Source organism: Bradyrhizobium sp. YCK136 (assembly GCF_044570075.1).
GTDB classification, from domain to species: Bacteria; Pseudomonadota; Alphaproteobacteria; order Rhizobiales; family Xanthobacteraceae; genus Bradyrhizobium; species Bradyrhizobium diazoefficiens.
In genome coordinates this window covers 4,589,845-4,803,694 of record NZ_CP172424.1, presented here as the reverse complement: position 1 = coordinate 4,803,694, position 213,850 = coordinate 4,589,845, and the positions used below count along the sequence as shown (strand labels likewise).

At 62.0% G+C, this 213,850-nt stretch carries 250 protein-coding genes, 5 tRNA genes and 10 pseudogenes (1 of these 265 cut by a window edge); 118 read left to right on the top strand and 147 right to left on the bottom strand.

The window, feature by feature from the left end:
- The 5 genes from ACFLEY_RS23535 to ACFLEY_RS23515 form a co-directional block, all read right to left on the bottom strand.
- Positions 1-1,466, bottom strand: the 5' portion of a protein-coding gene (locus ACFLEY_RS23535; RefSeq protein ID WP_060912210.1) for a sulfite reductase subunit alpha. It extends 154 nt beyond the left edge of the window; 1,466 of the gene's 1,620 nt are visible here — the first part of the coding sequence; the start codon lies at positions 1,464-1,466; its stop codon lies beyond the left edge, outside the window.
- On the bottom strand, positions 1,463-3,244 hold the full coding sequence (locus tag ACFLEY_RS23530; protein ID WP_060912209.1) for a NirA family protein: 1,782 nt from the start codon (positions 3,242-3,244) through the stop codon (positions 1,463-1,465). Before ACFLEY_RS23530 ends, ACFLEY_RS23535 begins: the two co-directional genes overlap by 4 nt.
- Before the next feature lie 334 nt (positions 3,245-3,578).
- Positions 3,579-4,745 carry a CmpA/NrtA family ABC transporter substrate-binding protein gene (locus ACFLEY_RS23525; RefSeq protein WP_060912208.1) on the bottom strand — a complete coding sequence of 389 codons (1,167 nt, stop codon included), beginning with the start codon at positions 4,743-4,745 and terminating at the stop codon, positions 3,579-3,581.
- Entirely contained in the window at positions 4,742-5,332 is a 591-nt protein-coding gene (locus ACFLEY_RS23520) for an ANTAR domain-containing response regulator (RefSeq protein WP_011087344.1), read from the bottom strand. The genes ACFLEY_RS23525 and ACFLEY_RS23520 overlap by 4 nt, the downstream gene beginning before the upstream one ends.
- Positions 5,333-5,568: 236 nt before the next feature.
- The gene (locus ACFLEY_RS23515) at positions 5,569-6,132 is read right to left on the bottom strand and encodes a hypothetical protein (RefSeq protein WP_060912207.1); all 564 of its coding nucleotides are present in this window, start codon (positions 6,130-6,132) and stop codon (positions 5,569-5,571) included.
- 71 nt (positions 6,133-6,203) lie between these two features.
- Between ACFLEY_RS23515 and ACFLEY_RS23510 the strand changes: the two genes are divergently transcribed.
- The 3 genes from ACFLEY_RS23510 to rimO all read left to right on the top strand — a co-directional run bounded on the left by ACFLEY_RS23510 (position 6,204) and on the right by rimO (position 9,851).
- The gene (locus ACFLEY_RS23510) at positions 6,204-7,295 is read left to right on the top strand and encodes an IS630-like element ISRj1 family transposase (RefSeq protein WP_396604948.1); all 1,092 of its coding nucleotides are present in this window, start codon (positions 6,204-6,206) and stop codon (positions 7,293-7,295) included.
- Positions 7,292-8,356 carry an IS630-like element ISRj1 family transposase gene (locus tag ACFLEY_RS23505; protein WP_026192128.1) on the top strand — a complete coding sequence of 355 codons (1,065 nt, stop codon included), beginning with the start codon at positions 7,292-7,294 and terminating at the stop codon, positions 8,354-8,356. Before ACFLEY_RS23510 ends, ACFLEY_RS23505 begins: the two co-directional genes overlap by 4 nt.
- 175 nt (positions 8,357-8,531) lie before the next feature.
- Positions 8,532-9,851, top strand: coding sequence for a 30S ribosomal protein S12 methylthiotransferase RimO (gene rimO / locus ACFLEY_RS23500; RefSeq protein WP_011087346.1), 1,320 nt, complete (start codon positions 8,532-8,534; stop codon positions 9,849-9,851).
- A gap of 19 nt (positions 9,852-9,870) precedes the next feature.
- Here rimO and ACFLEY_RS23495 read toward each other — a convergent pair whose 3' ends face one another.
- The 5 genes and pseudogenes from ACFLEY_RS23495 to ACFLEY_RS23475 form a co-directional block, all read right to left on the bottom strand.
- The gene (locus ACFLEY_RS23495; protein WP_249163363.1) at positions 9,871-10,818 is read right to left on the bottom strand and encodes a hypothetical protein; all 948 of its coding nucleotides are present in this window, start codon (positions 10,816-10,818) and stop codon (positions 9,871-9,873) included.
- Positions 10,819-10,855: 37 nt separating this feature from the next.
- Positions 10,856-10,987, bottom strand: a pseudogene (locus ACFLEY_RS23490) (hypothetical protein); the annotation flags it as partial.
- Positions 10,984-11,403 carry a carboxymuconolactone decarboxylase family protein gene (locus ACFLEY_RS23485; protein WP_038967418.1) on the bottom strand — a complete coding sequence of 140 codons (420 nt, stop codon included), beginning with the start codon at positions 11,401-11,403 and terminating at the stop codon, positions 10,984-10,986. The gene ACFLEY_RS23485 and the pseudogene ACFLEY_RS23490, both read right to left, overlap by 4 nt.
- Positions 11,336-11,767 carry a MerR family transcriptional regulator gene (locus tag ACFLEY_RS23480; protein WP_028173985.1) on the bottom strand — a complete coding sequence of 144 codons (432 nt, stop codon included), beginning with the start codon at positions 11,765-11,767 and terminating at the stop codon, positions 11,336-11,338. Before ACFLEY_RS23480 ends, ACFLEY_RS23485 begins: the two co-directional genes overlap by 68 nt.
- Positions 11,768-11,924: 157 nt before the next feature.
- Positions 11,925-12,872 carry a hypothetical protein gene (locus ACFLEY_RS23475; protein WP_060912206.1) on the bottom strand — a complete coding sequence of 316 codons (948 nt, stop codon included), beginning with the start codon at positions 12,870-12,872 and terminating at the stop codon, positions 11,925-11,927.
- Positions 12,873-12,996: 124 nt separating this feature from the next.
- Here ACFLEY_RS23475 and ACFLEY_RS23470 point away from each other — a divergent pair, with 124 nt between their 5' ends.
- The 4 genes from ACFLEY_RS23470 (at position 12,997) to ACFLEY_RS23455 (ending at position 16,390) form a co-directional block, all read left to right on the top strand.
- On the top strand, positions 12,997-14,145 hold the full coding sequence (locus ACFLEY_RS23470; protein ID WP_249163362.1) for a tetratricopeptide repeat protein: 1,149 nt from the start codon (positions 12,997-12,999) through the stop codon (positions 14,143-14,145).
- Between the two features lie 122 nt (positions 14,146-14,267).
- Positions 14,268-14,732: a hypothetical protein gene (locus ACFLEY_RS23465; protein ID WP_373565427.1), complete on the top strand. Its 465-nt coding sequence runs from the start codon at positions 14,268-14,270 to the stop codon at positions 14,730-14,732.
- Positions 14,729-14,926 carry a hypothetical protein gene (locus ACFLEY_RS23460; protein ID WP_373565428.1) on the top strand — a complete coding sequence of 66 codons (198 nt, stop codon included), beginning with the start codon at positions 14,729-14,731 and terminating at the stop codon, positions 14,924-14,926. Before ACFLEY_RS23465 ends, ACFLEY_RS23460 begins: the two co-directional genes overlap by 4 nt.
- Before the next feature lie 267 nt (positions 14,927-15,193).
- Positions 15,194-16,390, top strand: a complete 1,197-nt coding sequence (locus tag ACFLEY_RS23455) for an acetylornithine transaminase (protein WP_060912204.1) — start codon at positions 15,194-15,196, stop codon at positions 16,388-16,390.
- A 104-nt stretch (positions 16,391-16,494) separates the two neighbouring features.
- Here the strand turns inward: ACFLEY_RS23455 and ACFLEY_RS23450 are convergent, their stop codons facing one another.
- From ACFLEY_RS23450 to pcsA, 3 genes are all read right to left on the bottom strand, one after another.
- Positions 16,495-17,469, bottom strand: coding sequence for a quinone oxidoreductase (locus tag ACFLEY_RS23450; protein ID WP_060912203.1), 975 nt, complete (start codon positions 17,467-17,469; stop codon positions 16,495-16,497).
- Between the two features lie 92 nt (positions 17,470-17,561).
- Positions 17,562-18,287 carry a TerC family protein gene (locus ACFLEY_RS23445; RefSeq protein ID WP_028173979.1) on the bottom strand — a complete coding sequence of 242 codons (726 nt, stop codon included), beginning with the start codon at positions 18,285-18,287 and terminating at the stop codon, positions 17,562-17,564.
- Positions 18,284-19,051 carry a phosphatidylcholine synthase gene (gene pcsA, locus ACFLEY_RS23440; RefSeq protein ID WP_028173978.1) on the bottom strand — a complete coding sequence of 256 codons (768 nt, stop codon included), beginning with the start codon at positions 19,049-19,051 and terminating at the stop codon, positions 18,284-18,286. The genes ACFLEY_RS23445 and pcsA overlap by 4 nt, the downstream gene beginning before the upstream one ends.
- A gap of 87 nt (positions 19,052-19,138) precedes the next feature.
- Between pcsA and ACFLEY_RS23435 the strand changes: the two genes are divergently transcribed.
- Positions 19,139-20,323 carry a UbiH/UbiF family hydroxylase gene (locus ACFLEY_RS23435; protein ID WP_060912202.1) on the top strand — a complete coding sequence of 395 codons (1,185 nt, stop codon included), beginning with the start codon at positions 19,139-19,141 and terminating at the stop codon, positions 20,321-20,323.
- A 6-nt stretch (positions 20,324-20,329) separates the two neighbouring features.
- Here ACFLEY_RS23435 and ACFLEY_RS23430 read toward each other — a convergent pair whose 3' ends face one another.
- A complete protein-coding gene (locus ACFLEY_RS23430; protein ID WP_060912201.1) occupies positions 20,330-21,283 on the bottom strand; it encodes an AEC family transporter in 954 nt (317 codons plus the stop codon).
- Positions 21,284-21,389: 106 nt separating this feature from the next.
- Here ACFLEY_RS23430 and hspQ point away from each other — a divergent pair, with 106 nt between their 5' ends.
- Positions 21,390-21,722, top strand: coding sequence for a heat shock protein HspQ (hspQ, locus tag ACFLEY_RS23425; RefSeq protein ID WP_011087359.1), 333 nt, complete (start codon positions 21,390-21,392; stop codon positions 21,720-21,722).
- Positions 21,723-21,799: 77 nt separating this feature from the next.
- Here hspQ and ACFLEY_RS23420 read toward each other — a convergent pair whose 3' ends face one another.
- Positions 21,800-22,624, bottom strand: a complete 825-nt coding sequence (locus tag ACFLEY_RS23420) for an invasion associated locus B family protein (protein WP_060912200.1) — start codon at positions 22,622-22,624, stop codon at positions 21,800-21,802.
- Between the two features lie 260 nt (positions 22,625-22,884).
- On the opposite strand from ACFLEY_RS23420, the gene ACFLEY_RS23415 reads away from it, so the two are divergent.
- Both ACFLEY_RS23415 and ACFLEY_RS23410 read left to right on the top strand, forming a co-directional pair.
- A complete protein-coding gene (locus tag ACFLEY_RS23415) occupies positions 22,885-24,723 on the top strand; it encodes an extracellular solute-binding protein (RefSeq protein ID WP_060912199.1) in 1,839 nt (612 codons plus the stop codon).
- Between the two features lie 23 nt (positions 24,724-24,746).
- Positions 24,747-26,249, top strand: a complete 1,503-nt coding sequence (locus ACFLEY_RS23410; RefSeq protein ID WP_060912198.1) for a class I adenylate-forming enzyme family protein — start codon at positions 24,747-24,749, stop codon at positions 26,247-26,249.
- 58 nt (positions 26,250-26,307) lie between these two features.
- Here the strand turns inward: ACFLEY_RS23410 and ACFLEY_RS23405 are convergent.
- Positions 26,308-27,371, bottom strand: a pseudogene (locus ACFLEY_RS23405) (IS630-like element ISRj1 family transposase).
- 81 nt (positions 27,372-27,452) lie between these two features.
- Here ACFLEY_RS23405 and ACFLEY_RS23400 point away from each other — a divergent pair.
- Positions 27,453-28,673 (top strand): hypothetical protein, encoded by a 1,221-nt coding sequence (locus ACFLEY_RS23400; protein ID WP_060912197.1) that lies wholly within the window; start codon positions 27,453-27,455, stop codon positions 28,671-28,673.
- A gap of 62 nt (positions 28,674-28,735) precedes the next feature.
- Here ACFLEY_RS23400 and ACFLEY_RS23395 read toward each other — a convergent pair whose 3' ends face one another.
- From ACFLEY_RS23395 to ACFLEY_RS23370, 6 genes are all read right to left on the bottom strand, one after another.
- Complete coding sequence (locus ACFLEY_RS23395) at positions 28,736-28,972, bottom strand: hypothetical protein (protein WP_028173972.1); 237 nt, start codon at positions 28,970-28,972, stop codon at positions 28,736-28,738.
- Between the two features lie 233 nt (positions 28,973-29,205).
- Positions 29,206-30,330, bottom strand: a complete 1,125-nt coding sequence (locus ACFLEY_RS23390) for an acyl-CoA desaturase (RefSeq protein WP_051000369.1) — start codon at positions 30,328-30,330, stop codon at positions 29,206-29,208.
- Between the two features lie 202 nt (positions 30,331-30,532).
- On the bottom strand, positions 30,533-30,742 hold the full coding sequence (locus ACFLEY_RS23385; protein ID WP_028173969.1) for a cold-shock protein: 210 nt from the start codon (positions 30,740-30,742) through the stop codon (positions 30,533-30,535).
- A 235-nt stretch (positions 30,743-30,977) separates the two neighbouring features.
- Positions 30,978-31,742 (bottom strand): SDR family NAD(P)-dependent oxidoreductase, encoded by a 765-nt coding sequence (locus tag ACFLEY_RS23380; protein WP_028173968.1) that lies wholly within the window; start codon positions 31,740-31,742, stop codon positions 30,978-30,980.
- Positions 31,743-31,776: 34 nt separating this feature from the next.
- Complete coding sequence (locus tag ACFLEY_RS23375) at positions 31,777-32,772, bottom strand: aldo/keto reductase (RefSeq protein WP_060912195.1); 996 nt, start codon at positions 32,770-32,772, stop codon at positions 31,777-31,779.
- Positions 32,773-32,812: 40 nt separating this feature from the next.
- Positions 32,813-33,208: a cupin domain-containing protein gene (locus ACFLEY_RS23370; protein ID WP_060912194.1), complete on the bottom strand. Its 396-nt coding sequence runs from the start codon at positions 33,206-33,208 to the stop codon at positions 32,813-32,815.
- A gap of 283 nt (positions 33,209-33,491) precedes the next feature.
- Between ACFLEY_RS23370 and ACFLEY_RS23365 the strand changes: the two genes are divergently transcribed.
- The gene (locus tag ACFLEY_RS23365; RefSeq protein WP_060912193.1) at positions 33,492-34,385 is read left to right on the top strand and encodes a LysR family transcriptional regulator; all 894 of its coding nucleotides are present in this window, start codon (positions 33,492-33,494) and stop codon (positions 34,383-34,385) included.
- 4 nt (positions 34,386-34,389) lie between these two features.
- Here ACFLEY_RS23365 and ACFLEY_RS23360 read toward each other — a convergent pair whose 3' ends face one another.
- From ACFLEY_RS23360 to ACFLEY_RS23350, 3 genes are all read right to left on the bottom strand, one after another.
- The gene (locus tag ACFLEY_RS23360) at positions 34,390-35,214 is read right to left on the bottom strand and encodes a carboxymuconolactone decarboxylase family protein (protein WP_060912192.1); all 825 of its coding nucleotides are present in this window, start codon (positions 35,212-35,214) and stop codon (positions 34,390-34,392) included.
- Positions 35,215-35,463: 249 nt separating this feature from the next.
- Entirely contained in the window at positions 35,464-38,982 is a 3,519-nt protein-coding gene (gene mfd, locus ACFLEY_RS23355) for a transcription-repair coupling factor (protein WP_060912191.1), read from the bottom strand.
- Positions 38,979-39,269, bottom strand: coding sequence for a succinate dehydrogenase assembly factor 2 (locus ACFLEY_RS23350; RefSeq protein ID WP_011087373.1), 291 nt, complete (start codon positions 39,267-39,269; stop codon positions 38,979-38,981). The genes mfd and ACFLEY_RS23350 overlap by 4 nt, the downstream gene beginning before the upstream one ends.
- 218 nt (positions 39,270-39,487) lie before the next feature.
- On the opposite strand from ACFLEY_RS23350, the gene recG reads away from it, so the two are divergent.
- Entirely contained in the window at positions 39,488-41,596 is a 2,109-nt protein-coding gene (gene recG, locus ACFLEY_RS23345; protein ID WP_060912190.1) for an ATP-dependent DNA helicase RecG, read from the top strand.
- On the opposite strand, the gene panE is transcribed toward recG, so the two are convergent.
- From panE to glmS, 4 genes are all read right to left on the bottom strand, one after another.
- A complete protein-coding gene (gene panE / locus ACFLEY_RS23340) occupies positions 41,593-42,522 on the bottom strand; it encodes a 2-dehydropantoate 2-reductase (RefSeq protein WP_060912189.1) in 930 nt (309 codons plus the stop codon). The two genes, recG and panE, sit on opposite strands and share 4 nt — an antisense overlap.
- A gap of 235 nt (positions 42,523-42,757) precedes the next feature.
- A complete protein-coding gene (locus ACFLEY_RS23335) occupies positions 42,758-43,627 on the bottom strand; it encodes an NAD(P)-dependent oxidoreductase (RefSeq protein WP_060913094.1) in 870 nt (289 codons plus the stop codon).
- Between the two features lie 105 nt (positions 43,628-43,732).
- Positions 43,733-44,503 (bottom strand): DUF502 domain-containing protein, encoded by a 771-nt coding sequence (locus tag ACFLEY_RS23330; protein ID WP_011087377.1) that lies wholly within the window; start codon positions 44,501-44,503, stop codon positions 43,733-43,735.
- 79 nt (positions 44,504-44,582) lie between these two features.
- The gene (gene glmS, locus ACFLEY_RS23325; RefSeq protein WP_060912188.1) at positions 44,583-46,409 is read right to left on the bottom strand and encodes a glutamine--fructose-6-phosphate transaminase (isomerizing); all 1,827 of its coding nucleotides are present in this window, start codon (positions 46,407-46,409) and stop codon (positions 44,583-44,585) included.
- Between the two features lie 220 nt (positions 46,410-46,629).
- On the opposite strand from glmS, the gene ACFLEY_RS23320 reads away from it, so the two are divergent.
- On the top strand, positions 46,630-46,848 hold the full coding sequence (locus ACFLEY_RS23320; protein WP_028173960.1) for a hypothetical protein: 219 nt from the start codon (positions 46,630-46,632) through the stop codon (positions 46,846-46,848).
- Positions 46,849-46,851: 3 nt separating this feature from the next.
- Here ACFLEY_RS23320 and glmU read toward each other — a convergent pair whose 3' ends face one another.
- Positions 46,852-48,207: a bifunctional UDP-N-acetylglucosamine diphosphorylase/glucosamine-1-phosphate N-acetyltransferase GlmU gene (glmU, locus tag ACFLEY_RS23315; RefSeq protein ID WP_060912187.1), complete on the bottom strand. Its 1,356-nt coding sequence runs from the start codon at positions 48,205-48,207 to the stop codon at positions 46,852-46,854.
- 173 nt (positions 48,208-48,380) lie between these two features.
- Between glmU and ACFLEY_RS23310 the strand changes: the two genes are divergently transcribed.
- The gene (locus ACFLEY_RS23310) at positions 48,381-49,760 is read left to right on the top strand and encodes a hypothetical protein (protein WP_396604947.1); all 1,380 of its coding nucleotides are present in this window, start codon (positions 48,381-48,383) and stop codon (positions 49,758-49,760) included.
- 77 nt (positions 49,761-49,837) lie between these two features.
- Here the strand turns inward: ACFLEY_RS23310 and ACFLEY_RS23305 are convergent, their stop codons facing one another.
- On the bottom strand, positions 49,838-50,056 hold the full coding sequence (locus ACFLEY_RS23305) for a hypothetical protein (protein WP_038967412.1): 219 nt from the start codon (positions 50,054-50,056) through the stop codon (positions 49,838-49,840).
- A gap of 141 nt (positions 50,057-50,197) precedes the next feature.
- On the opposite strand from ACFLEY_RS23305, the gene ACFLEY_RS23300 reads away from it, so the two are divergent.
- Positions 50,198-50,578 carry a hypothetical protein gene (locus ACFLEY_RS23300; RefSeq protein WP_011087382.1) on the top strand — a complete coding sequence of 127 codons (381 nt, stop codon included), beginning with the start codon at positions 50,198-50,200 and terminating at the stop codon, positions 50,576-50,578.
- Here ACFLEY_RS23300 and ACFLEY_RS23295 read toward each other — a convergent pair.
- Positions 50,538-52,202, bottom strand: a complete 1,665-nt coding sequence (locus tag ACFLEY_RS23295; RefSeq protein WP_011087383.1) for a beta-1,6-glucan synthase — start codon at positions 52,200-52,202, stop codon at positions 50,538-50,540. The genes ACFLEY_RS23300 and ACFLEY_RS23295 overlap by 41 nt on opposite strands.
- A gap of 223 nt (positions 52,203-52,425) precedes the next feature.
- On the opposite strand from ACFLEY_RS23295, the gene ACFLEY_RS23290 reads away from it, so the two are divergent.
- The 3 genes from ACFLEY_RS23290 to ACFLEY_RS23280 all read left to right on the top strand — a co-directional run bounded on the left by ACFLEY_RS23290 (position 52,426) and on the right by ACFLEY_RS23280 (position 56,315).
- Entirely contained in the window at positions 52,426-53,022 is a 597-nt protein-coding gene (locus ACFLEY_RS23290) for a hypothetical protein (protein WP_011087384.1), read from the top strand.
- Positions 53,023-53,240: 218 nt separating this feature from the next.
- Complete coding sequence (locus tag ACFLEY_RS23285) at positions 53,241-55,910, top strand: glycosyltransferase (protein ID WP_396604946.1); 2,670 nt, start codon at positions 53,241-53,243, stop codon at positions 55,908-55,910.
- 329 nt (positions 55,911-56,239) lie between these two features.
- A tRNA-Lys gene (locus ACFLEY_RS23280) sits at positions 56,240-56,315 on the top strand.
- Between the two features lie 14 nt (positions 56,316-56,329).
- On the opposite strand, the gene ACFLEY_RS23275 is transcribed toward ACFLEY_RS23280, so the two are convergent.
- On the bottom strand, positions 56,330-56,593 hold the full coding sequence (locus ACFLEY_RS23275; protein ID WP_129557616.1) for a hypothetical protein: 264 nt from the start codon (positions 56,591-56,593) through the stop codon (positions 56,330-56,332).
- A 118-nt stretch (positions 56,594-56,711) separates the two neighbouring features.
- Between ACFLEY_RS23275 and ACFLEY_RS23270 the strand changes: the two genes are divergently transcribed.
- Complete coding sequence (locus ACFLEY_RS23270; protein WP_063824327.1) at positions 56,712-56,999, top strand: hypothetical protein; 288 nt, start codon at positions 56,712-56,714, stop codon at positions 56,997-56,999.
- A gap of 326 nt (positions 57,000-57,325) precedes the next feature.
- On the opposite strand, the gene ACFLEY_RS23265 is transcribed toward ACFLEY_RS23270, so the two are convergent.
- Positions 57,326-58,336 carry an acyltransferase gene (locus tag ACFLEY_RS23265; RefSeq protein ID WP_060912182.1) on the bottom strand — a complete coding sequence of 337 codons (1,011 nt, stop codon included), beginning with the start codon at positions 58,334-58,336 and terminating at the stop codon, positions 57,326-57,328.
- A 704-nt stretch (positions 58,337-59,040) separates the two neighbouring features.
- Complete coding sequence (locus ACFLEY_RS23260) at positions 59,041-59,250, bottom strand: cold-shock protein (RefSeq protein WP_028153817.1); 210 nt, start codon at positions 59,248-59,250, stop codon at positions 59,041-59,043.
- Positions 59,251-59,405: 155 nt separating this feature from the next.
- On the opposite strand from ACFLEY_RS23260, the gene ACFLEY_RS23255 reads away from it, so the two are divergent.
- Positions 59,406-60,535 (top strand): IS3-like element ISRj2 family transposase gene (locus ACFLEY_RS23255; RefSeq protein ID WP_129557650.1). Its coding sequence is split into 2 segments (ribosomal slippage): positions 59,406-59,658 and positions 59,658-60,535, totalling 1,131 coding nucleotides; the frame shifts between segments, so codons are not numbered across the junction.
- A 180-nt stretch (positions 60,536-60,715) separates the two neighbouring features.
- On the opposite strand, the gene ACFLEY_RS23250 is transcribed toward ACFLEY_RS23255, so the two are convergent.
- A complete protein-coding gene (locus tag ACFLEY_RS23250) occupies positions 60,716-61,276 on the bottom strand; it encodes a hypothetical protein (protein ID WP_396604945.1) in 561 nt (186 codons plus the stop codon).
- A 78-nt stretch (positions 61,277-61,354) separates the two neighbouring features.
- Between ACFLEY_RS23250 and ACFLEY_RS23245 the strand changes: the two genes are divergently transcribed.
- A complete protein-coding gene (locus tag ACFLEY_RS23245; protein WP_026192128.1) occupies positions 61,355-62,419 on the top strand; it encodes an IS630-like element ISRj1 family transposase in 1,065 nt (354 codons plus the stop codon).
- On the opposite strand, the gene ACFLEY_RS23240 is transcribed toward ACFLEY_RS23245, so the two are convergent.
- Both ACFLEY_RS23240 and ACFLEY_RS23235 read right to left on the bottom strand, forming a co-directional pair.
- A complete protein-coding gene (locus tag ACFLEY_RS23240; protein ID WP_396604944.1) occupies positions 62,406-63,032 on the bottom strand; it encodes a mannosyltransferase family protein in 627 nt (208 codons plus the stop codon). The genes ACFLEY_RS23245 and ACFLEY_RS23240 overlap by 14 nt on opposite strands.
- 31 nt (positions 63,033-63,063) lie before the next feature.
- Entirely contained in the window at positions 63,064-63,300 is a 237-nt protein-coding gene (locus ACFLEY_RS23235; RefSeq protein ID WP_171901097.1) for a hypothetical protein, read from the bottom strand.
- Here ACFLEY_RS23235 and ACFLEY_RS23230 point away from each other — a divergent pair.
- Positions 63,199-63,846, top strand: coding sequence for a GNAT family N-acetyltransferase (locus ACFLEY_RS23230; RefSeq protein WP_211433936.1), 648 nt, complete (start codon positions 63,199-63,201; stop codon positions 63,844-63,846). The genes ACFLEY_RS23235 and ACFLEY_RS23230 overlap by 102 nt on opposite strands.
- Positions 63,836-65,457: pseudogene (groL, locus tag ACFLEY_RS23225) on the top strand (chaperonin GroEL). Before ACFLEY_RS23230 ends, groL (ACFLEY_RS23225) begins: the two are co-directional and overlap by 11 nt.
- A gap of 65 nt (positions 65,458-65,522) precedes the next feature.
- Here groL (ACFLEY_RS23225) and ACFLEY_RS23220 read toward each other — a convergent pair.
- A complete protein-coding gene (locus tag ACFLEY_RS23220; RefSeq protein ID WP_249163137.1) occupies positions 65,523-65,966 on the bottom strand; it encodes a host attachment protein in 444 nt (147 codons plus the stop codon).
- A 217-nt stretch (positions 65,967-66,183) separates the two neighbouring features.
- Between ACFLEY_RS23220 and ACFLEY_RS23215 the strand changes: the two genes are divergently transcribed.
- Together ACFLEY_RS23215 and ACFLEY_RS23210 are read left to right on the top strand one after the other, a co-directional pair.
- On the top strand, positions 66,184-67,023 hold the full coding sequence (locus ACFLEY_RS23215; protein ID WP_060912178.1) for a universal stress protein: 840 nt from the start codon (positions 66,184-66,186) through the stop codon (positions 67,021-67,023).
- Between the two features lie 52 nt (positions 67,024-67,075).
- On the top strand, positions 67,076-67,762 hold the full coding sequence (locus tag ACFLEY_RS23210; protein ID WP_038959233.1) for a CBS domain-containing protein: 687 nt from the start codon (positions 67,076-67,078) through the stop codon (positions 67,760-67,762).
- A 254-nt stretch (positions 67,763-68,016) separates the two neighbouring features.
- On the opposite strand, the gene polX is transcribed toward ACFLEY_RS23210, so the two are convergent.
- From polX to ACFLEY_RS23195, 3 genes are all read right to left on the bottom strand, one after another.
- The gene (gene polX, locus ACFLEY_RS23205) at positions 68,017-69,729 is read right to left on the bottom strand and encodes a DNA polymerase/3'-5' exonuclease PolX (RefSeq protein WP_060912177.1); all 1,713 of its coding nucleotides are present in this window, start codon (positions 69,727-69,729) and stop codon (positions 68,017-68,019) included.
- Positions 69,730-69,809: 80 nt separating this feature from the next.
- On the bottom strand, positions 69,810-71,147 hold the full coding sequence (locus ACFLEY_RS23200; protein ID WP_060912176.1) for a nicotinate phosphoribosyltransferase: 1,338 nt from the start codon (positions 71,145-71,147) through the stop codon (positions 69,810-69,812).
- A 15-nt stretch (positions 71,148-71,162) separates the two neighbouring features.
- Positions 71,163-71,828 (bottom strand): phosphoribosyltransferase, encoded by a 666-nt coding sequence (locus ACFLEY_RS23195; protein ID WP_060912175.1) that lies wholly within the window; start codon positions 71,826-71,828, stop codon positions 71,163-71,165.
- 101 nt (positions 71,829-71,929) lie between these two features.
- Between ACFLEY_RS23195 and ACFLEY_RS23190 the strand changes: the two genes are divergently transcribed.
- Positions 71,930-72,997, top strand: coding sequence for a hypothetical protein (locus ACFLEY_RS23190; RefSeq protein ID WP_396604943.1), 1,068 nt, complete (start codon positions 71,930-71,932; stop codon positions 72,995-72,997).
- Positions 72,998-73,013: 16 nt separating this feature from the next.
- On the opposite strand, the gene ACFLEY_RS23185 is transcribed toward ACFLEY_RS23190, so the two are convergent.
- Genes ACFLEY_RS23185 through ACFLEY_RS23175 form a run of 3 tightly spaced genes read right to left on the bottom strand, consistent with a single transcriptional unit; the run spans position 73,014 to position 74,591 of the window.
- Complete coding sequence (locus ACFLEY_RS23185; RefSeq protein WP_171901341.1) at positions 73,014-74,024, bottom strand: ribose-phosphate pyrophosphokinase; 1,011 nt, start codon at positions 74,022-74,024, stop codon at positions 73,014-73,016.
- 36 nt (positions 74,025-74,060) lie between these two features.
- Positions 74,061-74,264, bottom strand: coding sequence for a cold-shock protein (locus ACFLEY_RS23180; RefSeq protein ID WP_306421908.1), 204 nt, complete (start codon positions 74,262-74,264; stop codon positions 74,061-74,063).
- A 27-nt stretch (positions 74,265-74,291) separates the two neighbouring features.
- Complete coding sequence (locus tag ACFLEY_RS23175) at positions 74,292-74,591, bottom strand: HPF/RaiA family ribosome-associated protein (RefSeq protein WP_249163140.1); 300 nt, start codon at positions 74,589-74,591, stop codon at positions 74,292-74,294.
- 347 nt (positions 74,592-74,938) lie between these two features.
- Between ACFLEY_RS23175 and ACFLEY_RS23170 the strand changes: the two genes are divergently transcribed.
- The 6 genes from ACFLEY_RS23170 to ACFLEY_RS23145 all read left to right on the top strand — a co-directional run bounded on the left by ACFLEY_RS23170 (position 74,939) and on the right by ACFLEY_RS23145 (position 78,821).
- Complete coding sequence (locus tag ACFLEY_RS23170; protein WP_060912171.1) at positions 74,939-75,367, top strand: DUF2267 domain-containing protein; 429 nt, start codon at positions 74,939-74,941, stop codon at positions 75,365-75,367.
- Between the two features lie 160 nt (positions 75,368-75,527).
- A complete protein-coding gene (locus tag ACFLEY_RS23165; protein ID WP_306421910.1) occupies positions 75,528-76,052 on the top strand; it encodes a dienelactone hydrolase family protein in 525 nt (174 codons plus the stop codon).
- Entirely contained in the window at positions 76,049-76,498 is a 450-nt protein-coding gene (locus ACFLEY_RS23160) for a YbhB/YbcL family Raf kinase inhibitor-like protein (protein ID WP_082756924.1), read from the top strand. The genes ACFLEY_RS23165 and ACFLEY_RS23160 overlap by 4 nt, the downstream gene beginning before the upstream one ends.
- An 86-nt stretch (positions 76,499-76,584) precedes the next feature.
- Complete coding sequence (locus tag ACFLEY_RS23155; protein WP_396604981.1) at positions 76,585-76,662, top strand: hypothetical protein; 78 nt, start codon at positions 76,585-76,587, stop codon at positions 76,660-76,662.
- Positions 76,663-76,824: 162 nt separating this feature from the next.
- The gene (locus ACFLEY_RS23150) at positions 76,825-78,159 is read left to right on the top strand and encodes an IS5 family transposase (RefSeq protein WP_396604942.1); all 1,335 of its coding nucleotides are present in this window, start codon (positions 76,825-76,827) and stop codon (positions 78,157-78,159) included.
- A gap of 134 nt (positions 78,160-78,293) precedes the next feature.
- On the top strand, positions 78,294-78,821 hold the full coding sequence (locus ACFLEY_RS23145) for a flavin reductase family protein (RefSeq protein ID WP_060912169.1): 528 nt from the start codon (positions 78,294-78,296) through the stop codon (positions 78,819-78,821).
- Positions 78,822-78,869: 48 nt separating this feature from the next.
- Here the strand turns inward: ACFLEY_RS23145 and ACFLEY_RS23140 are convergent, their stop codons facing one another.
- Together ACFLEY_RS23140 and ACFLEY_RS23135 are read right to left on the bottom strand one after the other, a co-directional pair.
- Positions 78,870-79,049: a hypothetical protein gene (locus ACFLEY_RS23140; RefSeq protein WP_129557611.1), complete on the bottom strand. Its 180-nt coding sequence runs from the start codon at positions 79,047-79,049 to the stop codon at positions 78,870-78,872.
- A 335-nt stretch (positions 79,050-79,384) separates the two neighbouring features.
- Positions 79,385-81,625: a heavy metal translocating P-type ATPase gene (locus ACFLEY_RS23135; protein ID WP_396604941.1), complete on the bottom strand. Its 2,241-nt coding sequence runs from the start codon at positions 81,623-81,625 to the stop codon at positions 79,385-79,387.
- A 645-nt stretch (positions 81,626-82,270) separates the two neighbouring features.
- On the opposite strand from ACFLEY_RS23135, the gene ACFLEY_RS23130 reads away from it, so the two are divergent.
- Positions 82,271-82,669 carry a DUF4010 domain-containing protein gene (locus tag ACFLEY_RS23130; protein WP_309142145.1) on the top strand — a complete coding sequence of 133 codons (399 nt, stop codon included), beginning with the start codon at positions 82,271-82,273 and terminating at the stop codon, positions 82,667-82,669.
- A complete protein-coding gene (locus tag ACFLEY_RS23125) occupies positions 82,563-82,889 on the top strand; it encodes a DUF4010 domain-containing protein (RefSeq protein ID WP_396604940.1) in 327 nt (108 codons plus the stop codon). The genes ACFLEY_RS23130 and ACFLEY_RS23125 overlap by 107 nt, the downstream gene beginning before the upstream one ends.
- A 124-nt stretch (positions 82,890-83,013) precedes the next feature.
- On the opposite strand, the gene ACFLEY_RS23120 is transcribed toward ACFLEY_RS23125, so the two are convergent.
- The 5 genes and pseudogenes from ACFLEY_RS23120 to ACFLEY_RS23100 form a co-directional block, all read right to left on the bottom strand.
- Complete coding sequence (locus ACFLEY_RS23120; protein WP_373565434.1) at positions 83,014-83,268, bottom strand: EF-hand domain-containing protein; 255 nt, start codon at positions 83,266-83,268, stop codon at positions 83,014-83,016.
- Positions 83,269-83,831: 563 nt separating this feature from the next.
- A complete protein-coding gene (gene ftsH / locus ACFLEY_RS23115) occupies positions 83,832-85,634 on the bottom strand; it encodes an ATP-dependent zinc metalloprotease FtsH (protein ID WP_249163384.1) in 1,803 nt (600 codons plus the stop codon).
- Positions 85,635-85,923: 289 nt separating this feature from the next.
- On the bottom strand, positions 85,924-86,634 hold the full coding sequence (locus ACFLEY_RS23110; protein ID WP_060912167.1) for an ABC transporter ATP-binding protein: 711 nt from the start codon (positions 86,632-86,634) through the stop codon (positions 85,924-85,926).
- Positions 86,627-87,853, bottom strand: a pseudogene (locus tag ACFLEY_RS23105) (ABC transporter permease). The gene ACFLEY_RS23110 and the pseudogene ACFLEY_RS23105 overlap by 8 nt, the downstream one beginning before the upstream one ends.
- A complete protein-coding gene (locus ACFLEY_RS23100; RefSeq protein WP_171901282.1) occupies positions 87,850-89,124 on the bottom strand; it encodes an efflux RND transporter periplasmic adaptor subunit in 1,275 nt (424 codons plus the stop codon). Before ACFLEY_RS23100 ends, ACFLEY_RS23105 begins: the two are co-directional and overlap by 4 nt.
- A gap of 241 nt (positions 89,125-89,365) precedes the next feature.
- Here ACFLEY_RS23100 and groL (ACFLEY_RS23095) point away from each other — a divergent pair, with 241 nt between their 5' ends.
- The 4 genes from groL (ACFLEY_RS23095) (at position 89,366) to ACFLEY_RS23080 (ending at position 92,875) form a co-directional block, all read left to right on the top strand.
- Complete coding sequence (gene groL / locus ACFLEY_RS23095) at positions 89,366-90,991, top strand: chaperonin GroEL (protein ID WP_396604939.1); 1,626 nt, start codon at positions 89,366-89,368, stop codon at positions 90,989-90,991.
- 85 nt (positions 90,992-91,076) lie between these two features.
- Positions 91,077-91,298 (top strand): ChaB family protein, encoded by a 222-nt coding sequence (locus tag ACFLEY_RS23090; RefSeq protein WP_082756923.1) that lies wholly within the window; start codon positions 91,077-91,079, stop codon positions 91,296-91,298.
- 258 nt (positions 91,299-91,556) lie between these two features.
- Positions 91,557-92,078: an Hsp20/alpha crystallin family protein gene (locus tag ACFLEY_RS23085; protein ID WP_060912164.1), complete on the top strand. Its 522-nt coding sequence runs from the start codon at positions 91,557-91,559 to the stop codon at positions 92,076-92,078.
- 74 nt (positions 92,079-92,152) lie between these two features.
- On the top strand, positions 92,153-92,875 hold the full coding sequence (locus ACFLEY_RS23080) for a CBS domain-containing protein (protein ID WP_060912163.1): 723 nt from the start codon (positions 92,153-92,155) through the stop codon (positions 92,873-92,875).
- A gap of 293 nt (positions 92,876-93,168) precedes the next feature.
- Here the strand turns inward: ACFLEY_RS23080 and ACFLEY_RS23075 are convergent, their stop codons facing one another.
- Positions 93,169-93,909: a S1C family serine protease gene (locus ACFLEY_RS23075; protein WP_060912161.1), complete on the bottom strand. Its 741-nt coding sequence runs from the start codon at positions 93,907-93,909 to the stop codon at positions 93,169-93,171.
- A 216-nt stretch (positions 93,910-94,125) separates the two neighbouring features.
- On the opposite strand from ACFLEY_RS23075, the gene ACFLEY_RS23070 reads away from it, so the two are divergent.
- Positions 94,126-94,341, top strand: coding sequence for a hypothetical protein (locus ACFLEY_RS23070; protein ID WP_129557610.1), 216 nt, complete (start codon positions 94,126-94,128; stop codon positions 94,339-94,341).
- Between the two features lie 9 nt (positions 94,342-94,350).
- Here ACFLEY_RS23070 and ACFLEY_RS23065 read toward each other — a convergent pair.
- Together ACFLEY_RS23065 and ACFLEY_RS23060 are read right to left on the bottom strand one after the other, a co-directional pair.
- A pseudogene (locus tag ACFLEY_RS23065) lies at positions 94,351-95,416 on the bottom strand (IS630-like element ISRj1 family transposase).
- A 427-nt stretch (positions 95,417-95,843) separates the two neighbouring features.
- A complete protein-coding gene (locus ACFLEY_RS23060; RefSeq protein ID WP_249163612.1) occupies positions 95,844-96,401 on the bottom strand; it encodes a CBS domain-containing protein in 558 nt (185 codons plus the stop codon).
- 114 nt (positions 96,402-96,515) lie between these two features.
- Here ACFLEY_RS23060 and istA point away from each other — a divergent pair, with 114 nt between their 5' ends.
- Both istA and istB read left to right on the top strand, forming a co-directional pair.
- Positions 96,516-98,273 (top strand): IS21-like element IS1631 family transposase, encoded by a 1,758-nt coding sequence (istA, locus tag ACFLEY_RS23055; RefSeq protein WP_100214066.1) that lies wholly within the window; start codon positions 96,516-96,518, stop codon positions 98,271-98,273.
- A gap of 4 nt (positions 98,274-98,277) precedes the next feature.
- Positions 98,278-99,045 (top strand): IS21-like element IS1631 family helper ATPase IstB, encoded by a 768-nt coding sequence (istB, locus tag ACFLEY_RS23050; protein WP_038952109.1) that lies wholly within the window; start codon positions 98,278-98,280, stop codon positions 99,043-99,045.
- On the opposite strand, the gene ACFLEY_RS23045 is transcribed toward istB, so the two are convergent.
- On the bottom strand, positions 98,999-99,304 hold the full coding sequence (locus ACFLEY_RS23045) for a CBS domain-containing protein (protein WP_396604980.1): 306 nt from the start codon (positions 99,302-99,304) through the stop codon (positions 98,999-99,001). The genes istB and ACFLEY_RS23045 overlap by 47 nt on opposite strands.
- A gap of 133 nt (positions 99,305-99,437) precedes the next feature.
- Here ACFLEY_RS23045 and ACFLEY_RS23040 point away from each other — a divergent pair, with 133 nt between their 5' ends.
- Positions 99,438-100,145, top strand: a complete 708-nt coding sequence (locus tag ACFLEY_RS23040; RefSeq protein ID WP_060912158.1) for a c-type cytochrome — start codon at positions 99,438-99,440, stop codon at positions 100,143-100,145.
- A 151-nt stretch (positions 100,146-100,296) separates the two neighbouring features.
- Here the strand turns inward: ACFLEY_RS23040 and ACFLEY_RS23035 are convergent, their stop codons facing one another.
- The 3 genes from ACFLEY_RS23035 to ACFLEY_RS23025 all read right to left on the bottom strand — a co-directional run bounded on the left by ACFLEY_RS23035 (position 100,297) and on the right by ACFLEY_RS23025 (position 102,153).
- Positions 100,297-100,746 carry a CBS domain-containing protein gene (locus tag ACFLEY_RS23035; RefSeq protein WP_060912157.1) on the bottom strand — a complete coding sequence of 150 codons (450 nt, stop codon included), beginning with the start codon at positions 100,744-100,746 and terminating at the stop codon, positions 100,297-100,299.
- A gap of 48 nt (positions 100,747-100,794) precedes the next feature.
- Positions 100,795-101,688, bottom strand: coding sequence for a universal stress protein (locus ACFLEY_RS23030; RefSeq protein ID WP_236842253.1), 894 nt, complete (start codon positions 101,686-101,688; stop codon positions 100,795-100,797).
- A 69-nt stretch (positions 101,689-101,757) separates the two neighbouring features.
- Positions 101,758-102,153, bottom strand: a complete 396-nt coding sequence (locus ACFLEY_RS23025; RefSeq protein ID WP_249163531.1) for a host attachment protein — start codon at positions 102,151-102,153, stop codon at positions 101,758-101,760.
- Positions 102,154-102,337: 184 nt separating this feature from the next.
- On the opposite strand from ACFLEY_RS23025, the gene ACFLEY_RS23020 reads away from it, so the two are divergent.
- Positions 102,338-103,024: a CBS domain-containing protein gene (locus ACFLEY_RS23020; RefSeq protein WP_011087416.1), complete on the top strand. Its 687-nt coding sequence runs from the start codon at positions 102,338-102,340 to the stop codon at positions 103,022-103,024.
- Between the two features lie 47 nt (positions 103,025-103,071).
- On the top strand, positions 103,072-103,284 hold the full coding sequence (locus tag ACFLEY_RS23015) for a hypothetical protein (protein ID WP_038967483.1): 213 nt from the start codon (positions 103,072-103,074) through the stop codon (positions 103,282-103,284).
- A gap of 62 nt (positions 103,285-103,346) precedes the next feature.
- Here the strand turns inward: ACFLEY_RS23015 and ACFLEY_RS23010 are convergent, their stop codons facing one another.
- The 5 genes and pseudogenes from ACFLEY_RS23010 to ACFLEY_RS22990 form a co-directional block, all read right to left on the bottom strand.
- On the bottom strand, positions 103,347-103,583 hold the full coding sequence (locus ACFLEY_RS23010) for a hypothetical protein (RefSeq protein WP_038967482.1): 237 nt from the start codon (positions 103,581-103,583) through the stop codon (positions 103,347-103,349).
- A 46-nt stretch (positions 103,584-103,629) separates the two neighbouring features.
- Positions 103,630-104,253: an NUDIX domain-containing protein gene (locus ACFLEY_RS23005; RefSeq protein WP_306422105.1), complete on the bottom strand. Its 624-nt coding sequence runs from the start codon at positions 104,251-104,253 to the stop codon at positions 103,630-103,632.
- 320 nt (positions 104,254-104,573) lie between these two features.
- Complete coding sequence (locus tag ACFLEY_RS23000; protein WP_026192128.1) at positions 104,574-105,638, bottom strand: IS630-like element ISRj1 family transposase; 1,065 nt, start codon at positions 105,636-105,638, stop codon at positions 104,574-104,576.
- Positions 105,639-105,971: 333 nt separating this feature from the next.
- Positions 105,972-106,154: a hypothetical protein gene (locus tag ACFLEY_RS22995; protein WP_038967481.1), complete on the bottom strand. Its 183-nt coding sequence runs from the start codon at positions 106,152-106,154 to the stop codon at positions 105,972-105,974.
- Positions 106,155-106,234: 80 nt separating this feature from the next.
- Positions 106,235-108,274 (bottom strand): annotated as a pseudogene (locus ACFLEY_RS22990) (protein-L-isoaspartate(D-aspartate) O-methyltransferase).
- Between the two features lie 150 nt (positions 108,275-108,424).
- On the opposite strand from ACFLEY_RS22990, the gene ACFLEY_RS22985 reads away from it, so the two are divergent.
- The 4 genes and pseudogenes from ACFLEY_RS22985 (at position 108,425) to ppsA (ending at position 112,814) form a co-directional block, all read left to right on the top strand.
- Positions 108,425-108,982 (top strand): nitroreductase, encoded by a 558-nt coding sequence (locus ACFLEY_RS22985; RefSeq protein WP_038967488.1) that lies wholly within the window; start codon positions 108,425-108,427, stop codon positions 108,980-108,982.
- A gap of 20 nt (positions 108,983-109,002) precedes the next feature.
- Positions 109,003-109,920, top strand: coding sequence for a DnaJ C-terminal domain-containing protein (locus ACFLEY_RS22980; protein WP_060912154.1), 918 nt, complete (start codon positions 109,003-109,005; stop codon positions 109,918-109,920).
- On the top strand, positions 109,917-110,255 hold the full coding sequence (locus ACFLEY_RS22975; RefSeq protein WP_011087423.1) for a chaperone modulator CbpM: 339 nt from the start codon (positions 109,917-109,919) through the stop codon (positions 110,253-110,255). Before ACFLEY_RS22980 ends, ACFLEY_RS22975 begins: the two co-directional genes overlap by 4 nt.
- A gap of 133 nt (positions 110,256-110,388) precedes the next feature.
- A pseudogene (gene ppsA, locus ACFLEY_RS22970) lies at positions 110,389-112,814 on the top strand (phosphoenolpyruvate synthase).
- A 3-nt stretch (positions 112,815-112,817) separates the two neighbouring features.
- Here ppsA and ACFLEY_RS22965 read toward each other — a convergent pair.
- Positions 112,818-114,158, bottom strand: coding sequence for an agarase (locus tag ACFLEY_RS22965; protein WP_396604938.1), 1,341 nt, complete (start codon positions 114,156-114,158; stop codon positions 112,818-112,820).
- 190 nt (positions 114,159-114,348) lie between these two features.
- Here ACFLEY_RS22965 and ACFLEY_RS22960 point away from each other — a divergent pair.
- From ACFLEY_RS22960 to ACFLEY_RS22930, 7 genes and pseudogenes are all read left to right on the top strand, one after another.
- Positions 114,349-115,684, top strand: a pseudogene (locus ACFLEY_RS22960) (GH1 family beta-glucosidase).
- The gene (gene glk, locus ACFLEY_RS22955; protein ID WP_060912151.1) at positions 115,681-116,658 is read left to right on the top strand and encodes a glucokinase; all 978 of its coding nucleotides are present in this window, start codon (positions 115,681-115,683) and stop codon (positions 116,656-116,658) included. Before ACFLEY_RS22960 ends, glk begins: the two are co-directional and overlap by 4 nt.
- Positions 116,651-117,616 carry a 1-phosphofructokinase family hexose kinase gene (locus ACFLEY_RS22950; RefSeq protein ID WP_060912150.1) on the top strand — a complete coding sequence of 322 codons (966 nt, stop codon included), beginning with the start codon at positions 116,651-116,653 and terminating at the stop codon, positions 117,614-117,616. The genes glk and ACFLEY_RS22950 overlap by 8 nt, the downstream gene beginning before the upstream one ends.
- Positions 117,609-118,748 carry an SbmA/BacA-like family transporter gene (locus ACFLEY_RS22945; protein ID WP_011087429.1) on the top strand — a complete coding sequence of 380 codons (1,140 nt, stop codon included), beginning with the start codon at positions 117,609-117,611 and terminating at the stop codon, positions 118,746-118,748. The genes ACFLEY_RS22950 and ACFLEY_RS22945 overlap by 8 nt, the downstream gene beginning before the upstream one ends.
- 972 nt (positions 118,749-119,720) lie before the next feature.
- Positions 119,721-119,800, top strand: a tRNA-OTHER gene (locus tag ACFLEY_RS22940).
- Positions 119,801-120,437: 637 nt separating this feature from the next.
- Positions 120,438-120,689, top strand: a pseudogene (locus ACFLEY_RS22935) (hypothetical protein); the annotation flags it as partial.
- A gap of 728 nt (positions 120,690-121,417) precedes the next feature.
- Positions 121,418-121,630 (top strand): hypothetical protein, encoded by a 213-nt coding sequence (locus ACFLEY_RS22930; RefSeq protein WP_060912148.1) that lies wholly within the window; start codon positions 121,418-121,420, stop codon positions 121,628-121,630.
- Between the two features lie 333 nt (positions 121,631-121,963).
- On the opposite strand, the gene ACFLEY_RS22925 is transcribed toward ACFLEY_RS22930, so the two are convergent.
- Entirely contained in the window at positions 121,964-122,632 is a 669-nt protein-coding gene (locus ACFLEY_RS22925; RefSeq protein WP_038967478.1) for a hypothetical protein, read from the bottom strand.
- 271 nt (positions 122,633-122,903) lie between these two features.
- Here ACFLEY_RS22925 and ACFLEY_RS22920 point away from each other — a divergent pair, with 271 nt between their 5' ends.
- A complete protein-coding gene (locus ACFLEY_RS22920) occupies positions 122,904-123,074 on the top strand; it encodes a hypothetical protein (RefSeq protein WP_165448161.1) in 171 nt (56 codons plus the stop codon).
- Positions 123,075-123,562: 488 nt separating this feature from the next.
- On the opposite strand, the pseudogene tnpC reads toward ACFLEY_RS22920, so the two are convergent.
- A pseudogene (gene tnpC / locus ACFLEY_RS22915) lies at positions 123,563-125,105 on the bottom strand (IS66 family transposase).
- A 588-nt stretch (positions 125,106-125,693) separates the two neighbouring features.
- On the opposite strand from tnpC, the gene ACFLEY_RS22910 reads away from it, so the two are divergent.
- Positions 125,694-127,832 carry a recombinase family protein gene (locus ACFLEY_RS22910; RefSeq protein WP_396604937.1) on the top strand — a complete coding sequence of 713 codons (2,139 nt, stop codon included), beginning with the start codon at positions 125,694-125,696 and terminating at the stop codon, positions 127,830-127,832.
- Here ACFLEY_RS22910 and tnpB read toward each other — a convergent pair.
- Both tnpB and ACFLEY_RS22900 read right to left on the bottom strand, forming a co-directional pair.
- A complete protein-coding gene (gene tnpB, locus ACFLEY_RS22905) occupies positions 127,748-128,032 on the bottom strand; it encodes an IS66 family insertion sequence element accessory protein TnpB (protein ID WP_060909737.1) in 285 nt (94 codons plus the stop codon). The two genes, ACFLEY_RS22910 and tnpB, sit on opposite strands and share 85 nt — an antisense overlap.
- On the bottom strand, positions 128,029-128,427 hold the full coding sequence (locus tag ACFLEY_RS22900) for a transposase (protein ID WP_026192391.1): 399 nt from the start codon (positions 128,425-128,427) through the stop codon (positions 128,029-128,031). The genes tnpB and ACFLEY_RS22900 overlap by 4 nt, the downstream gene beginning before the upstream one ends.
- A 509-nt stretch (positions 128,428-128,936) precedes the next feature.
- On the opposite strand from ACFLEY_RS22900, the gene ACFLEY_RS22895 reads away from it, so the two are divergent.
- From ACFLEY_RS22895 to ACFLEY_RS22865, 7 genes are all read left to right on the top strand, one after another.
- Positions 128,937-129,131: an RNA-binding protein gene (locus ACFLEY_RS22895; protein WP_231166472.1), complete on the top strand. Its 195-nt coding sequence runs from the start codon at positions 128,937-128,939 to the stop codon at positions 129,129-129,131.
- Positions 129,132-129,388: 257 nt separating this feature from the next.
- Positions 129,389-130,624, top strand: a complete 1,236-nt coding sequence (locus ACFLEY_RS22890) for a tyrosine-type recombinase/integrase (protein ID WP_396604936.1) — start codon at positions 129,389-129,391, stop codon at positions 130,622-130,624.
- Between the two features lie 9 nt (positions 130,625-130,633).
- Entirely contained in the window at positions 130,634-130,888 is a 255-nt protein-coding gene (locus ACFLEY_RS22885; protein WP_396604935.1) for a hypothetical protein, read from the top strand.
- Positions 130,888-131,142 (top strand): hypothetical protein, encoded by a 255-nt coding sequence (locus tag ACFLEY_RS22880; protein WP_396604934.1) that lies wholly within the window; start codon positions 130,888-130,890, stop codon positions 131,140-131,142. Before ACFLEY_RS22885 ends, ACFLEY_RS22880 begins: the two co-directional genes overlap by 1 nt.
- A gap of 62 nt (positions 131,143-131,204) precedes the next feature.
- Positions 131,205-131,624: a DUF6884 domain-containing protein gene (locus ACFLEY_RS22875; protein WP_396604933.1), complete on the top strand. Its 420-nt coding sequence runs from the start codon at positions 131,205-131,207 to the stop codon at positions 131,622-131,624.
- Positions 131,625-131,648: 24 nt separating this feature from the next.
- A complete protein-coding gene (locus tag ACFLEY_RS22870; RefSeq protein WP_396604932.1) occupies positions 131,649-132,005 on the top strand; it encodes a hypothetical protein in 357 nt (118 codons plus the stop codon).
- Positions 132,005-132,664 (top strand): SLOG family protein, encoded by a 660-nt coding sequence (locus ACFLEY_RS22865; RefSeq protein ID WP_396604931.1) that lies wholly within the window; start codon positions 132,005-132,007, stop codon positions 132,662-132,664. The genes ACFLEY_RS22870 and ACFLEY_RS22865 overlap by 1 nt, the downstream gene beginning before the upstream one ends.
- On the opposite strand, the gene ACFLEY_RS22860 is transcribed toward ACFLEY_RS22865, so the two are convergent.
- Together ACFLEY_RS22860 and ACFLEY_RS22855 are read right to left on the bottom strand one after the other, a co-directional pair.
- Positions 132,624-133,211, bottom strand: coding sequence for a DUF4118 domain-containing protein (locus ACFLEY_RS22860; RefSeq protein WP_396604930.1), 588 nt, complete (start codon positions 133,209-133,211; stop codon positions 132,624-132,626). The two genes, ACFLEY_RS22865 and ACFLEY_RS22860, sit on opposite strands and share 41 nt — an antisense overlap.
- Positions 133,208-133,717, bottom strand: a complete 510-nt coding sequence (locus ACFLEY_RS22855; RefSeq protein WP_396604929.1) for a hypothetical protein — start codon at positions 133,715-133,717, stop codon at positions 133,208-133,210. The genes ACFLEY_RS22860 and ACFLEY_RS22855 overlap by 4 nt, the downstream gene beginning before the upstream one ends.
- A 183-nt stretch (positions 133,718-133,900) precedes the next feature.
- Between ACFLEY_RS22855 and ACFLEY_RS22850 the strand changes: the two genes are divergently transcribed.
- The 13 genes from ACFLEY_RS22850 (at position 133,901) to ACFLEY_RS22790 (ending at position 139,308) form a co-directional block, all read left to right on the top strand.
- A complete protein-coding gene (locus ACFLEY_RS22850) occupies positions 133,901-134,404 on the top strand; it encodes a deoxycytidylate deaminase (RefSeq protein WP_396604928.1) in 504 nt (167 codons plus the stop codon).
- A complete protein-coding gene (locus ACFLEY_RS22845) occupies positions 134,401-134,709 on the top strand; it encodes a hypothetical protein (RefSeq protein WP_060912100.1) in 309 nt (102 codons plus the stop codon). The genes ACFLEY_RS22850 and ACFLEY_RS22845 overlap by 4 nt, the downstream gene beginning before the upstream one ends.
- Entirely contained in the window at positions 134,706-134,900 is a 195-nt protein-coding gene (locus ACFLEY_RS22840; RefSeq protein ID WP_396604927.1) for a hypothetical protein, read from the top strand. Before ACFLEY_RS22845 ends, ACFLEY_RS22840 begins: the two co-directional genes overlap by 4 nt.
- Positions 134,897-135,070, top strand: coding sequence for a hypothetical protein (locus ACFLEY_RS22835; RefSeq protein WP_396604926.1), 174 nt, complete (start codon positions 134,897-134,899; stop codon positions 135,068-135,070). Before ACFLEY_RS22840 ends, ACFLEY_RS22835 begins: the two co-directional genes overlap by 4 nt.
- A 59-nt stretch (positions 135,071-135,129) precedes the next feature.
- A complete protein-coding gene (locus ACFLEY_RS22830; RefSeq protein WP_396604925.1) occupies positions 135,130-135,723 on the top strand; it encodes an MT-A70 family methyltransferase in 594 nt (197 codons plus the stop codon).
- On the top strand, positions 135,720-136,010 hold the full coding sequence (locus ACFLEY_RS22825) for a hypothetical protein (protein WP_396604924.1): 291 nt from the start codon (positions 135,720-135,722) through the stop codon (positions 136,008-136,010). The genes ACFLEY_RS22830 and ACFLEY_RS22825 overlap by 4 nt, the downstream gene beginning before the upstream one ends.
- Positions 136,011-136,037: 27 nt before the next feature.
- Positions 136,038-136,574, top strand: a complete 537-nt coding sequence (locus ACFLEY_RS22820; protein ID WP_396604923.1) for a TIGR02594 family protein — start codon at positions 136,038-136,040, stop codon at positions 136,572-136,574.
- Positions 136,575-136,872: 298 nt separating this feature from the next.
- Positions 136,873-137,235 (top strand): hypothetical protein, encoded by a 363-nt coding sequence (locus tag ACFLEY_RS22815; protein ID WP_396604979.1) that lies wholly within the window; start codon positions 136,873-136,875, stop codon positions 137,233-137,235.
- Positions 137,232-137,480 carry a hypothetical protein gene (locus ACFLEY_RS22810; protein ID WP_396604922.1) on the top strand — a complete coding sequence of 83 codons (249 nt, stop codon included), beginning with the start codon at positions 137,232-137,234 and terminating at the stop codon, positions 137,478-137,480. Before ACFLEY_RS22815 ends, ACFLEY_RS22810 begins: the two co-directional genes overlap by 4 nt.
- On the top strand, positions 137,477-137,623 hold the full coding sequence (locus ACFLEY_RS22805) for a hypothetical protein (RefSeq protein WP_396604921.1): 147 nt from the start codon (positions 137,477-137,479) through the stop codon (positions 137,621-137,623). Before ACFLEY_RS22810 ends, ACFLEY_RS22805 begins: the two co-directional genes overlap by 4 nt.
- Entirely contained in the window at positions 137,623-137,919 is a 297-nt protein-coding gene (locus ACFLEY_RS22800; RefSeq protein WP_253623497.1) for a hypothetical protein, read from the top strand. Before ACFLEY_RS22805 ends, ACFLEY_RS22800 begins: the two co-directional genes overlap by 1 nt.
- Complete coding sequence (locus ACFLEY_RS22795; protein ID WP_396604920.1) at positions 137,919-138,173, top strand: hypothetical protein; 255 nt, start codon at positions 137,919-137,921, stop codon at positions 138,171-138,173. The genes ACFLEY_RS22800 and ACFLEY_RS22795 overlap by 1 nt, the downstream gene beginning before the upstream one ends.
- A 115-nt stretch (positions 138,174-138,288) precedes the next feature.
- A complete protein-coding gene (locus tag ACFLEY_RS22790) occupies positions 138,289-139,308 on the top strand; it encodes a PIN domain-containing protein (protein WP_396604919.1) in 1,020 nt (339 codons plus the stop codon).
- A 105-nt stretch (positions 139,309-139,413) separates the two neighbouring features.
- On the opposite strand, the gene ACFLEY_RS22785 is transcribed toward ACFLEY_RS22790, so the two are convergent.
- The 5 genes from ACFLEY_RS22785 to ACFLEY_RS22765 all read right to left on the bottom strand — a co-directional run bounded on the left by ACFLEY_RS22785 (position 139,414) and on the right by ACFLEY_RS22765 (position 146,771).
- Positions 139,414-140,337 carry a hypothetical protein gene (locus tag ACFLEY_RS22785; RefSeq protein WP_396604918.1) on the bottom strand — a complete coding sequence of 308 codons (924 nt, stop codon included), beginning with the start codon at positions 140,335-140,337 and terminating at the stop codon, positions 139,414-139,416.
- A 62-nt stretch (positions 140,338-140,399) separates the two neighbouring features.
- On the bottom strand, positions 140,400-140,690 hold the full coding sequence (locus tag ACFLEY_RS22780) for a hypothetical protein (RefSeq protein WP_396604917.1): 291 nt from the start codon (positions 140,688-140,690) through the stop codon (positions 140,400-140,402).
- Between the two features lie 51 nt (positions 140,691-140,741).
- Positions 140,742-141,935: a GIY-YIG nuclease family protein gene (locus ACFLEY_RS22775; protein ID WP_396604916.1), complete on the bottom strand. Its 1,194-nt coding sequence runs from the start codon at positions 141,933-141,935 to the stop codon at positions 140,742-140,744.
- Positions 141,928-143,994: a DEAD/DEAH box helicase gene (locus tag ACFLEY_RS22770; protein ID WP_396604915.1), complete on the bottom strand. Its 2,067-nt coding sequence runs from the start codon at positions 143,992-143,994 to the stop codon at positions 141,928-141,930. The genes ACFLEY_RS22775 and ACFLEY_RS22770 overlap by 8 nt, the downstream gene beginning before the upstream one ends.
- Complete coding sequence (locus ACFLEY_RS22765) at positions 143,991-146,771, bottom strand: class I SAM-dependent DNA methyltransferase (protein ID WP_396604914.1); 2,781 nt, start codon at positions 146,769-146,771, stop codon at positions 143,991-143,993. The genes ACFLEY_RS22770 and ACFLEY_RS22765 overlap by 4 nt, the downstream gene beginning before the upstream one ends.
- Positions 146,772-147,338: 567 nt before the next feature.
- Between ACFLEY_RS22765 and ACFLEY_RS22760 the strand changes: the two genes are divergently transcribed.
- Together ACFLEY_RS22760 and ACFLEY_RS22755 are read left to right on the top strand one after the other, a co-directional pair.
- Positions 147,339-148,001 (top strand): hypothetical protein, encoded by a 663-nt coding sequence (locus ACFLEY_RS22760; protein ID WP_396604913.1) that lies wholly within the window; start codon positions 147,339-147,341, stop codon positions 147,999-148,001.
- Positions 147,985-148,827: a DUF3037 domain-containing protein gene (locus tag ACFLEY_RS22755; protein ID WP_396604912.1), complete on the top strand. Its 843-nt coding sequence runs from the start codon at positions 147,985-147,987 to the stop codon at positions 148,825-148,827. Before ACFLEY_RS22760 ends, ACFLEY_RS22755 begins: the two co-directional genes overlap by 17 nt.
- On the opposite strand, the gene ACFLEY_RS22750 is transcribed toward ACFLEY_RS22755, so the two are convergent.
- The 50 genes from ACFLEY_RS22750 to ACFLEY_RS22505 all read right to left on the bottom strand — a co-directional run bounded on the left by ACFLEY_RS22750 (position 148,824) and on the right by ACFLEY_RS22505 (position 189,166).
- Positions 148,824-149,036, bottom strand: a complete 213-nt coding sequence (locus tag ACFLEY_RS22750; protein WP_396604911.1) for a hypothetical protein — start codon at positions 149,034-149,036, stop codon at positions 148,824-148,826. The genes ACFLEY_RS22755 and ACFLEY_RS22750 overlap by 4 nt on opposite strands.
- Positions 149,037-149,053: 17 nt before the next feature.
- A complete protein-coding gene (locus ACFLEY_RS22745; RefSeq protein WP_396604910.1) occupies positions 149,054-149,722 on the bottom strand; it encodes a hypothetical protein in 669 nt (222 codons plus the stop codon).
- A gap of 39 nt (positions 149,723-149,761) precedes the next feature.
- Positions 149,762-151,726, bottom strand: coding sequence for a hypothetical protein (locus ACFLEY_RS22740; RefSeq protein ID WP_396604909.1), 1,965 nt, complete (start codon positions 151,724-151,726; stop codon positions 149,762-149,764).
- 183 nt (positions 151,727-151,909) lie between these two features.
- Positions 151,910-152,242 carry a hypothetical protein gene (locus ACFLEY_RS22735; RefSeq protein ID WP_253623485.1) on the bottom strand — a complete coding sequence of 111 codons (333 nt, stop codon included), beginning with the start codon at positions 152,240-152,242 and terminating at the stop codon, positions 151,910-151,912.
- Positions 152,239-152,427, bottom strand: coding sequence for a hypothetical protein (locus ACFLEY_RS22730; protein WP_259243027.1), 189 nt, complete (start codon positions 152,425-152,427; stop codon positions 152,239-152,241). The genes ACFLEY_RS22735 and ACFLEY_RS22730 overlap by 4 nt, the downstream gene beginning before the upstream one ends.
- Before the next feature lie 19 nt (positions 152,428-152,446).
- Positions 152,447-152,875, bottom strand: coding sequence for a hypothetical protein (locus tag ACFLEY_RS22725; protein ID WP_396604908.1), 429 nt, complete (start codon positions 152,873-152,875; stop codon positions 152,447-152,449).
- Positions 152,868-154,034, bottom strand: a complete 1,167-nt coding sequence (locus tag ACFLEY_RS22720; protein WP_253623482.1) for an N-acetylmuramidase domain-containing protein — start codon at positions 154,032-154,034, stop codon at positions 152,868-152,870. Before ACFLEY_RS22720 ends, ACFLEY_RS22725 begins: the two co-directional genes overlap by 8 nt.
- 18 nt (positions 154,035-154,052) lie before the next feature.
- A complete protein-coding gene (locus tag ACFLEY_RS22715) occupies positions 154,053-155,189 on the bottom strand; it encodes a phage late control D family protein (protein ID WP_396604907.1) in 1,137 nt (378 codons plus the stop codon).
- Between the two features lie 71 nt (positions 155,190-155,260).
- A complete protein-coding gene (locus tag ACFLEY_RS22710; RefSeq protein WP_253623480.1) occupies positions 155,261-155,488 on the bottom strand; it encodes a tail protein X in 228 nt (75 codons plus the stop codon).
- Positions 155,488-155,997 (bottom strand): phage tail protein, encoded by a 510-nt coding sequence (locus ACFLEY_RS22705; protein ID WP_396604906.1) that lies wholly within the window; start codon positions 155,995-155,997, stop codon positions 155,488-155,490. Before ACFLEY_RS22705 ends, ACFLEY_RS22710 begins: the two co-directional genes overlap by 1 nt.
- 74 nt (positions 155,998-156,071) lie before the next feature.
- A complete protein-coding gene (locus ACFLEY_RS22700; protein WP_396604905.1) occupies positions 156,072-159,503 on the bottom strand; it encodes a phage tail tape measure protein in 3,432 nt (1,143 codons plus the stop codon).
- A 196-nt stretch (positions 159,504-159,699) separates the two neighbouring features.
- The gene (locus ACFLEY_RS22695) at positions 159,700-159,984 is read right to left on the bottom strand and encodes a phage tail assembly protein (RefSeq protein WP_060912076.1); all 285 of its coding nucleotides are present in this window, start codon (positions 159,982-159,984) and stop codon (positions 159,700-159,702) included.
- Positions 159,985-160,065: 81 nt separating this feature from the next.
- Positions 160,066-160,611, bottom strand: coding sequence for a phage major tail tube protein (locus ACFLEY_RS22690; protein ID WP_253623477.1), 546 nt, complete (start codon positions 160,609-160,611; stop codon positions 160,066-160,068).
- A 98-nt stretch (positions 160,612-160,709) separates the two neighbouring features.
- A complete protein-coding gene (locus ACFLEY_RS22685) occupies positions 160,710-162,137 on the bottom strand; it encodes a phage tail sheath subtilisin-like domain-containing protein (RefSeq protein ID WP_396604904.1) in 1,428 nt (475 codons plus the stop codon).
- Positions 162,138-162,204: 67 nt separating this feature from the next.
- A complete protein-coding gene (locus ACFLEY_RS22680; protein WP_060912073.1) occupies positions 162,205-162,627 on the bottom strand; it encodes a hypothetical protein in 423 nt (140 codons plus the stop codon).
- 1 nt (position 162,628) lies between these two features.
- Positions 162,629-163,360, bottom strand: a complete 732-nt coding sequence (locus ACFLEY_RS22675) for a hypothetical protein (protein ID WP_396604903.1) — start codon at positions 163,358-163,360, stop codon at positions 162,629-162,631.
- The gene (locus ACFLEY_RS22670; protein WP_396604902.1) at positions 163,344-164,711 is read right to left on the bottom strand and encodes a radical SAM protein; all 1,368 of its coding nucleotides are present in this window, start codon (positions 164,709-164,711) and stop codon (positions 163,344-163,346) included. The genes ACFLEY_RS22675 and ACFLEY_RS22670 overlap by 17 nt, the downstream gene beginning before the upstream one ends.
- Positions 164,617-165,246: a hypothetical protein gene (locus tag ACFLEY_RS22665; protein ID WP_396604901.1), complete on the bottom strand. Its 630-nt coding sequence runs from the start codon at positions 165,244-165,246 to the stop codon at positions 164,617-164,619. Before ACFLEY_RS22665 ends, ACFLEY_RS22670 begins: the two co-directional genes overlap by 95 nt.
- 10 nt (positions 165,247-165,256) lie before the next feature.
- Positions 165,257-165,802, bottom strand: a complete 546-nt coding sequence (locus ACFLEY_RS22660) for a hypothetical protein (protein WP_396604900.1) — start codon at positions 165,800-165,802, stop codon at positions 165,257-165,259.
- Between the two features lie 2 nt (positions 165,803-165,804).
- A complete protein-coding gene (locus ACFLEY_RS22655) occupies positions 165,805-166,125 on the bottom strand; it encodes a hypothetical protein (protein WP_060912068.1) in 321 nt (106 codons plus the stop codon).
- A gap of 6 nt (positions 166,126-166,131) precedes the next feature.
- Entirely contained in the window at positions 166,132-166,365 is a 234-nt protein-coding gene (locus ACFLEY_RS22650) for a hypothetical protein (RefSeq protein ID WP_396604899.1), read from the bottom strand.
- Position 166,366: 1 nt separating this feature from the next.
- Positions 166,367-168,061: a tail fiber domain-containing protein gene (locus ACFLEY_RS22645; protein ID WP_396604898.1), complete on the bottom strand. Its 1,695-nt coding sequence runs from the start codon at positions 168,059-168,061 to the stop codon at positions 166,367-166,369.
- Positions 168,042-168,257, bottom strand: coding sequence for a hypothetical protein (locus ACFLEY_RS22640; protein WP_060912065.1), 216 nt, complete (start codon positions 168,255-168,257; stop codon positions 168,042-168,044). The genes ACFLEY_RS22645 and ACFLEY_RS22640 overlap by 20 nt, the downstream gene beginning before the upstream one ends.
- A gap of 18 nt (positions 168,258-168,275) precedes the next feature.
- The gene (locus tag ACFLEY_RS22635) at positions 168,276-170,534 is read right to left on the bottom strand and encodes a hypothetical protein (RefSeq protein WP_396604897.1); all 2,259 of its coding nucleotides are present in this window, start codon (positions 170,532-170,534) and stop codon (positions 168,276-168,278) included.
- Positions 170,535-170,554: 20 nt separating this feature from the next.
- Positions 170,555-171,787, bottom strand: coding sequence for a phage tail protein I (locus ACFLEY_RS22630; RefSeq protein WP_396604896.1), 1,233 nt, complete (start codon positions 171,785-171,787; stop codon positions 170,555-170,557).
- Between the two features lie 3 nt (positions 171,788-171,790).
- Positions 171,791-172,660: a baseplate J/gp47 family protein gene (locus tag ACFLEY_RS22625; RefSeq protein WP_396604895.1), complete on the bottom strand. Its 870-nt coding sequence runs from the start codon at positions 172,658-172,660 to the stop codon at positions 171,791-171,793.
- A 10-nt stretch (positions 172,661-172,670) separates the two neighbouring features.
- Positions 172,671-173,027, bottom strand: a complete 357-nt coding sequence (locus ACFLEY_RS22620; RefSeq protein ID WP_396604894.1) for a GPW/gp25 family protein — start codon at positions 173,025-173,027, stop codon at positions 172,671-172,673.
- Entirely contained in the window at positions 173,011-173,286 is a 276-nt protein-coding gene (locus tag ACFLEY_RS22615) for a hypothetical protein (protein WP_396604893.1), read from the bottom strand. The genes ACFLEY_RS22620 and ACFLEY_RS22615 overlap by 17 nt, the downstream gene beginning before the upstream one ends.
- Positions 173,287-173,297: 11 nt before the next feature.
- Positions 173,298-174,515, bottom strand: a complete 1,218-nt coding sequence (locus tag ACFLEY_RS22610; RefSeq protein ID WP_253623459.1) for a hypothetical protein — start codon at positions 174,513-174,515, stop codon at positions 173,298-173,300.
- Positions 174,515-175,096 carry a hypothetical protein gene (locus tag ACFLEY_RS22605; protein ID WP_060912058.1) on the bottom strand — a complete coding sequence of 194 codons (582 nt, stop codon included), beginning with the start codon at positions 175,094-175,096 and terminating at the stop codon, positions 174,515-174,517. The genes ACFLEY_RS22610 and ACFLEY_RS22605 overlap by 1 nt, the downstream gene beginning before the upstream one ends.
- Positions 175,093-175,575, bottom strand: coding sequence for a phage virion morphogenesis protein (locus ACFLEY_RS22600; RefSeq protein ID WP_396604892.1), 483 nt, complete (start codon positions 175,573-175,575; stop codon positions 175,093-175,095). Before ACFLEY_RS22600 ends, ACFLEY_RS22605 begins: the two co-directional genes overlap by 4 nt.
- Positions 175,575-175,991, bottom strand: a complete 417-nt coding sequence (locus tag ACFLEY_RS22595) for a gp436 family protein (protein ID WP_060912056.1) — start codon at positions 175,989-175,991, stop codon at positions 175,575-175,577. The genes ACFLEY_RS22600 and ACFLEY_RS22595 overlap by 1 nt, the downstream gene beginning before the upstream one ends.
- A 9-nt stretch (positions 175,992-176,000) precedes the next feature.
- On the bottom strand, positions 176,001-176,432 hold the full coding sequence (locus ACFLEY_RS22590) for a hypothetical protein (protein ID WP_396604891.1): 432 nt from the start codon (positions 176,430-176,432) through the stop codon (positions 176,001-176,003).
- 82 nt (positions 176,433-176,514) lie between these two features.
- Complete coding sequence (locus tag ACFLEY_RS22585; protein WP_060912054.1) at positions 176,515-177,495, bottom strand: major capsid protein; 981 nt, start codon at positions 177,493-177,495, stop codon at positions 176,515-176,517.
- Positions 177,496-177,611: 116 nt separating this feature from the next.
- Positions 177,612-178,523: a hypothetical protein gene (locus ACFLEY_RS22580; protein ID WP_129557598.1), complete on the bottom strand. Its 912-nt coding sequence runs from the start codon at positions 178,521-178,523 to the stop codon at positions 177,612-177,614.
- Positions 178,524-178,718: 195 nt separating this feature from the next.
- Positions 178,719-178,795 (bottom strand) — tRNA-Asn (locus ACFLEY_RS22575).
- 238 nt (positions 178,796-179,033) lie between these two features.
- Complete coding sequence (locus tag ACFLEY_RS22570) at positions 179,034-179,357, bottom strand: hypothetical protein (RefSeq protein ID WP_060912052.1); 324 nt, start codon at positions 179,355-179,357, stop codon at positions 179,034-179,036.
- 216 nt (positions 179,358-179,573) lie between these two features.
- Entirely contained in the window at positions 179,574-179,882 is a 309-nt protein-coding gene (locus ACFLEY_RS22565; RefSeq protein WP_129557597.1) for a hypothetical protein, read from the bottom strand.
- 38 nt (positions 179,883-179,920) lie between these two features.
- Positions 179,921-181,519: a DUF4055 domain-containing protein gene (locus ACFLEY_RS22560; RefSeq protein WP_082756877.1), complete on the bottom strand. Its 1,599-nt coding sequence runs from the start codon at positions 181,517-181,519 to the stop codon at positions 179,921-179,923.
- 18 nt (positions 181,520-181,537) lie between these two features.
- Positions 181,538-183,001, bottom strand: coding sequence for a phage terminase large subunit (terL, locus tag ACFLEY_RS22555; RefSeq protein WP_060912049.1), 1,464 nt, complete (start codon positions 182,999-183,001; stop codon positions 181,538-181,540).
- A gap of 77 nt (positions 183,002-183,078) precedes the next feature.
- Positions 183,079-183,152: transfer RNA gene (locus ACFLEY_RS22550), tRNA-Cys, on the bottom strand.
- Positions 183,153-183,290: 138 nt separating this feature from the next.
- Entirely contained in the window at positions 183,291-183,833 is a 543-nt protein-coding gene (locus tag ACFLEY_RS22545) for a hypothetical protein (protein ID WP_060912048.1), read from the bottom strand.
- A 24-nt stretch (positions 183,834-183,857) separates the two neighbouring features.
- On the bottom strand, positions 183,858-184,130 hold the full coding sequence (locus ACFLEY_RS22540) for a hypothetical protein (protein ID WP_060912047.1): 273 nt from the start codon (positions 184,128-184,130) through the stop codon (positions 183,858-183,860).
- Positions 184,091-184,423, bottom strand: a complete 333-nt coding sequence (locus ACFLEY_RS22535; protein WP_060912046.1) for a co-chaperone YbbN — start codon at positions 184,421-184,423, stop codon at positions 184,091-184,093. Before ACFLEY_RS22535 ends, ACFLEY_RS22540 begins: the two co-directional genes overlap by 40 nt.
- Positions 184,420-184,830, bottom strand: a complete 411-nt coding sequence (locus ACFLEY_RS22530; RefSeq protein ID WP_060912045.1) for a hypothetical protein — start codon at positions 184,828-184,830, stop codon at positions 184,420-184,422. The genes ACFLEY_RS22535 and ACFLEY_RS22530 overlap by 4 nt, the downstream gene beginning before the upstream one ends.
- Positions 184,831-184,864: 34 nt before the next feature.
- The gene (locus ACFLEY_RS22525) at positions 184,865-185,263 is read right to left on the bottom strand and encodes a hypothetical protein (RefSeq protein ID WP_396604890.1); all 399 of its coding nucleotides are present in this window, start codon (positions 185,261-185,263) and stop codon (positions 184,865-184,867) included.
- Positions 185,264-186,046: a hypothetical protein gene (locus ACFLEY_RS22520; RefSeq protein WP_060912043.1), complete on the bottom strand. Its 783-nt coding sequence runs from the start codon at positions 186,044-186,046 to the stop codon at positions 185,264-185,266.
- 9 nt (positions 186,047-186,055) lie between these two features.
- Positions 186,056-187,939 carry a hypothetical protein gene (locus ACFLEY_RS22515; protein WP_396604889.1) on the bottom strand — a complete coding sequence of 628 codons (1,884 nt, stop codon included), beginning with the start codon at positions 187,937-187,939 and terminating at the stop codon, positions 186,056-186,058.
- Between the two features lie 238 nt (positions 187,940-188,177).
- A tRNA-Leu gene (locus tag ACFLEY_RS22510) sits at positions 188,178-188,253 on the bottom strand.
- A gap of 274 nt (positions 188,254-188,527) precedes the next feature.
- On the bottom strand, positions 188,528-189,166 hold the full coding sequence (locus ACFLEY_RS22505) for a hypothetical protein (RefSeq protein WP_396604888.1): 639 nt from the start codon (positions 189,164-189,166) through the stop codon (positions 188,528-188,530).
- A 174-nt stretch (positions 189,167-189,340) separates the two neighbouring features.
- Here ACFLEY_RS22505 and ACFLEY_RS22500 point away from each other — a divergent pair, with 174 nt between their 5' ends.
- Positions 189,341-189,520 (top strand): hypothetical protein, encoded by a 180-nt coding sequence (locus ACFLEY_RS22500; protein ID WP_396604887.1) that lies wholly within the window; start codon positions 189,341-189,343, stop codon positions 189,518-189,520.
- Positions 189,521-189,859: 339 nt separating this feature from the next.
- Here ACFLEY_RS22500 and ACFLEY_RS22495 read toward each other — a convergent pair whose 3' ends face one another.
- The 13 genes from ACFLEY_RS22495 to ACFLEY_RS22435 all read right to left on the bottom strand — a co-directional run bounded on the left by ACFLEY_RS22495 (position 189,860) and on the right by ACFLEY_RS22435 (position 194,439).
- Entirely contained in the window at positions 189,860-191,122 is a 1,263-nt protein-coding gene (locus ACFLEY_RS22495; RefSeq protein WP_396604886.1) for an SGNH/GDSL hydrolase family protein, read from the bottom strand.
- On the bottom strand, positions 191,119-191,292 hold the full coding sequence (locus ACFLEY_RS22490) for a hypothetical protein (RefSeq protein ID WP_171901278.1): 174 nt from the start codon (positions 191,290-191,292) through the stop codon (positions 191,119-191,121). The genes ACFLEY_RS22495 and ACFLEY_RS22490 overlap by 4 nt, the downstream gene beginning before the upstream one ends.
- Positions 191,293-191,335: 43 nt before the next feature.
- Positions 191,336-191,602 carry a hypothetical protein gene (locus ACFLEY_RS22485; protein WP_396604885.1) on the bottom strand — a complete coding sequence of 89 codons (267 nt, stop codon included), beginning with the start codon at positions 191,600-191,602 and terminating at the stop codon, positions 191,336-191,338.
- A gap of 2 nt (positions 191,603-191,604) precedes the next feature.
- Complete coding sequence (locus tag ACFLEY_RS22480; protein WP_396604884.1) at positions 191,605-191,955, bottom strand: hypothetical protein; 351 nt, start codon at positions 191,953-191,955, stop codon at positions 191,605-191,607.
- Complete coding sequence (locus tag ACFLEY_RS22475; RefSeq protein WP_060912037.1) at positions 191,952-192,458, bottom strand: hypothetical protein; 507 nt, start codon at positions 192,456-192,458, stop codon at positions 191,952-191,954. The genes ACFLEY_RS22480 and ACFLEY_RS22475 overlap by 4 nt, the downstream gene beginning before the upstream one ends.
- 242 nt (positions 192,459-192,700) lie before the next feature.
- Entirely contained in the window at positions 192,701-192,844 is a 144-nt protein-coding gene (locus ACFLEY_RS22470) for a hypothetical protein (RefSeq protein ID WP_171901277.1), read from the bottom strand.
- Positions 192,844-193,092, bottom strand: coding sequence for a hypothetical protein (locus ACFLEY_RS22465; RefSeq protein ID WP_396604883.1), 249 nt, complete (start codon positions 193,090-193,092; stop codon positions 192,844-192,846). The genes ACFLEY_RS22470 and ACFLEY_RS22465 overlap by 1 nt, the downstream gene beginning before the upstream one ends.
- Before the next feature lie 20 nt (positions 193,093-193,112).
- Complete coding sequence (locus ACFLEY_RS22460) at positions 193,113-193,346, bottom strand: hypothetical protein (protein ID WP_396604882.1); 234 nt, start codon at positions 193,344-193,346, stop codon at positions 193,113-193,115.
- The gene (locus tag ACFLEY_RS22455) at positions 193,343-193,525 is read right to left on the bottom strand and encodes a hypothetical protein (RefSeq protein WP_060912034.1); all 183 of its coding nucleotides are present in this window, start codon (positions 193,523-193,525) and stop codon (positions 193,343-193,345) included. Before ACFLEY_RS22455 ends, ACFLEY_RS22460 begins: the two co-directional genes overlap by 4 nt.
- Positions 193,526-193,588: 63 nt before the next feature.
- Entirely contained in the window at positions 193,589-193,723 is a 135-nt protein-coding gene (locus ACFLEY_RS22450) for a hypothetical protein (RefSeq protein WP_396604881.1), read from the bottom strand.
- Entirely contained in the window at positions 193,720-193,965 is a 246-nt protein-coding gene (locus ACFLEY_RS22445; protein WP_396604880.1) for a hypothetical protein, read from the bottom strand. Before ACFLEY_RS22445 ends, ACFLEY_RS22450 begins: the two co-directional genes overlap by 4 nt.
- Positions 193,962-194,234 carry a hypothetical protein gene (locus ACFLEY_RS22440; protein ID WP_396604879.1) on the bottom strand — a complete coding sequence of 91 codons (273 nt, stop codon included), beginning with the start codon at positions 194,232-194,234 and terminating at the stop codon, positions 193,962-193,964. The genes ACFLEY_RS22445 and ACFLEY_RS22440 overlap by 4 nt, the downstream gene beginning before the upstream one ends.
- A gap of 58 nt (positions 194,235-194,292) precedes the next feature.
- On the bottom strand, positions 194,293-194,439 hold the full coding sequence (locus tag ACFLEY_RS22435) for a hypothetical protein (protein WP_171901276.1): 147 nt from the start codon (positions 194,437-194,439) through the stop codon (positions 194,293-194,295).
- Positions 194,440-195,036: 597 nt separating this feature from the next.
- On the opposite strand from ACFLEY_RS22435, the gene ACFLEY_RS22430 reads away from it, so the two are divergent.
- Both ACFLEY_RS22430 and ACFLEY_RS22425 read left to right on the top strand, forming a co-directional pair.
- Complete coding sequence (locus tag ACFLEY_RS22430) at positions 195,037-195,375, top strand: hypothetical protein (RefSeq protein ID WP_396604878.1); 339 nt, start codon at positions 195,037-195,039, stop codon at positions 195,373-195,375.
- Between the two features lie 55 nt (positions 195,376-195,430).
- Complete coding sequence (locus ACFLEY_RS22425; RefSeq protein WP_396604877.1) at positions 195,431-195,772, top strand: hypothetical protein; 342 nt, start codon at positions 195,431-195,433, stop codon at positions 195,770-195,772.
- Here ACFLEY_RS22425 and ACFLEY_RS22420 read toward each other — a convergent pair.
- Positions 195,769-196,104 carry a hypothetical protein gene (locus ACFLEY_RS22420; RefSeq protein WP_396604876.1) on the bottom strand — a complete coding sequence of 112 codons (336 nt, stop codon included), beginning with the start codon at positions 196,102-196,104 and terminating at the stop codon, positions 195,769-195,771. The genes ACFLEY_RS22425 and ACFLEY_RS22420 overlap by 4 nt on opposite strands.
- A gap of 79 nt (positions 196,105-196,183) precedes the next feature.
- Here ACFLEY_RS22420 and ACFLEY_RS22415 point away from each other — a divergent pair, with 79 nt between their 5' ends.
- Complete coding sequence (locus ACFLEY_RS22415) at positions 196,184-196,780, top strand: RNA ligase family protein (protein WP_396604875.1); 597 nt, start codon at positions 196,184-196,186, stop codon at positions 196,778-196,780.
- A gap of 74 nt (positions 196,781-196,854) precedes the next feature.
- On the opposite strand, the gene ACFLEY_RS22410 is transcribed toward ACFLEY_RS22415, so the two are convergent.
- The 6 genes from ACFLEY_RS22410 to ACFLEY_RS22385 form a co-directional block, all read right to left on the bottom strand.
- Complete coding sequence (locus ACFLEY_RS22410) at positions 196,855-197,592, bottom strand: hypothetical protein (protein WP_396604874.1); 738 nt, start codon at positions 197,590-197,592, stop codon at positions 196,855-196,857.
- Positions 197,570-197,977 (bottom strand): hypothetical protein, encoded by a 408-nt coding sequence (locus ACFLEY_RS22405; protein WP_396604873.1) that lies wholly within the window; start codon positions 197,975-197,977, stop codon positions 197,570-197,572. Before ACFLEY_RS22405 ends, ACFLEY_RS22410 begins: the two co-directional genes overlap by 23 nt.
- Positions 197,978-198,439: 462 nt before the next feature.
- Entirely contained in the window at positions 198,440-198,790 is a 351-nt protein-coding gene (locus tag ACFLEY_RS22400) for a hypothetical protein (RefSeq protein WP_396604872.1), read from the bottom strand.
- Positions 198,791-199,245: 455 nt separating this feature from the next.
- On the bottom strand, positions 199,246-199,446 hold the full coding sequence (locus tag ACFLEY_RS22395) for a hypothetical protein (RefSeq protein WP_396604871.1): 201 nt from the start codon (positions 199,444-199,446) through the stop codon (positions 199,246-199,248).
- A gap of 61 nt (positions 199,447-199,507) precedes the next feature.
- The gene (locus ACFLEY_RS22390; protein WP_396604870.1) at positions 199,508-199,762 is read right to left on the bottom strand and encodes a hypothetical protein; all 255 of its coding nucleotides are present in this window, start codon (positions 199,760-199,762) and stop codon (positions 199,508-199,510) included.
- Positions 199,763-199,806: 44 nt separating this feature from the next.
- Complete coding sequence (locus ACFLEY_RS22385) at positions 199,807-200,061, bottom strand: hypothetical protein (protein ID WP_396604869.1); 255 nt, start codon at positions 200,059-200,061, stop codon at positions 199,807-199,809.
- A 163-nt stretch (positions 200,062-200,224) separates the two neighbouring features.
- Here ACFLEY_RS22385 and ACFLEY_RS22380 point away from each other — a divergent pair, with 163 nt between their 5' ends.
- From ACFLEY_RS22380 to ACFLEY_RS22230, 31 genes are all read left to right on the top strand, one after another.
- Positions 200,225-200,416: a hypothetical protein gene (locus ACFLEY_RS22380; RefSeq protein ID WP_396604868.1), complete on the top strand. Its 192-nt coding sequence runs from the start codon at positions 200,225-200,227 to the stop codon at positions 200,414-200,416.
- 843 nt (positions 200,417-201,259) lie between these two features.
- Positions 201,260-202,027: a hypothetical protein gene (locus ACFLEY_RS22375; RefSeq protein ID WP_396604867.1), complete on the top strand. Its 768-nt coding sequence runs from the start codon at positions 201,260-201,262 to the stop codon at positions 202,025-202,027.
- A gap of 204 nt (positions 202,028-202,231) precedes the next feature.
- Complete coding sequence (locus ACFLEY_RS22370) at positions 202,232-202,450, top strand: hypothetical protein (RefSeq protein ID WP_396604866.1); 219 nt, start codon at positions 202,232-202,234, stop codon at positions 202,448-202,450.
- Positions 202,451-202,464: 14 nt separating this feature from the next.
- Positions 202,465-202,926: a hypothetical protein gene (locus ACFLEY_RS22365; RefSeq protein ID WP_396604865.1), complete on the top strand. Its 462-nt coding sequence runs from the start codon at positions 202,465-202,467 to the stop codon at positions 202,924-202,926.
- 93 nt (positions 202,927-203,019) lie between these two features.
- Positions 203,020-203,211 (top strand): hypothetical protein, encoded by a 192-nt coding sequence (locus ACFLEY_RS22360; RefSeq protein WP_253623415.1) that lies wholly within the window; start codon positions 203,020-203,022, stop codon positions 203,209-203,211.
- A gap of 856 nt (positions 203,212-204,067) precedes the next feature.
- Entirely contained in the window at positions 204,068-204,319 is a 252-nt protein-coding gene (locus tag ACFLEY_RS22355; RefSeq protein WP_396604864.1) for a hypothetical protein, read from the top strand.
- Between the two features lies 1 nt (position 204,320).
- Positions 204,321-204,719: a hypothetical protein gene (locus ACFLEY_RS22350; RefSeq protein WP_396604863.1), complete on the top strand. Its 399-nt coding sequence runs from the start codon at positions 204,321-204,323 to the stop codon at positions 204,717-204,719.
- Positions 204,716-204,943 carry a hypothetical protein gene (locus tag ACFLEY_RS22345; RefSeq protein WP_396604862.1) on the top strand — a complete coding sequence of 76 codons (228 nt, stop codon included), beginning with the start codon at positions 204,716-204,718 and terminating at the stop codon, positions 204,941-204,943. The genes ACFLEY_RS22350 and ACFLEY_RS22345 overlap by 4 nt, the downstream gene beginning before the upstream one ends.
- Positions 204,940-205,113: a hypothetical protein gene (locus tag ACFLEY_RS22340; RefSeq protein WP_396604861.1), complete on the top strand. Its 174-nt coding sequence runs from the start codon at positions 204,940-204,942 to the stop codon at positions 205,111-205,113. Before ACFLEY_RS22345 ends, ACFLEY_RS22340 begins: the two co-directional genes overlap by 4 nt.
- Positions 205,114-205,755: 642 nt before the next feature.
- Entirely contained in the window at positions 205,756-205,884 is a 129-nt protein-coding gene (locus ACFLEY_RS22335) for a hypothetical protein (protein WP_396604860.1), read from the top strand.
- Positions 205,884-206,132: a hypothetical protein gene (locus ACFLEY_RS22330; protein ID WP_396604859.1), complete on the top strand. Its 249-nt coding sequence runs from the start codon at positions 205,884-205,886 to the stop codon at positions 206,130-206,132. The genes ACFLEY_RS22335 and ACFLEY_RS22330 overlap by 1 nt, the downstream gene beginning before the upstream one ends.
- A gap of 2 nt (positions 206,133-206,134) precedes the next feature.
- Entirely contained in the window at positions 206,135-206,386 is a 252-nt protein-coding gene (locus tag ACFLEY_RS22325) for a hypothetical protein (RefSeq protein ID WP_060912012.1), read from the top strand.
- A gap of 2 nt (positions 206,387-206,388) precedes the next feature.
- Complete coding sequence (locus ACFLEY_RS22320) at positions 206,389-206,781, top strand: hypothetical protein (RefSeq protein WP_396604858.1); 393 nt, start codon at positions 206,389-206,391, stop codon at positions 206,779-206,781.
- Complete coding sequence (locus ACFLEY_RS22315) at positions 206,768-206,944, top strand: hypothetical protein (protein ID WP_171901274.1); 177 nt, start codon at positions 206,768-206,770, stop codon at positions 206,942-206,944. The genes ACFLEY_RS22320 and ACFLEY_RS22315 overlap by 14 nt, the downstream gene beginning before the upstream one ends.
- A gap of 10 nt (positions 206,945-206,954) precedes the next feature.
- The gene (locus tag ACFLEY_RS22310; protein ID WP_396604857.1) at positions 206,955-207,176 is read left to right on the top strand and encodes a hypothetical protein; all 222 of its coding nucleotides are present in this window, start codon (positions 206,955-206,957) and stop codon (positions 207,174-207,176) included.
- Positions 207,160-207,420, top strand: a complete 261-nt coding sequence (locus tag ACFLEY_RS22305) for a hypothetical protein (protein ID WP_396604856.1) — start codon at positions 207,160-207,162, stop codon at positions 207,418-207,420. Before ACFLEY_RS22310 ends, ACFLEY_RS22305 begins: the two co-directional genes overlap by 17 nt.
- The gene (locus ACFLEY_RS22300; protein WP_060912008.1) at positions 207,417-208,031 is read left to right on the top strand and encodes a hypothetical protein; all 615 of its coding nucleotides are present in this window, start codon (positions 207,417-207,419) and stop codon (positions 208,029-208,031) included. The genes ACFLEY_RS22305 and ACFLEY_RS22300 overlap by 4 nt, the downstream gene beginning before the upstream one ends.
- Positions 208,032-208,033: 2 nt before the next feature.
- Positions 208,034-208,312 (top strand): hypothetical protein, encoded by a 279-nt coding sequence (locus tag ACFLEY_RS22295; RefSeq protein ID WP_396604855.1) that lies wholly within the window; start codon positions 208,034-208,036, stop codon positions 208,310-208,312.
- Complete coding sequence (locus ACFLEY_RS22290) at positions 208,309-208,899, top strand: DUF7007 domain-containing protein (RefSeq protein ID WP_396604854.1); 591 nt, start codon at positions 208,309-208,311, stop codon at positions 208,897-208,899. The genes ACFLEY_RS22295 and ACFLEY_RS22290 overlap by 4 nt, the downstream gene beginning before the upstream one ends.
- Positions 208,899-209,177, top strand: coding sequence for a hypothetical protein (locus ACFLEY_RS22285; RefSeq protein ID WP_396604853.1), 279 nt, complete (start codon positions 208,899-208,901; stop codon positions 209,175-209,177). Before ACFLEY_RS22290 ends, ACFLEY_RS22285 begins: the two co-directional genes overlap by 1 nt.
- Entirely contained in the window at positions 209,164-209,415 is a 252-nt protein-coding gene (locus ACFLEY_RS22280; protein WP_060912004.1) for a hypothetical protein, read from the top strand. The genes ACFLEY_RS22285 and ACFLEY_RS22280 overlap by 14 nt, the downstream gene beginning before the upstream one ends.
- Positions 209,408-209,725 (top strand): hypothetical protein, encoded by a 318-nt coding sequence (locus tag ACFLEY_RS22275; RefSeq protein WP_396604852.1) that lies wholly within the window; start codon positions 209,408-209,410, stop codon positions 209,723-209,725. Before ACFLEY_RS22280 ends, ACFLEY_RS22275 begins: the two co-directional genes overlap by 8 nt.
- 5 nt (positions 209,726-209,730) lie before the next feature.
- The gene (locus ACFLEY_RS22270) at positions 209,731-209,907 is read left to right on the top strand and encodes a hypothetical protein (RefSeq protein WP_171901273.1); all 177 of its coding nucleotides are present in this window, start codon (positions 209,731-209,733) and stop codon (positions 209,905-209,907) included.
- Positions 209,904-210,170: a hypothetical protein gene (locus tag ACFLEY_RS22265; RefSeq protein ID WP_060912002.1), complete on the top strand. Its 267-nt coding sequence runs from the start codon at positions 209,904-209,906 to the stop codon at positions 210,168-210,170. The genes ACFLEY_RS22270 and ACFLEY_RS22265 overlap by 4 nt, the downstream gene beginning before the upstream one ends.
- Positions 210,167-210,340, top strand: coding sequence for a hypothetical protein (locus tag ACFLEY_RS22260; protein ID WP_396604851.1), 174 nt, complete (start codon positions 210,167-210,169; stop codon positions 210,338-210,340). The genes ACFLEY_RS22265 and ACFLEY_RS22260 overlap by 4 nt, the downstream gene beginning before the upstream one ends.
- On the top strand, positions 210,337-210,681 hold the full coding sequence (locus ACFLEY_RS22255) for a DUF6876 family protein (protein WP_060912001.1): 345 nt from the start codon (positions 210,337-210,339) through the stop codon (positions 210,679-210,681). The genes ACFLEY_RS22260 and ACFLEY_RS22255 overlap by 4 nt, the downstream gene beginning before the upstream one ends.
- Before the next feature lie 25 nt (positions 210,682-210,706).
- The gene (locus ACFLEY_RS22250) at positions 210,707-211,114 is read left to right on the top strand and encodes a hypothetical protein (protein ID WP_396604850.1); all 408 of its coding nucleotides are present in this window, start codon (positions 210,707-210,709) and stop codon (positions 211,112-211,114) included.
- 158 nt (positions 211,115-211,272) lie between these two features.
- Positions 211,273-211,536, top strand: coding sequence for a hypothetical protein (locus ACFLEY_RS22245; protein ID WP_396604849.1), 264 nt, complete (start codon positions 211,273-211,275; stop codon positions 211,534-211,536).
- Positions 211,536-211,733, top strand: a complete 198-nt coding sequence (locus ACFLEY_RS22240; protein WP_060911998.1) for a hypothetical protein — start codon at positions 211,536-211,538, stop codon at positions 211,731-211,733. Before ACFLEY_RS22245 ends, ACFLEY_RS22240 begins: the two co-directional genes overlap by 1 nt.
- 1 nt (position 211,734) lies before the next feature.
- On the top strand, positions 211,735-212,283 hold the full coding sequence (locus ACFLEY_RS22235; RefSeq protein WP_396604848.1) for an HD domain-containing protein: 549 nt from the start codon (positions 211,735-211,737) through the stop codon (positions 212,281-212,283).
- Positions 212,280-212,456 (top strand): hypothetical protein, encoded by a 177-nt coding sequence (locus ACFLEY_RS22230; protein WP_396604847.1) that lies wholly within the window; start codon positions 212,280-212,282, stop codon positions 212,454-212,456. The genes ACFLEY_RS22235 and ACFLEY_RS22230 overlap by 4 nt, the downstream gene beginning before the upstream one ends.
- Here ACFLEY_RS22230 and ACFLEY_RS22225 read toward each other — a convergent pair.
- Positions 212,443-212,889 carry a hypothetical protein gene (locus ACFLEY_RS22225; protein ID WP_396604846.1) on the bottom strand — a complete coding sequence of 149 codons (447 nt, stop codon included), beginning with the start codon at positions 212,887-212,889 and terminating at the stop codon, positions 212,443-212,445. The two genes, ACFLEY_RS22230 and ACFLEY_RS22225, sit on opposite strands and share 14 nt — an antisense overlap.
- A 95-nt stretch (positions 212,890-212,984) precedes the next feature.
- Between ACFLEY_RS22225 and ACFLEY_RS22220 the strand changes: the two genes are divergently transcribed.
- Together ACFLEY_RS22220 and ACFLEY_RS22215 are read left to right on the top strand one after the other, a co-directional pair.
- Positions 212,985-213,470, top strand: a complete 486-nt coding sequence (locus ACFLEY_RS22220) for a hypothetical protein (protein ID WP_396604845.1) — start codon at positions 212,985-212,987, stop codon at positions 213,468-213,470.
- Complete coding sequence (locus ACFLEY_RS22215) at positions 213,463-213,837, top strand: hypothetical protein (protein ID WP_396604844.1); 375 nt, start codon at positions 213,463-213,465, stop codon at positions 213,835-213,837. Before ACFLEY_RS22220 ends, ACFLEY_RS22215 begins: the two co-directional genes overlap by 8 nt.
- Positions 213,838-213,850 lie beyond the last annotated feature (13 nt).

The following is a 213,850-nucleotide window of genomic DNA, read 5'->3' as shown; positions in this document are numbered from 1 at the left end:
AGATGCGCGCCCTCGGCGAGCCAGGTCCACAATTCGCGGCCGACCTCGCGCATGCGGTCCTGCACGTAGAACTTCTTCTCGCCGTCGCGCGACCAGGCCAGCGACATGCGCGTGAGCAGGCCCGAGGTCTTCATCGCGTTGAGCTCTTCCTGGTAGAAGAAGTCGCAATCGCTGCGCTGGTGGCCGAAGAACAGCCAGTTCTTGCCCGGCGCGCCGGTCGCCTTGCGGTCGAGCAGGAAGGCGCGGAACGGCGCGATGCCGGTGCCGGGGCCGATCATGATAACCGGCGTCTTCGGGTCCTGCGGCAGGCCGAAACCATGCGCCTTCTGCACATAGACCTTGAGCTTCTCGCCCTCAGCGATGCGCTCGCCGAGGAAGGTCGAGGCGACGCCGATGCGTTTGCGCTTGCCGATCACATAGCGCACGGAATCGACCGTCAGCGAAAGTTTTCCCGGCGTCGCATTGTGCGAGGACGAGATCGAATAGAGCCGCGGCTGGAGCGGCTCCAGCGCCTCGACGAAGGCTTCGGGATGCGGCCGTATGCCGGAAAACTTTTGGAGCGCCGCCATCACGTCCAGCGTGGCGGCGTCGCCATCGGGATCCTCGCCCTGCGCCAGCGCCCGCGCCTTCTCGCGCTGCGCACCCCCGGTGATGAAGGAGATCAGTTCGAACAGCGAGTCCGGCGCCGGCGACAGCGAGACGTCGTCGATCAGCACCTCGCGCAGCGTCTTGCCGTTCACCTTGGTGGTGTGGGAAGCGCCGAGCAGTGCGATGATCTGGTCGACGAGGCCGACATCGTTGCGCGCGAACACACCAAAGCTGTCGCCGACGATGTAGTCGAGCTTGCTCGCGGAGAGATCGAACTCGACGTGATAGGTCTCCTTCTCCGACTTCCCCTTGTTGAGGAGGCGCCGCGACAGGAACGTCGCCTCGGTCGGATTGTCGCGCGAGCGGCCCGGCTCTGCGATCGTCACGGTCACAGCCGGCGCTGCCACCGCATCCGCCTTGTCAGCCCCCTTGTCGCCCGCCTTGGCCGCCGGCGCCTTGTCCAGCTCCTCGTACAGCGACTTCAGCATCCGCGCGGTTTCCTTGCCGCCGGGAACACACAGGTTGAGCCGCGCTTCGCTGCGGGTGGCGATCGCCTCCGAATAGTCGTGGCAATTGTAGCCGCACTGGCCGCAATCCTGCTGCGCCATCGCCGCCATCATCTTGCGGCGGACGGGACGCCCCTCTGCAAGCTTCATCCGGTCGGCGATCGGCATGGTCTGGTCGTGCCACGGCGCTTCGCCATCGTCGCCGTCGCCGGCTTGCATGATGGCTGCGCCCTGCTCCGCCGACAGGGGCGTAGCCACATCAGGCGACAGCAACCCGGCAAAGAATCCGTTCAGCCAGGAGCGCTGCGCATCGGAGAACGGGGCGCTGGCGGGAATGATATCGAGTTTCGGCGGAGGGGTGATCTGGTTCATGCGGACACCTGTGCATCGGCAAGCTTGCGCAGCGTCTCGCCGTCATGGCGGCGCGCAAAGGAGAGGAAGGTTTCGTCGGGCGAGGCGCGATGGGCGATATAGGCCTTGAGCAGCGCTTCGACCGTCTTCGGCGCGTCCTCGGCCTTGAGGTCGTGATAGACCTCCTGCCCGACGTCGGCGTCGGGGCCGAACCCGCCGCCGGTGAAGAGGTGATAGCCCTCGACCGTGTCGTCCTCGTTCACCGGCACCCGCGCTCCGATCAGGCCGATGTCGCTGATGTAGTGCTGCGCGCAGGAATGGTGACAGCCGGTGACGTGGATGTTGACCGGCTTGTCCATCTCGACGCGCGGCTCGCACCAGTCGCCGATCTCGGCGGCGTGGCGTTTGGTGTTGGAGGCGGCGAAGCGGCAGCCGGCATTGCCGGTGCAGGCGATCAGGCCGGCGCGGATATGCGAGGCCTCGACCGCGAGCCCGATCTGCTTGATCGCGGCAATCGCAAGCTCGACGTTCTCGTCGCGCACGCCCGGGATCAGCAGGTTCTGCCAGACCGTCAGGCGGATCTCCCCGTCACCGAGGTCCCGCGCGACCTTGGCAAGGCCCCGCATCTGATCACAGGTGAGCTTGCCGAGCGTCAGCGAAACGCCGATCCAGTTGAGGCCGTCCTGCTTCTGCTTGTGCACGCCGATATGAGCCATGCGGTCAGCCGCAGGCCGCGGCGCAAACGCCTCTTCCGGCACGCGCGTGAATGGCGTCTTCAGCCGTTCCTCGACGAGCTTCAGGAAGCCGTCATGGCCCATGGCGTCGAGCACATACTTCAGCCGCGCCTTGTTGCGATTGGTGCGGTCGCCATGGTCGATGAACACGCGCACGATGGCATCGGCGACAGCGGTCGCCTGCTCCGGCTTGACGATGATGCCGGAATACTTTGCAAAATCCTTGTGGCCGGTGATGCCGCCGAGGCCGAGCCGGAACCAGACCCCGGGCTCGACGCCGAACCCGTCCTTCACCTCGAACGCCGTGAAGGCGATGTCGTTGGTCTCTTCCAGCACCGCGATCCTGCCGGCGCCGTCGAAGGCGACGTTGAACTTGCGCGGCAGGCCGTAGAGCGAGCGGTCGTTGAGGATGTGGTAGTGCCACTCGCGCGCAAACGGCCGCGTGTCGATGATTTCCTGCGGATCGATGCCGGCGGTCGGCGTCCCGGTCACGTTGCGGATGTTGTCGGCGCCGGAGCCGCGCGAGCACAGGCCGAGATCCTGGATGCCCTCGATCAGCTTCACGGCGTGCTTCGGCGGGATCTCGCGAAGCTGGAGGTTGGCGCGCGTCGTGACATGGCTGTACGGCCCGCAGAGATCGTCGGCGAGATCGGCAAGGCCCGACAACTGCCAGTGCTTCATGATGCCATTCGGGATGCGCAGGCGGCACATGTAGGAGTCCTGCGTCGGCGCGACATAGATGATGCCGTAGTAGCGCCAGCGGAAATTGTCTGCCGGGCTCGGCGGCGCATTGTCGAGCGCCTGCTGGCGCAGCCGCGGATAGGCGTCGAAAGGATGCTCGTCGCGCTTGAACTTCTCCTGGTCGGCGAGCTTCTTGCCCGAGGCGATGACCTTGTCCTGCGCCTTGATGTGCACGGCATCCGGACCGGTCGGCTCGGCATTCGCCTTGCCGGAGCCGCCACCAAGACCGCGACCGACCCGGCTGATCTGCAGACCGGTCGTGAAGCCTTCGAGATAGCGCTTCTGCTCGTCGGTAAAGTCGACTGAGACTGTTTCGAGTTTCATGGTCAGTAACGAAGCTCCTGCGGCCACCGGGGTGGTATCGACGGAAAATTGCGCGACCCGCGAGGCACTCGGCTGGCTCAAGAGCCTGCTCTGCACCCAACGGTCCGATCAGCTTCGTTGCTGCGGGACTCGGCTCAGCAGGCGTATGTGACAAGCTGGCCGCAGTGCAACATACAAGTTGCGTGCCAGCTTCATCGAAATGAGAATTGCTGCAATTTCAGATCATTAGGAGTGCCCCCGGGAACTCCCGGGCGGGGAACTCTCACGAAATTCGAGCAGTCAGCCCAAAATTTAGACGAGGAGCCGAGGTGCCTAAAAACGATGCAGGCTCGAATCAGGCCTTCCAGCGACCGACTTCGAAGGCCTCGAGATGTCCCCTGATATTGTCGGGATCGAAGACGGGGCCGGCGAACGCCCCGAACGCCGCGGGAGCCTCACTGGGCGCCGCTCGGCTGCCCAGGGCGGCATCATAAAGATCCGGCCTGAACACCGCCATCGCCGTCTTGACGCCATCCGGCGCCAGCGCCGTCTGTCCCCAGCGCACCATCTGGGCGTAGAGCCAGGCGGCCTGGACCGGATCCGGGCGCCCCGCCCCTTCGCGTCCGACCAGGAGGTAACGGCCGCTTTCGCGGAAGGTGCCGTCGGGCGAGATCTTCAGGCGTCCCGTGAGCGTGCGCTGGATCACCTCGGCATCGACGCCGATCCGCTCCGGCTGCGCCAGGATGCGCGCGGCCTCGATGCGGTTCTCCGGATGCTCGATGAACTCGGCGGCCTTCACGGCCGCGCGCACGAGGCTAGCGACCACGTCCGGATTCTTGTCGGTCCAGGTCTGGCGGACCGCCAGCACCTTCTCCGCCGCGTGGACGAGGATGTCCGAGACGAAATGCAGGATGTGGCCGATGCCGAGATCGACCGCGATCGAATTCCAGGGCGCGCCGACGCAGAACGCATCGACATGGCCGTTCGCGAGGCTGTCCACCATGTAGGGCGGCGGCAACACCACCAGCCGCACATCCTCGTCGGGATCAACGCCGGCCGCCGCCATCCAGAACCGCAATTGGTAATTGTGGGTCGAGAACGGAAAGGTCATGCCGAAGGTCAGCGGATCGGCACCTAGCTTGCGCCGCTTGGCGACCACCCGAGCCAGCGCTTTCGCCGTAACGAGCGGGTCGAAGCGGTCGCCGTCGATCTCCTCCATCAGCGCGGCATGGAGCGTCGGCGACACCGTGATCGCGTTGCCGTTGATGCCGAGATTGAAGGGCGCGGCGATCGGCACCTTGACGTGGCCGAGCCCGAGTGAGGACGCGATCGCCACGGGCGCCAGCAGATGGGCGGCGTCGAACAGGCCGATATTGAGCTTGTCGCGGACGTTGGACCAGGAGACCTCGCGCACCAGTTCGACGTCGAGGCCTTCGGCGGCGGTAAAGCCCTTGTCGACGGCGACGATCAGCGCGGCGGCATCGACCAGCGGAATGAACCCGATGCGAAGCGGTCCGGTCATTTCAGCATCTCCGACGCGGTGATGATCGACTGGGCGATCTCGCCGATTTTCTTCTTCTCGCGCATCGCAGTCGAGCGCAGCAGCACATAGGCCTCGTCCTCGGTGAGGCCCTTCACCTTCATCAAGATGCCCTTGGCGCGCTCGATGATCTTGCGGTCCTCGAGCTGCGACTTGGTGCGCTCGAGTTCCTCCTGAAGCTTGGCGAAGGCGTTGAAGCGGGACACGCAGAGGTCGAGGATCGGCTTGATGCGCTCCTTCTTCAGCCCGTCGACGATGTAGGCGGATACGCCCGCCTCGACCGAGGCCTGGATCGAGGCTGAATCGCTCTGGTCGACGAACATCGCGATCGGCCGGCGCACGGCGCGGCTGACCTGGAACATCGCCTCCAGCACGTCGCGGCTGGGGTTTTCGAGATCGATCAGGATGATGTCGGGATCCACCGCATAAATACGGGCCAGCAGGCTCTGCATCTCGCGGATATGGGCGACCTGCGTGAATCCGGCCTCCCGCAACCCCTCCTCGAGGATCGCGGCCCGGATCGGGCTTTCGTCGACGATCACGATTTTGGGCGACTGCTCGGCGCTCATGGCTCACTCACGTCAGGTGATTCATCCATAGCACGCCGGAACGCCCTGCAAAGGGTTGTAATTGACCGCATTTAGGACTAGCTCCTGCCGATCAATCAGGCAGATCAAGAGATATGCAAGAGACGGCTGCGCCCAAGGTCAGCTTCGTGTCGCTCGGATGCTCCTGAGACAACGAATGTAAACTTTCAAAGCCGCCCACTCCCGCCCGACGGCAGCTGCCATCTGGGCTTACGCTCTCACGGAATCCTCGCACCAGCTATCATCCTGCCGAGAAGTGGCACGGCGGCCAACACCGCCCTCTCGTTCTTGCCGGAGACCGCCAGCCGCACGACATAGGAGTTGCCGTCCTTGTCGACATCAACGTAATGCGCGATCACTTCGACCGGTTGGTCCTTCAGGGACGGATTGTCGTACCGGTTGATGATGACACCGGGGCTGGCCGAGGGAAGCGAGGTGATCTTGGCATTCTTGCCGGACGTCGCCGCCCAATCCTGATCGCTCGTTGCGACCCATTGAACCAGTTCGGTTCGATCCTTGTTGTAGCGGCCTTCGGCATAGATGATTGCTTCGGCGTTACCGAATCCCTTCCCCCTGGGCACGAACATGGAGGCGCCGTACTTGAGGCTTGCGGCCTCGTCCCTCGCCCACCCGTCGGGCGCCTTCACGCGCGGCCTGAATTCCGGGCACAGGCCTTTTTGCCCGTCGCAAACACGTAAGATCTTGTCGACTTCAGCCCGCGCCGGAAACATCGCGCTCCAGGAAATAACAGCGAAAACCATGCTGAAGATGAAGCGGCGCATCGCAGTCTAGCTCCGTGGAAATACGCTAGTACCCACTTTTCTTGGAACGTGAGTCGTGATTCAAGGTCGGGATGATACCCGAAGCAAGAGAAGTCCACCTTTCGAGGAAAGATCGCAAGGTGCTTGAGGCGTGCTGTCGCTCACCGGTGACGTTGCAGCGCGATTTGAAGCGGGCGCGGATAGTTCTGTTGGCGGCGGATGGGCGCAGCACCCGGTCGATCGCCAAGGAAGTTGGGGTCCAGCCGCGGATTGTCAGCCTTTGGCGGCATCGCTATGCCGACCATGGCCTTGAAGGGCTGCAAGACAAGCCGCGGCCTGGCAAGCAGCCGATCTATACGAAGACGACCGACAAGCGGATTCTGAAGCTGCTGGATAAGCCGCCACCGCAAGGGTTTGCGCGCTGGACCGGCCCCCTGCTGGCCGAGGCGCTGGGCGATGTCGATGTCCAATATGTCTGGCGGTTCCTGCGCAGCCACAAGATTGACCTGGTGGCTCGCAAGTCCTGGTGCGAGAGCAACGACCCGAACTTTACGGCCAAAGCCGCCGATGTTGTCGGCCTCTATGTCGCGCCGCCGGCGAAGGCCATTGTGCTGTGCGTGGACGAGAAGCCCTCGATCCAGGCTTTGGAGCGAGCGCAGGGTTATCTGAAGTTGCCCAATGGCCGCGCCTTGACCGGCCAAAGCCACGATTACAAGCGGCATGGCACCACAACATTGTTTGCGGCGCTCGAAGTCGCCACCGGAAAGATCATCGCGACCCATTCAAAACGCCGGCGCCGCGTCGAGTTTCTCGATTTCATGAACAGCGTCACCGCGGCTTTTCCGAACCGCAAGCTTCACGTCATCCTCGACAACCTCAACACCCATAAAAAGAACGAGGACTGGCTCAAGGCCCACCCCAACGTGCAATTTCATTTCACGCCGACAAGTGCGTCATGGCTCAATCAGGTCGAAGTATGGTTTTCCATCTTGCAGGGGCAGTCGCTCAGCGGCACCTCCTTCACGAGCCTCAAGCAGCTTCAGGAACACATCGATGCCTACGTCAACGCATACAACGACAGAGCCGAGCCCTTCGTCTGGACCAAGAAAAAGGTCCGTCAACGCCGTTTCAAAGGCCGCCGTATCACTCAGCTCTGCGTGAGTCGTGATTCAAGGTCGGGATGATACCCGAAGCAAGAGAAGTCCACCTTTCGAGGAAAGATCGCAAGGTGCTTGAGGCGTGCTGTCGCTCACCGGTGACGTTGCAGCGCGATTTGAAGCGGGCGCGGATAGTTCTGTTGGCGGCGGATGGGCGCAGCACCCGGTCGATCGCCAAGGAAGTTGGGGTCCAGCCGCGGATTGTCAGCCTTTGGCGGCATCGCTATGCCGACCATGGCCTTGAAGGGCTGCAAGACAAGCCGCGGCCTGGCAAGCAGCCGATCTATACGAAGACGACCGACAAGCGGATTCTGAAGCTGCTGGATAAGCCGCCACCGCAAGGGTTTGCGCGCTGGACCGGCCCCCTGCTGGCCGAGGCGCTGGGCGATGTCGATGTCCAATATGTCTGGCGGTTCCTGCGCAGCCACAAGATTGACCTGGTGGCTCGCAAGTCCTGGTGCGAGAGCAACGACCCGAACTTTACGGCCAAAGCCGCCGATGTTGTCGGCCTCTATGTCGCGCCGCCGGCGAAGGCCATTGTGCTGTGCGTGGACGAGAAGCCCTCGATCCAGGCTTTGGAGCGAGCGCAGGGTTATCTGAAGTTGCCCAATGGCCGCGCCTTGACCGGCCAAAGCCACGATTACAAGCGGCATGGCACCACAACATTGTTTGCGGCGCTCGAAGTCGCCACCGGAAAGATCATCGCGACCCATTCAAAACGCCGGCGCCGCGTCGAGTTTCTCGATTTCATGAACAGCGTCACCGCGGCTTTTCCGAACCGCAAGCTTCACGTCATCCTCGACAACCTCAACACCCATAAAAAGAACGAGGACTGGCTCAAGGCCCACCCCAACGTGCAATTTCATTTCACGCCGACAAGTGCGTCATGGCTCAATCAGGTCGAAGTATGGTTTTCCATCTTGCAGGGGCAGTCGCTCAGCGGCACCTCCTTCACGAGCCTCAAGCAGCTTCAGGAACACATCGATGCCTACGTCAACGCATACAACGACAGAGCCGAGCCCTTCGTCTGGACCAAGAAAAAGGTCCGTCAACGCCGTTTCAAAGGCCGCCGTATCACTCAGCTCTGATTCCGGGTACTAGAACAGAATAACAACGAAAACGTGCACGTTGGAGCAATCCATCTCGGCTCCTCCACTCGCACGATCGGAACCGGCCCATAGGTTAGTTATTGAATTTCGCCATCGGTTCAATTAGTTGGATCGCTAAATCCGGACAATTCAGATCTAGGCTCCAGGCGATACCATGGACAGAGCGCCCCGCATTTCATTCACGTCACTCGGATGCCCCAAGGCATTGGTGGATTCCGAGCGCATCATCACGCGCCTGCGCGCCGAGGGCTACGAGCTCGCCCGCAAGCATGACGGGGCCGACATCGTCATCGTCAACACCTGCGGCTTCCTCGACAGCGCCAAGCAGGAATCGCTCTCGGCGATCGGCGAGGCCATGGCCGAGAACGGCAAGGTGATCGTGACAGGCTGCATGGGCGCGGAACCCGAGCAGATCGAGCAGGCCTATCCGGGCGTGCTCTCCATCACCGGCCCGCAGCAATATGAGAGCGTGCTGGACGCGGTCCACCGCGCGCTGCCGCCCGCCCACAATCCGCATCTCGACCTGGTGCCGCCGCAGGGCATCAAGCTGACGCCGCGGCACTACGCCTATTTGAAGATCTCCGAGGGCTGCAACAACCGCTGCACCTTCTGCATCATCCCGAAGCTGCGCGGCGATCTGGTCTCGCGCCCGGCCAATGACGTGCTGCGCGAGGCCGAGCGGCTGGTCGGCGCCGGCGTCAAGGAGCTGCTGGTGATCTCGCAGGACACCTCGGCCTATGGCGTCGACCTGAAATACGCCGAGAGCCCGTGGAAGGACCGCCAGGTCCGCGCCAAATTCCTCGACCTCGCGCGCGAGCTCGGCGAGCTCGGGGCCTGGGTCCGGCTGCAATATGTCTACCCCTACCCGCATGTCGACGAGGTCATCGCGCTGATGACGCAAGGCACGGTGCTGCCCTATCTCGACATCCCGTTCCAGCATGCGAGCCCCGAGGTGCTGAAGGCGATGAAGCGCCCGGCGGCGCAGGACAAGACGCTGGCACGGATCAAGCGCTGGCGCGAGGAATGCCCTGATCTTGCCCTGCGCTCGACCTTCATCGTCGGCTTCCCCGGCGAGACCGACGCGGACTTTGCCTATCTGCTCGACTGGCTCGACGAAGCCGAGATCGACCGCCTCGGCTGCTTCAAATACGAGCCGGTTGCCGGTGCGACGTCGAATGCGATCGCCAATCCCGTGCCGGAAGAGGTCAAGCAGGAGCGCTACAACGCGCTGATGGCGCGCCAGCAGAAGATCTCGGCGCGCAGGCTGAAGCGCAAGGTCGGCACGCGCCAGCAGATCATCATCGACGAGGTCGGCCCGACCGTTGCCCGGGGCCGGTCGAAGGCCGATGCGCCCGAGATCGACGGCGCGGTCTACCTGTCGAGCCGCCGCCCCTTGCGCGTCGGCGAGATCGTCACGGCAAAGATCGAGCGCGCCGACCAATACGACCTGCACGGCAGCGTCGCGGGGTTCTGAGAGCACTCCGTCAACGGGCTCAACCCAGCGTCGCCCGGTAAATCCCGTCCTCGCCGAAGTGATAGAGATGCCTGCCGCGGCCCTGCAAACGGCCGCGCGGTCGCGCTGAGCCGTCGGGCATGAACAGGTATGCCCGCCTCACAAGAATCATGCCCTCTCGATCCGATCGTCCGATGTAGGCCACATTGGGTGGATCGTCGTATTGGCCCGAGAACAGAATCTCCGTCTCGGACATTGCGAACGCGTGGCAGCCTCGAAGCTTCGTTTGCTTCCAGGTCAATTCGAAGTCTGCGCCAATCCGATAGAGCGGGAAATCCGAGTAGAAGAAAATGGCGGCCTCTGGGCCCGCCACATTGAGCGCGTAGCAGTCGTCAATCGTGTGGTCTGCATCTGCTGGAAATTCCCAGACCTTCTCTCCCAAAGTCGAGAAGCAAACCAAGCCGGCCTGCCCGACCGAACTGCCAAAAACACCCTCGTCGAAATACCCAATCCAGATCCGTCCGAGGTCATCGATCTGGAGATCGCTGATGGCATCGCCGAGGCCGACGCGGTCTGCTCGTCCGGTCCGGGGATCAAAGATGACTCCGTTCAGGTCGTGGTCGGTCTCGGCCCGCCAGTTGTGTCTGCGGCTCGCCAGCAAGACCCGCCCGTCGGGAAAGAGGTCGACATGAGAATGGCCGAGCTCAAGCGGAGGCAGATCGATCCATAGCTCCGATCCGGCAGCCGACTTGTGCAGACCGTAACGCTTCAACCTTTCCATCTTCGGATGCGGCAATACGCCAGAAGCGCGCAACGCGGCTGCAGTCGATGCGCTGTCTCCCGAGGACTCGAACAGGAAAAGTAGCGACTGATCGCCCGCAACCCCGCTCGCAACGAGCGAAAATCCGAGACGCGTCGGCGCCGTGCCAATCTTTTCGAACTGTATCGATCTAATCAAACGAGCCCCCGATGCTGCCTGAGGCAGCATCACCAAGCGCGCGCCGGGCGCAAGCGCGAAGTCGCGATCAGGCTTCGGCCAGCCATTTCGGCACCCAGCGCTCCGGACGCGGCGCGCGGGCGAGGTCGGCCTGTGCCTCGGCTAATTTTGCCGGCTCGCCCCCGATCGTCGGGCGCACATCGTGTTCGAAGTTCGTCATGTCGCTTCTCCCGACCCCTGCCGTCCATCATGCGCGGAAAACACCTCCTTGGCTGCGAACAGCCCGTTCACCGCCGCCGGGAAGCCCGCATAGACGGCCATCTGCATGATGATCTCCACGATCTCGTCGCGAGACAGCCCGACGTTCAGACCCGCCTCGATATGCACTTTGAGCTGAGGCGCGGCATTTCCGAGCGCCGTCAGCGCGGCGATCGTCGCGATCTCTCGATCGCGCAGGCCGAGATCCGGGCGGCTGTAAATGTCGCCGAAGGGAAACTCGATCACGTATCGTGCGAAATCCGGAGCGATGTCGGCGAGTGAGGCGACGACCTTTTCGCCGGCTCTGCCGTCAATGCGTGACAGGGCCCGCTGGCCGCGATCGAAGCGGCTTTCGGCTTGTGTTTGGGCGTGCGTCATTTTCCTTCGTCCTCTGTTCGCCGCCGGCATAGCCGGCGATCTTGGTATCAAGGACGAGCAGGCATTCCTGGAGTTCGGCAATCTCCGTGCGAACCTGTTCCCGGTGGATTTCCAGCATCTGCCGCCGGGCTGGCCCAGTGGCTTCGCCTTCATCACGAAGCGCCGCATAACGCAACATGTCCCGGATCGGCATTCCCGTGGTCTTGAGCCGACCGAGGAATTCGATCCATGTGAGGATCGATGCGTCAAAGTCACGCTGGCCGGAACGATCCCGGTCTGCGTATGGCAGCAGCCCGATGCGCTCATAATAACGCAACGTGTGAGTCGACAAGCCGGTTCGTTTTGCGAGGTCGCCGATCTTCATGTGTGCCCGTTCTCGTACTGACGCACGTACAGATACCCCTTCGAGCGCACTCTAAGTCAAGGGGGATCAAAGGTGCCGTTCCCGCGAGGTCAAGATGGCACGACAGCAGAAGATTTCGGCGCGCCGGCTGGGCGGCAGCATCGCGGGATTCCGAGCTTCAGGATGCCGCCAGCCATTTCGGCACCCAGCGCTCCGGGCGCGGAGCGCGGACGAGATCGGCCTTCGCCTCGGATAGCAGCGCAGGCTCGCCGTCGATGGTCGGGCGCAGATCGTATTCGAAGTTCGGCATGACGCGGCCGTCGGCGTAGAGCCCGAAACTCATCGCGTACCACAACCCGAGCTCGGGCTGTGCGCGGCGCATCTCTTCGCGCAGGTCGCGCAGCAGGGATTCGATCGAAGAAGCTTCCTTGAACGGCTGCGGTCCACGCGTGAGGACGCGCGCCTGATACTGCGCGCCCGATATCGCGACCTCGAAGTTCGTCTTGTCCCAGGGCTTCTTCCCCTTCGGCAGATGCGCAGCCAACCGCCAGCCCAACTCGGCCATCAGGCGGTGATTGGCCCAATAGTCCTCGCGATCCCGGCTCCATTTTTCCACGAAGCCGCGAAAGTCGGGAAGCTCCGACGATGCGTCGTCCGGCGTCATCGGCTCGCCAGCCGGCCGCCCGGCGAGCCACCGCGCAAGCTCGACCGTCTGACACTCGACCTCGTCATGCGGCAGCAGGTCGCTCCAGGCATTACCGAATTGCTGCGACGTCAGTTTTGCAAGCAGGCCGTCAAGGCTCGGCGCCAGCAGCTCGTAGTCGCCCTCCGACCCCAGACCGACGATCGGCGGATTGTCCCGGTCGAGACCGGCACCGTACCACCCGCCGACGGCCGAGCCGTCCGGAAGTCGCATGAACAACGAAAACCTGTCACGCAGGGGACTGCCGTCGACGATCGGCGCATGATCGGAGAACTGGCCTTGCAGGGAGAAGCGGCCGACGCTGCCCCACGGGCGCCCGTTCAGCCAATCGGCGAATTCGACAAGCAGGGATGGCGCTTCGATGCCCGGCGGAAATGCGCCGCGAATGCTGTCGAGGTCGATCGGGTAAGGCGTATCGGACAAGGCTGAATACTGTCTGGTTGGTCACGCCAGTGTTGGTCTCAACGGACCAGCGTCCGGTTCGAACCAATTCGCATCCTTCGATCACAAACGCGCCAGAGGCTCAATGGTTTCTGCGCGGCTATCGATGAAATACAATCACGAGGTTGGTATCCGGGCCGGGCTGTGCGCGATTGGCACAGCATTGATCCTGCTTGCACTTCCCGCCGCTGCGCAATCGCCATCACCCGCCCAGGCGCGGCAATGGTGTTTCGGCACCGACAAGGTCGGCGACGACCGGCGCCTCGCCGGCTGCTCGGCGGTGCTGCAAGCCAATCCCTCCAATGCGCTGGCGCTTGCCAACCGCGGCGAGATCTTCCGGCGCAAGGGCGACGCCGAGCGTGCGCTCGCCGATCTCAACCGCGCCATCGATCTCGAGCCGAACGACGCCATCGCCTGGTACAATCGCGGCATTGCCTATGACGATCTCGGCGATCGCGACCACGCCATCGCCGACTATACGCGCGCGATCCGGCTCAAGCCAAATGACGCGCTCTACTACAACAACCGCGGCAATTCCTACATCGGCAAGAACGACTACGCCCATGCGCTCGCCGACTACGATCAGGCCATCAAGCTCGATCGGACATTCGCGCTCGCCTATTTCAACCGCGGCACGGCCTATCGCGAGCACGGCGAGGCCGATCGCGCGCTCGCCGATCTCGACATGGCGATCAGGCTCGATCCCAACTATGGCCCGGCCTACGGCAACCGTGCACGCATCTTCCGCGACAAGGGGGAGCGGGCCCGGGCGCTGGCCGATTTCGGCAAGTCGCTTCAACTCATGCCGAACAACGACCGCGACGCCTATGCGCGCGCGAACATGTATTTCGACGACCACGACTACGCGCGGGCGCTGGAGAATTACGACCGCGCGATCAAGGCCAATGCGAGCTATGCCGGCGTGTTCAACGCCCGCTGCATGACGCGCGCGATCCTGGGACAATTGCAGGAGGCGCTGGCCGATTGCGAGCAGTCGCTCCGGATGCGCCCGGGCGATCCCTACACGCTGGACAGCCGCGCCCTCACCTACCTCAAGCTCGGCAATCTCGACGCGGCGATTGCGGACTACGACGCGGCGCTGAGCGCAAAGCCGGAACTCGACAGCGCGCTCTACGGCCGCGGCCTTGCGAAGCGGAAAAAGGGCGATGCTGACGGCGCCGAGCGCGACATCGCCGCGGCCAGGGCGATCAATGCCGGCATCGCCGACGTGTTCGCCCGTTACGGCGTGCAGTAATTTCTCTGCGCAACCATCGTGCCGCGTACGACCGCACGCCGGAATGTGACACTATAGTGCATTCACGCGGAGGTCACGGACTCGTCCTAACTCTGCCGCGCTTTCAACGCGAGCGAGGATTGATGATGAGCCGCCTCTCGGACATGCTGCGCACGCAGCGCTTCGACGATTACCGCTTCTACCACCAGAGCACCGTCAACCAGACGCTGCACCTCCTCAGCGCCGTGATCTTCCTCGCCTGCTACGCGCTGCTGTTCAGCGACCCCGCGCTCGCCGGCATCATCGGCTGGCTTGCGATGCTGACGCGGCAGACCGGGCATTTCTTCTTCGAGCCGAGCGGCTATGACGCCGTCAACGACGTCAGCAACGCGTACAAGGAAGCGGTCAAGGTCGGTTACAACCAGACCCGCAAGATCATCCTGCTGCTGGTCTGGGGCAGCGCGCCGCTCGCGCTGTATGCGTTCCCCACCCTGTTCGGACTGTTCGATCCACCCGCCACGCGTCTCGACTTCATCCGCCATGTCGGCGCGCTCTGGCTCGCGATCGGCATCGATCCTGTTCGCGCGCTTCCTGCCTTGCGCGCATGATCCAGCTCTTCGTCGCGCACGATGTCACAACCGGACTGGTATGGGTGTTCAAGGTGCTGACCGATCCCTTCCACAACATCGCACTGTACTGGACATCCCCGCTCAAGCTGATGCGCGGAGAGCTCATCGACAGCGCGATTGCGGCTGCGGATTGGGGGGCGGAGGACGCCGAAGAAGCTGCGCATCCGACCTGACCGATGCACGCTCGGCGGGCATCTCGCGAAACGCCCGCTTGACAAGTCCTGCCCTTCGGCTGTAGGGACGCGGCCCATGATCAATTCTCGGACCAACCGCCGCGCAGCTTTCCGTCGTCGCACCCGCGACGATGATGGGTTGCGCCATGTCCGACGACGCCGCTGAAGCACTGAATTCAGCCAGTTTTCGAGAAGGCCGCACCCGCAAAGTGCGGCCTTCTTGCTTTTTGCCTCCATTTTCCACCCGCCCCTCCAGAGGAGTTCGACATGACCACCGCCACCCATCCGTATGATGCGCTGATGGACATCACCGCACGGCCCAAGGCCGTGTTCGTCCGCGGCGCCGGCTCCTACCTCTGGGACGACAGCCGCAAGCGCTATCTCGATTTCGTGCAGGGCTGGGCCGTGAACTGCCTCGGTCACTCGCCATCGGCGATCGCCGACGCGCTTGCCGCGCAGGCCAAGCGGCTGCTGACGCCAAGCCCGGCCTTCTACAACGAGCCGAGCCTCAAGCTCGCGCAGGCGCTGGTCGCAAACAGTGCCTTCGACCAGGTGTTCTTCGCCAACTCCGGCGCGGAGGCCAATGAGGGCGCGATCAAGCTCGCGCGCAAATACGGCAGCCTGCACAAGGGCGGCGCATTCGAGATCATCAGCTTCGAAGGCGGCTTCCACGGCCGGACACTGGCGACGATGTCGGCCTCAGGCAAGAAGGCGTTCGAGCCCTTGTTCGAGCCGAAGGTCGCCGGCTTCAAGAAGGCGAAGCTCAACGACATCGCCTCGGTCGAGAAGCTGATCAACGACAACACCGTCGCGGTCATGCTCGAGCCGATCCAGGGCGAGTCCGGCGTATGGCCTGCGACCGATCAGTTCCTGCAGGAGCTGCGCGCGCTGACAAAGGCGCACGGTCTGCTGCTCATTCTTGACGAGATCCAGACCGGCATGGGCCGGACCGGAAAGCTCTTTCACTACGAGCACGCTGGCATCGCGCCCGACATCATGACGCTCGGCAAGGGCATCGGCGGCGGCGTGCCGCTCGCCGCGCTGCTTGCGACCGAACGGGCGGCCTGCTTCGAGCACGGCGACCAGGGCGGCACCTTCAACGGCAACCCGATCATGTGCGCGGCGGGCCTTGCGGTGCTGGACGAGGTCGGCAAGCCGGACTTCCTGAAGTCGGTCACCGAGACCGGCCTGTTGCTCGAAAGCGAGTTGCAGAAGGTCTCGGCCCGGCATGGCCTCGGCGGCGTGCGCGGCCGCGGCCTGCTGCTCGCGCTCGACCTCAAGCTGCCGATCGCGCCCGGCATCGTCGCGCAGGCGTTCGAAGCCGGCGTGCTGCTGAATGCACCGCAGGTCGACACGCTGCGCTTCATGCCGGCGCTGAACGTGACGCGAGCGGAGATCGCCGAGATGATCGATTGCCTCGACGTGATCCTGACCAAGGCCGGCGCGGCGAGGCGCGTGGCGTAGCGGCGCATACACAAGCTCGTCATTCCGGGGCGGCTCGAAGAGCCGAACCCGGAATCTCGAGGTTCCGGGTTCGATGCTTTGCATCGCCCCGGAACGACGGTTAGCTACGGCTTCAAGATCGACGCGCCGGTGGTCTTGCGGCTTTCGAGATCGATATGCGCCTTGGCGGCATCCTTCAGCGCGTAGGCGTGGTTGATCGGCACGTGCAGCTTGCCGTTGATGACGGCGGAAAACAGCGTGTCGGCGCCTTCCAGCAATTCCTTGCGCGTGCCGACGTAATCGTTGAGCTTCGGCCGGGTCGCGAACAGCGAGCCGTGGTTGTTGAGCTCGGCGATCGAGAACGGCGGCACCGGACCCGAGGCATTGCCGAACGAGACGAACATGCCGCGCGGCTTCAGGCAGGACAGCGAGCCCGGGAAGGTCGCCTTGCCGACGCCGTCATAGACGACATCGCAGCCCTCGTTGCGGCTGATTTGTTTGACGCGCGCGACGAAGTCCTCCTCGTTGTAGAGGATGACGTGGTCGCAGCCATTGGCTTCCGCAAGCTCGGCCTTCTCGCGCGAGCCGACCGTGCCGATGACGTGGGCGCCGAGCGCCCTCGCCCATTGGCAGGCGAGCAGGCCAATGCCGCCGGCGGCGGCGTGGATCAGCACGCGATGGTGCGGCTCGACCTTGAAGGTCTTGTGCAGAAGATACCAGACCGTGAGCCCCTTGAGCATCAGCACGGCGCCCTGCTCGTGGGTGATGTGGTCGGGCAGCTTGACCAGCTTCTCCCAGGGGATATTGCGCTCGCCAGTATAGGCGCCGAGATTGTGGTAGTAGGCGACGCGGTCGCCGGGATGGAAATTCGTGACACCCGGCCCGACCGCGATGACCTCGCCCGAGGCCTCGTTGCCGGCGATGAAAGGCAGCTCCGGCACCTTGTAGAGGCCGGTGCGATAATAGACGTCGATGAAGTTCAGCCCCACCGCATGCTGGCGGATGCGCACCTCGCCGGGGCCGGGCGCCGGCACGTCGACGCTCTCGTAGACCAAGGCTTCGGGGCCTCCGACCTTGTGCACACGGACGGCTTTGGTCATTGACTGACCTCCTCTCGGTCGTCGTGGCGGCAAGCCAAAGACATCACGACCACCTTGTCAACTCGACTTGGAATGGAACGGACCAAACGCGACTATTTGCCGGCTTTCCTGCGGTTGCGCTTGGCCAGCACGTTGAAGAACTCCACCGCCGCCGAGAACGCAATTGCGAAATAGATGTAGCCGCGCGGGATGTGGAATTGGAATCCATCCGCAACCAGCGCGACGCCGATCAGCACCAGGAAGGCCAGCGCCAGCATCTTCGTGGTCGGATGCTCCGCGACGAATCGCGACACCGGCCCCGACGAAAGGTACATGATCAGGCAGGCGATCACGACGGCCGCGATCATGATCTCGATGTCCTGCGCCATGCCGATCGCGGTGATGATCGAGTCCAGCGAGAACACGATGTCGATGACGATGATCTGGACGATCACCCAGAAGAAGGCGTTGCGGCCGGAGGCCCTGTCGCCCTCCCCCTCATCGGCTTCGACCTCGGCGTGAATCTCGTGCGTCGCCTTCGCGATCAGGAACAGGCCGCCGCCGATCAGGATGAGGTCGCGCCAGGAGAAATCGTAACCCGCAAACGAGAACACCGGCGCGGTCAGGCCGATCAGCCAGACCAGAACGCTGAGCAGGATGATGCGGAACACCAGCGCCAGCGCGAGCCCGATCTGGCGGGCGCGGTGCGCCTGCTTCTCCGGGATGCGCGAGACGATCACCGACAGGAAGATCACGTTGTCGATGCCGAGCACGATCTCGAGCGACGTCAAGGTGAGCAGCGCGGCCCAGGCTTCGGGGCTGGCGAGGAGATGCATCATGCGAAGGATCTTGCGAAGCGGATCAATGCGTCGCTGAAGCTGATCCAGAGCGCGATGGCGCACAGCGCGAGCGTCACGCCGGGACCGACGCGAAAATCCATGTCCAGCGTGTAAAGGGAGAGCACCGCCCAGATCCCGATCAGCGACATCGTCAGCCAGCGCAGCCGCACGACGCGGACCGGATGCAGCACATGGAACGGCACGAAGGTCAGCACCACGAGGGCCGCGACCAGCAGCGTCGACCACAGCGGCGGCCAGTGCAGCAGGAACAGGTAGAACGCAGCCGCGTTCCACAGCGCCGGGAAGCCGCGGAAATGATTGTCATCGGCCTTCATGCGCAGATCGGCGAAATATAATGCGCTGGTGACGATGATGGCGACGCCGAGCAAGGGAGCCGCGACCGGCAGCAGCAGGCCGCTCGCTACGATCGCGTAGGCCGGCACGAACACATAGGTGACGAAGTCGACCACGAGATCGAGCACGTCGCCCGACCAGTTCGGCTGCACGTTCTTGACGTCAAGCCGGCGCGCGATCGGACCGTCGATCGCGTCGATGATCAGAGCGACGCCCAGCCATTGAAACATCGCCGCCCAGTGCTCGCGCACGGCCTCCAGCATCGCCAGCAGCGCAATGGCCGCGCCGAAGGCGGTGAAGACGTGCACCGAGAAGGCCGCGGCGCGCATCGCCGGTCTCGGCTTCAGGGAATCCTGCTGGGTATCCATGGCTTCTGCTATCAGAACGAGGCCGGTTTGCACATAAGCCATTGCGGCGCCCGGTCGCACAATTCGCCACAAAATCACGGAAAAATAGGTGGGCTTGAATTTGCCGCCGGGCGTGTCAAATGTCGTTCCATGACAGACGCATCGACAATCTTTGACGCAGCCGTGATCGGCGGCGGACCGGCGGGACTTAGCGCGGCCATCGCGCTGGCGCAGGCGGGTGCACGGACCGCGCTGGTGGCGCGCCGCCTGCCCTATGCCGACAACCGCACCACGGCGCTGCTAGGCGCCTCCGTCGAGCTGCTGGAGAGCCTCGACGTCTGGCCGCGCTGCAAGGACAAGGCGGCCGCGCTCGAAATCATGCGCCTCGTCGACGACACCGGCCGGCTGTTCCGGGCGCCGGAGGTCCGCTTCTCCTGTCACGAGATCGGGCTCGACGCCTTCGGCTACAACATCGACAACCGCTCGCTGATGCTGGCGCTGGAAGAGCGCGCGGCCGAGCTGCCCGGGATCGTCCGTTTCGACGACGAGGCCGAAAGCGTCGTCATTGAAGCCGACGATGTCGCGATCCGCACGGCCTCCGCGCAATTCCTCGCAGCCCGCCTCGTGGTCGGCGCCGACGGCCGGCATTCGCTGTGCCGGGAGGCTGCCGGCATCGCGGTGACGCGGCGCGACCTGACGCAGACCGCGCTCACCTTCAACGTCGGCCATGCGCGGCCGCATCGCAATGTCTCGACCGAGTTCCACACGCCCCACGGGCCCTGCGTGTTCGTGCCCCTGCCCGGCAACCGCTCCAGCATCGTCTGGGTCGCGGCTCCCGCGGAAGCGGAACGGCTCCGCGGCTTAAGCGACGACGAGCTGTCCGCCGCGATCGAGAAGCAGTCGCATTCCATTTTGGGACGCATGACGGTCGAGCCCGGCCGCAACTTGTTTCCGCTGGCGATCGAACGTCCGAAATCCTTCGGCCGCGACCGCATCGCGCTGGTCGGCGAAGCCGCCCATGTGGTCCCCCCGATCGGCGCCCAGGGGCTCAACCTTGGCCTGCGCGACGCCGCCGACATTGCCAGGCTTGCGGGCGATGCCATCGCCTCGGCCGAGGATCCCGGCGCGCCCGACGTGCTCAAGCGCTACGACCGCGCCCGGCGGCCCGACATCCTGAGCCGGACCTTTGCGATCGACATCGCCAACCGCTCCCTGCTCAACGATTTCCTGCCGCTGCAGCCGGTCCGCGCCGTCGGCATGCACCTGCTCGGCGCCATCGGCCCGCTCCGGCGCTTTGCCATGCGGGAGGGGCTGACGCCGACCTGGCGGCGGTAAGCTCGCTCACGGAAACGCCAGCCGGCCGGTCTGGATCGCCCACATCACGCTGGTCAGCGTGACCACGGACGCAAACGTCCCGAGCAGCACGGCGACGGAGGCGGATTCGATCCAGGCGTCATTCTGCCGGGCGATCACGAACACGTTGAGCGCCGGCGGCAGCGAGGCCATCAGCACGGCGGTCGCGGCCCAAGGCTGCGCGAACGGGCCGAACGCCAGCATCAGGCCGAACGCTGCGAGCGGATGGATCAGCAGCTTCACCGCGACCACGCCCGGCACCTCCCACGGCACCCGATCGAACGGGCGGAGCGCCACGGTCACGCCGAGCACGAACAGCGCGGTCGGGGCTGCAGCGTTCTGGAGGAATGTGATGGTGCGGTCGAGCGCGACCGGCAGCTCGATATGCAGCGCTGCCACCGCCGCGCCAAAACAGGCCGACATGATCAGCGGGTTGAGCACGATCTGCTTCAGCACCACGCCGAAGGCATGGACGATCGAGGGATGATCGCGGTCGGACAGCTCGATCAGGAGCGGCACGATCGTGAACAGGAAGATGCTGTCGCAGCAAAAGATCAGCGCGGTCGGCGCCGAAGCCTTCGCCCCGAGCACGGCGAGCGCCAGCCCCGGCCCCATATAGCCGATGTTGCCGTAGCCGCCGGAGAGCCCCGCGAGCGTCGCCTCGCGCAGGGTCAGGCGGCCGAGAACCTTGCCGACGACGAGCGCCAGCGTGAACGCCGTAACCGTCGCCAGCGTGGTTGCGACCAGGAACGGCGGGTTGTTCAGCTCCGCAAACGGCGTCTTCGACATGATCGCGAACAGCAGCGCCGGCAGCGACACGTAGAGCAGGAAGAAGTTCATCCAGGCGAGGCCCGATTCCGGCAGGGATTTGATCTTGCCGCAGGCAAATCCGACGAAGATCAAGCCGAAATACGGTAGCGCCAGATTGAGGATATTGACCATTTCTCAAGTTTCTTCTGAAGACTTGGGAGCTATCTGCCCCTTAAGCGGACGTTAATTCGAAGTTAGGCCACTAGCATCGGCCACAATCCTGGTCTATCGACGGGGAATGATAAAAGCGCGGACCGCGAAATTTCAGATCGGACAGGTCGTTCGCCACCGGATCTTCTCGTTCCGGGGCGTGATCTTCGACATCGATCCGGAATTCAACAACACCGAGGAGTGGTGGTTGTCGATCCCTGAGGAGGTGCGGCCCCACAAGGACCAGCCGTTCTACCATCTGCTCGCGGAGAACGCGGAATCCGAATACGTCGCCTACGTGTCCGAGCAGAACCTGTTGCCCGACGAATCCGGCGAGCCGATCCGCCATTCGCAGGTCGCCGAGATCTTCATCAAGGACAAGGGCGGCGGCTACCGCCCGCGCAATCCGTCGCTGAACTGAGTTAAGCCGCCGGCAAGCGGCCAATAAAAAAGGCGCTCGGAGTGAGCGCCTTTTTCATGTCAGGGATCTGGTCCCGATTATTTCTGGCCGGCCGGAGCCGCGCCGGGCGCAGCACCGCTCTGCTCGAGCTTCTTGCGCTGCTCGTCCGCCTTCTTCTGAAGCTCTTCCTGAAGCTTCTTCTGGGTTTCCTCGAACACCTTCGGATCGGTCGGCGGACCGTCATAGGCCTTCTGGAATTCGCCGGCGAGCGGCAGCGGCAGCGTCAGCGGCGCGCCGTTGGCGTTGATCGCCTGGACAACGAGATTCTGGCCCTTCTTCATGTTGGCGATGAGCTCTGGCGTCGCTTCGTAGTCCGACATGCAGCCGTTCTGGAAGCAGATCACGTACGGGCTCTGCAACGGCGCATTGCTGTCCACGATGATGCGGGTGCCGTGCACGAGCTGCATGCCGAGCGGCAGCGTCACGCGCAGGATCTTCTTCGGCTCGCCTTCCGGTTCGATGATGACGGCGGCGATGACCGGCTGGCCCGACTCGATGCGGCCGTCCTTGCCGGTGAAGCAGACCTGCTTGGCGTTGGCGTCCTGGCCCTTGAGGCAGAACTTGGTCCAGGGGGCGTAGATCAGCTGGATCTGCTGGTCTGCCGGCTGGGCTGCGCCCTGCTGCGCCGGCGCGCCCGCGGCGGGAGGAGCCTGCTGGGCGGGCGCCTGAGCGGCCGGTGCCGGAGCCTTCGGCGCAGCCTTGGGAGCGGCTTTCGGAGCCGCCTTGGGCGCGGCGGGCGCACCGGGGGCCGGCGCCGGGGTCTGGGCCTCGGCGGCAAACGGAACGGCCAATGCCGTCGCCGTCAACAAGGCGAGAAGTCGCCCGCGCGGCCGGACGGACGCGGCCAAGTAACGGAAATTCATTGCAGAAAACCCTTTCTGAACGGGAAGTGCCCGAACCGCTCCGAAGCGCCGAACCAAGCCGCCTTGGGCGCGGCTCTCTCCCCGTCAAATGAGGCGGATAAGTGACGGGCTCGGCGCTCTTGCGCGATTGCCCGCCTTCTTAACGTGGCCGACGAAAAGATCAATGCCGACAAGCGTCTTTGGTCACTCTGGCGCCAGCGCCCCACCAAATTCCCTGTGATAGGATTCAGGTCCGCCGGTCCTCGAATCAACGTGTGCCGATGTTCATGTTCCAACGCCTTCTCGAGGGCCCCGGCATCCGCCATTGCATCATCCTCGCCTCGGCCCTCGTTATGGCCCTCGGCGCCGGGCTGCCGGCCAGCGCACGGGCCGAGGAGGCCCATGCCATCGCCATGCACGGCAAGCCGGCGATGCCCGCCGATTTCACCCACATGCCCTACGCCAATCCCGATGCGCCCAAGGGCGGCCGGCTGACCTGGGGCATTCTCGGCACCTTCGACAGCCTCAATCCGTTCATCGTGAAGGGATTGGCGGTGCAGCCGATCCGCGGCTACGTGGTCGAAAGCCTGCTTGCGCGCGGCCAGGATGAGTCGTTCACGCTCTACGGCCTGCTCGCCAGATCGGTCGAGACCGACGACGAGCGGAGCTACGTCACGTTCCGCCTCGATCCCCGCGCCCGGTTCTCCGACGGCAAACCGGTGCTCGCGGAGGACGTGCTGTTCTCCTGGCAGCTCTTGCGCGACCACGGCCGACCGAACCTTCGGCAATACTATGCCAAGGTCGCCAGGGCCGAGGCGCCCGATCCTCTCACCGTCCGCTTCGACCTCACCGGCGCCAACGACCGGGAATTGCCGCTGATCCTCGGCCTGATGCCGATCCTGCCGAAGCACGCGGTCGATGTCGCGACCTTCGAGGAGACGACGCTGACCGGGCCGGTCGGCTCCGGCCCGTATCGCGTCACCGCGGTGCGGCCCGGCGCCAGCGTGACGCTCAAGCGCAATCCCGACTATTGGGGCCGCGACCTCGCCATCAATCGCGGCCTCTACAATTTCGACGAGATCAGGCTCGACTTTTTCCGCGAGGCCAACGGCCAGTTCGAGGCCTTCAAGCGCGGCCTCTACGATTTCCGCGTCGAGAACGAGCCGCTGCGCTGGCACGACGGCTATGATTTTCCGGCCGTCAAAAGCGGCGAGGTGATCCGCGACACCGTCAAGCCCGGCGTGCCGCAGCCCTCGGAATTCCTGGTCTTCAACACCCGCCGTCCGATGTTCGCCGACATCCGCGTGCGAAAGGCGCTGACGCTGCTGTTCGATTTCGAGCTGGTCAACCGCAACTACTTCTTCTCGCTCTACTCGCGCGTCGCCGGCTATTTCGCCGGCTCGGACCTGTCGGCCTATGGCAGGCCTGCGGACGCGCGCGAGCGCGAGCTGCTCAAGCCGTTCGCCGCACAGATTCCGCCCGATGTCATGGACGGCAGCTACCGCCTGCCGGTGACCGACGGCTCCGGCCGCGACCGGGCCACGCTACGCGCCGCGCTGAAACTGTTGTCGGAGGCCGGCTACGATCTCGACGGCACCGTACTGCGCAACCGCACGACCAAGGCGCCCTTCACGTTCGAGATCCTGGTCACGACCCGCGACCAGGAGCGCATCGCGCTCGCCTTCCAGCGCGACCTCAGGCGCGCCGGCATCGAGCCGAGCGTACGGTCGGTAGATCCCGTGCAATTCGACCAGCGCCGGCTCGCTTACGAGTTCGACATGATCCAGAACCGCTGGGACCAGTCCCTGTCGCCCGGCAACGAGCAGTATTTCTATTGGGGCAGCGCCGCCGCCGACAATCCGGGCACCCGCAACTACATGGGCGCCAGGGATCCGGCGGTCGACGCCATGATCGCCGCCCTGCTGGAGGCCCGTGAACATACGGCCTTCGTCTCGGCGGTGCGCGCGCTGGACCGCGCCCTGATCGCGGGCTTCTACACAATCCCCCTGTTTAACGTATCCGAGCAATGGATCGCGCGCTGGAATCGGATAGAACGGCCAAAGGCCACTGCGCTGTCCGGCTACCTGCCGGAGACCTGGTGGTCGAAGGGTGAGCCTTAGGGCCAGTCAAGCGAAGTGACGCCGTGAACCAGCAAGCCGTATCGCCGACGCTCGACACGCTGTTCCAGCGCACGCTGATGCGGCAGCCGCACGCGACCGCCCTGCTCGACCCCCTCAACAAGGCGCGCGTGACCGGGCGCCAGCCGCGGCGGCTGAGCTATGCCGAGGCCGATACCGCCATCGAGGCGCTGTCGGCCTATTTCGTCGAATCGGGCCTGCCGGCCAATTCCGTCATCGCAATCCAGCTGCCGAACACGGTCGAGTTCGTGCTGACGGTGCTCGCCGCCCATCGCGCCGGTCTCGTCGTCGCCGTGCTGCCGCTGCTCTGGCGCCACGCGGAACTGACCGCTGCGCTCAACCGCACCGCCGCGCGCGCCATCGTCACTATGAGCAGGGTCGACGGCGTCAGCTATTCCGACCTCGCGATGCACGCTGCGGCCGAGGCGTTCTCGATCCGCCATGTCTGCGGCTTCGGCACCGACCTGCCCGAAGGCATGGCCTCGCTCGACGAGGTCCTGGCCCGCCCGCCCGGCACCACGCGCGCCGTGATCCAGGACGGCCGCAAGGCGGCGATGATCTCCTTCGACGTCACGGCGGAAGGCTTTCGCCCGGTGCCGCGGCCGCATTTCAGCCTGATCGCCGGGGGCCTTGCGATGTCGCTGGAGGCCGACATCAAGCAGGGCGCAACCGTGATGGCGGCGTTCACGCCGATGTCGTTCGCCGGCCTCGCCTCCTCGCTCGCGGTGTGGCTGCTCTCGGGCGGCGCGCTGGCGCTGCATCATCCGTTCGAGAACGACGTGCTGGAGCAGCAGATCAACGAGCATGAATGCGAGGTGCTGATCGCGCCCGCGCAGCTCGCGCTGCGGCTCGGCGATTCCGACCTGGCGGCGCGGATGCCTACCTTACGCAACGTTATCGGCCTGTGGCGCGCGCCGGAACAGGTGGCGGCAAGCGATGCCTGGATCGCGCCGCATGCGCCGCTGACCGACGTCTATCTGTTCGGCGAGGCCGGATTGTTCGGCGCCCGCCGCGGCGAGGACGGCATGCCTGTTGCGGTGATGCCGGGGCCGCACGGCGCCCCGCGCGAACAGTCCGGCTCCTCCATCGCCGGCGAGATCCTGCTGACGCCGAAGGGCACGCTCGGCCTGCGCGGGGCGATGGTGCCGATCGCGGTCTATGCCCCGCCGCAGCCCGTCGGCGAGACGCTGATCGCGCAGCCGCCGCGCGACTATGTCGACACCGGCTATGCGGCGCGGCTCGACCGTCCGAGCGGTGCGATCTGCATCACCGCGCCGCCCTCGGGCATCATGGCCGTCGGCGGCTACCGCTTCCTCTCCAACGATCTCCAGGAATGGGCGCGCCGGCTCGGCCAGGGCGCCCTGCTCACCGCGCTGCCCGACCGCCTCTCCGGTCACCGGCTGGCGGGCCGGGCCCAGGACAACGCCCGCGCCCGCGAGGCGCTCAACGAGCTTGGGCTTAACCCCCTGATGGTTGAGGCTTTTCGCGACCGCTCCGGGGCGGCCTAGGCGCACTTTCGACCCATTCGTTGACGCTGCATTAAGGCGGCCAAACTAGTACCCGGAATCAGAGCTGAGTGATACGGCGGCCTTTGAAACGGCGTTGACGGACCTTTTTCTTGGTCCAGACGAAGGGCTCGGCTCTGTCGTTGTATGCGTTGACGTAGGCATCGATGTGTTCCTGAAGCTGCTTGAGGCTCGTGAAGGAGGTGCCGCTGAGCGACTGCCCCTGCAAGATGGAAAACCATACTTCGACCTGATTGAGCCATGACGCACTTGTCGGCGTGAAATGAAATTGCACGTTGGGGTGGGCCTTGAGCCAGTCCTCGTTCTTTTTATGGGTGTTGAGGTTGTCGAGGATGACGTGAAGCTTGCGGTTCGGAAAAGCGCGGTGACGCTGTTCATGAAATCGAGAAACTCGACGCGGCGCCGGCGTTTTGAATGGGTCGCGATGATCTTTCCGGTGGCGACTTCGAGCGCCGCAAACAATGTTGTGGTGCCATGCCGCTTGTAATCGTGGCTTTGGCCGGTCAAGGCGCGGCCATTGGGCAACTTCAGATAACCCTGCGCTCGCTCCAAAGCCTGGATCGAGGGCTTCTCGTCCACGCACAGCACAATGGCCTTCGCCGGCGGCGCGACATAGAGGCCGACAACATCGGCGGCTTTGGCCGTAAAGTTCGGGTCGTTGCTCTCGCACCAGGACTTGCGAGCCACCAGGTCAATCTTGTGGCTGCGCAGGAACCGCCAGACATATTGGACATCGACATCGCCCAGCGCCTCGGCCAGCAGGGGGCCGGTCCAGCGCGCAAACCCTTGCGGTGGCGGCTTATCCAGCAGCTTCAGAATCCGCTTGTCGGTCGTCTTCGTATAGATCGGCTGCTTGCCAGGCCGCGGCTTGTCTTGCAGCCCTTCAAGGCCATGGTCGGCATAGCGATGCCGCCAAAGGCTGACAATCCGCGGCTGGACCCCAACTTCCTTGGCGATCGACCGGGTGCTGCGCCCATCCGCCGCCAACAGAACTATCCGCGCCCGCTTCAAATCGCGCTGCAACGTCACCGGTGAGCGACAGCACGCCTCAAGCACCTTGCGATCTTTCCTCGAAAGGTGGACTTCTCTTGCTTCGGGTATCATCCCGACCTTGAATCACGACTCACGTTCCAAGAAAAGTGGGTACTAGATTGCGCAGCATCTGTCGCGTGATCAGAGTTTGCGATGTCCCAGGCGGGCCCGATCCTTTTTGTGTCCAATGCCGAGCGCCCCGCCTTCGTTGCGGCGCTGGACGAGGCCCGTCTCTTCCCCGTGGTCGACACCGACTGGGCCAGCGCGGTGCGCGCGGTCGAGCAGGTGCAGCCGGCCGCGGTTCTCGCCGCAATGAACAGCGGATATGAGCCGCATCTGGCGCTGCTCGCCAAGAAGATCGCCGACCAATCGCTTTACCTGCCCTTCGTGGCCCTGGACGCGGCGGGCACGCTGCCTCACAACGCCCTGCCCTTCTCCTCGCGCGGCAATTCCGACCGCCTGAGCGCGCGGCTGCGCGGCGCGCTGCGCGTGCGCACCCTTCATGCCACCGTGCTGCGCCGGCTGCCGGAGGCGAAGGTCGCGCTGCCGGAGAGCGACCCGTCGCGCGATGCCACCGTGCTCCTGATCGGCCGCGGCGCGGCCTATCCCGCACTCTCCGTCGCGCTCGGTGAGCGCGTCGGTGTCATCGGCGCGCTCTCGATCGAGGCCGCAGCCAAGCATCTCAACACTCGCGATATCGATGGCGTCGTGCTCGCGGAAGGTTTTACCGCGCGCGTCATCGACGCCTTCCTCACGGTGCTCGCCGAAGACACCCGCTTCCGCAGCCTGCCCGTGGTCGTCACGGCGCACCAGCTCGTGCAGACCTACGACCTGCCTAATCTCGAGCTCATTCCGGGCGAGCCGGCGAAGGTCGCCGCCAACGCGCTGCCGCTGATCCGCCAGCACGCGATGGAAGCGCAACTGAGCCGCACGCTGCGCTCGATCGACGCCGGCGGCTGGCTCGATCCGCGCAGCGGCCTGCTTACGACGGAAGCCTTTGCCCGCGACTTCTCCAGGGCGGTCGAGCAGACGCTCGCCCGCGGCGGCGGCCTGTCGGTGGCGCGCTTCGCCTTCGATCCCTCAAATCCCCGCGCACAACTGGATGCTGCGCGCATCCTGAGCCGCCTGATGCGGCAGATGGATTTCGGCGCGGCGCAGAAGGACGGCTCGGTCATCGTCGTGTTCGCCGAGACCGACTTCCGCACCGCCCACATGATCGCCCGCCGTCTCTCCGCGGTGATGCGGCACACCTCCAACGGCAAGCACGAGATGCGCAGCGATCCGGTGGTCAGCGTGGACTCGCTGTCGTCGTCGGATACGGCCAGGTCGTTGCTGGCGCGGCTGTCCGCCGACGCCTCGCGCGCGGCGTCGTAGTCATTCGCCAGCGTTCAATAATCCAATACGCGTCTTGATGTCCGCCGTCGGGCCTCGGCCGCTCACGTCATCATGAGCTTGATCTGGCCGTCCTCAACGGCTCCCATCGCGAGAGCGTCGCGAGCCATCTTTTCGACGGCCGGCCAATTCGCGAGAAGGTATTTTTGCGCCTGCGCCTTGGTTGGGAGCGTTGTCTGCAGAACACAGGTCTGCCGCGCGTTCCCGTTCGCGATCTGAAAGGACACGGCTTGGGGCCCTTCTTTGAGCTCTTGCTCGGTGGGCTTGGGAAACTTGCGCATGCGGCTCCTTCTCGGGGCTCAGCGAACGGGTGCGGTGACCCCGGACGCTTGATCGGCGCGGGCCATCCCGGCCGCGATCTTCCTGGCTTTCGCCAGGCGATTCGACTCGCGGCTGGGCTGCGTGTTGCGGACTGCCTCAGTCAGCATCTCGCGAAGCTCTGCCTTCGTCTTGGGTGGTTGCCGTGGACTCGACTTCTGCCAATTGGTCATACCCCTATATGGGGATGCTCGCGCTAAATGCCACTCTTCGCGTTCGTGTTGGCCGATAGAGCGGGCGTGGCCAGGAGAAAACCGACAGAATCGTGCAGGAGTTCGTAGGCGCGGTCGACGATATCGTCGAGGGATATGGTCTTGGCGAACATGCGTTGCGCCTCAGCCAGCAACTGCTCGCGGGTCGGCATGCTGGACAGGCGCAAGTCGGCACGGTGCTGCAACAGACTGAGCGCGTCCCGGACCGATAATTCAGTCTCGTGGATCGACGTTCTGATCGCCAGCGCGATGTGCTCGGGATCAAAGCGAGCGGCGAGCTGCTCGGCCGCTTGCTTGACCACGCGCGATCCCAAACGATGCTCATTGCGCAGAACCTGCCGGGGCGGCAACTTCAGATCCCAGACGATCCCGAGCCAGGACAAGGCGACCAGGGCATAGTAGGTCAGATCGACCTCATACCAGTAGAAGCCCTGCCGGGCGCTGGCCTGGTAGGCGTGATGGTTGTTGTGCCACCCCTCGCCCATCGTCAGCAGGGCGAGCAGCCAGTTGTTGCGGGAATCGTCGCCGGTCACATACCGCCTGCGTCCGTGAACATGTGCGAGGGAGTTGATGCAGAATGTCGCGTGATACAGAACCACGGTGCTCCACATAAATCCGACCACGAGCCCCGACCACCCGGCAATCAGGAAGCACAGACCCGCGAGCACGACGGCCGGCAACAGCTCCAGCCGGTGCAGCCACATCAACTCGGGATACGACGCCAGATCCGATACCTTCACGAGGTCGGTCGCATCGTGCTGCCGGTAAAAGATCCAGCCGAGATGACTGTACACGAAGCCCTTGTGCCGGGGTGAATGGACATCTTGCGCCGTATCCGAGTGAAGATGATGATGGCGGTGCTTGGCAGCCCACCAAAGCACGCTTTTCTGGGCGCTGCTCTGGGCAAGGAAGGCAAGGATGAACTGGAACGCCCGGCTTGTGGCGTAAGCCCGATGCGAGAAGTACCGGTGATATCCGGCCGTGATGCCGAACATGCGCAGCCAATACAGGGCAACGCAGATTGCAACGGCTTGCCACGAGACGCCCGACCAGATCGCCGCGAGGCATCCCGCGTGGATCAATACAAACGGCAGGACCTGCGGATACATGACGTCGTCGTGTTCCTGATCTGAATCCTGGCCTGAATCGATATTGATAGACACGCTCGCGACCTCAGCTGTTTCGATGGGCGGGCCTACCCGCAACCGATGCAAAAAAACCCGCGGCCGGTAAACCAGTCGCGGGTCGAGAGAACCAGAAGCTCTGCCAGTACATCCGTGGTCAAAGCAACATAGTACCGATTGCGGTAGCCTAGACGGCGCGCAGATTTTCCGCAGCAGACTTGCCGGTCCGGCGGTCCGCGACGATTTCGAAGGAAACCTTCTGGCCCTCGTTGAGGGTGCTCATGCCGGCGCGTTCAACTGCGCTGATATGAACGAAAACATCCTGGCCGCCCTGGTCCGGCTGAATGAAGCCGAAACCCTTTTGGCCGTTAAACCACTTCACAGTTCCCGTATTCATGGGGTCGTCCTTTAACATAGATAAGTCTTTGGAACCGCGCTCAAGAGCACAGTTAGCGAATTCGAGATCTGGAGGGAGGGTCGTCAGTCAGGCACGCTTATCAGCGGCGAGGCCAAGTCGTTCGGCCGAAACTCGATGGCTTGAGTATGGCTATTGTTCGGGCATTCCGCAAGGGGCCATATGTCGCTGTTTTCGGACCTATATGTCCGGTTGGCGGCCTCCGGGCTCGCTGTATTCACCGCATGATGAACCCGCCGTCGACCGAGATGGACTGGCCGGTCACGTAGCTGGCTGCGTCGCTGCACAGCCATAACACCGCGCTCGCAATTTCCTCGGGGCGGCCGACCCGTCCCATCGGCACGCTCTTCTCCAAGGCCTTGAGCGCATCGCCCTGGCCGGCGGCAACCATCTGGTCGGCCATCGGTGTCCAGATCAGCCCGGGGCAGATGGCGTTGATACGGATGCCGCGTGCCGCATATTCGAGCGCCGCGCTCTTGGTGAAACCAAGGACGCCGTGCTTGGCGGCGTGATAGATGCCGCGCTCGGCGCCTCCCACAAGTCCCCCGAGAGACGAGCAATTGACGATCGCACCGCTGCCCTGCTTGCGCATCTGTTGCAGCTCGAATTTCATGCAGCTCCATTCGCCGCGGAGATTGATCCCCATGACGCGGTCGTAGTCCTCGCGGGTCGTGTCGGCGGTCTCTGCGAGGACATTCTGGACGCCCGCATTGTTGTAGGCGGCATCGAGCCTGCCGAAGACGGAAACGGTCTGCGCCACCATGGCCTCGACCTGCGCGTCATTGGAGACGTCGCAGCGGATGGCGATGGCCTTGTGACCCCGGGTGACCAGCTCGCCTGCCGCGGCCCGCACCGCGTCCTCGTTCCAGTCCGCCAGTGCAACGGACGCTCCGGATTCCGCGAAAGCCTTTGCCGTGGCGAGGCCCAACCCGGACGCGGCACCGGTCACCAGCGCAACCTGTCCCTCGAATGAAATGTTCATGGATATCTCTCCTGTCGGGTCGTCGTACGTGCCGTCAGCGCTGCGTACGTGCAGCTTCCGCCTGCGGGTAACGGTCGCCTGTGATGGTGATCTGCGCGACCGCGGCGTCGATGTGCCTGATATCGTCGGGTGTCAGCGCGACCGCGGCCGCAGCGATGTTTTCGTCGAGACGGCCGAGCTTGGTCGTGCCGGGGATCGGGACGATCCACGGCTTCTGCGCCAGCAGCCAGGCCAATGCGATCTGCGCCGGCGTGGCACGTTTCCGGGCACCGATCTGAGCCAGCAGGTCGACGACCGGCCGGTTCGCCTTGCGGGCCTCGGGCGTAAAGCGCGGCAAGCCGGCGCGGTTGTCATTGGCGCCGAAGCTGGTGGTCTCGTCGATCTTGCCGGTGAGGAAGCCCCTGCCCAGTGGACTGAAGGGGACGAAGCCGATCCCCAGCTCCCCGCAAGCCGGCAACACCTCCGTCTCGGGCTGACGCCACCAGAGGGAGTATTCGCTCTGGATCGCCGCGATCGGCTGGACCGCGTGCGCACGGCGGATGGTAGCGGCGCCGGCCTCGCTGAGGCCGAAATGCCTGACCTTGCCCGCGGCGATCAGATCCTTCACCGCGCCGGCGACGTCCTCGATCGGGACATTGGGATCGACGCGGTGCTGATAGAACAGGTCGATGGCCTCAACCCGCAACCGCTTCAACGAGCCTTCGGCCGCCTGCCGGATCCGTTCGGGGCGGCTGTCCAGCCCGCCGGAACGCCGCGCGTCGGCGGGACCGAGATCGTGGCCGAACTTGGTCGCGATGACGACGTCTTTCCGGACCGGCTGCAGCGCCTCGCCCACCAACTCCTCGTTGGTGAACGGGCCGTAGACTTCGGCGGTGTCGAAGAAGGTGACACCGCGCTCCACCGCCGCCCGGACCAGCGCGATCATCTCGTGCCGTTCCGGCGCCGGGCCGCGATGATAGTTCAGGCCCATGCAGCCGAGGCCAATGGCCGAGACCGCTAGGCCGCTGTCGCCAAGCTTGCGCATCTGCATGTTCGGTCTCCTGGTCATGTCGCCAACCGAGGGCGCGACATCACTTGCGATACTGTTCGTCGCTGACCTTCTCCATCCAGTCGACATTCTTGCCGTTGAGCGATTCCGTGATGGCGATATGCGTCATCGCGGTTGTCGCGGTGGCGCCGTGCCAGTGTTTCTCGCCGGGCGGAAACCAGACGACGTCGCCGGGGCGGATTTCCTCGATCGGTCCCCCCTCGCTTTGCACCCAGCCCAGGCCGGACGTGACGATCAGGGTTTGGCCGAGCGGATGGGTGTGCCACATGGTTCGGGCGCCGGGTTCGAAAGTTACTTGACCGCCGCTCAGACGTATCGGGTCACCCAGCTGAAAGAGCGGATCGACACGGACCGTGCCGGAGAACCATGCTTCGGGGCCCTTGCCGGAGGGGCGTGAGCCGTTGGGTTTGATATCCATAGTTGCTTGCCTTCCCGTTGTCGGGCCAGTCTCGTCCGAGGCCCTCGCAAAGCCCGCGTGCGACGATGCCAGCATGGCCAATCCGGCAGCGCCTGACAGCATGCTCCGTCGCGTCAGCGCGCTCGGGGCGTCCGCAGCGCTGCTCTCGCATTGCCGGAAGGGAATGTCCGATCGATCCATATGCCGAACTCGCCTCACCTCGCGGGACTGCGCCATATCTAATGCGTGCGGCTATGCGGACTAGCCACTATGATCGGCATGGACTTATAAGGAGGATCGATAAATGCAGCGCGGAAATCTCGACGACCTCGCGGCCTTCCTGATCGTCGCCCGCGAAGGCAGCTTTACGAGAGCCGCCGCGAAGCTTGGCATTTCGCAGTCCGCGCTCAGCTACACCATCAAGGAGCTCGAGGCGCGGCTGAAACTGCGCCTGTTGACGCGCACCACGCGCAGCGTGTCGCCGACGGCCGCGGGTGAACGTCTGTTGCGCAACGTGGGGCCACGGATCGCGGAGATCGAGACCGAACTCGTCGCCTTGACCGAGCTCCGGGAAAAGCCCTCCGGTACCATTCGCATTACGGCGACCGAATATGCCACCGACGCCGTCCTTCTGCCGAAGCTAGCGAAGCTGTTACGAGAATATCCCGACATCAAGCTCGAGATCGTCAGCGACTCCGGACTAACGGATATCGTCGCGCAACGTTTCGATGCCGGCGTGCGGGATGGCGAGCAAGTCGCGAGGGACATGATTGCTGTGCGAATCGGCCCCGACGCGCGCATGGCCGTCGTCGGCGCTCCGTCCTATTTCCGGAGCCGGTCGGAGCCGAAGAAGCCTTCGCAACTGGTCGAGCACAATTGCATCAATCTGCGCTTGCCGACCCATGGCGGATTGTACTCCTGGGAGTTCGAAAAGGGCTCTCGCGAGTTGAAGGTTCGGGTCGACGGCCAATTGGTCTTCAACACCACCACCCAGATGCTCCAGGCGGCGCTTGCGGGCCTGGGGCTGGCTTATCTGCCGGAGGGCCTGGTGCGGTCCCACATCAACAAGGGGCGCCTCAAGAGGGTGCTGGAGGACTGGTGCCCTCCCTATCCCGGCTACCACCTCTACTACCCGAGCCGGCGCCAGCCCTCAGCCGCCTTTGCACTCCTTGTCGAGGCGCTCCGCCACCGGGACTGAGATGTCACCTCGGCCAAGCGCCAATGGCGGTGAGATACGGCTTATGTGGCCGCTTCGCGAACACATCCTTCGCCGCGGGCATTGCCGAAAACACGTTAGGCCAGCCGACATAGAACGCCAGTTGCGTGATGGCTTCCGAAGCCTCCGTCTGGGTCAGGCCGTTGTCTATCGCCCTGTTGAGGTGCGGCGTGAGCTGCGCCATCTGCCCGTTGGCGATCAACGCGCTGACAGTGACGAGACTGCGGTCCCTGGGCGCGAGGTCCGGACGCAGCCAAAGATCACGAAACAACACGTCGGTGGTGTACTGCACGACGCCCGGAAAGGACGCGCCGAACTGTTCCTGGACGAACGCAGCACGTTGCGCCTCGGCAGCCTCGTCGAGCGGCAACGGCGTCACCGAGACGACCGGAAGCTGCGCGGCGCCGATGTCGCGGGCGGCAAAGACGTCCTTGGCAACGGCGACGGCCGACATCGCATTGGCCCAGCCGGCGTAGAAGGCGAGATGAGTGATGATCTCCGAAATCTCGCGCGGCTTGACACCGTTATCGAGCGCAAGATTGAAATGATACGGCATCTCGATCGTCTGATTGCGCGCGATCAGCGCTGCCAACGTGACGATGCTGCGGTCGCGCGGCGCGAGGCCGGGCCGTTTCCAGACATCTCCGAGGAGACGGTTCTGCGTGTAGGCCTCAAGTACAGGGGAAACCTTCCGAACATCCGCATAGGTGAGCGCGGGCTTTGATCCGGTCATGGCGGCAGTCTCCTCCGTGCGGGCCGATGGCATGGCCGTCAGCGCAAGCAATGCGACGACCGCGGCTTGCAGTTTCATGACGGATCTCCTGTACACTGCAGTTGCTTCCCGGGCGCACGCGCGCCGGCGGGCGTGATCGCCCTTCGCAAGCTTGTTATAGGCGATGGTCCGCCGTGCGATTAGATGACGCAATTCGCATGGACTTATCGACCAGGCTTATGAATTGGTCCGTGCCCCGCGCCAAACTTGAATGATGGCCGGCCAGGAAAGAACTGGGTCCCGGCTCTGCGCTCCGCTTCGCTGCGCTTGTCCGGGACACGATGACCGCTAGGCCGCCTTCTTGGCCTGCGCGAGTTGTGCGAGCTGCCGCATGATCTCGGTGGTGCCGGCGAGCCGATCTTCCGGCGTTTCCCAGTCTTGCAGGAACACCACCTTCATGTCGGGCCGCACCTTCGCAGCCTGGCCGTGGCTGCGGATGAACGTCACCAGGCGATCGGGATAGGCGAACGAATTGTCGCGGAAGGCGATGACGGCGCCCTTCGGGCCGGCGTCGATCTTCTCGACATTGGCCCTGCGGCAGAACGCCTTGATCGCGGCGACCTTGAAGAGATAGCGCACCTCGTCGGGCAACACGCCAAAGCGGTCGCGCATCTCGGCACCAAAATTCTCGATCTCCTCCTCGGTGTCGAGATCGGCCAGGCGCCGGTAGAGCGACAGACGGACCGAGAGATCGCTGACGTAATCCTCCGGGATGAGCACGGGCATGCCGATCGTGATCGACGGCGACCAGCGGTCGGCGGCGGGCTCGGAGACGCCGGCCTTGAGGTTGACGATCGCCTCCTCCAGCATCGATTGATAGAGCTCGAAGCCGACCTCCTTGATGTGACCGGACTGCTCCTCGCCGAGGAGATTGCCGGCGCCGCGGATGTCGAGGTCGTGCGAGGCGAGCTGGAAGCCCGCGCCCAGCGTCTCCAGCGATTGCAGCACGGTGAGCCGGCGCTCCGCCTGCGTCGTGATCTTCTGCTGCGCCGGCAGCGTGAACAGCGCGTACGCCCGGAGCTTCGAGCGGCCGACGCGGCCGCGGAGCTGATAGAGCTGGGCAAGGCCGAACATGTCGGCGCGGTGCACGATCAGCGTGTTGGCGTTGGGAATGTCGAGGCCGGATTCGACGATCGTGGTCGACAGCAGGATGTCGAACTTGCCGTCGTAGAACGCGGTCATGATGTCCTCGATCACCGCGGGCGGCATCTGCCCGTGCGCGACCGCGACCTTCATCTCCGGCACGTTCTTGTCGAGGAAGTCCTTGACCTCGGCGAGGTCGTCGATGCGCGGCACGACGTAGAACGCCTGGCCGCCGCGATAGCGCTCGCGCAAGAGCGCCTCGCGGATCATCAAGGGATCGTGCGGGGCGACGAAGGTGCGCACCGCAAGGCGGTCGACCGGAGGCGAGGCAATGATCGAGAGTTCGCGGACGCCGGTGAGCGCGAGCTGCAGCGTGCGCGGGATCGGCGTTGCCGACAGCGTCAGCACGTGCACCTCGGAGCGAAGCGCCTTCAGCCGTTCCTTGTGAGTGACGCCAAAATGCTGCTCCTCGTCGACGATGACGAGGCCGAGATCGCGGAACTTGATCGCCTTGCCGAGCAACGCGTGGGTGCCGACGACGATGTCGACGGAACCGTCCGCAATGCCCTTCTTGACCTGGTTCAGCTCCTTGGTCGGGATCAGGCGCGAGGCCTGCGCCACGTTCACCGGAAAGCCCTTGAAACGCTCGGTGAAGGTTCTTGCGTGCTGGCGCGCCAGCAGCGTGGTCGGCACCACGACAGCGACCTGCTTGCCTTCGAGCGCCACGGCAAAGGCCGCGCGCAAGGCCACCTCGGTCTTGCCAAAGCCGACGTCGCCGCAGATCAACCGGTCCATGGGACGGCCGAGTTCGAGATCCTTCAGGGTCGATTCGATCGCCCCTAGCTGGTCCTCGGTCTCGTCATAGGGGAAGCGCGCACAGAACTCGTCATAGAGGCCCGGCTGCACCGGCAGCTTGGGCGCCTCGTGCAGATGGCGCGCGGCGGCGATCTTGATCAGCTCGCCCGCGATCTCGCGGATGCGGTTCTTGAGTTTCGCCTTGCGGGTCTGCCAGCCGCTGCCGCCGAGACGATCGAGCTCGACCGTGGTCTGGTCGGAGCCGTAGCGCGACAGCAGCTCGATGTTCTCGACGGGGAGGAACAGTTTCGTTTCGGCGGCATAGTGCAGCTCGAGACAATCATGCGGCGCGCCGGCGACGTCCAGCGTTTGCAGGCCGACGAACCGGCCGATGCCGTGATCGACGTGGACGACGATGTCGCCCGCGGCAAGGCTCGTCACCTCCGAGATGAAATTGTCGAGCTTGCGGCTCGCCCTGCGCGGCCGCACCAGGCGGTCGCCGAGAATGTCCTGCTCGCTGATGAGCGCAATCTCGTCGGTCTCGAAGCCGCTGTCGAGGCCGAGCACGGCGAGCATGGTCTCGTTGCGCGGGGTCGCCTGCACCGTGCGCCAGCTGTTGACGCTGGTGGTGTGAGCCAGCTTGTGGTCGCGCAGCATCGAGGTCATGCGGTCGCGCGAGCCTTCGCTCCACAGCGTGATCACGACCTTCTTGCGCTGCGCCTGCAAGGCCATCACGTGGCTAACCACGGATTCGAACACGTTGACGGTGGTGTCGTTGCGCTCCGGCGCGAAGTCGCGGCCCTTGCGCGCGCCGGCATCGACGATGCTGGTGCCATCCGCCGGCACGGAGAATTGCGTCAGGCGCGCCAGCGGGACGTCGCCGAGGCGCCTGGTCCACTCCTCTTCGGTGAAATACAGCCGGTCCGGCGGCAGCGGCTTGTAGATGGCGCCGCCGCCCGGATGCTCCATGGCCTCGCGGCGGGCCTGGTAATAGTCGAGGATCTGCTTGAAGCGCTCGCGGACGGCGTCCTCGGCCTGCGGCTCGATCGCGATCGCTGCGCCTTGCAGATAGTCGAACAGCGTATCCATCCGGTCCTGGAACAGCGGCAGCCAGTGCTCCATGCCGGGATGGCGGCGGCCTTCGCTGACGGCCTCGTACAGCGCATCGTCGCGCTCGGGCGCGCCGAACTCGGCGACATAGCCCATGCGGAAGCGGCGGATGGTGTCCGTGACGAGCTGGAATTCGGAGACGGGCACCAGATCGAGCGAGCGCATGTCGAGCAGCGTGCGCTGGGTCTCGGCGTCGAAGGAGCGGATCGATTCCAGGCTGTCGCCGAAGAAGTCGAAGCGCACGGGCTGGTCGAGACCGGCCGGAAACAGGTCCAGAATGCCGCCGCGCACGGCGTATTCGCCGGGCTCGCGCACGGTCGACGAGCGGTTGTAGCCGTTGTGCTCGAGCCAGGCGATGATGGTGTCCATCGGCACGACATTGCCGGGGGCGACCGACAGCGCCTGCGCCGCGACGAGCTCGCGCGCGGGCACGCGCTGCACGATTGCGTTGACCGTGGTCAGCACGATCAACGGCTTGTCGCTGCCGGTCAGCGGCGCAAGCCGCGCCAGCGTGGTCAGGCGCTGGGCCAAAATGCCACCATGCGGCGAGACGCGGTCATAGGGCTGGCAGTCCCAGGCCGGGAAGGTCAGCACCGGCAGATCGGGCGCGAAGAATTGCAGCGCGCGTTCGAGCTGCTGCATCCGCGCGCCGTCGCGGCAGACCACCGCAAGGCTGACGGCCGGCTTCTTCGGCCGCGCCGCGATGGCGCGCGCCAGATCCGAGATGACGAGGCCTTCGGCACCTTCCGCGACATTGGCAAGCGTCAGGGCGCGGCCGGGCGTGAGCAGCTCGGCCGGCGACTTCATCCCCTGCTTCATAAATCGCCGTCCGTAATCGGGAACGCCTTGATACGGGCAAATAGCGCGCCGGTGACATCGGCCGGCAGCACCTTGTCGCCGGTGATGGCGGCATAGAGGTCGGGATCGTTGACCTCGAGCAGGTGCTCGAGCTCGTCGAGCTCGGCATCGGACAGATTGCCGATCTCGGCGTCCGCGAAGCGGCCGAGGATCAGGTCCATCTCGCGCGTGCCGCGGTGCCAGCAGCGGAACAGCAGCCGCTTGCGGCGGTCGTCCAGCCCGTTGCTCGATCGTGTCGTTCCCGTCATGTCTCAATTCCAGTCAAACGCCAAAAGCCCGGACGTGCCGGGCGGGCGTGATATAGCTACTTGGGGGGCCGGTGTCAGCTCTTTGTTGTGGCACTGCCGTCTGCCAATTCGTCATGGCCGGGCTTTATCCCGGCCATCCCCGCAGAGCCGTGAAAAAAGACGTGGATGCACGGCATAAAGCCGGGCATGACGGGCCGAAACGATCCTAGATTCCCCCGATGCGCCCCAGCCTGCTCAATCCGCTGTTTGCTCCCGTGACCAGCCTGCCCGGCGTCGGTCCGAAGCAGGACAAGCTGCTGCAGTACCTGCTCAGCCGCAACGAGACGCCGCGGCTGGTCGATCTGTTGCTGCACCTGCCGAGCCAGGTCATCGACCGCCGCGCCCGGCCGAAGATTCGCGACGCCGTGCAGGGAACCATGGTGACGCTGGAGGTGACCGTCGACCGCCACCGCCCGCCCCCGCCGCGCAACGCGCGGGCGCCGTATCTGGTCTACGCCAGCGACGAGACCGGCGACGTCGTGCTGACCTTCTTCCGCGCCAAGCCCGGCTATGTCGAAAAGCTGCTGCCAATGGGGTCGAAGCGCTACGTCTCCGGCACGCTCCAGATGTATGACGGCATCCCCCAGATCGTGCATCCCGACCGCGTGCTGGACGAGGAGGCGATTTCAAAACTCTCAGGCATCGACCCGGTCTATCCGCTGACGGAGGGCCTCGCGCTCGGCTCGCTGCGCCGCGCGATCGCGCAAGCGCTTCAGAAATTGCCTGCCTTGCCCGAATGGATCAGCCCGGAGGTGATGCGCCGCTGCCACTTCCCGCCAATCGCGGAAGCCCTCACCCGCGTGCATCAGCCGGTCGAGCTCACGGACATTTTGCCCGATCGGCCGTTCTGGTCCCGCCTCGCCTTCGACGAACTGCTGGCCGGCCAGCTCGCGCTGGCCCTGATCCGCGCGCAATTGCGCCGCCCGGCCGGCATACGCAATGCCGGCGACGGGCATCTGCGCAACAAGATCATCGACGCGCTGCCCTATGCGCTCACGCCGTCCCAGCGCGACGCCGCCGCGGCGATCGCGAGCGATCTGCAACAGCCGGTGCGCATGCTGCGCCTGCTCCAGGGCGACGTCGGCTCCGGCAAGACCGTGGTCGCGCTGTTGGCGGCCGCAGCGGTGGCTGAAGTCGGCAAGCAGGCCGCGCTGATGGCGCCGACGGAAATTTTGGCGCGCCAGCACATCAAGACCATCGCGCCGCTCGCCGAGCGCGCGGGCTTACGGGTCGCGATCCTCACCGGCCGAGAAAAAGGCAAAGAACGGCGCGAGATCATCGCTCAGCTTGCCGAGGGCGAGATCGACCTGCTCGTCGGCACCCATGCGCTGATCCAGGACGACATGATCTTCCGGGACCTCGCGCTTGCCGTGGTCGACGAGCAGCACCGCTTTGGCGTGCGCGAACGGCTCGCGCTGACCTCGAAGGGCGAAGCCGTTGACGTGCTGGTGCTGAGCGCAACCCCGATCCCGCGCACGCTGGTGCTGACTTATTTCGGCGACATGGACATCAGCGAGCTGCGCGAAAAACCCGCCGGCCGCCAGCCGATCGAGACCCGCACCATCTCGATGAGCCGCCTCAACGAGGTCACGGATAGCATCGGCCGCGCGCTCCAGGCTGGCAAGCTGGTCTACTGGATCTGCCCGCTGGTCGAGGAATCCGAGGCCGAGGGCACCGAGCACCTCACCAATGCGACCAAACGTTTCGAGAATTTGCAGAAGCGTTTCGGCGACCGGGTCGGCCTCGTCCACGGCCAGATGAAGGGAACCGAGAAAGACCGCGTCATGGGCCAGTTCGCCGCCCACGAGATCGGGCTGCTGGTCGCGACCACCGTGGTCGAGGTCGGCGTCGACGTGCCGGCCGCCACCATCATGGTGATCGAGAACGCCGAACGCTTCGGCCTCGCCCAGCTCCACCAGCTGCGCGGCCGCATCGGGCGCGGCTCGGAGGCCTCGACCTGCCTGCTGCTCTACTCGGAGCCACTCGGCGAGATGTCGAAGGCACGGCTGAAGGTGATCCGCGAGACCACCGACGGCTTCCGCATCGCCGAGGAGGATTTGAAGCTGCGCGGCGAAGGCGACGTGCTGGGCGTGCGCCAGAGCGGCCTGCCCGGCTACCGCATCGCGCGCTCGGAGGTGCACGGCCAGCTCATCACCCAGGCCCGCGACGAGGCGCTACGCATCCTCAAGGACGATCCGAAGCTGAAGGGCGAGCGCGGCGAGGCGCTGCGGTGCCTCCTGTATCTCTACGAGCGCGACGAAGCGATCCCGCTGATTGGCGCGGGTTAGCCTGCTGCTCTTCGGCGCCCCACTTCGTAGGCCGCCACATGCGCGCGGGCGAGATCCAGCAGCGGTGTGTCGATGCCCAGCGCACGGGCACGATTCGCCATATCGCCGAGGATGTGCTCCGCCTCGGTGATCGAGCCGCGCTCGATATCGCGCAGCATCGAGGCCTTGAGCGGCGAGTCCAGGGTCGTGAAGAGTTTTCGGTCAAACTCGATGAACGGGGCGCGCGGCTCGAACCCCGAAGCCGTCGCAACGGTGCAGCATTCCGCGAATAACCGAAAGATAGACTGTTCGCCGTTCGGCACGGCCAGGATGTCTCCGATGCTTGCGCGCATCAGGCAGGTGATGCCGGCCAGCGTGCTGAGCTGGACGAATTTCTCCCACATGTCCTGCATGATCGCTTCGCTGGCGCGCACGTCGATGCCGAGGACCTGGAGCAGTGCCTCCAGCGCGAGCGCACGCTCGCTCAACGAACCCTTGATCTCGCCAAACACAATCGTCTGATTGGCCATGAACTGAACGACACGGCCATCCGCATCGAGGCCGGCACTGACATTCGCCAACCCGCCGAGGACACGCGCCGCGCCGAACCGCGCAGTCAGAGCGTCGATATGTTTCAACCCGTTGAGTATCGGCAGAATCATCGTGTTGGCGCCGACTGCCGGGGCAAACTGGGCCATCGCATCGTCGAGCGAATAGGATTTCACCCCGACGAGCACAACGTCGAACGGCTCCTTGAGATCGCTTGCCAGGATGATCTTCGGCTGCACGGCAAAGTCGCCGTGCGGGCTCATGACCTGCAATCCATCCCGCCGCAACTGCTCGGCCCGCGCGGGCCGCACCAGAAAGGTCACGTCGCCGCCGGCCCGGGCCAGGCAAGCTCCGTAATAACCTCCGAGCGCTCCTGCGCCGATCACCAGCACGCTCATTCGAACTCCCGTTGCAGAAGAACTGCTTCCGCAGAGACAATAACAGATGAGCCTCGCAATGACGACGTGGATAGAGCCGTTTCAGAAGACTTGCCCTTTCGCCGCGGCCGACTTCATGCAACCTTCCCGCCATGCGCTGACGTCCCGGTCGTGCGCCTGAAACGCGACCGGGACGTCCAGGAATTTTTGGATTCCGCGCCAATGGACGGCAAGTCAACGACGTGAGACCGGACGACTAGGCCTTCTTCTGCGCGATGCTCGCGGCGAACGCCTTCATCAGCCCGGCATCCACCGCCTCGCCTTTCGCGTCCTCGGCGAGGTGCTCGAACCAGCGCGCAAAGCCCTCGTAGATCTGGCTGGCCGGATGATCGGCGCCGAGGAAGCCGGAAATCTCCCGCATCTCCGCGACCCAGCGATAGGCCTTCGGGATCATGTCCGGCAGCGCGACTTCGAGCCGGGCCAGGACCGCGGGCTGGCTCAGCGCGAGCTCGTCGCGCAGCGCATCCGCGGCGCCCGCTTTCGTTGCCGCGATCACCATGGCCGAGCCGATGCCGGCCAGGCCCTTGACGATGCCGGCGTAGGACATCTTGAGCGCGGAAGCAGCGCCGACCGGGCCTTCGACGATCCTCACGTCGAGGCCGAGGTCCTTCAGAACAGCCACCTCGCCGGCGTGCTCGCCGGACATGTAGAAGGCCGGGCTCTTGCCGCCGGGCTGCGGCGGGAAGCCGATGATGCCGGCATCGACGAACGGCGCCTGCGCCGAGCCGATGATCTCCTCGATCCTGAGCACGGTGTCGACATTGACGGCGTTGCAATCGACAACGACCGGCTTCTTCGCGCGCCGGACGATCAGCGCGGCGAGGCGCTCGGCGAGTGCAACAGCCTCGCCCGGCGGCACGATCGAGAGGATGATGTCGGCCTCGGCGATCGCCTCGTCGTCCGCGCCGATCATGCCGGCATCCGCCGCACGTTTTTGCGTCGCTTCGCTTCGCCCCTTCAACGACGTCAGCACGCGCGCTCCGTTTTCGCTGAGGCGGCGGGCCACGGCGCTGCCCATGGCACCGGGCGCGAGGATCGCAATGGTTTTTGACGTCGTCTTGGACATCGTGCACTCCAGGTCGAACACCGAGCGATGCGCCCGATTCAAGCGGAAGACTAGCAGACGACGCGAGGCCTGGCGTGATCGCGGCCATCCCGCAGGGGAATGGCCCTACTCCACCTTCGCAGGCTGGGGCTGGAGTGCCGACGCATTGGCGATGCGCGCGGCATTCGCCATGCCCGCGAGCGCCGCGGCCTTCTTCGGGTCGGGTGCCGCGCCCGGCTGCACCACGCCGGCCGACATGATCAGGGTCGCGGCATCCTCGGTGCTCATGTCGACCTCGACGATCTTGCTCTTGGGCACGTAGAAGAAGAAGCCCGTGGTCGGGTTCGGCGAGCACGGCAGGAACACCGAGACGTGCTCCTCCTGCCCCGGCAGGCTGCGCGCGACCTCTTCATTCGGCGACTGCGAGATCAGCACGATCGACCACATGCCCGGCGACGGAAACTCGACCAGGCCGACTTTGCGGAAGCTCGAGCCCTTGCCCGAGAACAGCGTCTCGAACACCTGCTTCAGGCCGCGGTAGATGGCGCGCACCGCCGGGATGCGGCCGAGGAAGGTTTCGCCGACATCGACCAGCGTCCGGCCGATCAGGTTGGCCGCGAGGAAGCCGACCAGCGTCAGCGTGAAGAATGCGACAATCAGTCCCCAGCCGGGGACGACATACGGCAGATAGGTTTCCGGACGATAGGCCAGCGGCACGAACGGCCGCACCACGCCGTCGACCCAGGTGACGAACCACCAGACCAGATAGAGAGTGATCGCGATCGGCCCCGTCACCACGAGGCCGGTCAGGAAGTAGTTGCGGATGCGGCCCATCAGGCCGGTATGCGGTTCCGGGATGGGATCAAGCGGCGCAGGCGCGTCGTCGCGGGTGGTCATTCGGGTTCCAGGTCAGTCGCTGCATTCAAGCTAGGGTCTTCTAGCAGGTTTTGGAAGAGTGCAGCCTGATCCCTTCTGCCTATTCCACGGTCACCGATTTCGCGAGATTGCGCGGCTGGTCGACGTCGGTGCCCATGATGACGGCCGTATGATAGGCGAGCAGCTGCACCGGGACGGCATAGACCATCGGCGTGAACGCCGCCGCCATGTCGGGCATGACGATGGTGACGAGCGACTCGACGGTCGCCTCCTCCGCGCCCTTCGCGTCGGTCATCAGGATGATCTTGCCGCCGCGGGCGGCGACCTCCTGCATGTTCGACACCGTCTTCTCGAACACCCGGTCGTAGGGTGCGATGACGACGACCGGCATGGTCTCGTCGATCAGCGCGATCGGGCCGTGCTTCAGCTCGCCGGCGGCGTAGCCCTCGGCGTGGATGTAGGAGATCTCCTTCAGCTTCAGCGCGCCTTCGAGCGCGAGCGGGAAGCTGGTGCCGCGGCCGAGGTAGAGCACGTCGCGCGATTTCGCGATCTCGCGCGCCAGCTTCTCGATCTGGAGCTCGGTGGTGAGCGCATCCGACATCAGGCGCGGGATCTCGACGAGTCCGTGAACGAGCTTGGTCTCGTCCTCGTCGGACAATTCGCCTCTAGCCTTGCCGGCCTCGATCGCAAGGTTTGCGAGCACCATCAGCTGGCAGGTGAAGGCCTTGGTCGAGGCGACGCCGATCTCGGGCCCGGCCAGCGTCGGCAGCACCGTCTCGCTCTCGCGCGCGATCGTGGAGGTCGGCACGTTGACCACAGCCACCGTGTGCACGCCCTCGGCCTTGGCATAGCGCAGCGCCGCCAGCGTGTCGGCGGTCTCGCCCGATTGCGAGATGAAGATGGCGAGATCGCCCTTGCGCAAGGGCGCCTCGCGGTAGCGGAATTCGGAGGCGACATCGACCTCGACCGGCAGGCGCGCGAAGCGCTCGAACCAGTATTTGGCGACGAAGCCGGCATAGCTCGCGGTGCCGCAGGCGGTGATGTTGATGCGCTGGATGTTCTTGAAGTCGAACGGCAGCTTGACCGGCAGCGAGACGCGCTCGGTCGCCATGTCGACGTAGCGCGCCAGCGTGTGGCCGACCACTTCCGGCTGCTCGTGGATCTCCTTGGCCATGAAGTGGCGGTAATTGGCCTTGTCCACCAGCGAGGTCGAGGCGGCGTGCTTGATCTTCTCGCGCTGGACCGCGTGGCCGTCCTTGTCGAAAATCGTGGCGCTCTTGCGGGTCAGCACCACCCAGTCGCCGTCCTCGAGATAGCTGATCGTGTCGGTGAACGGGCCGAGCGCGATGGCGTCGGAGCCAAGATACATCTCGCCGTCGCCATAGCCGATCGCGAGCGGCGGGCCGTTGCGGGCGCCGATCATCAGATCGTTGTCGCCGGCGAAGATGAAGCCGAGCGCAAACGCGCCGCGCAGCCGCGCCAGCGCCAGCTTCACCGCCTCGACCGGCTTGTTGCCGCGCGTGAGCAGGTCGTCGACGAGATGCAGCACGATCTCGGTGTCGGTCTCGGTGTGAAACACCGTGCCGTTCTTCTCGAGCTCCTCGCGCAGCTCGCGGAAATTCTCGATGATGCCGTTGTGGACCACGGCGACGCGCTCGGTCGCATGCGGATGGGCGTTGTTGACGGTCGGTTTGCCGTGGGTGGCCCAGCGGGTGTGACCGATGCCGGTCGTGCCCTTCAGCGGCTCGGCTTCCAGGCGCTTCTCCAGATTCTTCAGCTTGCCCTCGGCGCGGCGGCGCTCGAGATGCCTGCCTTCGAGCGTGGCGACGCCCGCGGAATCGTAGCCGCGATATTCAAGACGTTTGAGCGAATCCACCAATTGCTCTGCAACCGGTTCGCGCCCGAGAATGCCGACAATCCCGCACATGCGGATCAATATCCCCCAAATCGTCGAAAAATCGCCAAAACGACGCGCTCAGTTTTTAGCGAAGTTCCTAAGGAACCAGATACTCAATAATTATTGCTGATTGAGACAGCATTCGCCGGCGCCATTGCCCGGTCTGCGTCGATGTGGCCGGCCTTTAACCCCGTGCGTTAACTTGTTGTCAACAAGTTTGACCAACGATTCCGGTCAGGAGAACAAGGCCATGAAAGGCTCATCCGACCGCAAAGGTCTGTCGTCGTTGTATCTGCGTGCCAGCGAGACCACGGGCACGCACCTCGCCCATTGGCCGCCGCCCCAGCGCGGCAAGGAAAGCAAGCCCGTCTTCACCAAGCACCCGCAGGGCGAGCCGGCCAAGCGCGCCAAGCCGCGCGGCTGGCGCCTGACCCGCGCGATCTTCTCCGAATTCGCCGACGACGAATAGCGCTCACTTCTCCGGCTTCTTGCCGCGCGTCTTCATCTCGCGATAGCGCGCCGCGCCGCCTTCCCTGATGGTCTGCTGGTTGCGCTCGAGCGCCATCGCGTCGTCGGGCACGTCGCGCGTGATCACCGAGCCCGAGCCGATATAGGCGCCGTTGCCGATCTTCACCGGTGCCACCAGCGAGGAGTTGGTGCCGACGAAGGCGCCTTGCCCGATGATGGTCTTGTGCTTCTTGAAGCCGTCGTAGTTGCAGGTGATGGTGCCGGCGCCGATGTTGGAATTGGCGCCGACGGTGGCGTCCCCAATGTAGGAGAGATGGTTGACCTTGACGCCGGCCTCCAGCGTCGCCGCCTTGGTCTCCACGAAATTGCCGATCCGCGCACCGTCGCCGAGCGAGGTGCCGGGCCTGAGCCGCGCATAGGGTCCGATCGAGACGTTCCTGCCGAGCGTGGTCTCGACGATGTGCGAGAAGGAGTGGATCACCGTGCCGTCGGCGATCGAGACGCCCGGGCCGATCACCACGAACGGCTCGATGGTGACGTCCTTGCCGAACACGGTGTCGGCGGACAGATAAACGGTCTCGGGCGCAATCAGCGTCACCCCGGCCTCCATCGCGGCTTTGCGCAAGCGCGCCTGCATCACGCTCTCGGCTTCGGCGAGCTGCGCCTTGGTGTTGATGCCGCGCACCTCGTCCTCGCTGGTCTCGATCACCACGGACTCCCATCCCTGTTCGCGGACGATCTCGACCGCATCCGTCAGATAATATTCGCCCTTGGAATTCGCATTGCCGATTTTATCCAGGATCGCGAGCGCGCGGCGCCCATCGATCGCCATCACGCCGGCGTTGCACAGATCGATCTTGCGCTCGTCCGCGCTGGCATCGGCCTGCTCGCGGATCGCGACCAGGCGGTCGCCCTCGACGATGAAGCGGCCATAGCCGGCGGGGTCCGCGGCGCGGAAGCCGAGCGCGGCGAGCGCGGCGCCGTTGGCCAGCGGCGCGCGCAGACGCGCAAAGGTCTCGGCCGAAATCAGCGGCGTGTCACCGAAGGCGATCAAGAGGTCGTCCACGCCGCGCGCGATCGCCTCGCGCGCTGCCAGCACCGCATGCGCGGTGCCGAGCCGTTCGGCTTGCACGAAAGTGAGCGCATCGGGGCGGATGCGCCTCGCCTCATCGGCAACCGCCTGATGATCCGGGCCGATCACGACGGCGAGCGAGGTGCCGGTTCCCTTGGGAGCGGCGGCGAGCACATGGGCGAGCAGCGTCTGGTGAGCGACGGGATGCAGCACTTTCGGCAGGTGTGAGCGCATGCGCGTGCCTTCGCCGGCGGCGAGCACGATCGTGAGGCTGGAGCGGGCGGTCATCGAGATCCTGTCAGATACGGCCGAATCAACTGGCGCGGCAGGCGGCAGGCCGCCCTCATGCTGCCCGCCTTGCTACCCCCGCAAACGCCCGGAATTCAAGTGCGACACGCTTTTCCTGTTAATGTTCCCTGATTGATTCGGGGAAGCTGAACGGGGCTGGGCACTTAACGTTCATGGCAAAGGATTCCGACCCACTGGCGGATGCCTTCGGCACCAAGGAGACTGGCGGGCTATTCTCCGGACTTCTGGCCGAGGAAAGCGCGTTCGACCGCCGCATGATGTGGCGGCTGGGCTCCTGGGGCGTTGCGGCCGTCGGCGCCGTCGTCATCGCGGTGATGGCCAACCAGGCCCAGCTCGGCTGGCGGCGCGACCAGATGGCGTCCGCCGATCTCGTGCGCCAGGCCGACCGGCTCCAGCTGCTGACCAGGGAAAGCCAGAACGAGGCGCGCCGCCTCGCCGCCGCCGTCGAGACGCTGAACGCTGATCGCGACCGGCTCTATTCGCGCGTCACCGTGCTCGAGCAAGGGCTCGATTCCGTCACCGGCGCCATCACCAGGCAGACCGCGAAGCCGCAGGACACGCCGGTGCCCGACGCGCAGCCTGCGGCGCCCAGCGTCGCGCCGGTCGCCTCGATGCCATCTCCATCCAGCGACAAGCCGCGCGCGGCAGCCGCAAAGGAACAGGCGAAGGAGCCGACCAACGACACCGTGAAGGAGGCTGCAAAGGAGCCGTCGAGCCCGCCGCCGCAGAGCGCGGCCGCAGCCTCCCTCGTGCAGCAGTCGCCGGCGACGACATCGGCGCTGCCGATGCTTCCGCTGGTGCCCTCCAAGTCGATCTTGGCACCGCCTGATCCCGCCGCGTCGAAATTGACTCAGCCCGAGACGACTGAAAAGACAACCGAGAAGACCGCCGAGAAGAAGCCCGAGCCGACACCCGCCCCGACCGAAATCGCAGCCGCATCAGCCAAGCCGCCGGAGGCAACCGAAAGCGAAGCTCCCGCGATCGCGGTTCAGCAAACGCGCTTTGCGATCGATCTCGGCGGCGCCAACTCGATCGACGGCCTGCGCGCGCTCTGGCGCGGCGTGACCAAATCGAATCCGGAAGTTGCCACGCTGCGGCCGATCATCATGATCAAGGAAGGCACCACCGGCCTCGGCATGCAGCTGCGACTGGGCGCCGGCCCGCTGATCAACGCGGCCGCCGCAGCAAAGCTCTGCGCGGGTCTCGCCGAGAACGACCGTCACTGCGAGACCACCGTGTTCGACGGCCAGCGGCTATCGATGCGCGGCGGTTCGGAAAAGGGACCAGAAAAGTCTCAGGACCGGATTCAGGAAAAGAACGCCGAGAAGAATCCGGATGCGGCGCCGCAAGCCGAGACCGCACCTGCGCCCGCCCCCACCGCCAAGCCGGACAAGCGCCGCCGCAGCTATTCCTCAAAGCGCTCGTCGAAGCGCGAGGAGCCCGCGCCTGCACCTGCGGCGCAGCCGGCAGCACCGGCCAAGCCGGAGACGGCCTCGGCGGGATCGACGTTGTCGTCGTTCTTCAGGCGGTAGGGAATGGTCGTGCCGATTGGATCGGTTAGCTACCGACATCAGCATCAATTTTGTGCCGAATTTAATTTCAGCGAGCGCTACTCGTATAGCTTACCCGCCCACATCAAGGCAGCCGCGTGCCGCCACGGATTTGGGTTAGCGGGGCTATGGCTGTCATGTGCCCATGCCGTCATTGCTTCGAGGAAGTCAGCAAGATCGACATTCTCCCAGCCCTTGGCCCCCACCAGCAATTCGTTGCGCATGGCCGCCACAAACTCGACGAAACTCTTCCTGTCTTGAACCTGCTCTACATCCATTTCGGCCCCTCCATCTGCCACAAAGATAGCACGCGAACCAAAGATCCTGACTGTACTGCCAGTCTAACGGCTTGCGAGCGACGGACAGAAAAGTTGGTCGCCCCTGTTGCCCCCTCCCGTCATCCCGACCATATTGCGCGCATGACAAAAAAGCCCTTCCGCCTCACGCCCTACCAGGTGCAGTTCCTGATCGTTGTCGGCTTCGTAGCCGTCGGTTATGCGATCTATCTGCGCTATCTCGGCATCGAGAACTCGAACGTCGGACTTGCCTGCGACGCCGGCTTGCAGACCCTAATGTGCAAGGCTCGTTCGGTCTCGACCGTACTGTTCAAGAATTCGGTGTTCGGCATCGTCGCGCTGGTGGTGGCGACGCTGAACCTGATGCGGCCGTCGATCGTGCTGCTCACCGTCGGCGTTGTCGCCGCCGGCCTCGGCATCGTGCTCTACAATGTCGTGCTGTCGGGCCTCGCGATCGGCCTGCTCATTCTTGGCTTTGCTCGGCCCGCGCCCGCCACAGCGTGAGCGCGAACAAGAGATACATCGCGCAGGTCCACAGCGACTGCCAGTTGTCGCGGCCTTCGTTGAAGAGCACATAGGCGGCCGACAGCGCGAGCACGCCTGCGAACACCGCTTCCGCGATCGGACGCACGCCGATCTGCGGCCGGTTCAGCATCAGGATCGCGAACGGCACCACCGCCATCGTCAGCGCGGCGTAGGGGAAGTCGTGGTAGCGCGGGTCGAACACGAAGGCGAGCGCGGTCTGTGCCGCGATCACCGCCGTCACCGCCAGCGTGAGGCCGAGCACGGCGGTGAGCTTTGACCATTTCCGCCCCTCGCTCGGGCCGAGCAGATCAAGGAAGGTCGGCAGGCTGCGGCCGATCACCAGCGCCTGCGCGCAGAAGATCGGCGATAGGATGCCGGCGGCGAGCAGCGCACCCCAGTGCAGCCAGCCGCCCCAGCCGTAGCTCTCATAGTACACCTTGTCGGCGCCGACCCCGAGCAGGACGCCTGCCGTGGTCGCCGAGATGGCGACGCCGAGCCAGGTCGAGAAGCGCGGCGTCCAGGGCCGCCGGCGCAGCGTGATGATAGCGACCGCGAACACCAGCGCGCAAAGGCCCATACCCGCGCCCATGTACCATTTCCAGTACGGGAAATTGCTGATCGGCTCGCCCGGCGGATATTTCAGGTTCCGGCGCACGGAGTCATAGAGACCCCAATAGCCGCCCGCGGTACCTTCCAGCTTGCGCTTCCACGGCTGGTCGTAGGACTCGATCAGGTTGACGCGGAACTTCTGCGCCTTCGCAAGGCTCAGGATTTCAGAGACCACGCGCGCTTGGTTGGTGCGCGACGGCAGCGCGCCCTCGCGCATGCGCCCTTCGCTCGGCCAGCCGGTTTCGCCGATCAGGATTTCCTTGCCCGGAAACGCCACCGCCATGCGCTCGCGGATCTGTTCGACATGGGCGGCCGCGAATTTCGCGCGCACCGGAACGTCTTCCCAATAGGGCAGGATGTGGATCGTCACGAAGTCGACGGCCTCGTAGACTTCGCGATTCCTCAGCCAGAACTCCCAGACATCGGCATAGGTGACGGGCACGCGAACCTGCACCTTCACCGCGCGGATGAAGGAGACGAGGTCGGCCGTCGTCATCTCGCCGCGCAGCAGCACCTCGTTGCCAACGATGACCGAGGTGATGATGTCGGGGTATTCCTTCGTGAGGCGAACGGCGAGCGCGACCTGCTCAAAATTCTTGGCGCGGTTGCTGGAGAGCCAGATCCCCTGGAGCACCTTGAGCCCGCCGACCTTGGCGGCGATCGCCGGAACCTGGTCGAGCCCGTTCTCCATCGAATAGGTGCGGACGCAGTCGGTGATCTCCTTGAGCTGGCGCAGGTCCTGCTCGATCTGGTCGGCCTCGATATGGGTCCATGCGTTCAGCGGCGACTGCTCGCCGCGGAACGGCGCGTAGGAGACGCACTGAACCTTGTCGGCGGGGTCGATCGGGGCGCGCGCGAGCGTGATTGGCGTGGCCAGCCACCACCACACGGCAGCAATCGCACCCAGTGAAACGAGCAGAAGCGCCAGTGGCGTACGAAGTGAAATCGGTTCCGTCCTCCGCGAAGCGCCGTCGATTACCTGCTCGCGCGCCATCTGCCAAGGGGGTGGTTCGGAGCGGATCCCTCCCTCCCCCAAGGAATTTACCTGCGGCCGTTCGACAGAGGCCTAGGATCGTGACTTTGCTGGACAAAATTCGAAATACAGGTCATGCAACTGGCCGGGAATTTTCCGCCGCATTGGAGACCCATTTGGACGCCATCACCGACGCGTCCGCGGGATCCTGACGCGGGCGGTCAGCGGAGAAGTTGGGGAATTCATGCGGCAACGGGTGCGTCAGTCACGAAATGCGGTCCTGCGGCAGTTCGCCGCCACCTTGGCCGTCTCCTCTCTTCTGGCCCTGGCTGGTCTCGCTGGCGCCTCCGCCCAGAGCGGCACGCCCGCCCCCGATCAGGGCAAAGCCGCCGCCCAGCCCGCCGACGCCGCCGCCAAGGATGCCGCCCAGAACCAGCGCCGCACCGACGAGTTCGCCGAAGCCGCCCAGGTCATCAACGGCCCGGCCGGCAACCCCGAATGCGTCTGGCTCGGCCGGCGTGTGGTGCGGCTGATGTGGCGGGATGACCTCGATACCGCGTTCCGCCATCTCGACCTCTACGACCGCTTCGGCTGCCCCGGCGGTCACATCCAGGCCGCCTTCCGCTGCCTGACCCGCTTCGGCGGCCAGATCGATCCCAAGGTCGCCGAGACCCTGGACAGCCGTGTGCACGCCTGCTGGATCAATCCGGCCTCCCAGCCGCAGCAGGCGGCGGCCGCGGCATCCCAGCCGGCAGCGCCGACATCAGGCAACGCGCAGGCCCCGCAGCCCGCCGCGAGCCCCGCGCCTGCGGCAAGCCCGACACCGGCGCCCCAGAAATAGCAGCGGGTCGCTTCAGCCTCCGTTCATGAACGACCGGCCATAGAAACGATTGGCACTGCGACGCGTTCTTCGAAAAAGGACATGCCCTCATAAGGACATGAGGCCATGACAGTTGTGAAACCGCGCGGCAGAGATATGCTCCATTTGCCGCGGACTCGGTCGGATCTCGGGGTCAGATCCGCTTCCCTGCCACCCCAGCCCCTTTTGGTTTAGCCGCGATGCGCGTTGTCGCCGCCGTTCTGTTGCTTGTGTCCGCGCTTCACGCTGGGCTGTGGGGAGTCTTGCGCGACAAGGAACCCGCGCCCGACTTCAGGGGTCTGCTCCCCAGCGTCTCCTACGCGCCGTTCGAAGGCTCGGCCCATCCCGACATCGACAACATCCCGACCGTCGAGAAAATCCGCGCCGACCTGAAGACGCTGTCGACGATGACGCGCGCGATCCGCCTCTATTCGTCCACCGGCGGCGTGGAGCTGGTGCCGGCGATCGCGGCCGAGTTCGGTCTCAAGGTCACCGTCGGCGCCTGGATCGACAAGGACAAGGATCGCAACGAGCGCGAGATCAAGGCCGCCATCGAGCTTGCCCGCAAGAACAGCAACGTCGTCGGCGTCGTGGTCGGCAACGAGGTGATCTACCGCGGCGAGCAGAAGGTCGAAGACCTCATCGACATGATCAAGAAGGTCAAGGGCTCGGTCCGCGTGCCGGTCACGACCGGCGAGATCTGGAACATCTGGCGCGACAATCCGGACCTTGCCTCCAACGTCGATTTCATCGCCGCGCACGTGCTGCCCTATTGGGAAAACTTCCGCTCGGACCAGGCGGTCGACCAGGCCGTCGACCGCTACAACCTGTTGCGGAACCTGTTCCCCGGCAAGCGCATCGTGATCGCCGAGTTCGGCTGGCCGAGCCAGGGCTACAACTTGCGCAACGCCGACCCCGGTCCGTTCCAGCAGGCGCTGACCTTGCGCAACTTCGTCAGCCGCGCCGAAGCCATCGGCATGGAATACAACATCGTCGAAGCGATCGATCAGCCCTGGAAGTTCTTCGAAGGCGGCGTCGGTCCGTACTGGGGTATCCTCAACGCCAGCCGCGAGCCGAAATTCGCCTGGACCGGCCCGGTGGAGAACCCTGATTACTGGAAGCTGATGACGATCGCGCTGCTGGTCGGCGTCCTCTTGTCGCTTCCGATCCTGCGGCTGCAGCAGCCGACCGCCAGACAGGCGTTCCTGCTGTCGGCGACCGCCAACGGCGTCGGCGCCTGGGCCGCCACCGTGTTCGCGTTCTGGAACGGCCACTATTTCATCTTCGGCTCGGCCTTCGCGCTGACGCTCGGCATGATCCTGCTTGTTCCGCTGGTGCTGATCGCGATGGCGCGCATCGACGAGATCGCGGCCGTCGCCTTCGGCCGGCCGCCGCAGCGGCTGCTCGCCAAGAGCAAGCCGGTCGAGAACGTTCCCGAAAATTACTACCCGAAGGTCTCGATCCACATCCCGGCCTACTTCGAGCCGGTCGAGATGCTCAAGCAGACGCTCGATGCGCTGTCGCGGCTGAACTACCCGAACTACGAATGCGTGGTCATCATCAACAACACGCCGGATCCCGCCTTCTGGCAGCCGATCCAGGACCACTGCCGTGCGCTCGGCGAACGCTTCAAGTTCATCAACGCCGAGAAGGTGCAGGGCTTCAAGGCCGGCGCGCTGCGCATCGCGATGGACCGCACCGCCGTCGATGCCGAGATCATCGGCATCCTCGATGCCGACTATGTCGTCGATCCCGACTGGCTGAAGGACCTCGTGCCGGCTTTCGCCGACCCGCGCGTCGGCCTCGTGCAGGCGCCGCAGGAACATCGCGACGGCGACCTGTCGATCATGCACTACATCATGAACGGCGAATATGCCGGCTTCTTCGACATCGGCATGGTCCAGCGCAACGAGGCCAACGCCATCATCGTGCACGGCACGATGTGCCTGATCCGCCGCGCCGCGATGGACATGGCCGGCGGCTGGTCAAGCGACACGATCTGCGAGGATAGCGATCTCGGCCTTGCGATCCAGGAGCTCGGCTGGGTCACGCATTACACCAACCACCGCTACGGCCAGGGCCTCTTGCCCGACACCTACGAGGCCTTCAAGAAGCAGCGTCACCGCTGGGCCTATGGCGGCCTCCAGATCGTGAAGAAGCACTGGCGGCACTTCCTGCCCGGCCGGAGCCGGCTGACGCCGGACCAGAAGCGCGAATACGGCCTCGGCTGGCTGAACTGGCTGGGAGCCGAAAGCCTCGGCGTGGTCGTGGCGCTGCTCAACCTCGTCTGGGTGCCGATCGTTGCCTTTGCCGACATCGCCATCCCCGACAAGATCCTGACGCTGCCGATCATCGGCGCCTTCGTCGTCTCGCTGGCGCATTTCCTGTCGATGTACCAGGCGCGCGTCGCGATCAAACCCGGCCAGATGCTGGGCGCGATGATCGCGGCGATGAGCGTGCAGTGGACGGTGTCGCGCGCGGTCGCGCAGGGACTGATCACCGAGCACATCGCCTTCGCGCGCACCTCCAAGGGCGGCCTGTCCAGGATGTCGATCGAGTTCCAGGCGTTCTGGGAGGCCGTGATCGGCGCCCTGCTCCTGATCGGCGCCGGCGTGCTGATCGCCTCCAACAGTTTCCGGCAGATCACCGAGATCTACATCTTCGCCGGCGTGCTGGTGCTGCAAAGCCTGCCGTTCCTGGCCGCGGTCGCCATCGCCATCCTCGAGCTCAGCCGCATCAACTCGTTCCAGTTCTGGCGCGACAGCGCGATCCGCACCGCCGAGCTGATTGGCCTGCGCCCGGTCGCCCTGCCGACCCCCGCCGGCACGCCGCAAGCCGTGCCGAACGAGGTCAGGCGCGAGGCGAACTGACGGCCGGATGGCTTCTCGGCGCGGGCGAAACCTCCGCGCCGCCAAGCCACAGGCAGCGTTCGGAGTGGATAGCGGGCCGCCAATCGGGTTGAAAAATCCGGCTTAAGCTGCGGACACCGCGAGCAAATCCCCGCTCCTGCCAAGAGTTGCGGCAGCCACCCGCGCTATTGACCTCAGCAGCCACTCACCCTACACAGCGCGGACCGAAAGCATGATCCGGAAACAGCCGGTTTTTCCCCGCGACGCGAGCTTCAGCGCAGCGGCAAGACATGCTTCTCGAATGTCCGAAGACGATGGCGATCGATCTTGAAAGCCATCCGCGGCCATGGGAGCGCGTAGCTCAGCCGGTAGAGCACGTGACTTTTAATCACGGGGTCCTGGGTTCGAGCCCCAGCGCGCTCACCAACAATATCAATAACTTAAAGCCAGTTGTGGCCCGCTTTGCTTCCCAGAAAATGTGCCGTGGGAAGCACCTGGGAAGCGCCCGGCGACGTGTCCAACAGATGCACTCGCTCGAACGCGTTGCTCGCGAATGGGCGGAAGATGCTGAAATGCTCGAGAGCCGCGAGGGCCTTCTTGATCTGGCTGACTCTCCCCCCCACCATGACGCCAGTGTAGAAAATTGGGCCGAGAAGGCTTTGCAGCAGCCTGGGCCCTACACCGTCGGAACGGAATCGTTTCATGCGTCTTTCGCCGCTACTTTGCTTACTCCTATCCGCGTGTGTGGGTGGATTCTGGACCGACACATCCCAGCCTCTTCCGACCGCCGTGTTCACAGACGGGCCTCCGAGCAAAGAGGTGATGCAGCGGGGCATCCAAAAAGTTGTGACGGAAGCAAAACTGAGGGAGCCCGTCGAGATCTCGGCTCTTCGCAAGTCTGACGTCGGATCGGGCGGTTACTTCGTGTGCCTCAGAGAAATGAACCCGCCCCCGAACGAACGACGCCGCACCTATTCTGTGTTTTTCGACGCCGACTATAAGGGCTCCAGGGAGTCGGTCATTCTCGAGAAGTGTGAGCTCCAAGAGTACGCCTTGATGGAATTGAAAGTTGAGCAGAGCGGACGCAAAGTTGCAGGTGCGCGGCGGTAATGGGACCGCCGGACGGCCGGAGGCCCGCCAGAGTGAACCGGCGGGCTATCGCCAAGGATGGCATCAGGCGGCGCTCGGCTTCCAGAACGGCACGCTCATGATGGCTGTGGTGCGGACATGTAGGCGTGAGCCAGTTTCTGTCGATGCTTCTGCTTGCCACGGCCTTGACCCTGACAATGTGCTCGGGGTAGCGGCTTGGCGTGCGTCATCCGACAAAAACGCAGATCACCGGCAGCACACTGTATCAATACGGCGCGAGACCTTGACCTGTGTAATCGCTGCGACATGGCGCATGTCCCGATGGCAGCGGTCTGCTCGCATAGGTCTCAAAGAGCCGCTGGCGTATTTGCGCCTTGGACTACCCCTTGTTCCCGTGGTTTGCCAAACCGTGTGTGCCTATGAGCTAGGGCAATGAATGGCCGCTCGATCGCGAGGTAGGTCACGAGTGACGCCCCCAAAGTGATGGCCACGAAAGTCGGAATGTGGCTCGGAAGATGCTGCTTCGTCTTCCAGACATAGTCGATAACGATCGGGTGCAGGAGATACGCCGAATAAGAGATCGTCCCGATACCTTGCAGGATCGGCAATGAAGCGCGCGGCGGCCGTTGTAGCCAATAGCAGACCAGCACACCCGCCGCGAAGGCCGCACACGTCCCTTGGAAGTAGCCCGCGAAGTTGCGAGCCGTGATCGGGATCGCCACACAGATCGCAAGAACCGCAAGAGCCGAATTGAACGCGATATTAGTTGCAAGAAACTTCGGCACTTTCTGATCGTCAACCAAAAGAGCGATGATCACCCCAATGAGAAACTGATGATAGTAAGCTAGGGTCAGCGACTCGGTTTGATTGAGCCGAGCCGCAATGCTCATAACCATCAGAACCAGGAAGAACGTTACGGGGTAGCCCGCTTTTCGCGCGATGAAGAGAAGCGCCGGAAACGTGATGTAGAACCAGAACTCGACAGCGAGGCTCCATAGAACGCCGACGCTATATCCAAACCACACCCCAAAGTCTGAGGTGAACGTGAGGAGGGCCGGCATCTGCAAAAGAAGTTTGTCTGCATCGTCGCGATAGAGCCAGAGCCACAGGATCATGATCTGCGCGACATACATTGGGTAGATCCGCGCAACTCGACGGGCCCAAAACCTCACCACGTTCGGAATTGTCAGCATTCCGTCGCGGAGGAGAATGCTACAAATCAGATAGCCGCTAATGACGAAGAAGATGCTGACCCCGACAGCCCCTCCCGGAGCCGTCGATGGGCTCGCATGCCCTACCATTACGAGCAAGACAGCGACGGCCCTCAGCCAGTCTAGATATTCGACGCGCTGTTCCATGCCCCCGCCCCTACCAAGCAAAAAACATACCTCACCAACTGAGACGCGAGCAAGGTCAACCAGTGGCGGCCCCACCCACGGTATTCTCCCTGCGGCGGGAACAAGCTCACCGGGACCCCTGTTTAGTGGTTGTAGTTTGAGAGGACCCGACGCCGTCGCCGAAGCATTGCAGACAGCACTGGGGATGCCACTTAAGGAGCGACGCGAGCGTTGGCAGGCCATGATGGTGGTGCTGCGCCGCAATAGCATTACGGCATGGCGTGAGAATTTCCTCGAGGCACTTGGCCGCTAAATGGGGATGCCGTTTGGAACGTGCATCAGTGCAGCAGGTTGCGATAATCTCTTTCGTCAACCAGGTTGCCCCAGTCCTCCGATGGGTGTTCATCGGCTTCGCTTTATTTTATGAACATGATACCCGGCTGTGAGATCTCGAACATGCGCAATCAATACAAGACGCGCACATAGCAATCACTGGAAGCGGGTAGATGATGCCGTCGTATTCCTGACCTCGGTCAACGTCGGCGGACGCACTTGCGACCGCATTGCTCTGGTCCGCGGACTGTCGCACTCAAGCGCCAGTTGGGCCGCGTTTATAGAGGGGCAGCAAAAACAACCCCGCGGCCGGTGACCGGTCGCGGGGTTGCGAAACCAGAAGCTCTGCCAGTACATCCGTGGTCAAAGCATCAAAGGCATTGATTGCAAGTTTAGGCGGCGCGCAGATTCTCTGCTGCAGACTTGCCGGTCCGGCGGTCAGCAACGATGTCGAAAGAGACCTTCTGTCCCTCATCGAGGCTGCTCATGCCGGCGCGTTCAACCGCGCTGATATGAACGAACACATCTTGGCTTCCTTGGTCTGGTTGAATGAAGCCAAAGCCTTTTTGGCCGTTAAACCACTTCACAGTTCCCGTATTCATGCGTGATCGTCCTTTAGGATATAGTGTTGAAGCCGCGCTCGGCGCAGCATGCGAATTCGAGATCTGGAGAGCTGGCCCCGCAAATTCGGACAGTAGCTTGAGTGGATTTTCTGCCTGACAGCGGCGAGGATTCTTGCTGCGAATCAGGAGCGAAGATGACGAAGAAGAGCCGCCGGACGCATTCTCCGGCATTCAAGGCGAAGGTTGCTTTGGCTGCGGTCAAAGGCGACAAGACACTGGCGGAGCTGGCGCAACTGTTTGATGTTCATCCGAACCAGATCACGATCTGGAAAAACCAGCTCCTGGAAGGCGCCGCCGGCGTGTTTGGGCATGACAAGACATCGGCCGAGACGCCGGTCGATTTGAAGGCGTTACATGCCAAGATCGGCGAGCTGGCGTTGGAAAACGATTTTTTGTCCGGCGCGCTCACCAAGGCGGGCCTGCTGAGCGCAAAGCGATGATCGACCGCGGTCATGATCTTTCTATCGTGCGCCAGGCGAAGGTCCTGAAGCTGGCTCGCAGCACGGTCTACTATGAACCTCGGCCAGTTTCGGCCGAGGACCTTGCCTTGATGCGTCGGCTCGATGAGCTGCATCTCGATTATCCCTTCGCGGGAGCGCGTATGCTGCGATCGTTGCTGCGGCGGGAGGGCGTATACGCCGGTCGCCGCCACATCGCGACGCTGATGAAGCGCATGCGGATCGAGGCGGTCTATCGTCGCCCGAACACGAGCAAGCCGGCTCCGGGTCACAAGATCTACCCGTACCTGTTGCGCGGATTGAAGATCGAGCGGCCCGACCATGCGTGGGCAATGGACATCACCTACATTCCGATGCGGCGTGGCTTCGTCTATCTCGCGGCGGTCGTCGATGTGTTCAGCCGACGGGTCCTGGCCCATCGCGTCTCGATCACAATGGAGGCGGCCTTCTGCGTCGAAGCGGTCCAGGAGGCGTTGGCGAAGCACGGCAGGCCCGAGATTTTCAACACGGATCAGGGCAGCCAGTTCACCAGCCTCGAGTTCACCGATGTGCTGCTGGACGCGAAGATCGCCATCAGCATGGACGGCAAGGGCGCCTGGCGCGACAACGTGTTTGTCGAGCGGCTCTGGCGCACGGTCAAATACGAAGAAGTTTATCTCCGCGCCTACGACAGCGTGTCCGAGGCGCTAGCGTCAATTGCCAAGTATCTGGCCTTCTACAATCAGGGACGCCCTCACTCGAGCCTTGACGGGCGCACGCCCGACGAGGCTTACTTCGGCACGCAAGCTATGGTGATGGCCGCATGACCGTCGCCGACGGTTTTGTCGTCGCTCTGGTCGGGCTACGCCCTCCCGACGCAACGACAAAACCGTAAAGCCCCGCGTTCAGCATAACCCGGCAGGAATCCACTTAAATCCAGCGGGGCGCTGTCCAAACAACCGGGGCCAGCTCTGGGATGCTCGCGCCATCGAGTGTCACCCGCTCTCTCATCCGATCCAGATTCTGCGCGCGAACAGCACGGTATCCATGAAGAGTGCAGCACCGGACAAGCCGACGATGCCGATCATGACCGGTTTCATCCGCAACCCGAATTGCGCCAGGATGATAAAGATGGGAAATGAGAGCAGATTGAAGCGACCCATCGAGACAAATCCTGACGGACCGCCACTGAGGGAGAAGTATGGCAGCAACAGAACTCCCAAGGCGAACAGCGTCAGTGAGGTGGGCAATCGAAAAGAGCCCGCAATGATGGCTGTGATGAACAGAAGCGTGAACCAGCTATCCCACCCCCACGGATTCCAATCATCCAGGATCATTCGAGAGAATGGCTCCAACGCCAACGCCGAAATGAATCGCGCACCCATGGTCGTTCCGAGGTGATAGCCGCTCTGAGCAGTGAACAACAGCAGCGGATCGCCAAAGGCATACCAGAGATAGGCCATGAACAGGCAGAGGCCGGAGATGGCAAGCAATGCATAGACGATAGCGGCGCGAAGCCGCAGCGGCTGCCCGCGGTTCGTCCAAATCTCCCACATCAAGACCGCCAACAGGATAGTGCCCGTTGCTCGGGTTGCCGAGGCTAGTACCCACTTTTCTTGGAACGTGAGTCGTGATTCAAGGTCGGGATGATACCCGAAGCAAGAGAAGTCCACCTTTCGAGGAAAGATCGCAAGGTGCTTGAGGCGTGCTGTCGCTCACCGGTGACGTTGCAGCGCGATTTGAAGCGGGCGCGGATAGTTCTGTTGGCGGCGGATGGGCGCAGCACCCGGTCGATCGCCAAGGAAGTTGGGGTCCAGCCGCGGATTGTCAGCCTTTGGCGGCATCGCTATGCCGACCATGGCCTTGAAGGGCTGCAAGACAAGCCGCGGCCTGGCAAGCAGCCGATCTATACGAAGACGACCGACAAGCGGATTCTGAAGCTGCTGGATAAGCCGCCACCGCAAGGGTTTGCGCGCTGGACCGGCCCCCTGCTGGCCGAGGCGCTGGGCGATGTCGATGTCCAATATGTCTGGCGGTTCCTGCGCAGCCACAAGATTGACCTGGTGGCTCGCAAGTCCTGGTGCGAGAGCAACGACCCGAACTTTACGGCCAAAGCCGCCGATGTTGTCGGCCTCTATGTCGCGCCGCCGGCGAAGGCCATTGTGCTGTGCGTGGACGAGAAGCCCTCGATCCAGGCTTTGGAGCGAGCGCAGGGTTATCTGAAGTTGCCCAATGGCCGCGCCTTGACCGGCCAAAGCCACGATTACAAGCGGCATGGCACCACAACATTGTTTGCGGCGCTCGAAGTCGCCACCGGAAAGATCATCGCGACCCATTCAAAACGCCGGCGCCGCGTCGAGTTTCTCGATTTCATGAACAGCGTCACCGCGGCTTTTCCGAACCGCAAGCTTCACGTCATCCTCGACAACCTCAACACCCATAAAAAGAACGAGGACTGGCTCAAGGCCCACCCCAACGTGCAATTTCATTTCACGCCGACAAGTGCGTCATGGCTCAATCAGGTCGAAGTATGGTTTTCCATCTTGCAGGGGCAGTCGCTCAGCGGCACCTCCTTCACGAGCCTCAAGCAGCTTCAGGAACACATCGATGCCTACGTCAACGCATACAACGACAGAGCCGAGCCCTTCGTCTGGACCAAGAAAAAGGTCCGTCAACGCCGTTTCAAAGGCCGCCGTATCACTCAGCTCTGATTCCGGGTACTAGAGCCGACAACAGGGCCGCCCACACAAAATGCTTGCTCTTCAATGCAAGGAAGAACGAGACGATCAGTAAGAGCGCGAGCGGTTCGGTGTACCCGGCCGAGAATACCACCGAGGTCGGAAAGAAGCTCAACAGCGCAACGGTCGCGTGACCGACCTCGTCGCCAAAATCCTCGCGAACGAACTTGAACAAGACAACGATCGCGCAAAGACCGGCAATGTTGGACATGAGCAGCATGGAGTCGGCAATGTCAATTCCGGACACCGTCGCGATCGCGCGAGAGAGCAGTGGGTAGAGCGGGTAGAAGACCACGGTTTGAGGTACGGTCGGATCGCCATTGTAGCCATATCCTGCTGTCGCGATCCTGAAATACCATTGTGAGTCCCATTGCAGGAGCTGATGATACCAGGATGGCCCCGCCGACCAGACGTCTGGCGCGATCGGCAGATACTTCCCGGAGAAGAGCAACCCCAGCGCGATCACGAGCCGCGAAAGCAGAAAAATCAGGATCGCGCAGCCATAGGAGTAATATAAACCTTTGCGGCCCGAAACGCGGTCGAGATGATCAGCGCAAAGAATCGTTTGTCGATCATAGGTGAGCATTCGAGACCCTGGCCCCGTGGGGCCTTGCCTGTCAGAGGCCGATTGAATTGTCAGCCCTGGGTTTTCGAACGTGTTGACTTGGATCAAGCTCTGAACGGAGCGACCACATCAACGCTGCCGTCAGCCAAGAGCTTCGCGCGATGTCGAAAGCGAGACCTATCCTCTCGTGCCAAGGGAACGTCTGGATCACATTCGCCAGATCCTGAAATTGTACGAGAAAAATAGCTTGCTGTTGAACGCGCCGGCGGTTCACGACGATGTCAGACATCAAGGGCTCGGTACGAGACCCCTGTTATGGGCGCAGTCACGAGCGCAGTTGCTTGGCCTAGCTCGACTAGGCCTGCATGTATTGGCCGACAACATGCTGGCGCGGCACTTCTATCGGACTCACGGTGTCATCGAGCGCGGTGTTGCGGAGGTCCCTTCACATCCGCGACTTCGGCATTCCGGGGGAAGTATTCTTATGAGCCGAGCTGTCTGCGCCGAAGGGGCAGCGAAGCGAAGCTTGATGAAATGTAGAGAGAAATCGGATCCATCCACGTTGGAGTCCCCAGTCAGCACGCACGTCAGTCACTGGCCCGAATGGAAGGTCGTGGCGATGTCCCCGTATTGCAGGCTGATCGGATCGACAGGCTCTTTGAAGGCGCGCCACCTGCTACCGAGAACCGCCAGCGTTTCTGTGACGGCTCGCCGAGACCGTCTCACGGGCGTGATTGCGCCGCCGCTTTTGATCAAAGTCAACGGAGGCGCTCCAATTGGACATATCTTTCGGCGGTATCGAGCTAATACGCGGAGACTGTTTGATGCCCCATAAGCAGGTTCTGTTTCATTCGGCCGCACGCGAGAAGGTCTTGCGCGGCGCCACTTTGCTCGCCGACGCGGTACGGGTGACGTTGGGCCCCAAGTCGAAGTCCGTCCTGATCCAGAAGAGTTAGGGCGCGCCTATCGTCTGCAATGACGGCGTCACCATAGCCAAGGAATTCGATCTCAAGGACGCCGAGGAGAACCTCGGCGCACAGGTATTGAGGCAGGCGGCAGAAAAGACCGGCGATGTGGTCGGCGATGGCACCAGCACGTCGACGATCCTCGCCCATGCCATCCTCGCCGATGGCGTCCGCAACGTCGTCGCCGGCGCGAGCGCCATTGATCTAAAACGCGGTCTGGATCGCGCTGCACGGGTGACGATCGACGCATTGCATGCGATGGCACGCCCGGTCAACACGAAAGCGGAAAAGGCGCAGGTCGCTACCATCTCGGCCCACAACGATCCTACCATCGGCGCACTCGTCGCCGACGCGCTCGAAAAGTCGGCGGCGAAGGCGTCATTTCAGTCGAGGAATCCAAGACTATCGAGACCACGCTCGACGTCGTGGAAGGCATGAAATTCGACCGCGGCTTCTTGTCGCCCTATTTCGTCACTGATGCGGACCGCATGGAGGCGGTCCTCGAAGATCCCTACATTCTGCTCTGCGACCACAAGATCGGCGCATTGCGGGACTTGGTGCCACTCCTGGAACAGGTCGCCAAGAGCGGCCGGCCCCTCGTGATCATCGCGGAAGACATCGAGGGCGAGGCGCTCGCAACACTGATCGTCAATAGGCTCCAGGGCGTGCTCAAGGCCTGCGCTGTCAAGGCGCCAGGCTTTGGCGATCGACGCAAGGCTATGCTGGAGGACATCGCCATCCTGACCGGCGCCCAGGTCATTTCCGAAGAGCTCGGACTGAAAATGGAGAGGGCGACGCTAGAGCAGCTCGGTCGGGCTGCCCGCGTGGTTGCCGACAAAGAGAATACCACGCTTATCGGCAGCGGCGGCGATCGTGCCAGGATCGACGCGCGGATGGTCCAGATCCGGCACGAAATTGAGAAGACCACGAGCGATTATGACCGTGATAAGCTCGAGGAGCGGCTTGGGAAGCTGTCAGGTGGCGTCGCGGTGATTCGCGTCGGCGCGCCGACCGAAGCCGAGATGAAATCCAAAAAAGAAGCCCTTGACGACGCTATCAGCTCGACCAAGGCGGCGGTGGCCGAAGGCATTGTGCCCGGTGGCGGGCTCGCATTGCTGCGCTGCATCGAAGCGGTGAACAAGGAAGAAGCGACTTGCGAAGGTGACGAGAGGACTGGCGTTCAGATCCTCAAGCGAGCACTTGAGGCCCCTGCCCGCCAAATCGCCGAAAATTCGGCCGCCGACGGCGGCGTCGTTGTGGCACGGATGCTCGGCGGCCAAGGCAATTTCGGCTTTGACGCATCCCGGAAAGTCTATGTCGACCTGGTCGAAGCCGGCATTGTCGATCCTGCAAAGGTCGTGCGAACCGCGCTGGAGAATGCCGTATCCGTGGCAAGCGTGCTGCTTTTGACAGAGGCGACCATGACCGAAATCCCGGAGCCGAAACGGGAGCGGCGACAGGAACCGGATATGACAATGTAGTCCATCGGCTCATGGTCGATGTCCAGCGGACCTCTGCAGCTCTGAAGCAACTCACCCCGACGGAGCTACACACTTCCAATCAGATGCTTCTCGATTTCCGCTACCGGATGCTTGGTCAGGTCTTTATGTAATTCCGCAACGATGCAGCTCCTCACATCCTGATGGAAAGCCTTGCGAAGATCCGCCAACGTTCGAGGTGGCGCGATGACGATGATGGCTCTCGTTTTTTGCTGGCGAACCAGTTTCTCGAGAGCTGCCGCCACCATGCGTGCGAACCGGTGTTCTTCCAGATCGTGCCAGTCGACAGCCTCGACTGCGCTTCGCTGGCCAGAATGAGCCGCCTTGCTGATCCGCCCGGGACCTTCGCTACCCTGCAAATGGGTCGGCGGGTTGTCATCCTCGAAGACCCGTTCGGTTTTCAAGTTCGGGAATTCCGCGTCGCCCTCGTTGCGCAAGAACAGCGCCTTTCGGCCGTCGCCGACAAAAACGATCGCGTTGTGCGGGATCATCGTTATACTCATGAGCAGAGGCTCCGTGTCGCCGTTCCACCAGGTATTTACGTCAGAGCCAGTGACGCATGCCAAGGAGACGCGTCAGTTTTTGACCGAGGTCAAGCAGTGGTTTCCCAGGTTCGTACTTCATCTCATTGGTCGCAGATGCAGCGATGGTGGTTGATTCATATCAACACAGCTCTGCCCGGCGATTGGTTGGGAGTTCGGGAACATCATGATCAAAGACATTCTTGTTCATATTCCTACTGAGCGACCACCGCAGCCGGTGATCGATGCATCTACTTCACTCGCGGGGGCGCTGCACGCTCATCTCGACGCGATAGCCGCCGGATACATACAGCCTGGCATAGCGTTCGCAGCAGATGGGGTTGTGACTGGCGTGGCTACCGTCTTCGAGATGGAGCAGGAGCGAGCTACGGAGCGTAGCGCTGCCGCGCTTGCCGTCTTCGAGACGGAGGCGCGTAAGGCGGAGATCCCGTACGGATGTCGCTCCATCCAGGATTTGCCGGCCGAGGCGGCCTCCGCCGTCGGGGCTGCCGCAAGGCTTTATGACCTCACCGTCGTATTGCAGCCGGACACGGCGCAGGACAGCTTTGACAATGCGACGTCAACGCAAATTCTACTTCAGGCTGGCGGCCCCGTCCTCGTGATCCCCCACATTTTCAAGGGCGCCTTCAGGCCCCGGCGCATCGGCATTTGCTGGGACGGAAGTCGCTCCGCGGCCCGCGCAGTCAAGGATGCGAAGCCGCTTCTGTCAGGTGCGGAGGCGGTGGTGGTGATTTCGATCAATGAAGTCCAGGTTGCTCCGGCGGAAGCATCCGCGCAGAACTTGATGAAACACATGGGCCGGTCCGAAATCGCGACGACCCTGATCGAGCTGACGGCTGAACGGTCCGAGGTCCAGCCTTCGATCCTATCCTTGGCAGCGGATGAAGGCCTCGACATGCTGGTCATGGGAGCTTACGGCCATTCCCGGATCCGGGAGGGCCTTTTCGGCGGCGTCACCCGCGAGATGCTGAACACGATGACGGTGCCGGCGCTGATGTCGCACTAGCGATAACTCTCCGGTCAGATCAGAGGACGAGAAGGCTGCTTTGGAGATTGCCATGAAAGCGCGAGATGTAATGGTGTCCCCGGTCATCACGGCCGAAGAGAATGCAACCGTGCAGGACGTGGCGAAGACAATGGTTGCCAGGCGCATCAGCGCAGTCCCCATCGTCGACAAAACAGGAAAGCTCGTCGGCATCGTCACCGAGGCCGACTTGATGCATCGCATCGAAACCGAGACGGAGCGTCGCTACTCGTGGTGGCTGCACATGCTGTCCGGAGATGGAGCGATGGCGGCGGACTATGCCAAGTCTCATGCCAGAAAGATTGTGGACGTCATGACACGGGAGGTCAAGATCGCCGAACCCGAAACGCCCCTGGCTGAGATTGCCGAATTGTTCGAAACGAACGGCATCAAGCGAGTGCCCATTGTCGACCAAGCGGGCGACCTGGTCGGCATCGTCAGCCGCGCGAACATTATTCAGGCCGTCGCGAGTGCCCGGCCAAAGCTCGAGATTGCACTGTCGGATGCCACGATCCGTCGGAAACTGATGGAAGAATTGAAGAAGCAGCCCTGGGCGCACTCCCACAAGATCAACGTCATCGTCACGCGCGGAATCGTGGATTTATGGGGGACCGTCGAGTCCGAGCAGGCGAGAAAGGGGATCAACGCCGTGGCCATAAACGTGCCCGGCGTGGACGTGGTCAACGACCACCTCATTCACGAGCCAGTTTTTGTCTACTGAATTGTCGGCCGGGGTCTGAGTGCGGTCGGCAAATCGTTAGCTGTTAGATCTTTCCTTCGCCGAGATGGTGCGTTTGCGAACCACAACGGCAGTGTCGGCAAAACTCGCGACGCAGTGATGGCCGCGAGCGAAATTGCGCAGACGACCAACAGCGGCGTCATTCAGGCCGAATAGCCGTTCATAGTCGCGATGGCCGATCTGGAGAACCGCCCAGACAGGGTAAATTCTCTGCGCTTCATGTCGGAGCCCTTCTGCTACCGCCTTAGGAGCTTTCGCAATCTGGGTAGCGGCTGCGTGTTGATCACATCGGCTGGCTCTAGCCAGCCGCGACGTGCCTGATCGACGCCAAATCGCATGTTGGAAAAGCCAGCCGTTGCATGCGCGTCTGTCGAGATCGCGAGCTTGACGCCCGCTGACTTCGCCGCATGGGCGTGAATGTCCGTGAGGTCCAGCCGGTCTGGATCCGCATTCAGCTCAAGACAACAGCCGCGATCGGCGGCGGCCACGACGATAGCCTCGATGTCCACCTCATAGGGCTCTCTCTCGCCGATAAGCCTTCCCGTCGGATGGGCAATGATGCACACGTGGCGGTTATCCATCGCACGGACGATGCGCTCCGTCTGGAGCTTGCGGGACAGATCGAACTTGTAGTGCACGGCCGCGACCACGATATCGAGCCGCGACAATATCTTGTCGGGCAGGTCGAGGCGCCCATCAGCGAGGATATCGACCTCCGCCCCTTTGAGCACGGTGAAACCGTTCAGTTTCTCGTTCAACCGGTGGATTTCATCAATCTGGCGGCTCAGCCTGGCTTCATCCAGACCATGTGCCACCGTGACATGCTGGCTGTGGTCGGTGATGGCGATGTAGTCACAACCTTTCGTTTTTGCCGCGGCTGCCATGTCTGCAACCGGGGCCGTCCCATCGCTCCAGCTGGAATGGACATGCAGGTCGCCCCTGATATCTCCAAGCGCAATCAGCCTGGGAAGCTTACCGGCCTTTGCAAGAGCAATCTCGCCGCGATCCTCGCGCATTTCCGGCGGGATCGCGGCCAGATCGAGTTTGCGGTAGATTTCCTCTTCAGTCACCCCGGCGATGCGTCGCTGGCCCTCGAACAGGCCGTATTCGTTGAGCTTCCAGCCGCGGTCATTGGCCAGACCACGCAGCGCGATGTTGTGGGCCTTGGAACCCGTGAAGTACATCAGGGCTGCCCCATAGCTCGCCTTCGGAACGACCCGCAGATCGACTTGAAGGCGGGAGCGGAGGACGACCGTCGTTCTGGTTGGACCGTGTGCCAGCACGTTGGCAACATTCTCGTACTTGCTGAGCTTGTCGCCAACCGCCGCGCCGTTGTGTGCGGCCACGACGATGTCGAGATCGCCCACCGTATCGCGCCTACGGCGATAGCTTCCGGCAACCGCCATCAGATCCCGCTTGGTGTCGCGCAGATAGTTCAGCAACGCCTCCGCTTCGGCCTCAGCTTCGGACAATTTGAAGCGCTTTTCCACCTGTGGCTTGGCCAGCGCCGCCGCAAGCTTCTGCTCGCTCTTGGCCCCGAACCCCTTCAACTCCCGCAATCGTCCCGACCTGATCGCGCGCCGCAAATCCTCAAGCGAGCGGACACCCAGCCTGTCGTAGAGCAGTTTGACCCGTTTTGGCCCCAACCCAGGAAGGGCAGCGATCTCGCCGAGATCACCTGGCAGCTGGCGCTTGAGCCGGTCAAGTACATCGAATTTGTGGGTCGCGACGATTGCCTCGATCTTACCCGCGAGGTCCTTGCCGATGCCAGGTAACTCGGAGAGATCCTCTCCTGCTTTAAGCAGGCTTGTGATGCTCTTTGGCAGGCGCTCGATCAATCGGGCCGCATTACGGTAGGCGCGCGAGCGGAAGGGGTTATCGCCCTTGATCTCCAAGAGCTCAGCAGTCTGGTCGAACATTTCGGCGATTTCGGCATTCTGGACCGGCATGGGCGCCTCCCTGCCCTGGCAAGCTAGGCGCACACCGAGCGATCGCTTTGATGCAGATCAGGAGGAACAAGCAGAGCGACCTACGTCATTCTCAAGTCTACAGCGGCTACCAGTTGTTGAAGCCGGGCCGCCACGTGGACGGGATAGATCGAGCCAGTCTGGAGGCGTTCAAAACCCCTCGGCAATCGCTCCACCTGTGTCCGGGCGTGGGCACGGATATCCTGGAGCGATGGCTGATGCGCGACCGGACGCCCTTCTTGCAAGACAGGGCCGATCAAGGCTTCCCCTTCTTGAGAATCGTCCTCCGTCGAGAGCACGTCCGACGCCATAAGGCCCTCCGCATCGTAGCGACGCCACACCTGCTTGCGGCCCGGCCAAGTCGCCTTTCCGGCCGAACGCTTACGCCGCGCAACGCCCGCGTATTCCTGGAGCTTATAGGCGCAGTCGAGGGCCGGCGCATCGGACGACGTGGCCAGACTGGTCCCGATCCCGATGCCGTCGATAGGCGCCGCCTCGCGAATGAAGGACGATAATGTCTCTTCCTCGATGCCACCGCTGACAAAGATGGTCACGTCTTTGAGACCACCCTCGTCGAGAATCCGCCGCACGCGTCTCGAGAGCGCCACCAGGTCACCGCTGTCGATCCGCACCCCACGGACGGAAATTCCGAGCGTACGCAGCCGGGGAGCCAAGGCCACGACCTTTCTGGCCGCCATTTCCGTGTCGTAGGTATCAATCAACAGCACTAGGTCCTTCGGCCTTGCGCGCGCGAAGGATTCGAACGCTGCCGTTTCGTCGTCGAACGATTGGATGAACGAATGCGCCATCGTGCCGCAGGCCGGAATCCCGAAGCATTTTTCAGCGAGAACAGTCGCAGTGCCGGCAATACCTCCGATATAGCTGGCGCGGGCGGCAAGAAGACCGGCTTCGGCGCCATGAGCTCTACGCAGTCCGAAATCGACCAGCAGCTTGTCCGGCGCAAGCAGCGCCATGCGTGCTGCTTTGGACGCGATCAGCGATTGGAAATGCAAGACATTGATCAACCTGGTTTCGACCAGCTGAGCTTCGGGAAGGGGCGCCGTGACTCGGAGGATCGGCTCATTGGCGAAGAACACGGCGCCCTCTGGCATCGCGTGAACGTCGCCGCTGAAGCGGAAATCGGAGAGATAGTCGATCAGGCGCGCGCTGAACCTGCCGCCGCGGATGAGCCAGCTCAGTTCATCGTCGGAAAAACGCAACTCTTGAAGGAATTCCAGCGCCTGCTCCAGGCCGGCCGCCACCAGGAAATTGCGCTGGGGCGGGAGCTTTCGGACGAAAAACTCGAATACGGCGGTCTCGGTCTGGCCCGTTTCCAGATAGGCCTGCACCATATTCAATTGGTACAGATCGGTAAGGAGCGCGCTTGGTGACCTGTCCATGGGAACCCTCGGGATTCAGGGGGCCGGCGCCGCCATCTTCCTCGCGGGGAACCGCTCCAAGATTGCGATGACCTCGTCATCGTCAACCTGACGAAAATCACGGTAGTAGTAACCGATCGCGCCAAAATCCCGCGGCGTATCCAGACAGACGATCGCATCAACCTCCGTGTGGAGCCGCTGCAACGTCTCGAGCGGCGCGACCGGTACAGCAAGGATCAATTCCTTCGGCTCCCGCTTTCGCAGCGCCCGGATTGCCGCGAGTGTCGTCGCGCCGGTCGCAATGCCATCATCGACGATGATCGCGACCTGCCCTTTGACGTCAGACCGGGCACGATCGCCGAGGTAACGGACGCGCCGCCGCTCGATCTCGGCAAGCTCCTCCCGGCAGACCACGTCGAACGTCTCCTCACTCACGCCCGCCAATTCGACGACGTCCTGGTTGCGGACGATTAGCGACTGCTCCCCGTCCACCACCGCCCCCATCGCCAGCTCCGGCTGCATGGGCACGCCGATCTTGCGCACCAGAACCAGGTCGAGAGGTGCCTCCAACTGTGCAGCGATCTCCGCCGCCACGGGAACGCCGCCGCGCGGCAGCGCCAGGATCACGGGATGGCGACTCCTGTACTTCACCAAGGCTCTGGCCAGCTGGCGGCCGGCGTCTTCTCTGTCCTGAAACAGCATATCGGCAGATCCGCTTGAGTTTTGGCCAGACTATTGCTCCGGTGCCCCGGATCGTTGATCGGTGTCAAACCGTCTCCCTCTTCGTTTGGCAATAGATTGCCATGCTGGACCGTCAGAACGAACTTGCGATCGACGATGCTGAGAACGACAGCATCTCTGCCCTTGCCCGGAAGGTCGCCTTCCTCAGCCAACCCGAGAGCTACACCCCCGCCCCTGATCGCATTCAGGCACGCGAGACCCATATGTCCTGGGTCTTCATGAACGGCGCGCGGGTCTACAAGCTCAAGAAGCCGGTTCGCTTTTCCTATCTCGACTTCTCGACGCTGGCTCGGCGCAAGACCGCGTGCCTGGCGGAAGCCGGCCTCAACCGCCGGCTTGCGCCCGACGTTTATCTAGGCGTCGTCCCGCTGACGGAAAGCGCTTCAGGGTACGCAATCGGCGGCTCCGGTTCGGTGGCCGACTGGCTCGTCGTGATGCGCAGGCTGAACGAGGACGAAACCCTCGACGCCATGCTGCGCAACGGCAATGCTCGCCGGGCCGACGCCGAACGGCTCGCAACAGTTTTGGCTGGCTTCTATTCGCATGCCGCGCGGTTCCTGATCGCACCAGAGGCCTATCTGGCCTCGCTCTATGAAGTCGCCGTCCTCGATTGGCGCGTACTGTTGAATCGCCGTTTCGACCTGCCGTGTGGCAAGATTTCACATATTTCTGCCGTCCAGCGCGGATTTCTCGAACGCAATGCTCGACTGCTCGTTGACCGGGTTTCTCGGAGACTCATCGTCGATGGTCACGGCGACCTGAGGCCGGAGCACATCTGGCTCAGGCCTCCTTTCCCGATCATCGACTGCCTCGAGTTCAATTCCCGCCTGCGGGCCAACGATGCTTTGGACGAGATCGCCTTCCTGCACCTGGAATGCGAGCGGCTCGATGCTCGCTGGTTCGGCGATGCGATCCGACGGCGGTTGGCACGCACGCTGCATGATGACCCCGCAAGCGGCGTATTTCTGTTTTATCGACTTAGTCGCGCGATGCTACGGGCGCGCTTGTCCATCGCGCATTTGCTCGACGCGCGACCGCGCACGCCGGAGAAATGGCCTCGCCTGGCGCGTGCCTATCTTGCCCTCGCCGAAGCCGATGCCAAGCAACTCGAACGGCAGCTCGCCCAATGAATCGAGCAGAACTCCGTCAAGCCTGGTACATCAACAGATCGGCCAGCGACTCATTCTGATGCAGCCGTTTGATGGCTTCGGCCAGCAGCGGAGCTGCCGGGATCATCTCGAGCTTGGCAAGCACTGGCCCAGGAGGAAGCCGGAATGGGGGAACGGTGTCCGTGGCGATGATGCGGTCGATCGATACGTCCGCAAGTGCCGTTTCAGCCCCTGGCAGGAACAGCCCATGAGCAACGCACGCGATGACGTTTCTTGCACCATGAGCGCGCGCCGCTTTTGCCGCACGAACCAAAGTTCCGCCGCTGCTGATGAGATCATCGACGACGACACAGAGCGCGTCGGACACCTCACCGGCGAAGAGGTCGCCGGACACGCGGCCCGAACTCCGATGCTTCTCGACGAACGCCTTGCCGATCGGTCTCTGCAACGCCTTCTCAAGCGCCTCCCGCAGGAGATCGGCACGCTTTCCACCCCCCAAGTCGGGAGAGACGACGCTGATCGGTTGGTCGCCTGCGATCGACTTGATCTTTTCGATCAGCAGCGGCGCTGTAGTGAGTGCGACGGAGGGACAGCGAAACGCGTTCTCAAACGCAGCTTCGTTGTGCACATCCAGTGTGACGATCCTGCTCGTACCGACCGCCTCGAACAGAGACGCCAGGTAGCGGATGGTCACGGGATCGTTCTCCTTCGTTCGGCGATCCTTCCTCGCATAGCAAAGATAAGGCGTGACTGCGGTCACGTTCGCAGCACCTGCGTCTCTTAGGGCTCCTATGAAGAAGAGCAGACGACAAAGCTTGTCGTTCGGGCTCTCGACGGGCCCGCCGTGAAGGCTATGAACGACATAGACGTCGTGACCGGCAACCGTATCGAGCGGACGGATCTTGTGCTCGCCGTCTTCAAAGCTGCGCTCTTCATGAGCTGCAAGCGTGCCGCTCAACGAAGTCGCTATTTGCTCGCCCAGCTCGGTGCTTCCGTTCAGAGCGAACAGGCGGAATCGATCACTCCGCGTCAATGCCGTGCGAGGCATCCAGCTGCTATCCATCATGGCGCGCCATTGAGCCACCTATGTCCGCATGCTGTGTTTGCTCAGGACCTTCACGGTGCTGGCCTGCGGCCCCTTTTCTCCGAGTTCCTCGGCATAGCTGACATGCGCGCCGACAGCGATATTCGCGCAGCCTTCCAGAACACTGTTGCAATTGAAATAGATCTCGTGACCATCAGCGGCCTCGAGGAAGCCGAACTCGCCGCTTGGATCGATTCGCAGCACGGTGCCAACCGGCTCTCCTTCATGGAGTTAGGTCTGTCCGTGCATCACGCGGACCTGGTCTTGCAATTGCCGCCGCGCGCGCTTGAATGCATCATCCAGCGCAAAGGTCAGATCGGCGTACCGTTCATCTTCCTTGGGCGTCCGTCCGACATCGACCTCGCGTCCTTCGGGAAGAGCGAGTCGAATGCTCACCTGGTATTGACCGCCCGTCTTGTGGCGATCACCGGGGCCTCGCACGACGACGCGCCCTGCTGTTGCTCGACCGTAGCGCTTCTCAAGTTCGGAGATGTGCTGATCAATTGCAGCTTGCAGGTCTGGCGACGGCATCAGATTTTCGAATTCGATTCGAGCCAGAGTTTGCATGATCTTGCTCCTCAGATTGGCCAATTAATTTGATCACGCCGCACGCCTACGGCTTTGCGCAAAATCAATCCGACCCGATGCATCCCTCAAGCTGGACTTGATCTCCATCAACAAGCCCCAACGCTCATTCCGTAGTCTTATTTGGCCTGGAATCCCCCAAAACCCACCACGCGACCTCAGCCGCCGGGGCGCCCCCAACGCCCGGCGGCTTTCCCTTTTGTGCATCCCGCACGGAACTTTGCGGTACGTCAAAACGGGCCGGCCCAAGGCTGAAACTAATGGACAATCTGTCTCTGACCGGGAGCGTCGCTATGAGCACGTCCATAGGTGTGACTGCATTGGACCATTCGGTTCAAGAAACCAATGTTTGGCTCAAGGCGATTGACGAGCAGCTGGCCCTGGAGAACCGTCATCAGGCCTACAGTGCATTGCGGGCGGTCCTGCATGCGCTGCGCGATCGCCTGCCGCCGGAGGTCGCCGTCAAGCTCGGAGCACAACTACCGATCATGGTGCGCGGCATCTACTATGAAGGCTGGCATATGGCCGCAACGCCGACCAAGGAAAGACACATCGACGAATTTGCAGCGCATATCGCCAGAGAGCTTCCTCCGCAGTTTCCCATAAATCCGCTCAGGACGGCTCGCGCGGTTTACGAGATCCTCTGGGAAAAACTGGATCCGGGCGAATTCGAAAAGCTCATGGCTCACCTGCCGGCCTCGCTGCGAAATTTGCAGGGTTAGCCAGAGGAGACGATCCGTGCACCCCCATGACGTTCTCATTCCGCCTTTTGGGCTGCCTGGAAGACTGTCTGTTCCAGGTAACCCGCGGGGCCTGATCGCATTTGCGCATGGTAGCGGCTCGAGCCGGTTCAGTCCGCGGAATACCGCAGTTGCAAATGCTTTGAACGAACGCCGTTTTGCGACGCTTCTGTTCGACCTTCTCACGCCTGCAGAGGAGCAGAACCGCTCGAATGTGTTCGATGTCGTGTTACTCGCAGAACGGCTGATGACGGCAGTCAACTGGCTCGAAGGCCAGACCCGGGCCATCGCCAGCCTTCCTGTCGGATTGTTCGGAGCCAGCACCGGGGCAGCCGCCGCGCTTGTTGCTGCAGCGCGGCTCCCCGATCGCATTGCGGCCGTGGTCTCGCGCGGCGGACGTCCGGATTTGGCCGGCGAGGCCCTTCCCCTTGTCCGCGCGCCGACTCTGTTGATTGTAGGGGGCGCCGACTTCGGCGTTATCGAACTCAATGAGGACGCGCTGACCCGGCTTCATGGACCCAAGGCGATCGAGATCATTTCCGGCGCGACGCACTTGTTTCCCGAGCCCGGCGCCATGGAAGCCGTCATAGAGCATGCTGGCCAATGGTTTGAACGATATCTGCAGGCGCCGGGATCGGTCCAGGCCGCCAGCAAGGAGGACACATGAAACTCCTCTCAGATGCCTTCGCCGATGGGGCAGCCATCCCGCGACGCTTCACTTGTGACGGGGACAATCTCTCCCCACCCCTCAAATGGTCAGATCCGCCGCCGGGAACGCGCAGTTACGTCCTGCTCTGCGATGACCCGGATGCTCCAGGCGGTATCTGGCATCACTGGGCGGTCTACGATATCCCGGCGCCCCAAGCCGGATTTCCCGACAGTGCGGCGCAGAAGACGAAGCTAAAGCAGGCTGTCAACGACTTCCGAAAAGTCGGCTATGGCGGCCCGTGTCCGCCACCCGGGCACGGCACCCATCACTACCATTTTCGTCTGCTTGCACTCTCGGTCGATCATGTACGGGTTCAGCCAACTCCGTCATGCCGAGAGGTTGAACGCGAGGCCCGCCGGTTTACGCTTTCCGAGGCTGTTCTCGTCGGCTGGTATCAGAGGTAGTCCAAACATTCGGTCACGACGGCTGATCCGGAGGCCGCCAATCCTTGATCGACCTCGCCAGCAGCCGCTCAACTAGATTGCTCGCCGTGGGCCGGCGCGGACGCGGCCAGTTGGCGTGCTTGTTGCTCGGCAGCGTCTTCCAAACGCTTGTCAGTCGTCCGTGAAGAATGCAGATCGGCCTGAGAGATAGGCAGAAGTTGTCTCGATAAAGTATTCGATTTTGCAGGAAAGCCGGGTGTTGGGCCGCGGTTTCTTGCGTTTTGGGATTTTGCTTTCGAGCGATTCGTGATTCCCTGACGGACGGGTCATCGGCATTGGGGACGGCGATGAGCAAACCGCGGGATGATCGCCAGAAAGACCTGTTGCTTCCGGCGCTCGATCAAATCATCGACATGGGCCACCCGCTGGTGCGGTTGGCGGCGCTGATCGACTGGAAGTTTCTGGATGACCGCTTTGGTTCGGTGTGCCAAACCGGGCCGGGGCAGCCTGGCCTACCGACGCGGCTTGTCGCCGGCCTGTTCATTCTGAAGCACATGCACAATCTCTCGGATGAGGTGCTGTGCGCCCGCTGGATCGAGAACCCTTATTACCAATACTTCTGCGGCGAGTTAAGCTTCTGCCACCGGCTGCCGTTCGATCGATCGTCGATGACGCGCTGGCGCCAGCGGCTCGGCGAGGAGCAGCTCGTCGCGTTGATCCAGGAAAGTCTGTCGGTGGCACACAAGACTGGCGCCATCGGTCCCAAGGACCTGGAGCGAGTGGTGGTCGATACCACGGTGCAGCCCAAGGCCGTTGCCCATCCGACCGACGCGCGGCTGATGCATCGGGCCATCACCAAGCTCGTCGGGCTTGCCAAGCGCAACCGTGTGCCGCTGCGCCAGAGCTATCTGCGCCTGGCCAAGCGCGCCGCCATCATGGTCGGCCGCTATACCCACGCTCACCAGTTCAAGCGCGCCCGGCGCCAACTCAAGTTCCTGCGGACGCGGCTTGGCCGGATCATCCGCGACATCCGCCGCAAGATTGATGGCGATGCGGCGCTGGAAGCGCGCTTCGGCCCGCTGCTCGATCTGGCGCAGCGGGTGCGCAGCCAGGATCAGCATCAGCGCGGCCCCAAGGTCTATGCGTTGCATGCGCCGGAGGTCGAGTGCATCGGCAAGGGCAAAGCCCGCGCGCCTTACGAGTTCGGCTGCAAGGTCAGTATCGCCACCCCCGTGACGTCCCCGAAGGGTGGACAGTTCGTGCTCCATACCAAGGCGCTGCACGGCAATCCCTTTGACGGCCACACGCTCGGCCCCGTGGTCGCCGACATGGAGAAGCTCACCGGCGTGGAGGCTCGTCGTATCCACGTCGACAAAGGGTACCGTGGCCACAACTACCCGCACCGGTTCAGGGTCTGGATCTCGGGTCAGGTTCGCCGCGTCACGGCTTCCATCCGGAGCGAGATGAACCGTCGCGCGGCTGTCGAACCCGTCATCGGTCACGTCAAGGCCGAGCACCGCATGGACCGCAACTATCTCAAAGGCAGCGTCGGTGACCGCATCAACGCCGTCCTCGCCGCGGCCGGCTACAACTTCGGCCTGCTCCTGCGATGGCTCGCAGAACTCTTGCGTGCCATCATCCGCGCCTTCGCCGAAACTGTCCCGGCTCAAAAGATCGCTTAAATCAGCGCTCGTCCGCGTTCTTCACGGAGGACTTGTCAGCCTCGCTCCTTGTGCAGTGGTCGTCGTTCCCTAGCGCTGGATCTACAGCGAAGCCGCACCAGAGTTTCGAGCCCAATCGGAAGGTCGCAATTGAGATGGTCTTTCGACAACGTGCACTTTCAAAAGTTTACCAGCTGATCGAGCCCGGCCCCGTCGTTCTGCTAACGACCGCCAGCCGCGGATGTCCAAATATCATGACGATGTCATGGCATATGATGGTGGAATTTGAACCGCCGCTCATCGCCTGTGTCGTCAGCGAAGCCAATTTTAGCTTCGCTGCTCTCCGCTCAACCGGAGAGGCCGTAATCGCAATTCCCTCACGCAGTCTTGCTGACACGGTCGTCAAAGTCGGCAACTGCTCCGGCCGCGACAACGATAAGTTCAAGCGTTTCGGACTGACCCCGCTCCCGGCAAACCAGGTCTGCGCACCCTTAATCGAGGAGTGCTTCTGCAATCTCGAATGCCGCGTGGCGGATACCCCCATGGTATATCGCCATAATCTGTTCATTCTGGAAGTCGTGCGCGCCCCTGCCCAGAAGAACCCCAAGACGCTTCACCACCGTGGATACGGGTCCTTCACCATCGACGGCGCTACACTAAAGGTGAAGTCAAAAATGAGATAGTCGCGCACGATGACGATTGCCTAACATATCATACTGCAGCAGCGGCGCTCAGCGGTACCAGCAATGGCCGTGCCGACAGACGCGTTGATGAGGATAGATCCAGTGCGGACCCCAGCAGGAACGATACCAGTGATAGCCGGTCTCGCCCAAACGGTAGCAGCCCGCCACCGCGCTCGTGGGCGCAGCTATGATCGCCGCGACGGCGGCGAGCATGACAAATTTTCGCATGTTTATTCGCCTCGAAGGGTCCAGAGGCACACATTTGTGTCCATGAACGATGTCCTGCGCGTTGACGTAAATCAACGCACGGCACGCGGCGTCGGGCCTACTTTCATCGCTTCTTTATACATCACCAGCAGCCGGCGAATTCCGCGGTGAGGGAACTATCCACTCATCGCGCAGCGCCGCCAAGTAAAGGGGCTCTAACAACAGAGGAGACTGATCATGGCGACTGAAACGAAACTGCCCGTTACAAAGAAGCCCGGCGTGCCGACGCTCGTTGAGGACACGTGGCGCCCGTTCGGGGCGCTGATACAAAGGTAAAAGGCGCGCGGGTCGTAAAGCTAAGCCGCCTGGGCCGCTACGGCTTCGTAAATATCCTCCTCCTGGGCTGTGTGCATGCGCACCAGTGTTTCGATCGCCTCGATCACCCGCTGGGCGTCTCGGACAAGGTAGCGGTCGACCTTCTCTGACGGCAGATCCTCCACGATCCGAGCAAGAAGGCGAGCAAGGTGCAGTATCTCCCGATGGGCACGGCTCATCGCAGAGAGGCCGTGGCGGTCGCGCAGCACCTCCGCAAGCTTCGGGTAGACGCTGTCCTCATCCTTGCGCTCGTGCATCACCACGCTACTCTGAACGATGCGCTGAGCTGCCCTGATCAACACTGCGGCGGACTCGGGCGTCGCATCGTCCAACGCATCGACGATCTTACGCAAGCGGTCGAGGTCCTTGAACAGGGTCTGATGATCGTGATGCAAGATTAGCCCCTGCTCTGCGGTGATGTGCGGGCCAGCCCTGCCGAGGGCCGGAGTGAGCGCGCGCAGCGCGTTCAGGATGACGGCGACATCGATCACCTCCTGCACGATCGCCGCCGGCACGGGATCGAGCCAGCCAACGGTGCCGGCTACCATTGCCGCCAGCGACAATCCCATACCGACGAAGATGCTTTGCAGGGCGATACGCCGCGCCCGCTGCGCAATTATGATCGCCTCGCCAACGCGGTCGAGCCGGTCGGCCAGAATCACCACATCCGCCGCCTCGGACGATGCGCTCGCACCGCGCGCTCCGAGCGCGACCCCGATATCGGCAGCGGCCAGTGCCGGGGCGTCGTTGATGCCATCGCCGACCATGATCGTCGGATGCAACCGCTGCTCGGTACGCACCGCCTCGACCTTGTCGGAAGGTACGCGGTCGGCCAGCACGGCATCGAGGTCGAGGGCTGCACCGATGGCCTGTGCCGCTGCGGCGCGATCGCCTGTGACCATCACGATTCGCGCGATGCCAGCATCACGCAGTAGCCGGATCGCTCGCGGCGTATCGGTCCGCAGTTCGTCTGCCAGCAGCAGCGCACCAATCGGACGCCCGTTCACAGCAACAAAGACGATCAGCGCCGAGCGCCACGAAGCGCGGCGCATCGCCCGTAGCTCCCACGGCGACAACTCGGCATGTGAGAGAAGCATCTCGAGCGAGCCCGCGCTGACCTGGCGTCCGTCAATTAGGCCGCTGACGCCAGAACCCATGGCCTCTTTGACATGTTTCGGCGGTTTCAGCTTGAGGCCGCGATCGACGGCCGCGGCAACGACTGCCTTCGCAAGGACGTGATGCGAAGCCTGTTCAAGAGATGCCCCAAGCGTGAGGACCTCGTCCGGGTCCTCCCCCGGTGCGACCTCAACCGAAAGCAACCGCGCCCCTCCCACCGTCAGGGTGCCGGTCTTGTCAAACAGCACTGTGTGCGCGCGAGCCAGCGCCTCCAGTGCTCCACCGCCTTTTGCCAAGATGCCGCGGCGGGCTGATTGCGCCACGCCGGCGATGAAAGCGACGGGCGCGGCCAGAATCAGGGGACAAGGCGTCGCCGCAACCAACACTGCGAGGCTACGGGTCAAATCACCGGAGATCCGCCACGCCACGAAGGCGAGGACGAGCGTGACCGGCAGAAGGATCAGCGCAAAGCGATCGGCCAGCCGTACGAAGGGAGCCTTCGCTGTTTGCGCCGCGGTCACCATCCGCACGATGCCGGCATAGGTGCTCTCGCCAGCCGGCGCGGTCACGGTCAACTCGAAGGTCTCACCGGCATTCAGCGAGCCGGAAAGAACGGCGCTGCCGCGTGTCTTCTCGACTGGAATGGGTTCGCCGGTCACCGCGGACTCGTCGATGTTGGCTGAGGCCGAACTAACGATACCATCGACCGGAACGATCTCGCCGGCCTTGACCAGGAGTTCCTCGCCGACCGAGACTGCCTCGATGGGAACTTCCTCGATCTGCTCGCCAGTCTTGCGATGGGCCTGCCGCGGCGCCCGATCAACCAGGGATCGCAAGTCGCGCTCCGCCCGGGCGATCGCGATATCCTCCAGCACGTTGCCGCCGGAATACATCAGCGCGACCACGGCGCCGGCCAACGGCTGGCCCAGTGCCAGCGCCGCGCTCATCGACAGCAGCGCAATCGCGTCCACTCCCAGGCGGCCGCCCAAAAAATCCCTGACAATCGAGACCGCCAGTCCTCCGATCACGGGCGCCGTGCCGAGCTCCCATGCGAGATCGGCCAGATCAGACCGGTTTGTCGCTCGTGCCAAAATGCCCGCAGTCATTGCGTGCTCTAGCTCAAGCCCTAGCGGTGATTGTGCTGCTGTCATCTGGCGTGCCATGCTTCGCCAAGGAGATGGGGAAGACCGAACGTTCCTCGTCAGCTCCGACCACGCGGTCGCAGGAGCCTGGCGAGAGTCAGCTAAAGCCGACGAACCAAAGGCTAAAGGATACTCACCGTCTGGACCAAATGTGGACCAGCGAGACTGGGATCACTGCAAAGCAGGCCGCGACTGGCGGATGCGAGGCAACAGCGAGAATCTAGCTCAGTGAAGGACCGCAACGCTCAATTGGCATAGCGCAATGAACGAAACATCGTGTGGTCTCAACGCGATCGTTGCGGTGCAACTCGGTCGCTGGGATAGACAATCACCTCTTCCCCGGGAGGCCGGAAGTGATGGCTGCAAGGCGGCCGGACCGGCGTAGGAGCTCGATCTGGCGCAATTCGGCGCGTCCGTTTTTCGCGACATAAACGTTCCAGGCCTCTCCGCGGCGAAACAGCGCCCCGGACGGGACGATCGTCGCATCGTCGCGCGTGCGAAGACCGTGATCTGCACGTCCACCAGGCGGGCGCTGAAAGGCTTGCTCAACTGCATTTGCGTCGCCGGTACAAGGGCGGGCTTGCTGTCTCTAGTTTCGCCTCGGCATTTGTGTCCAGTACAGCCACTATCGGCGCGATGGGAGCGCGGGCTTGCAGGACGCCGGAGCTGCTCGGAGCAGCTACCGCCGGCGCGACGCTGTCAACCGTCGCAACTATCGTTCAGCTCTCCGCCGTGCTCGAAGCAACGAACCTGTCTACGATGCAAAGTTTGCTAGTTCCGCTACTCTGCGCCGGTGGCGCGGCGACGATCTATAGCGCGACCTTCACGATCAAGGGCATGCGGGAAACGGCGGCAGTCGATCTGCAACTCGGACGGGCTTTAACCTGCCCGCGCGGCTTTGTTGCTGGCGTTGACGCGCTCCGGAGTTATCGTGCTCTCAGCCAGTTTGCGGGAGGCGTTTGGAGAAATCGGGCTGGTGGTCAGCGCGTCTGCAGCCGGCCTCGCTGATACGCATTCGCCCGCCGTGGCCGCTACCACGCTCGTCGCCTCAGGCAAGATCAACTCTGACGACGCCATCGCTCCGGTGCTTGCGGCGCTGTCGACAAATACTCTCAGCAAGATCATCGTTGGCTGGGTCAGTGGCGGCCCTTCCTTCGGTCTGCGGCTGATTCCCGACCTTATTCTCGTCATCGCGGCCGCGTGGGCCGGCGCATTCTCGGCCCTGTGATCGTCGAGGGCCAATTTTGACCAGATGGCCACAACTAGGCAGCCGCGTTCGTCAACAGTCGAGAAGCAACGGGCGATCCGCTCGCGCCGTTAGTCCTCGGCGCCTGCTCAGGGCCTTCAGTCCGCTATTGCTGCGGCACCGGGTTCGTTGTCCCACGCATGAACGCCAGCATCTCCTCCGGAGTGAGCTTCCCATCCTTGTTGCTGTCCATTGCCTTGAAGATTCGTTCGTGCGCAACTTGAAACTCCGGCAATGAGACGGTCCCGTCGCCATCAGCATCCATCAGCGCGAAAATCATGCGGAACATGATTGGTGGCCCCATCCCGTCCCCGCCCATCATGCCATGCCCTTTCATGCCGCGCCCCATCATTCCCATCATGTCTCCGCCTCGCATCGTCCTCTGCCGCTCTGCGGATTGTCCTGCGGGAGATTCCGTCTGCGTGGACGACGGAACCTGGTCCGGTCCCGGGTGGTGGGCGTTGTGATCAGTCGGCGATTGAGCGAGCGCTGGATAGCTCAGGGTCGCAAACAGAAACGCTGCAGCAATGGTTCGGCGTGGCATGGGCCTTCTCCGGTGTTGGTGTCGCGTAACAACCGTGTCGTAATTCACCGAAGTCTTATTGAGCCAAGTCAACACGACGAGAGGGAGAAGCATGAGCACCTTCAGCGTATCGTAGGCGAAGAAGCTCACGGAGCCGCCAAAAGGTCGCGCGCGCGGTATCCCTCCGGAACTCTTTTGCCGTGGGCACATCCGAACGGGAAGATGCGGAAAGACACTTGGTTCACCTCAACTATGTTCACACGGCGCTAAATGATTTCTGCCGTCGCCTTCGTAACAGGATCGGCTTGCGCCCTGCTCGAAAATGAGACGGCAGTTCGCCGCTGGCCTGCATAATAGCAAGCTGCGAAGCATCGAACCAGTAATGGTCGGTTTGGATCCGATCACGCGGCAATGGGTTCGTTCTTTCCGGTGCTCTTGGCGAGCAGCGGCGTAAACTGCTCCGCAGTCACCGTTTCATTTGCGATCAACAGTTCAACCCCGGCATCAAGGTCGGCACGACGCCGCTGCAGAACATCGCGGGCACGACGATCGCCCTCCTCGATCAGGTTTCGCACCGCAACATCGATCTCGCGGCCGGTGGCTTCAGCGGCGGTGACGACCGCATCCTGAGCCGCGAGAAATGCCTGAGGCTTCGGCGCGTAGGTGCGCTGCCCTACCGTCTCGTCCATGCCGTATTTAGTCACCATCTCGATGGCGACTTCGGTCGCACGTTGAAGATCGTCGGCGGCGCCGGTCGAAATGGCCCCGTCAAAAATCAGCCGCTCCGACGCCCGTCCACCCATCAACACGGCAATGCGGTTCTTCAGCTCTTCGATCGTAAGCAGAAACCTGTCCTCGGTCGGGCGCTGAATGGTGTAGCCGAGCGCGCCGATCCCACGCGGTATGATCGAAACCTTCTGCACCGGATCGACGCCGGGCAGGCTCGCTGCCACGAGGGCATGCCCCATCTCGTGATAGGCGACCCTGCGCCGCTCGTCTTTGCCGAGCACCCTGCTCTTCTTCTCGACGCCGGCGACGATCCGCTCTATCGCGGTGACGAAATCAGCGAACGAGACCTCGTCTCCGCCCCGGCGGGTAGCGGCAATCGCAGCCTCGTTGACGAGATTGGCGATATCAGCTCCTGTGAAACCGGTCGTGAGGCCTGCCACCTTGTCGAGATCGACCTCCTTGCCCAGCCGGATCTTGCGGACGTGCACCTTGAGAATGGCAGTGCGCCCGGTCTTGTCCGGCCGGTCGACGAGGACCTGCCGGTCGAACCTCCCCGCCCGCAGCAGCGCGGGATCCAGGATTTCGGGGCGATTGGTAGCCGCCAGCAGGATGACGCCGGCGCTCGGGTCGAAGCCGTCAAGCTCCGACAGGAGCTGATTGAGGGTCTGCTCCTTCTCGTCGTGGCTTGATAACGACAGCGGCCCGCGGCTGCGTCCGAGTGCATCGAGCTCGTCGACGAAAATGATGCAGGGAGCGGCCTTGCGGGCCTGCTCGAACAAATCTCGCACGCGCGCAGCGCCAACCCCGACGAACATTTCGACGAATTCGGAGCCCGAAATCGAGAAGAATGGAACACCGGCCTCCCCGGCTACGGCGCGCGCGAGCAAGGTCTTTCCCGTTCCGGGCGGCCCAACCAGCAAAATCCCCTTCGGTACATGGGCGCCCAGGCGTCCGTAGCTCTTGGGGTCCTTCAGAAACGAAACCACCTCCTGGAGTTCGAACTTGGCCTCATCAACGCCAGCGACGTCGGCGAAAGTGACTTTGATGTCTTTCTCGACATAGACTTTGGCACGGGACTTCCCGATCGCCATCAGCCCTCCGAATCCCTGGCGGCCGGTCACGCTGCGCCCGATCCAGAACCAGATGATAAAGAAGACGACAACCGGGAAGATCCAAGACAGCAAGCTTTGAAGCAGGCCGCTTCCCGGAACGCCGGTCACGATCGCGCCTTTGGCCGCAAGCTTTTCGGCCAGGGCCATGTCAACCCGCGCGGTGACAAATGCCGATTTGCCGCTTGGGAGTTGCTCCTTCAACTTTCCTTGAATGGTGTCCTGACCAACGGCGACTTCGGCCACCTTTTCCTGGCTGAGCAACTGCTCGAATTGACTATAGGGAATCGTCTCGACGGTTTCGTAGGTTTTGAAAATGAATTGCAAGACGACGAGCAGCATACCGCCCGCGAAAATGACGGCCATCGTTATCGCCTGATTTCGCGAAACCTGATTGGGCTCCACCTGCGCCTCCTCGTCCACGTCAAGTGATCGAGATGGTAGTTCGGGAGAGTGAGGTGCGCTTGATTCAGGTCAACGCGGCTATCCCAAAGCTGGCCTGATGCTCTTCAAGACAAGCTGTTTTGCTGGGCGATTTGCGCGACTTGAGACGGTTCAAGGACACGGGGCATGGGCGAGCGCCCGGCTATCGGCCCAGGAAAATGAAATGCTTCAGGCGGCGGCAACTGCGTTCGGTACCCCCGCGTTGAGCGCGCTACCAGCCCGGGCTTTCGACGGTTCTGTGGTCGGCAATGCGCCCGTCAACCACCTGGATGATCCGATCGCATTGCCGTGCCAGGTCCAGATTATGGGTGACCAGCAGAAAACTCGTGCCGCTCTCCCGATTGACCCGCCGCATCAGCTCAAAGACGGAATCCGCCGATTTCGTGTCGAGATTTCCGGTCGGCTCGTCGGCCAGCACCAGATCCGGGTTCATGGCAAGAGCCCTGGCAACTGCCACCCGCTGCTGCTGGCCACCAGACATGTTGTTGGCAAGGTTGCCCGCGAACTTCTCCAGACCGACTTGGCGCAAGAGATCGTCGGCCCGATCTTCGATCTCCGCGCTTGCAAAGCCGCGATCCGCCAGCATCGGCATCATGACATTTTCGCGGGCGGTGAAGGCCGAAATCAACAGATGGTACTGAAAGACGAAGCCTATGGTATGACCTCGCAGATGCGTGAGCTCGTCGTCGCCGAGCAGCGCCGTGTCGCGCCCCTTGATCAGAAGACGACCGCGCGTTGGCCGATCCAGCAGGCCGACGATATTGAGCAGCGTGCTCTTGCCTGAGCCGGACGGGCCGATCAAGGCCAGGAACTCGCCACGGTCGAGCTTGAGATCAATGTCGTGCAGGACTTCAACCTCAGTAGGCAGACCAAGGTTGTAGCCCTTGCAAACTCGTTCGAGCTTGAGGATCTCGTCAGCCACGGATCGCCACCACTGGATCAAGCTTTGCGGCGCTCACCGCCGGCGCCATCGCAGCCAGCAGCCCTGTCGCTGTGGCGAGGAGCGCGGTGTAGACGAAGAGGCTCTGTTGCAGAACAAGCGGAAACAGTTCGGTGCCGTCCGCCTGCCGGGCCACGGCGTGCCAATACACCAGCGCGACCGCGCCCAAGGTCGCACCGAACAGCGAGCCGACAAAGCCCAGCAGCCCGCCCTGGAGCAAGAACACGCGCAGGATCTGACCACGCGACGTGCCCATTGCCCGCAGGATCCCTATTTCCTTCGAGCGCTGGATCACAGAAACGATGAGAACAGCGGCGATGCCGAAGGCCACCGACAAACCGACAAAGATACGGGATCAGGGTATTCGTATAGATCTGCGCCTGGACCGCGGTGAAGAACTGGGCATTCGTGGCGATCCAGCTGTCCGCCTCCACGGGCGTCGCAGCCTGGATCCGCCGGGCGATGATTTCCGCCGCATAGATGTCCTTGACCGTCATGTCGATGGTCGTAACGCCGCCGATCATGCCGAGAAGCGACTGTCCCGTCCGCAGCGCGACGAAGCTGGCACGCTGATTGACACCCTTGTTGCCGAAATCGATCAGACCGGAAATCGTCAGCACTCGATTGGCGCCGGCCGTGGCTTGCAAGTTCAGCTTGTCGCCGACGGTAGCTCCGAGATTCTTGGCGAGTTCGGTGCCGATGATGACGTCCTCACTGGTCAAACGCGCCTCGCCGGCCGCGATGTAGTCCGGCACCTTGACGATGTCGAAATACGTTTCCGGTTCGATCCATGTCAGCGTCACCGCCCGGCTGGCGTCGCCACGTATGGCCAGAACAGATCCGGTGATGGTCGGCGAGACCGCGGTGACTTCGGGCATGGCGAGCATCTGGCCGCGGATCTTCGGCCACTGGTCGATCGAGATCACCCGCTGGCTCGGAAGCTGCACTGCAGCATCCTCGATCTCCCCGGCGGCATTGCGCAAGGGACGCGCCACCTGATCCGGCGTGAGGAGCTGGATTGGGGCTGGGAGGTCAGCACGCGCTTGATAAAATTCGCCTCGAGGCCGGCGAGCATCGCAGACATGAAGACGATCACACCGACGCCGATCGAGATGCCGCCGACGATGAAGATGGTTTGCAACCTCCCCTCTCGCAGGAATCGTACGGCGGCAATCCACTCGAATGGGAGCCAGTGGTTCATGGCAGGACGGGGCGCACGCGCTGCCCGGTAAGGACGCCGGAACTCTGCGGGATCGCAATGTCGCCGGGCTGCATCCCCTCGACAATTTCGATCTGGCTGTTGCCGCGCAAGCCGACCTTCACCGGATGCTTTGCGGCCCGGCCGTTCTTTACGGTCATCACCCATGCTTGCCCCGACAGGATCTCACGCACCGAGCGCACAGGAAGGACCTCGGCATTGTCCTTCGCTGCGACCTCAATGTCGACCGAGACCGTCATATCCTGACGTAAATAGTCCGGCGGCTCCTTTACCGTCAGTTTCACCTCCACGGTCGCGCGGGAAATGTCGACGCCGGGATTGATGTAGGTGACGGTCGCAGAAAAGTGCCGATCCGGATAGGCATCGGCAGATGCGAGCGCCGTCTGCCCGAGCGCGAGCCTGCCGAGGTTCCGCTCATCGATCTGGAGCACCAGTTGCAGTTCACCCGAGGGGGCCAGAACCAACAAGGCCTTCCCCGCCTGCACCACGGTGCCGCGTTCCACGCTACGGGTGATGAGAACGCCGTCGCGGGGGGCAACGATCGTGGCATAGCCCAGGCGAGATTCTGCGGTGTCGAGGTTGGCGCGTGCCTGATTGAGCTGTGTCTGCGCCATGACGTGATCGCTGCCGCCGGGGCTCGCGGTATAGACCTGAAATTCCGTCGCGCGCTTTGCGGCACGCGCGACATCGAGCGTCTTCTGCGCGTCGTCGAGGGCGGCTCGCGTCGCATAGCCGTTGCGTTCGAGCTGCGCGGTACGGTCATAAGTCTGCTGGGCGTTCCGAAGCGTCGCCTCGGCCTGGGTCTGCGCTTCCTCCGCCGAAGGAAGCGTGAGCTCCTCGAGCTGCCTGATGCGCGCCTCGGCCTGCGCGACCGCGCCCTGCGCTTGCACCACGCTCGCCTTCGACTCACGCGCCTCAAGGGCAATCAGCGGCTGGCCCTTGGTGACCCTCTCGCCCTCCTGGACCAGCACATCCTCCACGGTCCCGGTAATCTGGCTGCCGATCTCCACCCGGTATGGCGTCTCGACATGCCCGCTCGCCACTACGGTTTCAACCAATCGTCCACGTGCGACCCGATCGACCACGACGGCAGGTCCGAGCAGGACCCGGATGCCCTGCCATGCGCCAAGGCCGAGCAGGACAACAACCGTCAGGAGGAACCATTTATGAGTGATGATGCCCGACCAGGCCGACGCGACGGAAATCGGGTCGATGCGTCTTTGATTTGGTAATGGTAGACTTTGTTCGGCCATGGCTACGCTGCACGGATCGCACCGGTTCATCTGGCGATCCCCTCCTCTCAACTATTGGGTTCAGAAATACCGCCGCGATGCCTTTGGCGGATTGCGCTAGGTCAAGTCCCGATCAGCCACTTCTTCACCGGCCGGCTCAATAACCTCCGCCTCTGGTTGACCAAGATCAAACTGAGCCGGACGCAGTCGTACAAAAGTGGCGCGCAGGGTAACGCCAACTACGACACCTTGAGGCATTGAAATGGCACACAAACAAGTCCTGTTCCATTCAGCAGCCCGCGAGAAGATCTTGCGCGGCGCGTCTCTCCTTGCAGACGCGGTGCGCGTGACGCTCGGCCCGAAGTCGAAATCAGTCCTGATCCAGAAGGGATGGGGAGCGCCGATCGTCTGCAACGACGGGGTCACCATTGCCAAGGAATTCGACTTGAAGGATGCCGAAGAGAACCTTGGCGCTCAGGTGTTGCGTCAGGCCGCGGAGAAAACCGGCGACGTCGTCGGCGACGGCACCAGCACGTCTACCATCCTTGCACATGCCATCCTGTCGGACGGGGTTCGCAATGTTGTGGCTGGCGCGAGCGCGATCGACCTCAAACGTGGCCTCGATCGCGGAACGCAGGCCGCCATCGCCGCATTGCGCGCTATGGCAACGCCCGTAAAATCCAGGGCGGAGAAGGTGCAAGTCGCCACGATTTCGGCCCACAACGATGCGTCGATCGGCGAACTCGTAGCCGATGCGATCGAGAAGGTCGGCGGCGACGGCGTGATATCGGTCGAGGAGTCCAAGACGACCGAAACGCTTCTGGACGTCGTCGAGGGAATGAAATTCGACCGGGGTTTTCTTTCACCCTATTTCATCACCGATGCCGACCGGATGGAATCGGTGTTGCAGGATCCCTACGTCCTGCTCTGCGACCACAAGATCGGCGCATTGCGCGATCTGGTTCCCCTTCTCGAACAGGTCGCCAAGAGCGGTCAGCCGCTTCTGATCATTGCCGAGGACATCGAGGGCGAAGCGCTGGCCACTCTCATCGTCAATCAATCGCGGGGCGTGCTAAAGGCTTGCGCCGTCAAGGCCCCCGGGTTTGGTGACCGGCGCAAGGCCATGCTCGAGGATATCGCGATATTGACCGGCGCTCAGGTGATCTCGGAAGAGATCGGCTTGAAGCTGGAGAACGCCACCCTGCAACAACTCGGTCGTGCCGCGCGCGTGGTCGCCGACAAGGAGAATACAACGTTGATCGGCAGCGGTGGCGATCGCACCCGCATCGATGCACGACTGGGCCAGATCCGGGTCGAAATCGAAAAGACGACTAGCGATTACGATCGCGAGAAGCTCGAAGAGCGCCTCGCCAAGCTGTCGGGAGGCGTCGCGGTGATCCGGGTGGGAGCGCCGACCGAGGCCGAAATGAAGGCGAAGAAGGAAGCTTTGGACGATGCAATCAGTTCGACGAAAGCGGCGGTCGCGGAAGGCATTGTGCCCGGTGGCGGGCTGGCTCTGCTCCGTGCAGTCGCGGCCGTGGCCAAGGAGGAAGCGGCCTGTGAGGGCGACGAGCGGACCGGCGTACAGATCCTGAGACGCGCTCTTGAGGCTCCGGCGCGCCAGATTGCCGAGAATTCCGCGGCCGACGGAGGCGTCGTGGTTGCGCGGATGCTCGAAAGTGAAGGCAGCATTGGCTTCGATTCCTCCCGCAAGGTCTATGTCGATCTCGTCGCGGCTGGCATCGTCGATCCGGTCAAGGTCGTACGGACAGCCCTCGAAAACGCGGTCTCGGTCGCGAGCGTGCTCCTTCTGACCGAAGCGACGATGACGGAAATCCCGGAGCCGAAACGCGAGAGACTGCCCGAACCGGACTTGGCGGTGCAGTAGCGGTCCTTATCACGCAGAGAGTTCCCACATTCGGCCACCGCCGTTCGATTCAATAGAGGACCGCGCTTGGCGGGAGACAGGAACGATGCCTTATCGATCAAACGATGATCTTCCCGCGAGATTGCGACGTCACCTGCCGCCTCACGCCCTGGACATCTACAGGGAGGCGTTCAACCACTCCTTTTCCTCGCATGTCGGAGACATTCGCCAGGAAGAGATAGCACATCGAACGGCTTGGTCCGCCGTCAAGCGCTCATACATGAAACTCGCGGACCGCTGGGTGCCGAAATCGGCACATAGCGATTGAGCGTCGCGGTTGTTCGTAAATTGAAATACGTCTGCCTCCTTGCCGGATTTTCGCGCGGACACGTGCAGGGCAACGATTTCGCGGCACACCTTTCTTGGAACTCTGACAGCGCGTTTCTGGAGAAATGTCGCAGTCTGTCGATTCAACGAAATTCGCCGGCTCAATTTCCGGCTTGAGCAAAATCAAATTTCAAACCGACGACCGTGGCTAATCTCCTTTCGCGACCGAGATGGTCAAACCTCGGAAGGAGATATCATCATGGCAACCGAAACCAAGCTGCCCGTCACAAAATCCCCCACAGCCCCCGCTGTCGCCGGAGAGACTTGGCGACCCTTTCAGGCATTGAGAAACGAAATCGACCAGATCTTTGACGATTTCGGTAACGGCTTCTGGAACCGACCGTTCCGTTCGCTGGCACGGCTCGAGCGCGACTTCTCGAAGTCGATCTCTGCGCCGGCCGTAGACGTCGCCGAGAGTGACAAAGCGTATGAGATTACGGCCGAGCTTCCGGGTCTCGACGAGAAGAACATCGACATCAAGGTCGCCAACGGCGGTCTTACGATCAAGGGCGAGAAGCGCGAGGAGACCGAGGAAAAGAAGAAGGACTACTACGTCTCCGAGCGCCGCTACGGCACCTTCGAGCGCTATTTCACCCTGCCGGAGAGCGTCAACGCCGACAAGATCGAGGCTACCTTCAAGAACGGCGTGCTGAAGGTCGTGCTTCCGAAAACCGAGGAGGCGCAGAAACCGGCCAAGACGATCAACGTGAAGGCGGCTTGAGCCTGCCAAGGCGGGGCTGCATCGAGCGCAGCCTCGCCCCACATTTGCAACACTATCGATATTGAGGGCACGTCATGCACGCACTTCACGTGATGACCAGAGACGTTGTTGCCGTGACGCCTCATACGACGATCGAAGAAGCCGCCAAGATCATGCTCCGGATGCACATTAGCGGCCTACCTGTCATCGACGATGCCGGCAATCTCGTTGGCATTGTCTCGGAAAGCGACTTCCTCCGTCGCAGCGAAATTGGCACCGGTCGCAAGCACGCGGCCTGGCTCAAATTCTTCATGGGACCTCCACGGGCAGCGGCCGAGTTTGTTCACGAAAGCGGCCGAAAGGTGGAAGATGTCATGACGCGGCAGGTTGTCTCTGCCCGGGAAGAGACATCCCTGGTCGACGTGGTCGACTTGATGGAGAAGCACGACATTAAACGCGTCCCGGTGATGCGCGGCGAGGCGACGATCGGGATCGTTACGAGAAGTAATCTGCTGCAGGCGATGGCAAGCCTCGCACACGAGATTCCGGACCCGACCGCCGATGACGAGCACATTCGCGAGCGTATCACGCGAGCGGTCAACGCCGCCGACTGGCGTCCGATCGGCTCCAGGGTCGATGTCCGCAAGGGCGTCGTCCATCTGCACGGCCTGATTACGACCGACGAAGCGCGGCGGGCGACGATCGTCGCCGCCGAAAACACCAGCGGTGTCAAGGAAGTCCATGACCACCTTTGCTTAGTTGATTCATACACCGGCTACTACGTGGAATCGCCGGAAGACTTGAGGGCCGCGGGCTGAACGCCGGCGAATTGGAAGCCGCTATGTTTGGATGGATCGTCCGGGTTCTCTTTACGATAGCAGCGCCGATCACGGCGCTGTTCGTTTCGCGAGACGCGTTGAACTTCGGCCTCATTCAAACCATTGTAACGATGCTCCTCGTCACGGCTCTTGTCGGCTTGATCGCCGCCTACTCCGGGCGTGACCGAGGCGTCCCCCACTAAGCAGATACGCCCCGAGGGCTGGTGAAGCCGCGCGGATTTCCGGGCGCTCGCGGTTTCGCCATTGATGCGCAGATCCGCGCAGGAGGGACCCTACTGGGCAGCCGCAAAAAGCCTCCTGACCGCGTCTGCTGGCGCTGCAAAAGCAAAGCCACTCTTTCGCGCAACGACGACGCCGATTAGCTTACCCTTCAGATTCACCAGCGCGCCGCCCGAACTGCCCTGGCTGACCAGGACGTCTGATTGGATCAGATCGCTGCTCGCAATGCCTGGGCAGGAACGATGCAAAGCTGACACGATGCCAAACGTCACGCTCTGTCCCCAATCTTGCGGATTTCCAATCGTGATCACCGGCTCCCCCACGTCGGGCGTATCCAGGTTCTCCAGAGTCAACGCCTGAAGGTTGCCGGGTTCGACCCGGAGTAGCGCAACGTCATCTCGCTCGGATCTTACCAGCACAACGGCATCAAGCGCTCGTCCGTCCTGGGGACGTGCCTGTACGACGGTCGCGTTTGCAACCAAGTGATTTGCAGTGACAATCAAGCCTGCCAGGGCGTCGACCACGACGCCCGCTCCCTGCCACTCTCGAGGCGAAGGAGGGTCTGGAAAGCTGGCTTCGGGATCAAATACTCGCGGCTCTGATGCCACGCCCCAGCCTCGTATTCCAACCACAGCAGGCGAGACGCGCTTCACAAGAGCGGTAAAGTCCGTCGTCGGAAACATCTCTCCTGGATCTTTATAGTCCTTGGCCCAACAACCGGCGACACCGAAGACCAGCGCCAGACTGCATACGACGACGGCGATCCAATCTCGGCGCAAGATATTGCGTAGCATGGCCACCTCTCAGGCAATCCAAGTGAAGTTACCTGAACAGCAGCCTAATGATCTGAGGCAGGCGCGATTTGAGGATTCGCAAACTCTGCCTCGCCCTTCTCGCGAAACCAGGCCTACGGATACCTACTTAGGTGAAGCTCCCGAATTTAGACCCGTCGCCTGATGCGGTACGAAGGGTTCTCCAGTACAGCGTTCGGCTTGCCAGTGGAGCCCGCAATGAATCACTCGATTTACACCGCGGACAGGGCAACCCACCTGAAGGTGGTGGTCTCTGTGCTACTCGTCGGCATTGCAATCGTGGCGGCAACACTGACCGTGCGGCTAACTCATCCAGCAACAAGTGCGCAGATCACGGCGACGCACACCGTCTACAAGCCCCACCGAAGCCACGCCCTCACCGAAATGGCACAAATTGGGAAGGACCCGATCTAGTACCCGGAATCAGAGCTGAGTGATACGGCGGCCTTTGAAACGGCGTTGACGGACCTTTTTCTTGGTCCAGACGAAGGGCTCGGCTCTGTCGTTGTATGCGTTGACGTAGGCATCGATGTGTTCCTGAAGCTGCTTGAGGCTCGTGAAGGAGGTGCCGCTGAGCGACTGCCCCTGCAAGATGGAAAACCATACTTCGACCTGATTGAGCCATGACGCACTTGTCGGCGTGAAATGAAATTGCACGTTGGGGTGGGCCTTGAGCCAGTCCTCGTTCTTTTTATGGGTGTTGAGGTTGTCGAGGATGACGTGAAGCTTGCGGTTCGGAAAAGCCGCGGTGACGCTGTTCATGAAATCGAGAAACTCGACGCGGCGCCGGCGTTTTGAATGGGTCGCGATGATCTTTCCGGTGGCGACTTCGAGCGCCGCAAACAATGTTGTGGTGCCATGCCGCTTTGTAATCGTGGCTTTGGCCGGTCAAGGCGCGGCCATTGGGCAACTTCAGATAACCCTGCGCTCGCTCCAAAGCCTGGATCGAGGGCTTCTCGTCCACGCACAGCACAATGGCCTTCGCCGGCGGCGCGACATAGAGGCCGACAACATCGGCGGCTTTGGCCGTAAAGTTCGGGTCGTTGCTCTCGCACCAGGACTTGCGAGCCACCAGGTCAATCTTGTGGCTGCGCAGGAACCGCCAGACATATTGGACATCGACATCGCCCAGCGCCTCGGCCAGCAGGGGGCCGGTCCAGCGCGCAAACCCTTGCGGTGGCGGCTTATCCAGCAGCTTCAGAATCCGCTTGTCGGTCGTCTTCGTATAGATCGGCTGCTTGCCAGGCCGCGGCTTGTCTTGCAGCCCTTCAAGGCCATGGTCGGCATAGCGATGCCGCCAAAGGCTGACAATCCGCGGCTGGACCCCAACTTCCTTGGCGATCGACCGGGTGCTGCGCCCATCCGCCGCCAACAGAACTATCCGCGCCCGCTTCAAATCGCGCTGCAACGTCACCGGTGAGCGACAGCACGCCTCAAGCACCTTGCGATCTTTCCTCGAAAGGTGGACTTCTCTTGCTTCGGGTATCATCCCGACCTTGAATCACGACTCACGTTCCAAGAAAAGTGGGTACTAGCTCGATCGGCCGAGGACATCAAATGAGCAACGAACTAGTCAAGGTCTTGATACTATTTGCCCTCTACGCGGCTCTTGAAATCGCGCTCTATTCCTCATCGGTCGGGAGACTGGTCTCCCGCGCTGTCCGCGCGGCGAGACTAACCCTAAGCGAACAGGACGCCCGGACGGCCGAATGAAGCGCGTCTGCGCTCAGCTTGACCCTTGCGCCCCCCGATTTGGCGGCTTTGGAGCACCATCGGTCATCACTGCGTGAGGGCGACTGATACCATAGGGGTAAGATCAGTCTCGACTGCGTGTCGTCATCGAACAGTATGGAGATCTACCAGCGATTATGAAACGAGACCGCGAGCTCGACTGACGCCGCCCGCTCCTCTCGGCGCTACAGCGGTTCGTCATCCAGCGTGGAGGGCTCCATCTGGAGCGAAACGAAATCGCCTCCACCGTAATCGTCCTCCGGGTCCGGACGGGAAGGCTGAACACAGAGGCGGTCATCTACTCGAAGAACGCCAGGAACGTTCTCGCAAGCTACGATGGCAGCGCGGTGTGCGCTCTCGCCCCTGATAACACCACGGAGCGAGACCGCGCCGTCCCGTACCCTGACGTTCAAGCCGATCGGCTGCCACGGTGTCTTGGCCAGCGCGGCGAGAACCGCCCGACGGAGCTGATTGTCGCTCCCGGAATAGCCCGAAGCGCCTGTCAGTGGTCCAGCAACGGCGGACAGGAAGTCGGAACGTGTGATGATTCCGACGATACGATCAGCGCGCATGACCGGAATGTGATTCAGGTGCCGACGCTCCATCACGTCCGCCACCTCATCGAGAGGTGCCTGCTCGTTGGTGGTCACAGGCTGACGGGTCATCACCTGCTCGACCTTGCGACCGTGCTCCTTCACGAACTCGCTGGCGACTCGCTCAGCCCCGAGCAGGAGCGAAAGCAATCGATTGCCCCGTGGGTCGGTCAAAATCCCCCGGGTATGGTCACTTGAAACTCCCCCACCTGATGATCGCCGTCAGCGCCGCTGAACAGCAGTAGCCGGTCAGGCAGGACGTTTATGTTCGACCCCTTTAGCCAGCAAGGGGCCGGGGAGTTGAACGTCTTGAAGCGACATCTGCAAAGCACCGTACTTACATTACTTGATCGCAACACCAGCCAGCGCGAGATTCACCGGCTGACGGGTGTCGATCGCAAGACGATCCGGCGTTATCAGGCGCTGCGGGCCGGTGCGGAGGCAAATTCCCCCGGGGAAGTGACCACCGGCTCGGTGAGCGCGGACGGCCAAATTCCTCCACCCCGACCACCGGCTTTTGGGACATCGGAAGCGACGGTCACCAGCAGCCTGGCCCGTTCGGCTTGCGAAGCGCATCGGACGTGGATCGAAGAACAGGTCCGGCTGAAGCGGAACGCGCAGGCGATTTACCAGGACCTGGTTGATCAATTTGGCTTTCCGTCCAGCTACCAGAGTGTCAAGCGGTTTGTGCGCCGGTTGCGGCACGCTGATCCTGAGCAGTTTGATCGTCTTGAGTTCCTCCCCGGCGAGGAAGCTCAGGTCGACTATGGCGAGGGCGCGCCGACGGTTGATCCGAAGAGCGGGCGGTACCGTCGTCCCCGCCTGTTCGTGATGACGCTACGCTACTCGCGGCGCAGCTTCCGGCGGGTAGTCTGGAAGTCCAGCCAACAAGTCTGGGCGCAGCTCCACGAAGAGGCGTTCCGGTATTTTGGCGGGGTCCCCAGCTATGTCGTGCTCGACAACCTGAAGGAAGGCGTCCTCAAGCCGGATTTGTACGAGCCCCAGCTCAACCCGATTTACAGCGCGATGCTGGCTCATTACGCCGTGGTCGCCGATCCCGCGCGCGTGGCCGATCCAAATCGGAAAGGATGCGTCGAGAATGCGATTCAACATACCCAGGGCACTGCGCTGGCCGGACGGCGCTTCGAGACGCTGGAGGCGCAAAACGAGTTCTTGAGGCACTGGGAGGAGAACTGGGCTTCCAAACGCATCCACGGCAGCACGCGCCGTCAGGTCGAGGCGATGTTCCAGGAAGAGAAGCCGCACCTGCGGCCGCTGCCTGTCGCTCCCTTCCGCATCTTCACCGAAGTCGTCCGGACTGTCTGCGACGACACCACCGTACGCGTCGACAACAGCTATTACGCCGCGCGGCCCGCGCCGATCGGCAGCCAGGTCGTCGTGCGCATCTACACCACCACGATCGAGATCCGTGATCGCCACACCCGTGCGCTGCTGCGTGTTCATTCCCGGATGGCGCACCCCGGTTCTGTCGTCCTGCCGACCAGCGAACGGCCGTTCAACCCGTCGCGGCAAACCGCCGTGCTGCTGGCGAGCGCCGAGCGCATCGGACCGCAGACCAGGGCCTTGTGCCAGCAGGTGTTCGACACCGAAGGGCGCCCCGGACAGCGCGCGATGTGGGGCATTGTCGGGCTGGGCCGGAAGTATCCGGCGCGGCTGGTCGAGCAGGCCTGCGCGCACGCCATCGACAACCGCATCTACCGCTACAAGCACGTGCGTGCGACCGTCGAGCGGTTGTTCGAACAGGCGATCGAGCAGGTTGGAGTGACGCCACAGCCGGCATCGCCGCTCACCCAGGATCATCCGCTGATCCGTACCCCCGCGGAATACGGCGACCTCTTCAGCCGCGCTGTGCGGCGCGACGCCGACGACAATGGTCGGCAGGCCGAGGCTCACGACGATCACGCCACGGCAATCCGCGCTCGTGTCGCCTGCGCAACCCCGGCCAACTCCGGCGCCACGAGCGCTCCCGCTGCACCTTCTCACCTTAAACTGGAGACCTAGCCACATGATGACCATGCCGGAAATTGAGCGTTGCCTACGACAGCTGCGCCTGTCGGGTGTCCGCGACACGCTGCAGACGCGCGTGCTCCAGGCGCAGGGCGCCAACCAGCCCTTCCTCGAGACCTTCTCCCTTATCCTGCAGGATGAACTGGACCGTCGTCAGTCCCGTCTTATCGAGCGGCGATACCAGCAATCCGGGCTCGACGAAAAGCTGACGCTCGCCGAGTTCGACTGGTCCTTCAATCCCAAACTGCCACGTCAGACCTGCTTCCAGCTCCACACCCTGGCGTTCATTGCCGCTGGCGAGAACGCTCTGCTTGTTGGCAAACCTGGCACCGGGAAGTCGCACATCGCCAAGGCGATTGCCTATCAGGCGATCCTGCAAAGCCACAAGGTCCAGTATCTTGAGACCGACGACTTCTTTCACCGCTACGCCCTGAACTCTCCGGCACAACGCGAGGTCCGGCTGCGAACCATCATCGACTGCGATCTCCTCGTGCTGGACGATCTATTCCTCGCACGCGCCATCCCCGACGACGCCGGCACTTTGCTGCAGACCCTGATCCATCAGCGTTACAAACTGCGCCGCAGCGTCATCGTCACCTCCAATCGCGTCGTGCAGGATTGGGGGGCATACCTTGGGGACAACACTATGAGCACGACGATCCTCGATCGCCTTATGCATCATTGCCATCTGCTTGAGTTCGACGGACGCAGCTATCGGCTCAAAGAAGCCGCTGAAGCTCTTGCCCGGGAAACAAACTCAAACTAACAGTCCCTTGTCCTGCCTCGCGGGTGGAGGAATTTGACTGACCACACCCGGAGGAATTTGAAGTGACCCGCGGGGATCGATTGCGCTCATGCTCGGTTCCGATCTCGCTCCGCCTGAGAAAATCGCTCTCGCATATAATGCCGACGAGATTATCGGCCGAATCCACGACAGGCAGCCCGCTGATATGATGCGCAAGCATCACTTTGATTGCGTCCGTGATCGGAGCCTCGGGCCGTATCGACACTACCTGCCGTGACATTATCTGATGCGCGCGCATGCCTTCACTCCGGAGACAAAGAGGTATTTTCTGCGTCAACTAACGTCTTGATCGAGATCAACGCCGGGACGGGCGGAGATGGCAACTTGACAACCAATATCGGAAGTCTTCGATCATGCGCCTGAAAACGCTTCTCTCGGTCGCGATTCTTGTAACGCTGTCGGCGCCCAGCGTCGGGACGCCGGCCGACCCGTCTGCAACACTGTCCGATCTCATGACCAGACTTCAGCTTCAGCACGCAAAGCTATGGTTTGCGGGCAAGCTGAGCAATTGGGGCCTGGCCGACTACGAGCTTGAACAAATCGACGCCAATCTTGAAGCCACGGGCAAGTTGCAGGCTGACCCGTCGCAAGCCAATCGTGCCAAGCGACAACTTGATGCAGTACGCCAGGCAATCCATTCGAAGGACTTGCCCGGGTTCATGTCGTCGTATGCCACCATGACAAACGAATGCAACTCCTGTCACCGCGGTAGTGGGTATCCCTCGGTCGCGATCCAGATTCCGCTCACCTTGCCGGTGCCCAACCAATTGTTCGTCGACCAGGTGACTGAGGGGCGATCGCTAGCCCATTCATCTTGCGGGACATGCCATGTCGTTTCCGACTGGGTAAGGGAAGCGCCTGCATTCCGCCCATCGCCACCTGGCTTCCTGGAGATAGTCAACCGGCCGTCGTTCTCCGCTGACGAACTTCGACGATTTTTGGCATCAAGCCATCGTCGTCTTGGACCAGAACAGTTAATGCCAAATCCGAGGCTCTCGGAATACCAGATTGAGGCTATCGTGGCCTACCTCGAGACGTTGAGAGCGGGCCAATCTCGCTGAGACAAGCCTACCGGGCAGGCGGTCACCGTCGCACTTTTGATTTATAAGATCTACGCTGAACCAGGAGCAGTGACAAAGAGCGTCGCTAAGCGTCCATCTTGGGCAAAACGGGCCCTTCGCCGGCTCCACTGCGCGCCTGTTCTAAATGCCCCTATTTTCTCAGGCGCGGCTCGAGCGCCACGAGCATCTCCGTGCGCCCCACTATACCCGCAAGCTTTTTGTCCCGAAGGACTAGCACCTGGGAGATCTGATAAATGTCCATCTGCTTGACGACCTCCTCGATTGTGGCGCTTTCATCGACGCAGACGGGATGTCGGCTCATGACGGCATCCACGCGCAAGCCACTGGTTCTCTCACGAGCGAGCTGCCCCTCGTCTTTACCTAGCGGCCACTCGAGCCAAAACCCTTCAGGATAGTCTACGCCTAATTCGCGCCTGTGAAGAAAATCACCTTCCGAAATGATGCCGACCAGCACCCCTTCACCGTCAACGACCGGGAGGCCGCGCTGATTGGTCTCGAGCAGCAGATGGATGGCATCGAGCAGTGATGCGCTCGGCTTCACCGTTGCAAACCAGGTTCGCATGATATCTGCTGCCTTCATTGCTGCCTCTATCGAACCCGCCCTGCCAGCAATGCGCTCTGCTCTGCGCTAGTGAGACATCAGCACGCACACTTTGGCCTCCTGCAGGAGGCTGCGTGTCATGCCGCCGAAGATCCATTCTCCCAACCGGCTATGTCCATAACCGCCAGTAACAATGAGATCCGCGCCGAGCTCGGACGCCAGCCGAATAAGGTAGCCTCCGTCCGGTTCCGCCGTATGGACACGTACCTCGTGCTGGCACTGCACCCCATGCCGCTGAAGATAGCCGGCCACGTCGCGAAGCCGCTTGCGAGCCGCATCCTGTTCGCTCGACGCGCAGATTTCCGCGATTGTGACCTGCGAGGCTCTGGTCAGAAACGGCATCGCATCGCGAACGGCGAGGCGCGCCTCCCTTGTGTCCTTCCAACCGACCACGATGCGGTCACCAGACAACTCCGTCACGCGCTCCGGCACAGATAGCGTGGGGCGCCCCATCCGCAGCATGGCTCCGGCCGGATCGAGGAAGTGGGAGTGACTGGCCGCCTGCGACCTGCGCTTGACGATTACAAGGTCTGCCGCGCGGGCCTGCTCGACCAGAAAGTCGGTCGGATCATCGAGTGCCCAGCGCCATTCGACCGTCTCGCTTGGCAGGCCGACCACCCGCTTGAACCAAGCCTCTTTCGCCGAAAGCGTTGCTTTTATGCGCTTGATGTCTTCCTCGGTGGTCTGCTCGATGATGACACCTTCGGCGACAAAGGGAGGCTCCACCGCCACCGCAGAAACACCCAGGATGGCCGCTCCGAACGTCCTCGCAATACCCTCCGCAACGGCAACTTGCCCTGCTTCCTGCTGCTCGGAATCGACGTAGACCATGACGCTCGCGACAGACATGACGATGCTCCGAAAAAGTGTGCGATGGCCGTTTATCGCCTTGCGGTCAGCCAGACGCTTGACCGAAATCAAACCTGCCGGCCATGCCTCCCGATGTGACCAGTGACGGGGTCTGGCGGTGCCCCGAAGGCGATCCTCTCCTTAAACCGCGTCCCGCAGATGCTTTTCGATTTCGGCTACGGGGTGCTTGGTGAGGTCCTTGTCGAGTTCGCCGACGATCCGACACCTCACGTCGGCGTGAAAGGCCGAGCGAAGCTCCGCCAGCGTGCGGGGTGGCGCGACGACAATGAGGGAGGTCGCATGCTCGCTGCGAAGGAGACGCTCCGCCGCAGCTGCGACCTGCCTCGCAAAGCGCTTCTCCTCGAACTCATGCCAATCGGTCATTTCCACCGCACTGCGCTGCTCCGAATGCGATCCTTTGCTGATCCGACCGGGGCGATCGCTACCTTGTGAATGGGCGGGCGGATTCTCTTCCTCGAACACCGCCTCCGTCTTCAGATTGGGGAACTTCTCGTCGCCCTCGTTGCGAAGGAACAGCGCCTACCTTCCGTCACCGACGAACACGATTGCACGATGTGGTATCCTGATCATTTTCGGCCTCCTCGCTGCATGCGTCCAATTCCTATTCCCCAGCAGGCTGCGCTGCTTGATCCCGATCAAACCAGTCAGCCTACAATCGGGCAGGATTACCTAAACTCGGAAAACGATATGGAGGTTCATCATGCATGCACGAGACGTGATGGTGTCGCCAGTGGTTACGGTCGGACCAAACGCAACCGTCCGCCAGGTCGCGCAGATCCTGCTGGAACGGCGGATCAGCGCCGTGCCGGTCGTCGATGCCGACAACAAGGTGCTCGGCATCGTGAGCGAAGGCGATCTGCTGCACAGGGCCGAGAGCGGGACCGAACGCTCCCCCTCCTGGTGGTTGCGCCTGCTAACCGGCGATGCCCAGCTCGCGACTGACTACGTCAAGTCGCACTCAATCAAGGTGCAGGACGTCATGACGCAGGAGGTCGCGACCGCTGCACCCGAGACGCCCTTGCACGAGATCGCCATGCTTCTCGAAGAGCGCCAGATCAAACGCGTTCCCATCGTCAACAAGGAAGGTCAGCTCGTCGGGATCGTCAGCCGGGCCAACCTGCTCCAGACCATCGCGAGCGCCAGACCAAAGCTCGAGATTTCGCTTCCCGATTCAGTCATCAGGAAGAGGTTCTTCGAGGAGCTCAGGAAGCAGCCCTGGGCTCATACATTCAATGTGAACGCGACTGTGCAGAATGGCGTGGTCGATATCTGGGGTTTCGCGCCGTCCGTGGCCGAACGCACGGCCATTCGCGTAGCCGCCGAGGCAATTCCGGGCGTGGCGACCGTGAATGATCACCTGCTCGAAACACCGGCCTTTGTCTACTGACCCGGGCGGAGATTCCAAATCGCCGTTCCGCTACCGTCGAGACGCTCATGTCCCATTTCATTGTCCGCTTTCTCAAGAATGTGGTTGGCGACCGGGGCCAACCTTGCGAGGCTTGCCAACTCGCGATTGACGTTGAGGCGGACGACGGCGCGGAAGCGGCCCTAATGGCCAAGCAGGAGTTCTGCGAACTCCGCGCAATTCGCGACTGGACACTTCACGCCGACCGCGTCGAGGTGAAGTCGGCCGATTTTCCATCCTGACCGGGGTCGGAGGAGCACTATAACGTTTATTGCCGCCTTGCGGTTCTTGCGGATGCGCAAGCTTAATCCAGCGCCACCAAGGCGATCATCAGCCGAAAGAGCTCATATCCCATGGTGACGAGCAGCGCTCCGACAATCAAGATCTTGCCGTACCACGACACGGTCGGGCTGACGCGGACTTTCCTCGAGACATGCTCTTGTTTTTGCGACCGCTCATATTGAGTCCTGCGTGCACGCTCTGCCCTGCTGCAGGGGTCAATCGCCGCGCGGTCTGACGCTATCCTTTCCATGATCAACATGCCATTGCCGCTCTGGCACGACTCTGATGCTCATCAAGAAATATCTTCAATACGAACGCGGGCACCGGAAGCGACACGCCATACGTTTGCTGCCGTCGACCTCTCCAAGTCTTTCCAGCAGCCTGTCCAGAAAGATCGTCTGGCCCTTGAGAATCTTCGAGCGAGCCTCTGCGATCTCGAACCAGTCAACCCGATCGATTTCGGGGAATCTTTGTTGCCGACCCGACCGCGGAGGCCATTCCATCTCGAATGTATTGCTGCGAAAGTCAGCGAGATCCCAATCGTCCGACGCGGCCCACACGTGGACCACCTTGCCGCTCGGCTGGCTTGCTTTGCCAAGCTCGATGACCTCCGCTGTCACCGCGTGGCCAGTTTCCTCTGCGAATTCGCGACGTGCGGCCGAAAGCAGCGTTTCGCCATCGGAAACGAGGCCCTTTGGAATAGTCCAGGCCCCGCGATCCCGGCGCCGCCAAAAGGGACCGCCGGGATGACCGAGCAAGACCTGAAGCGTACCGCCGCCTCTGCGAAACAACAGAATCCCCGCACTCTGCCGCTTGCTGGAACCTGCCGTCGGCATGGAGCGAAAGCGCAAATGTCGGGTGCTCACGTGATCAGTGCAACTCAGCGCCAGCTGCCTCGTTGATGGGCTTGATGTCGACAATGTCTCCATTGTTGACATGGTCTCGGATTGCTTCGAACTCTGCCGAATTGATCTCGAGAAGCCATGTTTTCCATTCCCGGGGACGTCCTTCGGGAGCAACGGGCTCGCCCTCCGACCTGTAGCGATACTTCGCCAGAGCTCCCATCGCCCGTTCCATCGCACTACCGTCCTTCAACTCTACGATGCACCTCATCATAAACCTCATCCGATTAAATTAGCGAAGGATTCCACCGGCACTCGGCGCCGCGTTGACAAAGATCAAGCTGAACTTGTGGCCGGCCAGCGGCTTCATACGCGTCGGTCCAAAATGACGCGCCTAGTACCCGGAATCAGAGCTGAGTGATACGGCGGCCTTTGAAACGGCGTTGACGGACCTTTTTCTTGGTCCAGACGAAGGGCTCGGCTCTGTCGTTGTATGCGTTGACGTAGGCATCGATGTGTTCCTGAAGCTGCTTGAGGCTCGTGAAGGAGGTGCCGCTGAGCGACTGCCCCTGCAAGATGGAAAACCATACTTCGACCTGATTGAGCCATGACGCACTTGTCGGCGTGAAATGAAATTGCACGTTGGGGTGGGCCTTGAGCCAGTCCTCGTTCTTTTTATGGGTGTTGAGGTTGTCGAGGATGACGTGAAGCTTGCGGTTCGGAAAAGCCGCGGTGACGCTGTTCATGAAATCGAGAAACTCGACGCGGCGCCGGCGTTTTGAATGGGTCGCGATGATCTTTCCGGTGGCGACTTCGAGCGCCGCAAACAATGTTGTGGTGCCATGCCGCTTGTAATCGTGGCTTTGGCCGGTCAAGGCGCGGCCATTGGGCAACTTCAGATAACCCTGCGCTCGCTCCAAAGCCTGGATCGAGGGCTTCTCGTCCACGCACAGCACAATGGCCTTCGCCGGCGGCGCGACATAGAGGCCGACAACATCGGCGGCTTTGGCCGTAAAGTTCGGGTCGTTGCTCTCGCACCAGGACTTGCGAGCCACCAGGTCAATCTTGTGGCTGCGCAGGAACCGCCAGACATATTGGACATCGACATCGCCCAGCGCCTCGGCCAGCAGGGGGCCGGTCCAGCGCGCAAACCCTTGCGGTGGCGGCTTATCCAGCAGCTTCAGAATCCGCTTGTCGGTCGTCTTCGTATAGATCGGCTGCTTGCCAGGCCGCGGCTTGTCTTGCAGCCCTTCAAGGCCATGGTCGGCATAGCGATGCCGCCAAAGGCTGACAATCCGCGGCTGGACCCCAACTTCCTTGGCGATCGACCGGGTGCTGCGCCCATCCGCCGCCAACAGAACTATCCGCGCCCGCTTCAAATCGCGCTGCAACGTCACCGGTGAGCGACAGCACGCCTCAAGCACCTTGCGATCTTTCCTCGAAAGGTGGACTTCTCTTGCTTCGGGTATCATCCCGACCTTGAATCACGACTCACGTTCCAAGAAAAGTGGGTACTAGCTCCGAGGATTTCCCGGGATGCCCGAGCAGACGGGCTTGAGCTAGATCAGGACACCCCCCTCGCTTATTGGTGGCAGAAGGGATCATCGATACCAGCAGTAGCCGTGTCGACAAACGCGTTGATGAGGGTAGATCCAGCGAGGTCCCCAGCAGGAGCGATACCAGTGGTAGCCGGTTTCGCCGAGACGATAGCATCCGGCTTCGGCGCTGCTCGGAAATACAGTTGCGATTGAAAGGATCGCCGCGGCAGCAGCGAGCAGGACGATGTTTCGCATGTCGACCTCTCCTCAGTGGTAGAAACAGTTGTGATGCGGCCTGAGTGCTTCTCTCACCTCATCGTCCTCAAGAGCATCCTTGATCGCCCGATCGGCCTTCCTCGTCTCCAGGACGCCTGCGCCCCGGTCCGGTACGGGCACCCCCGGCTCATGCTTCACCAGGCGCGTCTGCTCCCTCTGATCATTCTTGCTCATGTCGCATTCACTCGTCGAACTGCTCCATTGGCCGGAACGACTCCGCTTTCTCTATCGCCCTCCGACTGCTCATAGCGAGATCACACCCCGAACGGATACGTGTCGGGAAGCCCGGCGATTTCGGCGGTCTCCAGCGGAGTTACCGCCCTGGTGTCGTCAAACCAGATATATTCGTCGAACTACCGCGGCAAACTGGCCTGAAAATAGTGGCTCGCAAGTTCGGTTTCAGGCCTGTAGATTACGCCGATGGCCCGCTCGAGCCGTTCCCTGCCGAGACCCTCCGGACCGCAGAGATCGCCGGGACCGCGCAGACCGAGCATGAAGCGCGGAAGGCCCGTTGCGTGACACAGCCGTTCATAGCTGTTGGGAAGCGATGGGCGGACGGTCTTGACCTCCATCGGGCCGCCCCAATCGGACGCCGCGGCAACCGCGCCACTGTGGGTGCCGAAGCCGACCAGATACGCCTGTGCGCCAAAAGCCTTGCGGCAGTGCTGCCCGATATTGTGCTCGCCGCGGGCGACCATCTCGGTCGCCGCGGCGTTGCCGACATGCGAGTTGTGCGCCCACACCACCGCCTTGCTGTCCGGCCCGTGAAATGCCAGCAGGTTCTTGAGGGTGTCGAACATGTGACTGTCGCGCAGGTTCCACGACGCGCGCGAGCCGTAGTACATGATGCGGTAATAGCGCTCGGCGTTGGCCACCAGGCGCGCATTCTGCTCGGCATCAAGGAAGCGCTCGCCATCGTGCTCGGCATACGCCCGGCGCTTCGCCAGGAGATCGGTGAGTGCGTGCGCCACGTCGGATTCGCAGGTCGGATAGGATCCGGTCAGCGCCGCATGGCCGTACGTGGCGGGATCGCGCTGCCACGGCGTCAGGCAACCATAACGCTCGCGGGCTACACGCGCCGAGGCTGGATCGACTTCGTCGAGATAGTTCAGGACCGACCGGATTGAATCGTAGAGGCTGTAGAGATCGAGACCGTGAAACGCGACGCGCGTGGTGTTCTCCACCGTACCGTTGTGTTTGCGCAACCAGCTGACGAAATCGCGTACCTCGGTGTTTCGCCACATCCAGGTCGGAAACCGTGCAAACGCGGTCCATTCCGACGGCGGATACTGGAAATGCCGCACATAGTGATCGACCCGGGCGGCATCCGGCCAGTCCGCCTCGATCGCCACGAAGCGAAATCCCTTCTTGACGATCAGGTCGCGGGTAATGCGTTCGCGCATCCGGTAGAACTCGGAGGTGCCATGGGTCGCCTCGCCGAGCAGCACGACGCGCGCCGACCCGATACGCTCCATCAGCGGGCTGAGATCGGCCGCCTCGATGGATGGAAATGATTCGGCGGCGTCGGCGATATTGCGGACCAGCGTTTCCTCGTCCGGAGCAACAGGCCGCAGCGCCCGGCGCGCGGGCGCGGTCTCGCCTTTTGCGGCCGCCCACCCTTCCTCTCCGATCAATGGAACGAAGCGGACGTCTGCAATGTCTTCGCTGCGAAATTCGTCCTTCGAAAGGCGGACGACCCGCACCAATTCCTGGGTACGCTGATCGGCGCCGACAGGAATGACCAGCCTGCCGCCGATCTTCAGCTGCTCCTTGAGCGCCTCCGGAACCTGCGGACCGCCGGCGGCTACGACGATGGCATCGTAGGGCGCATGTTCGGGCCAGCCTTTGGTGCCGTCACCATGCAGCACGTGGACGTTATCGTAACCGAGCTCGGTAAGTGTGGCCGCCGCCTCTTCCGCAAGCGGACCGAGGCGTTCGACCGTGTACACATCGGCCGCGATCTCCGACAGCACCGCGGCGGCGTAACCGGAGCCGGCTCCGATCTCCAGCACCTTCTCGCCGCCCTTGAGCATCAGCGCCTCCGCCATGAAAGCGACGATGTAGGGCTGAGAAATGGTCTGCTCCCCGGCGATCGGGAGCGGCGAATCTTCGTAGGCAAATTCGCGAAGCTTCGCTGGCAGGAACAGCTCACGCGGCACCTTGCCCATTGCCTCGAGCACGAGTTCGTCACGCACACCGCGCGCGGCGATATGGCGCTTGACCATCTCTACCCGGAGCGCGGGAAACGACTTAACTTCACCAGGGCGATCTGGATTCAGCGCTACCGATCCCATGATGGCCTCTCCTGCATCTCAGCTAGGTTGAGTCATGCACGATCAATCTCCAAGAAAACTTAGGACCATTGCGCCCCCATCGATTTGATCGACATCAAACCGCGAAATGGCGAGCGCGTCAGGATCCATTGAATGCAAATGGAGACGGCCATGGATCTCAAGGAAGCCATCTATAGTCGGCACGCCGTACGCGAATTCACCTCGCAACCGGTTGACGAGGACGTATTGAGGAAACTCATTGATGCTGCCATCCAGGCGCCCAGCGCCGTCAACCACCAGCCATGGCTGTTTACAGTCGTGCGGGACAAAACGTTGCTCGCGCGCATTTCCCGCGAGGCAAAGGCCCATATGCTCAAAACCTCGGCGGCGGCGCTGGCATCGCATCACTTCCAAAGCATCCTCGAAAATCCGGATTTCGACATATTCTATCACGCTCCGGCATTGGTCGTGATCTCGGCACCCGAGGGCCCATGGGTCGTTGAGGATTGCGCCCTGGCGGCTGAGAACTTGATGCTGGCTGCCTGCGCCGCCGGATTGGGAACATGCTGGATCGGGTTTGCGCAGGGCTGGCTTGGAACCTCGGAGGGGAAATCGTCGCTCAGGCTTTCCGGCACGACCGTGCCAGTCGCACCCATTATCGTAGGGCATCCCAAAACAGCGGCGGCGCCCGTTCCCAGAAAGGCCCCGAAGATTGACTGGATTTCGTAAACCTTCGGGGATCAGGTGAAATGAAAGACCCTTACGAGACCCTTGGCGTAACCCGATCCGCGACCGACAAGGAAATCAAGAGCGCCTTCAAAAAACTCGCGCGCAAATTTCATCCTGATCTCCATCCGGGCGACAAGGAGGCGGAGGCCAAGTTCAAGGCAATCTCGGCTGCCAACGATCTGCTCAAGGACAAGGAGAAGCGGCGGCGGTTTGACGCGGGTGAGATCGACGCCAGCGGCGCAGAGCGACAGCAGGAGCGATTCTATCGCGACTTCGCCGACGGGCCTGCCTACACCTCGCACGCCGCACAGGATGGATTTGACAGCAACGAGGATCTGGAAGAGTTCCTGGCAAAAGCGTTTGCCGGCAAAGGGCGACGATCAGAGAGGGCATTCCGGGCGCGCGGTCAGGATGGGAGCTATGTGCTGCCAGTGGCCTTCGTGGACGCCGCCAGCGGCGCCACCCTCACCATCACGCTGCCGGACGGCAAGACCCTGGAGGTGATTGTCCCCGAGGGCGCCGAGGACCGACAGATGCTGCGGCTGAAAGGCCAGGGAATGCCTGGCTATGGCGGCGGGGCGCCAGGCGATGCCTATGTCGAGTTGCACATCCAGCCGCATCCGTTCTTTCACCGCAAGGACGACAACATCCATGTCGAAATACCCGTAACCCTGCGCGAGGCGGTGCTGGGAGGCAAGATCGAGGTGCCGACAATCACTCAACCGGTAACGGTGACAGTCCCGAAGGGTTCGAATTCCGGCACCACACTGCGGCTGCGCGAAAGAGGTATCCGCAACCGAAAAACCGGGCAGCGCGGACATCAATTGATCACGCTGAAGGTGATCCTCCCTACGGCCGAAGAACCCGAACTGGTAGAATTTCTGGAAGCATGGCGGCCGAAAAACCCTCAGGATCCACGCAAGGATATGTTGCCATGATGGACGTCGATGATCTTTTGGCCACCATCTCCGCGCTCCAGCGCAGCGATCTCGAACGTTGGATCAGCGAAGAACTGGTCGCGCCGCAACAGAACGGAGGGTCGCTGATGTTCTCGGACATGGAATGCGCGCGAATCCGTCTCATTTGTACGCTGACCTATGAGCTCGATGTTGATGACAACGCGCTACCGGTGGTGCTGTCGCTGCTTGATCAGCTTTACGACACCCGCCAACGGCTGCTTTCCCTGACCCGGGCCATCAAGACGCAGGACGAAACCGTTCAACTCGCTATCGCAGCCGCGACATCGCAGCAGCAGAGCGGGCTCAAATCTTGACCTCAAGGCGTCGGCTGAGCGTGTCCAGACTTTGCTCCGGAACGTGATCGACGGCTTGTAGGGAGACACGTAAATCCATCGAAAGGTTGACCTGCCTCAAGGCCGGACAGGCCCGGCGTGATCTGTTGCTTGCATGTCTGGATATATCAGATCCTTCCTCGAAATCGGATTGGGCGATGTCGGGCTGGCGGCAAGACCGCTTCGCTCGGCGAATTGTATTCGGCTCTCGCATCCCAAGGGGTTGCCGTCCCAAATGGCTTCGCCGTCACGGCGGACGCCTATCGCGAAGCGCTATCGCGAGACGGGGTCGCGGACAAGCTGCACCGTCTTCTGGACGGGATCGACAAGAGCAAGATCAGACAGCTCGCCGGCAAGGCCGCCAAGGCCCGCGAGGTCATATACAAGGCGATGGACACGCCGCTGCTGCGCGAGCAGATCGTAGAAGCCTATCGGCAGCTTGAACGCGAGGCCGGGATCGGGGTCGCTGTCGCCGTACGAAGCTCCGCGACGGCGGAGGATCTGCCGACGGCGAGCTTTGCCGGCCAGCACGAAAGCTTTCTCAATGTGCGCGGGCCAAAGGATTTGTTCGAAGCTTGCCGGCGCTGCTTTGCTTCCATTTTCACCGATCGCGCGATCTCTTATCGCATCGACAACGGCTTCGATCATTTCAAGGTCGCGCTCTCCGTCGCCGTGATGAAAATGATCCGTTCCGATCTGGCGGCGAGCGGAGTCGTTTTCACGCTCGATACCGAAACGGGTTTTCGTGACGTGGTCTTTGTCACCGGCTGCTACGGTCTCGGCGAAACCATCGTGCAGGGCCAGGTCGATCCAGATGAATTTTACGTCCACAAGCCGACGCTGAGCCAAGGTTTTCGCCGAGTGCTGCGGCGCCGGCTCGGAGCCAAGCAGATCCGTATGATTTATGGCAAGCGCGGGAGCAGTCATGCGACGTCCACCCGCAATGTGCCTGACGCCGAACGACAGAAATTCTGCATTTCCGACGCCGAAGTGCTGAGCCTTGCCGAGATCGCGGTCCGGATCGAAGCCCACTACTCCAAACATGCCGGCGTTTCGATGCCGATGGACATCGAATGGGCCAAGGAAGGTGTCGACGGGAAGCTATACATCATTCAGGCCCGGCCCGAGACCGTTGCCTCGCAGCGCTCGTCGGACTTCTATGAGACGTATAACCTGAAGGGACACGGCCCGGTCATCGTCAACGGTCGCGCGGTGGGAGAGAAGATCGCTTCAGGGCGTACGCGCCGCATTTCGACCGCGCGCGATCTGGCGGCCTTCAGGCCGGGTGAAATCCTGGTGGCGCCGGCGACCAGCCCGGATTGGGAGCCGGTCATGAAGATCGCGGCCGGCATCATCACCGACAAGGGCGGTCGCACCTGCCATGCCGCGATCGTGGCGCGAGAGCTGGGCATCCCCGCCGTGGTGGGCGCCACACACGCGACCGAGAAGATCAAGAGCGGAACCGACGTCACGATCTGCTGTGCGGAGGGCGATATCGGCAGCGTCTATCAGGGGGCGGTTGCCTTCGACGTTACCAGGACGCCAGTGAGCGAACTGCGGCAGCCGCGCACGGCCATCATGGTCAATGTCGGAACCCCGGAAATGGCGTTCCGCACGGCGATGCAGCCGCAGGCCGGAGTTGGCCTCGCCCGCATGGAGTTCATCATCAGTGAACATATCGGCGTTCACCCGATGGCGCTGCTCAAGCCGGAGAAGGTCACGTCAACCAAGGCGCGGACCGCAATCGCCCGCCTGACGAAGGGCTTCAAGAGCCCGGCCGATTTCTTTATTCAACGACTGGCGGAAGGCGTCGGCACCATCGCCGCGGCATTCTATCCGAAGCCGGTGATCGTACGGCTTTCCGATTTCAAGACCAACGAATATGCCAGCCTGATTGGCGGGGAAGGCTTCGAGCCGAGGGAAGAGAATCCGATGCTGGGATTCCGGGGCGCCTCCCGCTACAGTCATCCCGCCTACACCGAAGGGTTTGCCTTGGAGTGCGCCGCGCTCCGCCTAGTGCGAAAGGAGATGGGTCTCTCCAATCTGCGCGTCATGGTGCCGTTCTGCCGAACCGTCGAGGAGGGCCGCCGCGTGATCGCGACGATGGCTGCCAATGGACTGCGGCGCGGCGAAGACGGTCTCGAGATTTACGTCATGTGCGAGATCCCGAATAACGTCATCCAGATCGACGCGTTTTCTCGGTTGTTCGATGGCTTTTCGATTGGGTCCAACGATCTTACCCAGCTCACGCTGGGGGTCGACCGGGATTCCGATATCGTGGCCTTCGACTTCGACGAACGCGACCCAGGAATGCTGGAGATGTTCCGGCAGGCGGTGGTCGGCGCAAAGCGGAACCGTCGCCATATCGGCATCTGCGGCGAGGCGCCTGCGAACTATCCGGAGATCGCGCGATACTTGACAGGCCTTGGCATCGATTCGATCAGCGTCAATCCTTCAAGCGTGTTTCGCACCATGGCCGTGGTGTCCGACGCCGAAGCCAATCAACCAAAATCCGAGACGCGAGGCCTTCTCTCGCTGTAACGATCAGATCACAGCCGGGACGGCAGCGGCATGAATGCGTTCTGCCGCGGCGTTGACCCTGGTCATCGTCTTCGTAAGCTCGTCATAGACCCGGTCGTCGACGGTCACCGTGCCGAAATTCGAATCTTCGCCGTCGAAGCGCCCCTGCACCGGCTGATCGGCATGCTCGAACCAGTGATAACCGACCACATTCGGCTTGCCGAGGGCCGCCACAACGTAGCTCTCGAAGGCACGGGCGCGCTCGGTCTGAGTGGCCACACGCGGCCCCGCCCCTTTGGAATTTGTTAGGCCCGCGTCGTCGCCGCGGAAGGAGAATTCGGAGATCAGGCATGTCCTGCCGGTAGCGGCATAAGCGTCGATGACGGGACCGGGGTCGAACTCGTAGCAATTGAAGGAGATCACATCGAGGTGTCGACCGGCCGCGGCGATCACTCCCCGCGGCGGCTGCCAGCCGAACCGGGATCCGATCACGAGATGATGGGGATCAGCCGTCTTGATGGCCGAGACGCACACTTCGAAATACCTGTCAGCCACGACGGCCACGAAGGCATCGCAATCTGCTGAGAACGCCTCGCGGGCGGTATCTGCCAGGTTGGCCTTGGTCTCGAGCGCGTCGTTCAAGATGCCAGGCCGAAGCCTGACGAACGGCGCCACGACGTTCTCAATCCTGCCGAGTTCCTCCCAAGATCGCGCCCGTGTGCGCCATACCGCATTGAATTGAGCAAAATCCCGATAATGCGCCTGCAGACCCGAGATAGCGGCAACCCTGCCGGGACGATGAGACGGCAGGTTCAGAAACAGCGTCAGAAGTTCGTCGGCACCGCGCCAGTCGGGTGACCAGTACAGTTCGTTGTCGATGAAGGTACCGAGCAAGCCGGGATCATTGCGCCGATGCCTGCAACGTTGATCGGCGCTTGCGCGGATATGCGCCGAGAATTCGGGATCGAAGACGTCCGGAAAGACTTGCTCGCGCCGGTGCAAGCGGAAGGACGCGCCGAGCTCAGCGGTCGGCGCCGTCGCCAGCAATTGCGATCCCGCACTGGCGACGAGTTCGTCCGACCAGCAGCCAACCGTGTTGAACTTCCAGCTTGCCAGTCGGTCAGACACAACGGTGCGCCAGATCTGCAGGCTGCCGTACTTAGTCCGGCAAGCCTCGGCGTAGGGCACGCGTTCGGTCCCGCCGATCCGATCCTGATCGAAACGGACCGTATCGACCCCCTTCGAGAGAAATCTACCACCATCGGGATCGATGAGCCAGAATACGCCATTGCGCTCGGAAACGCGGAAGAAGCCGCTTCCTCTGAGGTCGTCGTCGACGTCCCCTCCCCATTTCGTTCTTTGCAAGCGCGGACCCCGGCAACGTTCTAAGGATATCAATCCATTGCACGAGCGGCTCGGGGCCTCTTGACCTATCTCAATACCACTCGGAACCGGCATGACTACCAATGTCGCAGTGAGACAACGTGCCTGAGATCAGCGGCTGACCGCGCAACAGCATACCGGTCGCCGATGAGCAGGACCAAGCAGGTCGTCCATGCCGACAACGCAACTGCCAAACACCGCCAGCCTGCGCCCCGGTTTCATCTGGGGCGTTTCCACCTCCAGCTTCCAGATCGAAGGGGCAACGAAGGAGGACGGGGCGCGGACTCAGCATCTGGGACATCTATTGTCAGTCCGGTGAAATCAAAAATCACAATACCGGCGACGTCGCGTGTGACCATTATCATCGCTACCGCGAAGATGTCGGCCTCATGAAGACGCTGGGCGTACAGGCGTACCGGTTCTCGGTTGCCTGGCCGCGCGTCCTGCCGCTGGGACACGGATCCGCCAACGAGGCCGGCGTTTCATTCTATGACCGGCTGATCGACGAGCTCGTGGCCGCCGGTATCGAACCGTGGCTGTGCCTGTATCATTGGGACCTGCCGCAGGCCCTGGAGGAGCGCGGCGGCTGGCTGAACCGTGAGTCGGCGGCGTGGTTCGCCGACTATGTGACGTTGATCGCCGCGCGATTTGGCGACCGGGTCAAGCGCTTTGCGACATTCAACGAGCCGTCGATCTTCAGCCTGTTCAGCCGTTCGCTCGGCAAGCGGGAGCATAGCAGCGAGGACAAGCTCCGCCGCATGATCCACAACGTCAATCTCGCCCACGGGGCGGCGGTGGATGTGCTTCGCGCCAACGTGATCGACGCCTCGATCGGCTGTATCCATAATCGACAGCCATGCCGGCCTTCCAGTGCAAGCGAGGCCGATGAAGCGGCTGCGGCACGGCTGGATGTGTACTGGAACGCGGCCTTTCCGGATCCGCAATGCCGCGGCGAATATCCGCCATCGATGCGCGCGGCAATCGAACCGCATATGCAGCCAGGCGACCTGACGCGGATTTGCCGTCCGCTGGATTGGTTCGGGCTGAACCACTATAGCCCGGTCTATGTCAAGGCACGGGCGGATTCGATGCTGGGCTACGACTTCGGCGACAAGCCCGCCAGCGTCCCCTTGACCCCGATCGGATGGCCGATCGATCCCGAGGCCTTCAGCGAGACGTTGCAGGCGGTCCACACACGGTACGGCCTGCCGATTTACGTGCTCGAGAATGGCTACGGCGATTCCGGCCAGCCCGACCAGACCGGTGCGGTGATCGACCCGGGCCGGATAGAGTTCCTGAAGGCCTATATCAACGCGATGAATAACGCCGCGGCCCACGGCGTCGATGTTCGTGGCTATTTCGTCTGGTCTCTGCTCGACAATTTCGAGTGGGACTCCAGTTACAGCATCAGGTTCGGCCTGACCTATGTCGATTATGCTTCGCTGCGGCGAATCCCGAAATCGTCGTTCGGCTGGTATGCCGGGCTGATCAGGGCGGTGCAGCCATGATCAAGGCGACGCTGGAAGGACGAGCCGCGTTGCTTGCAGATGTTGGAGGGACCAACGCCCGCTTCGCACTGCTGACTGACGGCGAGCTCGGCGCGATCACACATATGGCGGTCAAGGACCACGCTACCTCTCAGGAGGCCCTCGCTGCCTATCTCGGCGCTTCGGCCAGGGCCGAGAGGCCTGCTCATGCAATCCTTGCCGCCTCCGGCGCGGTTCAGAATGGCCGCTGCGCACTCACGAACAATTCCTGGATCGTCGACGCGGAGGAATTGCGCGGGGCCTATGGGTTTTCGGCCGTCCGTTTGATCAACGACTTTGAAGCGGTCGCATGGGCCCTGCCCCGGCTTGGCCCCGACAGTTTGCTGCAGCTCGGCGGGCGGCAGCAGGTGCCGGGAGCACCCCTTGCCGCGATCGGCCCCGGCACCGGCCTGGGAATGGCGGTGAGCATACCACACCCCGGCGGACAGATCGTTCTCGCCAGCGAGGGAGGCCATGCCACGCTGGCAGGCGGTTCGTTGCGCGAGGATGCGGTGATTGAGCATTTGCGACAACGCTTCGGACATGTGTCGGCCGAACGCATTCTGTCGGGCGCGGGGCTCGAGAACCTGTATGACGCTCTCGCCTGCATCGACGGCGCGACGCCGCCAAAGCGCCGCGCGTCCGACATTACGCGGGCCGGAATTGAGGGAACGTGTCCGATCAGCCGCTCCGCCGTTGACATGTTCTGCGCGATGCTGGGGTCCGTCGCGGGCAACCTCGCGCTCGCGCTGAACGCGAGAGGCGGGATATTCATCGGCGGCGGCATCTTGCGCCACCTGCCGGACTATCTTGCCGCGTCCCAGTTTCGCCAGCGCTTCGAGGAGAAGGGGCGGCTCCGAAAATTCCTCGAGCCGATACCGGCCTATCTGATCCTGGACGACGACGTCGCATTCGTCGGCCTCCGTAACCTGATGGAGGTCGAAGGCATTGGCTGAGATACCGCAACGCGACATCGTCACCCTGACCATCAACCCGGCTGTCGATATCTCGACCTCGGTCAGCAAGATGGTGCCCTACACGAAAATGCGCTGCGCCGAGCCTCAGCGCGATCCCGGCGGTGGCGGAATCAATGTGGCCCGTGTCCTGAAGCGGCTGGGCTTTGAGGCGACCGCAGTCTATCTGGCCGGCGGCGCAACCGGGCAAACCCTGACGGCGCTGGTTGAACGCGAGGCCGTGCGCAGCATCGTGATCCCGATATCGAACGATACCCGCGAAGACATCACCATTTTCGACGAGACCAGCCGGGAGCAATTTCGACTGGTGTTTCCGGGCGCTTTCCTCAGCGAATTTGAATGGCAACAATATCTCGACGCAATTGCGCGTCTCAGTCCGCAGGCTGCGTTTGTCATCGCAAGCGGCAGCCTGCCGCCGGGAGCCCCGGCCGATTTCTACGGCAGGGTGGTCAGGGCATCGACGGGGGCGGCAAAGGTCGTCGTTGATGCGTCCGGCGCCTCGCTCAAAGCCGCGCTGGAAGCGGGCGTCTATCTCATCAAGCCCAACCTTCGGGAGTTTCAGGAGCTGGCTGGGATCAGTGGCGCCGACGAGTCCTCGCTCCTGGAGGCGGGGCGCCGCCTGATCGATCGTTATCGCATCGAGATCATTGCTCTCTCGATGGGCCCCGGCGGGGCCCTGCTCCTGACGCGCGACATCGCCTTGCGTGCGAATGGCCTTCCTTTGGAGCCTGTCAGCGTTTCCGGCGCAGGCGACAGCTTCCTGGGGGCGATGGTGTCGCGCCTCGCCAATGGCGACAAGCTCGATAGCGCCCTGCGTTATGGTGTTGCCGGCGGTTCGGCGGCGCTGCTCAGTCCCGGAACGGGGCTTTGCCTCGGTGCGGACGTTCATCGCCTCGCATCCAACGTGAACGTCACAATCATAGCCGGCTATCATGCTTAGCAACGAGACATACCACTCGCCCGGCGAACGGCAGTTGCTGCTGCGCTTCTGGAAAAGTGCTCGCGGCTTCTGGAAAGGCAAGTCGGCGGGCTGGGCCTGGCTTCTCACCGTGTTGCTCGTCGCGACAGTTCTTCTGCAACTGCTGACCCAGTATTCGCTGAACTTCTGGAATCGCGACTTCTTCAACGCGGTCGAGCGCAAGGACGGGAAAGAGCTCCTCAGCCAGGCGCTGCGATTCATGCCGCTCGCTGCGGCCAGTCTGTCGCTCGCCGTCTTCTCGGTCTGGGGGCGGATGACGCTCCAGCGAAAGTGGAGAGCCTGGCTCAGCGATGAGCTTTACCGCTACTGGCTGGAGCGGGATCGCTTTGTGCGACTGAACTTCGTGGCGGGAGACTATCAGGCCCCTGAATATCGAATCGCCGAGGACTGCAGACTGGCAACGGACCTCCCGGTCGACCTCGTTCTCGGGCTCGTCGCTTCTCTCCTGACAGCGGCCACCTTTATCGGCATCCTCGGGGTGGTCGGAGGCAATCTCACGATCGATGCAGCGGGTCTCACTCTGACCATTCCCGGCTATCTGGTCGTCGCCGTCGTCGTCTATTCGATCGCCGTGGCAGCCGTGACGATGTTGATCGGCCGCCGGCTGACGGACGTTCTGGAGGAAAACAAGCGGGCCGAGGCACAGTTGAGGGCCGTTGGAACCCATGTGCGTGAAAGCGGAGAAAGCATGGCGCCCGGTATGAAAGGCGACGATGGAATTCGCGCGATCCACCCTGCCCTCAAGGCGGTGATTGCTTCGTGGCTGAACTATTGCTGGCAACTCGTGCGCCTCACAATCATAACCCACACGAACTCGCTGCTGACGCCCGTGATCGGCGTGCTGCTCTGCATGCCAAAATATGTTGCCGGCACAATGCTCCTCGGCGAGGTCGTACAGGCTGCGGCGGCGTTCGTTGTGGTCCAAAGTGCCTGCAGCTGGTTTACGGACAACTATCCTCGTCTTGCGGAATGGGCCGCTTCGGCCAACCGTGTTGCGTCGCTGCTTTTTGCGTTGGATAAGCTCGATCGTCCCGCCGTGGACAACGAGCCGGGACGGATACACAAGTACGCGGGAACGAACAGGCAAACATAGGCGCGCCGCCTTCAAGTCGAGAGCAGCGCTCACAGTAAATGCGCCCTTGGCGGACGCCGGAACGAAGGTCGCCGCGGCCCTATAGCTGATCCAGAACCAAAGATAATATCCGATCCCAAGAAGCGTCTTTCTAAAGCCACCCCACTCTGACCAGAACGTCGTGTCGCGCATATACTTATTGACGTCCTCGGTCGCAGCCCGCGTGCCCTCCCGAGTGATCTGCTCGAAATCGATATGCTGACGATCGCGGAAGCGATCGAGCAGTTTTCTCGAAAATCAACCGATCGGTGAGCGTACTGTGCCATTGCTGGTTCGAAGACGCGACTGTGGTTGCTGCGATCAGCTCGCCGAGGTTCCACGATACCACGTCAATCAGAAAGACGAGTGTCGCCAGGATTGTCCCTGTTTTTTCGTCTCGCTGAGCAAAAGCCGCAATGGCGACAAAGAAGAACACAGTCCAGCGGAAGGCGCCTACGGCCGAAGCTCTGTGAAGTGCGATTGGTGTAACGCTCATGCAGTTTGCCCCCTCGATCCTTATTAGGGCGCCAAGGCCGGGATCGTCACGCGAATTTTCTAGCCCTTGTGGTTCAGACGATGACGGAAGCACAGCACGCGGTGGCTGGACAACCGCCGAGAGCGAAGGCAGCTTTGCCCAGACAGGGAGACGGGCATGTCCTTCAAAGTCATCGACGGCGGCGGAGGGCCTTGGATGAGATGCGCGCTAGTCGCGCCGCCCCCCTCGCCGCAAGGTCATCAAGAAGCGCAAGCTGAAGCCGCACTCCCACCAGGAGGAGTTGTGCTGTAGGCGAGATTTCCACCCACGACCCGCAGTCGCCCGACGCCGTTCCGACCTGCTGGGAATCGACAATTTGACTCGGCTCTGGGCAAGCCATTCTTGGCGGGATGCCTCGCCCAATCAGACGCATCGGCCCTACCCTGCCAGGCGGCCGCCCGGTGAAGATCACCTTCGGCGAGATGCGCGAAATGGGTGTCAGCGGCGTCCTGATCTTTTAATCACGGGGTCCTGGGTTCGAGCCCCAGCGCGCTCACCAAGCAAATTCAATAGCTTACGCCAGACCATCAACCGATTGAAAAAGCCCCGTGTGGGCACTGTGCTGACAATTCGATTGCTGCTCTCACGGTCGGAGATCTCGGCCCTGCAATTGTTTGCCGTAACAAGCAGGCCGGCGCGCTCCTCAGCCGTGGTCGCCTGCCCTGCCAATTCCAGGCAGATGCGCTCCATGCGCGCGAGTTCGTCGATGTCGTGTTGATATTGCCCCATGCGGCTGATCAGACTCCGGCGCCCCGCTCAGGTCAAGGACGGGCCGCGTAAGGAGCCTTCGACCGCGACACGCGTTAAGGACCAGAGCAGGAGGACGGAGGCGGGTTATGAGTACCATCCCCCTAGACCTTCAACGAAGGTTCGAACAGCGCTGGGCCGCCCGATTTCCGCCGTCGGGGGGAGCGGTTGCAACTCGATGGGATCGGCCTGAAAAGCATGATCGGCAGCTGGCCACGCCCAGAAAGGGCAAAAGAAAAAATCGCCAAGCGAACCTAGCTCGTTCAAGTTCAGCGCCGACGGCGTGAGCGCGGGACCGAAGCCCCCACGACGCGCAGTAGCTCGCGCGCGTTCCGAGACCCAAGGGATTGATAATTTGACTCTGGCCTGCGCCGCGTTTCGATGGCGGCATGCCCCGCCCTGCCCGCCGCCACACGCCCACGCACGTTGACGGCCGCCCCGTCAAGATCACTTCGGCGAGATGCGGGAGATGGGCTTGCGCGGCGTCCTCGTCTATTGCCATTGCGGCCATCATATCGCTCTGAACTCTGAGCGCCGATCGCTGGCCTGACGATGTTCGCCTCTCTGGTATCGAGCCGCGCTTCGTCTGTGCCGGTTGCGGCCGCCGCGGAGCTGAGGTCAGGCCAGATTTCGAGAGCGGCGTGCCGCCGCAGTTCGCGAGCTCGAACGCACGTGAGACCGCTGCAAAAAGGCCATATTTCGCGTGCGAGTTGATGAAGCGGGAACTTTCGGCAATTGGATACATTGCTGGTCTCGCCGCTTATCGCGTCCCTCGGGCCTGAGGAGCAGTCGTTGAACCGGGAATTAAAGGAATTCCGCAGGCTCGAACGCGCTTGCAGAGAGCACGCAGCCATCGCTTCCCTCGATCTTGAGCGTGAGGGTCTTCTCAAGGTGGCGGGGTATTATCGGAAAGCTATCGAAGCTTGCAACGCCACCCCACAGCGGACAGCCACCCGCAAATTTCCCAAGGAAGGCCCGCCAGCGTGAACCGTGGCGCTGCCTTTCCACGTCCCCACACGCAGCGACCCCGCCTCGCTGATAGCGTGGTAGGGCCGCCTGCCTTTCCTTGCTGGGGCTGGAAGGGGTAAAGCCAGCACGGTCGGCAAGTTCAATTTACGCCGGTGAAGTGCCGAAACGAACTGCCCAAAAGGGGCACTCCGTCGGAGGCGGAAGGTCTGCGAAAACCACACGGACCCGATGAACAGACATTACGTCCCGGAGCTCAATCCCAAGGGCAAGGAACCGCATATTGGGGACGACGCAAGCTGAAACGGGATCAATGATCGTCTTCTCTCGGGAGACGCCACACGATTTTCATTTTTAGTCGGAATCAAATTGAGCCGTTGCTTCAATTATAAGGACGTCATTCATGACCAAGGAAAATTGCCTGATCGTCCACGTTGCTGGAAGACAGTTGGATCTGCTGCGAGGAGAAGCCTCGCGCATTGCAAAGGACAGTAAACTTGATTGGTGGATCGATCATGCCGATGTCGGCACGCGCTTCTGCTTTGAAGATGCGAAGGCGAAAGAAACCTTCGCTCTCACCTGCGACAACTTCGGCGTTCCGTGCCGCGACGGCTAGGAACTAAGCCAAACGGGAAAAGCCGCAGGGTGGTTCCAGCCCCCACTGCGGCATTCCCGGACAACTAGAAATTGGCTGGTACTCAAATCTCGCCGATGTTCTCACAGTAGAAGACCCCGTTCCGAAAATGGACTCCGTACAACTACCGGAGTTCGACGTCTCACGGATTGCAGCTTAAGAGCGAGCGTGGCACGGCTTGCATTCCAGCCCCCAAGGCTCCCGGCTGCCGATTCAATTGCGGATCAGAGCGCCGGGAGCGCCGAGGCCCGCCAGCGTAAACCAGCGGGCCAGTTCAGTGCGGGAACCGTCCCAAGCGTTTCGTTCGACCTATCTTCAGCTTTCCGGCGCCGCAACTGCAGCCGGCATACTCAGCGGCGCTCCTCCAACCGAAACAGGCCCCACCGACTTCGACTGCCGGACCATCCGTTTGCGCATCGCCGCGGACAGTCCATAGCGAGCATTCGCTCTTCGAATGGAGGACGTGACGTCCGACATCATTGCGCCTTGCAGCGAGTCCACCTTCGCGATGAGCGTGGACAGCTGCGAAGATATCTTCCTCACGTCGAAGCGTTCGTCCGTGATGCTCTGGCGCAGGGACAGCAGCACCATTGTGTCCTGCTGCAGCAGCGCCGCATTTTGCTGCAATGCTTGGTTGTTCTCCTGCAGCGAAGCCGTGTGCTGCTGCTGGGCCGACTGGATATCCTTCAAGGCGGCGACAACCGGATCCGGTTTCGGTGCGGATGCGTCCCGGCGCGGAAGCAGTTCGGCCAGACTGCCGATATTCAGCGACGAGAAATCGGCCGGCGATGTATAGATGGCCGCCGAGCCGTTGATGGCCAGAGCACACACCGACAGCGCCAGGACCGATTTCCGGCTGGAGCGCTTGACCGGAACTGGAGCTTCCGGGGCGGCGGGTTCGGGCGCGGCGGCTGCGAGCGCGAGCGCTGCGGGGTCGAGTTGTTCGACGAGGCCTTGCGCTTCCAAAGTCGTGGTCATCTGCATTGACCTCATGAGCGAGCAAAAGGAAGCCGACGCCGGAACGTCCTCGCGACGGCTCCTCTACGCAGCACCCACCTACAACTGTCTAAAATTGTAGGCTTTTCGGCTTAATTTCACGTTAGCGGCCGGGCCGCCCGGCAGGCCCAGCCACCCCGGCCGATTGCGGGGTCCAGGCGATGGAATGAGCAATGGGGCAGCCTGCTCCGAAGCGCGACAAAGCCGCGAGACAACGCCCTCAAAAGGTGTAAGATTCAGCAAAACAGGAGGGAGCGGCATGTTTGAAATCAACGGTTTCGACACGGCAGGCGTCGTCAGCCTCAAGCGGCTGTCACTCGAGGCCGCCCTCAAGAAGGCCAGAGAGCTCGTCGCGGACGGGTGCTGGGACGTTCAGATCGTTGATCCAACCGGCCGGATATACACCTCGTTCGAGGAGCAGGCCGCGTAGCCACCCCGCCTTCCCTCTTCTGAAATTACCCCCATCAGATCGCGTTGCGCGAATTCCGGGCGTTGCCGTGATCCAACTGAAAACCCCAGCGCCTGGTGGGAAGCGCTGGGGCGTTTTCAAAATATCAATCGGTAAAGCAATGCGGCCTTCATAGCAGCGGCCGCGGAGACCGACTGTGAACCGGTTCACAGCACGTCGCCGATTTTTCCTTGTCTACGACGGTCGCCGGCGCTGGCCGACAACGTAACCGACCCGCTATCCGCCTCGGCCGACATTGGACGAGGCGCTGTTCAGCCATCGCTGCGTTGCTTCATCGCTCCAGCCGGGGACCGCGAAGCGCGCCCGGGGATTCACTTCAGCGCCGGAACGATCGACCGTAAGCGACGTTCGCGTCCCATTCGCAAAGGTTTGGCGTGGGGATTGCAGTCTGTTGATCAACGTGTTTGCAAATCGTTGGCGGGGGGTATGGAGGCGGCAACGACGGAGAATTACGAGGTGCGGCCGAACGACCAGGGCAGGAGCTCGTCGATCCGGGACTGCGGGTGACCGGTTGCGATCGCTTTGAGCGTCGCTTTCATCCAGACGTAGGGCTCCACGCTGTTGATTTTGCAGGTGGCGATGAGCGAAGCTATGCGCGCCCATGAACGACCACCTTCGTCGTGACCAGCAAATAAACTATTTTTACGCGTCAGAGTCAGCGGCCTGATTTGATTTTCGACGGGATTGGTGTCCATCTCAACGCAACCATCGTCGAGAAACAAGGTGAGGCCATCCCAATGGTTCAGGAGATAGGCGATCGCCTTGCCCATCTCGCTGCCCGGCGACAGGCGAGCGGCTTGCTCGCGCAGAAACCTCTCGAGTTCAGCGACGAGCGGCCGTGATCGCTCGTTACGGGTCGTTTGCCGAGCCGGGGCGTCGGCGCCACGGATCTCCTTCTCGATCGCATAGAGTGCGGCGATGCGCGCGAGAACGGCTTCGGCGATGGGTGAGCCGGCTTTCGGAGTCGCTGCGATGATCTTGCGCCTTGAGTGGGACCAACATGCGGCCAGCCGCAGCGGCACGCCGCCTTTGCGCTTGGGCCGTGCGAGCCGATGATAGCCCTGGTATCCGTCGACCTGAAGGATGCCGTCGAAGCCCTCGAGGATGCGCTCAGCATGGTCACCACCGCGTCCTGGCGCGTAGTGGTAGACCACGATTGGTGGATCAGCGCCGCCGTGGCCGCGATCGTCGCGCAGGACAGCCCACAGATAGCCGGTCTTCGTTCGGCCCCGGCCCGGATCGAGCACAGGCGCCCTGGTCTCGTCTATGAACAAGCGGCCCGATTGCTTCATCACGACGCTCATGCGCTCGACCAGCGGCGCGAGGTGGAAGGCGACCGTTCCCATCCAGTCTGCCAGAACGGCGCGATCGATGAAGATGCCATGCCGAGCCAGAACCTGCGACTGACGATAGAGTGGCATGTGCTCGCTGAACTTGGCGACCGCCACCTGCGCCAGCAGCGCCTCGGTGGGGATGACCCTCCACGAGATGGGCGGGCGCCGGCGCCTGAGCAACACCGGTGCAGCCCTTTGCGCAGGCGTAGCGCGGTCGCACCGTCTCGATCACACGATACTGGGCGGCCATGACATCGAGACGGCGGGAGCGATCCTCGCCGATCTGGACCATCCGGCCGCAGCCGCAGGGACACTCGAGGTTCTCGGGTTCGATCACCTGCTCGATGCGCGGCAGGTGCGCGGGAAAGGCACGGGCAGCGCGCCTGGTCCGGCGGCTGGACGGCGCCGTGCCGGCGCGGCGCGCACGATCGTCCTGGCGTTCCTGGACTTCGGCGATGGCAATCTCGATGTCCTCGAGAACCAGTTGCATCTGATCGGGATTGAACTTTTCCGAGCGTTTACCGAAACGTGCGCGCTCGTACTCCTTCACGAGCAGTTCGAGGCGTTCGACGCTCTCTTTGGACGCAGCCAGTTCACTCTCGACATGAAGGCGCGCCGAGCATTCATCGTCTGCGCGACGACGCTCGGCTTCAATCATCGCTTCCTGCGCGCGGAAGAGCGCGCGCAAATCGGCGGGCAGCGCTGCAAGACGGGCGGGATCAAAGGGGGACGGCGGCACATCCGCAAGCTATCATCCCAAAGCCCCGCGCGAAACAGGTTGTCGGGTCTGAGTCAGTTCGCCGCAGCTGGCGTCGCGACAATCCGTTCGCCCACTCGCTTCCAGTTCAGCCCTTCAAACGAGGGGATTGAGGAATGTCCCTGATAGTGAGTCTGACGAATCATTTCCGGAGGTGGTCGAGGTTCGGGACCCCCACCATCCTTTGTGGGGGCGCTCATATCGAGTGATTAGGAAGATCGGTCAGCGAGGCCGAGGCATTCCCGCTTCGTATGAAGTTGAGTATCGCGCAGGAAGCAGTCTTCTGATTCAAGCAACCGCAATCGAATATTATGAGCAAGAGGCAAATCAGATTAAGCTGAGTATGGAGGCTCTACTCGAGCTTTTATCGACAGCGGATTGTCCCGACGCACATGAGCATGGATCCAGCCGATCTTTGGTCGACGCTGACGCCCGCGCTCCGACGCCAGATCGTCGAAGACGTCGCCGCAATTTTGGCGGAGATCCCTCATGAAGTCCGAGCTGGTCACACCAAGCCACTTGGCGCGCAAAGCCGTAGTCTACATCCGGCAGTCGACGCCCCATCAGGTCGTAAGCAATCAGGAGAGCCTGCGCCTTCAATACGCGCTTCGCCAGCGCGCCCGCGAACTCGGATGGCGTGAGGCGGCCATCGACGTGATTGATGCCGATCTCGGGTTGAGCGGCGCGTCTATAGCACAGCGTAACGGCTTCAAGGAACTCGTTGGCCGTGTTGGCCTGAGTGAAGTGGGACTCATCCTGTCGATCGACGTGACCCGCTTGGCGCGTAATTGTACCGACTGGTATCCGCTCCTGGATATCTGTGGTCTACGTGGCTGCCTGATCGCCGACCGCGATGGTGTCTATGATCCGGGCACTCCCAACGGACGGTTGCTTCTCGGGCTGAAGGGTTCGATCTCCGAGCTTGAGCTACATACGATCCGCAGCCGGCTGACCGCCGGCCTGCTGGCCAAAGCCGAACGCGGCGAACTTGCGGTTATGCTGCCAATCGGGCTGATGCGGGACCCGAGCGGTGTGGTCGTTAAGGATCCCGACATGGCCGTGCAAGGGCGGCTCGGTCTCGTCTTCCAGTTATTCCTGCAGCTGCGCAGCGTTGCCAAGGTCATGCGAGCGTTGAACGAGCGTGACCTGGAACTGCCGCGTCGTGATCGATATGGCGATTTGTGCTGGACGCGCGCGACGCTGGCTGCCGTCGCGGCGATCTTGAAGAACCCCGCATACGCGGGCGCCTTTGTCTATGGACGAACCCGCTTCCGGCCGCCGAAGCGGGAGGGGGCCCTGCCACAAAAGGCTCCGCGGCCGATGGAGGAGTGGCGGATCGTCGTTAAAGATCGATATCCAGCCTATATCGACTGGCCAATTTATGAAAAAATCCGATCCGTCATCAGAGATAACCGAGCCGAATACATGCGCATCAAAACCCGCGGCGCGCCTCGCAATGGCGAGCTCCTGCTCCACGGCATTGCCTGGTGCGCACGATGTGGCCATAAGATGTACGTCCGCTACAAGGGCGGCGGCGAATATGTATGCAATCACCTGCGTACCCAGGAAGGTCAGCCAACCTGCCAACACATCCGCGCCGCCCATATCGATGCAGCCGTTGGCGACGCATTCCTAACCGCACTAGCGCCGGCCGAACTCGATGCCTTGTCGCGCTCCCGCCGGGTGCAGCAGCAGACGAACAATGCGCTACGCTCCAGTGCAGAACGAGAGCTCGAGCGCAAGCGATACACGGCGGCGCTCGCCGAACGGCAGTTCAACCGAGCTGATCCAGATAATCGGTTGGTCGCCTCGGAACTCGAGCGTCGATGGGAAGCGGCGCTAAACGACGTGCGCGCCGCCGAAGAGGCGCTTGCCCGACAGACGCCGCCCAAAGCCATCACACAAGTGGCCATAAGCAAGGAGCTCAACGACAAGGTCATCAGCCTCACCGGCCGCCTCCCGCAGATATGGGGTGACGAGACTATCTCGGATGCGCATCGCAAGGCGTTGTTGCGATGTCTCATCGAAAAGGTCGTTCTCGACCGCGGTGAGCGCGACTTGGCCCTGGCTAGGATCGTCTGGCGGGGAGGCGCCGTGACGGAGCTCGAAGTGAAGATGAGCGTCAACTCCGTCACCAGATTGACGCGAGGCACAGAGATGCGGGAACGCCTTCTGACGCTCGCTCGCGACGGCGTCCCAGACGACAAGATCGCCACAATCCTTACTCGGGAAGGTCACCGCTCTCCCCGTTGCGCCGATAAGGTGCTGCCTATCACCGTTGGGCGGCTCCGTCGTGCCGCCGCCATCAAGGTAACTGCCCAGCGCAGCCGATGGGAGCATGACGACTCATACCTCAGCCCGCCCGAACTGGCCCGAAGGCTCGAGATTCCAGTAAACTGGCTCTATGTTCAGATCCGAACCAAGCGTTTGCTAATTGATCGCCAGCCCAGCGGCGCCTATCTCTTCCCGAATACACCATCCGTTCTTCACTCCATCGGAGACCTTCGAAACCACGTCATCGCGCAACTTGATCTAAGAATCTGTCAGCCTAACAAGGAGGGGCAATGCATGACGCCGTCGCTGATCTGCGGCCACTCGAAACGACCATCGCGGCCAAGGCGCTTGTAGACCAAAACGAGGCCCGTGCCGTCCCATAGCAAAATCTTCAGCCGGTCGGCGCGCTTCGAACGAAAAACCACGATCAGGCCCGAATGCGGATCGAGCCCAAGCGTGTTTTGCACAAGACCGGCCAGCGCGTCGTGCCCGCACCGGAAGTCAACAGGACGCACAGCAAGCACAATCCGCAGTCCCTGCGCCGGAATGATCATGCGCCGCGCTCGATCGCAGTCACGATCTCCGCGATCCGCACCGCCGACACGTCCGCATCCAGGCGGACCGAAACCTTGCCAATCGTAATCTCGACGGGCCCCTCGCTCTTGCCTGACGCCACTGGATCGCTCAGCTCGATCGACACGAAATCCGCCGCGTCGTCCGTGACCAATGCGAGCCGGCCAGCACGCGCCAATCTGCGCCACGTCGTCAACTGCTGGGCCTTCACACCATAACGCCGTGCGACATCACATACCCGGGCGTCGGGCTTCATGCTCTCGAAAACAGCGCGCCCCTTGATCTCCGCAGACCATAACCGGCCTCCAGAACGCGTCCGGCGCGTAAGCTTCCCCACAAAGCCATCAGCTTCGGCTTCCTCCCCCGATTGTTCCATCGCCTTCAGTCTCCTCTCGGCTCTCTGACAAGCCAAGGATCGCAGAGCGAAAGCCGAAGCGAAACCAGTCAATCAAATGGGAGAAAAGCTCCGCTTACGTCCGTTAGGTATTGGGCGCTGAAATCCCCAACATCCATATGTCCATGGCGACAGCCAAAGGTTCGATGAATCTTTGGTAATTCCGCGCCGGGCCGACCGCGCCAATGCCTTGAAAAATCGCGCGGAAGTCGGGCTGCGCAAAGGAACGAACGCGAGGGCTTCAGGCCGAACGCGCCGGGTCTGCAAAGCAGGCGCTGGCCGCGTGAGAAAGTTCGATCCGGCACGCATTTTCCGCGCCGGACGACCGCAACCAATCGCCATACGGCGCGTTGCAGCTTCTTCCCATCCGTCCGGGGTCCTGGCGAGCGCCAACGATCAGCGCGCGCCCGCCATGGACGGACGGTCATCGCGTCTCACGTCCGTGTGAGCTGGATCCCGGTCGGTGAATTTCGTCGAGCGAGAAGAGACCAATGAACAACGGGCCGCAAGGCAAGGGGGATGCTGTGAGCCAGATCGATACGACCGAGAAACTCTCCGAGGCGCCGGAGCCCGGAGACTCGCTGTTCGCACTCTGCGGACTCGGCGTCGCCGGGATCGTCATGCTGGGCTGGATCTGCGCCCTCGCCTGGATCGCCTGGCGTCTCGCCGATTGGCTGCTGTTCTGAGCCGGGATCCGCGAGTCGAAATTTCGAAGGAAATGAAGGAGGTTCGACCTCGGGACTGGTCGGGGCAGCTGGATTCGAACCAACGACCTGCAGTACCCAAAACAATTTCTGCCAACATTTCTGACGAAAGCTGACGAAAGGTGACGGAGCTAAGTCACTGACTTTGCTCTATTATTTGACATCAGATTCACCACTGTGCCCTAAGCAGCTTCATCAATTGCGGACCCGGGGTCCGCAGAAACTTAGGGTATTCAGAAGTGAAGAAGAAGCTGACCGACCTCTACATCAAATCCGCCAAGGCCGAGGAAGGCACCCGCCTGGACGTCTATGACGAGAAGGCAACGGGCCTGATGCTCCGGGTCACCGACAAGGGCAAGAAGACCTTCTCGTTCAAGTACGACGTCACGGGAACACGGAAGCAGATCCGTGTCACGCTCGGCACCTACCCCGAGATCAGTCTCGACAAGGCGCGGGAGATGGTCGACGCCTACCGCGATGACCTGCGCAATGGCAAGGACCCGCGCCTGGAGAAGGTGACCAAGGTCACCGTGACCTCGACGGTCGCCATCAAGACGTTCGACGCGGTGGCCGACGAATACATCGAGAAGTACTCCAAGCCGAACCTCGATTCCTGGAAGAACGACGTCCAACTCCTCCGCCGTCCGCGCGCGAAGTGGGGGCGCCGGCCGTTCGCCAGCATCAGCGATGACGAGGCGATGGAGTTCCTGGAAGAGGTCGCCGCCGAGGCGCCGGTCCAGGCCAACCGGTGCCAATCCAAGCTCTATCAGCTCTGGAAGTGGGCGAAGCTTCCCGGGCGCAAGTACGCCAAGATCAACCCGTTCGAGGGGCTTCCGGCTCAGGGTCAGGAGAACCCCCGGGAGCGCGTCCTCGACGATAGCGAGATCAAGACCTTCTGGGTCGGTCTCGACGATCCGGATTGCCCCGGCGAGGCCGGCGTCAAGGGAGCGCTGAAGCTGATCCTGTCGACGATGGTTCGACCGGGACAGGCCTCGGGCGCGCTGGTGCCGGAGCTGCACGAACTCGAGTCCAAAGCGCCCCTTTGGCACATCCCGAAGCTCCGGGTGAAGAAGCGCCGCGACATCATCGTTCCCCTGAACGATGTGGCTGTCGGCATCATCAAGAAGGCAGTGACAGATGAAGAGCAGACCGTCGTGTTCCCCTCTCGATACGAGGAGCGCGGAGAACTCCAGAGGAATTCGCTCGCCCAGGCGCTGACTGGCAGGCCCAATCAGCGGATGGGCATACGTGAGTTCCTGAAGATGGATCACTTCACGCCCCACGACCTGCGCCGTACCGCGGCCACGCTCGCGCGGCGGGCCGGCGCTCCCCGACCGGACGTCAAGGCGACGCTCGACCACATGGAGGGCGACGTCACCGACATCTACGACAAATACAACATGCTCCCGGAGAAGACCGTGGTCGAGAACATCCTCGGCGGCGAGCTGAAGCGGCTTCTCGGAGACAAGCTCTAAGGAACTGAAATGAAATCGATTGTTGTGATCGCTCTGGCAGTGCTGGCAACCCCAGCACTCGCCGAGAGCCCCTACCCCACGCCGACCCGCGATGGACGAGAACGCATCCAGCGCACCGGCACCTGCCCAACCGGCTACGTCGGCCTCGGCAACAAGTGCGAGGCGCTGCACCGGGACATACCCCGCGCCTATCCGCACATCCAAGGCACGGCCTGCCCGTCCGGAACGTTCCGGAGCGGCGACGCCTGCAAGGAGTTCCGCTGATGGCCAAGACCAGTAAACGCGGCAATGCCGACCTGCACGCCAAGGCGAGCGCATTGATGGGCCAACCCGTGGTTGGCGACTGGCAATCGCTGGAGCGGGTCGTAACGCAACTGGGTGCAGCCGCCCCCCGGGCCGCAAAGGAAGCTGTCGCCAGCTACCAGAACTCGATGTCGAAGATGCCGAACCCTTGGGCTGATCGACCGGGAAGCGTTGGGGAGGAATCCGGTGAAACGACCGAGTCCAGCCAAGCGTGAGATCGAAGCGTTGCCGGTTTCGACCGGCATCGCCGACCTATCGAGAAGAAGAAGGCCAGCTCATGAACGATGTCGCCCTCGTTGCGTGCTCGAAGCTCAAACAGGAGCCTGAGGTTCCTGCCCGGGACCTCTACGTCTCTCCGCTGTTCAAGATGGCGCGTCACTATGCCGAGGCGAACGCGCACCGTTGGTTCATCCTCTCCGCCGAGCACGGCCTGCTCGATCCGGAGAGGGTGACCGCGCCCTACGACACCACTCTGAACAAAATGGCGATCGCCGGTCGGCGGGCGTGGGCGCAGCGGGTGACCGAGCAGATGAAACAGCAGGACGTCAGCGGCGCGCGGCTGCTGATCCTTGCCGGCCAGGTCTACCGCGGCGGCCTGATGCCCTACTTTTGGACTCGCTTCGACGAGATTGCTATCCCGTTGGACGGACTGAAAATCGGAGAGCAGCTGAGCTGGCTTTCGAAAAGGATGAAATGATGCGACTGCTAAGTGAGTGGAACGATGGCGGACAATAATGAACTGGTTGGGCGCATCGCCGGCATGGCGGTGACCAAGCTAACTGGAATGAAGCATTCGACCGGCGTCTACTTCAAAGTTGTCGAGGTCGTCGGCGGCGGAGAAGTGAAGGCTATTTGCACAAATCCGGGGCTGTCCCGGATGGAACGCACGTTCCCGATTGAGACGGTAAGGCGGCAACTCCTCCCCGAAACGATCCAAGGTCAGCTCGCTCCATTCGAGGGCGAGACACTGGACTATACGGCGAAGTGCTATCTTACCGAACGTCAGACCGACGAAACCGACGATCAACTCAAGGCGAGGCTCACCGCAATCGGGCTCGGTCCTAAGGGTATGAACTGATGTCCGCTCCCCGCGTCTACAACAAGCACCACGGCGACATACCGTCTGACGCGGTCTACGTCGGCCGCGGCACGCCCTATGGCAATCGCTTCGTCATCGACGTGGACGGCAACCGCGACCAGGTCTGCAATCGATTCGACTGCGAGCAGCTGCCGGACATGGACGTCAGCGCTCTGACCGGAAAGAGTCTCTGGTGCTGGTGCGCGCCGCATCGCTGCCACGGTGACTCGATCCTGCTGAAGGCGAACCATCGCGTCGTGGTGTTCGGCGGTCGGGACTACGACGACAAACCCATGCTGTATCGCGTTCTCGACGCCGTCCATGCGCGTCGGAAGATCACCTGCGTCATTGAGGGGGAGATGACTGGAGCTGACCTGCTGGCTCGAGACTGGGCTGAGGAGCGTAGGATCGCCGTTGATCCCTACACGGCCGACTGGGACAACATCGAGCGTCCCGGAGCTGTGGTCAGAAGAAACCGCCGCGGCAAGCTTTACGATGCCGCTGCTGGTCCATTCCGCAATGAGCGGATGTTGCGTGAAGGTCGCCCGAGTTGCGCCGTTGGTTTCCCGGGCGGGAAAGGAACACGAGACATGGCAACGCGATGTCTCGACTACGGGCTCATACCCCTGAGTCCGGTCGAAGTCCTTTGCTCTTCATGATCATGGGAATGGCGATCGACGCCAGGATGTTGAGCAAGATGTACGCCAGTTCGGCGGCGGTCGGCTTGGTCAACGTCAGCGCCGGCTCGACGATGACCAAATTGTAGAGGAGCGCCGACAGACCGCACATCAGCAGCGCGTAGCCACGCCCGTAGGCGACAGCAACCGCGCAGACAGCGAAGGTGAACAGGATCTCGGTCTCGGCACTGGACTTTACGAGCGACAACAAGCCCGCGAGCGGAATCGAAACAACAAAAGCAGACAATGCAAACCAGGTGTAGCTGATCTTCTTGACCTGCTTCGGAGGATCGGTCTCCGAGGGAATGCTCTCCGCCGCTTCGATATCGACGGAGTCGAGATCGAGGACCGTGTTGGTCGAGAACCAGACTGGCCTCGCTCCGCGCGCGACGCCATCCCAGAGCTGATCGATCGCCAGCCTGATCCGCGTGAAATCTCGCGAGACCATGACAGCGACTTCTTCTTCGGACTGAGCGACGTAGTTGTTGCCGACCTTGGCAACGTCGTAGTTGCGATAGATGGTCGTCATGCCGCCACCTGGGTTGCGGGGGTGACGATGGGCGCGGCGGGAAACACTGGCGTGAGGCTCTTGGTCGGAACGAGCATCGCTTCGGCGGCGGCGTCGAGCTGCACAGGGGCTACCGGGTTTGCAAGCCAGGTGTCGATCCAAGCCTGTCTCACGCCCCCCTCCAGTGCGGTCCACAGGGCGTCGACTGAACGCATGATCCTGATCAGGCTCTTCGATCTAAGTGTGCAGGATTCCCCGTCTAAGGACGAGGCAACGTAGCCGGCCCCGTCGTGTTCGACGACGTACCCCCGGTATTCAATGGAACTTCTCATTCTTGTTTTCTTTCCAGCCCGCCGACCCACCAGGTCGACCTCAGGACGCTTGCTAATGGTGTTTGCATGAAAACGCAAGCTGGTATCCCACTCGGTACAACTACGGTGCGACACCTTGTCGGGGGAACAGGTCGAAAGATTTTCTTCCTGTTTTTCAAAGGCAACACCCACTGAACGTTCGTTCACAAACGACACGGCGCTACTTCTTGCGCTGGGCGTATATTTGCGTTAATGCAAACCGAGAAAGCAAATGGAGGAACTTTTGCTGCGATCTTCGAGAAACGCCGTGTTTCTGCAGGTTTCTATCAATTCGAGTGAGCAAGAATTGGTCAGCATGCCTGCCCTTTGGTCAACTCCAGTTGAGAAGAGTGCAAATTGATGACTGCGCACCTCTCTCCCGAGTTCCAAGAAGCACGCCGCACCCAGCTCTGGTGGGACCTCTACCACCTGCGCGTCGCGCGTGAGATCGCGGCTGGATCCAAGGACCCGAGCACCAAGGTCGGCGCCGTCATCGTGCGCCCTGATCGCACGGTTGCCGCGACCGGCTACAACGGCTTCCCTCGCGGCATCGCCGACACTGCCGAGCGCCTGAACAATCGCGACGTGAAGTATGGGCTGGTGGTCCACGGCGAGATCAACGCCATCCTGACCGCGCGCGAGCCGCTCCACGGCTACACCCTCTACACTTGGCCGTTCCTGACCTGTGAACGGTGCGCTCTACACGTCATCCAGGCTGGCATCAAGCGCGTCGTCGCGCCAACGCTGGACGAGGAGCGCAGGGTGCGCTGGAAGGCGTCGCTCGATGCTGCGCAGGCCTGTTACGCCGAGGCCGGCGTCGCGTGCGAGCAGATCGACGTCACCCCTGTGGAGGGCATCGGATGAAGATCTCGGAATGGCCCCTGCCCTACGTGCGCGTCAAATGCGCGCAGTGTGACCGCGAGGGCCGGATGAAGCTCGCCGGCCTGATCGAACGATTCGGACCCGACCGCGACTTGTTCGTGGTCCGCGAGAAGCTGACCGAGCCGGGCTGCAAGCGGGAGAACAAGAAGCAGCCCTGCCAGTCCATCCTGCCGGACGCCCGGCTGGTGCAGGCGATCGTCGCCAAGACCGAGGACGACGTCTTGGTGAAGGAGCTTCTGCCTGAGGCGCGCGAGTGGCGCGAGAAACTGGGAATGGGGGAACGATGAAGATCGAAGCGCACGTACTCGAAGTGCAGGACAAGGGCGACAAGCTGTTCCTTGTGGGACAGGGGCGCGCGGTTTGCGCTGCTGAATGGCAGCCGTGGATGCCGATCGCCGTCAGCGTCCCAATGAACGACCGCAACCGGAAGGCCTTCTACGTCGGCCGGCACTTCGATCTGACGATCACCCCGCGATGAGCGTCGAGGAACCCTGGCGCGATCCGGAGAACTACAAGACCGGAAAGCGCACCCGCTGCCTCGGCTGCAAGGGTGAGTGTCGCAAAACCCACTGGGGCGCGTGGTGCTACGACTGCAATGTTGAGCGCATCGAGCGGATCAACAAGTCATTCGCCAAGCTCCTCCCCTGATCCAACCGCATCGGCGGGAGACCTATGTCCCGCCGTTTGCATGAATTCAAAGAGCGCAAATGAACGATAACTTCCAGCTCTACCCTCTGCACAGAGCCCACTACGGCCTCGCGAAGATCGATCCGCCGTGGCGCTTCGAGACCTATTCGGAGGAAGGCAAGGGCAAGTCGGCTGAGCAGCACTACGAGTGCTGGGACATCGAGAAGATCTTCTCGATGCCGATGGCTGATCTCGCTCACCGCGATGGCATGTGGGTTTGGCTCTACGCCACGGCGCCGATGTACGACGCCGCACGCGAGTGCTTCCGCAGATGGGGCGTCGACTACTGCACCCAGGGCGTCTGGGTGAAGATGGTCAAGGACGGCAGCCGTCCGACGTTCGGTACCGGCTACGTGCTCCGCAACTGCCACGAGCCCTTCCTGATCGGGAAGGTCGGCAAGCCACGCATCCACTCCCGCAACATCCGCTCCGCGATCCTTGAGCCGCGCCGCGAGCACTCGCGCAAGCCTGAGCAGGGCTACGTCGAGGCCGCGAAGATGGCTGGGCCTTATCCGAAGGCCGACATCTTCAGCCGCGAGGTCCGTCCTGGCTGGGACGCTTGGGGGAACGAAACCACGAAGTTCAACCAGCAGCAGATGGAGATCGCAGCATGAGCAACGTCACCAGCAAGATCACGAACGTCGTCGTCGTGTCGGCCGGCCCCATCGGGTTCAGCGCCACGAAAATCGAGAACGAGGGCAAGAAGCCCCAGCTCAAATTCCGAATGATCTGCGGAGACCGAGTTCTCGCAGACATGGGCGAAGAGGCCGCGCGCTTCTTCACCAGCCTGGTGCAGCAAGCATTCGCAATCGTCCACGAGGACGAGTGGACCCGCTGTCCCACCTACGCCGCGGTCGAAGCCGGCCGCAAACGGATCGCCGCCAGCAACGCAGCGGTCTGATCTACCACTAACGGAGCTATCCCAACAATGAGAAACCTGAACACGGCGCTCGTCGGCGCCGCGATCCTCGCTTTGTCTTTTTCGGCCGCTGAGGCCCGTCCGAGACATCACCACCACCGCCATGCGCATCACCGCGTTGTTGAGCGTGTCGCCGTTCGCCAACATGTGCAGGAGTCGTCGTTCGCTGACTCCTTCTCGTCTGGCTTCCAGAGCGGCATCAGCGCGGGCGTCGGCGTCGTCGATCGCGCCCGCCAGTTCATCGGCGCCACGGCGCACGAGGTGGGCGTTCGCTCAACCCTGTGGTGCTCTGCATTCTTGCGCAAGGTCACGGGCGCCTCGGGCGTCAATGACCGCGCCCTGTCCTGGGAGAACAAGCAGCGCATCGCGCCGCAGGTTGGCGCAGTCGTGACCATGGGCCGGCGCGGCGGCGGACATGTCGGCGTCGTCTCGGGATTCACCAAGAGTGGTGACCCGATCGTCATCAGCGGCAACTCGCGCGGTCACCGGGTGACCGAGATGCCCTACCCGCGCAGCCGCATCCGCGCCTGGGTGTCGCCAACGTGACAATCCCGGTCAGCGAACGAGAGCTGAAGGCTCTCCGCGCGCTCGGCCAGGTCTACGCGGACGACGGGAATTACCTGTCGTTCCGCGCAGTCGCTCAGAGGTCCGGACTCGATCCCCGGCATGTGCGGCGATCGATTCGTGCCTTGGCGCGCAAAGGCTTCGCTCAATACGGCAAGGGCCTGTGGAGCGAAGACGGGGAGATGCGGGGAGCAGGCTACTGCTGCACGCACGAGGGAATGACGCTCCTCCAATACGTCGGGGAAGAGCAGGACAGCAACGGGAGACAACATTGCCGATCATGAGACAGCCCTGGATCACGCGAGCTGATCTGAAGAACAACCCCGACACCATCTTCGTCTTCGGCGACAACGTTGAGCGCCGCGGCTACGGCGGTCAGGCAGCGCAGATGCGCGGCGAACCCAACGCGATCGGCGTGGCCACCAAATGGAAGCCCAGCATGGCTCCCGACGCTTTCTTCGACGACAGCATCGAGTGCCAGGTCAGCGTGATGCGCGACCTGGAGCGTGTCCAGAAGGCGCTCGACGCCGGCAAGCTGGTGGTGGTGCCGCAGGACGGTATCGGAACAGGACTCTCCCGCCTGCACACCACGGCGCCGAAGCTCCACCGCTTCATCGAGAACTGGTTCAAGGCGCACGAATGAGCAGCTGGGCGCTCTACGACGGACGAAACGTCATGAGGGCTGAGGAGGTCGAGCATCGCTTCGGTAAGAAGCTCGGCCGCTGCCCCTTCTGCAAATCCGCGTGGGTCGGGCTCTACATGGGTCCGTTCCCGCACGTCACCTGCCTCGACTGTGGCGCCGATGGCCCGCTGTCGAAGAAGCACCGAGGGGACGACATGTTCGTCCGCCAACACATCGCAATCGACCAATGGAACCTAGCAGCATGAGAAACAGCGAGCACCGCAAGACCGTCTACGGCTACCCCCTCGTCGACGTGATCAAGATCCTGGAGATGCACGGCTACGTCGTCATGCACCGATCCCAGGTGCCGGGCAGCCTGATCAAGGACATCAAGGACAAGGCCGCCTGATGTTCATAGATCCGAGAGACGTAGTCTTCTTCAGCGACGACACCCTGACCAAGGCGCTGGAGAACCGCGGCTACCGCGTCATCCCGCCGGGGCTTCCCCGCGAGAACCTGACCTGGAACAGGGTCGAGCCCTTCCCCAAGGGCATAAACTTCAAGGATGAAGCCCTCGGCAAGATCAAGGACCAGATCCGGATGGAGCACCTGGAGTTCACTTCGCGCGCGCATCCGTGGATCGATCGGAAATGTCAGCCGACGACCCAAATGATCAGCACCGCTTGCCTGAGGATCTATCGCTGATGCCGAGACATTGGGCGAGCTGGTGGTCCGGCAACTACGCGGACGAGGGCTGCACGCGGCCCCCGTTCAAGACCTGGGTGAGCGGCACCCGAGACCGCGATGAGCAGCGCGACGAGCAATCGCTGTGCGCTGTGGTCGATGCCCAGGACGACATGGAGGTCAAAAACCTAATCAGCAAGCACTATCCGGACGCTGAAGTTAGGTTTGTCGACGAGAAGCCAGAGGGCTGGGAGCCGGGAGATCGATACCGATGAGCAAAGGACCGTCGCCACAAGACGGAGTATGACCGCAGACTGGAGCATGCTATGGATGTGGGGAGGCCCGCCGCGACTCCCCATACGAAAATGGTTTCGTTGAGACATGCTTAAGATGCTGGTCGACACCTGCGTCTGGCTCGATATGGCCAAGACGCCGTCCCAATCTAAGAATTTCGATTTCCTGCTTAACCTGAGGCACGACAAGCTAATCAATATCATCGTCCCGCAGGTTGTCCTCGACGAGTTCATGCGGAATCGGGACAGGATGATCGTCGAATATTCCAAAAGCATCACCACGACTCTGAGCCGAGCAAAGGAGATCGTCGTCCAGCAGGGAGGCAAAAGAAGATCGAGGACCCTTCACCGACTTTTCGATGACGTGGAAAGCCCGATAAAGACGCCAAAGGCTGTAGCCGAACATGCCGCCGACCAGATCGAAACTCTCATCAAAGCAGGCGACATCGTTCAGATCAGCGACGCAATGAAGATTCGGGCCTCAGATCGAGCTATGCAGAAGAAGGCCCCGTTTCATCGGGACAAAAACAGCTTCAACGACGCGCTGATCATCGAAGCCTATTCGGAGTACATCAAGCAAAACGGTAAGCCGGGCGATCGCTTTGCGTTCGTGACCCACAACACTCGCGACTTCAGCTCTCCCACGGGTAATAGCAAGCTACCGCACCCAGATCTGGCCGCACTGTTCTCCAAAATCAAGTCGCGATACTTCATCAGCATCGGTGATGCGCTCGATGCGATGCACCTGAAGGATGCCGTGCCATGGCTGGATGAGTCTTACGATCAGCCGATCCGCAGCATGAGCGATATCTCCGATGCAATTTCGGAACTTCTGGACAGGATCTGGTACGACCGGCACATGGTATCCAGGTATAAGATCGAGGTTGGTAAAGAAAAGATCGTCCCTAAGCTGCCGGAGGTACCCTGGCCCAAGCGAAAGAACCTGATTCAGGCGGACATCTGGGAGGGCGCCCTGAAATCCGCAGCTAAGGTCGAAAAGAAATACGGCAAGGAGAACCTTGGTCCGTACTCAAAATTCGACTGGGGAATGATGAACGGGAAGCTATCTGCATTGAGATGGGTGCTAGGGGACGAATGGGATATGCTCGACACCTAAGCGCACTGAGCCGGTCGAAGCCGAATTTTGCCGCCAGCGCCGAGCAGCCCGGCCCCATAGCCCGTTTCTCAGTGCCCGGACCGACACGACAAAGTCAAACCAACATCAAAACGGATACCGCTTCCAGTTGAGCGGATCAACAGGCTCGCCAAAGCTACTAAAATCCGGAGCCCCCCGTGGAGCAACATAGACCGGGGCCGGACGAGTGCCCGTCATCACGCCATCATAGCAATTCCGCCAACGCTCAATTGGTTCATTAATCGACGGCTTAAGCCATTGGCAGCCGCTGAGTGCCTGTTTGCGACGCTCCATGAACATTTGGCGGTTCAGGCCCAGCTTTTTCGCTTCCTCTAGGTCTGCCATTTCATTGTACACAGGGTCCCACTCGGTCAGCCCATATGCTTGTGCCGCCTCTCGGGAAAGAAAGCGTACCTTCTCGGGCTCGATGCGAAACATCGCCTCTGCCAGCCGTTCAGACACGTTCATCTCCCGCATGTACGCGCGTACGTCCTCAAGCGTTTGGCGGTAGGCGTCCTGCAATTTACCTGAAGAAAGGTCCTGCTTGGGCACCTCCAGATACGGTCGGTGAATGCCGAGCTTGGAAAAACGAGGCTGATCGAACGACCGATGTATCGCGCCGGCATAAATTAGGACGCACGCACTCACACAACGTCCTTCACCTGGGGGATACTTCATTGCAATCTCAGCGCCCATATTCTCTCGCCGCAGCAATCGACCTATCTTCATAGCGGCGGATACGCTTCCTCCCGGACTATCCAAGACAACTTTAAAAGGGTGTATTGGCTTCTTAAGAGCATCCGCAACCTTATGAAGGTCCTCAAGACGTTTACTCACCTGCTCGACCGTTGCGTTGTCAATCTCGCCGTGGATTTCCATATCTGATATGTAGCAATCGCTCTCCTCGCCGCATTTGAGGTCCCCCTTTACAACCGATGCTTCGCCATGTGCGGAGCCAGACGGAGCCGCGGCAAGAGCCAGAGCAACGAGAGTCAACAATATCCTTCCCATCCCATTCCTCGTTTATGAAGACGCCGTGATTTGAGCGCGAGTCGCGCTGCCAAAGCGTCGCCCTAATTGGCCGCGATCTCATCTGCGGGCATCTCGGCTCTGGCAAGCACTACGGCCCGATGAGCATCCGATAGCCGCGAGAAAAGTATGTCCAATTCCTCCTGCGCCTTTGTCAGTCGGTCGCCGATTGAGTCCATAGCTGCTCTTGAATGCTTGTCCCGACGATCACCTAAGAACTCATATAATTCGCCATAAACTAGCGCGACCCGATCGACCTCCTGTGAAGCCTTGATCACCTCTTTCAGAATGTCGTCACGCTCCTTTCGACGCCAAAAGACGGTATCCGGTGTCATGGCTCCCTCACTCCGGTCTTGGTCCATCTGTACGCAAGCCGTCAATCGAAGTCAGGCTACACGGACCAATGCTGCTGCTTTCGGATCGTATTTGTAGTCTGTAATCGTTCCGTCCTTAATCCGATCAACCGCTTCGTTGACCACGAACAGCGGTACAAGAAACCATTCGCGCGGGATCACAGGATTCCCAAAGCGATCCTTGATCTCGACGTCGAGCTGAGCCAGGCCAAAGATGCGGTGGATGAGGTTTTCGAGCTTGGTGCGATTGACGTTGTAGAGTTCGTAAGTCGCGACGACTTCCACCTCGGCCATCAAAAATGTAGGGTCGAGTTTCGCGTTTGCGATACGTCGCTCCACATCCCCGCTGGTCACGCCAATCTTGTGTAGAACATCGCGATGGGCTGCGACTACCGGATGGTCGGACTTGCTGCGCAAGACATAGATCGTCCCGCTCGCTAGGTCTCCGTCATCGTTTTCGTCGGCGAACAGAGGACCAGCGGTGGGTTCGGTGATCCGCCTTCCGGCCTCATCCTTGTACAATGCTCGCTGGAGGGACCGGCGCAGCAGATTGCTCTCGGTCCCGTTGGAGTAGATCACACGCAGACGTGCATCAAACTCGCCATTCGGGGCTTTGAAAGTTTCTCCAACGTCGGCGACGTAGGCAATCTGACCGCCAAGAATGAAAAACTGCCCCTTGGTAATATCCGCTTTCAGGAACCCGGCATCCTTCACGAAGGGCCGGGTTGTCCGAACGCCAGAATTCAGGTCGTTCTGGAGCTGCGTGAATAGCGGCTTGAACTTCTCAAAATCGTCACATTTTTCGCGATTGGCGATTTCCTCGGCGGCACGCTTTTCGGCACTGGTGCGGACATGGCGGAGTTCGGTGATATCGGATGCGCCTGCCGCATCTCTCAGTTCGGCCAGCAACTCGTCCTCGTCCACCGACTCTTCGGGCGCGGAGGCGCTTTCCGTTCCTCTCAACAATCCCTGATAGTCGAGCGGCACAAGAAGCGAACGACATTCCTCAAGCGCGCGCAGACGGTCGAGGCGCACGGCATAGAGCCGCTCAAAAATGTCATTATCCTCGCCATGCTGCGGAGCGCGGCCGTGCTTCTCAAAAAAGCGCTGGATTTCTTCGAACCCGGCAATGATGCGTTCTTCGCGCGCGGAGCGTCCGCCCTTCTTATCGGGCTGAGCGAAGTCGTCCAGTTCGGCGCGCAGTTCGTCGAGGTCGAGGTCAGTCATAGCGGCCCTCGTCCTTGAAACGAACAAAGGCGGCAGCGCCTTCGGCCATCCGCTTTTCCCAAGCATCTGTCGAACTAATCGAGGGGAGCCGCCCCCGCTCCTTTTTGAATTTGAAGGCTCGCAGAGCGAGTTCCTTCGCTTCGCCAGGCGTTAGGCTCGTGCGCTTGGCGGAAATCGCCGCCTGCACCTGTTTCAAGCTGTCCTCGCTCATCGTCTTGGCGAGGATAGCGTAAGCCTCGCCGAACGGATTGATTCGGTCGATAAGGTCGATGTCGAGTTCGCGAACGTCCATCGCAAACCTGCGCACGCCGTCAATCAGGGCCGTGTTGGCGCCTTGTTCGGGGTCGCCGCCTGCCCCTCCCTCTAGCGCAATCTTTTTGGCCTGCTGCGTCAGGTTGAGGGCGGCGATGGCATGCTGGCGCACCGCCTCCTGATCTTCCTCGTCAAGTTCTGGATATTTGTCCTTGATGATCTTGCCCATCCGAACAACGGTCAGATCCTCCGGCACCAGCTCCTCGTCGAATAGGCCGCGCTCGATAGCGGTCTTGTCCTGAACGAAGGCGGCAACGACCTCGTTCAGATCTTCCTGGCAGATGCGAGCCGCTTCCTTGCTCTTTGGTTCGGTCAGACCTTTGATCTCGATCTGGAATTGCCCCGTGTCTCCGTTGAAGCCGACATTACATTTGTTGGGGTCGTAGCCCCCGTCCCCATAGTCGAACCCTTCCACCGGGCCGCTCGTGGGGTTCTTCGGCTTGAACTCGAAGCGAGGCGCAAGTACCTGCTCCATGAGCAGGCTCGCCGCTATCGCCTTCAAGGTATCGTTCACCGCCTCGCTGACGGCCTCGTCGGCGGCGTCCGGCTGGGCAATCAGATTGGAGAAGCGCGCGCGCGTCTTGCCCGGAGCGTCCCGGGTCGCGCGACCAATGATCTGCACGATCTCGGTGAGGCTCGATCGGTAGCCCACCGTCAGCGCGTGCTCGCACCAAATCCAGTCGAAGCCTTCCTTCGCCATGCCAAGAGCGATGATGATATCTACATGGTCGCGGTTGTTCTTCTGCGCTGGGTCTTTTAGCGCGGCAGAAACGCGGTCACGCTTCGCGGAATCGTCGTCGACCAGATCGGCGATTTTGAGCACGCGGCCGGCCGGTGTCTTGACCAGCTGGAAGCCAGTCGCGGGGTCGGGCCCCTGCCATGCGCCCAACTCTTCGATGATGTGCTCGACCTCCTTGATCTTGTCCTTCGTGCTTTCGCGGGAGTTGACGCTCGGGATATGGATGATCGTTTTCTCGGCCGGATCGAGCACGTTCAGGATATCATCGGCATAGGAGCCCGAATAAAAGAAGTAGCCAATGTCGAGCCGCTTGAGGTATTCGTAGCCGTTGAGCTGCTCATAATACGTGTAAGTGACGGTATCGAACTTCGCTTCATCGCGCGGGGCCAGCACGGCCTCGGCATCGCCCCTGAAATAGGAGCCGGTCATCGCGACGATGTGAACCTTGTCGCGGGCGATGAACTCGCCGAGGTGTATGCCGAGCTTGTTGTCCGGATTCGCCGAAACGTGGTGAAATTCGTCGACGGCGATCAGCCGGTCGTCGAACGCCTCGACTCCGAACTTGTCCACCGCGAAGCGGAAAGTAGCGTGGGTGCAGACTAGCACCTTGTCGTCGCCACCAAGGAAAGCGCCGACAGAATTGACCTTGCCGCCATTGTCGTTTCCGGGCGCGTCGCAAAGATTCCATTTGGGCGCAACGGTCCAGTCGGCCCAAAAGCCGAACTTGGTCAGCGGCTCGTCGTGGAAGCTCGCGCCGATGGATTTCTCCGGCACGACGATGATCGCTTGCTTGAGCCCTTGATTGTGGAGCTTGTCGAGCGCGATGAACATGAGCGCCCGGCTCTTGCCAGAGGCCGGCGGCGACTTGATGAGAAGATACTGCTCACCGCGCCTTTCGTAGGCGCGCTCCTGCATGGGCCGCATGCCAAGCGCGTTGGCCTTGGTGGAGGTACCGTTGCGGGAATAAGAAACTGAGACGGAGGGGACTGATTTCTTTTCGTCGGTCATGCGCTCGCCCCCGCCCTTCGTTTCCTGGCCGGCCCCGATGATCCGGTCATTTTGGTGTAAAGCTCGAACAGTTTCTCGAGCCGCTCAGTGTCGTTGCGGAACCGGCGGCCGATATAGATGCGCTCAATCGCTTCGTCGTTGCGCTCGTGCGCCTCGCGCAGATCGGCGGGCATGGCGTCGGGATCGTACAGATCGGCGATCGTCGCCGGGAAATGCGTCTCGCGGGCTAGCAAGATGTCCTCAGCGCAACGAGCCAGGTCGGCTTTATTTTTCTCGGTGAGGGTGGGCACCGGAAAAGTATTCCAGCCCAGCGTGTTGGAATAAGAGAAGCGCATCTCCAGTCGAACGCAGACTGCGCCGATCCAGACCCAATGCAGGCGCGACGCGATCAGCGCCATGTTCCAAAGGGGGGCATCATAGAGGGCATACATCTTGTTCGTAACGGTTTGATCGTCACCCAAGAGCCCACAAGGGAGATACGGACGATTTTCGGAGGAAATAGCTGCCACACAAATTGTATGTTTGACCCCGATATTCATCTCCCGCATCTGATGGGCGCGGACGGCCATTTCGTTCGCGCTCTTGTCCCGACTTGCAAGTCGCATGGCCCGAACACCATCGACACGCTGTCGAACGCCCGGAATTTGCATCGCCTCTGCAAGGTGCGCGTCCTCGATCCATAAACAGTATCGCTCCGACCCGCGAATAAACTCCGCCGATCCGTAGATACGGCGGATAAACCGCGCATGCTGGTCCGCCGTCAGGCCAAGATCTGAAAGCTCTCCTGACGTAAGCAGAAGGTTCCCTCCATCGACGGGCTTGTTGCCAAAATCCATACGCGACAAGCCTTGAGCTGGCCGGCTTGCCTTCTCGACAATCACATCCGGCCCGTCCACCAAATAGGCGTTGATGTGCTCCGCTTCCTTGGCAATGGCACTTCCGTCATCTGCAACTGAGAACAGTCGTCTCAGCCTGCCCGCGTGATTTGAAATCCCAACAATCACCACGGTGACGCCGGCCTTGTGGCTCGCAAGGTTTGCCCATTTGAATGATGTGTGCGCGAACGTAATATCGTGCCCAGTTTGGAAGATCAGTGGCCAGAGGATCGGCACCTGCTGGCCCTGACAAATCGAGTTGGTAGACACAAAGGCTGCTACAGCGTTCGTTTGTGTGCCGTAGTCGGCTGCCTTCATGAACCAGCCGGCAACATAGTCGAGGGACTTCCAGCTTTTTGTCCGTTCCTCAAATATGGCTTGCAGTTCTGATTTCTGCTCTGCCGATTGCCAAGTGAAGCCAAGATAAGGCGGATTGCCGCAGATATAGGTTTCTCCCCCCTCATTCTGGAAGTCGATCTGTGCCTGATCCAGGGGCGTGTGAAACAGATCATCCGCATGGTGCTTGACGCCCGTACCCGTCGGCGGGCAGATGCTGAACCAGTCCAGCCGCAGCGCGTTGCCCCACGTAATCCAATTCTGAGCGTCGAGCGGCAGGAATTCGGCAAGAGCTTCCTTCTGTCCACGATAGAGCACATCACATTGAAACTCCGCGATGATGAGGGCGAGGCGCGCAACCTCGGCCGGAAAGTCGCGTAGCTCGATGCCCCGAAAGTTCGTGAGCGGGATTTCAGTACGGCGGTCCGCTTCGCCACGCCGCTTATTGATCTCGGCCTCGATGGCCCGCATCTCCTTATAGGCAATGACGAGGAAATTGCCCGAGCCACATGCCGGATCGAACACCCTGATCTTCGATAGGCGCTTGCGCAGGTTGAGCAACGTGCGGGGATTGTCACCTGCTTCCACAAGCCGTGCTCGCAGGTCGTCGAGAAACAGCGGATTGAGTACTTTCAGAATGTTCGGCACGCTGGTGTAGTGCATGCCGAGCGCGCCGCGCTCGTCGTCGTCGGCGACCGCCTGGATCATTGAGCCGAAGATGTCTGGGTTGATCTTGGTCCAGTCCAGATTGCCGATGTGAAGAAGATAGGAGCGCGCGATCTTGCTAAAGCGCGGCACTTCCAAGTTGCCTGAGAACAGCCCTCCGTTCACGTAGGGAAATGCGCCAGCCCAATTTCGTATTTTTGCCGCGTCGCGATCCTCGATCTTCGTGTTCATGGAGAGAAACAACCCGCCGATCACCTCATGGGTGTTGGACGAGTCTCGCGCGCTCATCCGCTCGATCGTACCCGTGAACAGACGCTTCCCGTTGAAGATGTCGGTGTCCTCGGCGAAGAAGCAGAAGATCAGCCGCGCCATGAAATGGTTCATGTCGGGACGACGCTGCACCGTTCCCCAATCCGGGTTATCCTTGAGAAGCTCGACATAGAGGCGGTTCAGGCGACTGGTGGCCCGGATGTCGAAAGAGCTGTCGCGAACCTGCTTAACGGTGGTGATCCCGGCGAGCGGCAGGAAGAAGCCGAAATGGTCCGGGAAGTCCGGGTAGGCGCAAGCAATCGGCGGGTCGTCCGATTCCAAGTCCTCGGCCTCAAAGTCCGCCCCGTCGGTCGCGAGGATAAAGCGCGCCTTAGCCCTGGACGTCGCCGGGCTGGCCTTCAGCGCGGTAAGAGTCTTTGTGACCTCGCCCGGCGGACAGACCGCGATGTGGATATTGTTCGTCTGGAGGACGCCGCCCAGGTCGGACTTATTCGATGCGCCTGAGCGCAGCCGTTTGATCGTCGTCTCCTTGTTTCCGAAAGCTAGAAGGAAAGCGAAAGGGAACTCGACCGGGTCGAATGCCTGCTCAGCGAGAGCCGAAATCGCTTCTTCGATTTCGACCGCGTTCATATCGTTCCTGCCCCAAGATGCATTTCAAGTTTCGCATTGTTTCGCCTCAACTTCGATTTCCTTAGCCGGGGCGATGGCGGCCGGGCTCTTGACCGGGCTCACCGATTTTGACGAGTCGCACATATCAACCGGATTAGTCTAACCTTTTTTCCCGCGACAAGCGCCTGTACTTACCACCAAAAGTCGTATGGCGCGCTGGATACCGGCCAGTGGGCCCAGCGCAACTTTTCTGTGATTATCGGCCCCGCCGGGGCAATCAGACTGTGGCTAGGCGTCGGATGGTCCGGCAACATCGATCCGCCCGCCTGATTTGCGCAATCCATCCCTTTTCGGGGGCGCTTTCGCGCGCTTCCCTTGCCCTCCACCGCAAGTTGCGCTTGGATGGCCTCTGGGTCTGAGGAGCAAACGAATGAATAGACTGGGCATGGCTGCCCGTCAGCAAGGCACAGGGCGTTCTGAGACGCGCCAGTGACGCAGCATCAGCTCTTCCCAAAACGAGTTTCTGCTAGGCTTGCCCCTGTTGGCGATGGGGCAACGTGCCCCTGGTGGGTGCGCGCGGACGATGGCTTGTGTTACATCATCAAGGATGACGCGCCGCCGGCCGCCCCCTTCGTGCGAGCCAGTGAATTCATTTGGCTTTCCATCGCGAAAGCTATAGGCCTTGCGGCTTCGGCTCCAGAAATATTAGAGGACGTTTCTGGTCGCCAGCTTTTCGGATCGAGACGAGAACAATCGACCATCGGAAGAGATCAGGCCAGCTGCCTCCAGCACTTGCTAAGCGGGCAGATCCATGATGGCGGAATGCATCTGACGCGAATTTATGCGTTCGACTTGTTCTGCGCAAACTGGGATCGGCATCCCGGGAATTACCTTATTTTGAATGAATCCAATGCGTTGGTAGTCTTTGCTATCGATTTCAGTCATGTGGCTTTGCATCCAGGGAAAACCACTCCGGGCCTTGACCCCTTGATTCTTTTAAACTCTGCGACCCGGGTGTGGTTTAAGAGCGTGGTCCAGCCGTATGGGCACGATCTCGCGGCTGCGCTGGATGTTATTGATCGACTTCGAAAGCTGCCCATTTCCAAAATTGAGGCGATATTAACCGCGATCCCCTCCGATTGGCTGCCAGTAGCGGACCGAGACGAAATCGTTATTTGGTGGCGTGATGGTGGTCGAACAGCGAGAACGGATCAAATCGCAAGAGGCTTGAAAGATGGCACGTACATTTGAATTTGCCGTTCTGAGGCTCGTTCCCGATTTGGCACGAGGGGAGAGCATCAACTTAGGCGTGATCGTTTTCCACGACTCATCGGTAGACATCAGCGTCGGGGAAGTTTTGACGCGCGCACGTATCCTCTTTCCCGAGCTAAACGAAAGTGAGCTCAAAAAGAGCTTAGATGTCTTGAAGCGGCTTGGGTCGGCTCCCCTTTCCGCTCGCGAGCGGCACCGCGCGCTTTCGAAGATTGGTGCTTTTGCTCTGGGAGAGCTTGGCTCCTTCACCGTGAACGAAGAGAAGCCGGAGGCTTATTCGGCGCAGATTGCGATGTTGTTGTCGACATTTGTCGCGACGCCGCGATCCTCATTGTCAAAAATAAGGGCTAGTTCAAAACTAGCGACAGAGGTTCGCAAGGTTTTTCGTCGAGAGAAGGTTTTAGCCGCCATCGGCGACGCCGGTGCATTGTCTGAGCACAAGATTGTACCTGAATGGCCGATTCCGAGCAGGCCAAGCATTCGAGCGGACCTCGCACTCATGAACGGCATTATGCGCGTCTGCGAACTCGTTGATCTCGACCTTGAAGAAGACGGTCCTCCACCGCCGGCATTGTTTGCAGGGGTCGTCACGTTGGATGTTGCGCAGCGCGAAGTTGAGGCAAAGCAGCGCGTCTTCGCGTATCGCGCAAAAGGACCTGCCGCTAGGATCGATGAAGCCCTAGCGATAGCAAAAATGCATGCCTCCGAGATCATCGATTGGGAAAAAACAGTTGAGCGGGAGAAGTTTGTGCATGAATGGATCACCGCCGCTTACTCGCCTCCGAAGGAGGGGGCGACGCGCTAGATCTCGGGGAACAACCGCTTGACGCAGGAGGCGAAGAACCGGCGAACCAAGTAGCTGCGGATGATCGAGATCACCATGAAGATCAGGGTGATGGCGAAGCTCTCAGCGAGCTTCACCCGATACCCGAACAGCGGCAGCACGGCGTAATTGGCCCAGATGGAGACGCCGAACCCGATCAGGCTCGACGTCGCCACCTCAACCAGCGACATAACGCGGGACTGCTCCATCAGACCCGGCTCAGCGCCATCGTTACCAGACCGAACTGCACCTGCGTGGTGCCGGAGGAGCGACCGTGCTCCTGCCAGTGTCTCACGGCTGTGTCGATGTCGAGATAGAGCTGCTCGACGCTCGAGTCGTTGTGGATGATGTAGTCCGGCTTGAGCAGGTCGGTGCGCTCGCTGTCGTGAGCACCCCAGAGCACGCCGAACCAGTCGTAGAGCTTTTCGCCGATCCAGCCCCAGGAGAACTTCGCCGGCTTGGTTCCCGGGCGCTTGATCAGGATGGTGAAGCCGCCGAGCTGCTGGATCGCCTGCTCCTCGTTCGGGAAGCGGACGGAGTCGTTCATCACGGACTCGCCATCCGCGACGCCGGCAGCCCAGGTGTCAGCCCACAGATCGGAATTGATCAGCTCGCGACCCCACTCGGTGCCCAGCGTGATCTGCGCGTAGCGGGACGTGACGCCCAGCTCGGGGATCATGCACTCCTTGAGATCGCCCTCCAGGTAGCGAGTGATCATGTCGGCCGACATGCCGTTCGCTTTCAGAAGCACCGCCAGCATCGCCCGCAGCGGTTCTGCGATGTGCTTACGGCGCACGCCGTACTTCTGCTCCAGGTACAGGGCCGCAGTCGTCTTACCCGACTGAGCAAACCCCGACAGACCGATCACCAAGTTCATTTGCTCTCTCCTTTCACAAACTTGAATTCATGCAAACGACTAGGCAAGGGACGTCGCCGGCATCCGGATCACCGGCTTCTCTGGTCGCCATTTGCCCTTCTGGAGCGTGATCAGCGCTCGCTTGCCATCCGCGTACTGGATCACGTGCGAGACGGCCCAGCCGCTCGGTCCTTTGTTGTAGCCGTGGCGTAGGTTCATCGCGCCAGACACATAGACTCCTTCGTTGATCTCCGGGGAATGCTTGTCGCCGATGGTCATCTTGCGACCCATGCGGGCGAAGCCGGCCACGGTACCCTTGGCGCCATTCGCGCCGCGGAAGCCGTGGTTACCGACCTCGATGCCATCGATCAGACGGCTGTAGCCGTCATGGCACCACTCGATCTTGTCGCCGAGCTGCGGGTACTTCAGACGAACGGCGTGCTCCAGCAGCGAGAAGCGCGGCACCGGCAGATCGTTGTCGAGCGCGTGCGATCGCGCCTCGACGTGGCCGAGGTACGCATCCTCCAGCTGGAGGCCGAAGCGAACGTTGATGCCGTGATTCCGGTACCTGCCCTCGCGCGCGTACTTCTCCAGCGCCAGGTCATGGTTGCCTTCTGCCACGATGCCCAGGCGGTCCTCGCCGAGGGTGCGCAGCAGGAAGTCGCCACACTGCAAGACCTCGCACTCGAGGCTGTCGCGCCCGCGGATGGCCATCTCGTAGCTGTAGGCATTGTCACCAACGTGGTGATGGTTGCCCGGCTCGTTGTCGAAGATGTCGTGGTAGATCATGTGCTCCGGATTGAGCACGTCCACGACCGAGTTCCGGTACTTCGCCACGTTGCCGCGCATGTCCCAGCCGAACGTCGCCATGGTGTTGGCGGGATCGAGCTTGCGGACATGGATGTCGGCGAACGTGATCGCGCGGACCCGGTGGCCCGTCGTCACCTCCCCGTTCGCCACGCGGGCGTCGAGGTCATAGAAGGCGCCGTCGTCGCTGGCCGAGATCTGCCGGCAGAAGACGTCGCCCTCGTCGTCGAACTGCACCACGGTGGCGCCCACCACCTGGTGGAAGATCGACTTCACGCCGGCCTTGCGCGGGATGACCTTGGGGCGCGTGACAGCGCCCGACGTCATGACCTGGTGGGCCTGGACGTTCGGGTCGGTGGACGGCACGGACTTCAGCTGGCGCTTGGCGTGCGGAAACACGGCCCAGCGGCCACGGCTGTAGGTGACCAAGTCCGAGATCGGCTGCGAGGCTGTCGGCAGCGTGTTCATTTCGCCGCAGAACACGAAGTTGTCGCCGATCTTCATCTGGCCGAAGCACAGATAGGGCGACAGCTCGGTCGCGTACGCGCGCGCCGTTGGGTTGTTCTCCGCCCACCACTGCGTCTCGTAGGTCCAGGGACCGACGACGATCTTGGCGCTCAGGTATTCGGCATAGGCCAGCAGGTTGGCCCAGAACTCCTCGTGGAGCGGCGCATCGTTCTGCGCGCCCGTGAAGATGAAGTTCTGGTTCCGCGGATTCGTGATCGGGGCGACACGCAGGGTGTCGGTCATCCACGTCCGCGGTGTGCCCTCCTTGATGACGTAACCACCGACCGACCGATCGTAGCGGCGGACGAGGTAGGAGTCGATCAAGATGGCATCCGGGTTGATGACCGGGTAGTTCGATGAGGTGATGAGATTGGTAACCTCCGTCGAGAGATCCACGGCGCGCTTGTGCGCGTGGTCTTCGGCGGACAGTTCTTCGCCTGCTTCTTCGGCGCCGCGGGTGACGGTGGCGGCGAGCGCAGGCGGGATGTAGAGCGACCAGTCGACCGCATAATGCGGCTTGCCCTTGTCGCGCTGGGCTTCTTCGTCCCGCACCCAGCGGGGATAGTTGATGCCTTCACGGCGCTCCGCGGTCTTGGTGGCGGATGCCAGGCCCCCTCTCTGTCCCTGCGGGTGGTACCCCAGCTTGAGCAGGTCCTCGACGACGGCTTTTCTGCGGGCGCGTTCGTCGTTCGGCACGGGCGGCGTGGGCATTGAACCTCTGTGGATAGGTGGATTGTGTTCGCATTTTCCCTAGCACATTATTTGCATTCGTGCAAATTGCAGGGCTTTTTGCGTTCGCTTTGGGGTTCCCAGAAGGCATAAAAAAAGAGCCCCTAGACTGCGGGGTGTGCAAACCGGCAGTCTAGGGGCGAAGTCACAGGTGAGCGGCGCCGGTTACTTTCCAGCGCTCATATTGACCATTTTGAAGATGCGATCGACGATCAGGTCCGGCATCCTCATTACGTTTTCGGAGAGGTTGTCCATTCGCTCGGTCAGCCTCGTCTCGATGCTCTTCACGGTCTCCCAGGAGGCGTACTCCTCGGCGACCTTCAATTTGAATTCGGAAAGCTCCTTCTCGACCACATGGACCGCGGCGGCGCCCTCCTTACGGACGCTCTCCACCTTGCTCTCCATGCGGTACCAGACGCCGCTGACGAGGCCGGCAGCAGCGATCATCGGCCCCGCAAGGCTGAGGACGGTTTCAAGGGTGACGTCGGCGAGGCTCATTCGAGGAGGCCATTCTTCTCTGCCCTATCGAGCAGGGCCATGCAGGCCTGGGTGTCTCGGATGCTGCCGTTGGCCCGGATGAGCGCGGCGCGGTAGCGGGCGATCACCGCGCGCGCGTCGGCGCCGGCCTTGATCGCGGGAAGCTCGACCGTCTGGGCGATCCGGAGACACGCCTGAAGGTCCACGCGGTCCTGCCGCGGGGCTTCACTTAATGTTTGACAGGCTGCGAGCGTCAGCGGGAGACAGAGTAAAAGCCCCAGCTTTCGCAGCGCGCTTAGCCAGCTGCTTTTCATAGTCTGCTACTTTCTTTGCGAGTTTCTCGTTGTCCTGTTCCGTGCGCGCGACGCGCTCGGCGAGCTGGGCCTCAGCCTCCTCGTCACGGCACTGTGGGTGCCTGGTCTCTTTAGGACCATTGCACTGCCAGTACGGGATCTCGGGAGCCGCTGGCTTCGCCTGCGCCTCGGCGAGCTGCTTCTTCAGTTGCTCGATCTGAGGCTCGAGTTTTGCGGTCGTGCTGACGACGCCGCGGTGATGCGTGTAGGCAAGGATCGCCGCCGCGACGAGCAGGGCTGCAACAACCCTGCCCGCCGTGGTGCCGAAAAATGCCCTCGCCTTTTCGAGGAACTTATCCAAGGTGGACTCCTGCTTGATGGTCTTCGAGGCGGCGCTTGATGACGTCGCCGTACAAGCGCCAGGTGATGAAGCCGACCACGATCACGCCGACCCACCAGTACGGCGCGAGGCCGGTAGCGAGGTCTCGGACGGAGTCGAGGACGCTCTTCGCAGCCTGCACCTGACCGACCATGTCCTGAGCCTGGTCGAGGAGACCGGTCTGGGACGCGCCACCCACGGCGCCGGCACCAACCAGGATCTTCGACACCAGCGAGCCCTTGTCGGCCGCTGCGACCGTCTGCGAGCCAGTGGCCCGGAGATCGTCGACAGTCGCCGTCTGGCGCTCAGCGGCTGGCTCGCGAGCCTGATCCGCGGTGGCGTTTTCGAGGTGCTGCGTGGTCTCGTCGTTCGGGTGACCGGTGATCTTGAGGCCTTCCTTCCGCTGGAACGCGGAGGTCGCGCCCGTAGTCAGATCGCCCCAGTCGCCATCGATCTTCCCAACCGGGTAGCCCAGCTCCTTGAGCTTGGACTGGTAGATCACGGTGATGGTCTTGCTCGGCTTGGCCTCGAAGCCGTTGGCCAGGCGGCGAGCCCAGACGGCGTCTGCGTTGCGGATGCGAACGTCGTAGTTGTTCTGCTTGTAGCCGGGGCCGTTGTAGCCCTTGGCGAACGACGCGAAGTCCTTGGCCTTCAGGAAGCGGTCGAGCTTGCTCGACTTGATCTCCCGCACCAGGGCCTCGATCTGCTCGGCGACGCCCTTCGACAACTCGGCGACCATGGCGGTCGCGTTCTCGTAGTGCAGGCGCTCTGCGTTGAAGCCCATGGTCTGGCCAAGGCCCCAGGACGCCGCTCTGTTGGCGACTTCCTCGTCGATCTGCCTTGCCCGCGCGATTACTGCGAGGCGGCCAGCCGAGGTGCCCTGGTCCTTGTACTGGGTGTTCCGGCTCCACTTCGGGATGGCGAGGCCGGCCTTGATGGCTGCCTTGAGCTTGCTCGGCTCGTGACTGGCCATCTCGGAGTAGAACTTGTGCCGCTCGAAGAGCAGCGAAGGCGTGCGATTGTCCTGCTCGAACGGCTTGCCCGAGGTCTCGCACTCGACAACAGCCAGCAGCGCGGACGCCGGCCAGCCGTTCTCGTTCGCCGCCGCGACGATGGCGTCGATGATCTCTTTGCTGAACATTTGACTCTCGTTGGGGATTTACATGATCGGGTAGATGTCTTTGATGTTTGGCGGCACGAGTCCGTGACTCAGAAGGTCGCCTACAGTTTCGTTCCCGATCGGCTGGAGAAACTCCTTGCTCGCCAACGCCAGGTTATCGCCTGGTCCAGACGCCTTGCATTCGAGCGTCGTCTTGATGCCCGAAGATCTGACGTAGGTGTGGGTGGCTTTGTCGACGAGGAAACCTCCGTCGATGCCATCTCTCATTCCGGTGACGAGAATTGCTTGCTGATCTCGGATCCAGGGATCGCCCTTGGCGAGATCGAACTTCGCGGTCATTTCTGCCCGCTTGAGCGCTTCCATTTTGGATTGCGCGGCTGCCAGCGCTTCTGCGGCGCTGTTGAAGACTCCGCCGAGCTGGACGGGACCACCGAAGGTCTGGCCTCCAGAGTCCTTGCCGCCGGCAGCGTGGTCGACCCAGCGTCGGATCATGTCCTTGTCGTCCCACCATGACGCCTGCACGGAGCCCGCGGTTGGACGGCTGGAGTGCTTGACGCTCCACTGGCCGAAGTGCGCGGGGTTGAGGATCAGCGTTGCCATATCGACGCCGCTTGCGCTCTTCAGCCCATCGCGCTTGATGAACAGCAGCTGCCCGTTCACGACCTTCGCCACGGCGCCGTACATGCGCTCCAGCTCATGGATCATGTGGTAGTTGCTGGTGATCTGGTTCTTGAACGGGATCGTGATGCCGGCGAGATTTCCGCTGATCGCGGACCCGAGACCGCTCTGCCCGGCCATGCTTCCGAGGATGTCGCCGAGCGATTGGTTGGCGAACTCCTTGACTACGGGAGCCTTCTGCAAGTCGTTCAACCCTGCGGACTCGCCGACCAGCTGGATCGCGCGCGGCGGGCCGGTGAAGATGACGTCGGAGATGTTGAACGTGCCCATGAAGGCAAGTCCGATCTCCTCGTATCCCAGCCAGATGCCCAGCGTCTCGCCGGGGAAAGGGCGCGAGATCGCCCAGTCGCGATCGTCAAGGGTGATGGTGCAGTGGTCGGAGTCGCCGCCGCCGGCCGTCAGATCGACCTTGATCTGGGTACACCGATCATTGAAGCGGTCGGTGATGTCGACCCCGCCTTTGTAGATGCGGTAGATCGGGGTGTAACCTGTGGGCACGCACACTCTCCAAAATGAAAAAGGCCGCCCCGAAGGACGGCCTGTCTGACCCAAATATGAGCCAGGGGGAATTATTCCCAGAGGAAGACCTTCTTCAGCACCGGGGGAGCGGTGAGCGTGCGGGGCGCCTCTGGAAGATCGATCTTGAGCCCGAGAGGCAGGACCATGCCGCGCTCCTCGATGCCCGGGTTCTGTTCGATGACCCATTCGACGATCTGATTTGACGTCGAGCCGTATCGCTCGAAGCAGATGCGATCGAGGCGATCGAACATCTTCGTGACGTAGGTGACCGTCGCCATCAGAGATTGATCCTCGTGGTGATCGGCGCCTCGTCAGTAGCGTTCTTGCCGAGGTCGTCGCCGTAACGGCTCAACTCGAGTGTGAAGTCGATCTTGTGAGCGATACCGACCGCTCCGATCTTACTCTCGACCGAACGCACGCGCTTGATGACGAAGTTGCCGAGGTTCTCCAGGGAGTATCCGACCGGATCGGTCAGCGGGTAGAACCGGCCGAGCATCATAGGCTTGCCGGCGCGGCCTGCCTCGCGCAGCCGCTGAAGGGTGGACAGGCCGCCGAAATGGTACGGATACATCTTGCCTTCGACGACGAACTGCTCTTCGCCGGGACCGACGAACTGCATCGCAGGATCTCGCGACAGTCGGTCGGCGGAGACCCAGGTGAATTGGGCGTCGCGCTGCAATGACTCGAACGTCGGAGTGTCGACGCCGGGCAGCGGAACGTAGAAGAGGATAAGGCCGGTCGTGGGGTCCTCGCCCGGCGCAACCGGGTTCAAAGAGCCGAGGCCCATAAGTACGTTTGCCATGAAGTCCTCTGAAAGGTGAAATGGAAACCCCGGCCCCGTAGGGCCAGGGTGATTTTCGTTTAGGTGTATTCGGACTCGGTGTCGTGCATGCGCCACTGCATCGACTCGTCGATGCGACGCTGCACGAGGTTCGCCAGAGCCTCCGGATCGTGGCTGTTGCCGTTGATGTTGATGGTCGAGGGGCCGAAGCCGCCGCGCATCATTCCGGGGCCGAGTGTCTGACCGGCCGGCACCTCAGGCACCTTACTCGTGATCGAGCTGGGCGTCGGAACGGAGCCGATCGGAGCGTCGCCGCTGCCGGCGATGCCCTGCTCGATGAACCTGCGGTAGTTCATCGCACCAGCGCGACCGCGACCCCAGCTCGATCCGGGACCAACCCAGTCGGTGAACTCGTTGCCGTCCTTGGGGCTGATCTTGAACCCCTTGATACCGGTCCTCGCCGATCCGTTGGGATCGGTGGCCAAGCCTTGATCGGTGTAGCCACCGATGACATGACCGCCTGCGAGAGCGCGCTGGGTGAAGGCGTCGTACTTCGCGTACTCCGCCGGATTGGCCTGCATCCTGCGGATTGCACCATAGATCTCACCACGACGGATGGGACCGTAGAAGCTGTTCTGCCTACCGTACTTGTCGGTGCTGCGAACGCCATCGGCCGAAAAGCCGAGCATCTGTCGCAGCGTCTTCCCCTGCATGTCTGCACGGTTCATGAGGCTCTCGATCGTTCCGCCCTTGCTGGCTCCCTCAGTCTGCTGCATGGCAGCGAGGTGCAGCCTCAGGTTCGGATCGTTCTTGATCTCCTCGGCGAACTTGGCGCGGCGCGCTTGGAGGAACGCATTACCACTGAGACCCTGGCCGACACTCATGTCGGCGGGTCCGCCGGCCGGTGCCCCACCAATGCTTGGCACGCTGCTGCCAACGCTCGGCACGCTGCCGCTCGTCGAGCTGCCACCACCGCCGCTGAACGACGGGATGCCGTCACGTTTAATGATGCCACCAGATCCGACGCCGAAGTTCGGCAAAGCCTGACCCGGCGTGCTGTTGAGCAGCGCGTTGGGAGTGCCGGCGCCAGAGAGGACATTGCCAGACAGCCCGCCTCCACCGCCACCTGAGCTGGTGGTGTAGGAAGCGTTCATGATGCCGCCACCACGGTTGACGGAGCTGAAATCGGTCAGGCCGCCCCGGAAGGCGACCTTCTCGATGTTCTTGCCCAGCTGCTTCACCTCTTCGCCGATGCTCGACTGCTTTTCGAGCTTGGCAGCCTTGTCCTTTTCCTTCTGCTCGCGAGCCTTCTTCAGCTCGTCGATCAGGGCCTTCGTCGCTTCGGTGCTGTTGGACTGGCCTTGGCCGAACGTGTCTTCCAGCAGCTGCAGGATGCCGAGGCCCCCGAGCAGCTTTCCAGCGCCAGCGAGCGCTCCAGATCCGGCATCGCCGATCTTTCCGGCGATCGCACCAACCGCGCCCTTTGCGAGCTTGGCGGCGCCGAGTGCCTTTCCGATCTTGACGATGATCTCCGCTAGCGTCCACAGCGTGCCGAGGACCGGCGCGATGAAGCGCAGAGCGATCGTGAAGCCGAGGAACTCAGCGACAAACCGAGCCATCGCCTCCGGATCAGCGGTGTCGACGCCGAACATCTTGCCGAGGAAGGTGAACACCTTTCCAACGGCGGTGAAGACGTTCGTCAGGCCTTCGGTGAACCCCTTGGCCACCTTGAAGAACAGCTCCGCGTTGACCTTGAGCTTTTCCGGATCGCCGAGAGTCTTCTCCAGCAGGTCGGTCCAGCTGTCGAAGCCGAGACCCTTGACGATGCCCTCCATGGCCTTCTCGACGGCCTTGCGGATCTTGCTTTTGTCGAGCTTCGCGATCCAGTTCGTCAGCCACGGAACGATCTCATTGAAGGACTGTTCGAGGCCGGCGCCCATCGTTTCCCAGAGCAGAGTCCAGGAAGCGATCAGCGAGTTCCAGCGGCCCTTCAGCGACTTGAGCTTCTTCTCCGAAGCTTCGTCGAGGTAGTTCTTGTTCTTCGGGTCCTTGATGGCGCCGAGCAGCTCGCGGATCTTCTCGCGAACCTGGACGAACTGCATCAGCTCGCCGCTCCACTCACGCTGGCCGATCTGGTAGGCGACCTTCGAGCGGTCCTGCTCGGACATCTCGCCCATCTTGTCCAAGATGGTCATGAGCGTTTCGGTCGGGTTCGCAACCGCGGCGGCCGAGAGACCGGCCTTGCCGCCCATTCCGAGCTTGGTGGCTGCAGCGCCGAGCGCCGTGCCGCGAGCGCCCTTCTTGAACTTCGCGTTGACGAGTTCGGACACCATGTAGTCCATGAAGGTACCGGTCTTGCTGGACTGCAAGCCCGCCGAGATGCCGCCGGCCGTGAATGCCGACAGATCCTCCATGGTCATACCCAAGCTCATCACGGAGCTACCGCGACGGTTGGCCGCGACGATTTCGTTCGCGTCCGCGCGAGAGTCTCGAGCGGCGATCGCGATGGCCGTCATGATCGAGGTCAGCTTGGCCGGGTCGAGGTTCTTCATGTCACCCAGAAGGGTGGCAGCGCCGCCGGCCAGCTTGGTGGTCTGGACCGAATCCATTTCGAGGCCGACCGAGGCCTTCATGATGGACTCGGTGACTTCCTTGGCGATCCTGTCAGGGATACCCGCCTTCGCCACTTCGGTGAAGGCGTCCATCATCTTGTCGGGCGAGAGACCAAACTTGATGGCCGAGGCGTCACCCCAGGACGAGCGCATCTTCTCGACCTGCTCTTTCGTCAGGCCGCCGAAGATCTGCATGTTCGTCTCGGCCGTATCCATCCGCATGCGGGTGGAAAGAGCGCTCTTGGCCGCGTAGCCGGTGCCGGCCGCAGCAGCTGCGCCATACAGCGCGGCATTCCGGCCGAAGCCGACCATGCCATCATAGCCGCCCTTCAGGCTTCGAAGCAGCTCGCGCTGGGTGCGCTGGCGGTGCCGTAGGATTTCCCTCTCGGTCCGCTCGACGTTCCTCTCGCGCTGGCGTTCCGCCGCATCGTCTGCCCTTGCGATCCGGTCACGGATACGGGTCTCGATCTGTTCACGCCTCTCGGCGGCGGAGTTGAACACTGCCGCGTAGGCGTCAGCGTACTTGATCTGCCGGCGGAGCCTGGTCGTGAGGTCCTTTTCTTCTTTCTTGGAGGTGGCTCTGGACAGCTTGTCCGCGTTGGCCAGGATGTCGTTGGTCAGCGTGGTGTACGCAGAATGCGACATCTTGCCGGCAGCCTTGGCCGCCCGCGCTGTGTCCATCATCGAGCGGGACAGGGTGTCGACCGCCTGGTTCGCGCCCAGAATCTTCCGGCGCGTTCCCTCGTCAATAAAATTGGTGCTGAGCTTGACGTTGGCGAGCTTCTTCGCCTGCTCGTTCATGCGCTCCAGATCGCGCATGTAGCGCTTGATCGGCTGCATATCCCGCTCTTCAGCCGATAGTCGCAGCTTAAGATCGAGAATTTCCTGTTCAGTCGACATCAACCGCTCCGGTGGTGAGTAGAATCAAAAAGAAAAGGCCCAGGGCGTTAGCCCTGAGCCGCTCTGGCGCGAGCCTCAGCGTCGCGCTTGTTCAGTTCCTGGACGCCGTCAGCGACCAGCATGAAGTCGAACCAATCCAGTGCCTCGACATCTCCGAGCGTCCAACCGAAACGCTCGAAGATGGGGAACGAGTCGTTTAGGACTCGGTCGATTCGTTCAGCATGGGTTTCAAAAAACCTTCGAACCATGCCTTCATCGGGGCGAAGTCCTCGATGTCGATTTCGGAGATGATCTTCTCGTCGACCTCGCACAGGTCAGCGAGAACCTTCTCCATGGCGGCGACGCCGTCCTTGTCCACGTTCTTGATGAAGTTGCGGAGGTCGCGCACGCGGGGCCGGCGAGCCTTGAACTCGATGTACTGCGCGCCGCGGTACTCGAACGGGAACTGGAGATTGAAAACCTGGAGGGTGGGGGTAGACATGGTATTGCACACCTTGTGTTGTCAGAAAAAGAAAAGGCCCCGCCGGGATTGGCGAGGCCTCGGGTAGTTCAGCTCACGCTCTTAGAGCGAGCTGGAGATGCCGCCGATGCCGAGCAGAGTGCGGGCACGCGCGGTCTTGTCTTCACCACCGATGATGGTGACCTTGTTGAAGACGTCGATCTCGGTGACCTTCCGGCCGTCGACCACCTGGCGGTAGTAGTTCGCCACGAGATGGACGCTCAGCGTCACCTTCTTGCCGGGCTCGACCTTGCTGGGCTTGATCGACTTGATCAGGCTGCGCGTGTAGATCTGCACGCCCTTCTCGGCGCCGCCCGGAGTGAGCATGTAGCCGTAGAACTTGACGGGCACGTCGATCGAACCGGGGCCGTAGCCAAGGTTGTTCCAGACGTCCACGTCCCAGGTGTGCAGCTCGAAGTCGAACTCGATCTTCTCGACACCCATCGGGATTTCGATGGTGCCGTCCATGCCGCCGCCACGGAACTCTTCCGTGTTGATGTTGATTTCCGGGGGCTGGAAGTTGGGGGCTTCACCGATTTTGCCGTTGTCACCGATCCAGACGGTGAAGTCCTGGAGGATGTTGGAGTCACGCAGAGTCGTGGTGGGCATTTAATTCTCCGGCCAAAAACAAAGCCGACCCAGACCGGAGTCCGGATCGGCTTGCTTGGGCTTGTGGGTTGGTGCTTGGGCGATTTCGTCGAGAGCGCTTACGCCAGCTGGCGGCTGAACTCTTCGATGAAGTCGTTGTAGTACTTCGGGTTGCGACGCGCGCGGAACTGGAGGTGCTCCAAGCAGGCCGGGGGCTCGAGATCGAAGTCGACCGTCAGCTCACCCGCGGAGAAGGTCGCCGGGGTGTTGACGTTCTTATCGATCCAGCACTCGCCGCCGATCAGGGCGCCGCGAGACTTGAGCAGGCGGAGGTAGGCGTTCACGTCCTCGGTGATGCCGTCGAGCAGCGCGTAGCTGAACGGCTTGTCGAGGCGCGGACGCTCAGCGCGTTCCAGGCTCTCGTAGATCATGTCCGCCGTGCGGCGCACCGAGAGCTGAGCCCAGAGGGCGTCGGTACCGGTGTTGCGCAGACCCCAGAACCGGAAGCCATCATCGTGGATGATGGTGGTGATCTGGTTCATGTTGAGGATATTCGCCTCGCAGTCACGGTCGTTCGGCATGAAGTCGACCGGACGGGCGGGACCACCGATGTTCTGGATCAACTCGTTCGAGAACGAGTACCAGAAGCCCTTCTCCTCGTCGACGCGCGCCTGGATGCCGGCCGCGTAAGCGGAGGCAGGCTTCGTCACGTAGACGGAATTCTCGGTGTTCCAGCTCAGAACGCCGGGGTCGACGATCGAGATGCGCTGGCTGCCGTAGTCGTTGCGATACTCGATCGCGTCTTCGTAGGTCGTGCCGGGACCGTCGAGGAACGCCACCGCGCGGAGGCGGTCAACGATCGAGGCGAGCGAGACGCCGACCGGGTTGGCGACGTGGCCGAGAGTGGCCGTCACGGTTGCGCCAGTTCCGACGCCGCCGATCGTGACCGCCGGGGGAGTGACGTAGCCGAAGCCGGGGTCGGTGATGATCAGGCCGGTGAGCTTGCCGCCGATCACCTGGGGCACCGCCCTCGCCTGCCGACCACCAGCCGGGGGCGGAGCGATCGTGACGGTCGTGCTGGCGAGCACGTAGTCCTGGCCGTCGTCGGTGATGACGAGGTTCTTGACGCCGTTGGTCGGGCGACCCGAGGTCAGGCCGGGGGCGACCAGAAGCTTCGGGATGACCTTGAGCATCGGACGCGCCTTGAGCAGCGACCAGACGCCGGTCTTGCCGGAGGGCGAGCCAACCGCGTTGGACCAGCTCTCTTCCTGGCTCTCACCTTCCGAGGTGCGGACCACCACGACCACAGCCGACTTCTGGCTGTAGATGGCATCGACGGCGTCGAGCAGCGTGCCGGCCGACTTGAGCTGGCCAGCCTTGAGCGTGTCAGCGAACACCGGCACCGGGGTGTTGAGCGGGAAGATATCCGGGTCGGCGTCCGGAGCGGTACCGACCAAGCCGATCACGTTCGACTTGACGGTCTCAACCGGACCGGAGGGGCTGTCGAGTTCGATCGTCTCGATGCCGTGCAGGTATTGCAGAGTCATGGGTTCTCCCAAACAAAAAAGCCGCCCGGAAGGGGGCGGCGTGGAGGTGAAGGTTGTTGGCGATGAGTTACGGTCGAAGGATCAGCGGATAGTGAATCCACTTCTCCTGGCCGGGGATGTTGGTGATCCCCTGGTCGACCGTGATGGTGCCTGTCACCAGGCGGTAGATGCCATCGCCAGCAACGAGGACGATGTCATATTGGTAGCCCGCAGGGCTGATCTGGGCGGCGTCCGCCTGCTTCAGCCTGAGACCGAACTTGCCGGCGCCCTGATCGACGACCACGAGGCGGCCATTGTCGGTAGAGCACGTCACGCCGAGATCGCCGGTCGATGTCCGCTGCAGCTGCATGTACAGCTTCCAGTCGGGCTGGATCGGGACGATCACGCCGCTGTTCTTGATTTGCCACTCACGAACCCAGTCTTCGTTCGTGGCGACAATGAAGTTGTCCGCGAGCACGTCGGGCGGCTTCGCGGAGATGATGGTTTCCATTTCAGAGCCCTGTCAGGAGTGGCCCCTCGTAGCTCTCGACCGCCTTCGACACGATGTCGAACGTCTTCCTCATCCTGATGTCGAGGGTCAGCATGATGGCGTAGCGGTCTTCGGTCTCGGAGCGGTTGAAGACGTTGTGGTAGTGAGCACCGTTGAACGCCCAGGCCTCGCCCTGCGGGTAGTTCTTTCGGTGGATCTCCAGCTTCCCGGCCGAGTAGTCCGCCAGCTCGTAGACCCGAGTGTCGATGACCTCGTAGCTGAAGTCCGGGTTGGTGCGGATGGGGACGTGGACGATCAGCTCGTACCAGTTCGGCCGCCGGCCGTGGGCGCCGACGATCATCGAAAGCTCTGATCCATGGCGGTGCCAGGTCAGACTGCCGCCTGCCTTCACGCACATGAGCCGCGCGCGCTGCCCCTCCCCGCCAAGCTCGGTCACGAGCTGCTTGATGTAGGGGCTGCTCTCGGCGACCGGGGTCCAGACGTAGCCTGTGCGGCCTTCGTATGGAACCTCGGTCAAATCGTCATGGAGAGATCCGCTCGGAGCGACCAGCGAAAGACCTCGCCAGAACTCGGCGATGTGGTCAGCGTTTCTGCTCTTGGAACGGAAGGGCACGAAAAGTGCCGGATCGATGGCGTCTAACTCAGTTTGTAGACGTGTCGCATCGTAGGCCTTTTCTAAGAACAGGTGGGGTATTTTGTCAAGAATCCCCACCAGTTCAGCGAACTTCGACATCGCGATCCTGCTTCAGTTTCGGACGCACGATATCGCCGCTGAAACCAACCAGCCATCGTCCCGTGAGGATGAAGAGCGCGGCCCTGAAGAAGGCCAGGTTGTAGAAGAACTCAGCGTTGCAGCTGTGCGTCCAGTTGTCCCCTCCCTGGTACATGCAGGCGCCTTGGCAAAGCTGCAGCACGGGGCAGCTCTGGCACTCTGGGCGCTTGCTCCAGTGCTTGGAGGTGTTGAGCGCGATGTTCTCGAAGTCGCTGACGTGCCCGATCTTGTGGTTGCCGTTGGCGCCCACGTTCTGGCAGGTCATGACGTTGCCCTTCAGGTCGACCGCCAGATACTCCGGCATGTCCATGCCGCACTTCTGGAACAGCGTCTCCGAGGACTGCTCATTGACGAACGAGTTCACCGACCTGCGCAGCTTGTCCATGATCGCCGGGGATCGGAGAGCCGATCCATCGGCCAGCTGTCGGGACAGCGTGTCGCTGAACTGCGCCAGCTGCTCGATCGAGAAGATCGATGCCGGGTCGCTGGCGTAGCTGTGAACGACTCCCTCGAAGCCGACGTTGCAGCCCGGGAAGTAATCGTGGAACCAGTCGATGATGGCGTTGACGTCGTGGCTCTTAGGGGTGAGCACAGCGTTGAACGAGAAGCGCGGATGAAACGTCTTCTGCGCGTACTGGATCATGGCAAATTTGTGAGGGTCTTCGAACGGGTCGTCTCCCCTTACCGCCTGCCCCGGGCCATCGTGGCTGATGGTCAGAGAGAAATTCCAGGCCTCGAGCTGATCGACGATCTCTCGAGTGAGCAGCTCGCCGTTCGTGATGATCGAGAACTGAGCGTTCGGGAACTTCGCGATCAACGCCGGGGCGAGGATCTCGATCTTCTTCCAGTAGAGCAGCGGCTCGCCACCCCACAGCTCGACCTTCTCTATCCCCTCCGGGTTGACGATCCAGCCGTCGATGTTCGCCAGAAATTCCGACGCATCCCGCGTGCTTGTCGCCGCGGCCTTCTGAACCTGTATCGCCTGGAGGCAGTATGAGCAGGACTTGTTGCAGCCGAGGCCGAGCTGGATCTTCAGCTTCCGGACCTCGCGGACCTTGCGCCCTGGCTGATCGTAGTCCACCGCGATGAACGGCCGGCGCTGCGATGGCTCCGGGTCATACATCGGGTTGTTGGTGTAGTCGACGGCCTTGAAGCCGTCCTTGTCGAGCAGACGTGAGGTGTGCTGATCGTAGAACAGAGGCACGACCTCTCCGTTCTCACTCAGCATTTCCAGTCGGATCATTTGCACTTTCGAGATACGCCAGCAGCGGCAATGTGTCGGAGAACCGATAGATCGCTGTGTCGTCGTCAAACGGCGACCAGCTGACCCTGCGATACTCGGGCGGCGGTTGCTCGCCGGCCCGGATGAACTTGACCCTTTCGCGCTGGTATTGAGTCAGCATGCAGTTGGGGTGATCCGAGATGTGCCGATCCTCTTTGCCGGCATACATGCGGCACCAGAAATTCTCGACGCCCTCCGACCAGAAGTACCCCATGCCCCAGTTCGCCAGATCGACCGCGGCTTCCGACCAGACAGCGCCATCGCGGCGCGGCAGGTCGGCGTCCGGATCTTCGATTACGGAGCGGATGGTGATGTTGATCGGATCAGCCCATCGGGTGAAGTTGACCCAGGCGACGAGCTTGCCGGAGTCGTCAAAATAGCCCCAGAAGTTCGACATAGCCTGCTCGAAGCAAAGGTCCACATGGTCCTTCGCGAGCTGGCGGAAGTTAGGTTTCACCGGGGCGCTCGGATCGTTGCACCATGCGCCCATGCCGCTGCTGTGCTTGTCGATGATGTCGCACATATCGCCAAAGTCGGCAGGCGTCAGGAAGCGGATCGTGGGCATGGGGCTCCTTTCAGCGCCAGAGCTTGGCGCCCATCACCGGATCGGTGATCTTGGCCGTGTGCGGCTTGGTGATCTCAAGCATCGTGGGGCCGACGAACGTCTGGTGAGCCAGCTCGATCTTGCCCTCTGCGATGTAGAGGTAGCTGTTGGGCAGAACCTCGAACGTGTCGCCGGCCTTCCCGCCGACGAATGAGCGCTGCCAGAACACCGGCTCTTTGCTCTTCGGGGTGATGCAGTGATATTCGCTATCCGGCGCTGTGGCGCGGAGCTTGTAGTTGTCGATGCCCCTCACGAACTGAGTGGCGCCGCTACCAGCCGGGCGAGGGTCCGGCGCGTAATCGCCGCCGAGAGCCTCGAAGCCGCCCTTGGTGTACACCGGAATGGTGTGGAGCGGCCGAGCATCATCCTTGCCTTCGAGCAGGTGAGCGATGGCCGGAGCGTCTGACGCGGTCAGGCCGCGGGTTAGTTCAGACGGAGGACAGACCCTCTCTTCGCCGGCATGCGCCGTGAAGATCGTGATCGTGAAGTTCTCGAAACGGATGCGCCTGAACTGCATCGCTACACCTTTTGGGTTTCCATGGGCAAACCGACCGGATCCTCCATGGGACGATCGATGCGGTGCGTGAATTGTCCTTCCATTGCCGCGGGGGCCGGAGCAGCCGCCTGCGCCAACATTTCAAGATACCTGGCGTGGAAGGATTGCCAGGGGAACTGCATGATGACGGCGCCACGCTGCTCCTCTTCCGAATGGTTCAGCGGGATGAAGACCTGCTTGACCAAGCTACCGAGCGTCTCGTGCCGATACTCGACTCGAGCCCAGCCGTCCTTGCTCCAGTGATTGATCCGGTAGCTGAAGGTGGTGCTCGGTGGCTTGGTCATTGATCCTCACTTGCCGCACGCGCAGGCGCAGGCGCAGGCGCAGTTCCATTCGTCGTGGTTGGATTTCCCGTAGAAGAGAGACATCGGGAAGTTGGAGCCTGGGAAGGTGCCGGACCTAACGCCCCAGTCCACTTCGTAGTAGTAGTAGGGCCGGCCGACGTAGCTGCTCATCGCGATGCCGTAGCCGAAGACGGAGTTGACGGTCGAGAAGCCGACAGCGCCAGATGACGGAACAGCCATCTTACACCCCCAGCTTCTCGATGATCGCTTCGAGCCGTGCGACTCGGTCTTCGAGCGCGTCGTTCTTGCGCTTCAGCGCCTTGATGCCTTCCACCAGCAGACCAGAAACCTGCTCGTACTGGATGTTCAGCAGGTTCAAGCCCGTACGGCTCTTCATCAGCTTGTTCGTGTCGAACGGAGCCAGACCGACCGCTTCGGGCAGAACCGTCTCCAGCTGCTGCGCCAACAGACCGGCCTTGCGACGGTCTTGAACCGGTGCACCAACCTCGCGGGCCAGATCGCTCTGAACCCAGGTGACGCCATCGAGCTGGTCGATCTTCTCCAGAGCATCTTCAATGATCTGGATGTCATCCTTCAGACGTTGATCCGACAGGCCGTAGATGATGTCGCCGGCCGCGCGCACCTGACCACCAACAGGCGTCGTCGAGGCGCCGTAACCTGCACTGTACAACAAGCCACCAGGGCTCAGGTACATACGGACTCCGCCAGCACCATCCGACCAACCACCCCATCGGTAGTAGTTGTCACCGTCGAGCCCAAACTGGCTCGCGTATGCGCCGCGATGGAACGTCATGAACGCCGAGCCCTGGTCCGGCGCGTAAATGGTCAAGCCGCCATAGGTCTGGACGTTGATGCAGTATGTCGCTCCGGAGTTCCACTGGAAGATGTGCTTGTTGGTCCAGGTCGGCGCGATCGAAACGTCGATCGCAGGAGCAGCATCAGACCGCATGTAGGTAACGGCCGACCCGTTCACCGCCGTTAGGCCCGACTTGCTGGTCGGGTTGGCGAAAGTGACGCCCAGATTGATGCGAGCCTGTGCCTTATCGGTCAGGTCGTTCAGGTTCTGCGTTGCCGTCAGCTTGCCGGAGACCGTGGTGGACAGCGCGGCAAAGCCGCTCTCGTCCGCCTGCATCTGCGCCGCGATTTCCGCGAGCGTGTCGAGGGTGGCCGGCGCGGTGCCGACCAGCGCTTGGATCTTGCCGTCCACATACGACCTGAGGGCGTAGTTGGTCGGATCCCAGGTGCCGGCTCGGTCAGCAGAGGCAGACGCTGCTACAGCCGACTGCGCCGCGGCATTCCGATCCACACCCGTCTGGATGCGGTCGAGACCGGTCTGTACGCGGTCGGCAGCTGTTGCTGCCTTTGCAACGTTGGCTGCGTTGCGGGCCGCATCGATCTGCGTGAAGTAGGCCATCGCCGCGATGGTTGACGCCGCACAGGCGCCGATCTGCCAGTCCGTGAAAGGACCAGGGCTGCCGGTGATCGATTTGACCTTCACCATCAAGGTGCCGGTCGCCTGCTCATACGAGATCAACTGCGCAATCGCATAGTCATCGATCGTCGAGGAGCGGGTCAGCGCCAGGAATGGCGTCGGGGTGAACAGGGACTTTTCCGTCTCGTCGTCAATGACAAACGTCGCGGTCATGTCCTGGGTAAGAGTGACTTCGCTGGACGAGCCAGCGAACAGGAAGCCGAGCGTGGACAGCAGCTGGATGCGCTGATACGCCGGCAGGATGGCGTCGTTCAGTCGAGAGAGTCCGACCAGACGCAGATCGTTGACTGCCTGCTCCCAGCTCGGAGAAAAAGGCTCCAGCGAACGCAGGCGCTGATCCAGCACCTGCATCGCCAAGTTCAATCGGTCTGCCGTGAAGTCTTCGTCGTCGCTGAATACAAGCTCAGGAAAGTTGCTTGACATCGGCAACTACCCCCGCTTCGACCATCGCATCGTAGATCGCCTTGTCGACGATGTGGTGATGCGAAGGCAGGTAGGGAAAGTCCATGTGAGTGAAGCGACCGTTCAGGGTCACCTCATACATGATCGGAGCCGGTTCGGGAGCCTGCGGCTCCACCGCGACCACCTCTTCGGTGGCCGCGTTCTTTGCTTTTGCCATTGACGGTTCTTTCTGCGCTTACAGCGCGTAGTCCTTCTGCCAACCGACGTGGAACACACGCTGGTTGGTCGAGGTGTCGGTTCGCGTCAGGACTCGGTACTGCGTGACCGCGGCGCCGAGGTTGAACACGTAGGTTCGCTCGTATGCGCCGTCGTTGGGGTCGATGATGGTCGACACGCTGGACGGAGAGACCTGCGTTCCGAAGCCAGGCGCACCCGTGAGCAGCTTGCAGCTCGCGGTGTGGTAGATCGGATCGAAGCCCTCATACCGCTCGATGACCCGGATCTGCGTCGACGGAGCCGGCAGCGTGCGCGTCGTGGTGACGTGCTGTGCGTAGACGTCCGGCCGAGACACATGGACCGAGCTATCGATGAGGTTGAGCCCCGGCATACAGTCGACCGAGCCCATGTAGACGGCCCGCAGAGGCAGCAGCGGCGGGATCGTGCCGCCCTGTCCAAGCATGTACTTGTCGACGTCGATCAGGTTGAACCATTGTGAGCCAACCTGGATCTCGTACGTCAGCGACGTGCCATCCGGGATGATCGTGCCGGCGATCAGATCGATCGCCAGGATGCCACCAGGCAGCTGCAACGGGTTCAACGTGATGACCGCACGGGCCGTGTTGAATTTGCAGCGGTACAGACGCATCCAGAGGTCCTTGAACGCATCGCCCTGCGCATAGGCGCCGTCGAGAACGTAGAAGAACGTGCCCTGCGTGAACTGCTGGCCAGGAACGACAGCGACCCAGTGGTCGGCAGCAGTGGTGATGACCAGCGCGTACCGCTTACCAGCCGAGAGATAGGTCGGTTGCAGCGGAACCACCGTCTCCGCATTGAGCTTCATGTTCTCGCGGAGCAGCGTGGTCTGGGCGATACACTGCTTCAGGTTCGGCAAGCCATAGTCAGACACCTCGACGATTGCGATGTGCGCTGAGCCGGACGCCGCCAGACGGGTGAAGCAGACGCCTACAGCGTCGAGCCACATGTTCTGGCCTTGGAGCCAAGTCTCAGCGATCTGGGTGCCGGTCACCGTGGTGGTGGTCGTGATCTTGTCCCAGTACGCTTCGTCGTAAGTGTCGATCCAGATCTGGCGCACGCGCATCCAGCTGTGACCCCAAGCTTCGCCAGGGTTCAGGACCTCGTAGATCTCACCGGCACGGAAGAAGCGGCTGACGCCGTCGAACTGTCCGGTCTGCCACCAAAGGCTGTTCGTACAGACGATGAACTCGTTGCCGTAACGGATGCGCTGACGCGCGATCGTCTTCTGCACCATGTCGAAGGACGACACGGAATATGCGGCAACCTGCACCTCGCCGCTGATGCTGCCAGACTGCAGCCAGGCTTCCCGGGTGTAGGACGGGAGCATGAGGCCATTCTTGATCGTGGCGTTCGGATCCAGCGGATTGAAGATGCTGAGCGCGGACACCCCTTCGGCCGCCGCTGGCATACGGATACCCTCTTCGACCTTCGCGTGCGACAGCGGGTCGTCGAGCTTCGACTTCGAATGGTCGAGGAAGAAGTTCGCGCTTGAATCGATCGCCGTGTAGAGGACGCCGTTCTTGGACTCGAGCACCGCCAATCGGGTCAGGGTGCGACCCATGGTGGCCTGGTCGACCTCGCCGCGGTTCGCCGCCTGCTTGAGCGCGGCGATGTCCGTTGACAGGGTCTTGATCTGGAGGCCGGCGGTCTCCTCGAACGTTTCGAGGTCGATGATGCGCTCTTCATGGCGCTGAACGCTCGGAAGCTTGTTGTCCTCGATCATCTTGATCGTGTCGACACCGGTCGGCGTCAGGACGACCTGCGCGATGACCGTGTAGCCGACGTCGACCAGCGGAGCGACCGGATCGGGCGCTTCGTTGCCGATGACCACGTTCAGGTTCGCCACGCGGGCGTGAACCAGTGGCACAGCCTGCGGCTCGGCCTGACGGGTCTCAGCGTTGATCAGGAACTGACGCGGACGCACGTCCGTGTCCGACTCCGAACCCCAGGACACGATGCAGGCGATCTTCTTGCCGGCAACGGGGAGCTGGGTGATGAAGTCCTTGGACCACGCGGTCGAGCCCGAACTGTAGACCTTGCCGGCCGAATAGAGGCGACCCGGAGCAACCGAAATCTGGGTGACCGCGGACTTGGTCACACCGAAGCCGGTGTACTTCGTCAGGTCGCTGATGCCGTCGAGGACGACGTGGTCGAGCGAGGCCTCGGCGAAGTCCTGCAGACGGGTGAAGTCCGTAGGATCATCATCGATGTTCGCATGAAAGATGATCTTGTTTTCCATATTTTCTCCTGGGAGCCGCCTCAGGCGACCTTTCTGATTTCGCCGAGCTTGAACGTCCCCAGCTTTCGCCGGTCCTTCAGTCGGACGACGCGGTGAGTGACCGTGTCGACCAGGACGGTGTCGCGGAGTGGCTTGGCGGTGACGATCGCCCCGCAGGCGTCGTCGAGCTTCTTCATGTCGGTGGGGACGCGGAAACCGTTGCGGAAGCGGCCACCGAAGCCCTGGGCATTCGAGCGGACCAGAGGAACGCTAACAGTCGCCTGAGCCGTGTAGGCCGGGATGCCGTACCGCATGTGACCGCGATAAGACTTGGCTGACAGACCTGACGGCAGGTCGGCCTTGTTGTGCAGCGCCACTCGATCGTAGATCCAGTGCGCCGCGTCCGTCTCACGACGGAAATTGCCGTTGCCGCGGAACGAGGCGTTGTAAGCGCGGAACGTCGTCGCCGGCTGGACGATATGCTTCTCGGCGATCTGGACCGGCTTGACATCCTGCGGCGTCAGACCGGGCGTCAGCGACACGAGGTCGGAGGCGGCCTGGCTGATGCGAACGGTGACGATGTTGTCGGTCGCGTCGGTCAGTTCGTAGAACTTGTGACCACGGAAGCCATCGGTGTGATAGTCCCGCCTTGCAAAATCGCCGAAGTAGACCCGCTCCACGGCTTGGCCGCCGAACTCGGTCATCGCTTCCAGCTTGACGAAGGCCTCGACACCGCTCTTGTAGATCGACGCCTTCCGGCCGTAGATGTTCGGGCCGACGCTCTTCTCGCGGAAGTTATCCTTCCGGAAGGTGTAAGTCGGCATCCGGAAGTCACGCGGCCCGGCCGGATCGCGGATCACGAAGGGGTAAATCCTGATCTGCGGCAGATGCACCAGCCACGACATGAACTCGTCGTTCGTCAAGGCCGGAATCCGATAGCCACGCGCAGGCGGGACGATCAGGTCATCGAGATTACAGTCAACCAGGTCGAGGTACGTGGCCATGCCGGCCTTCGTACCCTTCAGGCGGTGGTGCGCGATCGCATCGGCGACAGCCTTGCGCTTCTTCGCCTCCGGCCAGTTCGTGTCCCAGATGTCCGCCGAGAACGACCACGCCAGGTACGGCAGGTCGTCGACGTGACAGCGGTTAGGATCCCAGAGCCGGCGGAGCCGATCGGTATCGAGTGCCAGGAGCCGATCAACCTGGGAGGCCAGGACGCGCTCGTAAATCGTCGCGTTCGGCGCCAGGACATGTTCCATAAGGCGCTCGGCCATGGATTACTCCTCGCGGATGCTGGACACGTTCACGCTGGCCGAGTTGATCCAGACCACACCACCCGTCCCGACGTTGACGTCCTGGAAGTCGATGTCGACGTTCTGGACGCCTTCCTGCGTGAGGGCGGCGATGACGGCGGACCGCTTCAGGTCCATGCCGATCTGACTGACGCGGTTGCGCAGCGAGGTGAGCGACTTGTTGACGTCGGCGATCACCAGCGAAGCGTCGGGGCCAGGGTAGAGCGTGAGGTTGGCGGAAAGGTCCACCGGGATTTTGGTGACCGGTAGGATCCTGATGTCGTCCGTGAGCGGCTTGATGCCATCCGACATCAGTCGGTCGTAGACCGCATCGACAAGCGTCGAACTCGGCACCGGGTTGGTGCCATCGGTCATGATCGTGACGGTCACCCTGCCCGTTCCGCGCTCGGCGACGGCAGAGACGTCCTTGACCTGGGTCGAAACGCTCAGGGCGTGGAAGATGTACGACCCGGGGCTACCCGCGGTCGAGAAGCTCTCCATTGAGAGCTGAATTCGTCGGCGGAGGCGAGGATCCAGCTCGCCGTCCATTCGCTGCACATTGAAGCGGGCGCCGATCACTTCGAGGTCAGACCCCGTAGCGAACGGCAGCATGCAGGCTCGAGCAGCGGCATTGATGCGCTCGCGGACGATCATCTCGCCGTAGGACTCGGCTTCGAGGATGACGTTGGTCGGCGACTGCTCCAGCGCGATCGCGGCGGCCAGCTCCGGCCGCAGCTCCAGGACCTTGGCCTGGTAGCGCTTCAGGAGCACCTCGTAATCGATCTCCTCGATCACCTGCGGCGGCGGCAGCCGCGCGAAGTCGATGTACAGCGCGGGTGACTCGAAACTCGGCATTGACCCTCGCTTAAATGGTGGTTTTGAGCCGGCGCAGCGCCTCGTCCACCAGATCGATGCCTTCGACCGTGATGGTGATTTCGCCGTCAGGACCCATGTCCTCGATGACGACGCGCGTCACCTTGAACTCCGGCTCGTATGTGTTGATGGCCGAGATGGCAGCCATCATGCTGCTCATCAGGACTTCCTCGTTGCCGGGCTTGTCCTGCATCTCGTTGAACTTGGAGCCCCACCACAGGCGCATCAGACGAGTGCGCAGCCTGGTGGTGAGGATCACGAAGATACTCTGCTTGATCCGCTCCCAGCCTTGGATCAACTCCCCGGTGTAGCGGTCGATATCAATCAGATGCTTAGTTGACGTCGCCATTATCGCCGTCCTTCATTTCAGCCTTGCGCTTCTTGTGGGGACGCGGAATGGGATGCTCGACGACAGCGGCGCCGAGCGCCGGGGCCTCGGCCTTGGGCTCTTCCACCGCCGGCGCAGGAGTTGCGGGCGCGGTCCGAACGACTTCGGTCACCTTGCCCTTGAGGTACTTCGCCTCGACCTTCGTCATCGAGACCGTGCCGCCGACCGGGACAAGGTTGCCCTTGTGCCAGAAGGCGACGTCAGCGGTGTATTTCGGCATTGTTCTCTCTCTTATCCAATCTTGGCCCAGACCACCTGCGAGGGACCGGCCTCGGTCATCACTCGCTTGTCGGCCATTTCCTTGGGACCAGAGACGCCGAGGTTGACCCGGCCTTGATTGATGTAGACCCAGCGACCATCCACGCCGCAGGAGCACTCAGTGGCGCCCTTCACTTCGACGTAGTCTTCCTGGATCGTAACGCGCGAAGCGTCGTCGCCTTGCGAAACGACGATCTCGTGGTCGGTGATGAAGATCTTGGAGGCGTCTTCGCCGCCCTGAGTGATCGTGATGTCCTCGTCGGTCATCACCATCTTGGCGTTCTCGTCCTCGCCGAACTGGACCGTGAGGTCTTCCTCGGTCCACTTCACCATGGCCTTTTTGTCCTTGAACTGGATCTTGACCTGGTTCTCATCCATCAGGATGTCGGCTTTCTCGTCCTGATCGCCGTAGCGGATGTGGACCTTCTCGCCGTCCTGCCGGTAGTAGGACTTCTTCTTGCCGACCGTTTTGAGGATGTATTCCTTCGTCGACTTCACCTGGGTGGTGTCGTCGTCGCCATCCTCCTCGACCTCCGGGATCTTGCGGGACTTCTGTTTGCGCTGGCCGCCCTTCGAGTTCATGGCGTCCAGTTCGCCGCCACCACCTCCGCCGGCTTCTGGCGAGGTCTGGTCTTGGCTGTCGTCCTGCTGCTGATCATCCTTCTTGCGGATGATCAGGTGGTGCGTGTCTTTGGTCTCACGCAGCCAGTGATTCCACTTCTTGTCGCCGCCCTCTTCGCCGCCAGACTCTCCGCCGGCCTCAGCGCCACCGCCCTCTCCGTCCTGGCCTCCGTTCTGCTGATCTTCGTCTTCGATCAGCTTGACGACCTCGTCCTCCTTGCCGTGAGGCGAAGGAGTGTCCGGCCCGTAGTGGTGAGGCTCGACGGTGGCCAGCTCGGGCATGCCGGCGACCGACCGCATCAGCACTTGCATGCCCTTCTTCGGTGGGACCGACATCTTGATGGTGCCGTGGGAGAAGCTCTTCCACGGCATCCAGTCGCTCTTGAAGGTGCGACCGCTGCCGCCCTGCCCGCCAGATCCGCTCGGCGTTTGATCCTCGCCGTCGTTCATCTTCACGAACCAGCGCTGGTTCTCGAACTTGACGTCGACAATCCTGCCGAGGCGCTCCTTGTTCTGGAACTTGCGCTCCATGTCCTGGAGTCGTCGCTCAATGGCGTGCAGTGCGCGCATTATTCTTCTTCCGGTGTTACGTCCTCGCTCTCGAACAGGTGACGATCCCCTTGGTGGATGTCGCTGCTGGTGACGACCGTGGTGAGCGGCATCTTCTCGACCGGGAGGCCGAGATGGAACGCCATGTCGCGCTGCCGCGCGCGGTTCACGCCGATCGTGAGGTTGCTCAGCCACTCGACCACGCCGACCGAGACGCCTTCGCGCCGCAGGACCGGCTGGCTGAGCCGCTGGAACTTGACGTTCGTGGCCGGCGCAGCGTCGGGGTTGCCGAACTGATTGAGGTTGGCCCAGACAGCGATCTGCTCGACGAACTCCCAGGCGCGGGCGTCTCCGTCGCGATCGACCGCTCGGTTCTCGTCGACGATGACAACGACCACCCGGAGGTGCGCGTTCAGCTCGCCGGTCGAGAGATGGTTGGTTGGCACGTTCATCACGGCCACGCGCGCGCAGGGTGTCTTGAGCACCCAGTCCGCGATGTCGTGTTCGTCGAACAGGCCGTCGTACCATTCGACGTCCAGATCAGGGATCAGCTCCTTGATCGCGTCGATAATGTTGTCGCGGAAAGCGACGATCTTGCTCATTCGCCGCCTCCCTTCTTGATGTGGTCACGCAGCATCTTGCCGATGCGTCGGACGTTCTCGTCCGAAAAGCCCATGAACGGGCGGGCTGGAACTTGTGGGGATGGGCGCTTTGACTTGAAGGCGCCTCTCATTTTCTTGACGCCGCGCTGCATGTAGGACGAATGCGGGGCGTCCGAGGTGATCATGAAGCCGTCGCTGCTGATGTCGGCGATCCGGATGCCGCCGAGCAGCCCGCCGGACTGAAACAGTGGCCGGTCGTGGCCCTTGAGCTGGGCGGTGATGTCTGACAGGGCAGCCCATCGTTCGCCGTCCGGAGCGGTCCGGGTGCGCTTGATGCGGTTGACCGTCGAATTGAGCATGTACTGCGCGGCTTCGCGCATCACGGGCTCGAGATTTGTCGCCTGCTGCAGCAGTGTGGCGAGACGCTTGTGGACCCGCGCGAGGGTCGCGGTGTCGACGCGAACGCTGAGGCTGGGCATTACGCCCGCCCGCAGTCGAACGACCGTCCGCTCCGCTTCGTGTTCGGGTCAATCGTCGTTCCGTCCTCTCCGGTAACAGGAGGAAGGCCGAGACCGACCTTGCCGGTCGAGATCTTCTCCAGCAGCGCCAGAGCATCTTCGTACCGGAGCCGCATTTCGTCGGTGCGGCTGCCGCGGCCGAGCGCCATCTTATAGACGGCAATGTCGATCGCGCAGTTCTTCACGACACCCGGCGTCGGCACGACCGGTATGGTGTACTGAGCCGACAGGTATGCGTCGCAGATCTCGTCGGCAGCCTCCAGACCACGCTCGATGACGTCTGGGTCCGGGGTGCCGTCCTTGTTGTAATCGGCCACGCGAACCAGGAGATCGGTGCCGTACAGCTTGTCGATGTCTTCCTTGCTGGCGTAGCCCATCACAATTCCTTACTTCTTGGCAGCGGCCTTGGCCTTGGCGGCAGCCTTCGCAGCAGCCTTGGCGGCTTCCTTGGTAGCGGCCTTCTCGGCAGCGACCCGCTCGGCTTCCTTGGCGGCAGCTTCCTTCGCCTCTTCGTCAGCGTCGGCATTCTCGCTAGCGGCCGGTTCGGCCTGCTCCGACTGTTCGCCCTGCTGAGCCTGCACTTCCGGCTCACCAGCCGGCGTCTCGACCGCCTCCACCTGAGCGGTCACTTCGCCGTGCGCGTGAACATGCGGCTTATGGGCATGATCCTTGCGATCGTGCTCCGCCGCCTTCGGCTCGGCATTGCCGTGCAAGTTGGCGAAACGAGCGGCCCTGACCTCTTCCGAGACCAGTCGCTGTACGCGGTTCTTGCGGTACGCAGCTGCTTCGCGCACTTTGTAGCCTTTCGTTCCAAACATGATTGTCTCCAGAGTCACAAAGAGCCCTCCCCGGTTTCCCGAGGAGGGTCTTGTGTTTCAGGCTCTAACCGTCGTCAGACGATTAGGAGGCCAGCATGTGCTTGAAGGCCACGATGCGGACAAGCTTCGCGTCATAGACGCGCTGCCAGTTCGTCGCGGTCGCCAGCTCGGCGTTGGACGGCGTCACGCCGGCCTGGGTGCCGCCCAGCCACTTCACGCCGCGGGGATGCATGACCCACTGCCGGCGGTTGACGATGTACTCCTGGCCCATGCCCTTCAGAGCCTGGCGCTCGACTTCCACCGGCACCTTGGGCGACTTCTCGCCGAAGCCGATGGCGCCGGGGCCGAAGATGTAGGTGGTGAAGATGCGGGTCGCGCCCGCGCCGCTCACCGGCATGCTGTCGTCGACCAGCACGGACTTGCCGAGGTAGGTCGGGATGGTCAGCTTGCCCTGGCTGTCGGGCACGAAGTCGATCAGGTCAGCCTTGACCATCGCCTTCAGGGTCAGCGAGTGGACCGCGACACCGGTCAGACCGCCCTGCTCGTCACCGAGCAAGAAGGCCGAGTCGATGAAGGAGTCGGCGTCGAAGTACTGCGCACCGCCGGTCAGGCCGGAGATGTCGTTGACGTTGGCCGCCATGGAGGCCGCGCCCATCGCGCCCGAGAGGGTCGAGAGCAGAGCGGTCTGCATACGCTTGTTCCACCAGTCGGCGAAACGGTTGGCGATCGCGTCGATCGGGTCCGCGCCCGACAGGTCCGCAGCGAGGTCGGACGTACCGAACGCCTTACCGCGCAGAAGCTTCACGGCCACGTCCTGGCCGGTCGTCATCTTGCCAACGGTGAGGTCGGTCGAGTCGTCGAGCACCTGCTCGGAGTCGCTCGCGTCGAGGTCGTTGAAGAACGGCATGTTGACCGTCTTGCCCTCGATCTCCGAGTCGATGACGCTGGTCAGGTCGGTGATGATGCCCGACGTGAACAGCTCCGACTTCTGGGTCGAAAGCGTCTGAACGTACTTGTTGAACTTGGTCGGGACGATCATGTCCGCGAGACGAGTCTCAGTCATTTCTCACTCTTGAGGTTATGACTGGCCTTTGCTCTCTTGGGAGCAGCTTTTTGCATTCACGCAAACGCCGGGGCGCAGAACGTCCCGGCGTCGGAATGAATGAGCGTTTTGGGTGTTTAGTCCTTGACGCCGGCTGCAGCCTTGAGCTGCTTGGCCAGTTCAGGTTTGGTGTTTTCCAGCACCATTTGCTGGGTGATGTTGCGCGTCTCCGCGGCCCAGGGGTTCACGACCCCGCCGGCCGGCGCAGCGCTGTGGCTTCCGGGGTTGGTCCCCAGTCCACGCTTCTCTTCGGGCTTGAAGAGCGACGCGGATTTCTCGCGGATCTCGGCGACGAGATCGGCGACCGTGAACGGGGTGCCGTTCACGTCCTTGATGCGGGGGTTGCCGTTCGTGTCGATCACTTCGGTGACGACCTTGCCGTCCTTCATGGACGTGCGGACGAACTTGCCCACCAGGAGTTCAACGGCATCCCGCGCGTCGTCCAGGGGGTTGGCTTTGGCGACTTCCGACTTGATCAGGCTTTCGCCCATGATGGTCTTCAGCTGCCCCACCAGGCTGGCATTCGCGTCCTCCAGACCCTTGACCTTCGTGGTCCACTCGGTCTCCTTCAGTCCGTACTGAGCGGAGAGTTGGCCCTTGATGGTTTCGAGCTTGGTGTTGGCGATCTGCTCGGCCTGCTTCTCGGGATCGAGTGCAGTCAGTCGAGCCGCCGTTTCGACCGCGGTCTTCGCGGCTTCCGGCGTGATGTCTCCGAAGGCGGTGATGCGTTCGAGCGCGGTGCGAGCCGCGGCGACGTCGAGGCCTTCGTAGGGCTTGAGCTGCGCCTGGAGCACGGAAACGTTGTTGCGTTCCGCACCGAGCGCCGTCTTCAGGCCCTGGGTGTTGTCGAGTTGGAAACCGTCGACCGGCGTCACGTTCAGGAAGAACTTGCCGTCCTTCTGCACGTAGTAGCCGCGGAGGCCCTCATCGAGTTCATTGAGATCAGTTACGACTGCTTTAAGCATATCCATCCCGGAAATGCGGGGCATCCCGCCCCTCGTGATAAAAGGCCCGTCAAGCATCCCGCTCGATGGGCCGGCGATATCCCCGAGGACCGGGGAATCAGGTTTGCCGGCACAGATCGTCGTTCGAGGCCGTCCCGGCGCTCGGTTGATCAGTGCTGGCGAATTGGCTGGGACCGCTGAGCGGCCCTGTATGCTCTGCCTACTCGTGGCAGGAGAGACTGGCTGGCAAGGCAGGACTCGAACCTGCGACATCCTCGTTAACAGCGAGGCGCTCTACCGATCTGAGCTACTTGCCAAGAAAGTGTTCGGCGGCGGCGCGGGCGTGCGGCGCGCTCTTGGGTATCCCTGCTCGTCTTGTGCGGGATGCGAGCTGAGACCGCCGAAATCGCGCTCGACCAATGACGGGAGCGCGAACCCGTGTCGCAAAAAGCCCCGCCAAGATGTTGGTCCCGGCGGGGAGCAAGTTGGAGTGAGGAAAACAAAAACCCGCCCAGGCAAACCTGAGCGGGTGACGTACGGACGAAATGTCGGTGGTCAGTCGTCGATGCCGAAGCCGCACTGGGAGCAGGCGCCATCTTCATCGCGATGAGGCTTGGGCTCGCTGAGAAGCCCGAACTCCTCGGGTGTCGAGAACTCGATCGTGTCGTGCTCGGTGAGCAGGACGACGTCGCCAGCAGCGCACTGCTGGTGCCCCCATCGGTTCGCCATGGTGATGCCGCCGAGGCTGTTCATAGTCAGCTCGCCCGATTGCAGGCGCTTGACCAGCCAGGCGGGCGGAACCTCCTCAGCAAACTGGCCCCAGAGGGGCAATTTGAAGGCTTGGACGAGGGTTTTGCGTTCGAAGAGCCGCACGGTCACTCCATTTGCATTCAAGCAAATGAATAAGCACGGTACCGCGGTTTTGTCAAGCCCACCTTGTCCGGGCATGCAAACGGTCTGCAAACGGGTCAGTGGCTGAAGAGCCAGCGCAGCCCGAGCCAGATGAGGCCCAGGGCAATTACGGGCATGAAGGCGTCGAGGAGGCCGAGGTAGCGGATGTCCGCCGTATGCTTGGCGATCCGCTCCAGGTTCTCCTCAGCCTTTGACGAGGGTTGGGCCGGTGGGCTTTCGGGGGCCGGCCTCTGGTTCTCCGGGCTGATCTGCAGCCACCGGTCGATCTTCTCCCCTAGATTTCCCATGTTTTACCCGGGTTTTGCCACGAACGTTAAACTTCGGCTCGAAGCAGATCGGGCAGCAGTAGTACTCGTCACCCACCAGCTTATCGAACAGCACCACGGACCGAGGGATCATCCGGACGAGTTCCTGCACCAGCGTGCCTTGCTTCAGTGAGCAGGGCTCGCAGTAGTAGGTCTCAGCTTTCAGTTCCAAACGGATCTCGGCCATGGGGCGTCGCTGCTATCATGCGCATTTGCGCAAGTCAATCAGATTTGCTTTTTCGGCCGAAGCTGGCCCGGACCGAAATCCGGCAAAGGCTGTGACGGGGTGTTGCTGTTTGCAGCCGGCGCACCGCTCGTCTGACCTCCGCCGGCCGGCGCCTTCGCAGGATCGGCCTGAGTCCAGCGGCCCGGCATCATGCCGTCGTTGGACTGCATCAGCTCGTCAACCTTGGCCCACAGCGCCAGCTCCTGCGTCATGTCGAAGTCGTCACCCAGCAGGTTCCGGTTCTTCACCTCGGTCAACAGGGCCTGACGCGACAGACCGCGCTCTTCCCACATCTTTACCAGCTGCGCGACCTCGGCGAGCCGGTCCTTCGTGTTCGAGAACTCGGTGTTCAGGAGCGCCTGGACCTTGGTGTAGTCCTTGTTGGTCCACTGCCCCATGAACAGGATCGCCTTCTCGATCGAGTCCTGGCAGTTGATGGCCATGTCGTGGACGACCGAGTGGACGCGCGTCTCCTGGATGTCGCGCTCGTTCTGCGGAACGTACTGACGGTGCGTGCCCGTGACCGGGTTGAGCGCCATCATGTCCATCTGCATTTCGAGGGTGTTCAGATCCTTGGCGCCGGACTCGATCGCCGTGCCTTTCGGCTCGACGTAGTACCAGCGACCATTTGCCTCAGGCGCGTAGAGCACCTTGTACGGGCCGATCGCGAACTGCTTCTCGTCTTCCGGATCGATCACGACGCCGGAGCACGCCAGCATCGGGAACCGGGCGGCCGACAGGATCGACCGCTGATCAGAGCTGGAGATCCAGTGCTCGATCTGCTTGTAGGCGAGATCGATGAAGACCGGGCGCACCAGATAGTCGGCTTCCTTTTCGCCGGCATACATGGTGACGAACGGAACCTCGGCCATGTTCTGGAGCGGCGCCTCTTCGATGAAGTCCCAGTTCGAGCCGCCCGACGTCGCCTTCTGCTCCCAGAGTTGAACGATGCCGGAGGTCTTGGTTGGGTCGATCTCGATGACCCGCATCTGGTTGTAGAGCACCTCCTTGAAGCCGTCGCGCTCGGCGCGCTGGCTGCGGATGCGGACGTGGACGGTCTTGGTGTCGCCACCGACATACTGGTCGTAGGCCGCGGCGACGTCGTTGACCTTGAACATCTTCATGAACGGCCGGGCGCCGGATGCCTTCTGCTGCGCCAGGCTCTTCATGTTGTAGGTGTCGGGATGATCGACGAGGATGTGGCACATGCCGTCGAGCATGGCGTTGTTGAAAAACTGGTGGGCGAAGACGTGCAGGTGGTTGCCCTGCAAATCGATGTCCTGGACCCACGTATCGAGGTCAGGATCGCCGTTGTTGACCTTCAGCAGCGTCCGGAAGGGTTTTGCGGAAGCCGCATCCACGGCCTCCCTGAGCTTGTTGAGAGCGAACGTGGAGGCCAGGCGCGACTTGTAGCGGGCGTCGGACTCCTTCTCGTATTGCGGAAGGAACTCCTTGTCCATGGCGCGCATCGTTTCGGTGCCGCCGTAGACCGCGCGCAGCATGCGCGTGCGCTGCTGCATGGTGACTGCCGCGGACGACAATTCACCGGGGTTACCCGTCTTCGGAGACGGCGTGTATTTCAGTTGGGTATCGGCCATTTCAAATGGGTCCTGACGTTACCAGTCAAGGATCGCCGCCTTGCGTGGACCGAGGAGTTCGTTGAAGGCATCGGAAGCCGCGTCCACCTGGTCGTCATGGACGCCAAGGGGGAAGGTCTCCAATTCGTCGGTGAAGCAGTCATTCCAACTGCCCACCACCATCTTCACGTTTCTCCCCTCGGCCTGCGCAGCGAATGCGGCAGCCCGGGTCTCTTTCGAACCAGTGGGGCGCGGTGTCTTGACGATGTAGCCGGCGAGCCGGCGGATGAAGTTCTGGGCCTGGCTCTTGCCGGCCTGGCCCGGGTCTTGGGGGATTACGATCGAGACCGATCGGCCGTCGTTTCTGGCTGTCTCGAAGATCTTCTTCTCGACCTCCAGCGGCGAGCCGCGGAAGCGGATGACGTTCTCGATGTAGAAAATGCCTTGGCTGTCCTTCGACATCAGGACGCCGACCGTCCAGTCGCCGTCAGATGATGCCGCCAAGTCCCACGCGCGCACGCGCACGCGCTTGGCCGGAAGCTCGGTCGGAGCCTCGAACCACTCGGCTCGGAACAAGCCGCCGTCGTCGGCCATCGGCTTCTGCTGATAAAGCGCGGAGAACGAGCGCTCGCCGAGAACCTCGGAGCGGTCCATCAGCGCGTTGTAGGAGAAGCGGTTCGGCGCCAGCGGCTCCTTGGGCTTGCGCCGCAGCGGGTCGCCCGGGACCGTGCCGTCCTCGTTGAGGATCATGCGCTTGACGCCGTCCTCACCCTCAGCCCATTTGACCTCGGGGAGCGCCGGCAGCAGCAGGATCTCCCACGGGAGACCTTTGCCGTCGTTCATCATGTCGATGAGGCGGCCGGCGATGTCGTCGTAGTGCCACCGCGTCAGCGTGAGGACGATTGCAGCATCCTCTTCAAGACGGGTGTAGACGACGTCTCGGTACCAGTCCCACTGGTCCTGGCGGAAGTTGGCCGACTTGACCTCTTTGCGATCCTTAATCGGGTCGTCGATCAGGAAGAGGTTGGCGCCCTTACCGGTGGTACCGGTGCCGACGCCCACTGCGAAGTATTTGCCGCCGGCTTCCAGCTCCCACTCGTCTGCTGCGCGGTTGTCGGACCGGATCGCGACGGATGGGAATAGCCGATTGTACTCGGCGCTGCGGACGATGCCGCGGACTTCGCGGCCGAAGGTGGTGGCGAAGTCGCCGTTGTAGGACGCCGAGATGATGTTCTTGTCGGGATTGCGTCCAAGGAACCACGCCGGGAAGCGGCGGGTCGACAGCTCGCTCTTGCCGTGCCGCGGCGGCGCGAAGATCATGAGGCGCTTGCATTCGCCTCGCTCGACGCGCTCAAGCGCATCCGCCACGATGTGGTGGAATGGGTCGGCGTAGTATTTGTGGAGCGTGTACTCGGTGAAGTCGATGAGGCGTTCGCGGCCTCTCCTACGACGCAGGATTTCGGCCGCGGCCTCCTCGGGGGAGACCTCGGTTATGCTGTTCACGATTTTCTCGGAAGGTTTAGACTCCGACCGAGGCGCGAGCGCAGATGCCCCCGAAGCGGCAACTCGGTCAGAGTGAATGGAGACGCGGGCTGGAGTCGAACCAGCCTCCGCGGAGTTGCAGTCCGCTGCCTGGCCGCTCGGCCACCGCGTCGAAAAGGAGGACCCCACGCCCTCTGGCCAAGAGGATCGTCCTGTTAGTTCAGGACTTAGTATTGCGGTCGATCGTCACCGGGTAACGGAAGCTCCGGCTGCCACGATCGATCCCGTCAGGGGTCTTGTTGGGTTGGCGTCAGTGGACGCTTTCCTTCTTCGGCGGCGTGCGAGGTGCGGCCGGGGCTCGAGCTGCGATCTCCAGCAGCTGCTCCTCGGTCATCTGAGCCGCCTCAGTCTTGACGTTGAGGTTGGTGTGGTTCTCGTCCTTCTGGCCGAGATAGTTCTTGCCGAGGAAGATCGAGGCCGGCGCGTTCTTGTCGGCCAGCGCCATCTGCTTCCGGCGCAGCGAAACCTTCGCGCGCTGCTGCCCGTCGTCCCAGGCATCCCTGGCGACCTCGTGCTCACTCAGAAAGCTGACCAGCGTGCGCCGGCTGACGCCGAGAACGCCTGCGGCCTCCTCTTGAGTGCAGAACAGCTTCGCCAGCTCGGAGAGAGCGCGCAGCGTGTCTTCGTCGGGCTGGAGCTTGGTCTTGCGCGCCTGGACGGGAGCCGAAAGGATCTCGTCGAGAAAGGCGCCCTCCTCCGCATCCTTCTCGGCGGCGGCTTTCGCGGCGGCCTCGCGCGCGGCTTTCTCCTCGTTCGTCGGCCGTCCCCGGCGACGCGGCGGTAGATCAGTCATTGTTCTTGTTCTTTCTTGCGACTGTTAGTGAGGTGCGGCCTGCACATGCTGGGGACCGACCTGGCTGAGGTCGATCGTCACCCAGAGCCCGTCAGGCGGCATCTCGACGATGATGTATCTGGCCTCCTCCGGATCCTCGGTCTCATCGCCGTAGCGGTCGAGGATCTCGGTGATGTTGGCCTTGAACCCGCCCTCGAAGGTCATGGTGCCTTCAGCGAGATTGATCTCGAAGCCGAAGTCCTCGGCGGGGTCGTAGGTCAGGACTTCTGAAGGCTTGGCAGCGCCAGCTCGATCCATGAGAGGATATCCGACTTCTTGGCCGCGCCGGTCGTGACCGCGGTGACCATTCCATTGTCGATCGCGACAAGCGCCGGGATCTGGTTGATTTTGAAGCGCTGCGCCAGGAGCGAGCAGTGCTCGACGTTGGCAGTGAAGACCGCCACCTTGCCGTCGAGATCCTTCTCGATCTCCTGGATGATCGGCGTCATCGCCTTGCAGGGCTGGCACCACCTCGCCTCGAACTTGATGAGGACGGGTGTCGGCGCGGCGAGGACGTCCGAGATCGGGGTCGCATCGGTGATGGATTTCATCGGGAGAAGATCTTCTTGAGTGAGGAGATGCCCGCGACACCGCAGATCGTCAGGACGATCTGTTCCTGCATGGTGTTGTAGGGAGCGGGGAGCGCGGCGATCTTCCAGCTGCCGATCTCGTGGCCGAGCAGAGGCATGGAGTCGAAGACGACCGCCGCGACGTGAAAGAAGAGGACAGCGAAGGCGACCGGAACCATCCAGGCAGTGAACCAGTGCTCGCGGTCGCCCTTGCGCATGTCGGCCGCCATTCGGGCGACCTCGACTTTGTAGCGCAGCTCGGCCACGTTGAGTGTGACGTCGCCGCCTACAGCGGTCTTGAACTTCTCCAAGTCCGCGTCGGACTTTTTGTTGAGCCAGCTCAGAAAGCCGGACGCGAGCCCGGGGATGAGGGACAGGAGCGTGAACATGGTGACCTCAAAGAGGAGGCCACCATGCGGGGCCTCAGGTTACTGTAATGCCGAGTGCTGATGCGATTTCATTCGTTCGATCCGCGCCGAGGATCGTTACGAGCGCGCTCCAACCCGCCTTGAAGCGGTCGTTGGTGGTGAGCATGGCGTCCTTCTGGGTGGTGAAGGACATCCAGAGCAACCAGGCCTGGGTGTTGCCGGCGATGAACGTCTGGATCTTTGCGGCGTCGTCCGTGGTGAACTGCGCCATCAGATCCTGCGGAAGCACCAGCTTCGGGAGAGCAGTGAGCGCCGTCAGGATTTCATCCGATGTCGGCGCAGATTGAGTGGCATCCTGCCACTCAAGCCCGCTGATATCGTCACCGCGGAGCGTGAACTTGGCGCCGGGCCGGATGGACTCGATCGCCTGAACAAGATCGTAGTGAATCATCATTTATCTCCGCTGCGTGCTGATGATGTTCATTTTGTTGAACCAAGAGGCTGTTCCTGCGCTGACCCAACCAAACATGGAGAACGTAGCCAGTCCGTCGCCGGCCGAAGCAGTAAGCCACTCGTTGCCAACGATGTTGTAGTAGTTGACTGTCGTTTCGTGGTACGCGAACGGATTTCCTACGACTGATCCATTTATTGAGCATGACGTATACGTGGCCTGCCCGCCCGTATTATGGGACGAGTTCGCTTGGATGGTTTGAGAGCATATCTCGTTGGTCCACATAAGGACGAAGCAGCGAGCGCCAGCGTCCAACTCGATAGGCGATGTGCTTGAAGTGGACACGGTGGTGCCACTATTAGCAGCTGCAAGCAGTCCACTTTCGTTGAACCACGAGCGCGTGTGGCGCGCATTTTGTTGATCAGCGAACTGACCGGACGCATTGGTGTACACCATGCCCACTAGCGAACGACTGTCGTCGCCGCTCTTGGACATAACCCCTTCGTTGCCTGCAGCGGTGCTGGTGGCGCGAGCCGTCGTGCTGAACTCCACCGCGACGGCGCTGCCAGTCCAGTACGCATAGACGTAGTAGACCGTACTGGCCGAGAGGCCGGCATTGGAGATGGCGACGCCTCCGCTTGGAAGGCGTCTCCACACTCCATTGATCTTAATCAGATCGCCGTTGCCGTAGGTGAGGATCAGCTGCGTTGCGCTACTGTAGACCAGCTTCACCTGGCCATGGGCGAAGGCGCGAGCTTGCGCCGTCGCGAGAACATTAAATGGCATGGTTGATCCTTAGCTGACCCGCGTGGCTTGCAGCGTCCCGCTCACCGAGTATCCGGCGCCCGACCAGCTGGCCTGCGCGTTCAGGTAGTAGCGGGTGGTGGCGGCTGCCGTGACGCGAATGCGAGGCGCCGTATGGCAGATGGAGTAATCAGCTCCCGACGGGTGTCGGGTATGCGGCGTGAACCCAATTGCGCCGGAGCCGACCGAAGCACTCACCGTGCTGATGGCTGTGATCCAATCGGACGAAGTGGTCGCGCCGGGACCGCCGAAGATGCTGAAGAAGTCGAGGTCCCAAACGCCGGCCGGCACATCGATGAAGCAGATGTTGCCCGGCGTGCCAGAGCCAGCAAAGTTCAAGCTGCCGCTGACCGAGATGCGCTCTCCGCGCATGCCGCTCGCAGGCTGCGTCGTCCCAGTGGTGCCCGGGATCTGACCGACTGCCGCTGTTGCGATGGAGGTGAGCCCAAGGTTGGTGCGGAACGCAGCCTTGTCGAGGATGTCCGAACCGTTGGTCGACTTCTGGAGTGTGTCGGACGCGCTGTAGGCGCTCATGGCGAACACGTAGACGACGTCGCCGCCAACGCAGGCGCTGTTCAGCACGATCGAGGTGCCGTTGCTGGCCGTGTAGTCGCTGTAGGGCAACCACATGCCGTTGACCACGACCTCGACGGCACCAGCCGTGTAAGCCAGAGTCTTGGCGAAGGCGTCGGCGCCCGTGAAGGTCGTCTGCCCGGCGGTCGCAGAGAAGATGAAGCGCTTCAGCGTGCCAACGGACACCATGTCGTTCCAGGCCGCGCCGTCGTAGGTGCGGAACTTCTTAGACACGGTGTTGAAGTAGAAGTCCCCAGCGTTCGGCGCGGCGCCAAGCGGATCGGTCGCCGGGTCAGCGGTTAGACCACCGTAGTAGATGCCTTTGAACTCGTTGATCTTGGTCACGGCGTCGGCCGCGGCGCCCTGAGCGCTTGCCGCGTTTTCAGCGAATGTCTGCGCGGAGGTCGCGTAGCCCTGCGCATTACTGGCCGCCGTCGTCGCCACGCCTGCCGAAGTGCCGGCGCTGAGCGCGCTACCAGCAGCCGCATCTCGCGACGCCGCTGCGTCAACTATGTGCTGGTTCGCTGACGTTTCGCTCGCGGCGGCGTTGGTTGCCGCGGTCTCGGCCGCCTGCTTGTAGGACCGCGCGTTGGCCTCGTGACCCGCCGCTGCTGCGTTGCTGGCAGCAGCCGACGTCGCCGATGCTTCGGCTGCCGTCATGCCGGCTTCCGCCCGATAGGCGTAGGTCGGATTGCCGGGATCGCCGGGATCACCCTTCAGCCCAGGCTCGCCCTTCGGGCCAGCGATACCCTGATCACCTTTCAGACCGCGTGGGCCGGCAGGACCAGCAGGACCCGGGCCGCCTTGCGGGCCGCGGAAGGCGCCGATGTCTTTCCAGTTGCCGTCAGACCAGGCGTAACCGCGGCCGGTCTCTTCAGCGAGCCAGACATCCCCCTCCCCGGCGCTGGCCGGCAGATCGAAATTGGTCGCGACGATGCCCTTCAGCGCGATGCCGCGCCCGGTGTCGCCCTTGAGCCCCTTCTCGCCCTGCGGGCCGGCGGGCCCCTTCGGACCAAGCGGACCAGCATCGCCCTTGATGCTCGGAAACATCGAGCGCAGCTTCGTAAGCGACATCGTCTCGATGACGCCGTTGTATCGAACGTCGAGGTAGACGTCATCCTCGTTGGGAGCTGGAGGTTCGCCGGCCGGCGCCTGCTGACCAGTCGCAAGACCGATCTGCTTGTTGAGGAGGAGGTACTTCGCGCCCTCTGCCGTCAGCGTGACGATCGAGTTCTGCGCATAGAAGTCCGTGCCAATGGTGATGCCGCTCGGGGACAGCACCTGGTAGCGTAACGTGCCCATCGTTCTTCTTTTTTGTTTGGCACCGGGGGAGAGACTTGAACAACTCTCGCAGCACAGTTTTGGAGACCGGCCGCCTACGCCAGAGGACCCCGATGCATGAATTTAGAATGGCGTGAATTTCGTTCGATCGGCGGGGTGCCCTGTCCCGCATCTCTTCGCTACCCGCAATGCGGCGGCGTCAGCTACTTTGCCATCGTCATCATGGCGCGACGGGAGGCCGTTCCGTCCTCGATCGAATTGGTGCCAGCGGGAGGAGTTGAACCAACGACCTGCGGCTTATTGAAGCCGCTGCTCTCCCATTGAGCTACACTGGCGAATGGGTGAGGACGACCTTCTCAGGGCCTTGCCTGCTGCTCCTCAACAGCGCCCACCCTCTCGCGTGACCGCGAGACCAACCGCGGCCCGGGTGGCCCAGAAGCATCACACGCGGACACTGGTCTTGTGCCGGCGCTTGTCGTGAGAGGCGCGTCTGGGGCTCCATTGGTGCCCGTCACTCAATCGGTGACGGGCTGTGCTCGCAACAGCGAGCGCTCGGCTTGACACATGGCGAAACCTAAGACGGTCGTTTGCGCGCGCCAATGGGTGACTTCATTGCGGTTCCGAGGGTAGCGCCACGACTACGCCAAACCGCGCAATCTCATGGGGTATTTTGGAAACAAGTGTTTCCTTGGCTCTCTGGAAAACCGACCGCAGCGTCGGGTGCTGTCTTCCAAAATTTAGAAGGTCGTGCGGATCGCTCATTGGGGGCGACGTGTGATCGCGCAATCTCGATGCCACTGGGTATCTCCCGGCCCAAATTGCGATCTCACTCAGTGTTCTTAGTAACAACTGCTCCTCGTTTGACAGAGCGAAGCCAGCTTTGGCGGCTAGTCCATCTAGCTCATGCGACTTCAGCTCACTATTGAGCTTCGTCTCGTTCGCTAGGGTCGGATCGTTGGCGACCATCATCCCCTTGAAAACGTTCTCAAGCGCGAATGCGTAAAGCAATTGCGCCGGCAAATAATTTGGAGGTTCGCAGCGCACCTCCGCCACGCCCGTTTTATCTTCTGAAGAATAGGACTTCTCGACCGCCTCACGCCCCGCGGCCTCAAGCGCGCTGAAATAGGCAGGCGCGCCCGCTTCTTCGCGCTCCAATATAGTTTCGGCCGCAGCCTGTAGGCTTTCGGCACTTGACAGCCAGACGGATGGGCTCTGTCCGGCTTTGAACATCTCTTCGACCCAACCCATTTCGGTCTCGCTTTCTCAATGGCCAGCAGGCCAGCATCAAATATCCGCGAGGGAAAGATAGCAAGAGCGGAGCGCCTCGTGTCGGATCTCAGGGCTCGTGGGGCACCATCGCCATCGCGCAGTTCCTGCGCTGGACGCATGTCGCGTCACCGCTCTTGGGGAGTAATATGGCTCGTGACCGTCACCGCCCCGCAGGACGACGACTCTGATCCTTTCGACCTCGATCTGCATCACGCTGATCTTCTGTCACCATTCTGGCAGAATGGTAACAACGGTCGTCGGCGACTTACCATGGACCTCTTCGCCGATTGGCTGTGCGCTATGACGCCGCCGCGCGACATCACGAGCCATTAGGTGGGGGCGGTCCAATCCAGAAGTCGACCGACCTGGTGCCTCAACTGCATCGCGTTGACGGGGATCAGCCGTTCCTCCTCAGAGGCCGCTTTGAAGAATTACGAGGGCTACGGGAATACTGGCTTACCCGTTAGAGCCGACACCCGTTACCGGGGCGGCAGTCCACCTATCTGGTTAGAGTTGAAACGTTGGGTGCCCGATGTTTTGCAGCAGAGCTGATTTGTCATCGGGCGCGGCGGGGTAAAGGAGGAGGAAACCCCCGCCGCAGGCCGGGTCTTAGCAGTCGGTCAGGGATCGATGTCCCTACTCCCTGTTCTGTGCTCCGGGGATGGTGTTGTCTCAGTAGAGCCGCTTGCGGACCTGGAAGCGACGAACGCGCATGGTCGCAGAGCCGGCGCCTGCGCCGATCGCCTTGACGTGAGCAGTAACCCAGCTCTTGGTGGTGTAGTTCGGCACGATCAGCTTCTCGGTCTCGAAGAGATACTTGCGCCCCTCGGTCGGGCCTGCGCCCCACCCGGTGCCTTGGCAGTAGCCATCCATCGCGGTAACGGCGCCGAAGCCGTTGCCGGTGCCGTTGGCCTGAAGGTAGAGATACACGCCAGCCAGGTTCGACGATGCGTTGTCGACGACGACTTCGGCGCTGGCCTGGAGGATGTCTCCCGGAGACCAGTTGGCAAGGGCGACGTCCTGATGGACATTGACCTCGTCGTTGAGCGCCGTGAATGTACAAGCCAGGATCTGTTCCTTGAGGCCAGATCCGTCCGATGCATCGGCCACAGAAGCGGTCGCTGTTGCGCCGCCCGCGCGAGAGCCGATCCAACTGGTTCCGACCTGGCCGGTGAGGCCGGCGCCAACCGTACCAGTGGTGCCGCCCGTGAACATCGGGTTGGTCAGCAGGTTGATCAGCGAGTTGCTCGGCACCTCGAACGCGCCGCGAACGCCGTGCGCCCGGGGCGGCATGATTGCCGTCAGCACCTGGGCGAACGCCTTGCCGCCGAGATAGCCGCCGAGGTTGGCCTCGTGGACGCCGTCGATCGCTCCGAGGATCGAGATCGCGGTCGTCGACGTCGCCGCCGGATTGTAGATCGCCGCCGCCAGATCGAAGAGCACCATCCGAACCTTCTCCGCATATTCGCGGATGTTCTCGTTCAGGATGATGAGCTGCGTGATCTGGGCAGCCGAGAAGTTGTTCGCGCCAGGATCGAGGACGACGAGCGGCAGCATGCCGTTGGCGATGCCGGCGTCGATCATCGTCTTGATGTTGTTCCAGGCGGTGATGCCAGAGGTCGTCGCAGTCGGATACGCCTGCGCGATGTCGTTGACGCCCAGGTGGATGTAGAGGACGTAGGCGCCGCTATCGATCGCGGCCTGTAGACGCACCAGCGCCTGGTCGGTTCGGTCTCCACTCCAGCCGAGGTTCTGGACGAGAATGGCGCGTTGTCCGGCGAGAGCGTTGCCGACGCCGAAGTGGTTGTTGGCGGACTTATTGCGGTAGGCGCCGTCCGCATGGATCTGAGCAACTCGAGAGTCGCCAAGGGCAACGACAGTGTTGGGATGACGGTAGAGCTTGCTCGAAGTAAGAAGGCGCGTCTTTGCGGTCATTGCTTTTCCGTAAGGTAGTAGCCTTCCGGATCGACCAGGATCGCACCGTCGACATCGGTCAGAAACACTTCGCCGCTCGGCGGCGTTGCCTGCTTTCTCTTGTCGTCACGATTTTCGAGGTAGGCGATGAGACGACGTCGCGTCCAATGCGCCTTCGCTGATTTTGCCATAGGCTTGTTGTTCTTGTTGTTGGCCGGATGTGATCCGGCTGGCTTATTCGACGTGCTCCTGCGGGATCTTCCAGTTCGGAGGAACTGTGGTCGCCGTCAGGCACAGGTTGGGGACGAGCTTCTCGAACACCCAGTCGGAATGGGCTTGGTCGACGCCCTCGCTCGGCCGCACGAGCTTGGCGTGCGCGTAGAGCTTGGTGACGGGGCCGCCATATGCGAGCGGCTCCCACACGTCGGCGTCGAGCTTCATCCAGGCGATCATCGCCGAGGCCTGCCTCTTGGAAGAGGCGACCATCACGTTCTTGTACATGGTCAGGCTTTCGCGATCGCCCGATCGATCCAGGCATAGATCTCGGGGTTGTCGCGGCGGGCCATGATCAGGACCGGCGTCAAGCGATTGACGACCGTCTCCTCACTGGCTCTTAACTTGAGCTTCGCCGCCGCCCAGCAGGCGTGGTTGATCTCGTGCTCAAGCACTTCCGCGAAATGTGAGTCCGGAAGATCGGTCCGGACCTTGATGTGGTATTCGAAGACGTTGCAGAGCCCACGGCATCCCTCGGCTTCCGCCTCGACGGGATCCCAGTGGATCAGCTCGAATTCCGTGATCCCGACCTTGATGATCTTCGGGAGCTTGCGCCGATCAGGCAGAGGGCGGCGGCTCACGACAGGTCCGCCGCGGTGCAAGGCCGGATGAACTTCCGGACCTGACCTCCCCTCGCCCAGATGACTTCCGGATGGGGGTTGTTGCCGTTCCAGCCCTGCTTCGTCAGCCAGGCCCGGACCTTGCCCGGGTAGCTGTTGAAGATGAGCTTGGAGATCTCGGCGGCGTGCTCGAAGACTGGCGCCTTGCCGTCCTCACGGGTGATGGCCGTGGCGGAGTGGAAGCCGAGAGAGGCATCGGGCGTTGCGCAGACCTTCTCGGGGCGCAGAATGCCAAGCACGATGGTGCAGGCTGATGCGCAGTCGCCGTCGATCACCACGTTGGTGCCGGCGTCGCGCATGTCGGAGTACTTCTTGACGAACTCGGTGATGATGCCACCTTGGTCGTCGGTGATGAACGTCGCGGCCCGGCCAGAAGTGAACTGGACAGGCACGTCTTTGGCCGACGCTGGCGTCAGGGCGCACAGCATCAGCGCGCCCGCGAGGGCGTTGATCAGAGCTTTCATTTTGGCGTGGCTCGGTTGCGCGCCGGGGGTGCTCTAGCCGAACAACAGGCAGATCAGGTGCAGCGCCACAACGGCTGCGATGACGAGCATTAGGGGCGCGAGGAGGAGAAGACGGTCAAATGTCTTGAAGCATCTCACTGGCGCACCTCGACGGGGGTGTAGAGGAAAGCCCGCTCGATCGAGGCCTGCCAGATGACGTAGCTGAAAAGGAATACGGAAAACGGAAACGGCATGAGCGCTCCTCAGCGCCCTTGCGGCGCCTCGACACAGAAGATGTTGCTGACCTTGTCCTCGGCGCGCGTCAGCTTGACCGCGGCGAAGATGTTGATGGCGGTCGCGAAGACCAGGACGGCAGCACAGACGATGCTGACGATGTTCTGGTTCATCAGATCACCGTGTAGACGCCATCGGGCGGTACGCGCGTGGCCCAGTTGGGCACGAACTCGGTCTCGAACTTCGCCAGCTCTGCGCCGGTTGCGTTCCAGTGCGGGCGCATGATGACGAGGCGCTCGAAGCGGGCGCCGGTCACCGCGGCGGTGTAGCCGTAGGCTTCCCAATCCTTGAGATCGAAGGCGCTGAGGTATTGCCGGGCGGTATGCTCGGTCGCAGCGACGAGTGCGTAGCGGTCCTTCAAGTTCATCTCCCCTTGCGGGGCTACTCGAAGAGCCCCTTTTCGATTGCGACGAGGCGCACCGCGGACATGACGTCGGCGGTGCGTCGTTCCTTGATGGCGGTGATCGGTGTGACACCGCCGAGAAAGTCGTTGGACCGCTGCATCCAGAACTGCGCCTCGACCGGCCCGACGAGCTTGTCGAGCTGGGTGATGGCTTGCAGCGCGATCGCGGCGAGCGGTGATGTCGAGATCGGATCGGCACCGGCCTTGGTCACAGCTCGATGATCCTCGTGAGTTCGGGTTGCTTGCCGCCGTCTCGGAGCTGGTAGAGGACGTACGGCGGCCGGATTGGGTCTCGCTTGCCCAGATAGGTGACCAGCTCGTGCTTGACGGTGAACGCCGCCTCAGGAGCGCCGTTGGTCATGACGGTGTAGATGTATGTCGATCTCGCCATCGTCAGACCTCTTGGTGAAGGGTGGACCCGCGCTGCTCGGGGCAGTCAGCGGGCTCTTGGTAATCAGTGGATGCCGCCGAACAGGAGGTTGGCGGCGGCGCAGATGCTGAAGGCGATGAGCACCGTGCGGGTCAGGCGGTCGTGAAACTCTGCGCGGATTTGCGCGCGGATGAACTGCAACTGGCGGCGACGGGTCATGGCTTCCTCTGCAAGATCGTGGCGACGGCGAGCGCCGTGTATCGGCGCCACATGAATTCGGGCTGGCCGTGGAAGCAGCAGAGCTGGCGAGCGACACGCTCGTGCGCCGGCATGGTCAGCAGCTCGACGTCCTCGGCGGACCAGCCCGAGACCCGAGGCTTCGTCCTGAAGCGCCAGGCCGTGATGCCGGCCGCGATGATGATCGAGCAGCCGGCTATCAGCAGGAACTCGCCGACGTTCATCCCCGCAGCTCCTTGCGGAGCATGGTGACGACCTTGTCCATGGCGACGCGGGTCAGGATGCCGTTGACCTCGTTGTCCGGCACGTCGATGAACGTTATCTCGGCGTCCTTGTCGACCGGTGCGCCGAGCGGCGCGGCGCGCAGCGGGTTGCGCACAAGGCGGGTGACGCCGGTCTTCCAAGTGCCGAGACGGGTCCAGCTCTTCAGCTCGTCCTCCAGCGCATCAAGCGCGAGGTCGAGCAGTCTGATCTGTTCCTTGTCGTCGGCCATGACGCCCCCAAATGGTGACCCGAGCTGCCGAGGGCATTGCTACGGGCTCTGTGAAACCTCAGTCTTCGAGATCGGCGGAGGCCGAGGCCATCCATCTCGTCAGCAGGAGCGCTCCGGCCAGGATCAGCATCGCGCCGAAGCACAGCGTCAGAAGCTGGATCGTCAGTTGGCCTAGTGCGGCTACGAACATGAGATCGGTCATCATGGTCGGAGCGCTCCCTTCGAAATCCTTGCATTCGTGCAAACGTCCGGACACGAGTTCCCTGCCCGGGGGTTATGGATGCCGACCTGCTGGTCCCATCCTCGTTTGCACGAATGCCAATGTAGCCCCTTTCCTACGGCCATACCCCGGTTTTGTCAAGGGGTCGGACTTGCAGTCGTGCAAATGGGGGGACCCGGCTCGACTGTTGCAAAAAGGTTACGGCTTTTTCTGACAGGAGGAGGAAATGCAAACGCGCGCAGCGCGCATTACACTCTTGGTTCTTAAGTAGAGTCTACTGAACCAAGGAGTCTAATATCTACGGATAGTAATATACACGGTTCAAGATGTCGGCGAGGCCGACACGGCGTGTCGGGATAACCGACATACCCTGTCGGCGAGGCCGACACGGTCAATCGAACGAAACCACCGCGCGCGCCGGCCCTGTTACGATACGGTCCTGGGCGCGAAGCGCCCCGCCCGATCGGATTTCGTACCATGCCTCAGCTCACACGTCGGCCAGACAAGGATCCACACCACGAGGGAGGCTGGTTCGTCTACTTCGGGGACGTCCGGGTCGGTCACATCGGCCGGAGAGCTGGCGTGCCCACGCAAGCCCCGCAATGGGGCTGGAGCTGTGGGTTCTATCCCGGCTGCGATCCCGGCCAGCAGACCCACGGAACGGGCGAGACCTTCGATGACGCGCGCGCCGGCTTCGAAGACGCCTGGCGGCAGCTGTCAGCAACTCGTACCGAGGCGCACTACGAGCTGTGGCGGCAGAACCGCGACTTCCAGGCCTGGAAGGACCGGATGCACGACGAGCATCTGCCGATGCCGACGCAGCGGACATCGGGCCGGTCGCGCTGCTTCTGCGGCGCCGAGATCACGAATGCCGGCGTGCCGGCGCACATCCAGGCGGCGCACCGCGGCCTCGGGGACTGATTCGCTTTTCGCTCTCCCCTTGCCTATCTGGACTCCGGTCAGTGGAGTTCAGCGTATGGTCTCGCCCTCGATCATCCCCAACGATCGGCTGGACAAGGATTTCTACTTGGTCCTGGAGGACTTCCGGAGCGGCGCGGCCTTCCGCGAGACCGACGAGGGCGTGGACTACCCTACCCTGATCACTGATCTGCTCTCCGGACAGTACGACCAGGTGCTGCGCGTGGTCGCCTTCAACCCGGCTGAGGGTTGGTCGCGGGATGCTTCCGAAGATGTGGCGCGGGATCTGGAACGGCGGATCAGCGCCGAGGGCCGCGAGGTCTCCGACACCCTGAAGGACTTCATCGAGAGCCAGCTCGGGCGCAAGATGGGCGTGCAACTGGCGCTTCCGCTTAGCTAGTGACCGGTGATCTGGCCGAGCAGTCCCAGGCCTGCGTCCAGAACCGTCGCCTTGGGGTGGCTACCGCAATAGCTGCGCACGAAGTCCTGCATCGCGTTGAACGGCATTGCATCCAGGTCGATAATCGATTGCCCTTGAAGCTTGCGCGCCGCATTGATGCCGCTCAGCCATCCCTGCACCCAACTCATGTAGGCCACTTCGTTCACCGTTGCCCGCGCCTGGCTGAAATGGGTGCAGCTCGCCGTGCCAACACCAAAGACTTCCCCTGCGGCGTTCACTGCGCCACTAGAGCACGATGTCATTGCCAGCGCGATCACCAAAGCTCTCATCATGTTCGCCCCTCCTGCACTAAACTCGGCTTCCTAGCACAAAACGACTCGCATTTCCCGCGACCGTGCATAGATTCCGGTCATGACCAGACAGTTTGAATTTTGCAAACCGGAGGCCCGGAAGGTCGTCCCGGCGGGTGCTGACTGGATCCACGAGGTCAAATACGACGGGTACCGCGGGCGCGTAATCCGCGACGGCAAGGACGTGAAGGTACTGTCGAAGTCCGGCCTGGACTGGACCTGGCGTTACCCGATGATCGTCGAGGCGGCGCGGAAGATGCGCCAGAGCCAGTTCATCATCGACGGCGAGATCTGTGTGCTCGATGTCCGCGGCATCTCGCAGTTCGACTGGCTGCACTCTGGCCGCTACAACGACGACGCCCAGCTCTACGCCTTCGACTTGGTCGTGCTTGACGGCGATGACCTGCGGGACCTGCCGCTATTCGAGCGCAAGGAGCGACTCGCCAAGATCCTGCACCGCCGGCCCGAAGGGATCTTCGTAGCACCGTTCGAGCGCGGCGAGATCGGCCCGAGCCTGTTCGACGCGGCCTGCCGCATGGGGCTCGAGGGGTTGGTCTCAAAACACCGCGAGCGGCGGTACCGGCCGCGGACCTGCGAGTGGATCAAGGTGAAGAACCGCCAGCACCCGGCCTTCAGTCGCGTCCAAGATCAATTCTAAGCTTCTTGGGACGCTCGACGCAGTGCCGGCGCTCACAGTCCAGGTGGGAGCGCATTGCGAGAAGCTCCTCCAGATCACCCCAAGTTCTTCAGCAGCTCGAATAATTGTTCCTTCTCGGCGTCGGCTTCTGCTTGTGTTTGGTATCCGCACGAAACGAGAGTATCGGAAGAAAGGAGGAAAAGACCTTTAAAGCCCTCGCCCATCATACTCGGATAATTCCGGTAAACCATGTGCTCGCCAGTACGCAACTCTTCCCAAGTAACGTTGCTTATCAAAAGAAATATTATGGTTCTGTAGGAGAGCCCATTTCGGACCGATTTTACTAGCTCAGACTTTGTTCTTCGTATTAGGTGCCGTACTTTTTTCATTGTTGGATCTACGGCAAGCGCCGGAAACCCATCGAGAAGATGTTCCAGCTGGCTTTGAACGAACTCGCACTCCTTCATTGCAGCCAGATAACACCGCCGCTCTTCCTTTGAGTTCCTGATTTTATCAACAATCCCCGAAAGCCCGAACAAACGGCTCGCCGGGGCGACCTGCCGTTTCTTGTCGCGACCGATACCGAGAATGCGTTTTGCCTCGGCAACCGCAGGACGCAGCTTTTCTTTAGTGGCCTGATCAAGCTGAGGTAATCTTCCGGCCGCGATGTCTCGCCCCATCTGCTCTAGCCGAGCGTGATCAAAATAATGATCTGTAAGCGCCAGCGATAACATCAGATCATCATCTGATCGGGGGCGTGCCCCGCAATTCTTACAGTTCGAAAACGCGCCGAGCTTGTGGTCTCCGCATTTAAAGCACACGGCTTCCGTCATTATCCCGCCTTTGCACGCGAGCAAGGTAAAAGAAGTTTAGTGCAAGACTGATCCAAATTCCCCAGACAAACCACGGTATGTCTGGATGCCGTTTCTTCACTAGTTCATCACCCATCGTATAGGTCAAAACTACAAAGCAAATTGCAGTTACGGTGAGGAGAAAATAGCGCAGTGGCTTCATTCTTTCTCCTGGTAATGAAGGCGGTTTTCCTTCGTCAGGTGTGAGCGTGTCTGTGGGGTGCTCGCGGTCGTGTATCGCCGCCAAGGGAGACGTAATACCCTTCTTCTCACGGTTTAGTAATTCAAATGCAACATCAAAAGGAACGCCACCCAAAGCCATGGAGTACGCAATCCAAGTCTTGATCCAAGTTTTGATGGTATGCAATTGCCCTTCTCCCCCTGCCTCCCGTGAGCGCGATCGACATGACCGCGAGAACTAGTTTCTTCAACATCGTCTCCTGCTCGCAGTGACTAATTGCAATTCGTGTAGAGTGAGTTGCCGACCTGGTTGGTAATGCAGTTGGTCGACCTCTGCTGCGCCGGCACAGGAGTCGTCGGCATGTAGTACGGCTGAGGTTGTGGTGGTTGGCGTGCCTGCTGCGCCAACATCCATTGAGCCAAAAACTGGCGCTGCTCTGGCGTTGGCGGTTCGGAAGCGCATCCAGTCAACAGGAACAATATTCCCAATACAAATATCCGCTTCATTGCTGCCCCCTCTGCTCCGGCACTGTCTACGGATTGCCGGATAGTTTCAAGGGCATTTGCAACTCTGTGCCGAAGGATACAACCACGGCATGTGGGTGGGTTTGTCCCGATCCGTAGGCACTGGCCTACGGAGGCCACCCTTTCAGCGCTGCATTACGTTGCGAATGAAGTCGAGGGGATCGAAGTCGTCGGGTTTTCTGCTTTTTGCGCGTTCGGTAAGTCGTGTCGCGAGTTCATTGCACGACGATTGTTCGGCATCGGCATCCGCGCGAAGTTTGCTGCCGAAGTAATCGTTGGGGGCAGCCCTCGCCTTCGCTACGCGCTCATAGACTGTCTGGCATTGCTTGGTCTTGTATCCTTCGTATCCCGCCACACCAAGCGTGACCACTGCAACGAGTGCCACGAACGCGAGACCAAGCCCGACTCCAATAATGCCCACAATCGCGACGCCGGCCGTGATCGACTGCCAGTTTCTCAGGATCAGATAGAACATGAAGGCAAGTACGATCCCAGCAAGCAGTAGATCTAGTGCTCCGCTTCCGGTGCCACCCGAGTTCATTCGCAAGCCTCGCGATTTCTCAATATACTTCGTCGCTGTGAAGCTCGTCCGGTTCTGTTCTGTCGGGGAAATGTAGCCGGTAGGCCTCCCGTCGATTTACGAACCTGTTGGTTGAGGTGACGAACCCATGGTCGTCACCATATGGTTGTTCGCCCTGATACCCGTCCATCGCTTGAAGAGCACGGATAGCATCACTGTGCCGGTGGCCTCTGATGACCTTTCCATTGGAGGCACGAACAGCAGCGCAGATGATTATTTCGGGCGTGGACTCGTCCATGGCCACATTCAATACAGTTGCTGTCATACTCCCTCCGCCGGCACCGTCTATCTACGGATTGCCGGATAGTTTCAAGGACCTTTAGGGGTGAAGAACCGGGCCCACCCGGCGTTCAGTCGCGTCCAGGATCAGTTCTGAGGCAGCGTGAGCGGCCCCGCGCGCGGCGGCGCTTCAGCCACTCGATGGCGGCTCTCTCCGGCCCGCGGGCGATCGCCAGGACCTCCTCACGCAGCTCCAGGAGTTGACGCACCTCGTCGATCGAGAACCCCTTCACCACCTCGGCGACCCGTGGCGACACCATCACCTTCTCCATGCCGACCTCCCATTGTTTGCTTTAGGGTAGCGCGAAGCGCTCGCTACCCACGCCCGCCTGCTCATGTGAGATCCATGGGATCGAGGTTGTCGAAGTCCTCGTCGGGGATTTTCTCCGACATTCGATGCAGCCGGGTCGCCGCCTCCTCCAGCTCCCCGTCCAGCGCGCAGTAGGTTTCGGCCGTGTCGGCTTTGGCCAGATGCTTCTCGATCAGGCGCCACAGCTCGACCCTGAACTCGTATTTGCTGAATGCCATCCACACCACTCCGCGCAGGACACCTGGTTCTTCTATCAGCGCGGAGCGCTGGCCGGCCATAGATGATCTCCCGGTAGCGCGAAGCGCTCGACGACCACGACGGTCTACAGATTGCGCGGCGGGGGGCCGAATTTGGTCTCCAGGCGGGATATCGCGGCGCTGTCGTTGGCGGCCCAGGTGACGCTGTGGCCCTCTTCCAGCTTCGAATAGACCGAGGCGAGGCGCTGCTTGTAGACGACAGTCTTCACCCGATCGGGCGGAGGCTCGCGGTTGATCGTTCGGAAGTCTTCCTTCTCGGTCCCGCGAACCCACCCCTCAGGCGTCAGGTGCCATTCGGTCCACTCGTTGCTCAGCGACATCTCGTACTCCTCCTGCCGTGAAACGTGCCGGCCATATAGGTGCGCCCGGAGAGGGTTACGAGATCGCCGCCGCGTTCCGGGGAGAGTCTTTCCGGTAGCGCGGAGCGCTCGCTACCCACGGCCGGCGTGGTGCTATGATCTCGGCTCTACCGAGGGCACGACCATGACCGACAGCGCCGCCGAGACGGCCAGGCTGATGAAGGTGACCGAGGCGATCGTCGCCGAGCTGCAGCGCCAGGGCGTGGCCGAGGCGGTCGCAGATCTCGGGTTCGACCCGACGCCGATGGCGAGGGCCGTGATCCGCGCAGCGGACGGGGACGTGGTCCCCTTCCCCCATGGTCAACGCGGCCATTGATGAGTCCTTCCGGTAGCGCGAAGCGCTCGCTACCCACGCCCGCCGCGAGCCCAGACGGAAATGGCCTTTTAGGGGTGGCTGCGCGCGGGTGAACCTCCCGATCGAGGGGGTCTTTTTCAGGCCATACCCCCCTTGATTTGCTCGGCCGTTTGCGCTAATGCAAACGCCAACGGGGGTCACCGCGGCAGGGCGCTGCGGGGGCCGCCCAGGAGGGCTCCAGCTTTGGGGTCCAGAGTATCGGACCGGGGCCGCCAGGCTCATGGACGGGCTCGGCTGATGATCCTGGCGGGGGTTTGGCGAAGATGCTGCGGGACCACGGAAAATGGCCTTTTAGCGGTCGAAAGTTTCGGGGTGACGCTCCACACAGGGGCATGTTCAAATAAAAAATCCTTCTACTAGACCCAGCCCTCCGTGGAATTTTCTTTCTTTGTTGAGACTAGACCAAAGTCTAATATTAAATTCCGAAAGGTTCTCTCTTTGTACTCAATCTTGACAGTGTCAAGACGTCGAATTGCAAAGATAATTTCGAATCGTGCAAACCACGCCGATAAGTCTTTGTTTTCACTAGAGAATTCTTGCGCAAATCATTGGTTTTCATTTGCATGGTTCGAAATGAGAAGCGGAAATATCGTTGTGTTTTCAACGCGTTAGATGGTGCGATTTTTCCCATTGGATCAAATCGAGTTGAGTCCTATGGTTGATCTACGGACGCAACGCGGCGCCCGGGCCTCCCGCGCAAGACGCGCAACCGACTGAGAAACATACGTTTCTTGGAACGGGGGAGGTTTGTCAAAACGGCAAATTTCCTCCGGGCCTCCGGACAAACGCAAAGGACTAGAGACCATGACCAACTCGCCCGCAAACAACCCCAAGACGCTGGGCCAGATTGCTCTTAACGCGGCTGTTAAGAGCGTCGGGAACGTCGACTCCGCCTGCTATGACGCAACCGTGGCCTTGGGCCTTGTGCTGGCAGCCAAGCAACTGGAACGGATGGAAACGGGCGAAACGCTCGAGTCGGACGCTTCCATCAAGGCCAATAAGGCCACGTTCCGCGCCTTCCTGAAAGAGTTCGCTTTCAAGGGCAACCCGGTTTGGCGCGATACCGCGCACATTGTCGACGCCTTCGCGGCAATGAAGCCGGAAACGCGGCGCAAGGCGGCGGCGGAGTATATCGACAAGAAGGCCAAGGGGTCGCGCTTGATCGATGGACTCGCCCGGCTCAAGACGCAATCCATGCGCCTTATGGCGGACGTCGTCACCAATCACGCGGACACGCTGCGAAACCTTCGCGCGCTGAAAGAGGCCGGCGCCGACGCTAACGGGCAGATGGAACATTTCCATTCGTTCGTCGCGGAAACCTACGGCACGACCTATGCCGCGCTGGAGTCCGCCTTGGCGCCGACGCCAAAGCAAAAGCAGGAAGTCAACCCGATTGACGCCATGCTTAAGCGCGCTGGCGACATGACCATGACCGATCTGGCCATTCTGGCGGAGCGTATCCAAGCGCTCTATCTGGAACGGGTCGCAACGGAGGCCGCCGTTACGGAGGCTTTCGCCAGCGAAGACGCGGACGCGATCGCGGACGCAACGCCGGAACTGATCGCGGCCTAAGCGCCGCCCCCACAAAACCCGCGGAGTAGACCTAGCCTCACCCGAGCGATCGGGTGGGGTTTTGGTGCTGCCTTGCACCCGGATTTTCCCCGGGGGTCCGGACGCCTCCGGACGGGCAGAAATGCACACGTCCCGTTTCATTTTGGCAATTTTCCACGCCGGGTCACTCGACCCCCACCCCCTATCCAGTCCGGAGCCTACCCAATGTTTCGCACAGCATCCGTGCGGCGCAACGTCGCCGACAATCTACGGCGCCTGCACGCCATCCCGGCCATCGTCGCAGACGACGACATCCTCGCGCTGCGCGACGAGCTGTCCTTCATGGATAGCGACGAGATGCACGGCTACCTCACCGAGGAATACAGCCGGCTCGGCGACTGGGGCCAAGTCATCGCCCGCAACCTCTCCCTTGAACTCGCCTGATGAGGTACCGCGCCATGTCCCGCAACATCGCAGCCATCCTGCGCACCGTCGAGCTGGCCAAGGCCCAGCGCGTCAAGCGCAAGCACACCACCGCCCCTGCCCCCGTCGCACCCGTCGACGAGGACGCGGAAAGCTACGCGCGGTTCAGCGACTTCATCACGGAGTACGAGACCTTCGACCTGCCCGACTGCAAGGCGGTCACGCCTGGCCTCGTCCCGGTCTCACGTCGCGCCGAGCCGAAGTCCATCCACGATCCGGCACCGCGTGCGCGTATCGCGTTCGAGAAGCCCCGTGAGCGGCGTCCGCGTGACCCGTACGCGACCGGCAAGGACTGTGAGCTGCCCGAGTACCGGCAGACCCGCACCGTCACCGTCGAGGACGCATCCGGCCGGGCTCGGGGCGTCATCCAGATCAACCCGTTCTCGAAGCGCATCACGATCGGCGGCTTCGGTCTGACCACGAAGGCACGCACATGATCGCCAAGATCCTCAACGCGAAGGTGGACGTCGCCACCGGCTGCATCGTCCTCATGCTGTTCGCCTTCGCCGGCATCATGATGGGAGGCCTCCATGGCTAAGCAGTTCGGCATCCGGCGCGCACACGCCCGCCTCAAGCAGCTGCTCGACACCCGGCCGCAGCTCTTCGACCAGTCCGGCACGATCAGGCGCCAGTTCCGCGAAGCTGTCCTCAAGGACGAGCGCGGTGTGCAGGCCCATCGCTACGTCGACGACTGGATCGAGCGCCTCGCACCCATGCGCTGACGCCCTGCCGTTTGCATGAATGCACAAACTGTAGATCATCGGGCGATACCAGCCCGGTGATTTGCATATCTGAGTACCGATTTGCACCTGTCCGGCACTAGATCTTGTGCTCACAGATGCAAATCCGTGCCCTGAAGGACGCGAAAATGCAATTTCCTTTTATGGGATGCGCAAGAGGCGGCGCGGCGAAAAATTGGCTGCTTCGTCTCAGATGGGTTCATCGCTGGCTGTTTGTGCTTCGTATGAGCCTCAAACTGGCGATGCTGCCGGTCACGACCACTGCAATCGTGCCTGCCTCATCCCCTGCCTCAACCCCTCTACTGGCATCTCTCATGTCCCTTGCTCCTCCTATGGCTGCTTAAGCCTGAGGTGCATTCGGTCGGGCGGCCCGCGATTGGCGGACGGCCCACGAAACGCTGTGTCTGAAGGGGTTTTCTGAAATCACCGCCGGCTGGTCCGGCCTGCTCGACGCATGGAGGAACCGATGCGCGATCGTCTGTTGCGTGCCTACCAGACCTACTCTCTCAGGTCCGGCATTACCCCCAGTCAAAGTGCCCTACTGGCCGAAGCGGCCTGCGTCCTGGGCTCTCGTGGCACGCCCCTCTCCGTGATCAGGAACACGGTCGAGGAGCTGGAGGCGGCCTTCGAAAACTCAGTCCTCGTGGCGAATAATTCCGCCTTTGGACATTTTCGGGGGCCGAAATTGCGAATTATTCCGGGTGGTCTGGAGACCCCCGCGAGGCCCTGATCGGGCCTCCCGCACTCTCTTTTCTCTCATAGAAATTTGCTCGAATTAGGGCGCATTTGCACTTGCATTCGCGTTCGCCTTCGTGCAAATAGCGCCCACGAGGAAGCCATGGACCTGATGCCACACACCGATCCCGTCATCATCGAGAGCCGCGTCCGCGCGCTCAAGGCGGCCGACCACTACCTCCGCCAAGGCCTGCCGACCTTCACCTTCGAGGACGAAGCCGGCCGCGCCTACGTCACCACCGACCGCCGCGACGCTGCCTTCGCGCTCGACTGCGGCGCCAAGTTCGTCGGCTACTGCACCCCTCGCATGTACGAGGTGGCGGCCGGCGTCTGGGCTGAACCCGGGAGAGCCTGACATGAAGAAGCGCTGCGCCATCACCATGACGTTCTCGGTCGATCTGGACATGGTCAAGGGCTGGGGCGACAAGCCTAGCGACTGGACCGATCTGATCCGCGCTGCGGTCATCACCTCCAACATCTACCAGCCGGAGATGGTGGTCCATGAGATCATCGAGAAGAAGTACGACTACGTCGAGGGCACGGGATACGTGCGCCCGACGATTGTCACCGCTGCCGATCGGGACGTGATCTTCCGTGGCGGCCTCCACCGCATCATCGCTGCCTTGATCGCGATGGAGGATGGCGACGAGGAGCTTGGCCACCCCGATGAAGCCCGCCTAACCCGCGAGTTGATCGCCCAGCTGCGAGGTCTCGACGACCAGCCCGCTGCGGCCGAGGAGAAGCAAGCATCATGAGCCAGTATCGACAGCTCCTCGCCGATGAAATGGAGTCCATCACGGCCTTCGCCGCGGCGCATGGTAAGAAGTGGCGCGACACCCTCTCCATGACCTACTGGTACAACGCCCGCATCTGGCGTGACCGGTCCGGCAAGGAGCACCCGGCGCTGCACGCCATCCGCAACGAGTTCGGCCCGACCTGGCTCTACGAGCACTTCAAGCTGCCGAGCGAGGCCGCATGAAGTACGCGAAGGGCGAATGGGTCCAATCGGCCCGCGTCGGCAATGCGCCGAAGTTCGTCGGGCAGGTCATGGGCCACAGCCAAGGCCAATACATCATTCGAGACGCCGACCGCGTGAGGTGGCTGCGTTTCGAGGAAGAGCTTTCACCCGCACCTAAGAAGGCGGCGTGATGGAGCCCCGGATGCGAGTCACAAGCCGCAGTCATCCAGAGGCAAAGGGGCAAACACGGCAGGACCACCGAGGGCAGCGATCTTTCTAGCTGTCGCTCACTTTCAAACGGCCTAGCCACATAGGTGCCGGTCCGCGCCTGGCGATGATGGCCACCATGGACATGATGATGAAGTTCGCGAGCCGGAGAAATCGGTAGCGTATTTGGTTGCTGCGACCCAAACGCAGTGGCGAGCCGGCGCTTCCCGGCAACAATTCGACTACCCGGTGAACCGCGAGCGACCGGACGCAGAGTGGGGCCAGCAGCCCACAAACCATCTGCTGGGGCCTTTCGTCCCCTCACAGTGTGGCGCCTGCTTTGCGTCACACGGGACGCCGCACATGCGGACGCTGTGAGGGGGTGTGCGAGACGAGCCTGGGTCGCGCCGGGCTAGTAGGGATGCCGTCCCTATGAAGGGAAGCCGAGCGCTCTCGGCAAAACTCAGGCCCGGACCACGGATGTGGTCGCGATGGTGGTAGCGAGAGCTGGAAACGGTGGAGGCGGTTCGTCTGCCCGTGAAGCACGCCCAGCCCACCAACCCATTTCACGCCCGAGGTGCGCCTTGGGCCTTGCTTGAAGGCAAACGCAAATGAAAACGCTCGGAATGATCGCAGGCACTCTGGTCGGCATCGGCCTGATGCTGTTCGCGGTGGCGATCAACATCGCATGGGCCTGCCTGATCATCGCCTTGCCCGTCTGGATCCTCCTGCACTTCGTGTTCGGGGTGATCTGATGACACACATCGTCAGCGCCAACGACCTGCATCTCTTCGCGGTCAACACCGGCCCGTTCTACCAGCAGCACCTCGCGATGGCTCGCAACCACGATCCGATCGTCGCGTGGGACCAGCACTTCGATCTGAACGTGGTCCCCCTCTACCGCAAGCAGATCAAGGGCCCGCTCCGCTTCCCGTCCCGCTCCATCTGCGACGCTGCCGAGGCCACCAAGGCCTACTACGAGCGGCACATTACGGAGTTCTGATCATGCCGACACCTCCGCAGTGGAAGTACGTCAGCCGTGACCTCGTCATCACCTATCAGGACATCCACACCCTGGCAATCAAGCGCGGCACCGCGGCCGAGCGGCAGCGCACCGGATGGGGCGCGAGCTACGCGGTGCATCCACGCAACGTCGAGCTGCTGAGCAATACGAAGGCGCTGTTCGATCACGACGCGACCTATCGCTTCATCTGGATCAGCGACGACGAGCTGACCGAGCAACGTCCGGAGACTTGAAAATGACTGACAGAAGCACGATCCGCTGCATCCTCGAAGGCATGCAGAAGCAACTGAGAGACCCAGCGCGCTGGTGCCGCCACAACCACTTTCAGGTTCTCGACGAGAGCGGCGTGCTTCAGGTCAAGAACTTCACGGGCCTCTGGTTCGACGAATACACCCGGATCAGCCGCTGCTGTCTGGACGGCGCGCTGCTGATGCAGACCAAGAGCGACCAGACGGACGCCTACATCGCCACAGCCGATTATCTGTCCAAGGCATCCGACACCCTGTTCGACGAGCCGGACTACGTCGTGATGAACGACAGGTCGGACGGCTACGAGCGAGCCAACCAAATCATCGCCGAGGCGATCAAGCGCGCGACGCCGATCGAGGCTCTCGATGAACCCGTATGAGTTTTACGACGCCGGTTACCTCGCCGGCATCGAGGGGAACGATGCATGCCCGCATCTTCCCTTCACCCTTCCGTGGGTGTGGTGGCAGTGCGGACATTTCGTCGGCCACCACACCCTCTGCTCGCAGCTCGAAGCGACAGTCCTCTTCTTCCCGCAGGACTAAGGAGCCGACAATGGCACTTCGCAAAGACAACGTCGCGTTCGTCAAGGAATTGATGACGCACAGCCGGTACGGCGCCCTCGCCCAGCTCTTCGTAATCGACGCGCTGAGCAAGTGGGCGGACAAAATCTCGAGCGTCGAGCCACAGGCCGTCGACTCCCCGATGATCAGTGGCGAGGCCTGGGTCGGCGTCGCCAAGGAGATCAAGGACAAGATCGATGGCCGGCTATCTTGAGAAGCACGATCCGGCTGATCGCTGCACCTGCTCCTACTGCGGCATCGCCGAGGACATCCACCTTCTGGACGGAGTCCTCGACAAGCGCGGCAACGACACCGGCAAGCTGGCGTGCATCGCCTGCTACCCGAACGACAGCTGGTGCTGCGGCTCCACCAAGATGGTGAAGCTCAGCATCGCCCCCTCCCTCAAGCCCTTCTACGACCAATACGTCGCCAGCGAACAATGGAATGCACGCCGATGAAAAAGACCCCGATCATCAAGACCAACTACCTCATCATCGAGACCGCGATGGTGGTCTATCAGGTGCTGGAGGATACCCGCCTGCATGCCAACGTCACGCTGCCGGACGATCATCCGCTCAAGCAGCGTGAGCTGACCATGCCCGCATGGTGCGACAACTTCGGCTCAGCCACGATCCGCGACCAGTCCTGGCAGATCGCTCCGAAGATCGAGGAGTGCTGGCGCGGCATGACCGAGGATGAGCGCGACGGCGCTATCACCTGGGACTGGGAGTTCGTGCCGGAGTTCCTGCTGTACTGCGTGGACTTCGACCCGAACGATGAGGATCTCTCGTTCGTTTCGGACGACACCGAGGAACTGATCAAGAAATGGCGCGAAGGCCGGGCGACCTGCGAGGCCTTCAAGAGCGAGCTGCCGCCATCGACCCACGAGCGGGACGTGTTTTTCCAGGACTGCCGGGATGAGGCCGAGAAGCAGTGGAAGTACGCCGACCTGATCAGCGATCACCCCGACTCGGTGCAGCGCGCCTTCGAGGCGAAGGAGAAGCCGGCCGAGTTCGTCAAGGCGCTCGGCGAGGAACTGGAGCTGATCGACTTCGGGCCGTGGAAGTGACCATGGCCCGCGTCATCAGCTTCGAGCAGGCGAAGGCCCGCTACATCCATCGGTTCACGATGGAGCACGTACCGGCATGGTCTCGGTTGAGGCCATGCGATCAAGGCGGGACCGAGACCTGGTTCTACGCCCCGCAATTCCGCACGGACCGCGAGTGGTACGACCACACGCTGTTTCCCGGCGAAGGTCACGTCGGGAAGCGGGAGAAGCACTGTTACACCACCGGCCACACGTTCCCACTGGGGATACGGCTGGACCAGCCTTATCGGCGGTCCGCATGAGCGCGTACAAGTCGTGCCCCTGCCCCAAGTCATCACCTTGGGGCGCCATCCAGGACAAGCGAGAGCTGGCGCCTGGCATCTGGTCGGTTTCAACTGCCGGCCACGGCGGCGTCAAGCTGTCTCGCGAGCGCAACGCCGCGGTGCCGGCTTACATGCGAGCCGAAGGCGGCTGGTATGAGGAGGACTGTCAGTGGTCGATCGCTGCTGTCGTCCATCCGATCGGCTTCACCCGAACGATCAAGATCGAGGGTAAGCCTGACCGCACGGAGATGGAGATCGCCCACGAGACGCTCCGCAACTGGTTTCCGGATTGGTTCGAGACGTTCTGCGGCATCCGGATCGAACCAGGCCAGTCCATCGTCCGCGACCAGCAGATTTTCAATCGCGATAACCGGAGCAACTACGTGGTCACCGCGGCGTGGGGCGATTGGGCTCACTGGGTGCCGGAAGGCAAGGTCGGCGTCGTTGCCAAGCGCGCCAGCGATCACACCGAGAAATGGTTCCTCGTGGATAAGGCGATCTACGGACAGCGGTTCGTGATCGACCTCACCCGCGACACCGAAATCACCAAACCTGAGAGGCCATAATGGCAAGGGAATACGTTTCACCGACCGGCTCGCCCATCCTGGGCACGCTGGAGCGATTAACCGGCCGCGCCGAGATCACGGGCATCGAGGACGACGGCGAGCCTGTCTATCAGGGCGGCACCGAGATCTTCTACGACGATCAGGTCACCGCCACGCAGGACGGCAAGATGATCTTCCTCGACGAGAACGGCGCCGAGTGGACGTTCGACCAGCTCACGCCCGCTGACGACAGCGAGGAAGGTGACGACGAGGAGGACGACGGCGATGTCGGCTGCTGAATACAACCGCCACAAGGTTGCGCTCGATGTGCAGGACGCGGTGAACCTGCGGGCTTTGGCCCGCGAGTTCGTCAAGGTCGTCGACCAGGCGGCCGAGGAAACTCAATCCACCGAGGCGACATGGGCCGATCCGGCCGTGCGCCTCTTCGTCAACAAGTTCGAGTCGCTCTCGCACAGCAACTGGAACGATCACTTCGCCGAGGCCTACAAGGCCTGCCGGGAGAAAGCCAATGCGTGAGTTCATCAGCGGATTTTCCAGCGGTCCCGCCTACGACAATGGCGAGAACCACTGCGTCGTCATCTACCTGACAGGACCGAAAGGCGGGACGCGCTGCTGCGAGGTTCTCGATCCTACCCAGGCTCGCAACCTTCGCGACCAGCTCGACCAGGCGATCCTCAAAATCCGTGACGCCGAAGTGCGACGCGAGGAAGCGGTCGAGCATGTTCATCCTCCCCTCGATCTCGGTCGGCCAGGCAGCATCGACCACATGCCTGAGCGCAACAGCGATGACGCTGTCGACGAGAACGGGTGCCCAACATGGGAGTAGCAACAATGACTGGAATGCATGTCGTCGCGATCGGCAGCCCGTTCGACGGGATCGACATCGTCGGCCCGTTCAAGACCGGCGCCGAGGCGGTCGAATGGGCGGATCGCAACTGCAATGACGTCGAGTGGAATGCAGTTCCGCTCAAGGCACAGACAGCCTGGGTCGAGGAGCAGAAACAGTGAAGGTCTGGATTGTCGAAGGCGTTCACCACGTCGTGCCTGGCCGCATCGTCAAGGTGTGCGCGACCGAGGAGCTGGCCGAACTCGAGGCCGTCGACCTGATCAACATCATCCGCAAGGACGCTGATCTTCCGGAGGATACCACGGCCGACGATTGGCCCATCAAACTCGAAGAGGCCCAAGAGGTCCTCAACGATGTCCGGGGCCACGACGATGAATACGTCACGCCCAACGTCGACATCAGCGAACACGAGGTGATCGAATGAAGCTCTATTCCGTCACCGACCTGACAAAGGTCACGCAGCAAGCCATGCGAGAGCTTGGCTTAACCATCGTGAGCAGCAGCCGCGGCAATCTGGTGCTTCGCCAGACCTCCGGCATCGTCTCACAGAACTTCAAGATCAAGATCGAAGACTCAACGCCGGAGAGCACATGATCACCAAGACCGACCTCGCCCACTTCACCGGTACCGACAACCACTACCAGCACCGTCTGATGCGGAGCGTGCGCTACACCGATGGTGTGCAGTTCCTCGCGAAGAACGCGCAGGCCTACTGGCTGATCGACAAGATCGCCACGTTGCAGCTCGAAAAGAAAATTCGAGCTGCGGACTTCCAGGCCTGGCAGCTGGTCGTGACCAACAATACAGCCACCCTCACCTGCAAGGATGACGATGTCATCCTGCACAGCGAGCACATTACGTTCACCGACTTCCCGCTCGACGAAATAACCCTTTGGGTCGAGAGCGGCGTCATCTTGCTCCCGAGCGAGCACTAATCGCCCCAAATAAGGAACTACGACAATGAAACTGCACGCACTATGTGCGTCGGCGGTAGCGCTGACGCTCGCTCTCGCCGTTCCCGCCAAGGCAACAACCAAGGTGAACAAAGACTTCATAAGTCTGGGGGTTATCGCCTACGCCGTCAGCCAGAAGTGCGGCGCCAGCTACGAGTTCGTCGACGGCTCCATGCGGAAGGCTGCCGACCAGATCGGCGCTGACTACGACACCTATGCGCCGGCCGTGATGAACGCGATCTTCGCGATCATGGACTTCGAGTACGACCGGACGAAGCTGATCCCAGAGGTGACACAGCAGGTCCGTGCCGACCTGAACTACCTGCTGGACGAGATCAACAAGGGCAACCGCCAGTTCTGCAACAAGTACGGTGCCGTGATGGTCAACGTCGGCTTCATGCGGAAGATCAAGTGATGCCGCAGGCTCCGGCCCGTGAGTTCCTGAACCCCAGGAACTTCACGGTCGCCCTGCTCCTGGCCGCTGCGTTCGTCGGCGTCCTGGCCAAACTCGCAAATTAGTACTTGCTTGAATGCAAACGTTGTGCAAATGAACCGCCAAACGGGAAACACAGCATGTCCTATCAACTGAGGATCGACGAGATCGTCGAGGCGATGCAGCGGGCCAAGATGCCCGAGGTCAACCACTACACCGCGGTGATCGAGCGGCTCGGTACTGTGATGGCGAAGAGCCTCGCGGCCAAGATCGGAGTCGACTGCGGCGATGTGACGTACGACTGCGGCTTCTTCGGCGCACCGTTCTTCCCCGTCACCGACGGTCAGCCGCTCCCCGATGAGCTGAAGAACCTCGACGACGAAGAATGCTGGGGAGAGGAGTAATGTTCGCAATTGGCATCCCTCCCGGCGAGACGCTGCCGTTCGGCACGGCGGTCGTCCACCAGATCAACTTCGTCCACACCCACCGCGATCGCGCAGGCTTCACCTGGAAGGAGCCGATGACGCTGGACATTCACGTCCTGGCATTCCGGCTCGATGCGATCGTTCCCGCCAACAACGACAATGAAAAGGCCGCCTGAGATGGACTTCGATCTGATCAGAAGAGCCAAGGACTTCGCTATCGAGGCCCACGGTACCCAGAAGCGCAAGTATACGGGCGTGCCATACTGGTACCACCTGGAAGAGGTCGCCTGCACCCTGCTCTGCTACACAGCATCGGCTGAGGTCGTCGCCGCCGGCTGGCTGCACGACACCCTGGAGGACACGCCAACGCAACCGGCACAGCTGATCGAGGCGTTCGGCCCGATCGTCACCGACCTGGTGCTTCAGGTGACCGATGTCAGCGTCAAGGAGCACGGCAATCGCGCCTTCCGCAAGCGCCTCGATCGGCAGTACCTGGCCGGCGCATCCTGGCAAGGCCAGATGATCAAATGCGCCGACATGTTGAGCAACACCCGGGACATCATGGAGCACGACCTCGGCTTCGCCCGGGTCTACGTCCCCGAGAAGCGCAAACTGATCGAGGTGCTGAACAGCGTCCGAGAGTACAGATATTCGATCTGGCAAGAGTGCTTCGACTCCATCGTCGCGGCAGAGCTGGCGCTCCAGCGCGAGGAGAGTGCGGCGTGACGCTGATCGAGCACATCCGGTTCAACATCTGGATCAAGAACAGCGCCCGGCTCAAGGAGGTCGAGGACGCTGATACCGACATCAACCTCATGAGCAACATCGAGCTGCTTGAGCAGATCTCGGCTGCACTGGAGGACGTGTTGAACGAGGCCGGAGTGACTAAGCCCGCTTGATGACGTCCTCGATACGGCTCTTCCTGATGTTCCTCACCTTCTGCAGCATCTCGCCGTGGGTGAGGGTCTGGATCCCGCTCTTGTCCGTGGCGAGGCGGATGACTTGTTGAGCGAACTCCGGCGTGATGTCGAACCAGTCGTTCGCGAGTCTCCGCTTCGCCTTGCCGAGAGTGGCGGTCGCCTCGTTGAAGAGGCGGATGGCAAGCATGTCGCCTGGCACCCAGGCGATGTGATGGATCTGCAGTTCCTTCCAACTCCCGAGCTGGAGGGCCTGCATCCGATCCTTGAGCTGACGCGCCCAACCGATCCTTAGCGGCCGGCCCCCTGTGGGACCGACCGCGTAGACGCAGGCGTGCTGAAGTTCATCGAAGATTGCGCGTTCTGGCTTTGAAGAAAGCCACGGAAGGCCGAATACCATTTCAGATTTCTGCATCTCCAGAGCCCTACCACGAAATTTGCACTCATGCAAATTTAGCTCTTGCACTCAATGCAAATGCAAACTATCCCCGAGTCAAAGGAGAACACCACATGACCGATAGAAGGGTTCTGTCAGCCGCCGGCCTGGGCATCCGCGATGCCGAGCTGAAGGCTGCCCTGGAGATCCGTGACCTGTTCGCAAAGGGCGTGTTCCAGCACGACCGCGACCTCAACGTCGACAAACCGGACGGTTTCAACATGAACACGGTCTCCGACGAGACCGAGTGTGGCACCACTTGCTGCATCGGCGGTTGGATGTTCCACGCCATGGAGCGCGATCGCACCGCGCCCTGCGCCACCGCTGGCGAGTACGTCCAGAAGGCCCACAGCACCCGCCTCTATCCGCTGTTCTATCCGCTGCAAGACATGCGGCGCCAGTGGATGATCGACACCAACGGCCATGCTTACGACGGCCCGGAGTACATCGACATCGCGCCGCCCCAGGCGCTGGAAGCGATGGACAACTTCCTTGCGACCGGTGATCCGAATTGGCCGCGCGTCCTGCATCTCGAAAACATCGAGGTCGCCCGTGCTTGATTTCAGCCGACCGCTACAGACCAGGTCTGGGCTCCCGGTCCGTCTTCTGGGCTACAACTTCAAAAACGAGAACGGCCCGCTGCTCATCGCCATCACCTATGAGGATGGCGTCGAGCGGATCGGCTGGCGGCGCGAGGACGGCGCCTACCCACTGAAGGGTAGCAGCCAGTGGGACGTCGTCTACGCCGTGAAGCGCGAGGTTGTCGTCACGGTGGAAGATGGAATGGCTGACATCTACAGTCTCCCCGCCGACGTCGAGGTCACCATCGTCGATTACGACGTGGATGGGATCGAAGGCGAAGACCTACTCGAACACGACGGCAGGCCCTGCATCATCCACCGGTACGGACCGGGCGAGAAGCCGTGACCTGACGCGCGCT

Excerpts from the sequence above, each read along its gene's own strand:
- ACFLEY_RS23305 (WP_038967412.1), bottom strand. The coding sequence starts at position 50,056 with ATGGATGTAGAGCAGGTTCAAGACAGGAAGAGTTTCGTCGAGTTTGTG.
- ACFLEY_RS22920 (WP_165448161.1), top strand. The coding sequence starts at position 122,904 with ATGTTTGAAATCAACGGTTTCGACACGGCAGGCGTCGTCAGCCTCAAG.
- ACFLEY_RS23360 (WP_060912192.1), bottom strand. The coding sequence starts at position 35,214 with ATGAAACTGCAAGCCGCGGTCGTCGCATTGCTTGCGCTGACGGCCATG.
- ACFLEY_RS22645 (WP_396604898.1), bottom strand. The coding sequence starts at position 168,061 with ATGTCAAGCAACTTTCCTGAGCTTGTATTCAGCGACGACGAAGACTTC.
- ACFLEY_RS23160 (WP_082756924.1), top strand. The coding sequence starts at position 76,049 with ATGAAACTCCTCTCAGATGCCTTCGCCGATGGGGCAGCCATCCCGCGA.
- ACFLEY_RS23310 (WP_396604947.1), top strand. The coding sequence starts at position 48,381 with ATGGCAAAGGATTCCGACCCACTGGCGGATGCCTTCGGCACCAAGGAG.
- ACFLEY_RS23350 (WP_011087373.1), bottom strand. The coding sequence starts at position 39,269 with ATGACGGGAACGACACGATCGAGCAACGGGCTGGACGACCGCCGCAAG.
- ACFLEY_RS22765 (WP_396604914.1), bottom strand. The coding sequence starts at position 146,771 with ATGAACGCGGTCGAAATCGAAGAAGCGATTTCGGCTCTCGCTGAGCAG.
- ACFLEY_RS22625 (WP_396604895.1), bottom strand. The coding sequence starts at position 172,660 with ATGCCGAGTTTCGAGTCACCCGCGCTGTACATCGACTTCGCGCGGCTG.
- ACFLEY_RS22305 (WP_396604856.1), top strand. The coding sequence starts at position 207,160 with ATGGCCGGCTATCTTGAGAAGCACGATCCGGCTGATCGCTGCACCTGC.
- ACFLEY_RS23275 (WP_129557616.1), bottom strand. The coding sequence starts at position 56,593 with ATGAAACGATTCCGTTCCGACGGTGTAGGGCCCAGGCTGCTGCAAAGC.
- ACFLEY_RS22720 (WP_253623482.1), bottom strand. The coding sequence starts at position 154,034 with ATGTTCAGCAAAGAGATCATCGACGCCATCGTCGCGGCGGCGAACGAG.
- istB (WP_038952109.1), top strand. The coding sequence starts at position 98,278 with ATGATGACCATGCCGGAAATTGAGCGTTGCCTACGACAGCTGCGCCTG.
- ACFLEY_RS22270 (WP_171901273.1), top strand. The coding sequence starts at position 209,731 with ATGACTGGAATGCATGTCGTCGCGATCGGCAGCCCGTTCGACGGGATC.
- ACFLEY_RS23120 (WP_373565434.1), bottom strand. The coding sequence starts at position 83,268 with ATGATGGGAATGATGGGGCGCGGCATGAAAGGGCATGGCATGATGGGC.
- ACFLEY_RS23445 (WP_028173979.1), bottom strand. The coding sequence starts at position 18,287 with ATGATGCATCTCCTCGCCAGCCCCGAAGCCTGGGCCGCGCTGCTCACC.
- ACFLEY_RS23300 (WP_011087382.1), top strand. The coding sequence starts at position 50,198 with ATGACAAAAAAGCCCTTCCGCCTCACGCCCTACCAGGTGCAGTTCCTG.
- ACFLEY_RS22250 (WP_396604850.1), top strand. The coding sequence starts at position 210,707 with ATGAAACTGCACGCACTATGTGCGTCGGCGGTAGCGCTGACGCTCGCT.
- ACFLEY_RS22800 (WP_253623497.1), top strand. The coding sequence starts at position 137,623 with ATGTTCATAGATCCGAGAGACGTAGTCTTCTTCAGCGACGACACCCTG.
- ACFLEY_RS22930 (WP_060912148.1), top strand. The coding sequence starts at position 121,418 with ATGACCAAGGAAAATTGCCTGATCGTCCACGTTGCTGGAAGACAGTTG.
- ACFLEY_RS22780 (WP_396604917.1), bottom strand. The coding sequence starts at position 140,690 with ATGACACCGGATACCGTCTTTTGGCGTCGAAAGGAGCGTGACGACATT.
- ACFLEY_RS22640 (WP_060912065.1), bottom strand. The coding sequence starts at position 168,257 with ATGGCAAAAGCAAAGAACGCGGCCACCGAAGAGGTGGTCGCGGTGGAG.
- ACFLEY_RS22275 (WP_396604852.1), top strand. The coding sequence starts at position 209,408 with ATGCGTGAGTTCATCAGCGGATTTTCCAGCGGTCCCGCCTACGACAAT.
- ACFLEY_RS23190 (WP_396604943.1), top strand. The coding sequence starts at position 71,930 with ATGCTGGACCGTCAGAACGAACTTGCGATCGACGATGCTGAGAACGAC.
- ACFLEY_RS23415 (WP_060912199.1), top strand. The coding sequence starts at position 22,885 with ATGTTCATGTTCCAACGCCTTCTCGAGGGCCCCGGCATCCGCCATTGC.
- ACFLEY_RS22400 (WP_396604872.1), bottom strand. The coding sequence starts at position 198,790 with ATGTTCTATCTGATCCTGAGAAACTGGCAGTCGATCACGGCCGGCGTC.
- ACFLEY_RS22810 (WP_396604922.1), top strand. The coding sequence starts at position 137,232 with ATGAGCAGCTGGGCGCTCTACGACGGACGAAACGTCATGAGGGCTGAG.
- ACFLEY_RS23035 (WP_060912157.1), bottom strand. The coding sequence starts at position 100,746 with ATGAAGGCAGCAGATATCATGCGAACCTGGTTTGCAACGGTGAAGCCG.
- ACFLEY_RS23090 (WP_082756923.1), top strand. The coding sequence starts at position 91,077 with ATGCCTTATCGATCAAACGATGATCTTCCCGCGAGATTGCGACGTCAC.
- ACFLEY_RS23455 (WP_060912204.1), top strand. The coding sequence starts at position 15,194 with ATGACCACCGCCACCCATCCGTATGATGCGCTGATGGACATCACCGCA.
- ACFLEY_RS22360 (WP_253623415.1), top strand. The coding sequence starts at position 203,020 with ATGGCTAAGCAGTTCGGCATCCGGCGCGCACACGCCCGCCTCAAGCAG.
- ACFLEY_RS22505 (WP_396604888.1), bottom strand. The coding sequence starts at position 189,166 with ATGGGTTGGGTCGAAGAGATGTTCAAAGCCGGACAGAGCCCATCCGTC.
- ACFLEY_RS22445 (WP_396604880.1), bottom strand. The coding sequence starts at position 193,965 with ATGAACGTCGGCGAGTTCCTGCTGATAGCCGGCTGCTCGATCATCATC.
- ACFLEY_RS23235 (WP_171901097.1), bottom strand. The coding sequence starts at position 63,300 with ATGTCTGACATCGTCGTGAACCGCCGGCGCGTTCAACAGCAAGCTATT.
- ACFLEY_RS22675 (WP_396604903.1), bottom strand. The coding sequence starts at position 163,360 with ATGTCGAAGTTCGCTGAACTGGTGGGGATTCTTGACAAAATACCCCAC.
- ACFLEY_RS22770 (WP_396604915.1), bottom strand. The coding sequence starts at position 143,994 with ATGACCGACGAAAAGAAATCAGTCCCCTCCGTCTCAGTTTCTTATTCC.
- ACFLEY_RS22825 (WP_396604924.1), top strand. The coding sequence starts at position 135,720 with ATGAGCAACGTCACCAGCAAGATCACGAACGTCGTCGTCGTGTCGGCC.
- ACFLEY_RS22660 (WP_396604900.1), bottom strand. The coding sequence starts at position 165,802 with ATGCAGTTCAGGCGCATCCGTTTCGAGAACTTCACGATCACGATCTTC.
- ACFLEY_RS23435 (WP_060912202.1), top strand. The coding sequence starts at position 19,139 with ATGACAGACGCATCGACAATCTTTGACGCAGCCGTGATCGGCGGCGGA.
- ACFLEY_RS23525 (WP_060912208.1), bottom strand. The coding sequence starts at position 4,745 with ATGACCGGACCGCTTCGCATCGGGTTCATTCCGCTGGTCGATGCCGCC.
- ACFLEY_RS23045 (WP_396604980.1), bottom strand. The coding sequence starts at position 99,304 with ATGTCACGGCAGGTAGTGTCGATACGGCCCGAGGCTCCGATCACGGAC.
- ACFLEY_RS23505 (WP_026192128.1), top strand. The coding sequence starts at position 7,292 with ATGATACCCGAAGCAAGAGAAGTCCACCTTTCGAGGAAAGATCGCAAG.
- ACFLEY_RS22485 (WP_396604885.1), bottom strand. The coding sequence starts at position 191,602 with ATGTACAAGAACGTGATGGTCGCCTCTTCCAAGAGGCAGGCCTCGGCG.
- ACFLEY_RS22850 (WP_396604928.1), top strand. The coding sequence starts at position 133,901 with ATGACTGCGCACCTCTCTCCCGAGTTCCAAGAAGCACGCCGCACCCAG.
- ACFLEY_RS22415 (WP_396604875.1), top strand. The coding sequence starts at position 196,184 with ATGACCAGACAGTTTGAATTTTGCAAACCGGAGGCCCGGAAGGTCGTC.
- ACFLEY_RS22450 (WP_396604881.1), bottom strand. The coding sequence starts at position 193,723 with ATGACCCGTCGCCGCCAGTTGCAGTTCATCCGCGCGCAAATCCGCGCA.
- ACFLEY_RS23150 (WP_396604942.1), top strand. The coding sequence starts at position 76,825 with ATGAGCAAACCGCGGGATGATCGCCAGAAAGACCTGTTGCTTCCGGCG.
- ACFLEY_RS22910 (WP_396604937.1), top strand. The coding sequence starts at position 125,694 with ATGAAGTCCGAGCTGGTCACACCAAGCCACTTGGCGCGCAAAGCCGTA.
- ACFLEY_RS22975 (WP_011087423.1), top strand. The coding sequence starts at position 109,917 with ATGATGGACGTCGATGATCTTTTGGCCACCATCTCCGCGCTCCAGCGC.
- ACFLEY_RS22380 (WP_396604868.1), top strand. The coding sequence starts at position 200,225 with ATGACCGACAGCGCCGCCGAGACGGCCAGGCTGATGAAGGTGACCGAG.
- ACFLEY_RS22285 (WP_396604853.1), top strand. The coding sequence starts at position 208,899 with ATGGCAAGGGAATACGTTTCACCGACCGGCTCGCCCATCCTGGGCACG.
- ACFLEY_RS22745 (WP_396604910.1), bottom strand. The coding sequence starts at position 149,722 with ATGAACTTGGTGATCGGTCTGTCGGGGTTTGCTCAGTCGGGTAAGACG.
- ACFLEY_RS23530 (WP_060912209.1), bottom strand. The coding sequence starts at position 3,244 with ATGAAACTCGAAACAGTCTCAGTCGACTTTACCGACGAGCAGAAGCGC.
- ACFLEY_RS23450 (WP_060912203.1), bottom strand. The coding sequence starts at position 17,469 with ATGACCAAAGCCGTCCGTGTGCACAAGGTCGGAGGCCCCGAAGCCTTG.
- ACFLEY_RS22895 (WP_231166472.1), top strand. The coding sequence starts at position 128,937 with ATGAACAACGGGCCGCAAGGCAAGGGGGATGCTGTGAGCCAGATCGAT.
- ACFLEY_RS23495 (WP_249163363.1), bottom strand. The coding sequence starts at position 10,818 with ATGCTGCCTCAGGCAGCATCGGGGGCTCGTTTGATTAGATCGATACAG.
- glk (WP_060912151.1), top strand. The coding sequence starts at position 115,681 with ATGATCAAGGCGACGCTGGAAGGACGAGCCGCGTTGCTTGCAGATGTT.
- ACFLEY_RS22515 (WP_396604889.1), bottom strand. The coding sequence starts at position 187,939 with ATGGGCACGTTACGCTACCAGGTGCTGTCCCCGAGCGGCATCACCATT.
- ACFLEY_RS22395 (WP_396604871.1), bottom strand. The coding sequence starts at position 199,446 with ATGGAGAAGGTGATGGTGTCGCCACGGGTCGCCGAGGTGGTGAAGGGG.
- ACFLEY_RS22620 (WP_396604894.1), bottom strand. The coding sequence starts at position 173,027 with ATGGCGACGTCAACTAAGCATCTGATTGATATCGACCGCTACACCGGG.
- ACFLEY_RS23210 (WP_038959233.1), top strand. The coding sequence starts at position 67,076 with ATGAAAGCGCGAGATGTAATGGTGTCCCCGGTCATCACGGCCGAAGAG.
- ACFLEY_RS22630 (WP_396604896.1), bottom strand. The coding sequence starts at position 171,787 with ATGGCCGAGCGCCTTATGGAACATGTCCTGGCGCCGAACGCGACGATT.
- ACFLEY_RS22310 (WP_396604857.1), top strand. The coding sequence starts at position 206,955 with ATGGCACTTCGCAAAGACAACGTCGCGTTCGTCAAGGAATTGATGACG.
- ACFLEY_RS23370 (WP_060912194.1), bottom strand. The coding sequence starts at position 33,208 with ATGGATATCAAACCCAACGGCTCACGCCCCTCCGGCAAGGGCCCCGAA.
- ACFLEY_RS22705 (WP_396604906.1), bottom strand. The coding sequence starts at position 155,997 with ATGGGCCTCGGCTCTTTGAACCCGGTTGCGCCGGGCGAGGACCCCACG.
- ACFLEY_RS22320 (WP_396604858.1), top strand. The coding sequence starts at position 206,389 with ATGACTGACAGAAGCACGATCCGCTGCATCCTCGAAGGCATGCAGAAG.
- ACFLEY_RS23195 (WP_060912175.1), bottom strand. The coding sequence starts at position 71,828 with ATGCTGTTTCAGGACAGAGAAGACGCCGGCCGCCAGCTGGCCAGAGCC.
- ACFLEY_RS22600 (WP_396604892.1), bottom strand. The coding sequence starts at position 175,575 with ATGCCCAGCCTCAGCGTTCGCGTCGACACCGCGACCCTCGCGCGGGTC.
- ACFLEY_RS23390 (WP_051000369.1), bottom strand. The coding sequence starts at position 30,330 with ATGTATCCGCAGGTCCTGCCGTTTGTATTGATCCACGCGGGATGCCTC.
- ACFLEY_RS23520 (WP_011087344.1), bottom strand. The coding sequence starts at position 5,332 with ATGAGCGCCGAGCAGTCGCCCAAAATCGTGATCGTCGACGAAAGCCCG.
- ACFLEY_RS22750 (WP_396604911.1), bottom strand. The coding sequence starts at position 149,036 with ATGTCGCTGGTTGAGGTGGCGACGTCGAGCCTGATCGGGTTCGGCGTC.
- ACFLEY_RS22435 (WP_171901276.1), bottom strand. The coding sequence starts at position 194,439 with ATGATGACCGATCTCATGTTCGTAGCCGCACTAGGCCAACTGACGATC.
- ACFLEY_RS22425 (WP_396604877.1), top strand. The coding sequence starts at position 195,431 with ATGGTCTCGCCCTCGATCATCCCCAACGATCGGCTGGACAAGGATTTC.
- ACFLEY_RS22490 (WP_171901278.1), bottom strand. The coding sequence starts at position 191,292 with ATGGCAAAATCAGCGAAGGCGCATTGGACGCGACGTCGTCTCATCGCC.
- ACFLEY_RS23385 (WP_028173969.1), bottom strand. The coding sequence starts at position 30,742 with ATGAATACGGGAACTGTGAAGTGGTTTAACGGCCAAAAGGGTTTCGGC.
- ACFLEY_RS23285 (WP_396604946.1), top strand. The coding sequence starts at position 53,241 with ATGCGCGTTGTCGCCGCCGTTCTGTTGCTTGTGTCCGCGCTTCACGCT.
- ACFLEY_RS22325 (WP_060912012.1), top strand. The coding sequence starts at position 206,135 with ATGCCGACACCTCCGCAGTGGAAGTACGTCAGCCGTGACCTCGTCATC.
- ACFLEY_RS23470 (WP_249163362.1), top strand. The coding sequence starts at position 12,997 with ATGAAATACAATCACGAGGTTGGTATCCGGGCCGGGCTGTGCGCGATT.
- ACFLEY_RS22225 (WP_396604846.1), bottom strand. The coding sequence starts at position 212,889 with ATGCAGAAATCTGAAATGGTATTCGGCCTTCCGTGGCTTTCTTCAAAG.
- ACFLEY_RS23295 (WP_011087383.1), bottom strand. The coding sequence starts at position 52,202 with ATGGCGCGCGAGCAGGTAATCGACGGCGCTTCGCGGAGGACGGAACCG.
- ACFLEY_RS22690 (WP_253623477.1), bottom strand. The coding sequence starts at position 160,611 with ATGCCCACCACGACTCTGCGTGACTCCAACATCCTCCAGGACTTCACC.
- ACFLEY_RS23185 (WP_171901341.1), bottom strand. The coding sequence starts at position 74,024 with ATGCCTCGCACGGCATTGACGCGGAGTGATCGATTCCGCCTGTTCGCT.
- ACFLEY_RS22390 (WP_396604870.1), bottom strand. The coding sequence starts at position 199,762 with ATGGCCGGCCAGCGCTCCGCGCTGATAGAAGAACCAGGTGTCCTGCGC.
- ACFLEY_RS22315 (WP_171901274.1), top strand. The coding sequence starts at position 206,768 with ATGAACCCGTATGAGTTTTACGACGCCGGTTACCTCGCCGGCATCGAG.
- ACFLEY_RS22875 (WP_396604933.1), top strand. The coding sequence starts at position 131,205 with ATGAACGATGTCGCCCTCGTTGCGTGCTCGAAGCTCAAACAGGAGCCT.
- ACFLEY_RS22820 (WP_396604923.1), top strand. The coding sequence starts at position 136,038 with ATGAGAAACCTGAACACGGCGCTCGTCGGCGCCGCGATCCTCGCTTTG.
- pcsA (WP_028173978.1), bottom strand. The coding sequence starts at position 19,051 with ATGGCTTATGTGCAAACCGGCCTCGTTCTGATAGCAGAAGCCATGGAT.
- ACFLEY_RS22615 (WP_396604893.1), bottom strand. The coding sequence starts at position 173,286 with ATGCCGAAATACACCGCTGACGTCGCCTTCTGGCACAAGGGCAACCTT.
- ACFLEY_RS22530 (WP_060912045.1), bottom strand. The coding sequence starts at position 184,830 with ATGTTCACGCTCCTGTCCCTCATCCCCGGGCTCGCGTCCGGCTTTCTG.
- ACFLEY_RS22865 (WP_396604931.1), top strand. The coding sequence starts at position 132,005 with ATGTCCGCTCCCCGCGTCTACAACAAGCACCACGGCGACATACCGTCT.
- ACFLEY_RS22365 (WP_396604865.1), top strand. The coding sequence starts at position 202,465 with ATGTCCCGCAACATCGCAGCCATCCTGCGCACCGTCGAGCTGGCCAAG.
- ACFLEY_RS22700 (WP_396604905.1), bottom strand. The coding sequence starts at position 159,503 with ATGTCGACTGAACAGGAAATTCTCGATCTTAAGCTGCGACTATCGGCT.
- ACFLEY_RS22280 (WP_060912004.1), top strand. The coding sequence starts at position 209,164 with ATGTCGGCTGCTGAATACAACCGCCACAAGGTTGCGCTCGATGTGCAG.
- ACFLEY_RS22580 (WP_129557598.1), bottom strand. The coding sequence starts at position 178,523 with ATGCCCCGCATTTCCGGGATGGATATGCTTAAAGCAGTCGTAACTGAT.
- groL (WP_396604939.1), top strand. The coding sequence starts at position 89,366 with ATGGCACACAAACAAGTCCTGTTCCATTCAGCAGCCCGCGAGAAGATC.
- ACFLEY_RS23510 (WP_396604948.1), top strand. The coding sequence starts at position 6,204 with ATGATACCCGAAGCAAGAGAAGTCCACCTTTCGAGGAAAGATCGCAAG.
- ACFLEY_RS22455 (WP_060912034.1), bottom strand. The coding sequence starts at position 193,525 with ATGGCGAGATCGACATACATCTACACCGTCATGACCAACGGCGCTCCT.
- ACFLEY_RS22370 (WP_396604866.1), top strand. The coding sequence starts at position 202,232 with ATGTTTCGCACAGCATCCGTGCGGCGCAACGTCGCCGACAATCTACGG.
- ACFLEY_RS22290 (WP_396604854.1), top strand. The coding sequence starts at position 208,309 with ATGAGCGCGTACAAGTCGTGCCCCTGCCCCAAGTCATCACCTTGGGGC.
- ACFLEY_RS22540 (WP_060912047.1), bottom strand. The coding sequence starts at position 184,130 with ATGGATCGAGCTGGCGCTGCCAAGCCTTCAGAAGTCCTGACCTACGAC.
- polX (WP_060912177.1), bottom strand. The coding sequence starts at position 69,729 with ATGCCGGTCCAGAATGCCGAAATCGCCGAAATGTTCGACCAGACTGCT.
- ACFLEY_RS23000 (WP_026192128.1), bottom strand. The coding sequence starts at position 105,638 with ATGATACCCGAAGCAAGAGAAGTCCACCTTTCGAGGAAAGATCGCAAG.
- ACFLEY_RS23290 (WP_011087384.1), top strand. The coding sequence starts at position 52,426 with ATGCGGCAACGGGTGCGTCAGTCACGAAATGCGGTCCTGCGGCAGTTC.
- ACFLEY_RS23335 (WP_060913094.1), bottom strand. The coding sequence starts at position 43,627 with ATGTCCAAGACGACGTCAAAAACCATTGCGATCCTCGCGCCCGGTGCC.
- ACFLEY_RS22805 (WP_396604921.1), top strand. The coding sequence starts at position 137,477 with ATGAGAAACAGCGAGCACCGCAAGACCGTCTACGGCTACCCCCTCGTC.
- ACFLEY_RS23200 (WP_060912176.1), bottom strand. The coding sequence starts at position 71,147 with ATGGACAGGTCACCAAGCGCGCTCCTTACCGATCTGTACCAATTGAAT.
- ACFLEY_RS23395 (WP_028173972.1), bottom strand. The coding sequence starts at position 28,972 with ATGCGCAAGTTTCCCAAGCCCACCGAGCAAGAGCTCAAAGAAGGGCCC.
- ACFLEY_RS22355 (WP_396604864.1), top strand. The coding sequence starts at position 204,068 with ATGGACCTGATGCCACACACCGATCCCGTCATCATCGAGAGCCGCGTC.
- ACFLEY_RS22260 (WP_396604851.1), top strand. The coding sequence starts at position 210,167 with ATGAAGCTCTATTCCGTCACCGACCTGACAAAGGTCACGCAGCAAGCC.
- ACFLEY_RS23480 (WP_028173985.1), bottom strand. The coding sequence starts at position 11,767 with ATGAAGATCGGCGACCTCGCAAAACGAACCGGCTTGTCGACTCACACG.
- ACFLEY_RS22420 (WP_396604876.1), bottom strand. The coding sequence starts at position 196,104 with ATGATGAGAGCTTTGGTGATCGCGCTGGCAATGACATCGTGCTCTAGT.
- ACFLEY_RS23070 (WP_129557610.1), top strand. The coding sequence starts at position 94,126 with ATGAATCACTCGATTTACACCGCGGACAGGGCAACCCACCTGAAGGTG.
- ACFLEY_RS22925 (WP_038967478.1), bottom strand. The coding sequence starts at position 122,632 with ATGCAGATGACCACGACTTTGGAAGCGCAAGGCCTCGTCGAACAACTC.
- ACFLEY_RS22980 (WP_060912154.1), top strand. The coding sequence starts at position 109,003 with ATGAAAGACCCTTACGAGACCCTTGGCGTAACCCGATCCGCGACCGAC.
- ACFLEY_RS23135 (WP_396604941.1), bottom strand. The coding sequence starts at position 81,625 with ATGACTGCGGGCATTTTGGCACGAGCGACAAACCGGTCTGATCTGGCC.
- ACFLEY_RS22235 (WP_396604848.1), top strand. The coding sequence starts at position 211,735 with ATGGACTTCGATCTGATCAGAAGAGCCAAGGACTTCGCTATCGAGGCC.
- ACFLEY_RS22635 (WP_396604897.1), bottom strand. The coding sequence starts at position 170,534 with ATGGAAAACAAGATCATCTTTCATGCGAACATCGATGATGATCCTACG.
- ACFLEY_RS22565 (WP_129557597.1), bottom strand. The coding sequence starts at position 179,882 with ATGGCCGAGATCCGTTTGGAACTGAAAGCTGAGACCTACTACTGCGAG.
- ACFLEY_RS22995 (WP_038967481.1), bottom strand. The coding sequence starts at position 106,154 with ATGAGCAAGAATGATCAGAGGGAGCAGACGCGCCTGGTGAAGCATGAG.
- ACFLEY_RS22345 (WP_396604862.1), top strand. The coding sequence starts at position 204,716 with ATGAGCCAGTATCGACAGCTCCTCGCCGATGAAATGGAGTCCATCACG.
- ACFLEY_RS22375 (WP_396604867.1), top strand. The coding sequence starts at position 201,260 with ATGACCAACTCGCCCGCAAACAACCCCAAGACGCTGGGCCAGATTGCT.
- ACFLEY_RS22665 (WP_396604901.1), bottom strand. The coding sequence starts at position 165,246 with ATGCCCACGATCCGCTTCCTGACGCCTGCCGACTTTGGCGATATGTGC.
- ACFLEY_RS23215 (WP_060912178.1), top strand. The coding sequence starts at position 66,184 with ATGATCAAAGACATTCTTGTTCATATTCCTACTGAGCGACCACCGCAG.
- ACFLEY_RS22255 (WP_060912001.1), top strand. The coding sequence starts at position 210,337 with ATGATCACCAAGACCGACCTCGCCCACTTCACCGGTACCGACAACCAC.
- ACFLEY_RS22655 (WP_060912068.1), bottom strand. The coding sequence starts at position 166,125 with ATGACCAAGCCACCGAGCACCACCTTCAGCTACCGGATCAATCACTGG.
- ACFLEY_RS23010 (WP_038967482.1), bottom strand. The coding sequence starts at position 103,583 with ATGTTGATCATGGAAAGGATAGCGTCAGACCGCGCGGCGATTGACCCC.
- glmS (WP_060912188.1), bottom strand. The coding sequence starts at position 46,409 with ATGTGCGGGATTGTCGGCATTCTCGGGCGCGAACCGGTTGCAGAGCAA.
- ACFLEY_RS22585 (WP_060912054.1), bottom strand. The coding sequence starts at position 177,495 with ATGACTGAGACTCGTCTCGCGGACATGATCGTCCCGACCAAGTTCAAC.
- panE (WP_060912189.1), bottom strand. The coding sequence starts at position 42,522 with ATGAGCGTGCTGGTGATCGGCGCAGGAGCGCTCGGAGGTTATTACGGA.
- ACFLEY_RS22695 (WP_060912076.1), bottom strand. The coding sequence starts at position 159,984 with ATGTCTACCCCCACCCTCCAGGTTTTCAATCTCCAGTTCCCGTTCGAG.
- ACFLEY_RS22410 (WP_396604874.1), bottom strand. The coding sequence starts at position 197,592 with ATGACGGAAGCCGTGTGCTTTAAATGCGGAGACCACAAGCTCGGCGCG.
- ACFLEY_RS23015 (WP_038967483.1), top strand. The coding sequence starts at position 103,072 with ATGTCCCATTTCATTGTCCGCTTTCTCAAGAATGTGGTTGGCGACCGG.
- ACFLEY_RS23145 (WP_060912169.1), top strand. The coding sequence starts at position 78,294 with ATGGTCTTTCGACAACGTGCACTTTCAAAAGTTTACCAGCTGATCGAG.
- ACFLEY_RS23085 (WP_060912164.1), top strand. The coding sequence starts at position 91,557 with ATGGCAACCGAAACCAAGCTGCCCGTCACAAAATCCCCCACAGCCCCC.
- ACFLEY_RS22945 (WP_011087429.1), top strand. The coding sequence starts at position 117,609 with ATGCTTAGCAACGAGACATACCACTCGCCCGGCGAACGGCAGTTGCTG.
- rimO (WP_011087346.1), top strand. The coding sequence starts at position 8,532 with ATGGACAGAGCGCCCCGCATTTCATTCACGTCACTCGGATGCCCCAAG.
- ACFLEY_RS22560 (WP_082756877.1), bottom strand. The coding sequence starts at position 181,519 with ATGGCCGATACCCAACTGAAATACACGCCGTCTCCGAAGACGGGTAAC.
- ACFLEY_RS23515 (WP_060912207.1), bottom strand. The coding sequence starts at position 6,132 with ATGCGCCGCTTCATCTTCAGCATGGTTTTCGCTGTTATTTCCTGGAGC.
- ACFLEY_RS22880 (WP_396604934.1), top strand. The coding sequence starts at position 130,888 with ATGGCCAAGACCAGTAAACGCGGCAATGCCGACCTGCACGCCAAGGCG.
- ACFLEY_RS22535 (WP_060912046.1), bottom strand. The coding sequence starts at position 184,423 with ATGAAATCCATCACCGATGCGACCCCGATCTCGGACGTCCTCGCCGCG.
- ACFLEY_RS22860 (WP_396604930.1), bottom strand. The coding sequence starts at position 133,211 with ATGACGACCATCTATCGCAACTACGACGTTGCCAAGGTCGGCAACAAC.
- recG (WP_060912190.1), top strand. The coding sequence starts at position 39,488 with ATGCGCCCCAGCCTGCTCAATCCGCTGTTTGCTCCCGTGACCAGCCTG.
- ACFLEY_RS23005 (WP_306422105.1), bottom strand. The coding sequence starts at position 104,253 with ATGGAGACATTGTCGACATCAAGCCCATCAACGAGGCAGCTGGCGCTG.
- ACFLEY_RS22605 (WP_060912058.1), bottom strand. The coding sequence starts at position 175,096 with ATGAGCAAGATCGTCGCTTTCCGCGACAACATTATCGACGCGATCAAG.
- ACFLEY_RS23460 (WP_373565428.1), top strand. The coding sequence starts at position 14,729 with ATGATCCAGCTCTTCGTCGCGCACGATGTCACAACCGGACTGGTATGG.
- ACFLEY_RS22785 (WP_396604918.1), bottom strand. The coding sequence starts at position 140,337 with ATGGGAAGGATATTGTTGACTCTCGTTGCTCTGGCTCTTGCCGCGGCT.
- ACFLEY_RS23330 (WP_011087377.1), bottom strand. The coding sequence starts at position 44,503 with ATGACCACCCGCGACGACGCGCCTGCGCCGCTTGATCCCATCCCGGAA.
- hspQ (WP_011087359.1), top strand. The coding sequence starts at position 21,390 with ATGATAAAAGCGCGGACCGCGAAATTTCAGATCGGACAGGTCGTTCGC.
- ACFLEY_RS22340 (WP_396604861.1), top strand. The coding sequence starts at position 204,940 with ATGAAGTACGCGAAGGGCGAATGGGTCCAATCGGCCCGCGTCGGCAAT.
- ACFLEY_RS22985 (WP_038967488.1), top strand. The coding sequence starts at position 108,425 with ATGGATCTCAAGGAAGCCATCTATAGTCGGCACGCCGTACGCGAATTC.
- ACFLEY_RS22385 (WP_396604869.1), bottom strand. The coding sequence starts at position 200,061 with ATGTCGCTGAGCAACGAGTGGACCGAATGGCACCTGACGCCTGAGGGG.
- ACFLEY_RS22610 (WP_253623459.1), bottom strand. The coding sequence starts at position 174,515 with ATGCGCGCACTGCACGCCATTGAGCGACGACTCCAGGACATGGAGCGC.
- ACFLEY_RS23430 (WP_060912201.1), bottom strand. The coding sequence starts at position 21,283 with ATGGTCAATATCCTCAATCTGGCGCTACCGTATTTCGGCTTGATCTTC.
- ACFLEY_RS22335 (WP_396604860.1), top strand. The coding sequence starts at position 205,756 with ATGATCGCAGGCACTCTGGTCGGCATCGGCCTGATGCTGTTCGCGGTG.
- ACFLEY_RS22840 (WP_396604927.1), top strand. The coding sequence starts at position 134,706 with ATGAAGATCGAAGCGCACGTACTCGAAGTGCAGGACAAGGGCGACAAG.
- mfd (WP_060912191.1), bottom strand. The coding sequence starts at position 38,982 with ATGAAGCAGGGGATGAAGTCGCCGGCCGAGCTGCTCACGCCCGGCCGC.
- ACFLEY_RS23260 (WP_028153817.1), bottom strand. The coding sequence starts at position 59,250 with ATGAATACGGGAACTGTGAAGTGGTTTAACGGCCAAAAAGGCTTTGGC.
- ACFLEY_RS22815 (WP_396604979.1), top strand. The coding sequence starts at position 136,873 with ATGAGACAGCCCTGGATCACGCGAGCTGATCTGAAGAACAACCCCGAC.
- tnpB (WP_060909737.1), bottom strand. The coding sequence starts at position 128,032 with ATGATCATTCCGGCGCAGGGACTGCGGATTGTGCTTGCTGTGCGTCCT.
- ACFLEY_RS23240 (WP_396604944.1), bottom strand. The coding sequence starts at position 63,032 with ATGCTCACCTATGATCGACAAACGATTCTTTGCGCTGATCATCTCGAC.
- ACFLEY_RS23175 (WP_249163140.1), bottom strand. The coding sequence starts at position 74,591 with ATGCCGTCGCCAGACCTGCAAGCTGCAATTGATCAGCACATCTCCGAA.
- ACFLEY_RS22775 (WP_396604916.1), bottom strand. The coding sequence starts at position 141,935 with ATGACTGACCTCGACCTCGACGAACTGCGCGCCGAACTGGACGACTTC.
- ACFLEY_RS22740 (WP_396604909.1), bottom strand. The coding sequence starts at position 151,726 with ATGCCCACGCCGCCCGTGCCGAACGACGAACGCGCCCGCAGAAAAGCC.
- ACFLEY_RS22475 (WP_060912037.1), bottom strand. The coding sequence starts at position 192,458 with ATGAAAGCTCTGATCAACGCCCTCGCGGGCGCGCTGATGCTGTGCGCC.
- ACFLEY_RS23100 (WP_171901282.1), bottom strand. The coding sequence starts at position 89,124 with ATGGCCGAACAAAGTCTACCATTACCAAATCAAAGACGCATCGACCCG.
- ACFLEY_RS22885 (WP_396604935.1), top strand. The coding sequence starts at position 130,634 with ATGAAATCGATTGTTGTGATCGCTCTGGCAGTGCTGGCAACCCCAGCA.
- ACFLEY_RS23265 (WP_060912182.1), bottom strand. The coding sequence starts at position 58,336 with ATGGAACAGCGCGTCGAATATCTAGACTGGCTGAGGGCCGTCGCTGTC.
- ACFLEY_RS22245 (WP_396604849.1), top strand. The coding sequence starts at position 211,273 with ATGTCCTATCAACTGAGGATCGACGAGATCGTCGAGGCGATGCAGCGG.
- ACFLEY_RS23420 (WP_060912200.1), bottom strand. The coding sequence starts at position 22,624 with ATGAATTTCCGTTACTTGGCCGCGTCCGTCCGGCCGCGCGGGCGACTT.
- ACFLEY_RS23140 (WP_129557611.1), bottom strand. The coding sequence starts at position 79,049 with ATGCGAAAATTTGTCATGCTCGCCGCCGTCGCGGCGATCATAGCTGCG.
- ACFLEY_RS23080 (WP_060912163.1), top strand. The coding sequence starts at position 92,153 with ATGCACGCACTTCACGTGATGACCAGAGACGTTGTTGCCGTGACGCCT.
- ACFLEY_RS22795 (WP_396604920.1), top strand. The coding sequence starts at position 137,919 with ATGCCGAGACATTGGGCGAGCTGGTGGTCCGGCAACTACGCGGACGAG.
- ACFLEY_RS22685 (WP_396604904.1), bottom strand. The coding sequence starts at position 162,137 with ATGACTCTGCAATACCTGCACGGCATCGAGACGATCGAACTCGACAGC.
- ACFLEY_RS22900 (WP_026192391.1), bottom strand. The coding sequence starts at position 128,427 with ATGGAACAATCGGGGGAGGAAGCCGAAGCTGATGGCTTTGTGGGGAAG.
- ACFLEY_RS22520 (WP_060912043.1), bottom strand. The coding sequence starts at position 186,046 with ATGCCATTTAATGTTCTCGCGACGGCGCAAGCTCGCGCCTTCGCCCAT.
- glmU (WP_060912187.1), bottom strand. The coding sequence starts at position 48,207 with ATGACCGCCCGCTCCAGCCTCACGATCGTGCTCGCCGCCGGCGAAGGC.
- istA (WP_100214066.1), top strand. The coding sequence starts at position 96,516 with ATGTTCGACCCCTTTAGCCAGCAAGGGGCCGGGGAGTTGAACGTCTTG.
- ACFLEY_RS23320 (WP_028173960.1), top strand. The coding sequence starts at position 46,630 with ATGAAAGGCTCATCCGACCGCAAAGGTCTGTCGTCGTTGTATCTGCGT.
- ACFLEY_RS22545 (WP_060912048.1), bottom strand. The coding sequence starts at position 183,833 with ATGACTGATCTACCGCCGCGTCGCCGGGGACGGCCGACGAACGAGGAG.
- ACFLEY_RS22300 (WP_060912008.1), top strand. The coding sequence starts at position 207,417 with ATGAAAAAGACCCCGATCATCAAGACCAACTACCTCATCATCGAGACC.
- ACFLEY_RS23465 (WP_373565427.1), top strand. The coding sequence starts at position 14,268 with ATGATGAGCCGCCTCTCGGACATGCTGCGCACGCAGCGCTTCGACGAT.
- ftsH (WP_249163384.1), bottom strand. The coding sequence starts at position 85,634 with ATGGCCGTCATTTTCGCGGGCGGTATGCTGCTCGTCGTCTTGCAATTC.
- ACFLEY_RS23365 (WP_060912193.1), top strand. The coding sequence starts at position 33,492 with ATGCAGCGCGGAAATCTCGACGACCTCGCGGCCTTCCTGATCGTCGCC.
- ACFLEY_RS23270 (WP_063824327.1), top strand. The coding sequence starts at position 56,712 with ATGCAGCGGGGCATCCAAAAAGTTGTGACGGAAGCAAAACTGAGGGAG.
- ACFLEY_RS23220 (WP_249163137.1), bottom strand. The coding sequence starts at position 65,966 with ATGATCCCGCACAACGCGATCGTTTTTGTCGGCGACGGCCGAAAGGCG.
- ACFLEY_RS22525 (WP_396604890.1), bottom strand. The coding sequence starts at position 185,263 with ATGATGATTCACTACGATCTTGTTCAGGCGATCGAGTCCATCCGGCCC.
- ACFLEY_RS22755 (WP_396604912.1), top strand. The coding sequence starts at position 147,985 with ATGGCACGTACATTTGAATTTGCCGTTCTGAGGCTCGTTCCCGATTTG.
- ACFLEY_RS23375 (WP_060912195.1), bottom strand. The coding sequence starts at position 32,772 with ATGCAGATGCGCAAGCTTGGCGACAGCGGCCTAGCGGTCTCGGCCATT.
- ACFLEY_RS23400 (WP_060912197.1), top strand. The coding sequence starts at position 27,453 with ATGTCCCAGGCGGGCCCGATCCTTTTTGTGTCCAATGCCGAGCGCCCC.
- ACFLEY_RS22595 (WP_060912056.1), bottom strand. The coding sequence starts at position 175,991 with ATGGGCTACGCCAGCAAGGAAGACATCGACAAGCTGTACGGCACCGAT.
- ACFLEY_RS22495 (WP_396604886.1), bottom strand. The coding sequence starts at position 191,122 with ATGACCGCAAAGACGCGCCTTCTTACTTCGAGCAAGCTCTACCGTCAT.
- ACFLEY_RS22220 (WP_396604845.1), top strand. The coding sequence starts at position 212,985 with ATGACCGATAGAAGGGTTCTGTCAGCCGCCGGCCTGGGCATCCGCGAT.
- ACFLEY_RS22295 (WP_396604855.1), top strand. The coding sequence starts at position 208,034 with ATGGCCCGCGTCATCAGCTTCGAGCAGGCGAAGGCCCGCTACATCCAT.
- ACFLEY_RS23075 (WP_060912161.1), bottom strand. The coding sequence starts at position 93,909 with ATGCTACGCAATATCTTGCGCCGAGATTGGATCGCCGTCGTCGTATGC.
- ACFLEY_RS23170 (WP_060912171.1), top strand. The coding sequence starts at position 74,939 with ATGAGCACGTCCATAGGTGTGACTGCATTGGACCATTCGGTTCAAGAA.
- ACFLEY_RS22710 (WP_253623480.1), bottom strand. The coding sequence starts at position 155,488 with ATGGCGACGGTCACCTACGTCACGAAGATGTTCGATCGCCTCGATCGC.
- ACFLEY_RS23485 (WP_038967418.1), bottom strand. The coding sequence starts at position 11,403 with ATGACGCACGCCCAAACACAAGCCGAAAGCCGCTTCGATCGCGGCCAG.
- ACFLEY_RS22650 (WP_396604899.1), bottom strand. The coding sequence starts at position 166,365 with ATGGCTGTTCCGTCATCTGGCGCTGTCGGCTTCTCGACCGTCAACTCC.
- ACFLEY_RS22735 (WP_253623485.1), bottom strand. The coding sequence starts at position 152,242 with ATGAGCCTCGCCGACGTCACCCTTGAAACCGTCCTCAGCCTTGCGGGG.
- ACFLEY_RS22350 (WP_396604863.1), top strand. The coding sequence starts at position 204,321 with ATGAAGAAGCGCTGCGCCATCACCATGACGTTCTCGGTCGATCTGGAC.
- ACFLEY_RS22470 (WP_171901277.1), bottom strand. The coding sequence starts at position 192,844 with ATGAACCAGAACATCGTCAGCATCGTCTGTGCTGCCGTCCTGGTCTTC.
- ACFLEY_RS22845 (WP_060912100.1), top strand. The coding sequence starts at position 134,401 with ATGAAGATCTCGGAATGGCCCCTGCCCTACGTGCGCGTCAAATGCGCG.
- ACFLEY_RS22240 (WP_060911998.1), top strand. The coding sequence starts at position 211,536 with ATGTTCGCAATTGGCATCCCTCCCGGCGAGACGCTGCCGTTCGGCACG.
- ACFLEY_RS23380 (WP_028173968.1), bottom strand. The coding sequence starts at position 31,742 with ATGAACATTTCATTCGAGGGACAGGTTGCGCTGGTGACCGGTGCCGCG.
- ACFLEY_RS22440 (WP_396604879.1), bottom strand. The coding sequence starts at position 194,234 with ATGGCCGACGACAAGGAACAGATCAGACTGCTCGACCTCGCGCTTGAT.
- ACFLEY_RS23040 (WP_060912158.1), top strand. The coding sequence starts at position 99,438 with ATGCGCCTGAAAACGCTTCTCTCGGTCGCGATTCTTGTAACGCTGTCG.
- ACFLEY_RS23245 (WP_026192128.1), top strand. The coding sequence starts at position 61,355 with ATGATACCCGAAGCAAGAGAAGTCCACCTTTCGAGGAAAGATCGCAAG.
- ACFLEY_RS22870 (WP_396604932.1), top strand. The coding sequence starts at position 131,649 with ATGGCGGACAATAATGAACTGGTTGGGCGCATCGCCGGCATGGCGGTG.
- ACFLEY_RS22830 (WP_396604925.1), top strand. The coding sequence starts at position 135,130 with ATGAACGATAACTTCCAGCTCTACCCTCTGCACAGAGCCCACTACGGC.
- ACFLEY_RS22790 (WP_396604919.1), top strand. The coding sequence starts at position 138,289 with ATGCTGGTCGACACCTGCGTCTGGCTCGATATGGCCAAGACGCCGTCC.
- ACFLEY_RS22590 (WP_396604891.1), bottom strand. The coding sequence starts at position 176,432 with ATGTTTGGAACGAAAGGCTACAAAGTGCGCGAAGCAGCTGCGTACCGC.
- ACFLEY_RS22330 (WP_396604859.1), top strand. The coding sequence starts at position 205,884 with ATGACACACATCGTCAGCGCCAACGACCTGCATCTCTTCGCGGTCAAC.
- ACFLEY_RS22680 (WP_060912073.1), bottom strand. The coding sequence starts at position 162,627 with ATGGAAACCATCATCTCCGCGAAGCCGCCCGACGTGCTCGCGGACAAC.
- ACFLEY_RS23020 (WP_011087416.1), top strand. The coding sequence starts at position 102,338 with ATGCATGCACGAGACGTGATGGTGTCGCCAGTGGTTACGGTCGGACCA.
- ACFLEY_RS22835 (WP_396604926.1), top strand. The coding sequence starts at position 134,897 with ATGAGCGTCGAGGAACCCTGGCGCGATCCGGAGAACTACAAGACCGGA.